The sequence below is a fragment of the Desulfotomaculum sp. 1211_IL3151 genome (genome assembly GCF_036763075.1).
Classification (GTDB): Bacteria; Bacillota; Desulfotomaculia; order Desulfotomaculales; family Desulfotomaculaceae; genus Desulfotomaculum.
In genome coordinates this window covers 1-188,049 of the sequence record NZ_JBAIYV010000050.1, presented here as the reverse complement: position 1 = coordinate 188,049, position 188,049 = coordinate 1, and the positions used below count along the sequence as shown (strand labels likewise).

The 188,049-nt window shown below is 45.4% G+C and carries 143 protein-coding genes, 1 other RNA gene, 1 pseudogene, 2 riboswitches and 1 other annotated feature; of the genes and pseudogenes, 112 read left to right on the top strand and 33 right to left on the bottom strand.

The features are described from left to right. Positions 1-457: 457 nt before the first annotated feature. From V6C11_RS14235 to V6C11_RS14225, 3 genes are all read right to left on the bottom strand, one after another. Positions 458-1,501: an acyltransferase family protein gene (locus V6C11_RS14235; protein WP_333531862.1), complete on the bottom strand. Its 1,044-nt coding sequence runs from the start codon at positions 1,499-1,501 to the stop codon at positions 458-460. Positions 1,502-2,039: 538 nt separating this feature from the next. Then, positions 2,040-3,896, bottom strand: coding sequence for a S8 family serine peptidase (locus tag V6C11_RS14230; RefSeq protein ID WP_333531861.1), 1,857 nt, complete (start codon positions 3,894-3,896; stop codon positions 2,040-2,042). 219 nt (positions 3,897-4,115) lie between these two features. After that, entirely contained in the window at positions 4,116-5,102 is a 987-nt protein-coding gene (locus tag V6C11_RS14225; protein ID WP_333531860.1) for a peptidylprolyl isomerase, read from the bottom strand. 615 nt (positions 5,103-5,717) lie between these two features. Between V6C11_RS14225 and V6C11_RS14220 the strand changes: the two genes are divergently transcribed. Next, positions 5,718-8,723, top strand: coding sequence for a hypothetical protein (locus tag V6C11_RS14220; protein ID WP_333531859.1), 3,006 nt, complete (start codon positions 5,718-5,720; stop codon positions 8,721-8,723). 272 nt (positions 8,724-8,995) lie between these two features. Here the strand turns inward: V6C11_RS14220 and V6C11_RS14215 are convergent, their stop codons facing one another. The 4 genes from V6C11_RS14215 to V6C11_RS14200 all read right to left on the bottom strand — a co-directional run bounded on the left by V6C11_RS14215 (position 8,996) and on the right by V6C11_RS14200 (position 20,063). After that, positions 8,996-11,704 carry a hypothetical protein gene (locus V6C11_RS14215; RefSeq protein WP_333531858.1) on the bottom strand — a complete coding sequence of 903 codons (2,709 nt, stop codon included), beginning with the start codon at positions 11,702-11,704 and terminating at the stop codon, positions 8,996-8,998. Positions 11,705-11,983: 279 nt separating this feature from the next. Further along, positions 11,984-12,649: a class D sortase gene (locus tag V6C11_RS14210; protein WP_333531857.1), complete on the bottom strand. Its 666-nt coding sequence runs from the start codon at positions 12,647-12,649 to the stop codon at positions 11,984-11,986. A 66-nt stretch (positions 12,650-12,715) separates the two neighbouring features. Further along, entirely contained in the window at positions 12,716-19,234 is a 6,519-nt protein-coding gene (locus tag V6C11_RS14205; RefSeq protein ID WP_333531856.1) for a collagen binding domain-containing protein, read from the bottom strand. Between the two features lie 478 nt (positions 19,235-19,712). After that, positions 19,713-20,063, bottom strand: coding sequence for a hypothetical protein (locus V6C11_RS14200; protein ID WP_333531855.1), 351 nt, complete (start codon positions 20,061-20,063; stop codon positions 19,713-19,715). 571 nt (positions 20,064-20,634) lie between these two features. Between V6C11_RS14200 and V6C11_RS14195 the strand changes: the two genes are divergently transcribed. The 12 genes from V6C11_RS14195 to V6C11_RS14140 all read left to right on the top strand — a co-directional run bounded on the left by V6C11_RS14195 (position 20,635) and on the right by V6C11_RS14140 (position 37,552). Then, positions 20,635-21,561 carry an SLAP domain-containing protein gene (locus V6C11_RS14195; protein ID WP_333531854.1) on the top strand — a complete coding sequence of 309 codons (927 nt, stop codon included), beginning with the start codon at positions 20,635-20,637 and terminating at the stop codon, positions 21,559-21,561. A gap of 534 nt (positions 21,562-22,095) precedes the next feature. After that, entirely contained in the window at positions 22,096-24,303 is a 2,208-nt protein-coding gene (locus tag V6C11_RS14190; protein ID WP_333531853.1) for a copper amine oxidase N-terminal domain-containing protein, read from the top strand. 139 nt (positions 24,304-24,442) lie between these two features. After that, entirely contained in the window at positions 24,443-25,519 is a 1,077-nt protein-coding gene (locus V6C11_RS14185; protein ID WP_333531852.1) for a copper amine oxidase N-terminal domain-containing protein, read from the top strand. Between the two features lie 47 nt (positions 25,520-25,566). Further along, positions 25,567-26,298, top strand: coding sequence for a WecB/TagA/CpsF family glycosyltransferase (locus V6C11_RS14180; RefSeq protein ID WP_333531851.1), 732 nt, complete (start codon positions 25,567-25,569; stop codon positions 26,296-26,298). Between the two features lie 298 nt (positions 26,299-26,596). Further along, the gene (locus V6C11_RS14175) at positions 26,597-27,871 is read left to right on the top strand and encodes an LCP family protein (RefSeq protein WP_333531850.1); all 1,275 of its coding nucleotides are present in this window, start codon (positions 26,597-26,599) and stop codon (positions 27,869-27,871) included. A gap of 132 nt (positions 27,872-28,003) precedes the next feature. Next, positions 28,004-29,074, top strand: a complete 1,071-nt coding sequence (locus V6C11_RS14170) for an acyltransferase (RefSeq protein ID WP_333531849.1) — start codon at positions 28,004-28,006, stop codon at positions 29,072-29,074. Between the two features lie 86 nt (positions 29,075-29,160). Then, entirely contained in the window at positions 29,161-31,170 is a 2,010-nt protein-coding gene (locus V6C11_RS14165; RefSeq protein WP_333531848.1) for an FAD-dependent oxidoreductase, read from the top strand. Positions 31,171-31,276: 106 nt separating this feature from the next. Then, entirely contained in the window at positions 31,277-33,223 is a 1,947-nt protein-coding gene (locus V6C11_RS14160) for a DUF5693 family protein (RefSeq protein WP_333531847.1), read from the top strand. Next, on the top strand, positions 33,216-34,352 hold the full coding sequence (gene csaB / locus V6C11_RS14155) for a polysaccharide pyruvyl transferase CsaB (RefSeq protein WP_333531846.1): 1,137 nt from the start codon (positions 33,216-33,218) through the stop codon (positions 34,350-34,352). The genes V6C11_RS14160 and csaB overlap by 8 nt, the downstream gene beginning before the upstream one ends. A gap of 22 nt (positions 34,353-34,374) precedes the next feature. Then, the gene (locus tag V6C11_RS14150; RefSeq protein WP_333531845.1) at positions 34,375-35,808 is read left to right on the top strand and encodes a phosphodiester glycosidase family protein; all 1,434 of its coding nucleotides are present in this window, start codon (positions 34,375-34,377) and stop codon (positions 35,806-35,808) included. Next, positions 35,801-36,853: a hypothetical protein gene (locus V6C11_RS14145; protein ID WP_333531844.1), complete on the top strand. Its 1,053-nt coding sequence runs from the start codon at positions 35,801-35,803 to the stop codon at positions 36,851-36,853. Before V6C11_RS14150 ends, V6C11_RS14145 begins: the two co-directional genes overlap by 8 nt. Positions 36,854-37,000: 147 nt before the next feature. Beyond that, the gene (locus V6C11_RS14140) at positions 37,001-37,552 is read left to right on the top strand and encodes a hypothetical protein (RefSeq protein ID WP_333531843.1); all 552 of its coding nucleotides are present in this window, start codon (positions 37,001-37,003) and stop codon (positions 37,550-37,552) included. Between the two features lie 154 nt (positions 37,553-37,706). Here V6C11_RS14140 and V6C11_RS14135 read toward each other — a convergent pair whose 3' ends face one another. Beyond that, entirely contained in the window at positions 37,707-39,383 is a 1,677-nt protein-coding gene (locus V6C11_RS14135; protein WP_333531842.1) for an FAD-dependent oxidoreductase, read from the bottom strand. Positions 39,384-39,726: 343 nt separating this feature from the next. Here V6C11_RS14135 and fabZ point away from each other — a divergent pair, with 343 nt between their 5' ends. From fabZ to metK, 7 genes are all read left to right on the top strand, one after another. After that, positions 39,727-40,155 carry a 3-hydroxyacyl-ACP dehydratase FabZ gene (gene fabZ / locus V6C11_RS14130; protein WP_333531841.1) on the top strand — a complete coding sequence of 143 codons (429 nt, stop codon included), beginning with the start codon at positions 39,727-39,729 and terminating at the stop codon, positions 40,153-40,155. Positions 40,156-40,358: 203 nt separating this feature from the next. Continuing rightward, complete coding sequence (locus tag V6C11_RS14125) at positions 40,359-41,429, top strand: MraY family glycosyltransferase (protein ID WP_333531864.1); 1,071 nt, start codon at positions 40,359-40,361, stop codon at positions 41,427-41,429. A 435-nt stretch (positions 41,430-41,864) separates the two neighbouring features. Continuing rightward, positions 41,865-43,328: a phosphoglucomutase/phosphomannomutase family protein gene (locus V6C11_RS14120; protein ID WP_333531840.1), complete on the top strand. Its 1,464-nt coding sequence runs from the start codon at positions 41,865-41,867 to the stop codon at positions 43,326-43,328. 133 nt (positions 43,329-43,461) lie between these two features. Further along, on the top strand, positions 43,462-46,506 hold the full coding sequence (locus tag V6C11_RS14115; RefSeq protein WP_333531839.1) for a S8 family serine peptidase: 3,045 nt from the start codon (positions 43,462-43,464) through the stop codon (positions 46,504-46,506). A gap of 241 nt (positions 46,507-46,747) precedes the next feature. After that, positions 46,748-48,319, top strand: a complete 1,572-nt coding sequence (gene murJ, locus V6C11_RS14110) for a murein biosynthesis integral membrane protein MurJ (protein WP_333531838.1) — start codon at positions 46,748-46,750, stop codon at positions 48,317-48,319. Between the two features lie 55 nt (positions 48,320-48,374). Further along, the gene (locus V6C11_RS14105; RefSeq protein WP_333531837.1) at positions 48,375-48,650 is read left to right on the top strand and encodes a YlmC/YmxH family sporulation protein; all 276 of its coding nucleotides are present in this window, start codon (positions 48,375-48,377) and stop codon (positions 48,648-48,650) included. A 116-nt stretch (positions 48,651-48,766) separates the two neighbouring features. Then, a riboswitch (SAM riboswitch) is annotated at positions 48,767-48,864 on the top strand. Between the two features lie 95 nt (positions 48,865-48,959). Next, positions 48,960-50,153, top strand: coding sequence for a methionine adenosyltransferase (metK, locus tag V6C11_RS14100; protein WP_333531836.1), 1,194 nt, complete (start codon positions 48,960-48,962; stop codon positions 50,151-50,153). 110 nt (positions 50,154-50,263) lie between these two features. Here metK and V6C11_RS14095 read toward each other — a convergent pair whose 3' ends face one another. Beyond that, positions 50,264-50,728: a helix-turn-helix domain-containing protein gene (locus V6C11_RS14095; RefSeq protein ID WP_333531835.1), complete on the bottom strand. Its 465-nt coding sequence runs from the start codon at positions 50,726-50,728 to the stop codon at positions 50,264-50,266. A gap of 141 nt (positions 50,729-50,869) precedes the next feature. Here V6C11_RS14095 and V6C11_RS14090 point away from each other — a divergent pair, with 141 nt between their 5' ends. Both V6C11_RS14090 and V6C11_RS14085 read left to right on the top strand, forming a co-directional pair. Continuing rightward, entirely contained in the window at positions 50,870-51,598 is a 729-nt protein-coding gene (locus tag V6C11_RS14090; protein ID WP_333531834.1) for a two-component system sensor histidine kinase NtrB, read from the top strand. A gap of 118 nt (positions 51,599-51,716) precedes the next feature. Then, complete coding sequence (locus tag V6C11_RS14085) at positions 51,717-57,005, top strand: Ig-like domain-containing protein (RefSeq protein WP_333531833.1); 5,289 nt, start codon at positions 51,717-51,719, stop codon at positions 57,003-57,005. 135 nt (positions 57,006-57,140) lie between these two features. Here the strand turns inward: V6C11_RS14085 and V6C11_RS14080 are convergent, their stop codons facing one another. Further along, on the bottom strand, positions 57,141-59,012 hold the full coding sequence (locus tag V6C11_RS14080) for a CHASE2 domain-containing protein (protein WP_333531832.1): 1,872 nt from the start codon (positions 59,010-59,012) through the stop codon (positions 57,141-57,143). A 128-nt stretch (positions 59,013-59,140) separates the two neighbouring features. Here V6C11_RS14080 and V6C11_RS14075 point away from each other — a divergent pair, with 128 nt between their 5' ends. The 19 genes from V6C11_RS14075 (at position 59,141) to V6C11_RS13985 (ending at position 78,511) form a co-directional block, all read left to right on the top strand. Beyond that, complete coding sequence (locus V6C11_RS14075) at positions 59,141-60,241, top strand: HD domain-containing phosphohydrolase (RefSeq protein ID WP_333531831.1); 1,101 nt, start codon at positions 59,141-59,143, stop codon at positions 60,239-60,241. 4 nt (positions 60,242-60,245) lie between these two features. Beyond that, positions 60,246-60,581, top strand: a complete 336-nt coding sequence (locus V6C11_RS14070) for a DUF3307 domain-containing protein (protein ID WP_333531830.1) — start codon at positions 60,246-60,248, stop codon at positions 60,579-60,581. A 65-nt stretch (positions 60,582-60,646) separates the two neighbouring features. Further along, positions 60,647-61,102 carry a glycosyltransferase gene (locus V6C11_RS14065; RefSeq protein WP_333531829.1) on the top strand — a complete coding sequence of 152 codons (456 nt, stop codon included), beginning with the start codon at positions 60,647-60,649 and terminating at the stop codon, positions 61,100-61,102. Between the two features lie 11 nt (positions 61,103-61,113). Beyond that, a complete protein-coding gene (locus tag V6C11_RS14060; RefSeq protein ID WP_333531828.1) occupies positions 61,114-62,847 on the top strand; it encodes a sensor domain-containing diguanylate cyclase in 1,734 nt (577 codons plus the stop codon). Positions 62,848-63,035: 188 nt separating this feature from the next. Further along, on the top strand, positions 63,036-63,260 hold the full coding sequence (locus tag V6C11_RS14055; protein ID WP_333531827.1) for a DUF1659 domain-containing protein: 225 nt from the start codon (positions 63,036-63,038) through the stop codon (positions 63,258-63,260). A gap of 13 nt (positions 63,261-63,273) precedes the next feature. Continuing rightward, the gene (locus tag V6C11_RS14050; RefSeq protein ID WP_333531826.1) at positions 63,274-63,492 is read left to right on the top strand and encodes a DUF2922 domain-containing protein; all 219 of its coding nucleotides are present in this window, start codon (positions 63,274-63,276) and stop codon (positions 63,490-63,492) included. Positions 63,493-63,638: 146 nt separating this feature from the next. Beyond that, positions 63,639-64,343 (top strand): ComF family protein, encoded by a 705-nt coding sequence (locus V6C11_RS14045; protein ID WP_333531825.1) that lies wholly within the window; start codon positions 63,639-63,641, stop codon positions 64,341-64,343. Between the two features lie 407 nt (positions 64,344-64,750). After that, complete coding sequence (locus V6C11_RS14040; RefSeq protein ID WP_011879371.1) at positions 64,751-64,948, top strand: cold shock domain-containing protein; 198 nt, start codon at positions 64,751-64,753, stop codon at positions 64,946-64,948. A 267-nt stretch (positions 64,949-65,215) separates the two neighbouring features. Next, positions 65,216-65,749, top strand: coding sequence for a ribosome hibernation-promoting factor, HPF/YfiA family (hpf, locus tag V6C11_RS14035; RefSeq protein ID WP_333531823.1), 534 nt, complete (start codon positions 65,216-65,218; stop codon positions 65,747-65,749). A 252-nt stretch (positions 65,750-66,001) separates the two neighbouring features. Continuing rightward, entirely contained in the window at positions 66,002-68,623 is a 2,622-nt protein-coding gene (secA, locus tag V6C11_RS14030; protein ID WP_333531822.1) for a preprotein translocase subunit SecA, read from the top strand. 35 nt (positions 68,624-68,658) lie between these two features. Then, positions 68,659-69,763, top strand: a protein-coding gene (prfB, locus tag V6C11_RS14025) for a peptide chain release factor 2 (RefSeq protein WP_333531821.1) whose coding sequence is annotated in 2 segments (ribosomal slippage) — positions 68,659-68,730 and positions 68,732-69,763 — 1,104 coding nt in all. Because the reading frame shifts where the segments join, the coding sequence is not laid out codon by codon here. A gap of 385 nt (positions 69,764-70,148) precedes the next feature. Then, positions 70,149-71,000: a YitT family protein gene (locus tag V6C11_RS14020; RefSeq protein ID WP_333531820.1), complete on the top strand. Its 852-nt coding sequence runs from the start codon at positions 70,149-70,151 to the stop codon at positions 70,998-71,000. An 83-nt stretch (positions 71,001-71,083) separates the two neighbouring features. After that, entirely contained in the window at positions 71,084-71,899 is an 816-nt protein-coding gene (locus V6C11_RS14015) for a transketolase (protein ID WP_333531819.1), read from the top strand. Positions 71,900-72,000: 101 nt separating this feature from the next. Further along, positions 72,001-72,945, top strand: a complete 945-nt coding sequence (locus V6C11_RS14010) for a transketolase family protein (protein ID WP_333531818.1) — start codon at positions 72,001-72,003, stop codon at positions 72,943-72,945. Positions 72,946-73,105: 160 nt separating this feature from the next. Next, complete coding sequence (gene ftsE / locus V6C11_RS14005; RefSeq protein WP_333531817.1) at positions 73,106-73,792, top strand: cell division ATP-binding protein FtsE; 687 nt, start codon at positions 73,106-73,108, stop codon at positions 73,790-73,792. Further along, positions 73,782-74,669, top strand: coding sequence for a permease-like cell division protein FtsX (gene ftsX, locus V6C11_RS14000; RefSeq protein ID WP_333531816.1), 888 nt, complete (start codon positions 73,782-73,784; stop codon positions 74,667-74,669). Before ftsE ends, ftsX begins: the two co-directional genes overlap by 11 nt. Before the next feature lie 16 nt (positions 74,670-74,685). Further along, on the top strand, positions 74,686-75,813 hold the full coding sequence (locus V6C11_RS13995) for a murein hydrolase activator EnvC family protein (protein ID WP_333531815.1): 1,128 nt from the start codon (positions 74,686-74,688) through the stop codon (positions 75,811-75,813). A gap of 203 nt (positions 75,814-76,016) precedes the next feature. Further along, positions 76,017-77,168 (top strand): S41 family peptidase, encoded by a 1,152-nt coding sequence (locus V6C11_RS13990; RefSeq protein ID WP_333531814.1) that lies wholly within the window; start codon positions 76,017-76,019, stop codon positions 77,166-77,168. 95 nt (positions 77,169-77,263) lie between these two features. Then, a complete protein-coding gene (locus V6C11_RS13985; RefSeq protein WP_333531813.1) occupies positions 77,264-78,511 on the top strand; it encodes a PDZ domain-containing protein in 1,248 nt (415 codons plus the stop codon). Positions 78,512-78,661: 150 nt separating this feature from the next. Here the strand turns inward: V6C11_RS13985 and V6C11_RS13980 are convergent, their stop codons facing one another. Beyond that, the gene (locus V6C11_RS13980; protein WP_333531812.1) at positions 78,662-78,925 is read right to left on the bottom strand and encodes a DUF3243 domain-containing protein; all 264 of its coding nucleotides are present in this window, start codon (positions 78,923-78,925) and stop codon (positions 78,662-78,664) included. Between the two features lie 54 nt (positions 78,926-78,979). On the opposite strand from V6C11_RS13980, the gene V6C11_RS13975 reads away from it, so the two are divergent. The 21 genes from V6C11_RS13975 to V6C11_RS13875 all read left to right on the top strand — a co-directional run bounded on the left by V6C11_RS13975 (position 78,980) and on the right by V6C11_RS13875 (position 105,352). After that, positions 78,980-79,234: a hypothetical protein gene (locus tag V6C11_RS13975; protein ID WP_333531811.1), complete on the top strand. Its 255-nt coding sequence runs from the start codon at positions 78,980-78,982 to the stop codon at positions 79,232-79,234. 97 nt (positions 79,235-79,331) lie between these two features. Then, positions 79,332-79,895: a uracil-DNA glycosylase gene (locus V6C11_RS13970; protein WP_333531810.1), complete on the top strand. Its 564-nt coding sequence runs from the start codon at positions 79,332-79,334 to the stop codon at positions 79,893-79,895. Positions 79,896-80,011: 116 nt separating this feature from the next. Continuing rightward, a complete protein-coding gene (uvrB, locus tag V6C11_RS13965; RefSeq protein ID WP_333531809.1) occupies positions 80,012-82,030 on the top strand; it encodes an excinuclease ABC subunit UvrB in 2,019 nt (672 codons plus the stop codon). 329 nt (positions 82,031-82,359) lie between these two features. Further along, a complete protein-coding gene (gene uvrA, locus V6C11_RS13960) occupies positions 82,360-85,236 on the top strand; it encodes an excinuclease ABC subunit UvrA (RefSeq protein WP_333531808.1) in 2,877 nt (958 codons plus the stop codon). Positions 85,237-85,349: 113 nt separating this feature from the next. Next, the gene (mntA, locus tag V6C11_RS13955) at positions 85,350-85,757 is read left to right on the top strand and encodes a type VII toxin-antitoxin system MntA family adenylyltransferase antitoxin (protein ID WP_333531807.1); all 408 of its coding nucleotides are present in this window, start codon (positions 85,350-85,352) and stop codon (positions 85,755-85,757) included. Beyond that, a complete protein-coding gene (gene hepT, locus V6C11_RS13950; protein ID WP_333531806.1) occupies positions 85,750-86,175 on the top strand; it encodes a type VII toxin-antitoxin system HepT family RNase toxin in 426 nt (141 codons plus the stop codon). The genes mntA and hepT overlap by 8 nt, the downstream gene beginning before the upstream one ends. A gap of 186 nt (positions 86,176-86,361) precedes the next feature. Continuing rightward, positions 86,362-88,836, top strand: a complete 2,475-nt coding sequence (locus tag V6C11_RS13945) for a LuxR C-terminal-related transcriptional regulator (protein WP_333531805.1) — start codon at positions 86,362-86,364, stop codon at positions 88,834-88,836. A gap of 205 nt (positions 88,837-89,041) precedes the next feature. Next, entirely contained in the window at positions 89,042-89,275 is a 234-nt protein-coding gene (locus V6C11_RS13940) for a DUF2442 domain-containing protein (protein ID WP_333531804.1), read from the top strand. A 45-nt stretch (positions 89,276-89,320) separates the two neighbouring features. Continuing rightward, positions 89,321-90,445, top strand: coding sequence for an alanine racemase (gene alr / locus V6C11_RS13935; RefSeq protein WP_333531803.1), 1,125 nt, complete (start codon positions 89,321-89,323; stop codon positions 90,443-90,445). 38 nt (positions 90,446-90,483) lie between these two features. Next, positions 90,484-91,644 (top strand): ABC transporter substrate-binding protein, encoded by a 1,161-nt coding sequence (locus V6C11_RS13930; protein ID WP_333531802.1) that lies wholly within the window; start codon positions 90,484-90,486, stop codon positions 91,642-91,644. A 17-nt stretch (positions 91,645-91,661) separates the two neighbouring features. After that, positions 91,662-94,067, top strand: coding sequence for an MFS transporter (locus tag V6C11_RS13925; RefSeq protein WP_333531801.1), 2,406 nt, complete (start codon positions 91,662-91,664; stop codon positions 94,065-94,067). Further along, a complete protein-coding gene (locus tag V6C11_RS13920; protein WP_333531800.1) occupies positions 94,064-94,780 on the top strand; it encodes a hypothetical protein in 717 nt (238 codons plus the stop codon). The genes V6C11_RS13925 and V6C11_RS13920 overlap by 4 nt, the downstream gene beginning before the upstream one ends. Before the next feature lie 29 nt (positions 94,781-94,809). Further along, entirely contained in the window at positions 94,810-95,952 is a 1,143-nt protein-coding gene (locus V6C11_RS13915) for an ABC transporter substrate-binding protein (RefSeq protein ID WP_333531799.1), read from the top strand. Between the two features lie 27 nt (positions 95,953-95,979). Next, positions 95,980-97,260, top strand: a complete 1,281-nt coding sequence (locus V6C11_RS13910; RefSeq protein WP_333531798.1) for an NHLP bacteriocin system secretion protein — start codon at positions 95,980-95,982, stop codon at positions 97,258-97,260. 19 nt (positions 97,261-97,279) lie between these two features. After that, positions 97,280-99,448 (top strand): NHLP family bacteriocin export ABC transporter peptidase/permease/ATPase subunit, encoded by a 2,169-nt coding sequence (locus V6C11_RS13905; RefSeq protein ID WP_333531797.1) that lies wholly within the window; start codon positions 97,280-97,282, stop codon positions 99,446-99,448. A 22-nt stretch (positions 99,449-99,470) separates the two neighbouring features. Next, positions 99,471-102,167 carry an NHLP bacteriocin export ABC transporter permease/ATPase subunit gene (locus V6C11_RS13900; protein WP_333531796.1) on the top strand — a complete coding sequence of 899 codons (2,697 nt, stop codon included), beginning with the start codon at positions 99,471-99,473 and terminating at the stop codon, positions 102,165-102,167. 208 nt (positions 102,168-102,375) lie between these two features. Further along, a complete protein-coding gene (locus tag V6C11_RS13895; protein ID WP_333531795.1) occupies positions 102,376-102,924 on the top strand; it encodes an RNA polymerase sigma factor in 549 nt (182 codons plus the stop codon). Next, positions 102,921-103,292, top strand: a complete 372-nt coding sequence (locus V6C11_RS13890) for a hypothetical protein (protein ID WP_333531794.1) — start codon at positions 102,921-102,923, stop codon at positions 103,290-103,292. Before V6C11_RS13895 ends, V6C11_RS13890 begins: the two co-directional genes overlap by 4 nt. A gap of 25 nt (positions 103,293-103,317) precedes the next feature. Beyond that, a complete protein-coding gene (locus V6C11_RS13885) occupies positions 103,318-104,517 on the top strand; it encodes a radical SAM protein (protein WP_333531793.1) in 1,200 nt (399 codons plus the stop codon). 92 nt (positions 104,518-104,609) lie between these two features. Continuing rightward, complete coding sequence (locus V6C11_RS13880; protein ID WP_333531792.1) at positions 104,610-104,966, top strand: Nif11-like leader peptide family natural product precursor; 357 nt, start codon at positions 104,610-104,612, stop codon at positions 104,964-104,966. Between the two features lie 56 nt (positions 104,967-105,022). Further along, positions 105,023-105,352, top strand: coding sequence for a Nif11-like leader peptide family natural product precursor (locus V6C11_RS13875; RefSeq protein ID WP_333531791.1), 330 nt, complete (start codon positions 105,023-105,025; stop codon positions 105,350-105,352). A gap of 147 nt (positions 105,353-105,499) precedes the next feature. On the opposite strand, the gene V6C11_RS13870 is transcribed toward V6C11_RS13875, so the two are convergent. Genes V6C11_RS13870 through V6C11_RS13860 form a run of 3 tightly spaced genes read right to left on the bottom strand, consistent with a single transcriptional unit; the run spans position 105,500 to position 108,346 of the window. Further along, complete coding sequence (locus V6C11_RS13870; RefSeq protein ID WP_333531790.1) at positions 105,500-106,657, bottom strand: ABC transporter permease; 1,158 nt, start codon at positions 106,655-106,657, stop codon at positions 105,500-105,502. Positions 106,658-106,671: 14 nt separating this feature from the next. Beyond that, on the bottom strand, positions 106,672-107,670 hold the full coding sequence (locus V6C11_RS13865; protein WP_333531789.1) for an HlyD family secretion protein: 999 nt from the start codon (positions 107,668-107,670) through the stop codon (positions 106,672-106,674). A 43-nt stretch (positions 107,671-107,713) separates the two neighbouring features. Then, positions 107,714-108,346: a TetR/AcrR family transcriptional regulator gene (locus V6C11_RS13860; protein WP_333531788.1), complete on the bottom strand. Its 633-nt coding sequence runs from the start codon at positions 108,344-108,346 to the stop codon at positions 107,714-107,716. A gap of 326 nt (positions 108,347-108,672) precedes the next feature. Between V6C11_RS13860 and V6C11_RS13855 the strand changes: the two genes are divergently transcribed. The 7 genes from V6C11_RS13855 (at position 108,673) to V6C11_RS13825 (ending at position 117,336) form a co-directional block, all read left to right on the top strand. Continuing rightward, on the top strand, positions 108,673-109,047 hold the full coding sequence (locus V6C11_RS13855) for a type II toxin-antitoxin system HicB family antitoxin (RefSeq protein ID WP_333531787.1): 375 nt from the start codon (positions 108,673-108,675) through the stop codon (positions 109,045-109,047). 99 nt (positions 109,048-109,146) lie between these two features. Next, a complete protein-coding gene (uvrC, locus tag V6C11_RS13850) occupies positions 109,147-110,997 on the top strand; it encodes an excinuclease ABC subunit UvrC (RefSeq protein WP_333531786.1) in 1,851 nt (616 codons plus the stop codon). Positions 110,998-111,062: 65 nt separating this feature from the next. Further along, on the top strand, positions 111,063-111,866 hold the full coding sequence (locus V6C11_RS13845) for a Cof-type HAD-IIB family hydrolase (RefSeq protein ID WP_333531785.1): 804 nt from the start codon (positions 111,063-111,065) through the stop codon (positions 111,864-111,866). A gap of 389 nt (positions 111,867-112,255) precedes the next feature. Beyond that, on the top strand, positions 112,256-113,125 hold the full coding sequence (rapZ, locus tag V6C11_RS13840; protein WP_333531784.1) for an RNase adapter RapZ: 870 nt from the start codon (positions 112,256-112,258) through the stop codon (positions 113,123-113,125). Between the two features lie 13 nt (positions 113,126-113,138). Continuing rightward, complete coding sequence (locus tag V6C11_RS13835) at positions 113,139-114,464, top strand: gluconeogenesis factor YvcK family protein (protein WP_333531783.1); 1,326 nt, start codon at positions 113,139-113,141, stop codon at positions 114,462-114,464. A gap of 409 nt (positions 114,465-114,873) precedes the next feature. Beyond that, complete coding sequence (locus V6C11_RS13830; RefSeq protein ID WP_333531782.1) at positions 114,874-115,560, top strand: polysaccharide deacetylase family protein; 687 nt, start codon at positions 114,874-114,876, stop codon at positions 115,558-115,560. Positions 115,561-116,154: 594 nt separating this feature from the next. Further along, positions 116,155-117,336 (top strand): CaiB/BaiF CoA transferase family protein, encoded by a 1,182-nt coding sequence (locus tag V6C11_RS13825; RefSeq protein ID WP_333531781.1) that lies wholly within the window; start codon positions 116,155-116,157, stop codon positions 117,334-117,336. Positions 117,337-117,477: 141 nt separating this feature from the next. Here the strand turns inward: V6C11_RS13825 and V6C11_RS13820 are convergent, their stop codons facing one another. Then, positions 117,478-118,725 carry an NAD(P)/FAD-dependent oxidoreductase gene (locus V6C11_RS13820; RefSeq protein ID WP_333531780.1) on the bottom strand — a complete coding sequence of 416 codons (1,248 nt, stop codon included), beginning with the start codon at positions 118,723-118,725 and terminating at the stop codon, positions 117,478-117,480. Between the two features lie 344 nt (positions 118,726-119,069). On the opposite strand from V6C11_RS13820, the gene V6C11_RS13815 reads away from it, so the two are divergent. The 3 genes from V6C11_RS13815 to ltrA all read left to right on the top strand — a co-directional run bounded on the left by V6C11_RS13815 (position 119,070) and on the right by ltrA (position 123,094). Continuing rightward, complete coding sequence (locus V6C11_RS13815; protein ID WP_333531779.1) at positions 119,070-119,948, top strand: AraC family transcriptional regulator; 879 nt, start codon at positions 119,070-119,072, stop codon at positions 119,946-119,948. Between the two features lie 283 nt (positions 119,949-120,231). Continuing rightward, positions 120,232-121,275, top strand: a complete 1,044-nt coding sequence (locus V6C11_RS13810) for a copper amine oxidase N-terminal domain-containing protein (RefSeq protein ID WP_333531778.1) — start codon at positions 120,232-120,234, stop codon at positions 121,273-121,275. Between the two features lie 460 nt (positions 121,276-121,735). Next, a complete protein-coding gene (ltrA, locus tag V6C11_RS13805) occupies positions 121,736-123,094 on the top strand; it encodes a group II intron reverse transcriptase/maturase (protein ID WP_333531777.1) in 1,359 nt (452 codons plus the stop codon). Between the two features lie 458 nt (positions 123,095-123,552). Here ltrA and V6C11_RS13800 read toward each other — a convergent pair whose 3' ends face one another. Together V6C11_RS13800 and V6C11_RS13795 are read right to left on the bottom strand one after the other, a co-directional pair. Further along, positions 123,553-125,169, bottom strand: a complete 1,617-nt coding sequence (locus tag V6C11_RS13800) for a methyl-accepting chemotaxis protein (RefSeq protein WP_333531776.1) — start codon at positions 125,167-125,169, stop codon at positions 123,553-123,555. A 33-nt stretch (positions 125,170-125,202) separates the two neighbouring features. Further along, positions 125,203-126,285, bottom strand: a complete 1,083-nt coding sequence (locus V6C11_RS13795) for an ABC transporter substrate-binding protein (protein ID WP_333531775.1) — start codon at positions 126,283-126,285, stop codon at positions 125,203-125,205. Positions 126,286-126,357: 72 nt separating this feature from the next. Continuing rightward, positions 126,358-126,443, bottom strand: a riboswitch (cyclic di-GMP riboswitch). A gap of 702 nt (positions 126,444-127,145) precedes the next feature. Here V6C11_RS13795 and V6C11_RS13790 point away from each other — a divergent pair. From V6C11_RS13790 to galU, 6 genes are all read left to right on the top strand, one after another. Next, entirely contained in the window at positions 127,146-127,526 is a 381-nt protein-coding gene (locus tag V6C11_RS13790) for a hypothetical protein (protein WP_333531774.1), read from the top strand. Beyond that, entirely contained in the window at positions 127,513-128,559 is a 1,047-nt protein-coding gene (locus tag V6C11_RS13785) for a phosphodiester glycosidase family protein (protein ID WP_333531773.1), read from the top strand. The genes V6C11_RS13790 and V6C11_RS13785 overlap by 14 nt, the downstream gene beginning before the upstream one ends. Before the next feature lie 216 nt (positions 128,560-128,775). Further along, positions 128,776-128,958: a hypothetical protein gene (locus V6C11_RS13780; RefSeq protein ID WP_333531772.1), complete on the top strand. Its 183-nt coding sequence runs from the start codon at positions 128,776-128,778 to the stop codon at positions 128,956-128,958. 232 nt (positions 128,959-129,190) lie between these two features. Further along, positions 129,191-129,667: a VanZ family protein gene (locus V6C11_RS13775; RefSeq protein ID WP_333531771.1), complete on the top strand. Its 477-nt coding sequence runs from the start codon at positions 129,191-129,193 to the stop codon at positions 129,665-129,667. A gap of 13 nt (positions 129,668-129,680) precedes the next feature. Next, positions 129,681-130,694, top strand: coding sequence for a UDP-glucose 4-epimerase GalE (gene galE / locus V6C11_RS13770; protein ID WP_333531770.1), 1,014 nt, complete (start codon positions 129,681-129,683; stop codon positions 130,692-130,694). A 118-nt stretch (positions 130,695-130,812) separates the two neighbouring features. After that, positions 130,813-131,730, top strand: a complete 918-nt coding sequence (gene galU / locus V6C11_RS13765) for a UTP--glucose-1-phosphate uridylyltransferase GalU (protein ID WP_333531769.1) — start codon at positions 130,813-130,815, stop codon at positions 131,728-131,730. 645 nt (positions 131,731-132,375) lie between these two features. Here the strand turns inward: galU and V6C11_RS13760 are convergent. Continuing rightward, on the bottom strand, positions 132,376-132,960 hold the full coding sequence (locus V6C11_RS13760) for a hypothetical protein (protein ID WP_333531768.1): 585 nt from the start codon (positions 132,958-132,960) through the stop codon (positions 132,376-132,378). Positions 132,961-133,144: 184 nt separating this feature from the next. Here V6C11_RS13760 and whiA point away from each other — a divergent pair, with 184 nt between their 5' ends. The 13 genes from whiA (at position 133,145) to ssrA (ending at position 147,018) form a co-directional block, all read left to right on the top strand. Continuing rightward, on the top strand, positions 133,145-134,113 hold the full coding sequence (gene whiA, locus V6C11_RS13755; protein WP_333531767.1) for a DNA-binding protein WhiA: 969 nt from the start codon (positions 133,145-133,147) through the stop codon (positions 134,111-134,113). After that, on the top strand, positions 134,094-135,104 hold the full coding sequence (locus tag V6C11_RS13750; RefSeq protein ID WP_333531766.1) for an MBL fold metallo-hydrolase: 1,011 nt from the start codon (positions 134,094-134,096) through the stop codon (positions 135,102-135,104). The genes whiA and V6C11_RS13750 overlap by 20 nt, the downstream gene beginning before the upstream one ends. Before the next feature lie 36 nt (positions 135,105-135,140). Next, positions 135,141-136,565 carry an RNA polymerase factor sigma-54 gene (rpoN, locus tag V6C11_RS13745; RefSeq protein ID WP_333531765.1) on the top strand — a complete coding sequence of 475 codons (1,425 nt, stop codon included), beginning with the start codon at positions 135,141-135,143 and terminating at the stop codon, positions 136,563-136,565. A gap of 122 nt (positions 136,566-136,687) precedes the next feature. Beyond that, positions 136,688-137,734: a type I glyceraldehyde-3-phosphate dehydrogenase gene (gene gap / locus V6C11_RS13740; protein ID WP_333531764.1), complete on the top strand. Its 1,047-nt coding sequence runs from the start codon at positions 136,688-136,690 to the stop codon at positions 137,732-137,734. A gap of 2 nt (positions 137,735-137,736) precedes the next feature. After that, a complete protein-coding gene (locus V6C11_RS13735; protein WP_333531763.1) occupies positions 137,737-138,918 on the top strand; it encodes a phosphoglycerate kinase in 1,182 nt (393 codons plus the stop codon). A gap of 120 nt (positions 138,919-139,038) precedes the next feature. Continuing rightward, positions 139,039-139,791: a triose-phosphate isomerase gene (tpiA, locus tag V6C11_RS13730; RefSeq protein WP_333531762.1), complete on the top strand. Its 753-nt coding sequence runs from the start codon at positions 139,039-139,041 to the stop codon at positions 139,789-139,791. 32 nt (positions 139,792-139,823) lie between these two features. Beyond that, complete coding sequence (gene gpmI / locus V6C11_RS13725; protein ID WP_333531761.1) at positions 139,824-141,374, top strand: 2,3-bisphosphoglycerate-independent phosphoglycerate mutase; 1,551 nt, start codon at positions 139,824-139,826, stop codon at positions 141,372-141,374. Between the two features lie 99 nt (positions 141,375-141,473). Next, positions 141,474-142,760, top strand: a complete 1,287-nt coding sequence (gene eno / locus V6C11_RS13720) for a phosphopyruvate hydratase (protein ID WP_333531760.1) — start codon at positions 141,474-141,476, stop codon at positions 142,758-142,760. A 174-nt stretch (positions 142,761-142,934) separates the two neighbouring features. Continuing rightward, entirely contained in the window at positions 142,935-143,165 is a 231-nt protein-coding gene (gene secG / locus V6C11_RS13715; RefSeq protein ID WP_333531759.1) for a preprotein translocase subunit SecG, read from the top strand. A gap of 50 nt (positions 143,166-143,215) precedes the next feature. Next, positions 143,216-145,309, top strand: coding sequence for a sodium-translocating pyrophosphatase (locus V6C11_RS13710; RefSeq protein ID WP_333531863.1), 2,094 nt, complete (start codon positions 143,216-143,218; stop codon positions 145,307-145,309). 243 nt (positions 145,310-145,552) lie between these two features. Next, entirely contained in the window at positions 145,553-146,035 is a 483-nt protein-coding gene (locus V6C11_RS13705; protein ID WP_333531758.1) for a PaaI family thioesterase, read from the top strand. Positions 146,036-146,140: 105 nt separating this feature from the next. After that, positions 146,141-146,623: an SsrA-binding protein SmpB gene (gene smpB, locus V6C11_RS13700; protein ID WP_333531757.1), complete on the top strand. Its 483-nt coding sequence runs from the start codon at positions 146,141-146,143 to the stop codon at positions 146,621-146,623. 45 nt (positions 146,624-146,668) lie between these two features. Then, positions 146,669-147,018, top strand: a transfer-messenger RNA (tmRNA) gene (ssrA, locus tag V6C11_RS13695). 225 nt (positions 147,019-147,243) lie between these two features. Here the strand turns inward: ssrA and V6C11_RS18730 are convergent. Further along, a pseudogene (locus V6C11_RS18730) lies at positions 147,244-147,408 on the bottom strand (IS21 family transposase); the annotation flags it as partial. Positions 147,409-147,688: 280 nt separating this feature from the next. On the opposite strand from V6C11_RS18730, the gene V6C11_RS13690 reads away from it, so the two are divergent. The 4 genes from V6C11_RS13690 to V6C11_RS13675 all read left to right on the top strand — a co-directional run bounded on the left by V6C11_RS13690 (position 147,689) and on the right by V6C11_RS13675 (position 150,846). Further along, entirely contained in the window at positions 147,689-148,165 is a 477-nt protein-coding gene (locus V6C11_RS13690; RefSeq protein ID WP_333531756.1) for an RNA polymerase sigma factor, read from the top strand. After that, positions 148,165-148,785 carry a zf-HC2 domain-containing protein gene (locus V6C11_RS13685; RefSeq protein WP_333531755.1) on the top strand — a complete coding sequence of 207 codons (621 nt, stop codon included), beginning with the start codon at positions 148,165-148,167 and terminating at the stop codon, positions 148,783-148,785. The genes V6C11_RS13690 and V6C11_RS13685 overlap by 1 nt, the downstream gene beginning before the upstream one ends. Before the next feature lie 170 nt (positions 148,786-148,955). Next, positions 148,956-149,384, top strand: coding sequence for a MarR family winged helix-turn-helix transcriptional regulator (locus tag V6C11_RS13680; protein WP_333531754.1), 429 nt, complete (start codon positions 148,956-148,958; stop codon positions 149,382-149,384). A 70-nt stretch (positions 149,385-149,454) separates the two neighbouring features. Next, positions 149,455-150,846 carry an MATE family efflux transporter gene (locus tag V6C11_RS13675; RefSeq protein ID WP_333531753.1) on the top strand — a complete coding sequence of 464 codons (1,392 nt, stop codon included), beginning with the start codon at positions 149,455-149,457 and terminating at the stop codon, positions 150,844-150,846. A 198-nt stretch (positions 150,847-151,044) separates the two neighbouring features. Here the strand turns inward: V6C11_RS13675 and V6C11_RS13670 are convergent, their stop codons facing one another. The 5 genes from V6C11_RS13670 to V6C11_RS13650 form a co-directional block, all read right to left on the bottom strand. Then, the gene (locus tag V6C11_RS13670; RefSeq protein WP_333531752.1) at positions 151,045-151,590 is read right to left on the bottom strand and encodes a hydrolase; all 546 of its coding nucleotides are present in this window, start codon (positions 151,588-151,590) and stop codon (positions 151,045-151,047) included. Positions 151,591-151,901: 311 nt separating this feature from the next. After that, on the bottom strand, positions 151,902-152,309 hold the full coding sequence (locus tag V6C11_RS13665; RefSeq protein ID WP_333531751.1) for a PaaI family thioesterase: 408 nt from the start codon (positions 152,307-152,309) through the stop codon (positions 151,902-151,904). A gap of 67 nt (positions 152,310-152,376) precedes the next feature. Then, a complete protein-coding gene (locus tag V6C11_RS13660) occupies positions 152,377-153,150 on the bottom strand; it encodes an ABC transporter ATP-binding protein (RefSeq protein WP_333531750.1) in 774 nt (257 codons plus the stop codon). A 2-nt stretch (positions 153,151-153,152) separates the two neighbouring features. Continuing rightward, positions 153,153-154,034 carry an ABC transporter permease gene (locus V6C11_RS13655; protein ID WP_333531749.1) on the bottom strand — a complete coding sequence of 294 codons (882 nt, stop codon included), beginning with the start codon at positions 154,032-154,034 and terminating at the stop codon, positions 153,153-153,155. A gap of 27 nt (positions 154,035-154,061) precedes the next feature. After that, positions 154,062-155,078 (bottom strand): ABC transporter substrate-binding protein, encoded by a 1,017-nt coding sequence (locus V6C11_RS13650; protein ID WP_333531748.1) that lies wholly within the window; start codon positions 155,076-155,078, stop codon positions 154,062-154,064. Positions 155,079-155,130: 52 nt separating this feature from the next. Further along, positions 155,131-155,371, bottom strand: a binding site (T-box leader). A 187-nt stretch (positions 155,372-155,558) separates the two neighbouring features. Here V6C11_RS13650 and V6C11_RS13645 point away from each other — a divergent pair. The 8 genes from V6C11_RS13645 to V6C11_RS13610 are packed head-to-tail and all read left to right on the top strand — an operon-like array spanning position 155,559 to position 165,758. After that, positions 155,559-156,011 (top strand): chemotaxis protein CheW, encoded by a 453-nt coding sequence (locus V6C11_RS13645; protein WP_333531747.1) that lies wholly within the window; start codon positions 155,559-155,561, stop codon positions 156,009-156,011. Beyond that, complete coding sequence (locus V6C11_RS13640; protein ID WP_333531746.1) at positions 156,008-157,489, top strand: CheR family methyltransferase; 1,482 nt, start codon at positions 156,008-156,010, stop codon at positions 157,487-157,489. The genes V6C11_RS13645 and V6C11_RS13640 overlap by 4 nt, the downstream gene beginning before the upstream one ends. Before the next feature lie 3 nt (positions 157,490-157,492). Next, on the top strand, positions 157,493-158,092 hold the full coding sequence (locus V6C11_RS13635) for a chemotaxis protein CheW (RefSeq protein WP_333531745.1): 600 nt from the start codon (positions 157,493-157,495) through the stop codon (positions 158,090-158,092). A gap of 30 nt (positions 158,093-158,122) precedes the next feature. Then, positions 158,123-159,745, top strand: coding sequence for a methyl-accepting chemotaxis protein (locus V6C11_RS13630; RefSeq protein ID WP_333531744.1), 1,623 nt, complete (start codon positions 158,123-158,125; stop codon positions 159,743-159,745). 13 nt (positions 159,746-159,758) lie between these two features. Next, a complete protein-coding gene (locus V6C11_RS13625; protein ID WP_333531743.1) occupies positions 159,759-162,110 on the top strand; it encodes a hybrid sensor histidine kinase/response regulator in 2,352 nt (783 codons plus the stop codon). Between the two features lie 19 nt (positions 162,111-162,129). Then, complete coding sequence (gene cheB / locus V6C11_RS13620) at positions 162,130-163,185, top strand: chemotaxis-specific protein-glutamate methyltransferase CheB (protein ID WP_333531742.1); 1,056 nt, start codon at positions 162,130-162,132, stop codon at positions 163,183-163,185. Between the two features lie 25 nt (positions 163,186-163,210). Further along, the gene (locus V6C11_RS13615) at positions 163,211-164,584 is read left to right on the top strand and encodes a diguanylate cyclase (protein ID WP_333531741.1); all 1,374 of its coding nucleotides are present in this window, start codon (positions 163,211-163,213) and stop codon (positions 164,582-164,584) included. A 16-nt stretch (positions 164,585-164,600) separates the two neighbouring features. Further along, positions 164,601-165,758, top strand: a complete 1,158-nt coding sequence (locus V6C11_RS13610) for a PAS domain-containing sensor histidine kinase (protein ID WP_333531740.1) — start codon at positions 164,601-164,603, stop codon at positions 165,756-165,758. 117 nt (positions 165,759-165,875) lie between these two features. Here the strand turns inward: V6C11_RS13610 and V6C11_RS13605 are convergent, their stop codons facing one another. Then, positions 165,876-166,163: a metal-sensitive transcriptional regulator gene (locus V6C11_RS13605; RefSeq protein ID WP_333531739.1), complete on the bottom strand. Its 288-nt coding sequence runs from the start codon at positions 166,161-166,163 to the stop codon at positions 165,876-165,878. A 146-nt stretch (positions 166,164-166,309) separates the two neighbouring features. Here V6C11_RS13605 and V6C11_RS13600 point away from each other — a divergent pair, with 146 nt between their 5' ends. Continuing rightward, positions 166,310-168,766 (top strand): DsrE/DsrF/DrsH-like family protein, encoded by a 2,457-nt coding sequence (locus V6C11_RS13600; protein ID WP_333531738.1) that lies wholly within the window; start codon positions 166,310-166,312, stop codon positions 168,764-168,766. Positions 168,767-168,835: 69 nt separating this feature from the next. Here V6C11_RS13600 and V6C11_RS13595 read toward each other — a convergent pair whose 3' ends face one another. From V6C11_RS13595 to V6C11_RS13585, 3 genes are read right to left on the bottom strand one after another with little or no spacing between them, the layout of a single operon-like run. Beyond that, a complete protein-coding gene (locus V6C11_RS13595) occupies positions 168,836-170,467 on the bottom strand; it encodes a GMC family oxidoreductase (RefSeq protein ID WP_333531737.1) in 1,632 nt (543 codons plus the stop codon). Next, positions 170,457-171,059: a gluconate 2-dehydrogenase subunit 3 family protein gene (locus V6C11_RS13590; RefSeq protein WP_333531736.1), complete on the bottom strand. Its 603-nt coding sequence runs from the start codon at positions 171,057-171,059 to the stop codon at positions 170,457-170,459. The genes V6C11_RS13595 and V6C11_RS13590 overlap by 11 nt, the downstream gene beginning before the upstream one ends. A 3-nt stretch (positions 171,060-171,062) precedes the next feature. After that, complete coding sequence (locus V6C11_RS13585; protein WP_333531735.1) at positions 171,063-171,455, bottom strand: hypothetical protein; 393 nt, start codon at positions 171,453-171,455, stop codon at positions 171,063-171,065. A gap of 195 nt (positions 171,456-171,650) precedes the next feature. Between V6C11_RS13585 and V6C11_RS13580 the strand changes: the two genes are divergently transcribed. After that, a complete protein-coding gene (locus V6C11_RS13580; protein ID WP_333531734.1) occupies positions 171,651-173,312 on the top strand; it encodes a long-chain-fatty-acid--CoA ligase in 1,662 nt (553 codons plus the stop codon). A 111-nt stretch (positions 173,313-173,423) separates the two neighbouring features. Here V6C11_RS13580 and V6C11_RS13575 read toward each other — a convergent pair whose 3' ends face one another. Next, complete coding sequence (locus V6C11_RS13575; protein WP_333531733.1) at positions 173,424-174,095, bottom strand: hypothetical protein; 672 nt, start codon at positions 174,093-174,095, stop codon at positions 173,424-173,426. Positions 174,096-174,245: 150 nt separating this feature from the next. On the opposite strand from V6C11_RS13575, the gene V6C11_RS13570 reads away from it, so the two are divergent. The 7 genes from V6C11_RS13570 to V6C11_RS13540 all read left to right on the top strand — a co-directional run bounded on the left by V6C11_RS13570 (position 174,246) and on the right by V6C11_RS13540 (position 182,045). After that, positions 174,246-174,773 (top strand): rubrerythrin family protein, encoded by a 528-nt coding sequence (locus V6C11_RS13570; RefSeq protein WP_333531732.1) that lies wholly within the window; start codon positions 174,246-174,248, stop codon positions 174,771-174,773. 120 nt (positions 174,774-174,893) lie between these two features. Then, on the top strand, positions 174,894-175,232 hold the full coding sequence (locus V6C11_RS13565; protein ID WP_333531731.1) for a YtrH family sporulation protein: 339 nt from the start codon (positions 174,894-174,896) through the stop codon (positions 175,230-175,232). Beyond that, positions 175,229-175,717 carry a hypothetical protein gene (locus V6C11_RS13560; RefSeq protein WP_333531730.1) on the top strand — a complete coding sequence of 163 codons (489 nt, stop codon included), beginning with the start codon at positions 175,229-175,231 and terminating at the stop codon, positions 175,715-175,717. Before V6C11_RS13565 ends, V6C11_RS13560 begins: the two co-directional genes overlap by 4 nt. A 25-nt stretch (positions 175,718-175,742) precedes the next feature. Next, complete coding sequence (locus tag V6C11_RS13555; RefSeq protein WP_333531729.1) at positions 175,743-176,402, top strand: DUF2250 domain-containing protein; 660 nt, start codon at positions 175,743-175,745, stop codon at positions 176,400-176,402. A gap of 135 nt (positions 176,403-176,537) precedes the next feature. After that, a complete protein-coding gene (locus V6C11_RS13550) occupies positions 176,538-177,629 on the top strand; it encodes an efflux RND transporter periplasmic adaptor subunit (protein WP_333531728.1) in 1,092 nt (363 codons plus the stop codon). Positions 177,630-177,643: 14 nt separating this feature from the next. Continuing rightward, positions 177,644-180,733 (top strand): efflux RND transporter permease subunit, encoded by a 3,090-nt coding sequence (locus tag V6C11_RS13545; RefSeq protein ID WP_333531727.1) that lies wholly within the window; start codon positions 177,644-177,646, stop codon positions 180,731-180,733. Between the two features lie 94 nt (positions 180,734-180,827). Next, the gene (locus V6C11_RS13540; RefSeq protein WP_333531726.1) at positions 180,828-182,045 is read left to right on the top strand and encodes a D-alanyl-D-alanine carboxypeptidase family protein; all 1,218 of its coding nucleotides are present in this window, start codon (positions 180,828-180,830) and stop codon (positions 182,043-182,045) included. Between the two features lie 14 nt (positions 182,046-182,059). Here V6C11_RS13540 and V6C11_RS13535 read toward each other — a convergent pair whose 3' ends face one another. The 4 genes from V6C11_RS13535 to V6C11_RS13520 all read right to left on the bottom strand — a co-directional run bounded on the left by V6C11_RS13535 (position 182,060) and on the right by V6C11_RS13520 (position 187,570). Then, positions 182,060-182,491 carry a hypothetical protein gene (locus V6C11_RS13535; RefSeq protein ID WP_333531725.1) on the bottom strand — a complete coding sequence of 144 codons (432 nt, stop codon included), beginning with the start codon at positions 182,489-182,491 and terminating at the stop codon, positions 182,060-182,062. A gap of 198 nt (positions 182,492-182,689) precedes the next feature. Further along, the gene (locus V6C11_RS13530) at positions 182,690-185,833 is read right to left on the bottom strand and encodes an efflux RND transporter permease subunit (RefSeq protein ID WP_333531724.1); all 3,144 of its coding nucleotides are present in this window, start codon (positions 185,831-185,833) and stop codon (positions 182,690-182,692) included. Continuing rightward, positions 185,830-186,960, bottom strand: coding sequence for an efflux RND transporter periplasmic adaptor subunit (locus tag V6C11_RS13525; protein WP_333531723.1), 1,131 nt, complete (start codon positions 186,958-186,960; stop codon positions 185,830-185,832). The genes V6C11_RS13530 and V6C11_RS13525 overlap by 4 nt, the downstream gene beginning before the upstream one ends. 34 nt (positions 186,961-186,994) lie before the next feature. Next, entirely contained in the window at positions 186,995-187,570 is a 576-nt protein-coding gene (locus tag V6C11_RS13520; RefSeq protein ID WP_333531722.1) for a TetR/AcrR family transcriptional regulator, read from the bottom strand. Positions 187,571-188,049 lie beyond the last annotated feature (479 nt).

Here is a 188,049-nt window from a genome sequence, read left to right as displayed (position 1 = left end):
TAAATTGTAATACTCTCAAAAGGTGGCTCTCAATAGCGGATTAGTCAATTGAAGCTAGTGGCTCCCTCATTCGGAAATAGTGGCTCTTCGCATCGGATTAACTGGCTCTGAGAGACCGGAATACTCAACAGGTTTCTTAATGAACTAAAGTGGCTCAGTTTTTATTGACAATCGCAAGCCGATTTTGGGGAGGGGGAGCGACTTCATTTTTCTGGACAATCAAAAATTTTGCAGTCTAGTATTACTACTAGGTAATAGTTAAGGCCAAACCGTCAGTTAATACCTGACAGTTTGGCCTAATTTCATGCAAAACTTCCGATTGCTCCCTTCAATAACTGTCCCCTTGTGTTTCGGTAAAATAATTGACAAGGTCTTCCAAAAAAGGTAAGAAAATTTTTAGGAAGGTTTGGAATGCAATTAAAGAAGAAATAGCTACCCGTGGACGACATCTAAGATCTTATCCCTTTATGTTTTTTTGAAGTGAATCCCCAAATGTCGAATTCCTTTGCAGGGACTTTCGTATCCTTTGTACAGGGATGTCTATCAATCTGTAGCCGATATAGCCCATCAAAACAGTTAAAAACAGTTGTACAATAAACAGTCCCCTTTGTCCCAAAGTTACCTGATATTTTGCTGATAGGTAAGCAATTATCCAAAAGGCCAAGAAATGGCAAAGGAAAATTGGGTAAGATAAAGCTCCTAAAAGGTTCTCTATTGGGGAGCTTACCTGCACCCTGGACAAAACTGCAACCACCAAGACGCCAAGGATATAACCCACTAGCACTTCCAATGTAAAGGGCACCTCTATTTGCTCATAAAAGGCAAGGACACACAGCCAAAGGAGTGCAAAAACCCAGATAATCTTTAAGAACTTTTCATCATTCCCACCTATCATCTGATTAGCCCCATACAAAAGACTACCACTCAAAAAGATAAATAATGTGCCGGCTAAAACCCGGTAACCAAAATAGTCGGTATCGATAATACCCAGGGTAGCCATGACAAATACAAGCAAGCTTGCTAGGATTAGTATACACATTGATTTCTGGTATCTAAGTATAAAGGGTATCAGAAGATAAAACTGCAGTTCTGCCCCTAGGGACCAGGCAGGAGGTATTAACCACCATTTAGGCTCCTGCAGTACATAGATGGTACTACCGTCTAGCCACATACAATAATTCAGCAAAACGATAGTAAAATTATTAATAAGCGATATTAGGTTAAACTCTGGTTTACCGTATCCAGTTAAAACAACAAAAATAATCGTCATTATAGCGTAAAAAAAATACAATGGATATACCCTTAACAACCTGTCCCGATAAAAGCACCCAATATTTCTTAATTCACCTTCAAAATTAACCTTAAATGAATGGGTCATTACATAGCCAGAAAGAAGGTAAAATATTACCACCGATGATACGCCAATATTAAATCCCTGGATTAATGTCATATGGCTAATGGCCACAAATATGGCCAAAAAAAAACGTAGTATCCCAAACAAAGTAGGCACCTCTTTCTTCTTAACCACTTTATTATAAAGCTTATTAATTAGCAAAGTAAGTGCCCTGGACTCTTTTTTAAAGGGTGATAAGTGCCATGCTAACCATTCAGTGCCAGAACAGAATATTAGAAAAACCAAAGTTTATGCCAAATATTGAGGTAGGACTTGATTTTCCCTTATGAATTATTTTTAACTGTAAGCTTAGCTGTTCTGATATAATTATGATAAGGAACTTGCTTCAAGCATATTTTACCCAGAAAACTTTGTTGTCCAGCCACTAACAGCAAACCTATTTATCTCATCCTTTGGCCCGGAGAACATTCTTAATAAAGTTGATGATATGAGTAATTGTTATATAAAGCTTGCCAGGCCAACCGCCTAAAAGAAGAAATTTGGCAAAGCAATGAAATAATACATAAACTTGCTGGACTAAGGGAGAATTCTAATTATAGTTGACCAAAGAATTCTTCCTTTTGTTTTAAGTAATCTCAAGAATACCAGATGTTAGATATGAACATGCTTTAAGCAAAACTAAATTTTATTCGATTGAAATGTCCTCTAATTCATCTGTTTGTTGCCCTACAATTACCTTGACTGTAACCTTCAGGGTCGTGTCCTCAACAACTCCCTGTAAAACATACGAACCTGCCAGATTCAAATTTAAGCCGGTGGTATCCCAGAAAACTGATTTTTCTCTGGTTCGTCCATTGTCAAAGTTTACTATAACCTTGTCAGGTAAGCCGACACTGGCACTACCCACACTTACGACTATATCCATAACTGTGTTAATTGATGTGATAGGATGTGCTGGCATATCATCAGCAGCATCGTTTTCGATTCTACCTTGCTCAATCCCGGCATTATCACATACACTTCGGAACTCTTCACCGGCATCCAACATCCCAGCTACAATTGCCCGCTTACTAATATCATAGAGCCTTCCTTTCCAATACTCCAGACCTTCTGGATCCGGTAACCTATTAAAAAAAGTATAATAATAGGCATTGATCAGTTCATCATCCGACAACTGCTTGTTAACAAATTCAGGTGCCCCAATAAACATGTGATCTACAAAGCCCGCAGCCGTAATCGGTTGGCTAATTCCCATTAATCGTTCGGTCCAATACTTTAGCCCCTCTTCATCTGCATCCCTGCCAAAGCCTTTTTGGTATACACGGTTAACCAATTGTTCTACCTTAGTTGGATAACTATTCTTATAGTTAGTAAAGTTCACAATACCGTAGCCATAACTAGAGTCCTTTCCTTTTATGCCTACATCGTCGGAGTAATGGTAAATAATTTCTTCAATTTTACTGGTACTTAAATCATTATCATTAACTCGAAGAAGTGCTGTAATGGCAGAAACAAAGGGTGCTGCAAAGGAAGTCCCATTTGAACTAATATAGCCGTCCAACTTGCCGTCCATATCACCCTCCAGAGGCACAGAGGAAAATATATTTTCACCAGGTGCTGCAACATCCACAACTGACCCGTAATTAGAAAAATAAGTTATCTTATCTGATTGATTCACTGCAGAAACAGTAATACACTCCCGTATGTTGGCCGGTGAAAAATTAGCGGCATCCGAGGCCTCGTTCCCTGCTGCAGCTACCACCACAACCCCTTTACTTATGGCATAACGTACCGCCTCCTCTAAAACAGGTGACTCACCTTCCCCACCCAAACTTAAGTTAATAACGTCAGCACCCCTCTCCACGGCATAGTAGATACCCTCCACAATGTCTGAATCATAGCCATACCCATCTTCATCTAAAACCTTGACAGGCAAAATTCGTACTCGTTGGTTCCCTGTGGACATGGCGATAATCCCAGAAACCTGCGTACCATGACCTATTGGATCCTCAGGATCATGATCTTCATTTACAAAATCATACCCTGTCAAAACCTTTCCGTATAAAAGAGAGTGGTCAGAATAAACCCCGCTGTCCAAGACGGCAACAATGGCTGTACTGTTCCCAATAACACGTTGGCTTAGTATGCGCACGCCTGTTCTGGCAACGCCCCAATTAAAGCTTGAGATTTCCTGGGAAAGATTATTGGCTCTTCTCCTATAATCCGGCTGAACATACTCTACCTCGTTTTTTGATTCATAGAGTTGGATCAAATCATTAATATTCTGACTCTCATGTACCGGAATAGAATAAGTATTGCTAACCCCTCCTAAACCGTGTCCTTGAATTGTTCGAGACTTAAAGGTTGCACCAGGCTTGAACTTAACAATGATTCTATCTGTTTTAACAGAATTACTTGCTTGTTGATCAGGTGATTCCGCCTGGGCCTGGGTACATGGCATAAACAACATAATGAATAGAAACAAAATCAAGCATACAAAAATATTAACTAATGTTACAGGTGCAACCTTAGTTTGATACACTCAAAACACTTCCTTGTTGAAGTCTATAAACGAAAGGCTCAAGGAAAGCATCTTTCCAAGGACCTTTCGTTTATAATAATTAATAATTTACTCAGTGGCAATAGTAAACTCCACCACTTACAGCAATTACAAAGATTAGTAAAGTAAATTATATAAAAACAAACCGCCCAATTATCATGAACGGTTAACAAGTATGGTGCCTGACACCAAAGGACCTGCTTACTTCTCAACAATGCTAATATTATTGATATAGATTTGCTCCATTGGTTGGCTCAACTCACCCCAGTCATTCTTTACAACGGGTGTGTCAGAAATAATTCGAACAACCTCCATGCCCTCAATAATCTGACCAAATACTGTATAATTTGGCGTGTTGTTTAGAAATTTGGCTTGCTCCCCAGTACAGATAAAAAACTGGCTGCCATTGGTATTTGGGCCACTGTTGGCCATTGCAATCATACCAGATGCATAGGGGTGGGGTGGGGGAAGTTCATCATTAAACTTATAGCCTGGCCCACCAGTACCGTTGCCAAGGGGGTCTCCGGTCTGCACCATAAAGTCCTTAATGATACGGTGGAAGGGAACTCCATTGTAGAAACCTTCCTTAGCTAAGAAGATAAAATTATTTACAGTAGAGGGAGTTTCAGCAGCAAAAAAATCTATTTTAAAACTTCCCCGATTGGTCTTAACTGTTGCCTCATAATGTTTGTTTTTATCTATAAACATTTGGGGTGGATTCTTATATTTATTGTTTCTGTCTGCTGTGTAAACCGCTGATTGTTTTTCGGTACTAATGCGAATACTCATGGTGGTGTTACTGTATAGGACTTTAGCACCCAACACATCACTTACAAAACGTAGAGGAACCATAGTAAAGCCGTCTTTAATTACTGCCTTAGAATCGAGCTGTTTTTCTATACCATTTATTAATGCAGTTTGTTTATTGATAGGCAGGACAATCTTTGCATTGTGTTCATCTATAACCACCGATTGAGTTGCATTATCCCATTTTACATTTGCTCCTAATTTTTCACTAATGAATCGAATCGGTACCATAGCACGACCGTCTTCATTGAGATAGGGCTTGGCCCCTGAAAATTCAGCCGAAACACCGTTTATTACGATGTTTAGTCCCTGGGCAAAGGCAGACGCATTAAATAAGAAAAAGCTTAGCATAACAAAGAAAAAAGTTTTAATTAACCTCATCGCAAACGCACCCCAATTCCTACATTTAGAAAGATAATCTTGTACACCCGTTCTAACTATTGATACCGGCAGTTCCTGAATCCATATTACCAGAGTCTTAGAGGAATTTAAAGTCAGTCACTATCATAAAGCAGCTTTTGCATGGCTACTTTAGAAAGATTCATGTTCGTCGCAATTTCTTCTCGGGTATAGCCATGGGTTACAGCTTCCCTGGCATAGGCTCTCTTAAATAAGGTAAGGTTCCTCTTGCGGGAACCATTTTTAACTAACTGAAACTCTTCTTAAGTTAGTCCTGTTTGAATTAAGATTTCATCTAACCTTTTACGTTGGACTACTTTTTGTCTTGGCATAATAGCCAAAGGAAAACTCTCGTCACCGAATACAAGGTAAACCCCACTTTTTGTTTGTATACCCTTATCCTATCCAACAATTTAGCTTTATCATTGTACGGATCGAATATGTACCCTCGATTATTACCCCTCTGAATCACATGGTGCCTGACACCTTTAAAAAATTAAAAAGGACAGGCTAACCAACCGAAGCAAATCCTGGTTGCTCTGAGAAATTTATAAAAAAGGGGTGGTTTGTGCTATTACCAGTACTAAGTTGATAGTAATGTTAAGCCAGGCAGTTGACGATGCGAGTGCATCCAATTTTCAGATTGCCGGTATGACCGTTGTTGCTGCCACTCTGAATGAAGCGAAGGATAACGTCATCCTTACAGTTAACGGAGCTGAACCGGAAACCAATTACACATTGATCGCTAGCGGCCTTCAAATTGGTGCCGAGGTTCAAAAAGACGTAAATTTTAATTTCACCATGCCAGCTATTGTTGACTTGTTTAGACCCGCCATGGAGGCTGACGTTGAATTTTTAAAGGCCGACGGTGCTTCCAGTGCATTGGTAACCTTTAGCCTAAAGGACGCTGAAGGCAAGATTGTAACCGACGCCGAAGATGTTGAGGTTGCTTTCACCGCTACCTTCGGTAACTTTGCTGAACAGCGCGTAGCTGTGCAGAACGGGGTTGCAACAGTACAGTACACTTCTGAATTCTTAACTAAAGACCAATACGCAAACCTCCAAGCCCAAATCGTTGAGGCCGCTGATGTAGATTTGATCAACCTTAAGGCAGAACTCAACCTATTATTAACGCCAAACCCTGAAGCTATCGAAGATGAAACCATCGGTGCTTCCATGACCGATGCTGAAGCAAATCAGGCGGATAGAATCATTGCCTACTTTAACAAAGAAGTAAATGTTGCTGATTATGTAACAAGCGGCACCTTTGCTGTTGACTCCGGAAAAGCGGAAATAACTGTTAAAACCAAATCGACAACTAAAGGTGGCGGTACCGGTGTTGATGTTGTCGGATTACTACCTGTACAAGGTAACAGCAAAGCTCTTCAAATTATGCTAGACGTTGAAGCTGGAGCCTACTTAGTGGATAACGCTGACGTATATATTGAGTTTATTGACAAAAGCGGCAGTGTAAACGTAGCAAGAGAAACTACCTTCAAACTCACTGATACAAGAAAACCTTCTATGCTAAACGTTACTCGTGAGGGTCTTAAGAAAATCAAAGTGATTTTCTCCGAGCCTATAGAAAATACTTCAGCAACAGCAAAAGCTAACTGGTCCATTAATGGTAAACTGCTCAACAGTACTACTTGGAATGGAACAGCAACTGTGGGAGCATTTAATCCCGCAACGGGTGAAGACCTGAGACATATTGTAACCATTGAACTGGGAGACGATACCGCTGGAAATCAAATCTACTTCCAGCCCGGCACACACTCTGTACAGGCTGCCAATATTGGTGACTGGGCATTTAAAGTGGACAATGCCAATATCATGAATACTCAAACACTAGACTTTATTATACCGGCAGACATTGATGCCCCGGAGGCAAGTGTGGAAGTTCAATCTCCTGAGCAGTGGGTACTAAAATTCAACAAGAATATTTCTGAAAACACCGCTGCTTTAGCAGGGAAAATTAAGTTACAAAAGTACAACGTAACCACTTCTGCGTGGGAAGATGTGGGTAACATGGTAACAACCGCAACACCGAACAACACTACTTTAGATATCCTTATAGCTTCGGTTGCTGACAATGAGTTCATACTCGAAACTGACTATGACTGGACAAAAGTATACGACACAGCAACCACAAAAAAGAATTACTACAACGACAGCTATAGACTACACGTTCCTGCCAATGCCGTAACCAACGTTGCAAACGGCAAGAAGAATGCTGAGCAAAACCTGACCCTGGGTGGAGCAATGCTTACACCTGACACAACCAGCCCGACGATTGCCAAGATCGTGGAAAAAGGGGCAGGCATAAGCACAGTAACTATGAGTGAGCCTGTCAAGCTTAACGCAACTGCTAACAGCGAAGGTATAACATTAGCTCAAAATCAATCGGCATTACCTGTACCGACCGCAGAATTTATTAAGAGTGATCTAAGCAAGACTATTCCTGGAACAGTTGCAGCTTCATTTGCTGACGATTATGACAAAGAACTGACCGTAACACCGGCTGTTGCCTTAGAAGCAGGTGACTGGACGCTGGTAATTCGTTCTATCTCCGATGACGTAGGTAACACCGCACCGTCCGCAACAAAAGAATTTACAGTAGCAGGTTCAGTTCCTGTAGACACCGACTTTGAAGTTCTTTGGGCATTTGCAGACGTGGATGATGACTTGGTAGTTGAAGATACAGACGCTGCTGACGGCGACTCAAATTATGATTACGTATACATCAAGTTCTCCAAGGCTATAGCTACCACTGGTGACTTCAAGAATGTGCTAAAGACTGCGAACTACACATTGAACGGAGTAAATCTGCCCAATGGCTCTCAAATTCTTACTGACATTAAAGGGTACGATGATCTGGACAACGTGTATGACTCCGTAACAATCAGACTGCCGCAAAATACCTTGAATGGTATAAATGCACCACACATCCTGAACATATCAAGACATCTAGAAAGTATGGACAGCAACCTGCTGAACAATCCTGGTGAGAAAACATTGGCGTTCAATAACTCTGCACTTTTTGCTGGTATAGCTGCTGAAGTAGCTGCATATGAAAAGTTAGTTGATACGCAAGACGCTGCTGCTGATATCCTATCTGATGGCTTTGATGCTGGTGAAGTGAGTGCTTTTGAAACTGCTTACAATACAGCGGCTGCAGCAATCGATGCATTGGATGATGCCAGCTTAGTTAAAGCACAATACCAAGCAGTAATCGATGATTTGAAGGCTGCAGTAAAGGCTCACGAGGACTTTGAATTTGCAGTAAGCGTAAAAACTACACCTAATGTAAGCGCTAAGATTGCTGGTATTGACGAAGTAACTGATTTCAGTGCAATATTATGGGATGGTACTACACCTCGCTATGAAGTGACAATTACTGATGATGATGGCTATGGTACAGACGTAACATTCACAGCTGCAACTGGTGCTGTATCTTTAACAAACGACAAAGGTAATGATGACGACGCTGAATACACTCAAACTATCAAGATTAGTGACGCTTTCTGGGGCGTGTCTGACACTGTAACAGTAACCATAAAAGATGAATCTGGAAACGATACATTAGTAGTCAATAATGACTAATTAAGACTGTGCTCGCGGGAAGGTTTCCCATCCAAGGGTCAACCTTCCCACGAGCATCTTCTGGATATTCAATCAAGTTTTTGCTTTATATTGACTTGTAAGTGCATTGTTTCATAAGGCACCTTAACGTGAAGAAACCTGGCCACTCTGATGAGCAACCAGGTTTCTCTGATTTTGTCGAATTATGAGGGGGGTCAGACCCTGAGGGGGAGGTTGACCGAATGAGAAACCTTCCCTCGAGCAGAATTCATTGAGTAACGTTTCGTACTTTTTTATTCGCCAGTAACAGTGGTCGCAGTATTAGCTAATGTTGCAGCACCATCAACACTAACGTTGCCAGCTACATCTTTGAGTAAACCGTTAGATGTAGTTACCCCAATATTGGCAAGTGTAGTTTCTTTCTCAAGCTCAGTCTTGTCATCTGTACTTAAAGTAATAGTAATTTCTGTTGCACTTGTAACTGTACCTGTTGAGGTAGTCAATGCAAAATTATTTGCACCAGTAAAAGGTGTTCCTGTAGTTGTTGTGAACTTAACCTTTGTAACATCAACTAAATCCCCTACAACAGATGCGCCTGTTGTAGTTAGCTTCAATATACCCGTTGTCGGATCGTAAGCGGCTGCAGTGGGTGTTCCTGCAACAGGGAGAATACCATCAACCATCGTAACAGTAATAAACGCGGTCTTATCGCCAGATGCTGCAATGATACGGAACTTAGCATTGTTAGCAGTGAATGTAGATGCTTTGTCGCCGCTTGTATCTGCTATAGCGATTTTTCCGTTAGACTCATCGAATGTTACGGTATCAAGATTTAATTTAGCAGCATCCGCACCACTCACTGCGAATAATGAAGCAGTGGTTCCAGCTGAGTCATCACTTAAAACATATCCACCGAATTGGTCTTTGGCCCAAATATAGGCCACTCCGTCGGTTGCTCCGCCATCTAGACTAACCTTTGTATATCCAGCAAGATTATTAATTGTTAATTCAGTCACGGCCGTAGCAGTCTGGGTTCCAGGAGCTGCACTCTTGAACTCAACTGATTGAGCAACCGCGGCATCTTTAGAAATTGTAATATCTTGCGATACTAGCTTTACAGTATCCTCTGCACTCACTGTAAATGTAATCTTAGCTTTCAGATCAGCAGAGCCACCACTACTTGCTGCAAAATCGCTTACATCAAAGTCAGTTTTAGTTACTACGTAAAATTTGCCATTGTATTCAAACCACTCTAGCGCACCTGCAGCTGCACTGCCATCGGCTTTAACAGCCTGTGTTAAGCTCACATTAGCTACCGCCGAAACGGGTACTAATGAAACATTGCCACTAGCGTCCTTAGCTTGTAATGCTACTTCTTCTGCATAACCTGATTCTACAGCAGCCTTTTTAGCACTAGCCCCTGAAGCATTGTTTATCGTTTTAACTCCATCTACTCCTGTATTATAAACAGGTGCAATTGCAGGTATTTCGTAGGTCACTTTTGTAGAATCGTTTGCACCCACTGTGATTGTATAAGCTTTCTCAGCTATAGCAACGCCGTCTTTCTTAAGTTGAGCTTTAAAAGTGACTGTGCCAGCCTTCAAGGCTTTAACATCTACAGAGGCTGCATTTATTGCGTCTTTACCTGATTCATCGGAGGTTATGGAAAGCACAGTGTTATCACTTGTGGTATATTCAACTGTGTACGTTCCAACTGCTCCAAGTACAGTACCGTATTGATCCTTAACGTCATATGATAATGTTTGTGTTGCGCCTGCTAATAGACTAGTTGAAACTGTTGTATCTTTCTTAGTATCAATTGATGTAGGTAGGGCGGCATCATTAGCGGTTACAGTAAATGTAGCTTTTTGTCCAGTAGCCTTAACCAGTACTGTAACTACGGCACTTTGGCCTTTGGTTGTTCCTGGAGCAGGCGTGACCTTAACTTTACCATAGTCATTTCCTACTGACCCTTCAAACACCGCAGCTGCAACGGAAGAGTTATCTACAGACATTTCATAGTCCGCTATTTTTAGGTCTTTGACTGCAATTTGTGTGTCGTATTTGTCTGCAACGGTCATTGCAACATAAAATGGTGTTGTTGATCCAGCTGCAAATTCCACAGTTGTTTTTTCTAGGGTTACAGCGTAGGGTTCGCCAGCATTTTCATTAACTACGATCTCAATAGATGATGTTTTGCCAGTTGCTGTAGATAGAGCTGTTAAAGTAACTGTGCCTGCTTTACCAAACTTGGCAATTTTCATCTTATTGTTACCATCGACAGTTACATCGGCAGGATTCAAAACTGCTGCATCGGAAGAAATTATTTTTACTAAATTACTGTTGGTTGTTCCAACATTTCCTGCAACTAATTTTTGGTCTTCCCCTAAAGTATTCTTCGCAGTATATTTTACTTCAACATCAGTTGTTCCTTTTGGGGTGAACATGGTTTTGCCAGTTGGCAGTACAGCTTCTGTTAAAGTTACCTCGCCGACTGTAGCTGCTGCAACTACTGTTATATTTTTAGTTGTGCTAACGGTTTTGTAAAGAACATTTATTCTTACTTCGTCTTTTGCATCTGCGACACTGGCATCTAATTCATATTTACCGGCTACTTGAGAAATAGCAGTACCTTTAGTGTTGTTATAGGCTGTAATTGTAAGGTTAGTATCATTTGCCGCAACGGTTGCGTTCTTACCATACTGGTTAATGAAGTTAATGGTTATTGGAGCTGTTCCACTCTTTTGCAATTGCTCGGTAGCTATTTCAATTGATTCGATCTTTTCCTCAGCTACAGTAGCTGTACCGATGTTTTTACCTTCGGCAGTTTCTACACCAGTTACTGTTACAGTATAGTCAGCTGCGGGAAAGTTGCCTACTGAACGCTTTAGCGATGCTTCAGTTTTCGCATCATTCCAAGTTACTGTTACATCCTCTGTTACAGTCCCTCTTTTTACTGCAAATACGGCCTTAGTTGTGTCTACTGCATTGTTAAAAACCACTTTCAACTCATTAACGTTAATAGCACTTACCGAAACAAATGGGATTTAATGTATTTTAAATAAAGTATTTTGTTTTTCTATATTGCCCCCTGTGTTAGGATAGTTGTCATAGCCCTCTAAATATTTATTTAAGCAACAGTGCGAGGAGGAAAAACTATGAGAAGATACAGTGAGGAATTCAAGTACTCCATTATCAAAAGAATGATGCCACCTAACAATGAATCGATTAAATTGATCTCTAGGGAAACACCCCCTGTGTCCTGCACGCTACACTCTTCTTTACTCCCTTAGGATGCCTTTAATGATCAGCCGATGGGTTGGATTTATCATGGGGTGACAGGTAATGAGGGTTATTTCTTTGCGATCCTTATTGCTGTTAAGAACGTGGATTTCGGTGGGGTCAACATATAATTTTTGGGTTACGGTGTATGTGTGGGTATTTTTTCCATCGGTTACTTCCAGCTGATCCTCTACATTTACTTCGTCTAACCGATTGAAATTTCTGCCGTAGGTGTGGCTTCTATGGCCGGCTATGGCATAATTGCCCGGCTCGCCCATTTTCCCGGTATTTTCCACATGAGCTATTGATATATCCAGGTTCCTTGCGGTCGCACTTTTTAGGATGGGCAATTCAAGGGCGATTCGCTCAATCTTTAACATTCCTTCCATATGGTTTCGTAGATAGTCTTGCCTGGCTTTTTCTTGCGGAGTGAGGGGTTCTTCTGGCGGGTTGTTTTCTTCACTATCTGGATCAAGAATTGGGGAGAGCGGAGGAGCAGCTTTCTCAACAGGGCTATCTCCTTGGTCTACAGGGGCAAGGACTGCCTGCCATTGGCTGATCAATTTTTTTTGCAGATAGATGCTGCACATTTCCGATGCCTTGGGATAGGTCAGCAGGGCAATACCTGCCGCTATTAAGATCATGGAGATTATTTTTTTCGACATTTTCCATTTCCCCGCTTATAAAATTTTGTAAAAAGAGGCAGAGTATTCGCTCTGCCTCTTAACCGTCTATGATGTTCTTCTTTTCCCCAGATAAAGTCCTAAGGCAATGAACAGCATACCGAGAAGGTAAAATCCTAAATTAGTGTTTTCGCCGGTTTTCGGCAAGGCTGCTTTTCCTACCATTGGGGTTTCCGCTGTACCTTGATGATTCCCTGTTTCCAGTGTTTTTGCTTCCTGTTGAGCCGATGGATCGGCAGGTGTTTCCGGATTTACAGGCTCTTGGGGCTTTTGCGGTTCTGTTGGTTTTTCAGGGACTTCCGGTGCTGCTAATTCCGGGGTGACCGGTGGTTGGTCGGGCTTGGTCGGAGCTAGCGTAATGCCGCCGCCTCCCCCGCTGCTACCGCCACTACTGCCACCGCCGCCGCTGCTACCCTCATTGCCGTTGGAATCAAGGGGTTGCATGGCGAAGTCATGCTTGACTACATCAAAGTCTACGTAAATCGTCGGGCTTGTATAAGGAGTATAACCTGTTTTGGTACCTTTGATATAGTAATCTGCTTCAGGGAAGACCATCCAGGCATAGTTGCCATGGTCTTTTACACTTGGGTGATTATTAAATACGGTTGTGGGGGTACTCCACTGGGGATTTTCATTATCATTGGGTGCAAAGCCCGGCAGTGCGGGTAGGACAACCTTAGTGTGGGGTGTTCTGCCCTTGGCTCTATTCCTGGCGGTATCTGCGTAAAACAGTTCGACATGCACATCTCCCAGTACCTCCCCGGTCTTTCCATCGGTGATGGTGCCATAGGGGTCGATTAGCTCCTGATGGATGCTGATCTCCCCGTCAGTATCAAGCTGAACGACTATTTTACCTGCTACCAGCTCTTGACCCTCAGCCTCTATGGTCATGACAAATTCATAGGTCTGGCCTTTTGATAAGCCCTCAATAGTAAATACCCCTGTATTCGGGTCTACTACCGCATTGATGCCGGTGCTGCCATTCCCGTTTACCTGCCTGATGGTAATTTTATCTCCGGTTTCCTTGCAAGCAATCTTATCATTGCCTTCCTTATCCTTGGTGATAATTATACCTGTAAAGGTTTCTTTAGCCGGGAATTCTTCATCTTCCTTATCTGCAGAAACCTCACCGGCTTGAGCCTTTTGCTTAAAACTAACCTCTACTTTTTCACCGTTAAGGTAGATCGGTTTAATAATTTCAACATCGTATACCATATCCCCTTTAGGAATGGCAATTTTGTATTTGCCATCGGGCCCGGTAATTTGTTCGGCGTAGAAGTCTACGATGCCGTCACCATCGAAATCCTTAGTTACAATAACCTTAGCACCATCTATGGGCTTACCGGTAGTATTATCAATTACTACTCCTATTATAGAAGCCGGTTCAAAGGTAACGTAAATGGTATCAGTAGCGTAAAGATCCTTTTCCGGGTCTTCAACTGTAGCATTTACTGGAACTACTTTGGACTCTATGCCTTCGATTTTTTCGGAGCGGTAAAGGATGTGGGCTTCACCATTGGCATTAGTTAAACCAGTGTTCTTACCACTTTCCGGGTTACCAGGGTCTCCAAGGAAGGTTCCCATAGGTGCATCGAAAAATACTTCCACACCCGCTACAGGATTACCATTTTCATCTGTTACCTTAGCAGTTAAAACAGTTTCGGATTTGCCGTCCCCAACAATGGTAGAAGGATTAGCCTTGAGGTCGATGGCATATTCCTTTTCCTTTCCATTATAGGTGTTGGTGATGATTAATCCATCCTTCGAGATTGCTTTAACATAGTTTGCCGGAACCGCTAGCTCATCTACGGTATAGGTATAGTCCTTGCCTGTGTTATCATTTTTATCTACATCGTTCCAGGTATAGCTTAGTTGGCCATCTGTCAGTTCTACCGGATCCCCATGCTCTATTCCGTTTCTATAGAGCTGAAGTTGGATAGTTGGCTTGCTGCTTGGTCCCCCTTCCCAAATCTTACCTCCGGTAATGGCTGTTTTTGGTGAACCACCACCGACAGGTGGACTGTAGTAGGTGTTGGTAATAGTAAGTCCGTCTTCTGAGATGGATTTGCTGTGATTAGCAGGGACTTTAACTTCATCAATGCGGTATTGGTAAGGTGTTCTGCCGTGATCTGTTTTATCTAAGTTGATCCAGGTATGAGTTGTTGTCCCGTTAGTTAGTGTAACTGGGTCTTCAAGGGCTTCGTTGTTTCTGTAAAGTTGAAGTTGAATATCCGGTTTTACTTCCGGCCCACCCTTCCAGACCTTGGTTCCTGTAATCTCGATCTTGTCTGATACATAGGTGTAGGTGTTGGTAATTTCAAACCCGCCTTCTACCAGAGCAACATCCTTCGTATAATGTTCAAGATCTTCCTTTTCATCTACCCTATAATTATAATCTTTACCTTGATTATCTGTCTTATCTACATTCCAGGTATGGCTCCAGGGTTCACCCGTTAATTCAACCTCGTTTATTACATCCTCGTTTCTATACAATTGAAGGGTTATGGCAGGTTTGTCATCCGGGCTATCTATCCATTTCTTGGTTCCTGTGATACTTATCTTGGTTTTTTGGTTTTTTACTTCAACTTTTATAACATTTTCGGCCTTATTTTGGAATTGTTTGTTTACATTAACAGTTACTTTTTCAGCCAATTTTTCAAAACCTTTGGGAGCCGTGACTTCTTCTAATTGGTATTCTCTTAAGGGGAGATTAGTTATTTCTATTACTCCGTTATTCGTTGTAAATAGTTCTCCCTGGTTAAAGGGAACTTGTTCTCCATTAAGGTTATACCATAGTTTGAACTGTGCTTTGATTGGATTGGCAGTTATTATACTTCCGTCTGGATCTGCTTTTTCGATACGGATTTTGCCTTTATTAGCGATAACTCCACCTGTAGAACCGAATTTCTCAGAGGAAAAAGTTTTGCCTGAAGTCTTTCCTCCCGTTACATGGCTGCCTGTAATTTTAGCAGTATTACTGACAGTTCCGCTTATAGCTGTAACTATAGTTTGGTATCTGATAATATACTTATGGCTGATGGGGCCCTTAAAGGTGATGGTTAGTGTAGTTCCATCATTGTGATTGCCGGTGACGTCGCTTTCATACTCCCCACTAGCATCAACCTCACTGCCGCCCTCAATCCTATAAATCTCTAAACTCCCGGATTTGAAGGCCATTCCTTTAGCAATGGTATCTGTAACCACCACATTTGCCATATTAGTTGATAAGCTATCGTTGATTGCTATTTCCCAATTAACCTCATCATCTGTATAAACTTTTGTGCCAGTTACTAAAGCTTTTTTATCCACAAATGATTGATGCTCATTGTAGCTAACTGAGCCTTGGTAAGGATAGTCGGTGCCAGCAACCTTGACAGTGGCATGGTTGCTATAGGTTCCTTGGGATTTATCCGGGACGGTTGTGTGGTAGATGATTACATACCTTTTTTTATCCACAGTTCCTGAGAAGCTTATATTTAATGTTTTGTCATCATCGCTCAGAGTCTTGTCATAAAGGATTGGTGCAGTATCTCCGTCTATAGTTGCCCCTGATGACGAGTTTACGGTGTATTCCTTGATTTTCACACTATCTAAAACGATTGTTCCGTCATAACCCAAGGTATCTGTAACTGTAACACCGTTTCCTAAATCCTGAGCTAAATAGTTGATATAAATCTTCCACTCAATAAGCCGTTCTTTCCCGCTTACCCAACCAGCGTTAATCGCCCCACTGTTGTCTTTATATACCCGGCTACCTTCTTTTTTACCGCTGTTCCAGGAGGGTGAATCGGTATTTTCATTAGTTAAAGCTGTAGCATTTAGTAGTTTGTTTATACTTTTTGCACTTTTAGTTTGACCTGTGATTGCTGCTTGGTTTTTGTATTCTTTGGTATCCCCTGTGCCGGTATATGGGATAAGCACATTTTCATCCACTACCTCTTGGGGATCGTAGGAAGTTTGATAGGTGATGGTTATTTTCTGCCCACTTAGCAGCGGATTTTCGCTAGTGCCAGGAGTAAATGCTACGGTAAAACCATTTTGGTAACCGGTATTCTCACCAACAGTATTTGGGGCAAGGGTATAATCGGTTATTGGGGTCATTATAGTAGTACTACCTTTTTTAATCTCCAAGGAATCCGGTAAAAATATCAACCCGTTATGGGGGAAGGTGTCAACTATATGCAATTCTGTAATCGGCTCCTTAATAGGGTCGATTTCCATTTTCCAAGAGATAGTCTTTTCAGCGTAGTCTACACCGGTGGAAATTTTGTTATAGCTATTATCAGCAGGTTTTAGCTCTTTACCAACCTTATGTTCTAGCGTACCACTGCCTGGGCCTGTGCCCGGGTTGTCATAAGTCAGCCAGGCTTCATTCTTGAAGTTTTTACCTTCTGCAAAGTCAGCCGCAGTTAATTTTGTTGTATAGTTAATCTCATATTCTTCTGTTATATTACCTAAGGTAATGGTTACTTTCCTATCTCCATCCATATCTGATACGGTAGGCTTAGCATCATCTGTTAGGGTTACCCAGCTCCCATTTTTTGCTCTCTTTTTAATAGTAACATTATCTTTATTAAAGAGCAGATCCGCCGGAATTTTATCATGTAATGTTGCGTTGGCAATGCTATGATAGGCCTCATTAACTTTGATAGTCCAGCTAAGAGTATCCCCATAGTTACTAGGATTAGAACCCTCCTTAGCTAATAAGTTTTTCCTAGTAACATCTACCTTGTATGAAACCGGGTCTCCTATTTGACTCGCACCATTCGATAAAGTTGCCTGGTTGGTAAAAGAACTTGTCTGCCGATAAACTCCCTCATTTACTTTTGTATAGTCGATGGTTGTGGTATAGACTATTTTGTAAGTATCACCATTTCCTATGCTAGGCAGTGTTATTGCAAACGGAGAGTCGGCAACACCTGCTGAGCCGGTAACATCAACATCATTCTTAAATACCTTAATTTGTTTAGTTCCCGCCACTTCTTTTATTGCTAATCCATCTGGCAAAGTATCTTTTACTATGGGAGTAGCTATGCTGGCACTTTTGCCCTCGTTTACGGTTATGGTCCATTCTATTTCATCATTATTATTACCCACTTTTTTGCCGGATTTCACTATGGGAGGGGTGTACGTTAGAGCAGTTACCGTTTCTATTGCGGTTATTGGTTCATCTTCACCTTTAGTTAGCTTAGCAGTATTCGTAAAACTTTCTATACCAATACCATCTATGGCAGTGGTATATGTTACCCGATAACCGTTGTAGGGTTCCATCTTAGGTAGGTTAACTTCAAAGCCTTCGCCTTTAGATGGGTTCGTAATATGAGTAGAACTTCCATTTAGACTTAGATTTGCGGTACCATTAAGCCCCATAATTAAGGGTGTTATATAAAAGCTATCAGTTTTTAAGGATAAGCCCGTAGGTATGGTATCTTCGGATAAAACCGCGCCTTCTAATGATGTGTTCCCAGTATTAAGCACATCAATAGTCCAGGTAATATTTTTAGCATCCTTTTTAGCATCTGTGCCTGTACCATCCGGAATCCCTACTTTGGTAATGGCCTTTGCGGCAGTGGTATCAGGTTTAACGGTTAGTTTAAATTCTTTATTAAGGGAATCGCTGAATTCAATCCTTTGGGTAATACCCTCTTCAAATTGATTCATATTTAATTTAAAGCCAAATTCGACAAAGGCATCTTCAAGAGCGTCAGGATCAATGCCTTCTAATCCTTCATCAAAGGTAAACTTTAAATAACCGCTGGATATAGTCCATGTTCCTACCTTGGTTTCGTTATCACTTAATAATATAGGGCTATCAGGAAAGCTTCCGGCGGTATCAAAGATATCCGGGATTTCGATTGATGCTGTATCTCCCGGTTGGGCCGGAGGATTTAAACCCTTAATACTCCAATTGTATCTCATGGTGACTGTAGTATCGGCAGTTAATTCAACTGGCGTATTTTCCTCAATTTCATTACTGCCAACCCATAAGCCTACAAACGTAAAGATATTCCCTAAATCCCTACCGCCCCCTTCCCCAAACAGGCTCATAATCATTCCTGCCAGGTTAGGTGCTGCTTTTTCATCCACTATTTCGGGAAGTTCTTCGGCTAATGGTTCTTCATCCTTTAATTCAGGGGGTTCTTCGGTTGCTGGATCTTCAACTACAGGCTCTTGCTCGGTTTTAGCCGTTTCGTCTTCAGAACCATCACCTGCCGGGGTATCTTCTTCCTTACCTTCGATGTCGTTCCCGTTAGGGTCTTCTGTGTTACTGTCCTCGGTGCTGCTGTCTTCAGTGTCCTTGGCATCCCCGTCCTCGGAGGCAGCATCGTCTTCGGAGGTGTTGTCAGTTTCAGATGTATCATCACTTTCTGAAACCACATCACCTTCGGAAGTGTCCGCCTCCCCGGCTTCGGTGCTAAAGCCCAGTTCTCCGCCAATGTTTCCCATCTCCTCGTTGGCATAGACCAAGGGCATACCGGTGGCTAAAGTAATTTGCAGCAAAAAAGTCACCAACACAAACAAGCAAATAAAATATTTGCTTTTGCTTTTACGATATAGGAAATTCATGTTCAACCACCTTTCATAAAAATACGCTCCTTTCGTTTTAGATGATAAAACACAACCCCTTTCTATTCTATTTTATTTTAAATAGCTACTGGTAAACCATTAAATGGCAGAGAGGTGCTAACCAGATGTATAGTTTCCCAGTGCTATCTACAGTAGCATTTTTTGCATCAAAAAGTAATTACGAAAGGCTAACAATTTCCTTTTAAATTCAGACACAGGGACGGGCTATAAGGGACCATTAAGTCGCGTTTTCCCTCAAGTAATTCTCTTTTAGATGGTTTCGGGACTTTTTATAAATTTTCTTCATTTAATGTGTATATTTTCGGGGCCTTAGCAGAGAAGAACGAAATAAATTGGAGTAAGGTTAATCGTGGTTCCATCGGCAGATACCGCAAGCTTAATTGCATCTGAAGATGTTACAGATGCTGTTTGCCCAGACCGATCATTATTGGTTATATCGGTGTCATTCTCGTTAACTTTAGACTTTATCGCCGTCGTTTACCCTGGCAATTATAGGAACTAAGACAGGCGCAGTGTCACCAACAACCACAACGGAGGCTGCAACAGCCGTGTTGTAAACGAATACAGAAGCATCTGCCGAGGCCCGATCAGTGGCATTTACTACCGTAACAACGTATTCCTTGGTAATATTAACAGTAGCAGATTCAGAAGTGACAGTAGCAACTACGGTTATTGCTTGACTAGCCGTAGGTAGGTTTGCTTTTGTTCTAATTGTGCCGTCTGTGTTGAATACAGAAACGCTATCGATAAAGCTAACAGCCAGATCGTTAGGCAACTTATTCTGTTGGCAGCACATTTCCCTCAGCATCTTTATATTCCAGAGTCAGCTCGAATTTATCTACATCGATACGGGATCAGGGAGATAACTACCTTGAAATGTTAATCAAGTTTTTTATAAATGAGACCTAAAAAAGTAATATGATTCGTATTTTATATAAAAGGGTATCTTATTGGAATACGTTAAAATAAATCACAATAAAATAAAACAAATATCGACAAATATCGACAATTAATATATAATTAGGATGTCCCATTCAAATAGGGTACAAGGCATATTACCTTTACCCTATTCCTCCGAGGTTGGTCAGGCTTTAAAGGAAATTAATAGGCATATATGGTGCTATTAAAGATTATGAGAAATGGAGCCCAGTATGTATGCTTCGTGCCTAAGCCGGCGATATCTCATTGCTATCAGTGTCTATGTATACCTTTAAAAATCTGAACTAAAGCCTGACCACTTTATTTTCCCTACTTTATTTTGATGTACCTCATGGAATATACCATGGGGTATTTTTTATTCTTAAGCTAGTTGCCGATAATTTTGATATAATAAGTATTAAAGTGTAAAAAAGATAATCTTGTATATCAGGAGGAATTTTATGTTTGAGGTATTTAAAAATTTTTTTGAAAAAAAACAAAGCACTGCCGGTGACGTATTAATGCATGACCCCGTCTTTATAGATAAAGATAATAATGTAGAAGATAGGCCCTTTGCTAAAATAAAGTTGTCCTTACCTTTGGAAGTGGAAAATAAAATGTCTAATTCGGAGAAGAAATTCTTAAAAAAAGAAGTGGCAGAGCTTCCTAAGATTAAAGTTGGAGATGTTTCTGTGGTTGGTGTTTATATCGTAGAAGCAGAACAAAATTTCGATGTAGGTGTCTATTTTCAAAACGGGCTAAATAGACCTGTTAAGTTTGATATACTGGCGTTGATTATTATGAATTTGGAGAATAAGGTTCTGGGACGTCAGTTATTCAATTTGAAAGACCTTGGTGTAATTCCCTCCTTTAGTGCAAGGCCGACACAACTGTTTTTTGATAAGTCTAACCTTTACGTGGACGAGATTTCCAACGAAAATTGGAAGATTGCCTTTGATTTAATGCCGAAAGATATTAATCATGTGGACGTTGTATTAGATGATAGTATTGCTGGCCTATTGCCAGAATCCTTTTCGGAGGCTTTTACGGATCTCGTTAAGCGCAGGGTGGCAAAATTACCTTCAATGAAACCCAATGCACTGGATATATCCCTTTTTTCCACTAAGATGGTAGGGGACGAACAGATTCTTGTTTCAGTTATTGTTCGCAACAGTTACGGCCGTTCTGTAAAATTGGAAAAACTGCCCCTAACACTAATTGATGCTGCAGGCAATGATATTGCTTCAGGAATTTTTTATCCAAAGGAATTTATTGTCAAGCCATTAACTGTAAATTTATTTACTTTTCGCTATAGGCAAGAGCATATTATTAAAAAGGGTATGGATATAAGCAACTGTGCAATTAAGCTTTCTGGGCCAATTGTATAAAGCATCCTAAAGGGTGCTTTATTTTTCTATATAAATATTTTTACCTGTTGGATCCCAGATAACTTTACAATTTAAAGCTTCTGCCAAAGCTCAAAGGGGTATAAACACTTGGTTATCTTTAACAACAGGGACCGTATCCATACTCTTTTGTTTGGATATTCACTATGTAATCCTTTATACCAATGGTCATAATGACTTCACGCTGATTAAGTGTTACAATAATTTGTTTGAATTGATCATTTCAACACAACGTCTGCACCTAATGCCTCTGCTATCGATCTAAATGGTACAGTTTGCAGTTATTAGTATCCACATACGAGCATACATCTGAGTTAATTTCTGTAGTTAAATATATTGTGCCGGGGTTGTTGTCAGAGGCAGAGGGGTTTGTATAGGTAGCCAATAGATGGAATTTAAATAAAATAATACATTTTATGTCTTTTTTTGATATAATAAAATGAATTTCAAAAGAAATCTGACGACAAGGCAATGATACGGATTGCTTTGCGTTTAATAGAGATAAGGGGTTTATACATGCTCAGATATCTTAGGTGTTTCATGCTAATACTAATACTTTTTATAGATAGCAACGCATTTGCGGCTACAACTAATACCGTACTTAGTCAACCAACCATTAAACAAAATGGGCAGGATATTTCCCTTGGTACGTTAAGAATTGTTGAGCAGGATTTTACCAGCGGTTCTATCAAGGACGGTGATTTAATCAGCATTTTTCTGCCTGCCGGAGTTACCTTTATGAATGTGCCAGACTTAGGTATAAATGAAAATTTTGCAGAAGCACCTGCTATGGTAAGCAATGTTTACAACTCTATTCAAGATGTTTCCATTGTTGCTGCCTCTAAAAACTTCATTACAGTTAAGGTAATCGGAGGTGGGCCGGGAACCAGGGGCTTTATTGATTTTAAGTTTGACGGTGAAAGCGCGGTAAGGGTTAACGGAGCCACTAGCAATGTGGTAATAGCCCTGGAGGCACCGGGAACCGGTGTAACGGAGGGTAGCTACAATGTGGCAAAGGTGGTAACTATGGCCACGGCAATTCAAGTTAAGGCATTAAACACCGAGACTGTGGCAGAGGATGACAATCAATTGCTCGGTACAGTTAAGCTCTATGGTACGTTTTTTGACGAGAGTTGCATTACTCTAGTACTACCAGTGGGCTATACCTGGAGAGAAGTTGGCAAAGATACAGAGAAATATACTACCATTAGTTATGTCGGTGTAAGCAAGGATAGGGAAGAAGAAGTAACGAGAAACAACCAGGGAAACAGTGTATTAAAAATCTATCTAAGAAATGATAACGATATACCTGGTTTTATTACGGTGGTTCCCAGGGTGAATGTAGAAAGCTATGCCAACGTAAAAGAGATTAATGTAATGGTACAAAGTATGCATGGAAATGACCAGCAGGTACTGGTGGGAAATTTGATGGATTATGAGACCACTGTGCAGGCAGCAGAAAGCAAGGATATTACCATTGGTCGCATTGATGAAAGAATTAGTCCCATATCTATTCAAGAAGGACTGCCCAACAGTATCATTGGTGGAAGAACGATAACTGTATCATTACCCAAGGGTGTTCACTGGTTTAGTATTCCTAGGGTTTATTATGAAAACAGCATTGCAGATTTGCTTATTCAGCCCAATTCAACCAGTGATTCGGACAAGCGACAAGTCGAATTTATTTCAAATGATTTTGATAGGGATATTGCAGCTAAGATCAGTCTGAAAAATGGTTCAGTTTATGTTGAGTCAGATGTAACCCCCGGACCTCTGATAGCTACAATTTCTGGATCAGCGGGGGTGTCCGGTGAAGTGACATTGGGCAACTTGGTACAGCCCATTACTGTGGAAGCAACTGCGCTAGAAGTGACTCTGGGGGCTGAGGTATTGCTCGGGGACATAATTATTAAAGAAAATCGGCCGGGAGCAATCCTTGGCTACCCTTCTTTGATAGAAGAAAAGGGCTATCATAACCTTGAATATAACCTGACGACTAAGCTTACAAAGGGGGAAATTGTTATTTTGTTGCCAAAGGGTGTTACTTTGGTGGATCACCCAGAGGTAGAACTGGTCAGCGGGCATCTTTCCCTGGAAAAGGATATAATATTAGAGAATGATAGGGTGATTATTCCTGTAGAAGGGGTTTCTTCCGAGGCCACAACTTTAAAAATTAAAAATATCAAAGGCCGTTTAATAAATAGTTTGCCCCAGGGAGATATTGTTTTTAAAATTGGCGGGTCTGCTATTGTACAAAGTGATACTAAAATACCGGACATCTATCAGGTGACAGTTGGTAAACTAATAGGTAAAGTTTTGGAAACCCATGATACAATTTTCCCGGTGGGTCAAAATTTTTACCTGTACAGCAACCTGGCCCAGGATATGGATGCCGTTACCTATGTAAAAGATGGCAGAACCTATGTGCCGGTTCGCTATCTTTGCTACGGGTTGGGAATTAGCCCTGCGGGAATAGAAACGGACGGTAAAAGCATCATCATAACGAAAGATACCGTTTCAGTAACTGTGGAAGAGGGTAACAATCAATTAAAGGTCAACGGTACGGATACACCCATGGATGTTGCACCGGAAATAATAAATGGCCGAGCCTATTTGCCTGCAAGATTTATGGCAGAGGCCTTTGGCTATGAAGTTCATTTTGATGATGTTGCCAAAATGGTTATTGTTAAAGATACAAACAAGCTAGAAAATATCACGATGTAATATTTTAGAGGGAGAGGCTTGGTTCTCTCCTTCTTTTTGAGTGTTTTTTCGCGAAGGCACCCGATAACAAACGATACAACTTAATCAACCGATGGGGTCAGGCCGGCCCTGGCCATATTAGCTGAGAGGAGGAATCTTTTTGAAAAGAATAACCTTGGGTATTTTTGTCCTTTTTACAATATCCTTACTTTTCGCAACATCAGCCTTAGCCTACTCTCATAACAGCATCTCAAACATAGTCAACGTCCAAAACAATGGCCAATATTTCTCCATTGGGGAGATCCGATTTAGTGAGGATCGCCAGTTTGATGATCATTTCCAAAACGGTGACGTATTTACCATAGCCCTTTCGTCTGGCATCTCATGGAATCCAGAAAGTGTGGTAGATGCTGCCTATGCAGATATAAGATTGGTTTCAGACCGAGTATTAGAGGTGACCATGAAGAATTGTGAGGATGGGGTTACAGATTCCATTATACTAAAGGGACTGCAAATAAAAGTAGATAGTAATTTTACAGGTGACATCAAGCTTGAGATAGACGGCAGGGATTCTGCCATCACCAGCTCAAAAAGTATTTCGGGGGCAGCCGCTCCCACCAAGCAATACTACAATGAGGCTGTAACTGTTTTAATGATTTTTGATGATTTCTCGGCTTTAATTGGCAGGGAAAATGGGGAACAGTATATTGTTGAAACGGAAGTTCCCCTGGGACTTTGGACATTACAAAGGAAGCCAGTGATTGTTCTGTCCCCCAGCTCATTCTTTGCGGGGCCAGGGGCCTATCTACAGGTGCCTAGTGGAAATCAAAGTCTTATAATTGATGTCATTCAATTAAATAGTAAAGCAACAAATACTGGGTATACTAATTCTGGTAAAATCAATATCTTTATTAACGGCGAGGAAGTCTCCTTTGATACTCAGCCCATCGTTGATGCCGGTATAACACTAGTTCCTCTAAGAGGTATCATGGAAAAGCTGGGGGCAGAGGTAACCTACTACGGTGCATCAGAAACCATCATGGTAACCAAGGGTACGCAGGAGATCTCTCTTAAAATTGGTGAGCTACAGGCTAAAGTTAACGATAAAATAGTAAATCTTCAATTACCTGCTCAGGTGGTGAACAAACGCACATTGGTCCCTTTAAGATTTATTTCCGAATCATTAGGGGCGACGGTGGATTATAATAAGCAGGAAGGTTTTATTTCTATCTATTAACGAGGGGTAATCTCGGTGCATGGGGAACGGATATCGGGAGGCGAAAAATGCGCATAAAGTTGCTGGGGGCACCTGTGGATGCATTAAATATGAAGGAAACCGTAAATCAAATAGAAGGGTTTCTGCAAAGGGATGGTAAATCCCACTTCATTATCACCCTCAACCCAGAATATCTCTACCGGGCCCAGTATAATGAAGAGCTAATGAAATTGGTACACGAGGCTGATTTAGTAACACCGGATGGTACCGGGATCGTCTGGGCGGCAAAAATGGCTGGCATGCCTGTGCCGGAACGGGTAACGGGCATAGATTTAATGCTGAGTCTGATACCAAAGGCAGCCAAGGCAGGCTGGCGGGTCTTTTTATTGGGAGCCGCGCCGGGTGTGGCGGAGGAAGCAGCCGCAAACTTAAAAAAACAGTATCCATCGCTGATCATAGCAGGCACCCATGACGGGTATTTTAAACCCCATGAGGAAGATAGTGTAGTTAAGGAGATTGCCGCAGCCAAACCCCAGCTGCTTTTTGTGGCCCTGGGTATGCCTAGACAGGAACAGTGGATTCATAAACATAAAAATAAGATGGGGGTTCCCGTAGTCATGGGTGTTGGCGGCAGTTTTGATGTCATAGCTGGCAAGGTGGAACGTGTAGCACCCTGGCTGCAGAAGATGAACTTGGAATGGCTGGGGCGTTTAATGAAGGAGCCCCAACGTTGGAAGCGGCAGCTTGTTCTGCCCAAGTTTGCCTGGTTGGTAATCATGAAATATAAGTTAAAAATATAACACCTTTTGTAAAATAGGTGTTATATTTTTGGTTTTATAACGTCTTAAATAATATGGAGATGTTTTTTGCCTTCAGTCTTGGCCATCGTCTTTGAGATTGAGCCGATGGCTGAGGTGTCTGGTACTGTCGAATGCCGCAAAAAGCGTCGAAGTATTCCCTGGTTTTAGGCTAAATTGTCTGGATTTGGCATTGAATGATTATGGTGAAGAATGGTACAATACTTCTGTGTGCCAGTTAGTAAATAAGCCTTGTACTTATGCTTTCGGATACTAAGAAAGAAGAGAAGGTGGCTAATGAATGGAACGTAGAAGAAAAAGAAAGGTAAGGGTTATTCCCTTGATCATTTTTTGCACCTTTTTTGCTCTGGTGGTAGGTACCGGTTATGTACTGGCGAACCAATTCCTTTTCAGTGGAGCAGGTCCGTCTTTATCAGCATTAACCCTAGGTGAAACAGAGGATGAGGATGTTTTAAAGAATCGTATGAATTTCCTGCTTTTGGGCGTCGATGCCCGGGAGGGGGAAACCAATACCCGTACAGACAGCTTAATCCTGGTCAGTGTAGATAAAGATAAAAACCGCATAGCCATGATTTCTCTGCCCAGGGATACCCGTGTAAAAATTCCTGGTCATGGTCAGGATAAGATTAACGCAGCCAATGTATTCGGTGGTCCGGAACTGGTTATGGAAACTGTTTCAAACCTAACCGGAGTGAAGATTGATCACTACTTAACCACCAATGTTCGGGGCTTTCGTGATATTGTAGATGCCCTGGGTGGAGTTACCATTGATGTAGAAAAACGGATGTATCACTACGATCCCTATGACGAACCGGACTTGCAAAAGATCGATTTGCAGCCAGGCCTGCAGGAACTGAATGGGGATAAAGCACTGCAGTATGTGCGCTTTCGCAGTGATGCCCTGGGGGATGTCAGCCGGACAGAGCGTCAGCAAAAATTTTTAAAAGCCCTGGCCCAGGAAATGATGCAGACCTCTACCATTACAAAACTGCCTAAGCTGGTTCCTACTATTAATAAATATCTTGATACGAACCTGGGCCTTGCCCAAATGGTGACTCTGGCCAAGGCAGCTAAAAATCTGAGTAGTGTCGAAATTGTTACCCAGACCATGCCTGGTAAGTTCTTGGATATGAATGGTGTTAGCTATTGGAGTGTTGACCCTAAGCAAGCCAAAATGGTTGCCGAATCACTCATTCAGGAAGGTAAACCCTATGATGTGGTGCTAGGCGAGGAGACAGTTAATACGCAGGTTAATACACAAACGATTGCCAAAGAAGAACCAAAACCCAAGACCAAGGCCAATGAATCGGTAAATCCTATTTTACCTACCAATGATGCTCAGGATTCTAGTAAAAAGGACAAAGAAACCCCTGTGACGGATACAGCCAATCAAGAAAAACCAAGTAAATCAACAAATCCTGAGAAAAAGGATAATAATGTTGAGATCATTGTGGATGACGGCAAAGGGTCTGGGGCGGCACAGCAAAATAACCCATCTACCGGGGATAATACCAATGACGAAGCCAGCAGCTGGCTTCCCTCCACAGAAATGTAACTTTCCGGATAAGCAGAACCAGGGAAAAATCCCTGGTTCTCTGATTATCCGGATGGTTCCGCCGCTCAGGCTGACATAGCAGAAGGCGCCTAATGCCTAAAATGGCTATTATTTTATAATTAGTGAGGCGAAATGAATAATAACAAGGGAAAGCTAAAAGAAATTCAAAGTACTCGGGGTATCGCTATTTTGGCGGTGGTACTCATACATATCACAAGTATACCACTGGAGGTATTGCCAGCGGGGGTCCCCAGCCATACTGTTTATACTGGTATTAACCGGGCCTTACAGTTTGCGGTACCTTTATTTTTAATGGTCAGTGCCCTCGTCTTAGCTTATGGCATAGGAACCGACGGGGCTATAAAATGGCGGGACTTTTACCGCAAACGCTGGATCCGGGTTGTTGTTCCCTTTATGGTCTGGACAACACTCTACCTTAGCTTACTTTTTATTACCGGCCATGTCGGCAAGGTACCCACGTTAAAGGAACTGCTTCTGTGGTATGGCTTTGGTAAAGGTTTCTATCATCTATACTTCCTGTCGGTGGTTATTCAATTTTATCTTGTATTTCCTTTTTTGCATGTTTTTTGGTACCGGTATCGACCCAGCTTAGTGAATACAATCATAATCCTTGCTACCCTGCAAGTAGCCTTTTATTGGATTAACAGAATGTACCTTTACCCCCATTTCCCTTATACAGCCTCCTTGCTCCCCAGTTATATCTTTCCCATTGGTGTTGGGCTATGGCTAGGTTATAATGTTTCCGCCTGGAATCATCTTTGGACAAGGTATCGGGTGCTTATTGGAATTTTTGCTATTCTTTCGGGAAGCTTTTATGTGCAGCAATATCTGGCTGTATTGGCGGGCCATAGGATCAATACCTTTTACTTTCAAATGGTTTGGCTGTTATATGCAACAACCATCGGCATATGTATTATTTTTCTTTCCAGGCTATTGCAGCAGGGTGCCTGTGGCAAATCAGCGATAATCGGAAAAATTGGTGAATTGTCCTTTGGAATTTATTTGGTACACCCATTTTTTCTGATGCTTTGGCAACGTGTGTTTTCCCCAGTTACAGCCAATGAAGTGCATTTGTTTACCTGCTTGGGCTTGGTAATCATTCTTACCCTGTCGGGCCTGGTAACCTATGGACTGGAAAGAACCATACTAGCAAAACCTCTTTATGGCATAATAAGAAGATAATTTTTGCCCTCCGCCCTCGCTTTGGGAGACTGAGGAAGGGTCGCGGCTGGATAAATGATTAAATGTATCGAAGAAAGGGTTTTTGAATGAAACGATTTAAAAAATGGCACGTGGGGTCCTTCGTGGCCGTGCTTATACTAATAGTAGTATTTGGCTTGTTAACGCTTAGCGGGAATAAGACACCAACAGAGGTTCCTCCCCTAAAATCCAGTACCATCAAAGGCTCCTATGATGTGGTTGTTGTTGGTGGGGACCCAGAAGGGGTTGCCGCGGCGATTGCTGCCGCCCGCAGCGGCAAACAAACGCTGTTGGTTGACACGCGGCCAGAACTGGGAGGCCTCATGACCCGGGGGTGGTTAAACAGCTTAGACATGAATTACGGCCCGGGCAAGGTGATTCTGAACAAGGGAATATTTCAAGAGTTTTTCAATCAAATTGAAGGGGATTCCTTTGATATAGCCACTGCCACCGCTGTGTTTCATCAAATGGTAAACCAGGAAAAAAACCTGGAGGTGTTAACCGAGGCCACTGCGGTGCTGCCTATTGTGGGGGGGCAGGTCATGCCCCTAATGGCACCTGGTCAATCCGTTTTAAATGATCAAGCATATTCACAAAATAACGGACTGATTCAGGTTGGGTTTGCAGATGAAAGGGCTAGCCAAAATGTCATTGAAGGCATTCAAGTGATGCTACAAGGTAAAAAGCAAAATATCACTGCTGGCCGGGTTATCGATGCCACCCAAGATGCAGATATAGCAGCCTCAGTGGGTGTGCCCTTTACCTATGGCCAAGAGGATTATGGCAGCGGGCAGCAGATTATGGCTGTTACACTGGTTTTTAAATTGGAGGGTATCAGCCAATGGGATTGGTATCGGATGATGCTGAATCTCAACTTCAAGCGTTTGGTGGCCACTGTTACAGGCAATACAGTGGAACACTATACCGGGGCGAATTTTCAGAGTGCCTGGGGTTTTGATGGCATTATGAAGGGCTATCAATCAAATATTCCGGAAGTGGCTATGCGGGGCCTGAATGTAGGCAGGCAGAGAGATAACTCTGTACTTATCAATGCTTTACAAATATTTGGTATTAACGGCTTAAACCTAGAGGACCGGCAAAGGGCCAGGAAGTTGGCAGAGCAGGAACTGCCCCATATCGTACAGTACATGAAGAAACACATACCTGGCTTTGGCGACATCGTGCTGGCGGAAACCGCACCGGAGTTGTATATTAGGGAAACCCGGCATATTCAGGGTCTCTACCGATTAACTGTAGAAGATGTATTGGAGAACAGAAGTTTTCCAGATCGCATTGCCTATGGGTCTTACCCCATTGACATTCAAGCCACAGACCCTCATTTCAAAGGGACGGTCATAGGTACATCTGCCGGTTATGCCATTCCCTTTAGCTGCCTGGTGCCTCAGGGGACAGAAAATTTACTGGTGGTAGGTCGAGCAGCCAGCTTTGATTCCCTGGCCCACGGTAGTGCCAGGGTGATTCCTGTTGGCATGGCCACTGGTCAGGCAGCCGGGGTTGCCGCAGCCCTTAGCTTGGATGAAGATATGTCCTTTAAGAAGCTGGCAGCAGATCAGCACCAGATTAAAAGGTTACAACAGCATCTTGAGGAACAGGGTGTCGATTTAAAGGAATTAAACATTGCGCCATCGCCGGAAACCCAGCACTGGGCCTATGAAGCTCTGAAATTTATGCGCCATTACGGAATAGCTGCCGGAGGCTATAACAATAACTACCGCCTGGATGAAGAAATGTCCGAGGCACACTTTATAAATGGCCTAAACGTACTGCAGCGGGCAGGCGTCAAAATTGAGAAAAAACCGAAACTTTCTACCGAGGGCAATGCCCTGACCCTGGAAGATGTGGCCTATTATTTTTCACAATATCAAGGGCTGCAAATGAATAAAAAACAAGCCTATGCCCACTACACGCAGCAAAATTTCTGGAATCCGCTCATTCTAGAAAAGGTACAGCAAAATGAAGGGGTTGTGACAGTGGGTGTCGGCTATACGTTAATAAAGGATTTTACAGGGTGGTTTAAGGAAGAGGCTGGGAGAGATTCGGGGCCCCTTACGATGTAGTTCCCCGCCGCCAGCGGCACCAGCAGAAGAGGGTAAAGAATTTGCTGCATTAGCCCCACAGGGGTATAATAAATGGGGAATTTTGTCATGGAAGGGAGATCATACTTTGGCTAAATGGTTTAAATATAGCCTATGGGCAGTGCTGGTGGTGGCTGTCTTGGCGGCGGCCCACGTAGCCTTCTGGCAGAGATATATGGTGGAAAAGGATTTTGACCAGGTTGAACTAGCAGTAAACTATGAGGAAATCAATAGTATTGCCAGCTACAGAGGGCTTAGTCCTGTAGAGGGGCTTAAGGAATTTAAAAAGCATGGTGTCACGGCAGTAGTTTTACGTGAAAATGTTTTGGCTGATTTAGAGTCTAGCGGCTTGGTCGAGATCTACTCTGGTCAGGCCCTGCTAACCAGACCCCAAACGGAAACACCGCCTTGGTTAAAGGAACTGACCCAATCTACCACAATTAGAAGAGAGTATACCTATCTTCTGGTCTTTAATCAGCAGACCTTCAATCAAATATTTCCTCAGATGAAGGCAAAGCTAGGAAATGTAAACTCCTATAATATCGAAGCAGGTACCTACATTATTGAAACCTCCTTACCGTATATACAAATGAAGGGTACTTTATCTGACCTTGGTTTGGGTTTTACCGATACCTCCCTACAGGATGTACGGCAAGCGGGACTGAGACCCATTTTACAAATCCGTACCTGGCAGGGGGTAACCCAACGAAGTATTCAGGAAGCATTTGCGCTTTACCGTGATATTTCTGGTACTTCAGCCGTCATGTTTAATGATGATACGTTACCGGCCTACCCGGATAAAGTTTTAATGAGTGTTTTGGCAGAAGAGATTAGAAATATGAATGCCCCCCTGGTAAAAGTGGAGTTCTTCTCCCAAAGGGGTCTCGATCAGCTGGGTATGCTGCTGGACAAGCAGGTTGTTCGACTCCATACCGTATCGCCGGAAGAAATAAAGAAATCCTCTCCGGGGGAAGCAGTGGACCGTTTTGGTTTAGCGGCGGCGGAGAGAAATCACCGTATTCTATATGTTCGCCCCTACTTTACCTCTGGGGATGTTTTCCAGAAGAACTTGGATTACATTGATGGTATTACCAAACGATTGGACAAGGAAGGACTTACCGTAGGTCCCATGTCTATATTGCCACCTATTCCGGTAAATCAAAGTCTCATAATATTGATCGGTTTTGGTGTTATTGCCGGGGGACTACTGCTTTTAGCTAGCTTTAAGTCAGGCAAGTGGATACCCTGGATAGGCCTATTGGCTGTGCTTGTCTGGGTTACCCTTACTTATCTTGATTCGGGTATGGCCAGAAAACTAGTGGCCCTGGCAGCGGTGATCGTTTTCCCAGCCCTGTCACTAATTAAAAATGTTCGCCCCGAGGGGCATACCCCTGCGGCGGCAGTAGGTGCTTTTCTGCGTATTTCCTTGTTCTCTTTATTGGGGGCCCTGTTTATGGTGGGACTGTTGGCTGGGGCTGGATTTATGCTGAAACTGGATCAGTTTATCGGGGTCAAGGTAGCCCATGTGGTACCGCTGCTGATGGTGCTGCTGTTTTTCTCCCTGTTAGTTACCCAGGGCAGGGGTTTGCCCGAGAAGATCAAAAACATGCTCAATCACCCCCTCCAATTGGGGATTGCCTTGGCCGCGGGGGTCATGGCGGTTGCTGTGATCATCTATGTGGCTAGGACGGGCAACGAGGGTATGGCAGTCAGTGGTTTGGAATTAAAATTCCGCAGTCTCTTGGATTATCTTTTGGGAGTACGGCCCAGAACGAAAGAATTTTTACTGGGGCACCCAGCTCTGCTGCTGGTTTTATTGTTTGGCTACCGTAATAATTGGTTTCTGCCCCTGCTGTTACTGGGTACCATCGGGCAGGCATCTTTGGTCAATACCTTTGCCCATATTCACACTCCTCTTATGGTATCCTTGCTGCGGGCCTTCCATGGTATCTGGCTGGGAATTATCCTTGGGCTGGTGGTGTTCCTTTTGATGAAACTGGTAGTTCGCTATGGGAGAGGGTATTGGCATGGCTAAAGTTGTGATCTCCGGTTACTACGGCTTTGACAACCTGGGGGATGAGGCAGTGCTGTTCAGCATCCTAAAAACCCTGCGGGAGCTGCGCCTTGGCTTAAGAATTGAGGTATTGTCCAATAAACCTGGTCAAACCGAAGACATTTACAAGGTTTCTGCCAGCGATCGCTGGCAGCTTCGGGAGGTTTATGGTGCCCTTAAGGATGCCGATATGCTAATCAGCGGCGGTGGTAGTCTTTTACAAGACGTGACAGGCTTGAAAAGCCTGATCTATTACCTGGGAGTGATCTGGCTGGCCCAGCGCATGGGAAAACCAGTTTTCTTTTACGCCCAGGGCATTGGCCCGGTCAATACACCCTTTGGCAGGTTTCTTATGCGCTTAGTTGTTAATAGCGTCAATTTCATTACGGTGCGGGATGAATCCTCTCGAGAGGATCTGGCAGGCATGAAAATTAACCGCCCCCGGATCGAAGTCACCGCAGACCCGGTTCTTGGTTTAGAGGAAAAGTATGTAGACAAAAAAATTGGTCAGGAAATCTTGGGGCAAACTGGCCTTGATTTATCCATTGAAAAAAGAATGGTGGGTATTTCGGTTCGGCAATGGCAGGAACGGGTGGACTATAAAAAAGTGGTGGCAGAGCTGGGTGATAAGCTCTCTCGGCTGGGCTACCAGGTTGTTTTTTTACCCATGCATTACCCGGATGATTTGAAAACCTCCCAGGAAACTGCGGCTCTGATGGAACAACCGGCAGTCGTTTTGGAAGGCCATTATTCTGTGGTAGAAATGGCTAGCCTAATTGCCAATATGGATTTATTGGTTGGCATGAGATTGCATGCCTTGATTCTAGCCGCTGTGATGCATGTGCCGCCGGTGGCCATTTCCTATGACCCTAAAATTGATCGGTTTATGGGCCTGCTGGGCAGAACCGCTGCCACACCCGTGGATAAACCAGAATTTGCAGATCTCTGGGCTGCTGTGGACGAGGTTATCTCGGACCCCTGGTTGGTGCGGGAAGAACTGATCCAGGAGATAGAACCACTGCGTCAAAGGGCCCAGGCCAGTGCTTCACTGGCGATCCAGGTTTTAGAAAAATCCTTAAAGAAAGATGAACCGGCAGCAAAATATCTCTAGGTTTTACAACGGAGGTTTATTGATGAATAGAAAACTTATTTTTATGGTACTGTGCCTGAGTATCTTCTGGGCCATGCCAGCCTGGGCCGCAGATAAGTTGGCTCCAGGCGTAAAATACTGGACTTTTGAAAAAACCAATTGGGAGGGCCAGCCCATTCAGGGCTATGTCCTGGAAGTGGATCCCGGTGTTAAGAATACGGAAATTCGTCCTGTCATGGGCAACGAGATCATTGGTCAAAAGGAAGTTCTCAGCAAAATGGCCCAGCGCACCGGAGCCATTGCGGCGGTGAACGGCGGTTTTTTTGATGTGGCCACTGGGGTGCCCACGGGGAATCTGTTTATTGACGGCAAGCCAGAGTACATATCGGATATTTTGCGGGCCTCCTTTGGCCTTAACCGTGGTGGTGCTGTTAAGATAGGTTATCTTAATCCTAAAATGCAGGTGGAGCTAGCAGGTCTTGGTCAGTTGGATGTAAAGGGTATCAATGTGCCTGCTGTTAGCGACGGCATGGTTTTATATAGCAGCAACTGGGGCAAGGAAATCTATGCCGGGACAGCACTGGTATTGGAACCTGTCCAGGGTGGCTTGAAGGCCTACCCAGCAGCAGGTAGTGTGAAGGCTCCCCCTGGGGGCTATGTGTTGGCTGGTTGGGGAAGTTTGGGCAGTCAATTGGCCAATGTCTCTGACGGGGCAAAGGCGAAGGTTATTACCGAAATGCCTGTGGACTGGAAAAGTTTAACCCATGTCCTGTCAGCCGGCCCGCTGCTGGTGGAAGGGGGCTTGCCCGTGGAGCAGGCGGTCAATGAAGGTTTATGGGGCAGTCTGCTAAAACCTGCACCGAGGACTGCCTTTGGGGTTAACGCCCAGGGTAAATTTTTACTGGTTATCGTTGACGGCAGGCAGGAAACCAGTGCCGGGGTGACCTTGGAAGAATTAGCCTATCTAATGGTGGATTTAGGGGTTGTACAGGCCGTCGGTCTTGATGGCGGTGGCTCCAGTGAAATGTGGGTGCAGGGAAAGATTGTCAACAACCCCTCGGAAAAGCTGGAACGTCCCTTGGCCAATGGCCTCATGATCATACAACAGATGCCGGTTTATGTTGATTACCAGCGTCTATATTTGGATGTGGCACCGGCCCTGGAAAATGGCAGAACCCTGGTGCCCATGCGCAAGATCTTTGAACGGCTGGGAGCGGCTGTTGATTGGCATGCTGAGACAAAAACAGTTACAGCCACGAAGGGAGACGTAAAATTAGAGCTGACCCTTGGCAAAACAAATGCTGTGGTCAACGGTGAAACCCGTCAATTAGATGTACCGGCCAAGGTTATCGACGGCAGAACCATGGTACCCATGCGTTTTGTGGCAGAGACCCTAGGTGCTAAGGTAGATTATGTGACCAATGATGGGCCGGCAGTGCATATTTACAGCCAGGCGGGAGGGACAGCCCATGAATAAAAGAACAGGCTTGATAATAGGGTTATTTTGTCTTCTATTGAGTACCACTCCTGTCTTTGCTAATACAGAGACTCTACCGGAAATGCAGCAATTAATAAATCAGCAGGCAGAGCAAACCCTGGTAGAGCAACCACCCAGCTTGGCCCTGGACCATATAGCTGACATTACCTACAATCTAGCCAGGGATGTGCATAAACTGGCCAACGGTAATTTACTAATCTGCCGGGTAGGTGCCTGGATGCCCGGCATTATGGAAGTGGATCAGCAGGGTAAAGTGGTTTGGTCCTACTACGGCATCCAAGCCAACAGTGCCAGGGGCCTAGCCGACGGCAACATTCTTGTGGCAGACTCCGGTGCCCCAGGGGCACCCTATGTTCCGCGAGTTGTGGAATTGACCCGTGATGGCAAGGAGGTTTGGGAATATACCGTATCTTCCCTGGCCCAGGCACCCCGTTATGCGGAAAGATTGGCCAACGGCAATACACTGCTGGTGCTTCCCTTTGAAATCCGGGAAGTGACACCCCAGAAGAAGACTGTTTGGCAGTACGGTTTGGGTAAACCAGCCAAACCAGACCAAGCCGGGGCCTTGCTAAGACCCGTGCGGGCCCACCGGTTAGGGAATGGCAATACCTTGATCGTGGACCGGGGAACCCACAAGAACGGCAAGGTTCTTGAAGTTACCCCGGACAAAAAGATAGTCTGGCAGCTGCGGGCTGAGGCAAAACCCACTGCCAATGCCGAGGAACAAAAGCTGCCTGTCCTAGTGGAACCCCTGGATGCATTGCGCCTGGCCGATGGTTCCACCCTGGTGACAGATAAGAAGCAGGACCTACTCTTCACAGTGGATGCCCAGGGCCAAATCCAGCAGACCAAATCCTGGGCCGGTCTCTACAAATCTGCCCCAGTAACCGACCTATGGTCCGCCGAGCCCCTGGCAGAGGGCAATGTGGCCATTGCTGCCACCATGACCAGCGGCAGGAGCAGAACAGCAGAGATTATAGGGGAAACGATGAAGGTTGTGTGGCAGAACGGGCAAGAAAAATAGTTTATCAAGAACGGTTCTGGCAAATGGGCCAGAACCGTTTCAGTTGTTTAAAATACAAATGGTTCCAGAGTTGAAAGTATCTGCTTAAAGGATAATGACCAAGGTTGTTGAAACTGTAATTGTACAACATAAGGAGGGATTTTGGGTTTGAAAAAGAAAGTACTGTTGTTGCTGAGTTTGTTAATGGTAGTTAGTTTATTTTTCAGCGGCTGTGGCGAATCCAAAGCGAAGGTGGAAGTTAAAACACCGGAAGAAGCAGCTAGAATGGAAGGCGATCCGGTTCAAAACCTAACCATCAAGGAAAAGGAATGGCTGGCCCGCTTGGATACTGTACGGGAGGAGATCAGCAAGTCTTACACCGGTTGGGAGCAGGGTACCGTTACAAAAGAGGACTTTATGAAGCAATTAAACAAGAGTATGGACGCTGTCAAGCAAATAAGGAAAGATTATGATTTGCATACGGAAGTTAATGCCATGCCCAATGAAAATGAAGAGGTTTACAAAAACAGCTTAGCCTATGGCAAAAAACTTCGTACCAATGTAAATAATTTTATTTTTATGGCCACAGAGGGCATTCTGGATGCAGAAACCAACAAACTCAGGTCACTTAATGATGAACAAATCAAGGATGTCTATGGGAGGTACATGATCGAAAAATACGATGAATACAAAGCCAAACTTCAACCAGCCCTAAAGTAGTAGAGTTTTCAAAATGTACCAGCCTAAACATAAAGTAACAATCCCCTGACATCCTAAGCTAGCGAAGGAGGTCAGGGGATTGTCCTTTATGCCCCAGGGGGCACCATCAGCAGATGATATAGATAGCGGTCTAAGACCAAGGCTCATGGCCCATTTATTTATCCAACCTTGCCCCAAACTGTGTTAACTTCTTTTGGACCCATGCAATATCCTCTTGGCTAAATTCCCTGGGGTATTTCTTCGCGGAGAGAGACCGAACAGCAGCAACTCCGGCTGCATCCCCCAGTACAGCTAAATTTGGCAATACCCTTAGCTCCGCCCAGGCAAAGGAAGAGATACTGGAGGCATAGCCGGGAACCAATAGGTTATTTGTTTTTTCCGGCAGTAAAGCCTCAAAGGGCAGATACACAGGATTTATCGGTTCGCCGCCGGACGCCCGCCAATCTGGCCGGAGGTGTTTGGTTACCGGCCAGTCGTAAACACCGGAGGCCTTAAGATCCTCTGCCACAAAGGCATTAATGTCCATCATGTAATACCCCAAACCAACCCGATGCTGATAATTGCCTTGATCCAGGCCGTTACCATAAGTCCCAGCCCCTTGGGCCTCCTTGGTGCTTATAGCAAAGTTAGTATTTTCCGTACCCAGGCTGGGTTTATTCGATATGGGGCTATGCACAGATTCACGGATATACATTACCTGACCAACCACTGGCTGATGGTCTTTATCCAGCACGATCTCAGCGTCACCAAAGCCGTACCATTGCCCAGTGGCAGGATCTTGCACTTTAAACTGACGCAGGACTTGTATAAAATCTGCTTCCTTTAAGAATCCCCGGGCCTTTGACCAGGCTTGGTCCGTGTTGAGGTGTCTAACCGGAGTATCCTTGGGGTAATTTTCTGTTTCCCTATCCCTGGCCTGGGCTTGGGCTTCTACATCGAATACCAGCAGGCAGTTAACCCACCAAACATCACTGTCTTTGCCGTTCATTGCTGCATTAATGGGTTTAATGGCAAAACCCTGGGAACCATACTTTTCATTAAAGGAGATCACCTCTGGGTCATTGCTAAAGGCCTGTTTACCTCCAGCCAACCCCCAGCTGCCCTGCTTATCACGTACAAATTCCCAATCCTGTATTCTTGTTGGTTTTGCAGGGGGCTTAACGCCCTTTACTTGAAACATTAAAGTGGCAGCCTGCTGCCGCGTGGCAGTTCCCCTTTCGTCCGGGGGCAGATATTCTTCCGGCCAATCACCTCTACCCACACTTAGCTGATTATCAGAGAGCCTGGTTAATCGCCCATCCACCGAAGCATCGATAAACACTTGGCCGGCAATTTTTTTCTCTTGGTCACCCCAGTCTACAACACCCTGATCATTTCTGGAAATAGGCTTGAGAGTAATTTCCCTTATCTCATCGCCTTTTAATTTTAAATCAAACAGGTCATAACCATAGAGTATCGTTATATTGGGAAATTGACTTAGATCTTCCTGAATAATTTGAGCCATGCGCTGGTTGTTGTAGAATTGCCCAGCCTTACTATACCACCTGCCAAAGGAGCCCTGAGTGACCAACTGACCCTTCCACAACCGAATATCAGTAAAATTTTGCCCCCCCACGGTACCAATACTTCCTAACTCCTGCACAGGCTCACTTACCACCAGCAAGATTTTCCTATCCGGTGCCGCCGCCGCAGCACTCCGGGCCGCCGCACACCCATCAAACCCACCCCCCAAAATAACAACATCCTGCCGCTGAGGCTGACCATAGCTAAAGAAACCATAGCCCAAAACACCCAACAAAATAATTAATAATCCTACAATACCCTTTCTCACCCAATAACCCCCTGTTTAGTCATTAGTTAGGACTCAAGGGGACGGTTCTCTTGAGTCCCTCAAGCGCTTTAAGAAAGAATGAAAATTGATGTCATCCTGAGCGTTAGAGAAGGATCTTGAAGATAGCCTTTCGATGATGGAAAAGGTCCTTGCTAACGCTCAGGATAACATAGATAGGTTTTTAAAGCTCAAGGCTCACGGCCCAGAGTAGTGGCTTAGTCGACAGTTGACATCCTATACGAGTTACAACTGTGGCGATAAGCGAAAAATTTGCACTTTCCGGAAGGAACCACTATAATAATGCCGAAACACTACGTATATACATAAAAATTGGAGGTTTACCATGCTTGATATAAATGCTATCCAACAAATTCTACCACATCGTTACCCATTCCTGTTAGTAGATCGCATTTTGGAAATGGAGGAAGGTAAAAGAATTGTCGGCATTAAGAATGTTACTGCCAACGAAAGTTTTTTCCAAGGCCATTTTCCTGGTTACCCAGTCATGCCTGGGGTACTGATCATTGAGGCCATGGCCCAGGTAGGTGCCGTAGCTATTCTTAGTATGCCTGCCTATGCCGGACGGATTGCTTTGTTTGCTGGGATTGACAAGGCCCGTTTCCGCCGTCAGGTGGTTCCTGGAGATACACTAAAAATAGAAGTGGAAGTATTAAAGCTGCGGGGTACCATTGGCAAAAGCATGGCCCGAGCCTATGTTGGTGAAGAACTGGCAGTTGAAGCGGAGCTTATGTTTGCTATTAATCAGAAATAAAAAGAATAACCTAGAAATCAGCATCTATATTCAGATTTATGACCCTGATGCTCGAACTTAAAGGTTTCCTGTAATTATTTAGAAAAGAAAGTTAAATTTGTTCCTGTACAGCTTGTACCGTCTGGGTTAGAATTATAAGGATTTATATAAAATGTTTCATGCAGGTTAACTTGGAGGGATAAACGTTGTTAAATTCATTACCCATGGCTTTTCTGCTTGCCCTGGGGATTGCTTTATTGATTACTCCAGGGGTTCGAAAAGCTGCTTTTAAAATTGGTGCCATTGATAAGCCCGATCCTCGGAAGGTACACGCCAAGATTATGCCCCGTATGGGTGGCTTGGCTGTGTTCATTGCCTTTGCCTTAACCGTGTTGTTAACGCAACAGTTAAATGATCGCTTAATTGGTTTGCTAGTTGGCGGGTTTTTAATTGTTCTGCTCGGTATTTTAGATGATACCAGGGGATTACCGGCCAAGGTTAAATTGCTTGGACAAATTGCCGCCGCCGCCGCTGTGATTCCCTTTGGCATACAGGTGGAGTTTATCACCAACCCACTTAACGGTCAAATGATTCATTTGGGGCTATGGGGTATACCAGTAACCATCTTTTGGATTATCTCAGTTACCAATGCCGTTAATTTAATTGATGGCCTAGATGGCTTAGCCGGAGGCACCTCTTTTATCGCTGCCCTAACACTGGCTGCTGTAACCGCTGTAACCTGGCAACAAGCCAATCTCTCGGGCGGCATAGGGATGCAAGTGGTGGCCTTGGCATTAATTCTGGCAGCCTCCATTCTAGGCTTTTTGCGGTATAATTTCTATCCGGCCAAAATCTTTTTGGGCGATACCGGATCCATGTTTCTTGGGTATGCTCTAAGTACCCTGGCTGTGATGGGTGTGGCCAAAGCTGCCACCGCTATCTCTGTCATTGTACCCATGGTCATTATGGGTCTTCCCCTGCTGGATGTACTGTTTGCCATACTGCGCCGCTATAAAAGTCATCGGCCGATTTTTGAACCGGATAAGGAACACCTGCACCACCGCATGATGGCCCTGGGACTGTCTCATAAACAAACTGTTTTAGCCATCTATGCCGTTAACTTACTGTTGGGTATCAGCGCCTTTTTACTGACAGTAATGACCACCAGTCAGGCAGTACTGCTGCTTCTTATCTTGACCGTAGTCATTATAGTTGCAGCCAACAAAATAGGTGTAATCGGCAAAACACCCGTTACCGTAGCCCAAAATTTACAACAGCGGTCCTCTAAAATGTAGGGCCGCTGTTTTATTTTAGCTGTTAGCCATTAGCTTATGGGTAGCAGCAGCAGCTTACCTGAAAAGGACCATGGGCTTTGGGAAGGGTTTGCTCTCATGCAAAAAACAAAAACAGAGGGCCGATCAGTCAGCCCTCCGTTTTACTTCCCCTTAGACGCTTTTTTATTCTTACATTCACTCAAATAATGCTCCAACGCCTTTTTCCTGGCATCCAATGCTTTTATATCAACAGCCTTTGCCATACTTATCAATCCCCTTAAAATATTCCTAGCTGGGGCTAATAGCTAACGACTAACAGCCATTTTCCCTAACTAAGGATAGTATCTCCCAAAATGTGACATTATAAACCTTGCCTAATCTGGTATAATATGCATAATCGAGTTGGAAGAAACATAAAATAAAATCTGTGTGAATTTGTTATCGGGAGGGGATACCATGAGTCACAAAATTTCCTTTGGGACAGACGGTTGGCGGGGTATTATTGCCAAGGACTTTACCTTTGATAACGTCAAGTTGGTGGCCCGGGCTGTGGCCGCTTATATAAATGAAGAGGGCATTGGGAAAAGAGGCATCGTCATTGGGCGGGATAATCGATTCCTGGCCGAGGAATTTGCCGAAACAGTTGCCCGGGAGTTTAATCAGCAGGGTATTCCTGTGTATATGTGCTGTGGGGCTACCCCCACTCCGGTGACCGCCTATGCCATAAAGCTTCACCAGGCTGCAGGGGCTGTCATGCTGACAGCCAGTCACAACCCGCCACCTTACAATGGGTTTAAATTTATTCCGGAAACTGCCGGACCTGCCCTGCCCCATATAACTAAAAAAATTGAGGAAAACATAGCCAAGCTGCAGGCCGGGGAGCCCTGTGATATCTACGGCTTAATTCCGCCAGAGGGACGCTATGGCAACTTGGTGGGGGAAGAAATATATGCCGCTTGCAGCTGCACCATGGAAAAACCCTTTGATCAATATGTGGAGCATATTGCCAAAATCATTGACCTTGAGACCATTGGCAAAGCGGATTTAAAGATAATAATTGACCCGATGTACGGGGCTGGTATTGGCTATCTGGAACATATTTTAGGCAATGCCGATGCCGAGGTAGAGGTATTCCACAACCAACGGGATCCCCTCTTTGGTGGCACCTTACCAGAACCTACGGGTAAATCCCTGGAGGAATTAAAACAGCGGGTTATCACTGGCAAAGCCAACCTGGGCTTGGCACTGGATGGGGATGCGGACCGTTTTGGCATCATTGATGCCAACGGGGAGTATATTACCCCCAACCAATTTCTACCTCTGCTCTATTATCATCTGCTTGCCGTTAAGAGGTGGCGTGGACCAGTGGCCAGAACAGTTGCCACGACCCATTTGTTAGATCGCATAGCCAATAAGTATAGCCAACAGGTTCATGAATCTCCGGTGGGCTTTAAGTACATTGGGCAAAACCTTTTAGAGAAGGAATGCATCCTTGGTGGAGAGGAAAGCGGCGGTTTGTCCATCAAGGGTCATATACCAGAGAAGGATGGCATCTTGGCAGGCCTATTGGCCGCAGAGATGGTGGCCCACCATGGCAAGGGTCTAACGGAACTGTTGTCACAAATTTACGAAGAATTCGGCAGGCTTTATAGTGAGCGGCTGGATATTCATACCACACCGGAACTCAAGGAAACCATCTTAGAACAGTTAAAGGAATTTTGTCCCACCGAACTGGATGGGCAAAAAATTGTCGATAAAATAACCTTGGACGGGGTAAAGTTGGTGCTCGCCGATGGTGCCTGGGTCCTAATCCGTCCCTCTGGCACAGAACCACTATTTCGGATTTACACAGAGGCAAATAGCCTGGAACAGAAGGAAAAACTGCAACAAGAGGTTAAATCTTTGTTAAAATTGAGTTAGTCTTATTTGGCTAAATGAAAAAACCTAACAAAGCGGCTTTAAGTATAGAAAAAAATAAAGGAATTTGTTAGGGTGCTGTCGAAAATCTTTCGATGGTACCTTTTTTTTGTGCTTTTTTTGGTGAGGTGATAAATTGTATTTCATTCTAAACCAGGGCAAACACCGGACTTTGATTCGTTTTATTGTTTTCTTAATCATACTCCTAATGCTGCCCTGGCCAGTCTGGGCCGAGGCAGCGGGCACCTATCACCTGGAAAACAACCTGGCCGCGGGTGTTATGGGAGTGCCAGCCCTCTGGGCACTGCAGGGTAGGAATAGCACGGGGCTTACGGGCAAAGGACAGGTAATTGCCGTGGCAGATTCCGGGCTGGATGCGGGAAAACAGGAAAGCCTGCACCAGGATATCAAAGAGCGTTTGGTGGGGGTCAAGGATTTCAGTGGTGATGGCTGGCGGGACCCCAACGGGCATGGCACCCATGTTGCTGGCAGTATTGTAGGTTCGGGGGCTAAATCTCAGGGTGCCATCAAGGGTATTGCCCCAGAAGCGGGCTTGTATTTTCAAGCCACCTACAATGAAAAGGATAAAACCTTGCACATTCCGTCGGTTTATGAACTTCTATTAGATGCCTATAAGGCACCGGGACAACCAAGGATCCATGTCAATAGCTGGGGGGCCAGCTTCAGCGACGGTGTTTATGATTGGGATACCTACAGTCTAGATAAATTTGTTTGGGAGCACCCAGACATGGTGGTTCTCAAATCTGCAGGGAATGGCAATAAAACCAGTAAACCCTATGTGAGTTCTCCGGGGGCGGCTAAAAATGCGATCACGGTGGGATCCACCGAAGGAATCCGCAATGTGGATACCACGTCGGACAACCCGGACCAGGTAGCAGGCTTTAGCAGTCGGGGCACCCTGGATGGGCGTATTAAACCGGAGGTTTTGGCACCGGGAACCTGGATCTTATCCACCAGGAAAAGCCAATCAGGACCGGAGGACAACTACATCGGTATTTACAACCAAAACTATAGTTATATGAGCGGCACCAGCATGTCCACTGCCCTGACCGCTGGTTCTTTAGCCCTGCTGCGGCAATACCTAGTACAGCAGGGGCAAGCTCCCAGTGCCGCCAGGATCAAGGCACTGCTGATCTTCGGTACGCGTTGGCTGAAGGGGGTATCGGCAAATGATCAAGGTTTTGGCAGGGTGAATATCGAGCGAACGTTGATTGCCCTGGAAAAGGCTGATCTTAAAAACCTGGAGGGACAAGGTCTAAGCACCGGCGAAAAAGCAACTTATACCTATACCGGCAATGGCAAACCAATGAAAGCGGTATTAGTCTATACCGATTACCCCAAAACCCCAGGGTTAGGTAAAGATCTAGTCAATGACCTAGACTTAAAGATTACTGGACCGGACGGCAAAGAAATATACTGGGGCAATGGCTATATCAATGGTGATCGATTAAATAATACCGAAGAGGTTATTATTGAACAAACCCAAAAGGGTGCGATCTATACACTGGAAGTCACAGCACAAAATGTTTCTAAAGGTCCACAACCCTTTGCATTGGTATACGGCACATTGCCCTCCCAGGGCACCTTAAAAGAAGTTAAAGACAAGCAGTTAAGCTTTACCGATGGCGAAAGCATAAAAGTAAGTTCCCAAACCAGTATAAGATTGGTGAGCAGTGATGAACAAAAAAATGTCAAACCCGAGGAAATCCCACCGGGGGCGGAATGCTACTTAACCTATAATGGAGAAGGTCAGGTTAGCCATATCGATGCGGTCTATGCGACTTTGACTAGTAAAGTCCAGTCCAAAGAAGGAAATAATCAACTGGTTATCCTTGATGGTACCCGCTGGAGTCTCTATGACGAAGCTAAAATCTATGTGGGGGAACATGAAATTCAATGGGCAGAACTACCTCTGGAGGCCGAGGTCCAGCTGACCATCAATCCAATCAATGGTAAAATATGGCGGATTGACATAAAGGAATTGCCCAAGGATTCACCTTATTTGGCATCAGCTCTTTCGGATCAAGAAGTCAAAACTGCCATACTGATATCCAAAAATACCGGCAAGGTGGCCCTAACGGCACCTATTGCTGATGGTGTCAAGGACAAGCCCCTGATTCTGGCCTTTGGAGCTGGGCTGGCCGCAGACCTTGTTGAAAATGGCCGACCGGTGGAAATGAAATTTCCTGGTCTGACGGTGGAAATACCCTTTACAGAATTTAAAAGGTTGATCAATGATCAAAGGGGAGCCCAATTGCAGATCAAGGTGTCCTTGTGGTCTGTGGGAGAACAGTCCCTGCCTGCCCAGGATGCCCATATGTATCTAAGGGCGGTGGGTAAACTAGTGGATATTCGTACAACCATTGTGTGGCCCGATGGTAACCAACTAACCATCAGTAATTCCATAAACCCGATTAAAATAACCATTACGTCACCCATTGGCTCCACCGCTGGTCTGGATATCAACAAGCTGGGATCGTACCGATTTAATGAAATGCTGCGTTATTGGGAATTTATCAGTACCGACTACAATCCGGATACCGGACAGGCAGTTTTTAGTACCAACCGCTTAGGGTCCTTTGCAATCCTAGAAGCCAGCCGAGTTTTTAACGACATAGCTAAGCATTGGGCCAGAAACGATATCGAAATTATGGCTGCCCGTCATGTGGTACGGGGTTTAACCCCCGACACCTTTGGACCCAATGAAACTGTGACCAGAGGTCAATTTACTGTCATGTTGGTGCGGGCCCTAGGTTTGACGGAAAGTGCTGGGGGAGTTAAGTTTAAAGACATTCCACTTAACTACTGGTGTGCCGATGCAGTGGGTGCCGCCGTGCAGATGGGCCTCGTGGCAGGCTACAGTAATGAGCTATTCGGCCCCAACGATCCCATCACCAGAGAGCAAATGGCGGCCATGCTGGTAAGGGCCATGCGTTTTAACAACAATAAGCCCTTACCCAGCGGAGATACTTTTTTAGCGCAGTTTACAGATGTCACCTCCGTCTCCCCCTGGGCTCAAAATTCTGTCTCCATCATTGTTCAAGAGGGCCTTATGCGGGGACAGGATAGCGGTAAATTCGCCCCCAAAGCCCTTACCACCAGAGCCGAAGCCGCCACGGTTATGGTGCGGTTGATCAATTATAAAGCAAATAATAAATAGCCATCAGCTTTTTTGGCTTAGGGTATCCCTTGGGGGTCGGTCATGGGCCATGGCACCACAAACAATGTTTCATCCTGAGCGATAGCGAAGGATCTTGAACAGGGGAGTGTCGCAATACTACTTTTCGGTAGCCAGCGACACCTCTTTTTTATTCCCCTGTTTGTCGAAGACTGCAGGATATGGGGAGGGGAAGTAGAATATACTACTCTTGTTGTATTTATGACGCGGGAGGTTTTATATTTTGTCCACTGGAAAGATGATTGCCCGGGCCACCCTGGTGGTGGCAGTCATAAACCTACTCTCACGGATTTTAGGATTTGTGCGGGAGCAGGTCATAGCCTATATGTTTGGTGCCACCAATGTTACCGATGCCTACGTGGTGGCTTACAATATTCCCAATGCGGTTTTCGCCATTGTCATTGGAGCATTGGCCACCGTTGTGGTACCTGTATTTAGCGAATATGCTGCCAAAGGTCAAAGGGAAGAGGCCTGGCGGCTCTTTAACACAGTGATTACCATGGTCATAATTATCTTCACCATCGTTACCGTTGGGGGCATCTTTGCCGCCCCCCTATTGGTTAAATTGACTGCCCCTGGCCTAAGCGCAGAAACCGCCAGTTTAGCCAGCCGCCTAACGGTAATTATGCTGCCAATTCTGGTATTTTATGGCCTATCCACCGTCTTCCAAGGGCTGCTCAATGCCAATCAGGTCTTCGGCATTCCTGCCCTTAGTGTCAGCGTGACCAACTTGACCATTATCATTTCTGCCCTGACCCTGGGTGGTATTTATGGTATTGATGGCTTAGCCGCCGGAACGGTCTTGGGTTTTGTGCTGGCGGCATTGATGCAGGTGCCCAAGCTGAAAAAAGTTGGTTTTAAGTTCCGCTTTACCTTGGATCGTCATCATCCCGGCGTCAAGAAGGTTCTCTATTTGGTTATGCCGGTGGCCATCGGAACCTCACTCAATCAGATTTACCTGATCATTGACCGGGTCTTGGCCTCAGGCCTGGCAGAAGGCAGTATTTCAGCCTTAAACTACGCCAACCGCATTATTCTAATGCCCATTACCTTTTTTGTCCTGGCCATTGGTACCGCCTTTTATCCAACCATTACCACCCTGGCAGCCCAGGGTAAACAACAGGAATTGGCGGAAACAGTGCTTCGGGCCATTCGCATGGTAATCCTCTTTGCCTTACCTGCCGGTGTGGGCCTGATGGTACTGGCTACCCCGGTAATTAAACTGCTCTTTGAACACGGCCAATTTGGCCCCAAGGCCACCGAAATGACAGCCATGGCCCTGTTTTTCTATGGCATCGGGCTGGTTGGACAGGCAGCCAACATTATCTTAACCAGGGCCTTTTATGCCCAGCAGGATACAAGAACACCGGTTAAATTAATGGCTGTCACGGTGGCAATAAACCTGGCCTTTAGTCTCTTGCTGATTGGTCCCTTGAAGCACGGCGGTTTGGCCCTGGCCAACTCCATTGCTTCCCTAATTAACACAGTGATGTTGACTTGGTTTCTTAATAAAAGGATTCCCGGCCTGTGGAATGCCAGTGCCCTAACTTTTCTCTGGCAAACTGCTTTAGCCACCACGGCCATGGCGGCTGTGGCCTGGGGTGTAAATGTCACCGGGGCTGGGGTCTTTGCTGCCTATGGAACATTGGGCTTGGCGGTTCAAGTGGGAGCGAGCATTGCGGCGGCCTTACTGGTCTTTGTATTAGCAGTTTTCCTATTGCGTATGGATGAGGCCAAGATGATCACCAGCTATGCGGGAAAATTTCTTAGCAAATTACGCACCTCCCGAGATTAAGTTGACGCACCAATGCATCTGTTAGCGCATAGCATAGGGCTAGGAGGTGCTAGCTATGATTAAAGCAACCCAGCTATCTGCTAAAGATGTTGTTAACTTAAAAGATGGAGCTAAACTGGGTCCGGTGAAGGACCTGCATATAGAACCGGAAACAGGCAGTGTAGTGGCCATTGTGCTGGAGGCTCCCCGACGCTATTTTGGCCTGGTAAGGTCTGGGCGGGATATGGTAATCCCCTGGAACCTAGTTAAAAAATTTGGTGTTGACACGGTGTTGGTGGATTTACAGCCCGTGGATAGTTCCCATACCGAAAATGGCAGCAATGAGCTTTAAACCATCACCTATGTCATTTTACGTTATCGCTTAGGATGACACTAGGTTTAATAGATTTTATTTGACACAATGTGTCTGCTTTGCTAAAATTAATCTGGCAATTTTGCTAATGTTCGTGCTCATCAAGAGAGGTGGAGGGACTGGCCCGATGAAACCCGGCAACCTCACGTAAGGTGCCAAGTCCTGCGGGAAGGTTATTCCTGACAGATGAGGTGATTGAGGAAGGCTGGGAAAATATAACCTCTCCGTTCCGGAGGGGTTTGTTTATTTTTGATGGGAGCGGGAAAAGTTATAGAGGGAGGTATTCCATTGAGCAGAAAACTTTTTACTTCTGAATCCGTAACTGAAGGCCATCCAGATAAAGTGGCCGACCAAATTTCGGATGCTATCTTAGATTCTATTCTGGCCAGAGATCCGCTGGCCCGGGTAGCCTGCGAAACCTTTGTCACTACCGGACTCGTGCTGGTGGGAGGAGAAATATCCTGCCAGTGCTATGTAGATATCCCCAAAGTTGTGCGGGAGACGGTTTTAGAAATTGGCTATACCCGTGCTAAATACGGTTTTGATGGGGACACCTGTGCAGTGCTAACTGCTATCGATGAACAATCCCCGGATATTGCCATGGGTGTAGACAAGGCCCTGGAAGCTAAAACAGGTGAAATAAGCGAGGCAGAAATTGAGGCCATTGGTGCCGGTGACCAAGGCATGATGTTTGGTTATGCCACCGATGAAACACCCGAATTAATGCCCCTGCCCATCTCCCTGGCCCACACCATAGCCCGTCGTTTGGCAGAGGTTCGTAAGTCTGGCCTGCTGGACTACTTACGTCCCGATGGTAAAACCCAGGTTACAGTGGAATACGAAGATGACAAACCTGCCCGGATTGACACAGTCGTCATTTCCACCCAACACCATCCAGAAGTTGAGCTGGAAACCATTCGGCAGGATATGATAGAAAAAGTAGCCCTACCTGTACTGCCGGCCGAATTAGTTGATGAGAAAACCCGTTTCCTGATCAACCCCACCGGCCGCTTCGTCATCGGCGGACCCCACGGCGATGCCGGTCTCACCGGGCGTAAAATTATTGTAGACACTTATGGCGGCAGGGCCCGTCACGGCGGCGGTGCTTTCTCCGGCAAAGATCCCACCAAGGTAGACCGCTCCGCAGCCTACGCTGCCCGTTACGTGGCCAAAAACGTAGTGGCTGCTGGTCTTGCCAAGAGATGCGAAGTACAACTGGCCTACGCCATCGGCGTAGCCCGTCCCGTATCTGTAAGGGTGCAAACCTTTGGGACCGGTGCAGTAAGCGACGAAGTTATCAGCGACCTAATCAACAAAAACTTCGACCTGCGTCCCGCTGGCATCATCAAATCCCTAGACCTCCGTCGCCCCATTTACAAACAAACCGCCGCTTACGGTCACTTCGGCCGTCTGGATCTCGACCTCCCTTGGGAGCGGACGGATAAGGCTGAGATTCTACGGGCAGAGGCTGGATTAAAATAGGATAGGTTTCATGTTAAAGCACTTCCTGTGTAAAGGGGGTGCTTTTTTCTAAGGAGATTGTCAATAAAAATTGGGACCGTACCCTAAAGGAGTCAAAAAGAGCACGGCGCCTAGGACGAAGTGCTCTTTTTCTTGTATTTTTCTTTTGTTTCTTGTACCAACATTTTATCTGTTTGATAGGAACTCTTGATTAAATTAAGGGTAGTACTCAAAGAAAGCAACCATTCTTCAATAACCTCATTTGAATAACCTTGGGTTTTAATGGTTTGGATTATTTTAATCAGTTTATGATTATTCCTATCAGAAACAAAGGACAGCATGTCCTCTGGTAAGGTGGGAGTAGTTGAATGAAGGGGAGTATTTCCTTGGTAGTCATCACTAAGCCCCAACAAATAATCAATACTGCAACCAAAAAACTGAGCTAGTTTTTTTAAAGTATCTGGGTCCGGCTGACGCTTTTCTGTCTCATAGAGGGCAATGGCCGACTTGCCAACATTTAATGCTTCGGCCAAAGTCTGCTGGGTAAGATTGTGACTTTCCCTTAACTCCCTCATTCTGTTTCTAAAAGTCCCCACATAATACACCTCGAATAAATTATAATCGGGGGTTTTTCTAATTCAAGCAAACCTTTCATAATGAAATCAAAATACTTGACAGTGTTTCGAAATGAAAATATGATTAAGTATTATTTACAAATTTTGGAGGGGACTTTGAGGATGACCATGAAGCGAATGATGGAAGAGCAGGTGGAGCATAACGACGCAATAAAACATAACAAACATTTAGAAAAAATAAAGTTAACAGGGGAACTGACTGCGGGCATTGCTCATGAAATTCGTAATCCCATGACCACTGTTCGAGGGCTGCTGCAATTTCTTATGAAAAAAAGGGAACACCCGGATTTGGAGACGGATTTTGGCATAATGATTAAGGAGCTGGATAGAGTAAATTTTATAATTACTGAGGCGCTTTTATTGGACCCAACAATTGTAGTGAATTTAAAATTACAGAATTTGAATGTTATCCTAAAAGAGCTGTCATCTCAAATTATAGCTAAGGCCAGAGATTTTAACTCAGACGTGGCCTTTGAGATGTGCGTAATACCGGACCTGTTTTTAAACAAGCAGGAAATTAGCAAGCTAATTTTGCAGCTGTCCCAAAATGGATTGGAAGCCATGCCAACTGGTGGAGTGTTAACGATAAAAACATTTATGCAGCATAGGGAGATTGTTTTAGCCATACAGGACCAAGGGATGTTCATTAAGCCGGAGGTGCTTGAAAGGATGGGAACACCCTTCTTTAGTACCAAAGACCAGGGCACCGGATTAGGGTTGGCCGTCTGTTACAGTATTGCTGCTAGGCATCATGCCTTTATTCAAGTAGAATCCGCTCCCACAGGAACCACTTTCCTGATCTATTTTCCCCTAGGACGTCAGATGAAGTGAAAATTATTGTGATCAGAGTACTATTTCATTTCAAGTTTTTAAAAAAAATGCCGAAAAATTTAGGAAGTTATAATTTATATAAAAAGCAGTAAAGTAACCATGAGTGAGGGGGGGAATTGTGAAAAATACAACGCGAATATCCATTTTAATCGGAGTATTGGTTTCTTTGATGTTCATTGGCAGTTTAACAGCTTTCGCAAATACAACGGGGAATGACTCTTTATTTTCAGATGTAACCGCTGACTATAATAACACATTGTTTATCAACTACCTTGCTAACCAGGACCTAATCCGAGGTTTTCCTGATGGCACCTTTCGCCCCAATGACGGTTTAACCCGTGCGGAAGCTGCTGCCTTATTAGTCCGTGCGGCTAAAGTAAATGCCGTGACCGGGGCAACGCGGTTTGCGGATGTACACTCTCACCACTGGGCGGCGGCTAGTATTGAAGCGGCGGCGGCGGCCGGACTGATCAGCGGTTATCCTGACAATACCTTTCGTCCCAATGCCTTTCTTACCAGGGCCGAAGGGATCACTCTGTTTTTACGGCTGTCAAAACAACCGGATCCCCAGGTAGCACTACCTGCCCTGGAAGATCTGGGGCCTAATCACTGGGCGGCACGTCCCGTAGCCGTAGGATTGGCTGCCGGCATGGTGGGACTGTCTGCGGATAAAAAACAGTTTCTGCCTGATGCACCTCTTACCAGAGGAGATTTGGCCAGGGTACTGGGGATTTTATTAACCAAGGATCCTAACTTGTATCGGACAGATTTAAAGGGTAATTTAAAAGTACTGAAGGGAACAGTCACAGTAATTAATGGTAAGGACAAAGAGACAAAGGTCACAAGTACAACCAGCATAGGAACCGGACAAGTGATAAAAATCGGATCTAATTGTGATGCTGAAATCACATTTCCTGATGGTACCGGCTTACGTCTGATGGAAAACAGTGAAGTAGAAATTAAAGAAGCAAGGGGCCGTACCTATATAGCAAGTTCAGGTACCCAGGGCATCGCCGTGGATTGGTTGGCCCTAAATCTAAAACAAGGAAATTTATTTGGTGCCCTAGCCACCCTGGGGGATTCCCAGACGGATCAAAGCAGTCAGGCCATTGCTGCCGGTTTAGCCAATTATCCAAGGGTAGCCAGTGCCAATGAGGAGGATGTAAAGGAATTTCTTTCTGGTTTAGTGGCAAAGGCCCAGCAAAGTACCACCTCAGGTACTGAAACAAAAGGCCAAGATTTACCTTGGTACCAGCAAGCCCAGGCCAAAAAGGCACGTGTCCAGGTGGATATGCCTTGGTCAGTCTGTGCTATCCGGGGTACCTTCTGGGGGAACGCCGTATCCGGGGATGGTCGTTCCACAACTAACCTATTACAAGGGGAAGGGCAGGTAACTGCTGGAGGTCAAACCGTAAATCTGGCTCCGGGCCAAAGCACCGCGGTGACTGGAGCTACTCAACCACCTGCTCCACCGGTACCCATGTCCCAAGCGCAAGTTGGACAATGGGGCAACTTGACCCAATGGGCTTTGGAAAGGGCCAATGACATTGATGCCCATAGAGAACAGCAAGTTCCACCACCGCCAGCAGTGGCTGCTCCGTCAGCGCAGCCACTGCTGGGACAGCAACCAGTTAATCAACCAGTACAGCAACCACCGCAACCAACTTTACAAAATCAGCCGCAAACTTTTAATAACGTGGTAAATGCTTATGGGAGTATATTTAATGGCAGAGTTCCTGACAGTATAGCAAACCTAATTAGAGCTGCCGCACCATCTCAGCCTGCAAACTCGGGCCAATCAGCATCGCAACAATCATCTAGTACTGGTGGAGGCGGCGGCGGGGGCGGCGGAAGCTCCTCAGCCATCGGCATCAGTAAGATTAGCAGCATAACCGTGGCTTATGGAACAACGTTAGATAAGTTAGACTTGCCGACACAAGTAGAAATCAGCCTGAGCAACGGCACCAAGCAGACAGCAGGAGTAACTTGGGATCAGGGAACACCTGCCTACGATGGTACTCAGGCCGGAGTTTATGAATTCCGGGGAACCCTAAGTCTTTCTGGGGGAGTGAGGAACCCCGACAATTTAAAGGCAGAGATAAAGGTAACCGTATTGTCCCAGGAACATTCAGTCATCGGCATCAGTAATATTAACAGCATAACCGTGGCTTATGGAACAACGTTAGATAAGTTAGACTTGCCGGCACAAGTAGAAATCAGCCTGGGCAACGGTACCAAGCAGACAGCAGGAGTAACTTGGGATCAAGGTACACCTGCCTATGACGGAAAAACCGCAGGAACCTATGCATTCCAAGGAACCTTAAACATTCCTAAAGAGATTAAAAACCCAGAGGGATTAAAGGCGAAGGTAAAAGTCATAGTTTTAGCTCCGGAAATTCAAATTCAAACAGTGGCTTCCCTAAGTGACTTAACTGTAGCCAATGGAACAATGCTTGGGAGTTTAGGGCTGCCACCACAAGTAGGAATCACCCTGAGCAACGGTATTAGCCAGATAGTGGAAGTGATCTGGGATCAAGGAACCCCGACCTACAATGGAAATACCGCAGGCACCTATGAATTTGCAGGCACCTTGAACTTACCACAAGGAATCACTAATCCCCAGAGAATAAAGGCAAGTGTAAAAGTCACAGTAATGCCTGTGCCTCAACCTCAGAAAGTTGAAATTGCAGCAGTAAGTATCATCCAAGAAATACCTGTTGAGTATGGAACAGCACAAGAGAACCTGGGGTTACCGGAAGAAGTAGAGGTCAGCCTAAGCGATGGAACTTACCGAACACTGGAAATAACCTGGGATCAAGGAACCCCGACCTACAATGGTTACGCCCCAGGTGCCTATGCATTTGCAGGCACCTTGAACCTTCCAAGTGAGGTAAATAATCCGGCGGGTTTAGTGGCGAAGGTGAAAGTAATTGTTAGCGATGGTGGAACAGTACAGATGCCAGTAGTCACTGAGCTTGAAGTAACGGCAGATAATCCATCGGTAAATGAAGAATCAAATTACACCCTGAAATTTAGCACGGATATTGGTATTAATGAAGGGGATGTTGTTTATATCAATATCTATCCAGAGTTTAATATAAGTAATGTGGATAAGGCTAAGGTTAAGTTAACAGTAGATGATGTAGACTATACCGGTTTAGTTGAAAAATATGATACTATCTTTAACGTAACGATTACATCAGATATCGCTGCTGGTAAGAAAATATCCCTAAGTATACCCGGGATAATAAATCCTAACGGTGAATCTCATAATAACCAATTCTTCTTTGGGTTGGTTGGTATCAATGATGACAGTGGGGCAGTAGCTACAGTGGAGATTTTCCCACCGGTACTTGCGGGGATATTTAAGCTTTGTTGTTCTAATGAGACTGTAGCCGGCCAACCTGAAAAAATGATCTTGGAAATTGTAGATCAAGATGACAACCTGGTGGAGCAGGAGGAAGAACTAACCGTTCAGTTAGAAGCTAAGGATCGTTATGGTTATCATGTTGGTGGAAAGTTTCTTGGGGCCGATGAAAATGAAAATGCTACAGAAACAGAAATAACCAGCGTAGTAATTCCGGCAGGAGAAAGTGGCGTTGTATTTTATTATTGTAATACTAAGGTCAGCCCCGAGGGGGATGCTGTACAAATAATCTGTAGTGGAGGCAATCTAGATCCAGTTACCAATTTGCTCAAAATTTATCCCGCTGAAACAAAAAAAGTTTCATTAATATGTATTGGTAGCACCAATATACCTGCTGGCCAGGCAATTGGGCTTTATGCACAGTTACAGGATCAGTATGGTAATTTAGTACATTCCCTCAGTGATTCCCTTTCCCTAACGGTAAGCCTTCAGTCAACACGTGGGGGAGTATTTTCGGTGGACCCAGATATTGAAATTAGTGAATTGGTTTTCCAAGTAACAGATATTAAAAAGTTCTTCTACTATCAAAATGACTCACCGGGGGAAGTTACTATAACTGCAAAGCCAGTTGGAAGTGAGGGAATCGAAGAAAGCAGTATTACTGTGGTTTTTACAGAAAATGGTGATGCAAGCCCATTATCACTAAGATTGATCGGTCATAGTTACTATGAAGAACCATATGCTAGTCAAGAACCAGGGAGTGAGTTATTCATTGCCAACCGTGACAGTGGGGATAGCAATCGGTGGCGGATTTACTGTTCAGAAGAAGATTTGCAGGAGGGCTTGCCCGCCGGAACCATATTCCCAATGGAAGTAAGTTGTAATCTGATCCCTCAGAGTGAGGATTTAATTGTTAGTCTTTCCGCTGGAGACGAGACGGAAGGGGTAAAATTCTATAACCAAGTCACGGTTAATAACAGCTCCCCCTGGTATGAGGGAGAACCTACCAATGAAGTGGTAATTCCTGCTGGATGTGTGAAGGAGAAAATTTACTTTAAAGCTGAAGGCAGTGGAACGGCTATAATTGAAGCTTCAGCTACCCTCGAAGATGATCAGACAATTGAAGGAGAACTGAAAATTAACCTGGAGCAAGCGGAACACCTGGTCGTTTACTTCCCATTGAATGGGGAGCCGGGCGATACAACCCAGGAGTCTGTTGTGGTTGAGCCTGGGGAAAGTCTGCCATTTATTGTGGTTCTGACAGACAGCCAAGGTCATCCTGTACGGGCAAAAAGGGATATTGATGTTAAACTGTGGTTTGAAGGTGGTTTGGGGGGTTACGATATTGTCCAAATACCGGCAGACTACCATGGTGTACAAGTAGTTCTAGATATTCCTGCTCAGAGAGGTGTAATTTCGATCGAGGCTAGCGTAGACGGAGAAAACGCAGAAAATATCTATGGTGATTATGGAGAAGTAAATGTAGTTCAAGAAGCCGTTCTCTGCACGGAACTATTGAAAGGCTGGAACACTTTATCCACCCCGGTGACTTTAGCCTATGATACCCTAAATCAAATTATAGAGGATCCAGAAAAAATAGACATGATCGTTACCTATGATGGAGGGTACAGGAAGCAGATTGATCTGGGCAATGATGGCAAATGGTATATTGAAGAAGGCTGTGAGTTTGGACTTGAATCATTAACAGCCATTTATGTCAAAATGAAGGATGACTCTGCGGCTCATTTCATTGCCCAAAGTGTACCAGCCCCTCCAAGCAGAAACCTGAAATCTGGTTGGAACCTGATAGGCCCAACCATTACTGGCAACTTTGGACCGGATAAAATAGAAGTAGAAGAAGTCCTGTCCAGTATCGAGGGTAAATACCGCATGATCATAAGCCCGGGTTTCGGTGGCCAGGATTATTGGGTATATGCTCCTGGCTCTGAGGGTAGGCAGTATATGGAACTTGGTCGGGGTTACTGGGTCTACATGGAGGAACCAGCCACGTATACGCCGATTGAATATATCCAGTCGTGACGGTGAACAGAAACCAGTAGGACATAATTATAAGGAAATGTAATAGAGACTGTTGCACAATGAACCTTGAGGTTCTCGCGCAACAGTCTCTTTATTTAATGGGTGACAAGGGACGGGGTTATTGACACGAAGCTTTCATTCTCTGCCAGTGCCGCTTGCGGCATGGGGAACTACCGTGTAAACACCAATGGGAAGCGTAAAACCTTTCACTTCTGCCTGACCCAAGAACTCCAACGACGACCTAAGCTCACAGTTATCAGGCAGTTTTTGCACCGACCTCTCACTAATCACAATCAAAGTACCAAAATTCTTCGTCAAGCCCTCCACCCGGGAAGCCAGGTTGACATCTTCGCCGATCACCGTATAATCCATGCGCTCGGGACTGCCGACATTGCCCACCAGCACACTGCCGGAGTTAATACCTACCCCCACATTTAATGCAGGGGTACCCTGGGCAGTCCACTTTTGATTAAGGTTGCCAATGGCTTTTTGAATTTCCACTGAGGCCCGGATGGCCCGCTCAATATGATCCTCATAAAAGACCGGCGCGCCAAAAATCGCCATCAAACCGTCACCCAGGTATTTATCCAGCATACCCCCATGGCGAAAAATAACATGGGTGATGGCTGTGAGGTATTCATTTAAGCGGCTTACCACCTCTTCCGGGGCCTTTCCTTCGCTATAGGCAGTAAAGCCCCGGATGTCACAAAACATAATGGTAAGCTCCTGCCTTTTACCCCCGAGAGATACTTGATCGGGGCTTTGCATTAACTCATTGACCACATCCGGGGACAGGTAGCGGCTAAACATAGCCTTGGTTTTGCGGCGGGCCATTTCAGCCTGCATAAAGTCTGTGGCGGTGGTTGCGGCGTAGGTTAAAAATATCAAAACAATAGGAGCGGCTAAATTAACCCACCAATGGGCCTGCCATGACAGAAATACAACGGCCACCGCAATAGCCACTAAAAATAATGTACCCAATAGACCCTTCCAGGGTCCGCGGCCGGCCACCAGGAAAGAGGTGGCGAAACCAGCTAGGGCAAGAAAAATAATATTAATAAAGGGTGAAGTTTGCCGGAACCAACGGTTTGTCATAAAACTATTTACAGTGGAAGCATGGATCTCCACTCCCGGTGTTGGCAGGGAACCACTTAACACCATGTTGGTGGTGGTAAAAGGTGTAGGCCATTCATCATGACCCATTGCTGTGGTATCACCGATCAAGACGATTTTATCCTTGAAAAAGGATGCGGCAACTTTCCCCCCCAATACATCAACGTAGCTAATGGTGGTGAAGGCCCCACGAGGACCCCAGAAATTTACCAGGGCCCGGTTGGAGTTATCAATGGGTATGTTGTTTTTGCCAACCATAAGCTGATTGTTGGCAAGTTGGATATCCCGGGGATCAATGTCCTGGGCCACCAGGGCCACGGCCATACCAAAGGACGGAAAGGGTATATCAAAGGTATTGACATCTACCAGGGTTGCCCTGCGGATCACTTGATCTGGGTCAGTGGGTGTATTAGCAAACCCGAGTCCAGCTAATCCGGCAGACATAAAATATGGATGTGGTGTCAAAAGTCTTTGCTCCAGATGACCAAGATCATCCTTGGCATAGGTAAATGAACCGGCCAAAACCACCTTGCCATGACGGGTAATTGACTCTGCAAAGGCCTGGTCTTCGGCAGCCGAACTGGGTGAGTCAAAGACCATATCAAAGCCAACCACCTTGGCCTCCTTTAAGCCTTCCAGAAGCTTGGCGTGTACCGATCGAGGCCAGGCCAGGGGACCTATTTTATTAATTGAAGCCTCATCAACGGCCACAACAACAACCTGCTCCCCTGGCTGTTGCTGACCCTTTAGCCGAAACCAGGCATCATAAATATTCATTTCCAGTCGACCCATAAAACCCATGGTGACGACAAGTTCAACTAAAATAAATAAGAATAACGGGATGAACAGTTTACGATTAAGATTTTTATAACTGACCTTTTTATCCAAGTCCAAGTTAAACATCCTTTCCAGCCTAAATATATAAAAATTAACAAAATATTCTAGTTCATTGGTTCATTTTCCTTGCTATTTCAGTTAAAATATTAACAATTCTGAAAGTGTATGGGAATGAGGAATAGAAAATGAGTGATCACTCGCTTAAGACTAGACAACAACACTTAGAAGCCCTCTGGGAAATTGCCAAATCCTTGCAGGCTTCTTTAAATCTCGAAGAGGTACTGGATCAGGCCCTAACCCAGGCTATGCAGGTAACGAATGCAGAGGCAGGGACCCTATGGCTAAATGATAATCATACCAATGAATACATCGAACCAGTATTAGCTAAGGGACCCAGGGCAGATGGCCTCAAGGGACTCAAATTAAAAATTGGTGAGGGGATGGCTGGTTGGGTAACCGCCCAGGGGAAATCACAAATGATTGCCGATGTCCTTAACGACCCACGCTGGGCCGAGCGTTTTGACCAGTCCACAGGTTTTGTGACCCGTTCCTTGCTTTGTGTACCGCTGCTGACCCAAACATCCAGCATTGGCTGTCTGCAACTGGTCAATAAGCTTGATGGCAAGTTGTTCAACGAAGATGATCTAAGTTTATGCGAAGCCCTAGCCGGGGTTATTGGCATTGCCATTGAAAACAGTCGCCTTTATACAGACCTAAAGACCATGTTTAAAAGTTTCTTGGCAACCCTGGCCTCAGCCATTGATGCCAGAGACCCCTATACCAGGGGCCATTCGGAAAGGGTTAGCCAATACAGTCTGAAGATTGCCAGGGCCATAGGGTTGTCGCCAAAGGAACTGGATACCTTGGAAAGGGCGGCATTTCTGCACGATATCGGCAAAATAGGCATCCGGGATAATATCCTGCTTAAAGAGGCCCCACTGGATAACGAAGAATTTGTGACCATGAAGAAACATACGGATATTGGTCAGGAAATTCTGCAAAGTATTGAGCCAGCCCATCTAGTGAAGGAAATAGCCTTAGGAGCAGCCTGCCACCATGAAAGGTATGATGGAAAGGGCTATCCCCGAGGAATCCGTGGAGAAGACATTCCCCTGTCGGCTAGGATTATGGCCATTGCTGACACCTTTGATGCCATGACCACCGATAGACCCTACCGTAAGGGATTATCCAAAGAAGCGGCATTGCAAGAAATAATCCGTTGTACCGGGAGTCAGTTCGACCCGGTTTTGGCGGCAGTCTTTTTAAGTGAAATGAAGAAGGGATAACGATATGAACCTATTCGAGTGGTTGCTGATCGGTCACCTGGTGGGGGACTATTTATTACAGACCCGGTGGATGGCGGAAAATAAGGCAACAAAAATTTTTCCATTAACCATCCATAGCCTGGTTTATACCGGGGCAGTCTTTGCCTGCTCCCTTCCTGTCGGAGGGATAAAGCCAATCGAAGTGGCCCTGATATTTTTCTCTCACCTGATTCTAGACCAAAGGACTTTCTCTAATTGGTGGATTACAAAAATCAACAAATCACCAGATATCCTTTGGTTAAAAATAATGAATGATCAAATATTTCACTTGCTGGTGTTGGTTATTATTGCCGGGGTATAACTCCATTAAAAAATGCACCCCCTTAGCTGGTCCAGACATACTCTAGGGACACAGGGGGTGTTTTTATGTGGACAGTTATTGGGTCCATGATCATTTTAGTGCTGGCTTGTTATGGGGTCTATTACCTGGTGCAGGATCTGCTGCGCTTTTTCCGTGCAGAACCAGGGCCGCCGGTGAGTATGTTGGTGGTTATTCGTGACCGGGCCCAGGATCTGGAGTATCTGATCCGTAGAATGAATAACTGGCGCAAAAAACAGTGGGTGGAATTAGAACTGGTGGTGGTGGACGATGGTTCCACCGATGATACAAACAAAATATTAAGTAACCTACAAAAAAAATACTCCTATCGCCTGGTATCCCTGCCCCAGGGCCCAAGGGGGGATAAGCCGGATGAGGCCTTGCAAACCGGTCTGCTGCACTGCCATAATGCCCTGGTTTGGTTGGTGGATCTGAGGATGCTTCCCCAGGGTTTGCTGGCGGAGAAGGTTTTTCGTGTATTTTTCTGCCAGGGTTGGAGGTAAATTACCATTTCTTGTCGAATAAATGCAACAGAAACAAGGTGGTGATGACTATCTCCAAGCAAGGAGTTTTTAGTTTATTATATACATGGACAATCATTTTACTAAGTGCTGTTTGGCTGTGGAAGACCTTTCCACAGCTTAACTTTGACCATATTGGGACACTGGCTGCCCTCATTGTACTGGGAATTTTGGCTGAATGGTTGGCAGTACCCTTTTCCCAAGGCTATCTTTCGGGTACCTATGTCATTGTGTTGGCCACCCAGCTTATTGGCGGCGGTGTTGCTGCGGCTTGGGTTATCGGCCTTATTTTAGTTATTGGGTTGGGCATTGCCAATCGGGGCAATCCCCTGCGCACCACATTATTTAATGCAGCCCAGCATGTTTTGGCAGTGGCTGCCGCCAACTTTGCTATCCAGTTAATGATTGGAGAGTTACTGGCCATTGTCCTCTTCACATTGGTATATTTCGGCATAAATCACCTCCTGATTTATCTTTACCTGCTGCCCGGACGTAGGGATCACCCTGGCCTTTTCGGCTGGGATGCCCTGCGCTGGGATAGCTATACCTACGTTCTTACGGTACCCTACGGTGCCTTACTGGCCAAGCTTTATGAAACCTCCGGCATTCTTTGGGCAGTGCTTTTTTTCCTGCCGGCAGTAGCCTTTCAAATCATTCTAAAAAAATATGTTCAGCTGGAATTATCAAACCGTGACCTAACAGCACTGTTCCAGGTGGCTAAAAGGCTGCGGGACAGTAATCACCCGGCGAACTTCTTTGACGAGCTTTTGCAGGAATGTCGATGCGTTGTGGGTTTTAACGCAGCCATCATCCTAGTTTGGTCCCAGGAACGTCAGTTGTTTTTACCCGGGGCGGCCCAGGGGGACCAGCGGGAAGAACTGTGCAACCTTGTTTTTACTCCCTCGGAGGGGTTAATAGGGCAGGTCATGCAAAGTAAAGAGCCCCTTGTGATTGATGATATCGGGAAAATGAGCAACCCCGAAGAGGCCGGCCCATTTCGCTGCTATCGTTCAGTACTGGTAATTCCCCTGTTGGCCCAGGGAGAGGTAACCGGGGTACTGGTGTTGGGGTCGTCACAACCCTATGCCTATGAAGAAAATCATGTACAGCTGCTTAGTATAATAGGCGGGCAGGCCGCAATGGTATTAAAAAGTGATATGTTGGCGGACCATATCCAGCACCTGTTGGCCACCGATCGTCTGACCAACTTCCTGAGTCACCGACAGTTTTATAAGCTGGTGGTGAAGGAGATGGTAAAGGCTGCAGAAGAGGAGACCGGGGCATCCTTGCTGCTGGTGGATATCGATAATCTGCGTAGTATAAATGCCCGTTATGGTCATGCCGCGGGGGACGGAGTTATTCAGTTGGTGGCCTCTGTGCTGCGGGATGTCACCGGCCCTGCCAATATCCTTGGCCGCTATGGGGGCGGCGAATTAGTGGTTTTGGCACCGGGGCTGGATACACCGGCTGCCCTAAAATTGGCGGAAAAAATTCGGGTAGAGGTGAGGGATGGTCGGTTAGAGCCAGGGGAAGCCAAAGCCCAACTTCCTGTGCGGGTATCCATCGGGGTGGCTACCTTTCCCCAGGATACCAACGACCCGGATCAGCTTTTTCAAGGGGCCGAAAAGGCTGTGGCCCGTGCGAAGGAATTGGGCCGGGACCGCTCCATTGCCTACCGTCAGACTTTAAGAACTAAAATCAAGGCAGATATAACTACGGTAGTATGACGAGGTGGAACACCGACTGGCTAAAAGTCGGTGTTTTTTATTCTTTATATAATCAAAGGTACCCGATTTAATAATCCATTCAATGCCAACTTCTGTCAATTGAATCTTTTTCTTTTTAGCCCAAAGCCAGTAGAATATCGGCAAGCGCTAAAACAAATGGGGCCGGCCCTAAAAAAGGAGAAAAGATTATGCCTGTTCTGAAAGAGCCCTTTGGTTGCAGTATGAAGATGCGTTACCAGCAAGGAGTAAACCACAATGGTGATCCTGTTTTTGTCAATCGGAGCTACTCGAAAATTAAGGTAACTGCTACCGATCAGGATATTTACGATGTGGCGGCAGTTCTCAACAGTCTCCAGAATAGTCCCCTGTTGGCTGTATATCGACAGGACGATTCTGAACTCATCAACCAATAAGGGGGAATAAACCATGAGTAGAACATTGGAACTAATTTTTGTCAATGCTATCGGTGGCAAAGTAACCCTAAGGGTTGCTGATCCCAAAGATGACTTAACCGAGGCGGAGGTCAAAACCGCCATGGAACAAATCGTGGCCAAAGACATTTTCAGCAGCCCAGGCGGCAGCCTAGTCGGTGTGGCCGGTGCCAGAATTGTTAGTCGCGATGTTAGTGAGATGGATTTAGTCTAACCGAGGTGGGAGGGGCGGTTTACCGCTCCTCCGCTTTTTGCCGTTAGCTTTTTAGCCATCAGCCGGCCAAAACATAAAAACGAAAGAAGCAGGATAACGCTTCGCTAATAAAGAAACATTTCAAAAATTACCTAGAGGTGATGGCCATGGTTTCCTTTTGGGAGGCTTTGTTAAATCTAATCTTTCCCGAGCCACCGGGCTGCAAGCTTTGTGGTGCAGCCGGGAGGAAGCCGCTTTGCTCGGCCTGTGAAGGATGGTTAGCCAGTTGGGCCAGCACACCAAAATGCAGTATTTGCGGCAGACCCAGCCCATGGCCCCAAACCACCTGTGTCTCATGTCAACAAAACAGACCACCCTTTGTGCTGGCCAGGGCAGTGGGACCCTACGAGGGCAATTTTAGGGAAGCCATTCACCGATTAAAATATAAAGGCAGAAAAAACCTAACGCCACTGTTAGGGAAGTTCCTATTGACCTTAATCATGAAGGAGCCGGAACTAAAAAAGGTCGATGGGGTATTACCCGTACCACTGTCACCGAAGAGAATGAGGCAGCGGGGCTTTAATCAAGCAGAGCTGCTGGCCATAGAAGTAGCCAGAGACTTACAAAAACCTTTATTAAAGAATGTCCTCATAAAACCAGTAGAAACAGCACCACAAACGGGACTCAACAAACTCCAACGCCAAGAAAACCTACGAGGTGCCTTTCGGGTCCAAGACCCCTCCCAAATAAAAGGCCAAAACATCCTGCTGGTAGACGATGTCTTCACCACCGGCTCCACCGTATCAGCCGCAGCCGAAACCCTCCAAAGCCAAGGAGCCGGGAAGATCTACGTGGTCACCCTGGCTAATTGACGCAAGGGGACGGTTCTTCCAAAACATTTTCCTTACCTAAACTTACAATAATTTTCATACACCACCATATGCGACAGATTACCAAAAATAACCCTACGTCAAATAATTATGGGAAATATTGTAAACAAAGAAACTTCTACAAATATCATGCCAACAATTTTCAGTGTTTGACAAAAAACAACACCCCTGTTAATCGATTTCCACAGAAAAACCTCTGAAATGATGGGTTATTAACAGGCTTATCCACATTATCCACAGGAAAACAGTTACCAACAGGAAACTTTTCGACATTGTTACAGAATATGGAAAATGCGGCATGGGTTGACAGTCAATTTTCAAAGTAGTATTATATTTGTACGTGAGTCTGTTTTTGGCTCCTGAAAGTATTTTGAAAGCGAGGAATGTAAATGCTCGGCAAAGTAAAATGGTTCAATGCGGAAAAAGGTTATGGCTTCATTGAAAGAGAAGAAGGTGGCGACGTATTCGTTCACTTTTCCGCAATCCAAGAAGAAGGTTTCAAAAGCTTAGCTGAAGGTCAAGAGGTTGAATTCGACATCGTTGAAGGTGCCCGTGGTCCCCAGGCTGCTAACGTTACCAAACGTTAACATAGGATTGAAACTTCTACCCCCGGTATATAGATATCGGGGGTTTTCTAATTTAGAAAATGAATGTAGCCCTCCGATGTCAGCATAAGATAGCCTTGGGAAAGGCCATGGCCTATGGCAGGATGAATCATTTTCATCCGTGGTTTGTGACCGTGAGTCATGGAGGGTTGGTGTAAAAAAATGTTTTAAATCTGCAGGATTTTAAGTGATTTTCGGGAATACTATTAGCAAGGTAGATACTTCCAAACTGCGAAAGGAGTGGTGCTTGTGAAAGTGCAAGTTCGCGGTAAGAACATTCAAGTTACCCCCGCCCTGAGGGAATATGTGGAAAAACGTCTTGGTAAATTGGATCGCTTTTTAGAAAATATGGGGGAAGCCATAGCAACACTGGTGGTGGAAGGGGATTCCCATAAAATTGAGGTTACCATACCAGTAAACGGCATGCTTTTAAGAGGCGAAGAATCAACCGAAGAAATGTATTCCTCCGTGGATTTAGTGGTAGAAAAAATGGAGCGTCAGATTGAACGCTACAAGGGCAAAATCAACCGCCGAAGTGGTCGCAATATGGCCGATATGGGTGGTCGGGCACCTGTTGTAGAAGAACATTTCGAAGATGAAACACCTGCGATCATCAAAACAAAGCGTTTTGCCATTAAACCCATGGCACTGGACGAAGCTATCATGCAGATGAACCTGCTGGGTCATGACTTTTTTGTCTTCTCCAATGCTGAGACCGATCAAACCAACGTCATTTATAAAAGAAAAGATGGCAAGTACGGCCTAATTGAGCCGGAATTCTAAGCACACAGTGGCACACCAAGGGGTGTGCCTTCTGTATTTTCAGGGAAAAAGACCTAACATTACCAAGGCCAATTGTTGACAAAGCAGCAGGAAAACCAAGAGATAGAACGAATTTTGGTACTATACTATTGGTTTCTTGCTTTGGCCTAATTTGAATGGTAGAATAAATTTGCTATATTTCTCTGCTTACTAGGGAACCTTAGGGTTCCTTTCCTTTAGTAAATAAGGTAAAACCTGAAAGGTGGGCAACTGTTGTTAAACTTTATAAAAAATTTGTTCGACGATAACGCCAGAGAGGTAAAAAAACTTCAACGTGTGGTTGATGAGATTAATGGTTTAGAAGAACAAATAGCCAAACTGACTGACGAAGAATTGCGTGGAAAAACGACTGAATTTAAAGATTTACTGGAAAAAGGTAAGACCCTAGATGATATTTTACCCCAAGCCTTTGCGGTATGCCGCGAAGCATCCAAACGGGTGCTGGGCATGAGGCACTATGATGTTCAGCTAATCGGTGGTATGGTCTTGCACCAAGGCCGTATTGCGGAAATGAGAACAGGTGAAGGTAAAACCTTAGTGGCTACTCTGCCAGTTTATCTTAATTCCTTGACAGGTAAAGGTGTTCATGTCATCACCGTTAACGATTACCTGGCCTCCCGTGACAGTGAGTGGATGGGCAAACTGTATCGCTTCCTAGGCTTATCCACAGGCCTGATTGTCCATGGCCTAGACCAGGAACAGCGCCGCCAGGCCTATGGCTCCGATATTACCTACGGCACCAACAACGAATTTGGTTTTGATTATCTGAGAGACAACATGTCCCTGCACCCAGAGCAGTTGGTACAGAGGGAACTAAACTTCTCCATCGTGGACGAAGTGGACAGTATCTTAATCGACGAAGCCCGGACACCCTTGATCATTTCCGGGGTAGCCGACAAACCAACCCAGCTTTACTACACCATGGCTAAAGTGGTGCCCAAGTTGATCAAGGATACCGACTATACCGTAGACGAAAAGGCCCACAATGTGCTGCTGACCGAAGATGGGGTTAACAAGGTAGAAAAGCTGTTGGGTCTGGAAAACCTATACGACGAAGCCAACATGGAAATCAATCACCACCTAAACCAGTCCCTTAAGGCCCATGGCTTAATGCATCGGGATAGGGACTACGTGGTCAGAGATGGCGAAGTGGTCATTGTTGATGAATTTACCGGCCGCCTTATGTTTGGCCGCCGTTACAGCGATGGTCTACATCAGGCCATTGAAGCCAAGGAAGGGGTTAAGATCGAGAAAGAGTCCCAGACCCTGGCCACCATCACCTTCCAGAACTATTTCCGTATGTATAAAAAGCTGGCCGGCATGACCGGTACCGCTTTGACTGAGGAAGAAGAATTCCGTAAAATTTACGGTTTAGATGTGGTGGTTATCCCCACCAACAAACCCACCATTCGTAAGGATCTGGCAGATTTAGTTTATAAAACCGAGACAGCTAAATTCAAGGCTGTGGTGGAGGATGTAGTAAACCGCCATGCCACTGGGCAACCTGTATTGGTGGGAACCATCTCCATTGCCAAGTCCGAGCTGTTAAGCAGCTTGCTAAAAAGAAGAGGTGTACCACACCAGGTATTAAACGCCAAAGTCCACGACAAAGAGGCAGAAATCATTGCCCAGGCAGGACGGTTTAAGGCAGTAACCATTGCCACCAACATGGCCGGCCGTGGTACAGATATTTTGTTGGGTGGCAACCCAGAGATATTTGCCCGTAATGAATGGCGCAAAAAAGAGGGTGTTGGGGATGAAACTGCCCCAGAGTATCAACAGTTACTGGATAAATTCAGAGTCCAGTGTGAAGGCGAGCGGACCAAAGTAGTTGAATCCGGGGGTCTACACATTATTGGTACCGAGCGGCATGAAAGTCGTCGTATCGATAACCAGCTGAGGGGTCGTGCAGGGCGTCAGGGTGATCCCGGTTCCAGCCAGTTTTACATTGCCTTGGAAGATGACCTCATGCGTCTCTTTGGTTCCGACAATATCTCTGGTTTAATGGATCGTTTGGGCATGGAAGAAGATGTACCCATTGAAAATGGCCTTATCACCAAGTCCATTGAAACTGCCCAAAAGCGGGTGGAAAACCGCAACTTTAGCATTCGGAAGCACGTATTGGATTATGATGATGTAATGAATCAGCAGCGGGAAGTTATTTATGCCCAAAGACGCAAGGTGCTGGTCGGTGAAAATTTAGCCGAAAATATTCGCGAGACCATTGCTGCCGTAGTGGGACGCTCCATTGATATTTACTGTCCCGAAGGTGTGCATCAGGAAGAATGGGATCTGGCAGGTCTCTTTGAGTATGCCGAGAACCTCTATCTGCCCAATCATGAGCTTGATCCTGCCGATTATGAAGAAACAGGCCGCCAGGGTCTTAAAGAAGAGTTACTGGAAAAAACCATGGAGTACTATCAAAAGAGAGAAGAGGAACTGGGCAGCGAAACCCTTCGGGAAATTGAGCGTATTATACTCCTGCGTTTAGTAGATGAAAAGTGGATGGACCACCTGGACGCGATGGACCAACTGCGGGAAGGTATTGGCCTGCGGGCTTACGGTAACAAAAACCCTGTTATTGAATATAAATTTGAAGCCTTTGACATGTTCAATAACATGATCGCCACTATTCAGGACGATGTGGTTCGCTATGTCTTCCGGGTGAATGTGGCAACTCCTCAGGAAAGAAGCCAGCGGCAGGTGGTAGAAAACCGTTACGCCGAAGAGGGGGGCAGCCAACCTTTCCGCAAAGAAGCACAGGTTGGTCGAAATGATGATTGCCCCTGTGGCAGTGGTAAGAAGTATAAGAAATGCTGCGGTAAGAATGCTTAGGCAGTAATGCCAAACCCAAGAAAGGGTGGATACCAATGTTAGATTCAGAAGTAAGGCGCAGCCTGGAACAACTGGGCCAGCGTATCGAAGATTTGAGGGTTTCCCTTTGACATTGACAGCCAGCAAGGGGAAATAAACAAGCTAGAAAATGAAATGCTGCAGCAAGGTTTTTGGGATAATTTAGAATACAGCCAGAAGGTCAGTCAGAAGCTGGCTTCCCTAAAGGATCGAGTCGGGGCCTTTAAGACCCTGGAGGGCTCCTTACAGGACTTAGAAGTGATGCTGGAACTTTGCCAGGAGGAACAGGACCTACTGTTGGAGGAGGAATTTAGCACCGAGCTAAATTCCCTCTCCCAGCACCTGGAGGAAATGGAACTGGAGGTTATGCTATCCGGCTTCTATGACCGGGGAGATGCTATCTTAGCCCTGCACCCTGGTGCCGGCGGTACCGAATCTCAGGATTGGGCCCAGATGCTTCTGCGTATGTATACCCGTTACTGTGAAAACCACAACTTCAAGGTGGAAATATTAGACTTACTTCCCGGCGACGAAGCAGGAATAAAAAGTGCTACCATTCAAGTTTCTGGTCCCAATGCATACGGTTACCTGCGCTGTGAAAAGGGTGTTCACCGTCTGGTCAGAATTTCCCCCTTTGATACGGCGGGACGTCGTCACACCTCCTTTGCCTCGGTGGATGTACTGCCGGTGGTGGATGACGAGGTGGAAGTTAACATTAAGCCGGAGGATTTAAGGATCGATACCTACCGTTCCGGCGGGGCCGGCGGCCAGCACGTCAACAAAACTGACTCGGCTGTGCGCATTACCCACCTGCCCACCGGTATTGTGGTGGCCTGCCAGAACGAACGCTCCCAGACCACCAACCGCCAGGCCGCCATGAAACTTTTAAAGGCCAAGCTGATTGACCTGGAGCTGCAGAAAAAGGAAGAGGAAATGCTGGCCCTCCGAGGCGAACACAAAGAAATTGCCTGGGGCAGCCAAATTCGCTCCTACGTCTTCCACCCCTACAGCCTAGCCAAGGACCACCGTACTGGGGTAGAAACCGGCAACGTCCAAGCCGTAATGGATGGCAACATAGAGTCCTTTATAACGGGATACCTTAAGAGTAAGGTTGAAACATAGGTGAATCTTAGAAACGGTTCCTTTGGCAGGGGTTTTGCTGCTAAAGGAACTTTTTTGCCCTTAGCCCTTAGCCTTTTAGCTTAGGGGTATTACTTATGGAGCGACCATGAGCCGTGTGTTTAGGCGTTTTTATTGTGACGATGTAGATTTCATTGTCATTCTGAATGATAGCGAAGGATATTTTTCAGTGGGAAGTCGGTTTGTTCGACAAAAATTTTATTACATTGGAAGGATTTACTAGGTGGGAGGAGAAAAGTTATACAGTTGCGCTTAACCCAGCCAAAGGCTAAAGGCTAAAAGCTAACGACGAATACGAAATAGCATAAACAACTTCTGGGTATGATAAATTCTATAAACTAGCAGAATAACCTGAAAGGACCACATGATGATTTTACGTTTCATAAAAGATAACTTGGGTGTTACGGTTGGTGCTATTCTCACAGCCATTGCACTGGATGCCTTTTTAGTACCGGCCAAAATTGCTGCTGGGGGGCTCAGTGGGGTAGCCACCATTCTCTATCACCTATTAAATCTACCGGTTGGTCTAATGATGCTTATTATGAACGTGCCCCTTTTTATTTGGTCCTTTTTTCGACTGGGTTCAAGGTATAGTGTCAATTCCATTTATGGCACCGTTGCTTTATCTGTATTTATTGATTTATTTGCACCCTATATACCTTTATTAACGGAGGATTTACTATTAGCCTGTCTCTATGGTGGGGTATTAATGGGGCTTGGTTTGGGGCTGGTCTTTCGGTTCAATGGAACCACCGGCGGCACCGAATTATTGGCAGCCATTCTGAGGACCTATGTGGGTATCAACATCGGCCAACTTCTCTTCATTATTGATGGCCTGGTGGTAATCTGGGCCGGGTATGTCTTTCGTTCAGCGGAACTGGCCATGTATGCGCTCATTGCCATCTTTCTCACAGCTTGGCTCATTGACCTTGTAATCGACGGCTTTAGTTCCGACAAAGCCTTTATCATTATTACCCGTAAAGCGGATGCTATCAGTCAGGCCATCATTAAAGAACTAGACCGCAGTGCCACCGCCTGGAAGGCCCGGGGCATGTACAGCGGTGAGGAACAAGAAGTAATGATATCCGTAGTGGGTCGGGCCGAAGCTACCAGGCTAAAAGAAATTGTCAAAAATGAAGACCCCCGGGCCTTTATTATCCTGGCCAATGTCCATGAAGTGTTGGGAGAGGGGTTTAAGGAGCTAGAGAAGGCAGACTAACGAGACGGCCCTGAGCCTGGGCCATAAGCCATGAGCTAATGGCATCTATTTTTGTTTTATTATAAAATTTTGGAGGTAATCGAATGGAAGAAAAGATTCGGGATTTACAGCAAAGGGCGAAGGCCATGCGCCGCCACATTATAACCATGCTGGGCGAGGCTGGTTCTGGACACCCCGGTGGTTCACTGTCTGCTGCCGACATCGTTAGCGTACTTTATTTTGACACCATGAAGCTAGACCCAGAGAAGCCGGACTGGCCCGAGCGTGATCGGTTTGTACTGTCCAAAGGACATGCCGCACCGGTACTTTATGCTGCACTGGCCGAAAAGGGTTTCTTCCCCAAAGAAGAGCTCATGACACTGCGTAAATTGGGCAGCCGTTTGCAGGGGCACCCAGATATGAAAAAACTTCCCGGCGTAGAAATGTCCACTGGCTCCCTGGGCCAAGGCCTCTCCACTGCCATCGGCATGGCCCTGGGTCTGCGCTTAGGTGGCGGCCAGCAAAGGGTTTATGCCTTATTGGGAGACGGTGAAGTGCAAGAAGGCCAAATTTGGGAAGCAGCCATGGCAGCAAGCCATTTTAAACTGGACAACCTCACTGCCTTTTTAGACTACAACAACCTACAAATTGACGGCCCTGTGGATGTAGTGATGGACGTCGCGCCCCTTAACGACAAATGGCGTTCCTTCGGCTGGCATATCCTACAAATTGACGGTCACGACATGGCACAAATTCTCCAGGCTTTAAAAGAAGCCCAAGCCACCAAAGGCAAACCCACCATGATTATCGCCAAAACCATCAAAGGCAAAGGCGTATCCTTCATGGAAAACCAAGTAGGCTGGCACGGCAATGCCCCAAAACCGGAGCAGGTGGAGCAGGCGCTGCAAGAACTGGCTTAGACTTTGGGGCAATCCTTATGAGTTGCTATTAGCTAAAGACTAAAAGCTAACAGCTAGACCCCCAAAGTCCTACCCAATAGCACGCAAGGAGGTTACATATTATGACAAAGAAAATCGCCACCCGGGATGCCTACGGGCAGGAACTAGTTCGCCTAGGAGCTGAAAATAAAGATATTGTGGTATTGGATGCAGACCTCTCCAAGTCCACAAAAACGCATGACTTCATGAAAAACTACCCCGAGCGTTTCTTTAATATGGGTATTGCCGAGGCGAATATGATGGCCACGGCTGCTGGCTTAGCGGCGGTGGGCAAAATCCCCTTCGCCAGCACCTTTGCGATGTTTGCCACCGGCAGGGCCTTTGAGCAAATCCGCAATAGTATTTGCTATACTAAATTAAACGTAAAAATCGCTGCCACCCACGCAGGTGTTACTGTGGGAGAGGATGGAGGTTCCCACCAATCCATCGAAGATATTGCCATCATGAGGGCACTGCCGGGGATGACCGTGTTTGTCCCGGCCGATGCCGTGGAAACCGCTGCTGCCATCCGGGCCGCTGCGGAAATTAAGGGCCCTGTTTATATTCGCTTGGGCCGCTCCGGAGTACCGGTCATCCATGGCGAAAACTTTAAATTTATCCCAGGAGAGGCAGTTACCCTCAAGGAAGGTACCGACGTAGCTCTTATAGCAACGGGCATTATGGTTCCGGCTGCCTTAGAAGCTGCGAAAAAGCTAGCCGATCAGCACATCAATGCCATGGTGGTGGACATTCACACCATTAAACCGCTGGATATCGTTGCGGTGGTGGAAGCCGCACGCAAATGTGGGGCAGTGGTTACCGCCGAAGAACATTCCATCATTGGCGGCCTGGGCAGTGCCGTAGCCGAAACCCTGGCCGAACACTACCCCGTCCCATTACAAAGAGTAGGTGTCCGCGACACCTTTGGTGAATCAGGCAAACCCGAAGAACTTCTCGGCCACTTCGGCCTAACCGCCGATAATATAGCAGCGGCAGCCCAAAAAGCAATTGCCAGGGTGAAGCGGTAGGACCCTAAAAGAGTGCCCCTAAGCGGCACTCTTTTTCCATTTCTAACAAAAGTAATCATTTGCCACGAAAATTTGACGTTTTTTAAAGGAATTTGCTTTTACCCTGTCGAACCCCGTTAGTTGGTACCTACATCTTTTTTCGAATCGAAAGGGTGTCAGAATGATACAGTTTTACAATGTCTCAAAGGTCTATGAAAATGGTGTCAAAGCCATTAGCGATCTAACCTTTCATATAAAAAAAGGTGATTTCGTTTTTTTGGTTGGCCCCAGTGGTGCAGGTAAGTCTACCTTGATTAAGCTCATCTTTCGGGAAGAGCTGCCCAGTCGAGGGCACGTCATGTTTAATGGTAGAAACACTGTCCGCATGAAGGGACGGGATGTTCCTTACATGCGTCGTAAAATAGGTATGGTTTTTCAGGATTTTCGCCTCTTACCTCAAAAAACTGCGGCTGAAAATGTAGCCTTTGCTTTGGAAATTACCGGGACTTCCGGCAGAGAGATCAAGCGAGTTGTACCCCAGGTCTTAGAACAAGTGGGGCTAAAGGATAAAGGTAAACTGCTGCCCGGTCAAATGTCCGGTGGAGAACAGCAGCGGGTGGCCATTGCCCGAGCCATTGTTAATGAGCCACTTATGATTATTGCCGATGAACCAACGGGTAACCTAGATCCTGATACCTCCTGGGAAATTATGAAGCTCTTTCAAGATATTAACCGCCGGGGCACCACCATTCTCATGGCCACCCACGATTCAGATATTGTCAATACCATGAAGAAGCGTGTCATTGCCCTAAGCAATGGAAGTATGGTGCGGGATGAAGAGAGCGGGGTGTACCGCTGTGAATCTTAATACCCTAAAGTACTTTTTCAAGGAAACCTATCACGCCTTAACAAGAAACAGTTGGCTCTCCCTATCATCCATTGGCATTGTAACAGTATCCCTCATTATTCTGGGGGCATCGCTGCTGTTGGTGGTAAATGGCGAGAAGCTAACCAGTTCCATGGAAAGCAGCGTGGAAATTACGGCCTTTTTAAATGAAGATGTGGGCAAAGTGGAGCGGGATACCATCGAAGAGAAAATTAAAAACACCCCCGATGTGGCATCCGTCGAGTTTATCCCCAAAGAACAGGCTCTACAAGATATGAAAAAGAGCTTCGGCGATCGGGCCGAACTGCTGGAATCCATGGAAGACAGCAACCCCTTGCCCGATGCCTTTCGTGTAAAAACCACGGAAGCAGAGTCTGTGCCGTCCGTGGCCAAAGCCTTGGAAAAAATAGATGGTATCGAACAGGCCCGTTACGGACAAGGCGTGGTGGAAAAACTCCTCACCATTACCCATTGGGTTCGCCTGGCCAGTGCCGCAACCTTAACACTGTTAACCCTGGCCGCTGGTTTCCTCATTGCCACTACCATCCGTATGTCCGTTTTTGCCCGCCGCCGGGAGATTGGTATCATGAAGATTTTAGGGGCCACCAACTGGTTTGTACGTTTTCCTTTTCTAATGGAAGGAATCATACTGGGTCTAACGGGTGGCTTGCTGGCCGTATTGGTGGTGGATTTGGGATACCTATCTCTAATCAAGAGACTGCAAATATCCATACCTTTTATTCAACTGATGACGGATCAAAATACCCTGTTGACCATCCTTGGTGGTATGATTGGCCTGGGCGTTCTGATTGGTGCCCTGGGCAGTTGGTTTTCACTTAGAAGATTTCTTAAAGTATAGTTTTGGAGGGATTTCGGTGCGATATCGTTGGCCACAAAGAATGATTGCCTTAACCTTGGGTTTGGCACTGCTGGCAGGAACGCCAGTTATGGCCGCCGCAACCTTGGATCAACAGTTAAACCAAGTCAGAAATCAGCTCAATCAAAAGAAAAACCAAGAACAGCAAAGCAAGAAAGAAGTGAAAGATTACTCCCAGCAGCTAGTTTCCATCAATCAGTCGATTGACCAAAAATTTGCTAGGATTAAAGAGTTGGAGTCTACCCTAACCAGTGCCATGAAGACACTGGAAAAAACAAAAAAAGATTTAGCTGAGTCGGAAGAAAGGTTAGAAGATAGCAACCAACAATTAAGAATGCGCGTTAAGGGCATGTACCAAAGCGGCCCAGTCAGCTACTTGGAGGTACTGCTAAACTCAGGTAGTTTTTCGGATTTTACGAACCGACTGGAATTCTTAACCCGCATGGTCGAAAGTGACAAGACCATCGTGGATCGCATCAGTAAAGAAAAGCAGCAGATAGAGGAGTACAAAAATTCCCTCGAGACCAGGGCCCGTCAGATTGCCAGCATGAAAAAAGAGCAGGAACAGGTGATGGCAACTTTAGCCCAGGCTCAAAAGGAAAAGACCGGCCTCCTCAAGGAAGCCCAACAGGATTTACAGAAAACTGCTGCTGAAGTGGATCGCTTAGAGGCCCAAGAAGATGCCATCCTAAGGCAAATTGCCCAGCAAAATGCCCAAAAGGGCGGCAGCTACAGTGGAGGCGTCTTTAGTTGGCCAGTGCCTGGCCATAGTAGCATCTCATCACCCTTTGGCTACCGGATACACCCCATTTTGAAGGAGAAACGCTTCCACGCGGGGATTGATATTCCAGCCCCCACCGGTACCAGTGTCATTGCTCCGGCTGAAGGCACCGTTATTTTCTCCGGGACCATGACCGGTTATGGTAAAGTGGTAATGATTGACCACGGTGGTGAGGTGGTAAGCTTGTACGGTCACCTTTCAGCCCAACTCGTTAGCAATGGCCAGACAATTGCCAAGGGAGCCACCATTGCCCGGGTTGGTAGCACAGGCATGTCCACAGGTCCCCACTTACACTTTGAAGTGCGTAAAAATGGATCGGCAGTGAGCCCACATAACTACCTATAAAAGTAAAAGCCGGGGGACCCCCGGCTTTCTTTGGCACTATCGGAAGGAATAAGATTTTAAGGATTAGTATAAAAAAGCGAAGGCTTACGCCAAGCTTTTCTAACCCTATTAATAAACCAATTACTGGAAAATTCTTTGTAATGAACTGCAAATTATTGTAGTATAATACATGTGTAGAAGAAAAGCGACGGGCGGGTGTTAGAGTGAAGAGAGATTCATTGGCCTTCTGGGGTAAACTCACCATTGTATTGGCTTCTCTGGTATTTGCCATCATGTTATTGGTGGGCGGTACCTTGGCAGCCAATTACAAAGGCTTAGGAAATTTAATCAAAGTGGTAACCCTGGTAAAGAGCCAGTATTTATTTGAGATTGCACCGGAGCAAATTGTCGAGGGGGCCATTAAAGGTGTGGTAGAGTCCTTGGACGACCCCTATTCCACTTACTTGGATAAAAAAACCTTTTCAGCCCTGCAGGAGCAAATACGAGGTTCCTTTGGCGGCATCGGTGTGCTGGTGGGAGTAAAGGGCCACTATTTAACAGTTGTTAAACCCTTTCCCAATACACCGGCGGCCGAAAAGGATATTAGAGCCGGTGACATGATTACCGCCATTGATAACAAACCAGCCAAGGACATGGATACCGAAACCGCGGTCAATCTCATGCGGGGGCCAGTGGGTACCTCCGTAGAGTTAACCATTCTCCGGGAGGGGCGCAAAGATCCTTTCCCAGTACAATTAACCCGGGAAGAAATTAGCGTGCCTACAGTCGAGGGAAAAATGGTTCCCAAGGAAGACCATATGGGCTACATTATGATTAGCCAGTTTACTGAAAACACGGGTGACGAAGTGGTAAAAACCCTAGTGGATCTAAAGGGCCAGGGTATGAAGGGGCTCGTCTTGGACTTACGGGATAACCCGGGCGGCGAACTGAACTCTGCGATCAAGATTGTTGACCAATTCCTAGATGAAGGGCCCATTGTTCATATTGATTTTCGCATCGGCAGGGATCACACCTTTAATGCCGAGCCGGATAAACTAAACATGCCCTTGGTAGTGCTGGTAAACAAAGGCAGTGCCAGTGCCTCCGAGATCCTGGCTGGTGCTATTAAAGACGCCGGAGTAGGCACACTGGTGGGTACCAAAACCTTTGGCAAAGGCATCGTCCAGACCGTATTCCCCCTGGACAGCGGTGCCGGGCTTAAACTAACTACCGCCCGCTACCTCACACCAAAGAAAAACGACATCCATAAAAAGGGCGTCGCACCGGATGTCGTGATTGACCAAGAAGTGACCGCCCAAGAGGATAAGCAGCTGGATACTGCACTGAGGATATTGAGGGAGAAGATGGCTTCCTAGGCTTAAGGGTATTCCTTGCAGGTCGGCTATTAGCCATTCGCTTTTAAAAGCGAATGGCTAGAAGCGAATGGCTAAAAGCTAATCGAGGTGTCTCCATGTTCCCTATTTTTGATATAACGCCAATACTATTCCAAACCTTAGCGATGGTTTTTTTAGAACCACAGATTTTGCAGTTGTTTCTAGTGGTGTTGGCCATCGTGGCCCTGCAGTATTACCGTATGGGTAAGGCGAAGGAAAGGATGTTTGGGCTAAAACCCCGCAGCCCCTGGCGGGATGTGTTGATTGCCACAGGCTTTGGGCTGGTGGGTGGTATTATGGCCAGCTACATTATGGTCTTTGTGGGACTAACGCTGTCCGGTTCAGGCTTAATCTACCTTTGGCCCCTGGCCATTTTGTTGATGTTAATAGATGCCAGATTTTTATGCTTTGCCTATGCCGGCGGCATATTGGCCCTCAGTTCCCTCATCTTTGGTTGGCCCAAGATAAGTGTACCGCAAATTCTCGGTCTGGTAGCTATTTTGCATTTTATAGAGGCCTTTTTAATCTGGGTCAGCGGTCACTTGGGTGCCATGCCTGTCTTTATTAAAAACGCCCAGGGTAAAGTGGTGGGAGGCTTTGCCCTGCAAAAATTTTGGCCCATTCCCCTGACTGTCATGGTCGTCATCGGGCAGACCAGCATCCCCGCCGGAGGCATCAGTATGCCAGATTGGTGGCCCTTAATCAAAGGTGATCTGGGGAGCAATGTGGATAACATGATCTATTCCCTCATGCCAGTGGTGGCCGGGTTAGGCTATGGTGACCTTGCCGCAGCCCGCAGCCCCAAACAAAAGGGGAAGATCTCGGCAGTCTTACTGGCTTTATACAGTGTAATTTTATTGGTACTGGCAGTTTTGGCAGATCGTCAGCCCTTCATAGGGATTATCGCAGCACTTTTTTCACCCCTGGGACATGAACTGCTCATCTACCTGGGCAGGCGCATGGAAGCTGGCAAGTCCATTTATAGCACTACCAGCGAGGGGGTAAAAATACTGGACGTGGTGCCTGGCTACCCAGCCTGGCAGGCAGGAATCCGCTCTGGTGACGTCATCTTAGAGGTCAACGGCATGGCTGTAGGCAGCCGTCAAGGCCTGGAATTTGCCCTGGGTGTTTATAACAAGGTACAAATTACCTACTACTCCCAGGCAGCAAAACAGGTCTACCGTGAAGGCATTGACTACGGGGCAAAGGAAATGTTAGGTCTCCTCCCAGTTCCCGAAGGAAATGAAGAGGTGTTCATGGAACTCTCCACCAACGGCCCCCTACGCAGGTGGTTGAACAACCGCTTTACGAGGGACAGGAAGTGAAGGCAATGAGCCAGAGGGCCGTCATACCAGCCAATTGCTAACGGCTAAAAGCTAAAGGTCCATGGCCAATACAAAAAGGGAGTGTCGTCGCTACAAAAAGTAGCAGCAACACTCCCTTGATCGTTTACCGAATATAACTACCTTATATAATTACCTTGAACGGCTGGCCAATTTAGTCATCAGCCGAGCCAGCACGGCTTGTTCATCCTTGTCAGCCACATCCCACAGTTCCTTAACAGCCCTTTGCTCAGGATTAGCCGGTTGAACATTTTCAGCTAAAATGGTACCAGCGGTCATGGCATATTGTTGTACCTTATCCCGGGAAAGCCCCAATTCCTCCGCAAACTCCATGGCCTGACCAAGATACTTTTTCCAATTATCCCAACTGGTATTAGCCTTTGATAAATCCAGCATATGCATCCTCCTCATTTCCTCTTTACCTATAGTTTGGCGGAGGACCAATAAAATATGCATGATGGGAAAAAGTTTATAGCCATTAGCCCCAAAATGGCCGTGGGCCGTGGGCTTTTTAGCCGTCAGCCAGCCGCCTTCAGCTTTTGGGCGAGTAGGTATTCCTTAAGGGGTGGGCTGTTAACCATAAACAAAAGTAGGGGCCGACCTTTGGTCGACCCGTTCCCTAGCTATTCCACAATCTCCCATGCCCCTGCTGGTGCCTCTGGCGGCATGAACAACCGCAGCCACCATCATTTTAAACGGCTGTAACCTTGTCAATGGAAGCAATCTAATTTATTATAATTTTTATATACTAGCAAGAAATACCCTTAATCCAAAAAGCTGACGGCTAATACAGGAGGTTTTTATGTCTTTAGAACAAATGGCAAAGGATATGCAAAACTGCACCCGCTGTGGCTTGGCGAATGGAAGAACAAATCTTGTTTTTGGTGTCGGCAATCCCAAGGCCACCCTTATGATAATCGGGGAAGGACCTGGGCAAGACGAGGATAAACAGGGCCTGCCCTTTGTGGGCCGGGCCGGTCAACTTTTAGATCGGATATTGGCAGCCATTGACCTAACCAGGGAGGAAGTATATATCGCCAACGTGGTCAAATGCCGCCCCCCCAACAACCGTGTACCCACCAGGGAGGAGGCCAAGGCTTGTCTGCCCTACCTATATCGGCAAATTGAGCTTGTCCAGGCCAAGATCATTGTGCTGCTGGGCAACACGGCCCTGCAAAACCTAATCAGCCCCGCAGCCACCATTACCAGAACCAGGGGCCAATGGTTGGAAAGTAAAAGCGGCATCAAAATTATCGCCTCCTTTCACCCAGCCGCAGTTCTTAGAGACCCCCAAAAACGTCGCCCAGTCTGGGAAGATTTCCAGATGGTGCGGGAGGAGTATCGCCGGCTTATGAGCAATTCCTAGGAATTAGCCTTGGATCAGAGCCATCAGTTCCTGGCCGTTTTAGCCAGTGCGGATGGCTGATTTTAACATTGACCGAAATGTTATAATATCTAATGGATAGAAGGTAGGTGATACCCTTGGAATTTAACTTAAAATCAGAGTTTAGCCCTCGGGGCGATCAGCCGCGGGCCATTGAGCAGCTGATTAAGGGGATTAATCAGGGCCAAAAACACCAGGTATTGTTGGGTGCTACCGGTACGGGCAAGACCTTTACCATGGCCAACATCATCCAACAGGTCAAGCGGCCGACCCTGATCCTGGCACCCAACAAAACCCTGGCAGCACAGTTGTGCAGTGAAATGAAAGAGTTTTTCCCGGAAAACTCCGTTGAATATTTCGTTAGTTACTTTGACTATTACCAACCAGAGGCTTACATTCCCCATACCGATACTTACATTGAAAAGGATTCCTCCCTCAACGACGAAATTGACAAACTGCGCCACTCCGCCACCACTGCCCTATTGGAGCGGCGGGATGTTATTATCGTAGCCAGTGTTTCCTGTATCTATGGTTTAGGTAATCCGGAAACCTACCGAGATTTGGTGTTGTCCCTGCGGGCCGGGGGTACCTACGACCGGGATGCCATTCTGCGTAAGCTGGTGGATATACAATACGAAAGAAACGATATCAACTTTAGTCGGGGAAAATTCCGGGTACGGGGCGATGTCATAGAAATATTTCCCGCCAACGCCAGTGAAAGGGCCTTGCGGGTGGAGATGTTTGGGGATGAAGTGGAACGTCTGTTGGAAATAGACGTGCTGACCGGCGAGATTTTAGGGCAAAGGCAACATATTGCCGTGTTCCCCGCCAGTCACTTTGTCACCGATGAGGATAATATGAAAAGGGCCATTGCCACCATTGAAGCAGAACTGGAGCAGCGGTTAAGGGAACTAAGAGATGCCGATAAACTGTTGGAAGCCCAGCGACTGGAGCAGCGCACCCGCTACGATCTGGAAATGATGGCCGAAGTGGGCTTTTGCTCTGGTATTGAGAACTACTCCAGACACCTAACCGGACGGGCTCCCGGCGAATCACCCTTTACCCTGCTGGACTTCTTCCCAGAGGATTGGTTGCTTGTCATCGACGAATCCCACGTGGCGGTACCCCAGGTTGGCGCTATGTACGAGGGGGACCGTTCCAGAAAAACCACTCTGGTAGAGCATGGCTTCCGCCTGCCCTCGGCCCTGGATAATCGCCCCTTAAAGTTTCAGGAATTTGAAGCCAGGGTTAACCAAGTGATCTACGTATCCGCTACCCCGGGTAACTATGAATTTAAGCACCAAGAGCAAATCGTAGAACAAATTATTCGTCCCACCGGTCTGCTGGACCCGGAAATCACGATCAAACCCACCAAGGGCCAAATTGACGATCTGCTGGGTGAAATTCGCATTAGGGTGGAGCGGGACGAAAGGGTCCTGGTAACCACCCTGACCAAAAAAATGGCCGAGGATCTTACGGACTACTTTAAAGAAAACGGCGTGCGGGTACGCTATCTGCACTCAGATATCCATACCATGGAACGAATGGAGATTCTCCGCGACCTACGCTTGGGCACCTTCGACGTGCTGGTGGGCATCAACCTGCTCAGGGAGGGCTTAGACTTACCGGAAGTCAGTCTGGTGGCCATCCTGGATGCCGACAAAGAAGGCTACCTGCGTTCCGAACGCTCCCTTATTCAGACCATCGGCCGGGCTGCCCGTAACGCCGAAGGCCGAGTGATTATGTATGCGGACAAGCTGACCGACTCCATGAAAAAAGCCATTGGCGAAACCAATCGCCGTCGCAAAATTCAAATGGAGCACAACCAAAAGCACAACATCACCCCGGAAACCGTCCGCAAGGCAGTAAGGGATATTATCGAAGCAACCAGAGCCGCCGAAGAAAAAGCACCCTACATCGCCCAAAGCAAAGCCGGCAAAATGACCAAGACCGAGCTGAAGAAAATGATTGCCAAACTGGAAAAAGAAATGAAAGAATCCGCCAGACACCTGGAATTCGAACGGGCAGCCCAATTAAGGGACGCCCTGATCGAGCTGCGTCTGCAGCTTAGGGGCGACAAGAACATTAAGCCGGCGATACCGGAGATTGAGTATTAGTCTGGGCCTAACCAGGGGGTCTGACCCCGGTGAAAAAAGGCAAAACCCTAGTGACCCAAGAGCACCCGACAAAAGCACCCGCCAAGGGTGCTTTGTACTTGTTTCAAAAGAGACAAAATCATTACAAATACCGTACAAATGTTCTGATAGCCATTGTCTTTTTCCCATTAATAAAGTATAACTTTATATAAAGGTACCAAACAATGAGTAACAGCCAACAGCCAGGGCCTACGGCCCAAAAAGCGGATGGCTAAAACATCCAACGAACCACAACTTACCATCACAACACAACAAACCGTTGATATACAAAACAAAGGAGCTAACACCAAATGTCCGACCAAATCCTAATTCGTGGGGCACGGTCCCACAACCTGAAAAACATCGACGTGGATATCCCCCGGGATAAGCTGGTGGTGATTACCGGGCTTTCCGGTTCCGGCAAATCCTCCCTGGCCTTCGACACCATCTATGCCGAAGGTCAGCGTCGCTATGTGGAATCCCTGTCTGCCTATGCACGGCAATTCCTGGGGCAAATGAATAAACCGGACGTTGATTATATAGAAGGCCTTTCTCCGGCCATTTCCATCGATCAAAAGACCACCAGCCATAACCCACGTTCCACCGTGGGCACCGTAACGGAGATTTACGATTACCTGAGGCTGCTTTTTGCCAGGGTGGGCCGGGCCCACTGCCCCAAATGCGGCCAGTCCATTAGCCAGCAGACCATCCAGCAGATGGTGGACCAGCTCATGGCCATGCCTGAAGGCACCAAGCTGCAGCTGCTGGCCCCGGTGATTCGGGGTAAAAAGGGTGAACATGTCAAAATCTTTGAGGACATCAAGAAAAGCGGCTTTGTGCGGGTGCGGGTGGACGGAGAAATCTATGAAATCACCGAAGCACCTCCATTGGATAAGAAAAAGAAGCACACCATCGAAATTGTGGTGGACCGCATGATCATCCGCCCCGGCAGTGAGAAACGGCTGGCAGATTCCCTGGAAACCGCCCTTAAGCAAAGCGAAGGCATCGCTATAGCTGCGGTCATAGATGGCGAGGAACTTACCTTTTCCGAGAACTTCGCCTGCTCCGATTGCGGTATCAATATCAGTGAAATCAGTCCCAGGCTTTTTTCCTTCAACACCCCCCACGGAGCCTGCCCGTCCTGCACGGGTCTGGGGTTTAACCATGAGTTTGATCTGGAGTTAATTATACCGGACAAGGGCAAAAGTATCCAAGAAGGAGCCATTGAAGGCTGGCACAAGGGCAATATTGCCGCAGCCTACCTGGCTGGCGTGGCAGAAAAATATGATTTCAGTCTGGACACACCGATGGAAGAACTTTCAGATAAACATATGAAAGTGATCCTTTACGGCACGGGCCAGGAAAAGGTGAATTTTAATTATGTCGATAGCTATGGGCATCGGCATCGTTATGAAGTGCCCTTTGAAGGCATTATCGGCAACTTGACCCGCCGTTACCGGGAGACCCAGTCCGATTCCATGCGGGAAGAGTTTGAAAAATACATGAGTATCAAACCCTGCCCCAGTTGTCAGGGTGCCAGGCTCAAGCCGGAGGCCCTGGCAGTGAAGATCGGGGCGAAGGATATTGCCTCTGTCACCACCCTATCGGTGTCAGAGGCCCTAAAATTCTTTAAAAACCTGGATTTTACTGAAAAGGAGAAAATGATCGCCCGACAGATTCTTAAAGAGATTAACGAACGGCTAGGTTTCCTGGTCAATGTGGGACTGGATTACCTAACCCTGGGCCGGGCAGCAGGCACCCTTTCCGGCGGCGAGGCCCAACGCATTCGCTTGGCTACCCAAATCGGTTCCGGTCTGATGGGCGTACTCTATATTTTAGACGAGCCCAGCATTGGCCTGCACCAGCGGGATAACGAAAGGCTCATTGCCACCCTGGAACGGCTGCGGAATTTGGGCAACACCCTGATCGTGGTGGAGCACGACGAAGATACCATTCGGGTGGCGGATCACATCATTGATATTGGGCCACGGGCCGGTCGCTTGGGCGGCCAGGTGGTGGCTGCCGGCACCATGGCAGATATCATGCAAGTCCCGGAATCCCTCACCGGACAGTACCTCAGCGGTAAGAAATTTATCCCGGTACCCCTTAGCCGTCGTCCGGTTAAAGAAGAAAAGCTTGCCATTAAAGGAGCTGCAGCAAACAACCTAAAAAACATTGATGTAGAGATTCCCTTGGGGGACTTTGTTTGCATCACGGGGGTTTCCGGTTCCGGCAAGAGCAGCCTAATTAACGAAATTCTTTACAAAGCCCTGGCCCATAAACTGCACCGGGCCAAGGCCAAACCCGGCGAACATCTTGGCATTGAGGGTATCGAACACTTGGAAAAAGTCATCGATGTCAACCAGTCACCCATTGGCCGTACCCCCCGATCCAACCCTGCCACCTATACCGGGTTATTTACGGATATTCGGGATTTATTTACCCAAATGCCCGAGGCCAAGGTAAGGGGCTATAAGCCCGGCCGCTTTAGCTTTAATGTTAAAGGTGGCCGCTGTGAGGCCTGCCAGGGCGACGGTATCATTAAAATTGAAATGCACTTCCTGCCGGATGTTTACGTACCCTGCGAAATTTGTAAGGGCATGCGCTACAATCGGGAAACCCTGGAAGTAAAATACAAGGGTAAAAGCATCGCCGACGTACTGCATATGGAAGTAGATGAGGCTGTGGAATTCTTCGCCAACATCCCAAAAATCCACCGTCGCCTGAAAACCCTGCAGGATGTGGGTCTTGGCTATGTCCGTTTAGGTCAGCCAGCAACGGAACTCTCCGGCGGCGAAGCTCAGCGGGTCAAGTTAGCCACCGAACTAAGCCGCCGCAGCAACGGGGGCACCATCTACATCCTGGATGAACCCACCACTGGTTTGCACACCGACGATATTGCCAGACTGCTGGAGGTACTGCACCGCCTGGTGGACAACGGCAGCACCGTAGTGGTCATCGAACACAACCTGGATGTCATCAAAACCGCGGACCACATCATCGACCTTGGCCCCGAAGGCGGCGACAAAGGCGGCACCCTGGTGGCCACTGGCAGCCCCGAGGAAATCTGCCAAGTCAAAGCCTCCTACACCGGCCGCTTTCTCAAGCCGGTTTTGGAACGCGACCGCCAGCGAACCATTGCAGCCATAGAGAGCGGCGAAGTATCGGCTCTCATCGTCAGCGCCTAAACAACCCCCGTAATCCTTGAGATTACGAGGTCAAATGTCATATTATGCTAATAACATGATTGGACGGTATGATATAATAAAACCAAGGTTAAAGAAGAAATGAGGGGATGATATTGGATAAGCAGATTGCCATAGGGCAAATATTCAATAATTATTCCGAAATAGTTGCTGTCTATTTGTTTGGTTCCTTTAATGAAAATCCCAAACATGCCAGGGACATAGATTTAGCGGTATTAACCAAGAATGGTTCATTAAAGCCAGTGAACTTATACATGGAACTTTACCCGAGCTTGGTTAAAATATTCAGTCCCCTGGATGTTGATTTGTTATTTTTGCAAAATGCCCCCCTTGCAATAGCCTTTGAAATTATCAGCCAAGGAAAGGTAATTTACTCTTCTGACGAGGATATGCGCACAGATTACGAGTTCCTTATTTCCGGTCGGTATATGGATTTTAAATATCATCTGGAACGCGGTTACAATGAGTTGTATGAAAATTTAAAGGAGGAATTAGGTGTATAATAACTCCTTGATTTTTGAGAGGGTTAGCATTATTGCGAATTCGGTCAGCCGACTTAAAATATTGGCTGATACGCCACTGGACCAATTTCGGATTGATGAGGATGCCATCGATATTGCAGAGAATAGGTTGCGTAAAGCCTTGGAGGCGTTGTTTGATTTAGGGCGTCATGTAGTTATTAAATCCGGTTTAGGAGTACCCGCGGATTATCGGTCAGTCATAGAAAAATTAAGGGAAGCGGGCTGTTTGCCAGTAGATTTTGCCCAAAACATAAGTGGCATAGCTGGTTATCGAAATCGAATCATTCATGATTATAACAAGGTAACACCAGAAGAATTGTATGAAATTATGCAAAATCGTTTAACGGATTTAACCCAGTATTGCAAATATATTATAGATTTTACAAATAAAAAGAGATAAAATGAGCCAAGTGAAATTAAAGGGGTTGTTTGCACGATGAACCGAGTGGTTCTATGGCAAACAACCCCTTTGCCAAACTTCATTGGAATAAGGCGGTTTTCATCATTAGGACAAAAAATGTCTTTATTTACCAAAAATGCAGTGTTACAATTAGTTAGCAATAATTAACGGGTGGTGGGCCTACATATGAGACATCGTAATTTAAGGCGTGAGGGTATTCACTCACAACTTAGTTATCTATTTGACTACCCACTGACAGTGGTAGTGGCAGCGATGGGTTATGGCAAAACCACTTCAGTAAGGGATTTCCTTGATGAAAAGAAAGCAAACTATGTGTGGCTGTCGGTGGAAAGTGATGAAACCTCTGCCCAGTATATCTGGGATTCCCTAACCAGGCAGATGGCCAAAATAGATCCGGAACTAGGCAGTCAACTTAATGCTTTGGGCTTTCCCATTGATGCACCGCAAAGAAACAGAATAATTCAAATAATTGAAGACTATGTCTATATGAACAACGCCGTACTGGTGATTGACGACTATCATTTTGCTCATTCTCCAGAATTGGACGGGTTGCTGGAAAGAATTATTTGGTCCAATATTGGGGGCTTGCATGTTGTTATCCTTTCCAGGTTAAAACCGGAAATAAATATTGAAGAATTAAAGCTTAAAGGGTATTGCCACCAACTGAAAAGTGAAATATTTGAGTTGTCGGAGTATGAAGTAAAGGATTATTTTAAGCTGTTTGGACAGGATATTTCTGCCGCTACCGCAAGGCAGGTACAGGAGATTTCGGAGGGCTGGATCACCGCTGTCTACCTTATTACCCAGAGGTACTGCGAAATTGGCATATTGGAGCCGGGCAGAAATATCGAAAGTCTGATTGAAACGGCGGTAATGTCACGTTATACAAAGGAAGAAGCAGGGCTGCTGATGTCCCTTTCCATTCTTGGCAGCTTTACCTTGCAGCAGGCAGTGTATGTGACGGGAAACCGGGCAGCCATGGGAATTATTCAAAGGCTGAGCGACAGCAATTCCTTTATCCGGTATGATGAGCGGGCAGAAACCTATAAAATGCACAATGTTTTTAGCCGTTATTTAATCAAAAAGCTGGCAGAGCAAGCTGGCACCATGGGAACCAAAAAGCTATATAAGCGTTCCGGTCAGTGGTACATTGAAAAGGGTGAGGTGCTTTCGGGCTTAAAATCCCTTTTAAAGGCGGAGGAATACGACCTAATTTTGACCCAGTTTGAAAAAGAAGGAATAATTAAAGTCATAGACAGGGCTCCCCGGACGATCCTGGAATTATTTAAACAAATACCTCTGGAAGTGAAATACCGACATCCCATCGGCTACCTAACCTATGCCGAATTTCATCTTACCGCAGTGGATATGGTTGAAGGCACCGGGCTCCTGGCACAAATAGAGCAATATTATCAAAGGGATGAGCTCATCACCCCGGACCTGAAAAGACGGATATTCGGTGAAATTGCTCTTGTCAGAAGCTTCTGTCACTTTAACAATTTGCCTAAAATGCATGAATATCATATACAGGCGCACAAACTGCTTGCTGACGGCTCTGTAATCATGAACAAGGATATGATGTTTACCTTTGGCTCTCCCCACAGCCTTTATCTCTATTACAGAGAAAAGGGTCAAATGCAGTGGACGGTGGATTACTTGGATACGATCTTTCCTTATTTTAGGGAGGTGGCAAAGGGTCTAGGCACAGGTTTTGAGTATACCGCAAGGGCGGAATATTGTCTTGAAACAGGGGATTATGTTCAGGCCGAAATTTATGCCCATAAGGCTATCTACAAAGCACAGACCATGGATCAAATTTTCCTGATCCTATGTGCCAATCTAACCCTGGCCAGGCTATACATGTTACGGGGCCAATTCGCTAAAGTAAAGGAACGGATGAATGACTTATACTGCAAGGTAGTTGAGTACCACAATCCCGTCCTTAACTGTACCTATGATCTATGCGCCGGGTATCTAGGGGCCCTGATGCAGGAACGTGATACCTTTCCTGAGTGGCTTAAGGCGGGCGATATGGAGCAAAGTGATATACTATACCAGGGAATGGCTTTTAATTATATCGTTCACGCTAAAGCGGTACGGTTGGAGAAGAATTATATTAAATTAGAAGTGCTTTGCGAGGAAATGTATCCGCTCTTCTCGATATTTAACAACCTGCTCGGTTATGTGCATACCCATATATTAGATGCCATTGCCAAATCCAAGCTTTACGGAATGGCAAGGGCAAAGGAAGCGATCTTACCCGCTCTGGATATAGGCAGGGCGGATAATATCATACTGCCCTTTGCTGAAAACGGCAGCGATGTCCTGGATATATTGAGATATTTAAAAAAGGAAACCGGCAGTGATGATTATTTGGACAGGCTTATGGCGGCAACAGAGGCGTACTGCCACAATCTACAGGGGCTTGGTGAGAAAAAATCACCGAGCATTTCCCTAACGGAGCGTGAAAGGGACGTATTGCAACTGGTGGTGGAAGGTAAAACGAACCGAGAAATAGCGGCAGAGCTTTATCTTGCAGAGGTTACTGTTCGAAAAAACATAACATCGATCTACCGAAAATTAGGCGTAGGTGGACGGGCAGCGGCTGTAAAAAAAGCGATGGAGCTAAAACTTAATTGATGAATCGGGAACACTCTCGAGAGCACAAGGGGACGGTTCTTTTGTGCTCTGCCTTCATTGATAGGTTAGCACCAAGATCCTTCTCTGTCGCTCAATTTTGTATCTTCTCTAAAATGTATCTCATGCGTTAATATGAATTGGTAAAAAAACCTGCTATGGTAATTCCGTAGCGGGTTTTTTGTTTTTTAAGAAAGAGAGGTTCACGATGCCAAAGGTTGTAAGAGTGATACCGAATGATGACCATACTTTGTTGATTGAGCTTAATAACCAACACAAGATTATTTACGATATGAGATCCAGGCTGCAGTCCTTGCGTTTTTCCGGACTTAGGGATTTAAACCTGTTTAAGCGAGTCAGAGTGGAATATGAAAATACCCTTGTCTGGGACAGTTTGTGTGAAATTACCATCGACGAAATCCTCAATAGAATCGAAAGATAAAGAAGGATAGAAGGATAAAGAAAAATTTTCCGGAGGGTGTAAACTGTGCGGCACAATCAATTGGTATGGTCCGAAATCAATCTAACAAACCTAAACCATAACCTCCAAGTAATTCGCCAAAGAATCGGGCCAAAGCGAAAGATAATTGGTGTAGTAAAGGCCGATGCTTATGGACATGGAGCAGTGGCAGTGGCTAAGAGTATTCTTGGACAGGGTGTTGACCAGCTGGCAGTGGCCAGTGTGGCAGAGGCCCAAGAGCTAGGGCAGGCAGGAGTAAAGGCACCCATACTTATTTTAGGTGCTGCCTCCAGAGAAGAAATTTTACCAGTGGTGGAAGCTGGTTTTACCCCCATGGTCTATACGGATTCCTTTTGTCGAGATTTAGCCAGCACCTGCCAGGAAAAACAAAAGGTCTTAAAGGTACATGTACGGGTTGAAATTAACTCAGGTAATTTAGGGGTTTCTTTAAAAAATTGCCTTGGTTTTGTACAAAGAATTAAACAGTATCCCTGGTTGGAAATCGAGGGGCTTTTCACTCATTTAGCCTCTTCCTATGGGCATGATCGGGAGGCCATAGCCAAGGATTTAGCCAGATTTGATGCTCTGCTAAGGCGATTAAAGGAGCATGGTATAAATATTCCCCTTATTCACGCAGCCAGCAGTCCGGCAATTTTGCGCCTGCCAGAGGCCCATTATGATGCTGTGCGACCAGGTACCAGTATGTATGGTCTGCCCTCCTTCCTCAATCAATTAGAACCCTTAAAACCCGTTATGCAGTTTAAAACCAGAATAGCAGAAACAAAAATAATCTCCAGTGGGGAGCTATGGGGCTATGGCTACCAGGTCAATACCAACGGACCCATTCAGTTAGCAGTTATCCCAGTGGGTTATAGTAATGCCTTTTTTATGTTATTCCTCAAGCGTGGTGAAGTACTGATAAATAGCAGCCGAGCACCCATCGTGGGTAAAGCCTTTATGAGTCACACCCTGATTGATATAACCCAGTTGCCTCAAAAACCTTTGGTGGGAGACGAGGTGGTGATTTTTGGCAGACAGGGGCAAGAGACCATCCTGGTTCATGATATAGCAGAAAAAATTGACATAGGTACAACCCATTGTGAGAGTATTTGTTTCTTAAACAAATCCGTAGAGCGAAAGTATATTTCATAGCAGAAGAAAGGATGGCTTTAGTGAGGGAGAGATTGAAGATGTCCAGATGCATAAATAAGTTCATAGTAGGTGCGGTCTTGGCCCTAGGCCTTATTTTTACCCTGACCTACCCCTCTGAACCCAACCCAATTGATAAGACGAAGGCTCCGGAAATCAATAATCAAAAAAAATGGCGCATTGGCTATATGGAAAGCGAATCCTTTGTTAACTACGGCTCCCATTTATACCACTTGCTGCGGGGACTGGAGGAATTAGGCTGGCTTACCAGTATAGAGGCACTGCCGTATCAGCCTGGCCAACAAGACACCCATATGATGTGGCAATGGCTGGCCGCCAATGAGGTGAGCCCCTACCTGGATTTTGTGCCCGATGCCCATTATACCCTCAGTACCGATCCGCAATTGGCCAATCAGGTTATACACCGACTGAGGGAAAAAGAGGATTTAGATCTGGTATTCGTTATGGGCACCTATGCGGGAACGGTGGCTGCCACGGACCAACATCGGATACCCACCATGGTTATGTCCGCCAGCAATGCGGTTGATTCCAACATTGTGAAAAACGAGGAAACCTCTGGCATCCCGCATGTATGGGCCCATATGGACTCCACGAGGTTCTATCGTCAATTACAGGTTTTTCACGATCAATTCAATTTTAAAAAATTGGGGATGGTCTATGAAAACTCCGCAGCAGCCCGCAGTTATTCCGCCGTCAATGATGCCATGGCCCTGGGTAAAGAAAGAGGCTTTGAAGTAATAAGCTATCATGTGGCTGAGCCAACCCTGGATGGCAATACCGAACGCTATTACCGGCAGCTGGCAGAGGCCTACCAGAACTTAGCCGGGGAAGTTGATGCCATGTATATTACCATGGCCGCCATCGACTCCCAGAAGTTACCCCAGTTATTAAAACCCTTTCATGATAAAAAAATCCCTACTTTGTCTCAGCTGGGGGGCAGTGAGGTGAAATATGGTGTGCTCATGAGCATAACCATCGATGACAATACCAATATTGGGCGTTTTGAAGCAGCGACCTTGACGAAAATCCTTAGGGGGACCCCACCGGGTCAACTGCCCCAGGTATTCAGAAGTACCCCGCATATTTTATTAAACCTGGAAACTGCTGAAAGGATTGGTTACCAGACACCCTTTGAGATCCTATTGGTGGCAGATGAGTTATATCCAAATATTGCTGAATGAGATGGGAGTGAAGCACCATGGCAGAAGTTCGATCAAAAAGAATTAAAATAGTTATGCTAACCTCAGCCATTCTTTTAATTATCCTGGTGTTGGGTTTTACCGGCGGCCTTAATATTGCTTCCTTCCAAAAAAACTATACCAACTCCCTGATCGCCAGTTACGCAGTCTCCGGTCAAGAAACCGTACGAAAAATTGAATATGCGGTGAAGTATGGTAAGCCCTTAACCAACTTTTTTGGTATTGAAGAGTTGCTGTCGGAAAAAGTAAAGAACTCGGAGTACCTGGAAGCAGTACAGGTTATCTTGCCGGACGGCAGTATCCTTTATGACCAGCATGGTACTGTGCAAGGTCAAAAACTGCCCCAGGAGGTACAACAACAAATTAATTTCCAGCCGGACAAAGGAGAGGATACCTTTACCTCAACCCTTTATGGAGGCAAATACCATGCCATCATTCCCATCCGTGATGCCCAGTCAGCTTGGATTGGCAGTTTGGATCTCCTCTTTGATGAGAGGGTTATTCGTGAACACACAGCAAAATACTTAAACCAATTAGTACGTTATCTGGCCCTCTTAGCAGCTTTGGCCTTACTGGGGCTGTATTTCTTTGTGCAGAAAGCACCCCTGGTGGTGGACAACAAAATTAATAAGAAGTACATGCTGACCGGCTTTATTGTCATCCTGGGCGTGGTGCAAATAATTTATAGTGCTATCAACTACCAGATGTTTAAGCACGCCTATCGGGAAATAGCCCAGGAGACGGTGGCCATCAGTGCGACAATTATGCAAAAGGATATCAATTATGTCATCAACAAAGGGGTGCCCTATAGCAAACTGTATGACCTGGAAAGCTATATGCAGCGCATTGTTAAAGGGGTACCGGAAATTGAGAGCATCAACCTTTTGGGTGCCGATAATCAGGTGTTATACACCACAGCCAGCCGTGCAATTTCCGAAACCACCAGGGATGACCTAAGCACCGGTTTGCACCTGGCTAAGGATAGACAAAATAATAGTGCCAAAATATCGGTGCGAATTTCCGAAAGCTACTTAAATAGTAAATTACAAGCTGTCATTCTGGACGGCTTAACGGTGTTGGTGGCCTCACTGATCATCATGGTTGAAACCACCCTATTCCTCTTAATCTTCTTAAATCGCTGGCTGCAGCGGGAAAAAGTTCCGGCCCAAGGGGGCAGCGGTCTTTTCGAACCAGGTATTATGCGGCCGCTTTCCTTTGTGCTGTTCTTCGCCGTGTTTATGCCCAGTGCCTTTATCCCCCTGTTGATGAAGGAAATTTATCAGCCATTCCTGGGCCTGTCGAAAAATATCGTCCTGGGCTTACCCATTTCCATGGAAATGTTAGCCGCCGGCCTTGCCACGGTGGTGGCAGGCTATCTGGTGGATAAATATGATTGGCGCAAGATTTTCTTTACGGGTTTATTTGTTTTAGCCGTGGGCACAGCCCTGTCCGGGCTGGCCAGGGAACCGCTGCTATTTATCCTGGCCCGGGGTATTGTGGGTATTGGTTACGGTTGTTCAGCTATTTCAATGCGTTCCTTTATTAATACCCTACCCGGTGATGAAGCCAAAAGCCAGGGCTTTACAGCCATGACCGCCGGGCTGTACGCTGGTCTGTTGAACGGTGTGGTAATCGGTGCCATGCTGGCAGACCGGATGGGCTATTCCCAGGTTTTCTTTGTTGCCTTGGCCTTTATGCTTTTGGCGGTACTTTTTGCCCTGGCCTTTTTCCGGGATACATCCCTGGCAGGTCGTCAAGCCTGTTCCCTGGCTAAGGCGGTGGGTCAAGGAAGCGGCGGTCTGTGGGGCTTCTTTGGCAACAAGCAAGTACTGACCTTTTTCCTGCTGATTGTGTTCCCCCTAACGGTTTGCAGTATGTTTCTGGATTATTATTTTCCGTTATTTGCCGAAAGCATGGGGGCTTCAACCTCTAACGTCGGCAGAGCCTTTATGCTCAATGGTCTTTGTATTGTCTATTTAGGTCCCCTGCTGGGCAAATACACCAGTAAATACCTGAGTCCCGGTGGTTCCATACTGCTATCTGGCCTCATCATTATTCTGGCCTTTCTGCTGTTCTCCCTCAAGGCCACTTTGTTAACGGCCTTCATCGTGGTGGTTTTACTGGGTGTGGCCGAAAGCTTTGGCCTATTGGCCCAAAATAATTACTTTTTAAGATTGGAAGCTACCCAAAGGGTTGGTTCTGGTAAGGCCTTGGGTTATTACGACAATATCCGAAAAATGGGCCAAATGTCAGGGCCGCTGCTCTTTGGCGGTGTCTTAGCCTTTGGTATTTTAGGAGTGGGAGCCATTGGGGCAGTTTCCTTCGTTCTGCTGGGGTTGTTCTGGCTAACCAATCGGCAAAGAGGTGGGTTGAGTAATAAGCCTGATAAGGGAGTGGGTCTGTGAGGATCGTAGAAACAGGAGACTTAATTGAAGCCGTCACCGGGGTTTGCCCCTTTCAGATGATTTTACTGGACCCCGGTTATTTGCCCGCCATAGAGGCCCTGCAGGCTCTGGTATTGTCTAATTTAGAAAAAAAGGAACTATGTGTTCGTTTAACCGGGGCAGAAATAAAAAACATTCTGGCAGGCCAGGGCTTAGCCCTGGGAGTTATCGTCAAAAGGAGATTGGTGGCCTTTTGTGCCCTCTGCTTTCCGGGCCGCAGTGAGGATAATTTAGGGAGGGAATATGGTTTACCCGAGGCAGAATTGTCCAAGGTAACCCATTTGGAGATTACCCTGATTGCGCCGGACTACCGAGGCAACGATTTACAACGACGGATGTTTAAGCATTTGGGCCAACTGGCCCAATCCCTGGGTCGCTGGAGGTACTTGTATTCCACCATCGCCCCGGCTAATTACCCCAGCTTGAAGGCAGTAATGAAGCAAGGTCTGCTGATCGTAGATCTCAAGCAAAAATACAATCATTACTGGCGGTATATTCTGTTTCAGAATATGGATCGGCCGCTGCAGCTAGACAGGGGTCAAGTAATCCCGGTGCCGCCGAATGATTTAGCCGCCCAGCAGAAGTTGCTCCAGGCAGGTTACATCGGCTTTGCATCCAGGCAGGGTCCAGAGGGGGTACAGATACTATATGGCAGAAGGCTAACCATTACGTAAGGGCTGGTCAGATAAAGGGAGGAGTGTTTATGAGGTTTGTTTTATTAGCAATACTACCGATGTTTTTGCTTACGGGATGTTTCGGCGAAGTAAATATGGCCGAGGAAAGGGCAGGTTGGGTTAAGGATATCAGCCATGAAATTGTCTTTGGTATTGCCGGTCCCAAGCAATTGATTGATACCACGGATTTTATGGAGGGTATCAACCTGGCTTTAGAGGAAGTGAATGCCCAAGGTGGGGCAGCCGGCCGGCAGCTAAAGGTTGAACTGGGTGATGATGAAAGTACCTTTATCATCGGTTCCACCGTGGCCCAGTCCTTTGCCAATGACCCCAGGGTGATGGCGATCATTGGGCACTGGCATACCCATATAACCCTGCCCGCCTCCACTATTTATGAGAATGCCGGTGTGGTAATGCTCTCGCCGGTGGTTTCCAACACCGAGCTCTGTCAAAGGGATTATCAATATGTCTTTCAAAATATCCCCAGTGATGCCCAAATAGGCAAACAAATGGCTCTCTATGCCGACCAAAGGCGGTATAAAAATATTGTCATCTATTACTCCAATACTCCCTATGGTTTAGGCCTGGCCAACGCCTTTGAAGATGTGGCCAGGGAAAAGGGCATCCGCATTGTGGACCGCATCAATGGCTTCATTGATAGCAACGAGTTTAAGCGCAGTATGGATAAATGGGAAGCCCTGGATTACGATGCGGTATTTGTGGCAGGCTCCATGCCGGATGGCGGACTGTTTATTCAAGAATTGAAAAAGCATCGCCGGGATATACCCATCCTGGGTGGCGACGGTCTGGATTTTGACTTCATTGAGACCTTGGGCCAAGATGCCGAGGGAGTTGTCCTGGCCACCATATTTAACCCCACAGACCCAAAAAGCAGTGTGCAGGATTTTATCAAGAAATTCGAACAGAAGTATCACAAAAAACCAGATGTCTGGGCCATTCAAGGTTATGACTCGATCCAACTGCTGGCTTACGCCATTAATAAAGCTGACAGTCCCCTGCCGGCGGATATTGCTGCCACCCTGAGGGCTACCAAGGACTGGCAGAGCGTTGGTGACAGCATTGGCTTTAATGAAGACGGCACCATCACCGACAAGGCTGTCTTTAAAAAGGCAGTAAGGAATGGCCAATTTGATTATTTGCCTGAAAACTAATCAATCAATTAGAAAGGAGGGGCTAAAATGAGTGTGTTTCGCAAGGTGTCCTTAGAAAGACTTTCTTCGCCGGAACAATTGGATCAAATGATCACCGTCACCGCACCAAGGGCCTGGTTTTCCCTGCTAGCCATTGCTGCTATCCTGGTTACGGTTGTTTTTTGGAGTATCTTTGGCAGTATTCCTTCCAAAACCCAGGGACAGGGCATCATTGTTAAAAGCGGCGGTATTTATAATCTGGTCCATGTCAGTGCCGGGCAAATAACCGATGTCCGGGTCAAGGCCGGAGATTATGTGAAAAAGGGCGACGTTGTGGCCAGAATTGATCAGTATGAATTAGTGGAAAAAATCAATGGTTTAAAGGCGGTCTTGAGTCAGGTTAAAGCACTGCAGCAAGTACAGCTTACCACTGCCGGCGGCAGCATGGAAAATGAATTGGAGCAACTGCGGCAGTTGAATAGACGAATTGAGCAGGCTAAGGCAACTTCTAGCTATGAAGAGGAATTTAACGACCTCAAACATGAGTTGATCAATGCCAAAGTCCAGCTTTTGCAGTACCAAATCAATGAGCGGGAACAAGCATCGGATGTAGCAAGGCTTATTCAACTAGTTGAAGCTGGGGCTGTCCCACAGGAGGAATTGTTAAAAGGCCAAAAGGAGCTTTCCTTGCTGCAAGTACAAACCCAGGGGGCAGAGGTGGCAGTGGACCGTACCCTGTCCACTATCTCAGCCAAAGTTACGGATACCGAGGAAGCGATTAAAAAGGCTCAGGATGAACTGCAGCTTAAATCGGCCATCGTATCCGAAGAAGAAGGAAGGGTTCTGGAGGTTATTGTCAACCAGGGTGATTTGATCCAACCGGGCAGCAAAATAGTGAGCATTGAAAAGGCCGGGGAAGCTATTCAGGGTCTGGAAGCGGTATTATACATACCAGCCCAGGAAGGTAAAAAGATCTTGCCAGGTATGACGGCGCAAATATCCCCCACCATTGTCAATAAGGAAGAACACGGTTTTCTGTTGGGTCGCGTGGTATCTGTTTCGGAGTACCCCGCCACAGGCCAGGCGATGATGAATACCCTGGGCAATGAGGAGTTAGTGAAACAATTGGCCGGTCAGGGTGCCCCCCTGGAAGTACATGTTGATTTAATCGTGGATACCGCCACCGTCAGCGGCTACAAATGGTCCACCCCCAAGGGACCACCCATCTTAATTTCCAGTGGTACCATGTGTGCTGGTTCTATCACCGTACAGGAACAACAGCCTATTCGCATGGTTATTCCTTTGGTTAAGAAATATCTCCCCATATAGGGAAAAGGGGTGATGACAAATGGCAGAAATAAAAAGTACCGCCAAAAGAGTGAAGGTTCCCACCATTCTGCAAATGGAGGCAGTTGAGTGCGGGGCCGCCTCCCTGGCCATGATTCTCGCATATCATGGGGTTTGGGTGCCTTTGGAACAATTGCGTATTGCCTGTGGGGTATCCCGGGATGGCAGTAAGGCCAGCAACATCCTGAGGGCGGCCAGAAAGTATGGCCTGGAGTCCAAGGGCTTTCGTAAGGATCCCGATTCTTTGAAGACTATGGCGGGGCCTATGATTGTGCATTGGAATTTTAACCACTTTTTAGTGTTGGAAGGCTTTAAAAACGGCAAGGTCTATCTCAATGATCCGGCGGACGGACCTCGGACGGTGACCGAAGAGGAGTTTGACCAGTCCTTTACCGGTATCGTATTGACCTTTGGCAAGGGGCAGGAATTTAAAAAAATTGGCAGCAAACCCAGTATCATTGCGGCCCTGGGTAAACGGGTGCGGGGTTCTAAAATAGCCCTTTCTTATGTCATCCTGGTGGGCTTGGCTCTAGTTATTCCAGGGTTGGTTATTCCGATTTTTTCTAAGATCTTTGTGGACGATATCTTACTAGCTAATAAACAAAACTGGCTGGTACCGCTGCTCTGGGGCATGGCAATCACTGCTATCCTCAGGGGTATTCTGACCTGGTTCCGGGAGTATTACCTGCTGCGGTTGGAAACCAAAATTGCCCTCAGTACCTCGGGACAATTTTTATGGCATGTGCTGCGGTTACCCATTGAATTTTTCAATCAGCGGTTTGCCGGGGACATTAGTTCCCGGATGCAAAGCAACGATAAAGTGGCCAAGGTATTATCCGGTGAGTTGGCCACCACGGCCCTCAGTTTAATCACCATTGTTTTCTACTTTATCTTAATGCTGCAATATAACATCCTTTTAGCCTTGGTGGGTCTGGTGGTTGCGGCCTTAAATATTGTTTATCTACGGGTGGTTTCCCAAAAAAGGGTCGATCAAAACCGTAAATTACTGCAGGACAAGGGCAAATTAGTGGGTACCTCTATGTCTGGTTTGCAAATGATCGAAACCCTCAAGGCCACCGGCTCGGAGTCTGACTTCTTTGCCAAATGGTCCGGTTATCAAGCCAAGTCCCTCAATGCAGAACAGGAGATGGGTGTTTCCAATAACAAACTGCAAGTGATCCCCGAATTCTTATCCGGTATTACCGATACCATTGTTCTGGTATTAGGGGGTTACTTCATTATTCGAGGGGAAATGACCATCGGTATGCTGGTGGCTTTTCAAAGTTTGATGCAAAGCTTTATGGATCCAGTGACCAGCCTGGTTAACCTGGGGAGCAAAGTGCAGGAATTGGAAGGTGACATGAATCGATTGGACGACGTGCTCAAATACCCAATTGATGATCAGACCAAGGAAAATTATACCGTGGAGGAACTGGCCGGGCAGCAAAAGCTAGCCGGCTATGTGGAAATCAAGGATCTGAGCTTTGGCTACAGTCCTTTGGAAGCACCCCTCATTGATAACTTTAGTTTAAGCCTGGTGCCTGGTTGCCGGGTGGCTCTGGTTGGCGGATCTGGCAGCGGCAAGTCCACCGTAGCAAAAATGGTAGCGGGTATCTACAAACCCTGGTCCGGCCAAATTCTTTTTGACGGTAAAGAACGGACCGAAATGCCGCGCCCGGTGTTAAATCAATCCCTGGCGGTGGTGGATCAGGATATCAGCATGTTTGAGGGCAGCATCAAAGACAATATTACTTTGTGGGATGAAAACATTTCTGAGTTGGATATCATTCGGGCAGCTAAGGATGCCTGTATCCACGATGATATAACAGCCCGGGTCGGCGGTTACGATCACCTATTGGAAGAGGGCGGCAGCAACTTTAGCGGCGGGCAGAGACAGAGGCTGGAAATAGCCCGGGCTCTGGTTAACAATCCCTCTATCCTGGTTATGGATGAGGCCACCAGTGCCCTGGACCCCACTACGGAAAAGAGGGTGGATGAGGCGATTCGCCGACGGGGTTGTACCTGTATCATCGTGGCCCACCGCCTCAGTACCATTCGGGATTGTGACGAAATCATCGTCCTGGCAAGGGGCAAGATTATTCAGCGCGGTACCCATGATGAGTTAAAGAATATACCCGGTCATTATGCGGAACTAATCAGTGCCAGCTAGTTTTGGTCAAGGAGGTGAACCCATGCAGATACCTTTGGACTTATTCAGCAAGGAGGGCACTACCCTTCCGGTGGAAGGCAACAAGCCCCTGCTGCTTACGGATACAGCCAGTGTTTGGTTGGTGGAGCAAGGCTCGGTAAATCTTTTTTATATCGAAGTTAAAGCTGACCAACCGGTGGGCAAAAGAAACTTTCTAATGGAAGTCAAGCCAGGCCAGCTTTTGTTTGGTGTCGCTCCCCAAGGAGAAAGTACGAAATTTGGTCTGCTGGCTGCCGGTTCAACGGGCACGGTGCTCAAACAGTTAAGACTAGAACAACACTTTACGGATTTTATAGACGAGGCAACGAAAAATGACTTTTACATTTTAATTAGCCAATGGGTTGAGCGGTTGGCAAAAAATGGGGTAACGAGGGATCAACAAGCAAGTGCTCTCATTAACCAATGGCAAGGGGAAGCGAGCCTCGCAAACCTGAAGGCAGTGAATGAGGCCATCTTGCTTTGCATTCGTCAACAGGCCCGGGAACGGATAGAGCAGGAGCAGCGGCGCTTTAAAGAAAGAGAAAAGTATGATCAGACCTTCATGCGCAAGGCCATTGTCAAGCTGGCCGCAGTTTCCCAAAACCAACTGGCAGATGCAGTGATAGAAACAGTGGGGGCCGATGCACTGCTCACGGTTACTCAAATGGTGGGTAAAGCCATGCAGATAAACATCAAGACGCCCCTCCAATATCAGGAAAGACCGTCCAGGGACCAACTGGGTGACATTGCCAGGGCCTCCCAGGCCAGGGTCAGGCAGGTGGCCCTCCGGGGAGAATGGTGGCTGCGAGACAATGGTCCCTTGATTGCTTATCTGGAGGAAGATAATCGCCCGGTGGCCCTGCTGCCTCTCTCCCCCACTGAGTATCAGCTCTATGATCCAGCCAAGGGGATCAAGGTAAAGGTAAATAGGCAGCTGGCCCAGGGGGTGAAACCCTTTGGTTACACCTTTTATCGCCCCTTCCCCAACAAAGCTCTGAACTACAAGGATCTATTGCGTTTTGGCTTTGACAGCACATGGAAGCGAGATTTAGTGATGATTATTCTCATGGGTGCCCTGGGCGGCATACTGGGTATGCTGATTCCCATGGCCACCGGGGTTATTTTTGACAGTATCATTCCCCAAGGTCAACAGACACAACTTTTACAAATTAGTTTTATCCTGGCTGCCAGTGCTCTGGCCACCATGCTGTTCCAACTGACCCGTTCCATTGCCATGCTGAGATTGGAAGGGAAAATGGAGGGCTCCATCCAGGCGGCGGTCTGGGATCGTTTGCTGAGCCTGCCAACACCCTTCTTTCGGCAGTTTTCCTCCGGTGAGCTGGCCATGCGGGCCATGGGTATTAGTACCATTCGCCAAATGCTGTCCGGGGTGACCATTAACTCCATTATTACTGCTACCTTTTCGGTCTTTAATCTGGGCTTGCTTTTTTACTACAATGTCAAACTGGCTTTATTCGCCATCCTGCTGGTACTGATAGCCATTTTAGTTACCCTGGGGCTGGGTTATTTCCAGATCCGCTATGAACGGCAAACCGTGGACATTTCCAACAGAATAGCTGGTTTTGTACTGCAAGTGTTCAGTGGGGTCAGTAAATTTAGGGTTTCCGGCACGGAAAAGAGAGCCTTTTATCTGTGGGCCAAGGATTTTGGTGAGCAGAGAAAAATCTCCTTTAAAAGTGAGCGGATAGCCAATATCCTGGTGACCTTTAACTCCGTATTCCCCCTGATAACTTCCATGGTGATTTTTTATGTCCTGCTGCAGAATATGGAAAACCCCATGGGTGCCGGTAAATTTATTGCCTTTAACGCTGCCTTTGGCAGCTTTATGGGCAATATGATCTCTTTATCCAATTCCGTGTTAGCTGTCAATGGGATTATCCCCCTCTATGAGCGGGCCAAACCGATTCTGGAAGAATTGCCGGAGTATGATGAAGCCAAGGGCCAGCCCGGTGAACTGACCGGGGAAATTGAGGTAAGTCACCTGTCCTTCCGCTACAAGGCAGATGGGCCTCTGATTCTACAGGATGTCTCCCTGCGTATCCATAGCGGTGAATATGTAGGACTGGTGGGAACCTCCGGCAGCGGCAAATCCACTTTGTTCCGGCTCCTGCTGGGCTTTGAAAAACCGGAAAATGGGCGAATTTACTACAATGGCCAGGATCTATCCAAGGTAGATATTCGGGCAGTGCGCAAACAATTAGGGGTGGTATTACAAAACGGCCAGCTCATGTCCGGTGATATATTTACCAACATTGTGGGTTCCAATCCCAATTTAACCATGGATGATGCCCTGGAAGCGGCCAAGATGGCTGGCTTAGATAAAGATATCGAACAAATGCCCATGAAAATGCACACGGTGGTCAGTGAAGGGGGAGGCACTCTGTCCGGTGGTCAAAGGCAAAGGCTGCTCATAGCCAGAGCCATTGTCAATAGACCCAAAATCCTCTACTTTGATGAGGCCACCAGTGCCCTGGATAATATGACCCAGGCCATTGTCAGCCAGAGTTTAGAGAACTTAAAGGCCACCAGGGTGGTCATTGCCCACCGCCTGAGCACAGTGATGAATTGCGACCGCATTATTGTGATGGATAAGGGCAGTATCGTCGAAGACGGCTCCTATGAAGAATTGATGGGTCAACAGGGTGTTTTTGCCGAATTAGCCCGGCGGCAACTGGCCTAGAGCAAGGGGAAATAAATGATAAAAAGCTGTGTAATACATTTTCAAGTCAGTCGTACTAATAGGTGAAAGATGCACAGCAAAGAAGCAAATTACTCCGAAAGCTCTGGTAACACCCCCATATATACACGATTTCATCTCAGGGTGAAGTATATAAGGAGGTTAACTAAATGATTGACGTGAGACTTATCGTAATCAGGTGCAAGGCCGGATGCTGACCAACGAAGCAAACCTGGTGTCCCGGGCAGCCCAGGATACGTCAGCCTTTGTTGAACTGTACGACTTTTATTTTCCACGGATTTACAACTATATTCGCTTTCGGGTGGGTGATCCGGATGTTGCCGATGATCTAACCAGCCAAGTATTTGAAAGGGTTGTTCATAGACTAAAGGATTATCAAGAAAATCTCGGCAGTTTTGCCGCCTGGATTTTCACCATTGCCCATAATAGGGTAACCGACCATTATCGTGAGAAGCAAAGGCGTTCAACCGTTTCTCTGGAGGCAGTACAGGAAATAGCTGCGGATTCGGATGTGGAAAAGGATGCCATTACCACAGAAATAAAGAAACATTTACGGCAGGCCTTAAACCAATTGGCCGATCGGGAAAGAAATATCATCTCCTTAAAATTTTGGTCCGGTCTCACCAACAGGCGAATTGCCCAGCTTACCGGTATCAGTGAAAATAACGTGGCCATTATATTATACCGGTCCATGCGCAAGCTGCGGGCGGAGTTGCAGGACCGGGGGGTGACTAGATGACTGAACAAAAACTTGCCGATCGTTTCTCCCATGACCTAGAAGTAATTTTACAGTCGGGCAGAGATCCCGAAGAAGTCGCTAGTAAGGATGAATACCGTCAAAATCTTAAATTGGCCTCGCAAATCGCCAAAATAGATTATAGCGGTGAGAGTAAAATACAGCGGACCCTCAAAGAAAGTTTACTGGCTAAGCTGGCAGAGGGTAAGGTTAACCAAGTTGGCTTGGAACAGGCAGCGGATGAATTGTCCGACAGTGAATTGGATATGGCCGCCGGCGGGTTGGGAGACCCTCAGCAGCAGTTCCTTTGCCCGAAATGCGGTGCGATCCTAAGGGGCAGTCATTGCCCGGGATGTAGGTACCAAACATAATCATAGTCTTACGGAGGAAATGCCCATGAAACCAATTTTTCGCGCTGAACAAGGCGCCATCGTTTATTATACAGCGGAGGGTAAGAGGGGCTATCTCCTTGGGCAGGGGCTAAAATCACTTTTTAGATGGATTAAGTACGGTGAGTCCGACGACGTTATTCAAATGCTTAGCCAACAAGGGATTTTACAGGAAGAGGATAAGGATAAGCTGCACCTGCTGTTAAAGAAGTGCACCAAAATAGAATCGCCGCCCTACTCCCTGGTTTATCCAGAACAAATGCAAGTGGAGCTTACGACCCGCTGCCCCCTGCGCTGTCCCCAATGTTACTGTGATCTTAACGGAAAAGACCTTGCTAAAGAAGTACTGTTTAAATTTCTGCGGCAGGCGGCCTGGCTGGATATTCCCTATATTTCCCTCAGTGGGGGTGAACCCCTCATCTATCCGCATCTGTTGGAAACCATTGCCTATATCCGTGATCTGGGCATGATCTCTGCCCTGGCCACCAGTGGGGTAGGCCTTCAGACTAATTTCCTGACGGACATAAAAAATGCTGGTTTGAATGATTTGTATATCTCCCTCAATGGTTCAACCAGAGAAATCCATGGCAGATCCAGAGATGCCTATGACGAAACCCTTGCTGCCATGCAGCTGTTAAAGGCAACCAATACAACTTACTATATCAATTGGGTGGCCAGGGATGATAATGTGGTAGATTTTCCCAATGTGGTAAAGCTGGCTAAGGAACTGGGGGCTAAACAAATTGTCATCCTGGTATTAAAATCGGACGCCAGCTATAAATCGGAAAGTTACCTGAAAGAAGAATCCTTTTGCCGCTTGGCAGGGTTTTTGGAAAATTATCAAGATCCTGGATTACCGGTAATCGTTGAAAGTTGTTTTGCTAATCTACTGGCTTATCTTAATCGTCATAAGCCACCGATAAAAGTTGGCTGTGAAGCCGGGAGGTTGATTATGTCACTCAACGCCAATGGTCAATTTTCCCCCTGTCGCCATATCCCCCAGTTAGAGGAAAATCAAAGCATCCAGGATTATTGGTACAATTCTGAGGTTTTGCAACAACTGAGGAATACCATCAATAATCTTAACCAGCCCTGCAGCGACTGTAAACTTCAGGCTTTCTGTCACCCCTGTCGAGGCAGCAGCATCAAGGAACAGCAACAACTGGCTGCTGGCAGTCAGCACTGTGTTGTTCACAAGAGGGTATAATTACCAACTTATACGTTTGAAAAAATTAGGAAAGGGGGGGTTTTTAAAATTTAATTTGGTCCGGTAGAAGAAAATTATTAGGAGGTTATTGTATGTCTAATATTAATGAAGTTGCGATTGTTCAGTTTATGGAAAAAATAGGTCAAGACAAGGACTTTGCTGAAAAGGTTTTGGCCACTCAAAGCCCCGAGGATGTTCAAAAGTTGGCCAATGAAGCAGGTGTCTCCTTGACCATGGATGACATCATGGCATCTAAGGAGGTTCTATATAAAGCCTTAGATAAAGCCAATCAAAGTGAATTATCCGATGATGAACTTGAATCTGTTGCAGGTGGAGTTGAACCAATCGTCACCGCAACCCTTGTAGCTGCTGGTATTGGAGCTGTTGGAGCAATTGCCGCTGCAGTTATCCCGACGGTTTGGGATTCAATTAAAACATGGAAATGGTAGCGTCTAGGCAAATAATCCCCTCTCGGAGGGGATTTAACTAAAAGGAGTGTGAAATTGTGGCAAACGAAAACAACATTAATCTGTTCCTGGAAAAACTATCCAGTGACCCTGAATTTGCTGAGAAGGCTTTTAATACCGAAAGTCCGGACGATGTACAAAAGCTGGCCGCAGCTGTTGGCCTTGAGTTGACGATGGAAGATATTATGGCTTCCAAGGAACTTATCTATCAGGCCTTGGATAAATCAAGTCAGAGTGAATTGTCTGACGATGAGTTGGAAAGTGTAGCCGGTGGTTTTAACGTATTTGATTTAACCAGAAATGTAGTCAACAAAGTGGAGAATATGTATAATAGCTTGCCGTTGCCGACGATATCATTTAAATGGTAAAAATCAAAAGAAACTTTCAGTGTCATCCGTAATATGAAAGGGTAGGTTAATAGGCCATGAGCCGTGGGCTCATGGCCTTAAGCAATCGGTATAAGCTCCCATTCAAACAGCTCAGCCCCAGGCCAAAAGCTAACAGCTAAGGCAAAGCTAGCAGCTTTCTTTCCGATACTGCAGCCAAAAACAAAAAACCGAAAGCGGCAGCAGTACCACAAAAAGTCCCGCCAACACCAGAATACTAGGCAGCACCAGGGACAAATCGATCCCCATCAAAGCAATATCCCGCACATCCGAGGCCAGATACGTTAGCGGCAGGATGTAAGAAATAACCTTTGCCAACAGGGGCATAGACTCGATGGGCCAGGTAAAGCCGGAAAAGAGGAAGGAGGGGACTGCCACCAGCATAGCAATCTGGGTGGCCTCCAGTTCATTTTTACAAACAACGGAGAGGAAAATCCCCAGGGTTAAGATGCACAAAATAAACACAATAAATAACAGCAGCAGCACCAGGTAACTGCCCCGGAAGGGAACTTGAAAAACAGTAAAGCAGAGGGCCAATACCGCATGGGTACTGAGCATGTTTAACAGGAAATAGGGAATCATTTTTCCCAGTACCACTTGATAAGCCCGATAACCCCCAGCTGCCAATTCCGAAAGGGTGCCCCGTTCCTTTTCCCGGGCGATGGCCACTGCCATATAAAGTAGGATCACCTGCTGCAGGGCAGTACAAGCCAGGCCCACCAGGAGAAAGTTAGTATAGTTAAAGGTGGGGTTATACCACACCCTTAGACGGTAGCTCACCGGCAGAGCGGTGGAGGCAGCCTTTTCTGGCAGCAGCGCTTGACCCCCTGCCAGTGCCTTGATGCTGATACCAGTCGACAGGGTAGCCACAATCTCATTGGCCGCAGACATTACCGCATTGCTATAAAGCATATTCGTGCCGTTAGCAATCACCAGCACCTCTGACCCCTGCCCCTTCTTAACCAGGGTAGCAAAATCCTCCGGAATTACCAGAGCGGCATGGACTTGACGGGTCTCCAGCAAATGGCGTAAAGCATCCTCGGTGGTCACCTGTTCCACCACAGTAAATTTATCCGAATCCTGAAAACCTTGCACCACCATCCGGCTGGTGCTGGTCTGGTTATAATCCAGCACAGCAGTTTTAATATCCGTCACCACATGGTTGCTGTACATTATACCAAACAGAAAAATGTACAGGGTGGGGATAAAGCACATAATTAACAGCAGCCGCCGATTGCCCCGGATGTATTGCCATTCCCGGGAGGCAATTTTAAGGATTTTATCCATCTTCAACCCCCCGGCTACTCAAATTTGACTTGAACACTCATACCGGGGCGCAGCTCCGGTGTGTTCACCTTGATCTTCACATTATAAGTCACAATATCCTTTTCACCCCGGTCGTTGGTGGCCCGGGAGGTGGCAAATTCCGGTTTGCGACTGATATCGACAATCTGACCGGGATATTTCTTCGTGGTCATGGCAATAGGTGTTAGGTTGGCTTGCTGGCCCACCTTTACTTTATCTAACACCGATTGTTTTACCTTTACATTGACCCAGTTGTCGGTGTAATCCGTTACAGTCATTAAGGGTAAGCCGGTGGAAACCATTTCGGCCTGCTCCACATTGAGCGATGTAACGGTGCCGGAAATGGGGGCCTTGATTTCGGTTTCCTTTAAATTGATGGCAACCTGCTGCAAATCTGCTTTGGCCTTGGCCAGGGCAGCTTCGGCCCTTTGTACATCGGCCTGGTAAACATCCACCTGGAGGAGAGAGGCCTTGGCATTGGCGAGATCACTCTGGGCCACAGCCACACCGGCCAATGCAGCCTGATAATCCTTTTCGCTGCTGTCCATCTGTTGATCAGGGATGGCCTGGGCTTTATGTAATTCCAGCATCCGGTCATAGGTTTTTTTGGCCAAATCTGCATCGGCCTGGGCCTTGGCCAGAGCAGCCTCGGCCTTTTGCACCGCAGCCTGGGTGCTTCCGGCAGCCAAGGCACTGCCCGCCTTGGCCTTGGCAATATCCCCCTTGGCAGCAGCGATACCAGCCTGGGCCTGGGCCTCCTTGGCCTTTAAATCTTCATCATCCACCTTGGCCAACAGTTCCCCGGCCTTTACCGCCTGACCCTCCTGTACCAGCAGTTTGACAATCCGCCCGGGAATCTTGGTATTCACATCCACCTCTCGGGCTTCCACAATCCCAGTTATAGCATCTTCCGAGTTTTTGGTTGAGGCACAGCCACTTACCAAAAGCAGTAAGATCACCAATAATAAGGCGAGGCTTTTTTGCTTAGACTTCATTATAGATACCCATTCCTTTCCCTTCGCTATTATGCTAAGCCCTTCATCGTTCCCCTTTGTTTTGCATGATTCCGCTCAGGGTAAAATCAAGGATATGTTGACAGCGTGCTTCCAGCATTTCCTCAGACATCATGTCACCGGGCCACAGGGATTGCACCATCTCCCGGCGGGCAAAATAGGCCAGACACATAGCATGAACACTTAGCAGAGTTTGCTGAACATCCAGATCCGGGCGAAAGTACTCCCGCCTAATACCATCCTCCAAAATTCGCCCCAGATCCGATTGGAAAATATCCAGCAGCTGGGGCAGTACCCTGCTACTGTAACTCCCGCGATTCAAAGCTTCCCAACTGACCAAGCGTACAAATTCCTCATCACTGGCCAAAAAGTAAAAATACTGCCGCAAAGCCCGGGCGACATTCTCCCTGGGATCCGCCCCCGCAATAAAAGACCCTTTACTCAACTGATAAACCTTTTGACAATTATAGCGCAGCACCTCTACATAAAGATTCTCCTTGCTTTCAAAATAATGATAAATCATCCTCTTATTAATCCTAGCCGCCCCCGCAATCTCATCCACCCGAGCCCCATCCAGCCCCTTCCGAGCAAAAACAGCAGCCGCTGCTAGCAAAATACGCTGTTTACTTTCCTCGGCACGGGAAAGTTCGTCGTTCATGCTATCACCCTATTCTTATACTGTAGTTATTTCGGGTCTAGCCCCTCAGCCATCAGCTATAGGAACCCTAGGGTTCCTGGCACCTCATACAAAGCCCGGCTTCCCGCGGTGCCTGGCTCCCGGCGAACCAAGCCAACCCTACCAGCTATGCCCTACTCCAAATCCCTTTGTAAGTTTTCCAACTAAAGTAACTAACTAGTTACTTACTCCATTTATATTTTGATCCACTCCCAATCAATTGTCAAGGGAGGAAAAATTTTTCTCATAAACCACAGCATTGATGCAGTAGAAGACATCATATATAATGCCATTAAAGAGGTGAAGCCATGTCTAAGGACCTAAATTTTTATTTAAAGCTGGACTATCCCTTTAATGTTAGGCCAGATTTTGATGACGGTGGTTATATTGTAGAGTTTCAAGATCTACAGTTTTGTGTTGGTACAGGGGATACTGTGGAAGAAGCAATAAAAGATGCGTTAATCGCAAAGGAACAATGGATTAAAGCGGCTTTTGAAAATATGATACCAATTCCTTTTCCCACTATTATAGAGGACAAAGAAGACTACAGTGGCCGTATTACCCTAAGAATTCCGAAAAGCTTGCATAAATTAGTAATTGATACAGCCAAAAAAGAAGGGGTCAGTGCCAATCAATTCTTATCTCACCTTATTAGCATGGGTATTGGCAAAAAATCAATTTAATAAAGCGAAACTTCTGGGCTCTTTAAGACCCCATACCAACATGCAAAAAAGCTAACAGCTAATAGCCAACGGCTAACAGCTAACCGGAGGTGACCACCCTTGCCCCTAACAGAAAAAATCAAAAACATTCCCTCCCGCCCAGGGGTTTACCTATACAAAGACGAAAACGACCAAATCATCTACGTAGGCAAGGCCTTGTCCTTAAAAAACAGAGTCCGCTCCTACTTTACCGGGGTAGCCAAACAGTCACCCAAGGTCAAGGCCATGCTCAACCGAGCAGTGGATCTGGACTTCATTGTTACCGATTCGGAAATGGAAGCCCTGATCCTGGAAAACAACTTAATCAAAGAACACCAACCTAAATACAACATTCTATTAAAGGATGATAAAACTTATCCCTACATCAAAGTCACCAGCCAAGAAGAATTCCCCCGGGTCTTTCTAACCCGCCGGGTCCTCAAGGACGGTGCCCGCTACTTTGGCCCCTTTACCAACCTGGGGGCTGTTAACGAAACCATGCGGCTGCTGAAAAAAATCTTCCCCCTGCGCACCTGCAAGCAGCGGCAGCTAAGCCCCAGGGACCGACCCTGCCTTAACTACCATATTAAACGCTGCCTGGGACCCTGCTGCAATCTAGTGGAGCGCCAGACCTACCGGGAGACAGTCAATGAAGTGATACTTTTTCTGGAGGGACGGCAGGAGGATTTAGTGAAACGCCTGCGCCAGCGCATGGAAGAGGCTGCGGAAAACCTGGAATTCGAAAAGGCAGCAGAATTACGGGATCAACTACTGGCAGTAGAAAAAATCGTGGAACGGCAAAAAATTGTTTCCACCGATCTGGTGGATCAGGATGTTATCGCCATGGCTAGGGGCTTTGATGAGTCCTGCCTGACGGTATTCTTCATCCGAGGTGGCAAACTCATCGGCCGGGAACATTACTTCCTGGAGGGCACAGATACCTTGGAACGGGGAGAAATTATGGCCACCTTTATCCAACAGTTTTATAACCAAACGGAATTTATCCCGGCAGAGATAATGATATCCGAGGACATTGACAATAAAGAATTACTAACCTCTTGGCTCAACGAACGCCGCGGCAGTAAGGTCCAGATCAAGGCCCCCAAACGAGGTGACAAACACAAACTGGTGGAAATGGCCGCCCAAAATGCCCTGCTTTCCTTGGAGCAGGCCCAGCTGCAGCGTCAGGCCAACCGGGAAGCGGTGGATGGTGCCCTGGCCGAACTGATGGCTGCCCTGGGCCTGGAAAAACCACCCCACCGCATGGAATGCTACGATATATCCAACATCCAAGGTACTGAAACGGTCGCCTCCATGGTGGTTTTCGAGGAAGGCCGACCGAAAAAGGATCAATATCGAAGATTTAAAATCCGCTGGGTCGAAGGCCCCAACGATTTTGCCTCCATGCACGAAACCATCACCCGCCGCTTTTCCCGGGCTAGGGAAGAGCAAGACCAGATTGCCAGGGGAGAGCTCACCCCTAAACAGGCCAAATTTACCAGGCTACCGGATCTCATTATCATTGACGGCGGCAAGGGCCAGCTCTCTGCGGCCAGAGAAGCCATGCAAGAGCAAGGTTTCTCCCAGATTGCCACCTTTGGCCTGGCCAAAGAAGAAGAACTACTCTTCGCCCCCGGCCGCCCCGACCCTATCCGGCTGCCCAGGGAATCCAAAGGCTTGCAAATGCTCCAGCGACTCCGGGATGAGGCCCACCGCTTTGCGGTAACCTATCACCGGAAGCTCAGAACCCAAAGAAACCTTAAGTCCCTACTAGACGAAATCGACGGCATCGGCCCCACCCGCCGCCGCGAGCTATACAAAGCTTACAAAAACCTAGAATCCATCAAACAAGCCTCAGTGGCAGACCTAGCCAAAATCCCCAGCATGAATACCAAAGCCGCCCAGGCGGTATATGATTACTTTAGGGAGTGAATGATGGGTCTAGCCGTGGGCCATGGGCCATTAGCTAACAGCCAAAACGAAAGGAGACAAACTCCATGTCCAACTACAAACTAATTGCTATCGACCTCGACGATACATTACTCAATACGAACCTAACAATCTCCCCCCGCAACAAAGAATATATCCAGCGAGCCAAGGACGCAGGCATCCACATCACCCTGGCCACCGGCCGCATGTACTGCTCGGCCCTACCTTACGCTAAAGAACTAGGCTTAAACCTGCCCCTCATCACCTACCAAGGGGCCTTAGTCAAAGAAATCCAAACCGATGAAATTCTTATTCATCGCCCAGTACCACTGGACCCAGCCAGAGAGGTCATCCAGCGATGCCGCCAGTTGGGCTACCATATCAACGTCTACGTCAACGATACCCTCTACGTAGAAAAAATGAGCCCAGAGGCCGCAGCCTACCAAAAAATCTCTGGCATCCCCGCCCACCCGGTGGGTGACTTACTGGAATTTCTCAAAGAAGCACCCACCAAGGTACTATTAGTGGGCAGCTCGGAAAAACTGGATGAACTGGAACAAGAAATGACGAAGCAATACAGCACCAGCTTACATATATGCAAATCCAAGCCCCATTTCCTGGAGTTCTCCCATCCCCAGGCCACCAAAGGGCATGCCCTAGACACCCTGGCCAAGGACTGGGGCCTAACCCCAGACCAAATCATCGCCATCGGCGATGCCCCCAACGACCTGGAAATGCTCCAATACGCCGGCCTCGGTGTAGCGATGTCCAACGGTGACCCCACCGTCCAAGCCCTAGCCGACTACATCACCAGCTCCAACGACCACGACGGCGTAGCCGAAGTGATCGAGAAGTTCGTTTTTGGCTTTTAATTTGGAAACCTTAAAGCGGAAAGCAGAAAGTTGGACAGAGGAAAAACCACCCTGTCAGCCTGAGCGGATAGCGAAGGATATTAAGATAGTCTCCCATGGGAGTCTCCCCGCAGAAAGATAACGCGTCGAACCTAGCGGGGGTCTGCCCCCCACCCATCAAAGATCCATCAAAAACCCCACATACCCCCACTATCCAATCTTCTATGTTCCAACTTTCCCGCTAACTAACTTTCCAACTAAACCAGCACCTTTCTCTCTCCTACCTACTATAATAAAGTTATATCCCCTCTCCAACAGACAGCCGCAAGCTTCCATTTGCCTAAATTAATCGAACAGTTTACAATATAGAAGAAATCAAGCATATGTCTGATTCAAAGGGGGGTGTTGAAGTGACCAGTCCACGTCTGTTAATTGTTACCGGCATGTCCGGTGCGGGGAAAACCCAGGCGGTGCAAAGTTTAGAGGATCTAGGTTACTTCTGTGTTGACAATTTACCTCCGGCCTTGATCACCAAATTTGCAGAGCTGGTGTCCCAATCCAGCGGCAAAGTAGAAAAAGTTGCCCTGGTGGTAGATATCCGCGGCGGCGACTTCTTTCACCAGGCCATCGAAGTATTAACTGAACTGACCGAACAGGGTTACTGGTATGAAATATTATTTTTGGAAGCTTCCGATGAAGCATTGGTACGTCGCTATAAAGAATCCCGCCGCCGCCATCCCTTGGATACCCAAGGGGAAGTGCTGGAGGTGATCCGGCAGGAGCGGGAACTGCTGCGGGAAATTCGCGGCAGAGCAACTAAAATTATCGATACATCCACGGTTACCAACAGCCAGTTGAAGGACCAAATCATTACCCAGTTTGGCGGTGATCGGGAAAGCACCAATCAGCTGTTAATTACCGTCATCTCCTTCGGCTATAAATATGGTATTCCCTTGGATTCCGATCTGGTTATAGACGTGCGGTTTTTGCCCAATCCCCACTATATACCAGAACTGCGCTGTCTCACCGGCAATGACGAACCGGTGCAGCGACATGTGCTGTCCAAGGATGTAACCCAGGAATTCATGGCAAAATTCACTGACTTTGTTCAGTTTCTCATTCCTCATTATCAAAATGAGGGTAAAGCCACCTTAATGATCGCCATCGGCTGCACCGGTGGCATGCACCGATCCGTAACCCTGGCCAATAAGCTGGGGGATATATTAAAGGAAAAAGGTTATCGTGTTAATGTGAGACACCGGGATATCATGCGAGTGTAGGGCGGTGGAGTAATTGGCTTATTTGTTCAAATGGTTTGTACCTGGAATGAATGTCAAACGCTGGGTTTTCCTAGCCCTGGTGGGAGTCCTTATGCTGGGGCTGGGTTTGGCTTTACTGGATCGACAGCTGGTAGGAATGCTGGGTCTGGCCCTGGATGCCCTGACCAATCAATTAGTCGGAGTGCCCGGCTGGTTAATTGGCAGCGCTTTAGCAGCCAGTGGTTTAGGCCTGACGTTTTACAGCTTTAAAATGGGGCTTAAATCCATCATGACAGTGATTCGACCAGACCCCCCGGAACGCTTGATAGAAACCCTTTACCAGCATCGTTCCCTCAAAAAAGGCCCCAAGATTGTGGTCATCGGTGGGGGCACTGGGCTATCCAGCCTATTAAAGGGTATCAAGGAGTATACCAGCAATATTACAGCCATAGTGGCAGTTACCGACGATGGCGGCAGCTCCGGCAGATTACGGGATAACCTCGGTATTTTACCACCCGGAGATATCCGCAATTGTATCGTCGCTTTGGCCGACAAAGAAAGTCTAATGGAGGAAGTGCTGCAATACCGCTTCCCAAGCGGTGAACTGGCAGGGCACAACCTGGGCAATCTTTTGTTGGCCGGCCTAAACAACGTTTCCGGCGGCTTCGACGGTGCTGTCCACGCCCTTTCCAAAGTACTGGCCATCCGCGGCCAAGTACTGCCGGTGACACTGGAAAATGTCATTCTAGGGGCAGAATTGGCGGATAAATCCCTGGTCTATGGAGAATGCAACGTTTCCAGCAGTAAAAGCAAAATAAAAAGATTATTTCTTAAGCCAGAAGTATGCAGCCCCCTACCTGAAGCCCTAGAGGCCATACGGGAGGCCGACATGATTATTCTTGGTCCCGGCAGTCTCTATACCAGTGTCATTACGAACCTCCTGGTGGATGGCATTGCCGATGCCATCAAAAAATCCCAAGCCCAGAAAATCTACATCTGCAACATCATGACCCAACCGGGTGAAACCCAGGGCTACACAGCCCAACAGCACCTCAAGGCCATTTTCGACCATACAGGTCCTATCGTGGATCAAATCCTGGTCAACAACGAACCAATCCCCGGCCAGATGCTCAAAAAATATCGTACCAAGGGCGCAATTCCGGTCAAAGTAGACACAGCAGCCCTAACCAAACTAGGCGTCAAAGTCTGGCCCAGGCACCTGGTACAACACAGCAACCTAGTCCGCCACCAACCAGAAAAACTAGCCCAGGCCATCATGGAAATCATCTACGACTCCAAAGCCGCAGCCCTCGAGCGAACCCCAGTCAAAATCTACCAACCATCAAGGGCAAGGGGGTAGCACGGCTTATGGGTATTCCTTTGGGGTCAAGCCATCAGCCGTCAGCTTTTTAAGGTGAGGGAGCCCTAAAAAACCCCCCTCTACGAGGGGGACGGTCACGAAGTGACAGGGGAAGTTATGTAGGGGCGACCGCCATGGGTCTTCGGGAACTCCGGGTGCCTGGCTCCCGGCGCACTAAAGCAAACCCCAAGGCCCACCCAAGACCCCAAAGCAAAACATACAAAAAAGCCCATGGCCAACGACCCACGGCCCATGGCCAATTCGGAGGTGCACACCCATAATCAAACCAAACAAACTCACCCTAATTACTCTACTAGTTATCGTAATAACTCTTTCCTACTTCCAATACCAAAACAAAATAGTCCCCTCCGACGCCAAATACCCCCCACTGCAGGGTATTCCCGTACTAATGTACCACAAAGTCAACCCAAACCCCCGCACTGGCGGTTTAGGCCTTCGGGTACCTCCGGGTAAATTTGAGTGGCAGATGAAATACCTAAAGAAGAACGGCTACGAAACTGTTTCCCTGACTGATGTCCTGGATCACTTCCAAAGGGGCAAGAAACTTCCGAACAAACCCATTGTCATCACCTTTGACGATGGCTACAAGGACAACCATGACTTCGCTTACCCCATTATGAAGAAATATGGCTATACCGGCACCATCTTTGTGGTCTCCAAAGCCATCGGCAATACCAACTTTTTTGACGTAGAAAAGAAACTCCAGCCCGAAAATAAAATCATGAACTGGCATGAAATCAAAGAACTAGATCAAGCCGGTTTCATCATCGGTGCCCACACTGTGGATCACCCACACCTGGCAAAGGTAGCACCGGAAGCAGCAAAATACCAAATCGAAGAATCCAAGCGGGCCTTGGAGTATGGACTAAAAAAACCAGTAGAAGTCTTTGCCTATCCCTACGGCAGCTACAACGACCAAGTGGCCCAACTCACCCAACAAGCCGGCTATCGCGCTGCTGTCACCACCAAACTGGGTTTAGCAAAGCAAGAATCCGACCCCTTCAAAATCCACCGTATCCGAGTTACTGGACGCTATAGTAATAAACGGTTTATCGAGGAATTGCATAACTACTAGAGAGTTGGTTAGTTGGTTAGGGGGTGTATTACCCTGTCCAACTTTCCAACTTTCTGCTTTAAACCCAGAAAAATATTGAAAGAGTTTTTTATTATTATAGCAGTGTCAGGCGAACAGGATTCCTGCATAGCAGGCCTCCCGTTCGCGAAGGTATCCGGCACCTACGAAATTCGACAACGGTAGTTATTCGCAGGCAATATTATTGGAACCACTGGAAGATGATCAGATGATAAACACCCCTGTTGGTTTTTATTCCGACAGGGGTATTACACAAAAAATATAATTTTATCGGGAATTTGTTTCAGGATCGATAGTGCTGAATCAATTGAGATAATTTTCTGCCTATTGCAAACAAGCAAATATATTCGTTTAAACCCGATTAGAGCCAATATCCAACCAAGTCCGGATTTATATATAAAGACGTTATGTGGTTTTAGATAGCGTCCTTATTTTAACGTTCCTAGTAGACGCAATATTAAGAATTACTACAATATATAATTCTTATCTATATTATGGAAGCATATAATGTTCGTAGAGGCCGATTTAAACATCATGGATAGAATCAACACCATTATCTATATGGGAGGGTGATTTATGCCATTACCATTAGAAGGGGTTAAAGTGTTAGATTTATCGAGATATCTTCCCGGGCCGTTCTGTACTCAGATATTAGCTGACTTCGGGGCGGAGATCATTAAAGTGGAGGACCCCAAGGGAGGAGATCTTGGGCGATTGCTGCCACCACTAGTCAACGGTGAAAGTACTCGATTTTACACGGTGAATCGAAATAAGAAGAGCATCACACTGGATCTCAAGAAGGAAGAAGGCAAAACTCTTTTCAAAAGGCTGGTAACTACCTGTGATGTAGTGGTTGATCAGTTTCGTCCTGGAGTTATGACAAAATTAGGGTTAGATTATGAAAAGCTAAAGGCAATAAACCCAGGGATCATTTATTGTGCAATTACCGGGTATGGTATGAGTGGGCCACTTCGGGATGCTGCGGGACATGACCTGAATTATCTTAGTTTAGCGGGTGTAACGGAACTTACTGGTAATTACCGGGGTATGCCAGCCATGTCCGGGGTCCAGATCGCTGATATTGCAGGAGGAACCTTATACGCTGTGATTGCGATTCTTCTTGCATTGATGCACCGGGCTAAGACGGGTCAGGGGCAACTTTGTGATATCGCCATGCTAGACGGTTCCATTAGCCTGCTGTCCTATACCCTAGGGGAGTGGTCAGGTGAGGGTAAATTACCGGAAAGAGGCAACGATCTTCTGACCGGAGGATATGCCTGCTATCATATTTATGAAACAAAAGATAAGAAGTATATCAGCTTAGGGGCAATAGAAGGAAAATTCTGGGCAGAGTTTTGTGAAAAGATTAATCGAAAAGAATATATTAAAATCCAATTGAATCCGAATCAGCAGTTGGAGATGATAAAAGATATTAGGGTGGTCATGCTAGAAAAGACACGCGACGAATGGGTTGATTTTTTTGCCAATAGTGATATTTGCCTCACACCCGTCCTTGCCCTTGATGAGATGTGTAGCCATTCACAAGTGGCGGCACGGGATATGATTATAAAACTAACCAGTGATAATAAGGATGTTAAAGATATCGTTCTGACAGGTACTCCGATCAAATTGTCCGGGTCTCCGGGGGAAGTGAAACTTACATTCCCGAAATTAGGTGAACATAATGAAGAGATTTTTTTGGCAGCAGGATGCACGCGTGAAGAACTTGAGGAATTCAAGAAAAAACAAGTGATTTAGAAGGTTTTCATTTAAGGCTGACGATTGTTTTCTTGACATTAATATGCCCCAACTGCAAGGAATTGACGCGGCGGCCAAAGAGGAACGGCTGTCTTATAGGCAGCCGCCCCTTTCATTATAGTAGAATCATAGCACAAATAGTTAGACTCTGGCGGCACTCAGGCCGCTAAGATAAGCGGTGGAGAAGGCGATTTGCAAATTATAGCCCCCTGTTAAAGCATCGACATCGATTATTTCACCGGCGAAATAAAGCCCTTGAACAATTTTAGATTCCATGGTCGAGGGGTTGATTTCTTTGACATGAATGCCGCCGCTGGTCACAATCGCTTCATTTAACGGGCGGGTGCCGGTGACGGTTAAAGGGATACCTTTTAGCGTGTGCACCAGCAGATCCCGCTCTTTTTTGCTAATTTGATTGACCTGCTTGTGTATATCCAGGCCGGACAATTGCAAAAAGGTGGCAATCATTCTTTTGGGCAGTAAATCATCAAAGGCGTTTTTTAATTGTTTGACGCTGTATTTATTAAAATCCCTTTGCAAACGAGCATCTAATTGTTCATCGGTCAATGCCGGTTTTAAGTCAATGCTTATTTGTATCGGTTTATTGGTCGGTGGGTGGATATGCTTTTTAATAAGGCTGCTAATGCTAAGAATAATTGGCCCGGATACGCCAAAGTGGGTAAAAATCATTTCCCCGAACTGTTCCGCCTGAACTTTGTTATTGATAATAGCTTTAACGGATACATTTTTCAGGGTTAGACCTTGCAGGTCTTTAACCCATTTTTCTTGGGTTATTAGGGGAATTAAAGCTGGTTTGGGCTCTATGATGGTATGGCCCAACTGCTGGGCCATTTTGTAGCCGTCTCCGGTGGAGCCTGTTTGTCTATAAGACATGCCCCCGGTGGCCAGAATTACTTTGGGGGCGGATATTTGTTTATCGTCATGTAAAAGTACACCGGTTACCCGGTGATTCTTAACGAGTATTTTTTTGATTTCTGTTTGCAATTTAATACATACATTGCCTAGTTGCATGTGTTTTTGCAGTGCTTTAATAATATCGCTGGATTTATCCGATGCGGGAAAAACCCGATTGCCGCGTTCCACCTTGGTTGGTACGCCCAAAGACGTCAGCAGTGCTAAAAGGTCGTTATTATCAAATGTTTTAAAAGCACTATATAAAAATTTGGGGTTAGTCATGACATGATGGAAAAAATCATCCCTGTCTCCATAATTGGTAACATTGCACCTGCCTTTACCGGTAATAAATAACTTTTTGCCCAGTTTATCATTCTTCTCTAATAAAATCACTTTTAATCCCTTAGCTGCTGCAGTGGATGCACTAAGCATACCTGCAGGACCACCGCCAACCACGATTAGATCGCAATTCATTTCTTTGCCCCCAAATATTGTAATAATAACATTATAAGTCAAATGGTCCGCATAACAAATTATTAAATCCATAATCTACTATCCAGTAGGCCCGTAATAATGGCGGTAAAATAATTTTACAGAAGGAACTTATGATTCTTTGAAGAATAAATTCAAAACATTTGAAGTTTAGGTTTAAATTCTGCTCTCTTAGCAATGGTTCCAATTAATATTGGTTGACCTGGTTAATTATCACCCCTACGATCAGTTTACATCAGGAAGGCCACCACCATTAACGATATCCGATGGTAATCAACCTTTCAATGAGTTAATTAGTTTAGTGCCTGGCACAAGGAGTGACCCGTATGGACAAAGAGTTAAGAAAGTTGCAAGGTGATGCGCTGAGTCCAAGTCTTTTTGTGGGGGGGAATAACTCATATAGTTGTCCACAAATGACTATTGTCAGTTCAAATGTGCCTATCGATATGGAATCAGGGGTACATGAGCACGAAAGTTATGAATTTGTCCTGCCTATAACGATTATGCCCCATGTAAGGTTTGGTAAAAAAGTTATGTATTATGAACCAAACAAAGTTTACCCTATTAATGTTGGCCAATCCCACGGGGCTTATAAAGTAATGCCTGGAATAAAGTTAAAGTGTATCATGGTAGATAAAACTTTCATGGATAACTTAACTTACTCAATTATCGGTAAAACAGGATTAGCTATGAGTGACAGTCCCTTTAACCAGGATGCAGAGCTAAAGTTTTTAATAGATACATTTATCAAGGAATCAAAAATGATGCAAGTAGGGTACGATTTCATCCTGCAGAGTCTTAGCACACAAATATTGGTTAAGCTTATTAGACATTTTAAAGGCATGTTGCCTGCGAAAATAGAAAAAAAACAAACTATTTTAACGAGTAATCATATTAATAAGGTTATTGAAATGATTAGAGAGTACTATAATCGTAATTTCTCATTGGGGGATTTAGCAAGGGAGGCAAATTTAAGCCCCTATCATTTTATAAGGGCTTTTAAAAACCAAACTGGAAAAACTCCCTATGACTATTTAATAAATATTAGAATTGAGAAGGCCAAGGAACTAATGCACCTTAATCTGAACATTACGGATATCTGCTTACTATGTGGCTTTAATAACCACAGCCACTTTACTACCGTATTTAAAAAGAAGGTTGGTGTAACGCCTACCGAATATCGGCAAATACTGTATAGCAAATAACAGTTTCTAATTTTAATTTTTTATAAACATGGGTGACCGTGTTTTTTTATTTATAGAGCAAGATTAGAAAAGACATAGCAATATGTTGAAAGACAATTTTTAAAGCCAAAATTTATAATTAGTTTGAGTGAAAAAATCTAAATTATTAGGGCCAACAAGTGAATTATTTTTACAAGGCTTAAAACCATTTTTTGCCGTAAGGGGGGATAGAGAAAAGTAAAGCACCATTTTTTGACGCACATGGAAGGGCACCCCAATTAAATAATTTAAGGAGGATTTTTTTATGAAGAGATCTATTCTTTTGACCATTCTGTTGTTATTTGTTTTTAGTTTTGTTTCCCTTGCCAATGCCGGTACCACTCTAACCTTAGATAAGGCATCCTTTTTGCCAGGACCCAACCAAAAAGTAAAAGTTTACTACACAACTGACCATCCACTGTTTGACGATGCATGGATTGGCATCATTCCCCCAGGTGTTCCCCACGGCTCGGAAATAGAGGGTGACGCTCAGAATATCACTTACGTCTATGTTGAAGAGGCAAAGTATGATAGTAATAGCCAAAAGTACGTGGAACTCGAAGTCCCCCCTACGGCGGGGAATTACGATATCCGCATGTATAGTGCGGATCACCCCGACAATAATGGTATAGAATTGGCCTCCACTCCCTTACATGTTGGGATGTCGGTGCCCGCAACAACAACTCCGGACATAACTACCCCGGAAACAGTAACTCCTGGTACAACTACTCCCGATACAACTACGCCCGGCACAGGACAGAACACGATTCCCGGTACTACGAATGCGCCGGTTACTATCATCAACAACAGTACCACCATCAACCAGAGCACCAATACCACCACCAACAACGCCAATACAAATACCAACATCTCTGGCAGCACCATTGCCAACAGCAATATAGCAAGCAACAACAAGACCAATCAAACCACCACCAATGATAATTCCATTAAAGTAAGCCAGTATGTAAGCGTTATGGTTAATGACCAGCCCCTCCAGTCTGATGTGAAGCCCTTTGTTAACGCAGATGGTCGTACTATGCTGCCGATTAGGGCCATTGCCGAAGCATTGGGTGCCGATGTCAAATGGGATGACGCCACCCAAACAGCTACCCTCACTTTAGGAACTAGAGTGGTTGAAGTTACCCTTGGGCAAAATAGTATCTTGGTTGACGGAGTACCTATTCCTATGGATACCGCTGCAGCATCTAAAGATGGGCGGACTGTACTGCCATTGCGAGCCGTCAGTGAGGCCATGGGTGCCGATGTTGGTTGGGACCCAGCGACCTCAACGGTAAAACTTAATAAGTAGTCGAAGCAACTCTGATTGCCGGGGATGGGAATTTTTATTACCGAAAGGGGACAGTCCGTGCGCCTTCAAGCGTAGACAGCTAACTAGTAGGCCGGAAGCGAAAGCTGAAGTGATTGAGCCCCGATATCCTTAATCCGGGAAGGCCGACGCGGTGGACTGTGCGGAAGGCAACATCTACCTGATTGTCACGGCAAGAGCAGGTAGGCTTCCCCGGGGTCGTAGAACCTGGCATGCTAGATATTGTTATGATGCGTCAACTTGGGAGAACTCACCTGTCCTTCCCTAACCGGGGAGTATGGCCAACGAGCGATAATAAAGCAAGGAAGCCAAATGGCAGTTGAGTAGTCGGATGACGGCATAGTACCCATGAAACGGTGTAATTCCCGTGGAGGAAAGGCTGTCACATACTATCGTTCCTACCAAGGACACACAATCTACACAAACGGAGGTAGAAAGAATTGTGGAAACAAAACTGGCTGGAATAGCAAGAGTAGCCAAGGAAAGACCTCAAGAAAAGTTCACGTCCTTAGCCCACCTGATCAACGCAGAAACGCTGATGCAGTGCCACTTTGAAATGAAAGGTAACAAAGCCAGCGGCGTTGACCAAGTTACAAAAGAGGAATACGAAAGTAACCTGGATGAAAACCTGCAGGATTTAGTTTCTCGAATGAAAAGGCAAGCATATCGGCCTCAGCCAACACGACGAACCTATATACCCAAACCGGGTTCGGATAAAAAGAGGCCACTGGGTATTCCGGCATACGAAGATAAACTAGTACAAGCTGCACTTGCCGAAATTCTGTCTGCTATCTACGAGCAAGAATTTTTAAACAGCTCCTTTGGCTTCAGACCTAACAGAGGATGTTACGATGCCCTCAGAGTTCTCAATAAAATTGTCATCAAAGGAAACATTAACTACATTGTCGATGTAGATATTAAAGGATTTTTCGACCACGTAAACCACGAATGGCTAATCAAATTTCTAGAACATCGCATCAGTGACCCTAACATTATCCGGCTAGTCAAACGATTTCTCAAAGCAGGGATTATGGAAGAGGGAAAACGATACGAGACAGCAGAAGGCACTCCGCAAGGTGGCCTAGCCTCCCCAATCTTGTCGAACATATATTTGCACTACGTCATTGACCTATGGTTTGAAAAGAAGGTACGGAAACAATGCAAAGGGGACGCCTTCATGGTTAGATATGCCGATGATAATGTTTTCTGCTTCCAGTACGAACAAGAGGCTAAACACTTCTATCAGTTACTGCAAGAGAGGTTAGGTAAATTTGGGTTAGAAATATCCCTTGAGAAATCCAAGATTATACCATTCGGACGTAATATATGGAAGAAATACAAAGATGAAAAGGATGACGAGAACAAGCCAGGCAGTGGCAGAGTTACCAAACCGGAAACCTTCGACTTCCTAGGTTTCACACACTACTGTAGCCAGAGCCTGAATGGGAAATTCCGAGTTAAGCGCAAGACCAGCAGAAAGAAATACCAAGCCAGCCTACTCCGGTGCAAGCTATGGATCCAAGCGAATCGGCATATGCCTATAAGCTTACTCATGGAGGAATTAAGGTTAACACTGCAAGGTTATTATCGTTACTACGGCGTGACGGACAACAGCGAAATGCCACGTAAATTCCTAGACGAAGTCAAAAAGTATCTATTCAAGAACCTCAATCGAAGAAGTCAAAGAAGAAGTTGCAACTGGAACAAATTTACGTTGTTATTCAAGAAATATCCTCTGCCAAGTCCCAGAATATACGTGAACATATTTGAACTAAGAGCGCACATTGGCTACATCAAGTAAATGGTAGTATGAAGAGCCGTATGCCTTAATTGGGCACGTCCGGTTCTGTGAGGGTACCAGGGCCAATTTAACCATAGAGCAGCAGCCTCCTAAGTTAAAGAGCCCTGCTCTACTCGACCCATTTACATTACCGACTTAACGTGGTAAAGCGTTTAAATTAACAAAACTCCTCCGCTGGATTACTCGGCAGAGGAGTTTTCACATAAGGTCAAATTAATAATGTCGTTGATTACAAATAGGGTACACATATAGCTGGGAATACATAATTAACAAACGCGCTGCACCTGCCGGGGATGGAACTATTCAGGAAAGGGATTTTTTAGTAACCAGCTTTGTGCAAATTATTTAACCGACTCAAGTAAAGAGTACATTTACTAGAAGGAATGTAGTGGTACGTTTTGCTGTTCTCTTTGTTTTCAAGGGCCGACACCTATCTCATTTCAAACGCGGCATTACTTCTAAATTTTAAATTTTTCAACTAACACATTAAGATCACCTGCTAACTTATCTAAACTTTCGGTGGCCGCAGATGTTTCTTCCATGGTAGCAGTTTGTTCCTCGGTGGTGGCTGCAACATTTTGGATACCTGCGGTGACCTGTTGTGTCGACGCTGCTACTGTCTGCACCTGCTCGTTTAGTTCCTTAACAGTATGGATAATTTCAGTAAAATCGAGTCCGACTTCTTTAGCAATCTGGTTTCCTTGTTCAACTTTTTGGTTACCTAACTGTACGGCATTCAAAGAATGCTTGGCCACTTCGTTAATATCATTAATTAAACCTTTAATCTCGTTGGTAGAACGGGCTGATTGTTCAGCCAGCTTTCTTACTTCATCGGCTACTACGGCAAAGCCTCTACCCGCTTCACCGGCTCTGGCAGCCTCGATAGCTGCATTTAAGGCCAATAGGTTGGTCTGGTCGGCAATGTTGTTAATAACCTCAACAAATTGACCTACTTTACGGATCGCTGTGTTTAAGGATCCAATTGAGGTATTTATTTCCGTTGTAGCTTGGGCAATTTCATTCATTTGAACGGTTATCATTCCTACACCTTTGTACCCCTTGTCCGCATGTTTTGCAGCTAAATCAGCTTTATTTGCAGCTGCATGGATGGTTTCGCCTATATTTTCAAAGGTACCAGAGATTTCATTCATAGTGGCAGCGGTTTCAGAGGCGCCGGCAGCAGTCTGGTGAGCCTGGCTGGTTAACTGCTGGGCGGCTTCATATAATTGTTCGGTGGAGTTCTTTATATTTTCAATAACTTCCTTAAAGCCACCCTGCATTTTGTTTAATGCGTTAGCTAGATCACCTAATTCATTGTCCGACGAATATTGAATGGACTCCCTAAAGTCCCCTTCTCCAAATTTTGCCGCACCCGCTGCCATTTCTTTGATTGGTTTATTAATTGTTTGATTTAACATCCGGTATAATAAAATTGTACTTATGACCACCACAAATAAGATGGTAATGATAAAAAACCGGATAGTGCTTACGGTGGTCTGGCCGTTCTGCTGGCCCGCGTAATCCAACTGCCGCTGACTGTAAAGAGCTAATTCATTAGCGGCAAGGATATTTTGGTCTATGGAAAGATTAATTTTACGAAGGGTCTCGTTTATCATTTCAATGTTGCTGCCCTGCTGATCCTCTTTTTTCAGTTTTACAATTTCGTTAACATCATTTTCATAGGCGGCATGTTTGTCTGATAAATCCTTTAATCGTTTTTGACCCTCGGTGCTAGAAATCTTTTCCCCTAAGAATGAACGCTTAGCCTTAAAGTCGTTGTTATCCCCCGCAGCAAAGAGTAAGTATTTTTCATCGCCCGTAGATAAAAAAGACCGTATATTTAAGGCGTGGCTCTCAAAAATAGCAACTAAATCCTTTGCCTCACTAACTGCTCTGGCATCTTTATCAATTAATTCGCCATAAGAATTGTCAATATTAGTCATTTGTATGAATGCGTAGCCACTAATGGCTACAATTACTAGCAATAGACAAAAGAAAATGCCCATTAATCTACTTTTTACACTGGCTAAAAACCGTAGTTTTTTTGCTTTTTTTCTTGCAGAACTTTTTACCATTATTTTTCCTCCTTACAGAATAAATGTGTATCATTAATCCCCTTTCTGTAAGTTTTTCAGGAATTTATCCGTTACGTAAAATTGGTTTTTTTCTAATTTTTCCTTGTCACGGGCTGTTATTCTTCCTTGTTCTTCAAAGAATGTGGCTAGTTCTTGCATATTGCTGATTAACGGACTGTTATTCTTGGCATCAACATGAAATAAGCTTAATTGTTCGTTTAAATCAAAGACAGGTCGCAACTCAAATTCCTTCTGAATCATTTCTTCACTTATGTTCATTTTTGCAGAATTATTATAATAATCATAAAGAGCACTTTCACATTCGACTGGGTTTTTCTTCATTTCATTTAAACCTCTTATGTACATTTCCAACCACTTGTTAACTAAATCCGGATTTTGATCGGCAAAGTCTTTATCCGCCACAACTAAGCCCAATACCTTTGCTCCTGCGGCTTTACCTGATGAAACTTTAACCCAACCCTTTTCTTCTGCCTTATAGCTAGAGGGAGCCCAAAATTGAACAATATCGCCTTGGCCTTCTTCAAAAAATTTAAAGGCTTGGCCTTGATCCGTGTTTACTATTTTAACCTCATTCGAATTTACTCCCATTGCTTTTAAAGTGGCTAAGGTGGCAAAGTGGCCGGTAGACATGGAGGTTGTAAGTATGATTTTTCCCTTATAATCCTCAGGTGAGCCATAAATATCTGGGTGCTTGGGGTTAGCCCCTTTATTTTGAAGCAACGGACTATCTAGTCTTACCCAAAGATCATTGGTCTGCGACTCATCGTTAGAGATAGCAATGATGTAGCTATCATAGCGTAACGCTGCCAGTAGGGATGGAGCGGCACCCATAACGCCAATATCCCACTCCTTCTTACCAAGTGCCGCCACTTGATCGCCACCCGCCGTGTAGCTCTTGAAATCGACACTAATTCCTGCTTCCTTTGCCCAGCCCTTTTGTATTCCCAGCCAGGTGGGCAAAGCATGGTAAGCAGGCTGATGGGCAACTCTCACCACGGGTAGCCCATTCTTACTCTGGATATTTGCGGTTTCTGTTTTACTACAGCCAAATAAAAAAAGTGCTAAAAGAACAATCATAAAAATTATTTTTTTCAATATCAATACCTCCTGAACATATGATCCTCCCAAAAGAAAAAGCAGAGCCGTCTAACTTGCTCTGCAAGAATGTTCGACGGCTTGGCAGTCATGGCCAATGTGGCTTTAGACCCATAGCTTTGCGTCCCTAACTTTCGATAGGTTTGCCATTATCGTTAAATCATTTTTAGTTAAAAAGTGGTATTGTAATATGTAAATAAGCTTGATGGGGTGTGAAGGAAGAAATTTGTATGATATCCTGGTTCCGCCTTTTCCTAAGGGTAATCATATTTTATGATGCAAAAGGTATGCCGGATAAAAAGATAGATAAATCAGACCATTTGTAAATTATTTTTAGCTTACTGTGCAATATCACACTACACTAAATTTTTGCTGTGTTTTACATCAGTAATAGCCCATTTTATTGAGTTGTAGAATTGCAATGCGCTGTGCGTGTTTGCAATGTTTAATGTGCGTATTCTTCTTCAGATAAAGGATAGACTGCTGGATTTTCGGGATATACAGGGAATGATGTGCTGATCCAGTATATCGTTGTTGCAGCTGTTGCCCAGAGAGAAACTGAAATCCCCTCCTCGGGACCTGCAATTTTACCCAGAAGGGGTCGGTCCTCACTTGCGTCAGTATTTAGACGATAAAAACTGGGGAGGGTTTGTATAATGGAACTGAGGGAAAAATAGCTCTCCTTCAGGCTAAAACGGTCACCCATAAAGACAGAAACAATCTTTGAAATGGGGGTTATCCAATACCACAGGGGTAGGTTACCTGTGGTATTTTATTTAGGATTTTTGACAGGAATCAACATTTGGTTTATAGAATGATGAAGAAGAGTAAAGAAAAATGTCTTAAAGGATGGGATGATGTTGAAAAATCAACTGGAGTCTACAGGAAGTACGAAGGAACAGACGAATAAGCGTTATCAATTTTTTGCGGGGATAATTGTTCTATGGCTAATTATTTTCATGGGCTCAGCTTACCTTGCCAAAGACTATATCGATAAAACCATGTTAAGTGTACAGCAAACTAACGCTATGAATGTGCAAGGCCTGGAGTCACGACTAGGGGTTCTTAGTGAAGAGATGAAGCAAATTAAAGAATTATTGCAGAATACAGACCAAACCCTTACCAGTTCTGACTCAACCCAAAAGGCCCTGAGAGATAAGATTAACGAACTAGATAAACAACTACAAGCTCTGGAGAAAAGCCTAAATGTATTAAAGGAGGCCCCTGATGCGAACCGTTAACATATTTTTTCTTCTTCTGTTCGCTCCAGTGGTTGGTTTTCTATTTACAGTTTTTAACTTCGACGACCATACCCAAGCTATGGGACTACCCCTTAAAAATACAGAAATAGCACTTCAGTCCGCCGAAATGCAGATGGAAGATATAAACAACAATATCTCTTTTATAAACCAATTGGTTGAGGAGCAAGAACGCCTATACCGGGAACAGGAAAAAGTTATCCAAGAACTGTCAAGAAAGAGCTCAAATCAAATAAGGCTGTCCGATCAGATATATGAAGAACGCATTTTGGCTATGTTAGGCCCTCCGGTAGGTTTTCATCAGTCTGATAGGGTTGAAGTAAAGGTATTTAAATTGGACGAATTAGGGTACAGGGGTTATATTGCCAAGGTAAAACTCCATGATCCATTGGCTTTTCGTGTGGTATTGGCCCAAGACAAATACGGTGAAAAGGAAACCCCCTGGGAGGCAACAAGCAGAACCGGAGCAATACTTGGCGTCAATGGTGGCGGCTTTTACAGGTTTATGCAGGATGGCCGGGAGTATACTTTACCAATAGGGAACACAGTTATTGACGGAAAACTGGTTGGAGGTTTTCAATCATCCGTTGAGGATATTTTTTTCTCCGGCATTAAACGGGATGGGGAATTAATAGGGGGTATTTTTTTTGAAAGGGATGAACTTCTTAAGCAGAAACCCTGGCAGGGAGTTAGCTTTGTGCCCATCTTAATCCAAGACGGCAAACCCGTTCCTCTGCCCCGGAAATGGCAAAATACGAAGCATCCCAGAACTATAATTGGCGAGTATGCCAATGGTGATCTGATACTAATAGTTGTAGATGGTCGTCAATCAGACTGGAGTAGTGGAGTTACTCTGGAGCGATTACAGATTAAACTGATCGAGCTGGGTGTAAAGGAAGGTTATAATCTTGACGGAGGGGGTTCGAGCGTCTTTATTTTTAATGGAAGGGTCTTAAACCGACCCTCTGATGGCATTCAGCGATCCATGGCTACCAATATCGTGGTACTTCCATAAATCTACAGACTCGTTTTAGTGCTAGCTCTAAAAAATGGCAACTTCCGTTTGGGAGGGTTTGCCATTTTTTTATTCTTTTAGAACATATTACAAATTTTGATAATTAGCTACATTTTTTAGTGTAACGCCCCTGTCATGATATTTATAGGGGGGTGATTATCAAAAAATATATGTATTTGTTGAAAACTGCGAATTTTAATAAGGGAGGTGGAATGTATGGACAACAAGACGATCATATCCAATTTAAGAGATCATGCAGGTAGAATTATGGGTTACTCGCGGTGTATTGCCCAAAAGACAAAAGATGAGGAAATATTGCTGCTCTTGGCTCATATTATAACGGAGGCTGAAGATTTACTAGATGTTGCAGACGAGGTTAAAGATAAACTAACGGAGTAGCCACACGAAACTAAACGGCTCCTCTGCTGGATTACGCCAGTAGGGGAGTTTTCATATAATAGATCCAGGTTAGTATACTATTAATGAAGGAAAAAGTCGCTAGGGTTTATTGTGTAAAAAGAAAGGGAATTTGCAGATGTAAAAAGAATTATTGGATAATAGTTGCAAATTGTAAGGGCACTATATTTAGGAAAAAATTGCAAACGGATTTATATTACGGAGAAGATTTTATATGCATAGATTGATTAAGGGTGGGCTTCGTCTCTTACCATGGGTATTTGTTATTCTATGGATGATACTTATCTTTACTTTGTCAGCCCAGCCAGCGGAACAATCGAATGGTCTAAGCAAAGGGTTAACAACAGTTATTGTAGAAACTATAGAGAAAATGGCTCCCGGGTCGGAGTTTGATATGGGAAGATTGAATCATCTGCTAAGAAAAAATGCCCATTTCTTCGCGTACCTTGTGCTAGGGGCATTGCTGGTGAATGCAATTAGAAAAGGAAGGGTTAAGGGACGGGGGGGTTATCTCTTAGCTTTCGGTATATGTGTGGCATTTGCTGTAAGTGATGAAGTACATCAACTATTTGTGCCGGGCAGGGGTGGTCAGATTAAGGATGTTTTAATAGATAGTGCCGGGGCACTTGTAGGGATCTGGATTTATGGGAGCTTAGACAGGACTAATAAGGAAAAGAAACAATTAAGCTAAAGGAGAGAGTCCATTGGCCATATTGGTTACAGGAGGAGCAGGGTACATTGGCAGTCATACCTGTGTGGAACTGCTTCATGCAGGGCATAAAATAATAGTTGTGGATAACCTTTCGAACAGCAAACCGGAGTCATTAAGGCGCATCAAGGCCCTTGCTGGTCAAGAAATTAAATTTTACGAGATCGATGTTTTGAATAAAGAAGGACTTAAAAGGGTTTTCGCGGAAAATCAAATCGAGGCAGTAATCCATTTTGCCGGGCTTAAGGCAGTGGGGGAATCTGTGACAATACCCCTGCGCTATTATCACAATAATATTACTGGGACACTGGTTCTTTGTGAGATGATGCAAAAATATGGAGTGAAGAAGCTAGTCTTTAGTTCCTCAGCCACGGTCTATGGCAATCCACAAAGCGTTCCCATATCCGAAGACTTTCCCCTCAGTGCCACCAACCCCTACGGGCGTACTAAATTAATGATTGAAGAAATATTGGAGGATCTTTATATATCCGACAAGACATGGAGTATTGCTCTGCTGCGTTATTTCAATCCCATAGGTGCCCATCGCAGCGGCCTAATTGGTGAGGACCCGGAAGGTATACCGAATAACCTGATGCCTTATATTTCACAGGTGGCAGTTGGCAAATTGAAAGAACTGAGGGTCTTTGGCCAGGATTATGCCACACCCGATGGTACAGGGGTCAGGGACTATATTCACGTGGTGGATCTAGCCATTGGGCACTTACGGGCCCTGGAAAAGATCTTACCCACCACGGGTTTAGCTGTCTACAACCTTGGTACTGGCAGGGGTTACAGTGTGCTTGAAATGATTAAGGCTTTCGAAAAAGCCTCCGGCAGAAAGGTTCCCTACACCATTGTAGACCGCCGTCCGGGTGACGTGGCCATCTGCTTTGCCGATCCAGCCAAGGCGAAAAGGGAGCTTAATTGGGTTGCCGAGAGAGGTATCGAGGAAATGTGTGCGGATACCTGGAACTGGCAGTTTAATAACCCCAATGGTTATGAGGAATAGGAAAATATTAAAAATAAATAACAAAAGCAACTATATGATCAGAATATGATATAATTTTTTGTAAAAACTTATTAATTCACCTAAAGGTTTTCTGAAAAAATTTTCGTGAGGTAAGAAGATGAAAGTACGCAAAGCTGTTATTCCTGCCGCTGGCCTTGGGACAAGGTTTCTCCCTGTTACAAAGGCCTTACCCAAAGAAATGCTGCCCATTGTTGATAAACCAACTATTCAATACATTATTGAAGAGGCGGTTAATTCTGGCATAGAAGATATTCTAATTATCACAGGCAGAGGGAAATGGCCCATTGTCGACTACTTTGACCGTTGTCCCGAATTGGAAGCTGCCCTGGGGGGCAAGGGTAAATCCGAAGAGTTAGAAACCATTATTAACCTTACCCAGATGGCCAATATTCACTACATAAGACAGAATGAGCCCCTCGGTTTAGGACATGCGGTGCACTGTGCAAAATCCTTTATGGGCAATGAACCCTTTGCGGTGCTATTAGGTGATGATATTATAAAATCAAAGATTCCCGCCTTGAAGCAGTTAATCGATATTGCTGAGAAAAATCACGCCAGTGTCATTGGTGTACGGGAAGTAGCGGTTTCCGATGTTAATAAATATGGCATCATCCAACCCGGTGAAAGTATGGGACAGGTATACCAGGTAAAGGATTTAGTGGAGAAACCTGCCCCGGAAAAGGCACCCTCTCGACTGGCCATTATGGGTCGCTATATACTAAATGCTTCGATTTTTGACTGTTTAGAAAATTTGCCAATTGGTGCAGGTGGCGAGATCCAGCTTACCGATGCCCTGAGGGTCCAAGCCCAAAGGGAGCGAGTTTATGCCTGTATGTTCGAGGGCATCCGCTATGATGCTGGGGACAAGCTGGGCTATTTAAAGGCCACTGTTGAATATGCCCTGGAATCGCCAGACTTTGGCTTAGAGTTTGCCAGGTATCTGGATGAGTTGCATCAAAAACGCAGTAATTTTACCAAGGCGGTTGCTGAAGTAGCCGCTGCCAAGGAGGAGTAATAATATCTCATACGGTGAATATGTTAGATTTTAGGAGTTGCCGTAAATGTTTTGAAAAAGTTGCAAAATTTAGTTAAATAATGGGGAAATATTCCTGGTAAGTTATCTAACAAGCCATTTGACAAAGGAGATTGAACGAGGACAGATTTGACGCCAGGGAAGATGAGGTTATTGATCTAAGAGATATCTGTCGCATAATCAAGAAAGGTAAATGGGTATGAATAAGCCTACCGCTAATTGCCATGCTTACCAGTGGTAGTATCAGTTTTTTTGTTTTAACCCCTCGTTATGAAGCCTCTACCACCTTAATGGTTGGTAAAACCTATTCCGGCCAGGATGCTATGATGCTGCAACATAACTACCAAAGGCTTTGCTGGTGGTGTAGGCAATGGAATACAAAGGGAAACCTTCCTGGGGCTAAAAAGAGCTTGATTGACAGCCATTGCCACATACTGCCGGGCGTGGATGACGGCCCAAAGAATCTTGAGGCATAACTCATGATTGTCCAAAAATGCAAGAATATCTTCTAAAATAAGGGGGAGTATCGCACTACTTGTTTAAGTGGTAAGCGAGACTCCCCTTGTTTTCATAATCTAATTTTATTGTGGAACCGGCCTATTATTACCTAGGCTCTTCCCAGTTGTGTCAAAACCATGCCAAATAATCCTCGTTCCATTGGATGGGTAGTTTCCCTGGCCCAACACGATGAGCCTGATCCGATGTAAGGGAAGAATTATTGATTCGCTGCCAGGACAGATATCGATCAAAATCTGAAATCGGTTTTACATCGTCAATACTTATGTCAGACTGATCCGACGCACTTGGATATAATATAATCAGGTCGGGCATCTCCGGCTTGGTGGATATAAAATTATTTAGGGTCATTAAGGTACTCCAACTAGAGCCGTCTATACTTGCCAGGGAAAAGAGGGATACTTTACAGCTAAATTCTGTGGACAGCTTATTCACCAACTTTTTCTGCTGTTCCTTGGAGGTGGCCCCGCTAGATCCTAAAACCGCAATGTTTATGGGCTGACTTAACTGTAGTTTCGTGTAAAGATTGACAGATAGTGAGGTTGATGCAAGATCAGAGGCATTTTGTGTAGTCGCTCCCTTATGCTCCTTCGCAAATAGGTATTTGTAGCTAACCCCACCCGCCGATATCAGAAGGCCTAAGGTAAGTGCTGATACGATAATAATTTTTTGTATTTGCTCAAAACTTCTACGCAAGAAAATCACTCCCCAGAATATTATAAGTGGAAATCATTGGTAAGGAAAGCCCTTTGTCTATTTAGCAACAAAAAACAAACCAGACATATCGGTCAATTACAGAATTTTTGGTATAAAATTTGCAACAGACCATTCTGTACTATTTTAACTGTGGTATAATATCCATTGGAGTGGAGGGTTTGATATGTCCTTCTCGGCAGTAACGAAAAATGAATTGGCTCGTGTAGTTGGAAATAAACAATGCTGCCGTTTGGCGGAACTGGCTGCCCTGATTAAAATGGATGGCAGTGTGCAGATAAACGGTATGAGGAGATTTTCTTTAAATATAGTTACGGAAAATGCTGCCGTAGCCAGAAAAATATTTACACTATTAAAAAATCAATTTGGACTGGCCACGGAGATCATGGTGCGGCGCAAAGTAAGGTTGCGGAAAAATAATGTTTATTTAGTTCGTATTCCTCCCCAACCAGGCATCGATGGGATTTTTAAGGCCCTGGGCTTTGAGGCCGGAGGTTTTAGTTTCACAGAAGAGGGTATTGTCAAGGACTTAATCTCCCGGGATTGTTGCCGCAAGGCCTATCTAAGGGGTGCCTTTTTGGGTGGTGGCTCTGTTAATAACCCGGAGGGGACCTATCATTTAGAAATTATTACGGATAATTTAAGGCATGCACAGGATCTAACAGAACTGATGCAGTACTTTAACCTGCCCGCTAAGGTTAGCCCGAGAAAAAACTGGCATGTGGTTTATCTGAAGGGCAGTGAACAAATTATTGACTGTTTGAATTTGATGGGGGCCCACTCGGCCCTGCTGGATTTTGAGAATGCCCGCATTTATAAGGATATGCGTAACCAGGTAAACCGGCTGGTCAATTGTGAAACGGCCAACTTGAATAAAACTGTCAATGCTGCGGTAAGGCAGCTAGAAAATATTAAGTATCTAACAGAAACCATCGGACTGGACAAATTGCCAAAGGCCCTGCGGGAAGCGGCAGAATACCGTTTGGAGCATCCGGATGCCAGCCTGAAAGAACTGGGAGAGCTATGGGATCCCCCGGTGGGTAAGTCTGGTGTCAACCATCGCATGCGTAAAATAGAACGTATGGCGGAAAGGCTTCGTTCTAGGAAGGAAGAACATGGACCTAAACAAAATTGATCAGGAATTGAGGAAAAAAACAGGGGTCGCTGCTTATGAATCCTTTTGCAATTATCGACATCGGGAGGAGCCTGGAGCCGCAGCTCCAGGTACCAGTGTGCTTTTTTTAGGTACTGGCGGTAATCCCGAGGCGGTTTTTAGCCAGGTTCCCCGGACTGCTGGCTTTATCCTCACGGTGGGTGGGGTAAGGCTTTATGTGGACCCAGGGCCAGGGGCGGTGGTACGGGCCCGGGAGGCTGACTTTGACTTAGGTACCTTGGACGGAGTATATATTTCCCATGGTCATTTGGATCACTATGCCGGTGCAGAGGCCGTGATAGAGGCCATGTGTTGGGGCATGTTTTGCCGCAGGGGTTTGGTATTGGCACCAGGCCAAGTTTTGGAACGAGAGCGACTGATCAGCATCTATCACCAGGGCAAGGATAGTCTTTCAGGGTATAAGGGAGGCCCCGCAGTAAAAAAACTTGTACCTTTGCAGCCTGTTGCCATTGGGGATGTCACCCTGAATCCGGTACCGGCCCATCATGCTGAAGAAAATTATGGATTTATTTTAAGGACAGGGAATCTTACCCTTGGCTACACCAGCGACACAAATTACATCAAGGGTTATACCACACCCAAAGGAGTCAAGGATTTATCCTATCGGGGACCTATTACAGATTTAGTGGATATTGTGGATTACCGTGAGGACATTAAGCAAGCTTTTAGCCAGGTTGACGTCCTTATTGCCAATGTCACCAGTCATAATGTGTATGCCCATCGGCATATAACCACATTGGGGCTAGCCCATCTACTTAGGAACAGTAATGTCAAACTTTGTATTATGACACATTTCAACCATTGCTGCCTGCGTCCGGAAGATCTACGTCCCGCCATGGCCTACTATGTGGAGAAAAAGAGCGGGGTCAAAACACTTTATGCGGATGACGGTGCACACTTTAATATTGAGAAATTACTCGAATCAGGACAGGATAGTGGGGTTAATGGATAAACGCTAACAGCAATTACTAAAGGAGAGTGATGGATCTTGCGAATAGATTTTGGACTTAATTTGGAGCAGACCCAAAAACTTATTATGACACCGGAACTTCGTCAGGCCATCACGGTATTACAATTGTCCTCCCTTGAATTGGTGGAATATGTTGAGCAACAGGTATTAGAGAATCCCATGCTGGAAGTAAAAGATCATGACCAGGAGCGCGGCGAAGAAATAGCTGCTCCCCAGGAGGATGTAGACATAGATAGCAACAATCCCAAGAAGGAATTGGATCTGGACTGGGAAGAATATTTTCAGGATCGCAGTGACCTTGGTCTTTCTCCCATACGGGGTCAAAGGGAAATTTCAGAACAACCGGGCTATGAGCAATTTGTTAGTCAAGCCCCTACGCTAATAGAGCATTTAACCTTCCAACTTAGCCTTAGCCGGGCAAGTAAAGAGCTTAAGCAGATTGTGCAATACTTAATTGGCAACATCGATTCCAGGGGCTACTTGGGTATTGATCTGGAGGATGCGAATGAACAACTGGGTGTAGGAACACCAAGGTTAGAAGAAGCCTTAAAGGTGCTGCAAGGTTTTGACCCACCAGGAGTGGGGGCAAGAAATTTACAGGAATGCCTGAGGATTCAATTGGATTTTTTGAAGATTGATAATCAACTTGTAAAAGTACTGATCGATGAGTATTTACCAGACCTGGCCAGTGGTCGGCTAGCTAAAATTGCTGTCAAATTAAATGTTTCTCCCCTGGAGGTGCAGGAGGCAGCGGATATATTGAAAAAGCTGGAACCAAAGCCAGGTAGAAATTTAACCCAACACGACGAATTGCGTTATATTACTCCCGATGTGGTGGTGGAGAGGGTGGAGGGGCAATACATTATTTTAGTTAATGATGTAGCTATTCCAAGACTTTCCATTAACAATACCTATCGTACGGTATTATCTAAAAATAGTTCCGCAGATCAGAATACGAAACAGTTTGTTGAGGAAAAATTAAATGCAGCGGCTTGGTTAATCCGCAGTATTGAACAGCGGCGCTTAACCCTATATAAGGTTGCCAATTGTTTAGTAGATTTGCAGCGGGAATTTTTAGAACATGGAGTAAAGGGCCTTAAGCCTTTGAATTTAAAAAAAGTAGCAGATATAGTAGGTGTCCATGAATCCACGGTCAGTCGTGCCACTTCGAATAAGTACATTCAGACTCCTCAGGGAGTCTTTGAAATGAAGTATTTTTTTTCCACTGGTCTCAGTGATACCAGTGGCTCTCAGGTATCCTCAGAAAGCCTAAAAAAGATTTTACAGGAGATTATTCAAGAGGAAGATACCTCTGCTCCCTTAAGTGATCAAAAGATTGCCGAAATGTTTGGACAGCGGGGGATCAAGATATCTCGGCGAACGGTAACCAAATACCGTGATGAATTGGGCATTCCTGCCACAACCAGAAGAAAAAGATATTAAAATTTATCATTTATGCAGGGAATTTACGATTAATGTTGAAAACATTTCCTGAATGAGACATACAATTTAATAGGAGCACAATGTATTGTGACATAATAAATTTTTAAGGAGTGGTTTTGCAAATGGCACCTATTAAAGTGGGTATTAATGGTTTTGGACGTATCGGAAGAAATGTGCTGCGTTGCGCCATCGAGCGTAACGAGTTTGAAGTAGCATTAGTTAACCATAAATCCCGTCGTCTAGATTTTAAAGCAATCAACGATCTAACCTATGCCCAGACTTTAGCACACCTCTTAAAGTATGACTCGGTGCATGGTATTTTGAATGCAGATGTATCCGCCACGGAAGACAGTATCATTATTAATGGTAAGGAGATTAAAGTAATAGCCGAAGGGGACCCAGCCAAACTGCCCTGGAAAGAACTAGGCGTAGATATTGTGATTGAGTCCACTGGTCGCTTTACCAAAGGTCCCGATGCTGCTAAACACCTGGAGGCAGGAGCCAAGAAAATCATTATTTCTGCTCCTGGCAAAGAAGTAGATGGCACCTTTGTCATGGGTGTTAACGATGATCAATATGATCCTGCTAAGCACCACATTATTTCCAATGCTTCCTGTACCACCAACTGCTTAGCCCCGGTGGCTAAAGTTATCAATGACAACTTCGGAATTATCAAAGGTTTAATGACCACTGTTCACTCATATACAAATGACCAGCAAATTCTTGATCTACCTCACAAGGACCTGCGTAGAGCTAGGGCTGCGGGCATGTCCATCATTCCCACCACCACGGGTGCAGCCAAGGCAGTTGCTTTGGTACTGCCTGAGCTGAAGGGCAAACTAAATGGCTTTGCCATGCGGGTTCCCACCCCCAACGTATCCGTTGTGGATCTGGTGGTTGAATTAGAAAAAGCAACCTCTGCTGAAGAAATTAATGCCACCCTAAAGGCAGCAGCCGAAGGAAAGATGAAGGGTATTCTGGAGTTTAATCAACTGCCGCTGGTATCCAAAGACTTTAATGGCAATCCCAATTCCTCTATTGTAGACGGTCTGTCTACCATGGTTATTGATGGTAACTTAGCTAAGGTAATTGCCTGGTATGATAACGAATGGGGTTATTCCAACCGGGTGCTTGACTTAGCACTGATGGTAGCTGAAAAGGGGCTGTAAACATGCTAAAGAAGTCTGTCAAGGATGTTGATGTCAAAGGTAAAAGAGTCTTTGTCCGGGTGGATTTTAACGTACCTTTGGCTGGAGGGAATATTACCGATGATACCCGTATCCAAAGGGCTTTACCGACCATTCAATATTTAATGGAACAGGGAGCCAAGGTCATCCTAGCTTCCCACCTGGGTCGTCCCAAGGGGGAAGTGGTGGAAAAATATCGTTTGACTCCGGTAGCCAAACGACTGTCCGAACTGCTGGGTAAAGAAGTAATCAAGGTAAATGATTCCGTAGGAACAGAACCCCAGCAGGCCATTGCCAAGATGAACGAAGGCGATGTGCTGCTGCTGGAAAATGTTCGCTTCCACGGTGAAGAAACAAAAAATGATGAGAAGCATGCCAGACAGATGGCTGAATTGGCGGAGCTTTTTGTCAACGATGCCTTTGGGGCGGCCCACCGGGCCCATGCTTCCACTACTGGAATTGCTGAATATCTACCTGCGGTGGCGGGATTTTTGATGGAAAAGGAACTTGCTAACCTGGGTAAGGCAGTTTCTAACCCCGAGCGTCCCTTTGTGGCCATCATTGGTGGCGCCAAGGTTTCGGATAAGATTGGTGTAATTGATACTTTGCTAGATAAGGTTGATACGTTGATTGTCGGTGGTGGCATGGCGAATACCTTCTTAAAGGCCCAGGGCTATGACATCGGTAAATCTCTGGTGGAACCAGATAAAATTGAGCTGGCCAAAAAATTGCTGGAACGGGCCAAAACTCAAAAGGTAGAATTCTTGTTGCCCGGCGATGCAGTGGCGGCACTGGCGATGGAACCAACCACCCAGCAAAAGGTTGTACCAGTGAACGAAGTTCCGGCAGATTGGATGATTCTGGATATTGGTCCAGCAACCGCAGAACGCTATGCTGTTGCAGCCCGCAATGCAGCCACTGTGATTTGGAATGGTCCTATGGGTGTCTTTGAAATGGAGGCCTTCGCTAAGGGGACCGAAGCCGTGGCCAAAGCTTTAGGTGAGTCCCAGGGCACCACCATTGTAGGCGGTGGAGATTCTGTGGCGGCTATAAATAAAATGGGGGTTGCTGATAAGATCAGCCATATTTCCACCGGTGGAGGGGCATCTCTGGAATTCCTCGAAGGAAAAGTACTGCCAGGGGTAGCTGCACTGCAGGACAAATAAAATATCATGCAAAATATTTTTATATAAATAGAAGGTTTTTAGGTAAGAAGTGAGAAGAGAAGTAAGGGTTTGAAACCCACTGCTAACTTCTCACTTCTCGTATTTCAAGGGGGTGTTATTTTGAGGCAAATTATTATCGCTGGAAATTGGAAAATGCATAAAACTGTGGCCGAAGCGGTAAGCTTTGTGGAGGAACTAAAACAAAAGAATCATGGCACCGAGGTTGAAGCTGTGGTTTGTCCGACCTTTACAGCACTGGCAGCGGTGGCAGAAGCCCTAAAGGGAAGCAATATTGCCCTGGGGGCCCAAAATATGCACTGGGAGACCCAGGGGGCCTATACCGGGGAGATATCCCCGGCCATGTTAAAGGAACTGGGGGTTAAATATGTAATTTTAGGCCACTCCGAAAGACGGCAGTTCTTTGGGGAAACGGATCAGGGAGTCAACCTAAAGGTAAAGGCCGCTTTGGCCTTTGGTTTGGTACCCATTGTTTGTGTGGGTGAAACCCTGGAGCAGCGGGAAGCAGGTACCACTGAGGAAATTGTAACCCTGCAGACGGAGGGGGCTTTAAAGGATCTGACCCCTGAGCAAGTGGCAGGTCTCGTCATTGCCTACGAACCAATCTGGGCCATTGGTACCGGCAGGACGGCTTCTGATGAGGATGCCCAGCAGGTCAATCAAAGCATTCGTCAAGTGATTGCCCAGCGGTTCGGCAGTGCTGCGGCAGAAGCAGTTCGAATTCAATATGGCGGCAGTGTGAAGCCGGGTAATGCCCGGGGGCTGATGTCCCAACCAGATATTGACGGAGGCCTGGTGGGCGGTGCAAGCTTGAAGGTGGAGGATTTTGCAGGAATTATCGAAAATTGCAGGTAATTTCTACCCTCGCAAAGAGGAGGTTCCAAATTTTGAGTCAAAATAGTCAGCCCCTGGCCTTGATTATATTGGACGGTTGGGGGTTAAATAAAGAGGAGCATGGTAATGCCATAGCCCAGGCCCAGACACCAAATATGAAGAATTATTTAGCGAATTATCTCCATACAACCCTAGTCTGCTCCGGGGAGGCAGTGGGTCTGCCCGCAGGCCAAATGGGCAACTCCGAAGTGGGGCACCTAAATATTGGTGCCGGACGGGTGGTTTACCAGGAATTAACCCGTATCACCAAGGCCATTCAAGAAGGGGATTTTTTTCAAAATCCAGAACTCTTGAGGGCTATAAAGTGTGTCAAGGAAAAGGATACGGCCCTACATATTATGGGTTTGCTTTCAGACGGTGGTGTACATAGCCACATTAAACATATATTTGCGGTACTTAAACTGGCAGCCCAGCAGGGCCTAACAAAGGTGTATTTTCATGCCTTTTTGGATGGCCGGGATGTATCTCCTTCCAGTGCCAAGCTTTATATGAGGGCACTGCTTAAAAAAATGGAAGAAGAACAGGTAGGGCAGGTGGCTACAGTCAGTGGCAGGTATTATGCCATGGATCGGGATCGCCGCTGGGAGCGTACAGAATTAGCCTATAGGGCCATGGTTTATGCCGAAGGGCTACATGCCAACTCCCCCTTGGAAGCCATCGATGTGGCCTATGAGCGGGGGGAAACGGATGAGTTTGTTAAGCCCACCCTGGTTACGGATGACAGTAAACAGCCCTTGGTTAAGATTGCCGATGGGGATGCACTGGTCTTCATAAATTTCCGGCCAGACAGGGCCAGACAAATTACCCGGGCCTTTGTGGATGAAGAATTCACTGGTTTTGACCGGGGTCCTGCTCGGCCAAAGGTACATTTTGTCTGCATGACAGTCTATGATAAAACCATTGAAGCAGCAGTGGCCTTTCCCCCTCATAAGCTGGTAAACACCCTGGGGGAATGGTTGAGTATGCAGGGTAAGAAGCAATTGAGGCTAGCCGAGACGGAAAAATATGCCCATGTTACTTTCTTTTTTAATGGTGGCGTGGAATCACCCAATCCCAATGAGGAGAGGGTACTGATTCCGTCACCCAAGGTAGCCACCTATGACTTAAAACCGGAGATGTCCGCCAATGAGGTGACAGAGGCCTTTATCACTAATATTAATAAAGGAATCTTTGACGTCTTCATTACCAACTATGCCAACCCAGACATGGTGGGACATACCGGAGATCTAGCAGCAACGATAACCGCCATTGAAACAGTAGATAGATGCCTGGATCGGGTGGTTTCGGCCCTATTAGAGAAGGACGGAATAGTCATTATTACCGCTGACCACGGTAATGCCGAAAAAATGCAAGATGAAAAAGACGGTCCCTACACAGCCCACACCACCAACCCGGTACCCTTTATACTAATGGGAAAACAATACCAGACCGCTAAACTAAGAGATGATGGCAGCCTGGCTGATATAGCACCCACTATGCTGGATATCCTGGGCCTGCCTAAGCCGGGGGAAATGACGGGCAGCAGCCTTTTGCTGAAGGGATAGGCGTTGGGGTCTAGCCTTCAGCCGTCAGCTTTTTTACATGTGCCCCATTTTTATTGCCAAGCAATGAAAAATATGAAAAAACCATAGGAGGTATGTACATTGACAATAATCAGTGATGTTTTTGCCCGGGAGATTCTGGATTCCCGGGGTAATCCCACCTTGGAAGCAGAAGTATGGTTAGAAGACGGTACGGTGGGCAGGGCCGCTGTACCGTCCGGTGCTTCAACGGGTGCCTATGAAGCAGTTGAGTTGCGGGATGGTGATAAAGGGCGTTATCTGGGCAAGGGTGTTATTCAAGCAGTGGATAATGTTAATGAAATTATTGGGCCGGAACTGATTGGTATGGATGTTACAGACCAAATCGGTATTGACAGCCTCATGATCGACTTGGATGGCACGCCGAACAAAGGGAAATTGGGTGCCAATGCGATCCTGGGTGTTTCTTTGGCTGTGGCCAAGGCCGCTGCCAACTACTTTGACCTGCCCTTATACCAGTACATCGGTGGTGTAAATGCCAAGGAATTACCAGTACCAATGATGAATATTCTTAACGGCGGTGCCCATGCTGACAATAACGTAGATATTCAAGAGTTTATGGTTCTGCCAGTGGGTGCTGAAAGCTTTTCCGAGGGACTTCGGATGGGTGCTGAAATTTTCCACAACCTAAAGTCTGTGCTGAAGGCCCGGGGTTTAAACACGGCTGTGGGTGATGAAGGTGGCTTCGCTCCCAACCTAAAGAGCAACGAAGAGGCCCTGGCTGTTATTATCGAAGCCATAGAAAAGGCTGGCTATAAGCCAGGACAGGATGTATACTTAGGATTGGACGTTGCAGCCACAGAAATGTACAAGGACGGTAAATATCTGCTGGAGGGTGAAGGGGTAACCTATACAGCCGATGAAATGATCGCTTTCTACCAGAAATTGGTAGATAAGTACCCCATTATTACCATTGAAGATGGGTTATCCGAAGATGATTGGGAAGGTTGGGCTAAACTAACCCAAACCCTAGGCCAAAAAATTCAGCTGGTGGGGGATGACCTCTTTGTAACGAATACCGAGCGTTTAGCCAAAGGGATTAAAGGCGGCGTAGCCAATTCGATCCTCATTAAAGTAAACCAAATTGGTACCCTTACGGAAACTCTGGATGCCATCGAAATGGCCAAGCGTGCCGGTTATACCGCTGTGGTATCCCACCGCTCCGGTGAAACCGATGATACCACCATCGCTGATTTGTCTGTAGCTACCAATGCAGGACAAATTAAGACGGGCGCACCTTCCAGAACAGACCGGGTTGCCAAATATAATCAATTACTACGTATAGAAGAGGAGCTTGGCCCTATAGCACGTTATCGTGGTAAAGAAGTCTTTTACAATTTAAAGTACTAGGGGTTTGTTAAAATAATCACATAACCTGCGAAAATAGGAGCCAGGGAGTGTAAGAAAGAGCCTTGGCTACCTATTTTTACATGTACAAAGATTGTCACTTATTTCACGTTGTGCTATAATACAAAAGTATACAAGACCTTTTTTTTACATATACCAAGAAAAGGAGGTGGAGTTTTGTTAAAAGGTCTAGTGACTGCCATTCATGTACTAATCGCAGTATCATTGATAGCATCGATTCTGCTGCAGTCAGGTAAGAGTGCCGGTTTGTCCGGTGCCATTGCCGGCGGGGCTGAGCAACTGTTTGGGGGAAAGAAGAAAGGTTTAGATGAAAAACTCGGCAGGCTCACAGCCTTTATCGCTATTGCCTTTGCAATTACTTCGATGGTTTTAGTGGTATGGAAGTAGGTCCTAAGTAATGAATATCGGGACGAGGAGGGTAACTTCAAGTGGAAAATATGATGCTCGCTTATTACGCTGCGGGTGCCGGCGCGATTGCACTGGTTTTTGCATTATTTACTTTATCTAGCGTGCTAAAAGAAGATATGGGCACACCCAAAATGCGTGAAATTTCCGAAGCCATCCATGAAGGCGCGATGGCATTCCTAAACCGTCAGTACAAAACCCTGATTCCTTTTGTGGTAGTTATTTTTGTGCTTCTTTATGGAGCTAAGTTTTTTGTTGAGGGCGGAGACCACCTGCCAGTTGGCGGAGCTTCAGCTATCTCTTTCTTAGTTGGTGCTGTTTTATCCGCAGTTGCCGGTTACATCGGCATGACTTCAACAACAAAGGCTAACGCCCGTACTACTGAGGCTGCTCGTAGCCATGGTATGGCGAAAGCCCTTAACGTTTCCTTCCGGGCTGGTGCAGTTATGGGTCTATCCGTTGCTGGTCTGGGCCTGTTAGGTGTTTCTGGACTGTATATTATTTTCCAAAACGCACTGATTATTAACTCCTTTGCATTTGGTGCTTCTGCTATCGCATTCTTCGCTCGTATTGGCGGCGGTATCTATACCAAAGCTGCTGACGTAGGTGCTGACCTTGTAGGTAAAGTTGAAGCTGGTATTCCTGAAGACGATCCACGTAACCCTGCCGTTATCGCTGATAACGTTGGTGACAACGTTGGTGACACAGCTGGTATGGGTGCTGACTTATTTGAATCCTACGCTGCAACTACCATTGCTGCTATGCTGATTGGTAATACTCTGTTTGGTTTCACAGGTATTATCTTCCCATTGTTGGTTGGCGCAATTGGTATTATTGCATCGATTATCGGTACTTTCTTTGTACGTACTACTGAAGAGGGCAACCCTCAGTCTGCTTTAAACGTTGGCCTATGGACAACAAACTTATTAACCGCTGTTGGCGTATACTTCCTTGCTAACAACGTCTTCGCTGAGCAAGGTATTGGTTTCGGTGTATTCATGGCTGTATTAGCCGGTTTGCTTGTTAACGTAGCAATCGGTTACTTAACTGAAATGTACACTGGTGCTGGCAAGCCTGCGGTTAACCGTATTGCCGAAGCTTCCAAATCCGGTCCTGCTACCAACGTAATCCATGGTCTGTCTGTTGGTATGGAATCCGTTGTATTGCCGATGCTGGTATTTGCCGGTGCGATCTGGTTCTCTTTCTGGTCTGTTGGTAATGCTGCTCCTCCTGAGCATGCTGCTGCTTGGGCTATCTATGGTATTGCTATGGCTGCTATGGGTATGCTATCCACCGCTGGTATGGTTGTTGCTATGGACTCCTTTGGTCCTGTTGCTGATAATGCCGGTGGTATTGCTGAAATGGCTGAGCTTCCTCCCGAAGTTCGTGTTAAGACTGACAAACTTGATGCAGTTGGTAACACCACTGCCGCTATCGCCAAGGGCTTTGCCATTGGTTCCGCTGCTCTGACCGCTTTGGCTCTGTTCAGTGCTTATGTAGACGGCGTTAAGCACAAGTTTGCAGAAGAACTCGCAAGGATAAATCCGGATGGTGCCTTTATCGTTAACCTAACCGATCCAATGGTTCTGGTTGGTGTATTTATCGGCGGTGCCATTCCCTTCTTAGTTGGCGCACAAACCATGCGTGCCGTTGGTGAAGCTGCCTTCGGCATGGTTGAAGAAGTTCGTCGTCAGTTCCGTGAAATCCCTGGTCTGCTGGAAGGCAAGCCTGGTGTAAAAGCTGACTATGCTCGTTGTGTTGACATTGCTACCCGTTCTGCAATCGCTAAAATGATTGCTCCTGGTGTTGTTGCCGTTGTTTCCCCAATCCTGGTAGGTTTCCTACTTGGCGCTACCGCTCTGGCAGGTTTCTTAACTGGCCTGACTGTTGTAGGTGTTCTGATGGCTCTGTTCCTGTCCAACGCTGGTGGTGCTTGGGATAATGCGAAGAAATGGATCGAGCAAGGGAACCTGGGTGGCAAGAAGTCTGAGCCACACAAAGCAGCCGTTGTTGGTGACACTGTAGGTGACCCCTGCAAAGATACCTCCGGTCCTGCTATGAACCCACTGATCAAGGTTGCAGGTACAATCTCCCTGATCCTTGGGCCCCTGCTTACCAAACTGTAAGATTAACTTAAGTAAGGAGAGTGTCGCTGACAAGCGATACTCTCCTTTTTATTAATTATCCTGAAAAATGGCCATGAGCCATTGGCCTTGGGTTATAGGGGTGACCTGTGTCGCCTGTTTCATTGCTGCTCAAAGCTTTTCATTTTCTGCTGTTGCCGTCTGCGGCAGGGATCAACCCAAACTTGTCACCGACAAAAAAATTTAGTAAAATATTACAGTAAGAACAAAATGGGGGTGGTATTTTTGACGGATTATAAGGAATTATATGGTAGTCAACAATGGCAAGAGGTTAACAAGTGTTTTTGCTGCGGGCCTAACAACCCCATTGGGCTAAAATTAGCAATTAAACATAAAGGTGATATAACCTATACTACCTTTACTCCCAGACTAGAGCATTCCGGCTGGTTAAATATGATGCACGGCGGACTTCTGACCACCATTATGGATGAAGTTATGGGTCACTGGCTTTGGAGCAGAGGTAACCCGGCCATGACAGTAGAAATGACAACCCGTTATTTAAAACCAGTACCCATCGGTGAACCCCTTGTGGTGACTGCCAGACAGCAGGTTGATCGGGGTAGATTGGCCAACATGCAGGCAGAAATTACATTGGCCGATGGCACACAGGTAGCCAAAGCCACAGCAAAATTTATCAAGACAGAGAAAGGTCTGCAAATTGAATCGGGAAAAGGCAATGTGGACAATGAAGAAAAATCTATGTCTTGACATAAAAGATTAGTTTGCTATAATATAAATACTTGCTTATAAATTGTTTGCAAAAGCCCGAGTCTCAGATGAGTACCTGGGCTTTAACTGTCAGAGGTGTATTTTATGGCTACCAAAGCATCAGAAAAAAGTTTTAAAACAGTTACAGATAATCGCCGTGCCAGGCATGAATATCACATCTTAGAAACCTATGAAGCTGGCATTTCTTTATCCGGTACGGAGGTAAAATCACTGCGGGCTGGCAAGGCCAACCTCCAAGACAGCTTTGCTCGGGTTGAAAATGGCGAAATGATGCTTTATAATTTACACATCAGCCCTTATGAACAAGGCAACCGATTTAATCACGAGCCCAAAAGAACGCGCAGACTTTTGATGCATAAGCAAGAGACTTTACGTTTATATGGTAAAGTTAGAGAAAAAGGACTTGCATTAATACCCTTAAAGGTGTACTTTAATCCCAGAGGGAAAGTAAAAGTAGAACTAGCACTGGCCCAAGGCAAAAAGACCTACGACAAACGACATGATATTGCCGCTAGGGATGCCAAAAGAGATATGGATCGTGCCATCCGTGAACGGCAGAAAATGTAATAAACTAAAAAGCTTTCCGTTAGCAAAAGCATTCTCATACACTCAGGGGGCGAAATGGCTTCGACGGGGGATGCGATGGCAGGAGGAGCGAGCCGGGATCTCACCTACCCGTTAAACGGTGAACACTAATAATTGCTAACGAAGAATACGCTTTAGCAGCTTAATTGCTGTCTAACCTTCTACCTGCTGCGCCCGTTGTGCAGGATAGGGGGTCATTTAAACGGGACGCTCTATAGCCTGATGTTCGGAGGGTTATAGCTAAGACTACCGGACTAGCAACCGCGGAGGCTGTCTATGGCCGCCAAGGAAGCGAAATTTAAAACATAGTCTACGCTCGTAGAGCCTATTGTGGTTGCTCTTTCGGACGGCGGGTTCAACTCCCCCCGCCTCCACCATACATATGCACAGGCACTATAGCATCCAATTCGATGGTGTCATGTTTGATAATAACCTTTTTAACAAAGCATTCTAATGTTTGTTTTATATGCTTTGGATCATTACTAAGCTGCCACTCTTGGAGTCGTGACTCCATGGTGGCTTTATTATTTTCTAAGGTTTTTAGCCGCTCCACGAACGATTGCACTTGTTACAATGTCTTTCGGTATATTATTCGTAAAGGGTATCGGTTTTAGGTGTTGCTTTTCCAGGAGAAACACCTCGGCGGGTACCTTTTTTGTTGTCCCATGGACGTTGCTATTTGCAGTCCGCCCAAGCCAATCTTCACAACTTTGGTTCCATGTCTTTAGGTCTATAAACAGTCGGTTGTTAGCAAAGTTATGCTTCAGCGACCAAGCATTTGGATAAAGGTAGCTATGGTTAAAGGGGTATCCGCCCACTCAGCATACTTGTAACGTGAATGTGATAGTACAGTAAGGAATTTAGATAGTGAACTGGAAAAAAATGTCCTTTTTTAATGGCCGAAATCGGTCCTTTTTATTTTACTGCTTACAACCCCCTCTCGTTTGATGTCGTAGAAAGAATAGAAAGAGATTATTTATTTTCAAATAAGTTGTAACGAAATAAGGAATAAGCAGATATATAAAGTGAAGGAGGTGGAGAGGCAAAATGAACATAGATGAGGCTTACCAAAATTATGCCGAATTAGTATATAAATTTTTACTTAGTTTGTGTAATGATGGAAATATTGCAGAAGAGCTGACCCAAGAAACGTTTTACCAAGCTATAAAATCATCCGCTCGTTTTGATGGTTCGTGTAAAGTTTCTACCTGGCTTTGTCAAATTGCAAAGCATCTATGGTATCAGGAGATAGAAAGAAGTAAACGGCATAAAGCATCCGCCCTCGATGAAAATCTCGTTTCTAATCAATTATCCATGGAAGAGAAGCTTTTTCTCAACACAGAGAAGATGCAAATATTTCAAGAAGTGCATATTTTGGAGCCTATCGCTAAAGAGGTATTTCTTTTAAGAATAACAGGGGCCTTTTCTTTTAGGGAAATAGGAGAGCTGTTTCAAAAAAATGAAAATTGGGCGAGAGTAACTTTTTATCGGGCAAAGCAAAAAATTATGAAAGGAAGATTGTGATGAAATGCGATATTATTAAAGATTTATTACCCAGCTATGTGGATGGCTTAACAAGCGACGAAAGCAATCGTGAAATTGAAAATCATATAAAAGATTGCCTAAAATGCAGAGGGGCACTAGAAGAAATGAAATCAGAAATTGTTGCAGAAAATATTGAAGTCAATAAAAATGATATCAAGCCATTCAAAAAGCTGAATAGAAAAGTTTGGAAAGCCGTGTTAATCACTTTAACATGCTGTATTTTAGTTGCCGGAGGATATCTGTTTCTATTTGGACTGGGCTGGGGAGTGCAGTCCGATGACATTGCAATAACCTACACGAAGAACGAAGAAGTCATAACCGTTAATTTTGAATTAAAAGACAGCCAAAAAGCACTTAACAACTGGGGCCCTTCTCATGAAAAGATTCCACATATCAAGTTCACAGAATGTTACGTTGGCTTTTTAGATGATAGGGGGGAAGAGCCAAATAAATTTTCATATGGAATATACTATAAAGATGAAACAGGAAAGCCAAGGGCCTTTACCGAAGAAGATTATTTTGTAATTCAATATAGGGATAAAACAGAAAAGCTATATTGGAAGGACATTGCAGAAGAGCTGGGGGTTACAGGGATGTGAAGTAGACGAAAAAAAGGCGATAGTATTTAAAGTCAACCCGTGCCGGGCGTTGAACGAATCAACACCTGGCATTTTTTTGTGGTTGACACGTGTTGTTTGAGAAACTATAATTGAATAGTTAATCGCTAAATAGTTTATTACTAAAATATTTAGTTATAAAGGAGAAGAAAATGTTTGATAATAGAGAGTTGCTTGATTTGTTTTCCAATGTACTTAAAAAAATGAAAAAAGAGTGGACTAAACAATTGGAGCATGGTCTGAACCCTTCTCAATATTTTATGCTTAAGGCTCTTAACCATTCTGGTCCACGAAAGGCGACAGAATTGGCTGAACTGCTTCAAATGACTCCTGGTGCGATTACAGGTGTCTCAGATAAACTTGTCTCCGAGGGTTATGCTGAACGCAAAGGGGCAAAGGGTGACCGCCGTGTCGTTTACCTGGAAATTACAGACAAGGGGAAAAGCTATGTAGAATCAATGACTGAAAAACAAAAGCTTGTAACGAGTAAGTTCTTTGAAGGGTTATCGGAAGAGGAGATTAATCATCTTATTCGTATTTACCAGAAAATTGCCCGAAACCTTGATGAGCAAGCCCGCTGAGTTTGCGTCAATTAATGCAAACGAGCCTAGTTTCTAAGCATACATTCAAAGAAGTGAGGGATAAATGAATATGGCCAAGAACTTGGACATCAGAAATGGCGATATTGGCAAGCTGCTCTGGGAATTTTCACTGCCAGCCATCATTGGTGTGCTAGTGAGTGCCCTCTACAATATCATTGCCCGTATATTTGTCGGACGAGGTATTGGTTCTGTGGCAATTGCTGCTACCACGGTTGCCTTTCCGATTATGACGATTAATATTGCTGTTGCTATGCTTATTGGTGTTGGTGCAACCGCTTTAATTTCAATTCGTCTAGGGCAACATAAAATGCGAGAGGCAGAAAAGATTGCTGGCAATGCTACCCTATTGCTAATTTTACTGCCATTGATTCTTTCGTGTATCTATTTCCTTTTTTCCAACCCAATTCTTATGTTGTTTGGTTCCAGCCAAGAAGTGCTGCCCTATGCCCGTGACTATATCCATATTATCATGCTGGGAATCGTACCAGGTGCGATTTCCTATGGAATGAGTAACTTTATCCGGGCCGAAGGAAACCCCCGGTTTGCCATGTTAACGCAAATAGTTGCTGCGGTGATCAACGTTGTTTTAAACTATATTTTTATTTTCCCGTTAGGGTGGGGTATCAAAGGGGCAGCCTGGGGAACAGTCATAGCACAAACGGTCACAGCCATTTGGGTGCTCCATTACTTCTTTAAGGGCAATAGTAGGATTAAAATCAGCCTTAACAGCCTAAAGCCCCAATGGCCCATTGTGTTAAAGATTTGCTCAATAGGCTTTGCTCCTTTTGCCATGCAGATTGCCAATAGTATTCAGCAAACGATTTTAAACAAAACGATCATGGCCTATGGTGGAGATTTAGGGCTTTCCGCAGTGGGGATTATCATGAGTTTAGCCATGCTGCTTATCATGCCCATTGTCGGCATCAGTCAAGGAGCCCAGCCTTTGATTGGTTTTAATTATGGAGCCAGGCAGTTTGACCGAGTGCAAGAAACCTTAAAAAAAGGCATCATTGCCGGTACGGGTCTGGCCATCTTTGGATTTATTTTAATCCAAACCTATGCGACCCCGATAGTAGCACTTTTTAGTAAAGGGGATACTGCCCTGACGCAGTTAACCGTTGACGGTCTGGTAATATTTATGGCGCTTCTGCCAATCGTTGGTTTCCAAATCATTGGATCAAATTATTTTCAGGCTGTGGGCAAACCGATTCAATCAACGATCCTGAGTTTATCCAGACAAGTGCTCTTTTTCATCCCACTCTTAATTATCCTGCCTAATTTCTGGGGACTTAAGGGAGTTTGGAGAACAGCACCCATTGCCGATGCTTTCGCTGTAACCTTAACAGCTTTACTATTGTTTTTTGAATTTAGGAGAATGAATCAAAAAAAATCGGTAGAATTTGAACAAGTCAATCATAAACTTGAACCCAGACTGGAATAGCCATAGCACGGAAAAAGCTTGTTACATTTGAATAACAAATACGATAAGCCCTGGTCATCTGACCAGGGCTTACCGTTTGGCTTTGTTAACCACAATGATGACTGGCACCATGGCTGAATGACTCCCGTAGCACGAAGTTCTCTTAACTGAAACCTTTACCCTTAATTGGCCTGACCCCACAAGGGGATGACCAGTCCGCTACTTTATCAGCTTGGACAGTTTTCTAAATTGAGGTGTTCCGGCCTCTTTCATCAAGTCAAAAAAGACGGTTTCGGTATTGGTAATCACTGCACCCATGGCAGCCATAAGGGATAAACCGCTTCGATAATTTTCCTTGGTGCGGGAACAAACCCCATCAGCCACCAGGAATACATTGTAACGGGCAAAGAGCAGATCCCTCACGGTTTGGTAAACACAAACATGGGTTTCCATGCCGGTTACAAGGATGCTTTTTCTCCCTAATTGCTTTAGGGCAGCACTTAGCTCATGGGTATAGGCGGAAAAGGTTATCTTTTCAAAGATAGGAACATCTTCTAAGCCTTTAACTTCTGGCACGGTATGTCCTAGACCTTTGGGGTACATCTCTGCAACCATAATGGGAATAGCCAAATCTTTAGCAATGGTAATTAGGGTATTGGTGTTATTTATAACCTGTTCCCCATACTTCATAACCGGCATTAGTTTATCCTGAATATCAATGACCAATAAAACAGCATCTTGTTTGTTTGTAAAATACTTTTCCACAATACTCCCCCTATTCTAATATAATGGTAACCTTCTAAGGTTGTTGCCCTAAATTATTCTATATGGCAATCATATTTCCTACAAAGATCTAAACTATAAATGGGGCAGTCATTTTTGCTATAGCAATGTGGCAAATGATGGCTTAGTCGAGGTGAACCAGAACCCCAGTCTGAAGCTCAAGGACTGTTCGGAAAAGGCATAGGAATTCAATTAGGGTGGGCTTTTTCTAAAGTTAGAGTCGGGCTGTAAATTTTAAGGGGCTGTTGCAAAAAGAACGATTCCGTTCGTTTGCAACAGCCCCACGGGAGAGCTTACTTAAATTCAATTCGATTTCCTTTTCTGTATCCGGTAAAAGTTACCCTGGCAATGAGTTCTTCTGTTTCATTAACTACATCTACATTATAATTGGCGATTTTGGCGGAGGATGAAACCTCTTTGGCTTCAGCGATTAGCATTTTGCCACTGGAAGCTTTAAAATAGGAGATACTGGCATTAATGCCAACGGTAACTTGACCGGAGGAATTCGCTGCGGCTGCAAAGGCTAGGTCGGCCAGGGTAAAGATAGCCCCACCTTGAATAATATCAACCCCATTGAGGTGGTTTTCAGTTACTTCCATTTTGGTTACAGCATGGCCAGGGGCCACTTTTTCCAGGGTGATACCGTTATAGGAGGCGAATCGATCCCTAAGGAAAAATTTTTTTAGTTTATCCTCGTGCATAAGCTTTCCTCCCCAACCATTGGATTTATTCAACAAATATTTTTCAACAATCGGCACCGTAAAGTCGTTAGTTACCGCATTCGATGCTGATTTCGTTAAATACTTCCAGCAGCTTGCTGATACCTATTTTTTGCTTTTCCCCGGCGGTTGCGTCGATGACGGCATTGCCTTCGTGCATCATGAGGATTCTATCACCGTAATTTACGGCGAATCGGAGGTTATGGGTGACCATAAGGGTGGTAATCCCTTTGGACTTGACAATGTGGTCGGTCAGTTCCATGATGTTTTCCGAGGTTTTGGGGTCCAGGGCAGCGGTATGTTCATCTAGGATCAGTAGATCGATGGGTGTCATGGTGGAGGTTAAAAGTGCCAGGGCTTGACGTTGTCCGCCGGAAAGGGCACCCACTGGAACGTTGATTTTATCCTCCAGGCCAAGCTTTAATTGCTCTAATTGGGATTTATAATAGTCTGTCCTTTTTTTGTTGACCCCCGCCAATAGTCCAAAGACCTTTCCTTTGTTGTCAGCCAGGGACATGTTTTCCAGGATGGTCATACTGGGGCAGGTGCCCTTGGCTGGGTCTTGAAAAACCCGACCAATAAATTCGGACCGCTGATGTTCCTTGATATTAGTAATATCCTTGTTGCGCAGCAGGATGTTGCCGCTGTCTATAGCAATACTGCCGCAGATAATGTTTAACATGCTGGATTTACCGGAACCATTACTACCCACGATGGAGATAAACTGACCCTCGGCCACTGTAAGATTAAAGCCTGTAAAAAGCGTGGTTTCGTTGATGGAGCCTTGGTTATAGGTCTTGTGTATCTGATTAAGGGTGAGCAATTTCATTCCTCCCGAGTTTTAAGTACTTTTCCATTAGCAATCAGTGCAATTAGGAATAATACCGCTGTAATAAGACGAATGTCGGCATTGTCGAAGCCCACCTCAAAGGCCATGGCAATACAGGCTTTGTAAATAATTGAGCCACCGATGACCATCGTTGTTGCTTTGAGAAATTTCATCGGTTTAAATACATTTAAGCCGATAATAACCGCTGCCAGTCCCATGACGATTGTTCCGGTACCCATGGAGATATCAAATAGCTTTTGCTGCTGGCAGACAACTGAGCCGGCCAGGGCCACAAAGGCATTGGAAATGGCCAGGCCAATAATTTTTACAGTGCCATAATCCTTAGCCAGGGAGGTGACAAATTGTTTATTGTCACCAGTGGCCCTAAGTAAGAAGCCGGATTTTGTGTTAAGATACCAATCCAAGATAAACTTCATTAAAAGGGCAACCATAAATACAATAATAAGGACGATAAAACCAGACAGTACGGGGGGAAAAAGCTTTGCCACGCCGCTATTAAAGATGGTATTACTATCAAAAATGGGTATATTGGCCTTTTTACCGGCTATGCGGTAGTTTACGGAATAAAGTGCGGTCATTAAAAGAATACCGGATAAAAGGTCTGTAACCTTAAATTTCACATGGATGATGCCAGTCATTAGACCAGCCAAAATGCCTGCTAGAAAAGAAAAGACCAGTGCCAGCCAGGGGTTGACCCCTGCGGTAAGTAAAACGGCGGTAACGGCAGCCCCAAGGGGGAAACTGCCGTCAACCGTCAGGTCTGGGAAATTCAATATCTTATAGCTGATATAGACACCAAGGGCCATAATGCCGTAGATTAGGCCCTGTTCAAAAACCCCGATGATAATTTCAAACATGTTTATGCCTCCGCTAGGTTCCGCCTGTTATTTGATAATTTGTGCGGTAGCTTTAAGTTTTTCTGGTAATGTAAGGCCCAAGGTCTGTAAGGCTTTCTCGTTAACAACTAATTTACTTTCTTTAATCGTTTCTACTGCTATATTGTTAATGTCCTCGCCCTTTAAAACCCTGGCAGCCATTTTGCCGGTTTGTTTGCCAAGCTCGACATAATCGATACCCTGGGAGGCTAAGCAGCCATTTTTGACCTGTTCTTCTTCAGAGCCAAATACAGGAATTTGCTTGGCATTGGCTTTGCCTAACACCGTTTGCAGGTTAGAGACAACCAGGTTATCCGTCAGGTTGGTTAGGCAGTCTACCTTGGACAAAATGTTATCGGTGGCCATGGGAATGTCAGCCTGTGCTGCCACACCAACTTTAACAATCTCAAAATTATATTTTGCCGCCGCAGCTTCGTACATGGCAATTTGGGTGGCGGAATTGGGTTCACTGGTGTTATACAAAATACCTATTTTTTGCGCTTCTGGCATGAAGGCTCGGATCATTTCCAGTTGTTGTTCCACGGGAATAACATCACTGGTGCCAGTTGAGCCTTTGCCTGGTTTTTCCAGGGAGTTGACCAGCTTAGCAGCCACGGGATCGGAAACAGCGGTGAAAACGACGGGTATTTTTTTCTCGGTGGCGGCAGTATAGGCTGTTTGGGCAGAAGGAGTGGCAATGGCGCAAATCAAGTCATAATTGTTGCCAACAAAGCTGGTGGCAATGGTGTTTGCCGTAGCTATTTCACCCTTGGCACTCTTGTAATCAAAGGTTACATTTTTTCCTTCAATAAAACCTTCGGCCTGAAGACCCTCAATAAAGCCTGTACGGCAATTATCCAGGGATGGGTGGTCGGCAATTTGGGTAATACCTATTTGATACATTTTTTCTGATCCGCCAGTGGTAGTGGCTGGTTCTTTCGTTGATGAAGAACAACCTGCTAAAACCCCTGTAAACAATGTGGCACAGCATAACCCGACTAAAAATCGCTTAATTGATTTTTTCATTTCCTTATCCTCCTCAAATTAACATATAAAAATAAAAAAACTCTTATCCCTGCTTAGGGACAAGAGTTAAATCCTGCGGTACCACCCAAATTGGTCCAAAGACCCACTTTATAATGTACTGACATACATTCTCACTTTGTAACGAGCTGAGCTCTCGTCAAGGCCTACTCTAAAAAATATTTCGGCCTGCCCTCATAAGTCCATTCAGTAAAGTCCACCATATCGCAATCCCACCAGCTGCGACTCTCTGTCAAGGCTAAAACTTTCTTACTCTTCTTATTCATTGGTTTATTTATTAAATTGAATTCATAGTATTATAGGATTGGCTATTTGTCAAGCATAAAGTTCTCTATGTTACTAGCCTATTTTCTTAGGAAAAGGTTTTTAAGTTTAACCATAGTTTGCAGGAAGAACCCTTTATTTGTTGAAATTAAAGCTATCTATTGATTTCCTGATGAATCATGTCAGAGGGGATAATTTATGAAATATCTTATATTTATGATCCAGGGGCAGCGGTTTGCCATTAAGCTTGCCCATGTTGAGCGGGTGATCAGGGCCGTTGAGGTTACCCCCATTCCCAGGGGCCATAATATGATGGGCCTCATCAACATACAGGGCTGGATTACACCTGTGGTTAATAGTTATAGCCTGTTTAAATTAGCCCAGCGTGAAATCGATATAAATGATCGGTTTATTATTATACAAACTGAAAAACGCCAGGTGGCCCTGATTGCCAATGAAGTTGCCGAGGTCGTTGAGAAAGACTGGCATGGGGTTGTAGATGCAGATAAGTTTCTTGATCGAGTGGCGTTAATAAATGGGGTTCTTAAACTTGCCGATGGTATGATTTTAATCGTAGACCCAGAAGAATTACTTTCCGCCACGGAAGAAAGATTACTTGACGAATATGTCAATGGGAGTATGAACGAATGAAACCAAATATTTCCGAAACACTTTTGGCAAGATTCAGTGAAGTCGTGGCAGATTATACAGGGCTACATTTTGCCAGAAATAGATTGAATCAACTGGAAAGAGTGCTTCTGACAGTATATCCTGAGTTTGGCTACAGCAGTGCAGAAGACTGCATCAAGGATTTAATAGCCCACCCCATAATTAAGGAAAGAATGGATATCTTGGTACAATACCTGACCATCGGAGAAACGTATTTTTTTAGGGATAAAATGTTGTTTCAGAATTTGGAGCAGTTGATATTGCCAAAATTAATCAGGGGAAGGAAACAACCCCTAAGGATTTGGAGTGCCGGCTGCAGTACCGGTGAGGAACCCTATTCCATTGCTATTTTATTAGATGAAATGTTTGGCAGGCCTAAAGAAGGATTTACTTCAATCACCGCAACGGATATCAATCTCGCTTCGTTAAAAAAAGCAATGACAGGGGTATATACGAACTGGTCCTTCCGAGACACACCGGCATGGGTAAAGAATAGATATTTTATTGCCGCAGCAAAAGGACACTACGAGGTATGCCCAAGGATTAAGGATAAAGTAAGTTTTTCCTATCTTAATCTAGTTAGGGACCAATACCCCCTGGCAGATATGATTATATGCCGTAATGTCTTGATGTATTTGGTGCCTGATTTAAGGAAAATGGTAATCCAAAAATTTTATCATTGCCTGGCACCGGATGGTTTATTGATTGTTGCCCCCAGTGAAATACCCCAGGTTTCGGAAGAACAATTTACACCCCTTCATTTTCCGGGATTGGTCCTTTATAAAAAGGCTTCACTAAATCAGTTTACCTTGGATGAAGGGGAACCTTTTCTAAGATGCACAAGTCTCCCCCCTAATGATGTACCTAATTTTGATCGAAAGTACCAAGAGCCAGCAAATAATTTTGAGCCTCAGGGCCCGGTTGAAGCAGTAGAATTTTCGCCTAAGGCAGCACGAGAAAACGATGACATTTACCAGGCAGCCCAGAAACTATTTGTTATGGGACAATATGATGAAGTTATTGATCGATTGCAAGAAAGCTTGGCAAGGGTAAATCATACTGACTCAGCCAAAGCAATGGCCCTGCTGGCCAAAGCCTATGCAAACCTTGGCGAGCTGATAAAGGCGGAGGATTGGTGCAACAGGGCAATTAGCCAGCATAAATTTGGGGCGGATTTTCATTTTCTGTTGGCAACGATACTCCAGGAGCAGGGTAAAGTGGCCTTAGCCATTCAGTCTCTGATGAAAGCCATTTACCTTAACCCCGATTTTTTATCGGCTCATTTTTCAATGGCAAATCTTTATAAGCAAATAGGTAAAGACAAAGAATCAAAAAAATACTTTGAAAATACACTCATTCTCCTTAAAAATTATCAAGCGGAAGAAATACTACCGGAGTTCCAGGGACTCACAGCCGGTAGGCTCAAAGAGATCATCGAGTCATCCTTACAAAGGAGTTAATCCATGGAGCAAGATAAAAAAAGTAACACGTGGGAAAAAGTTAAAAAAAGCCTGCTTAAGGCTCAAACCACCACTGCCATCCCCTTACAGGAAGAAAAGAAAAAAATATTGAAGTTAAGGGCAGAACGGCTGGCACAGGAAAGCCAAGGGTCGGACAAAGAGGTCTGCATCGAGGTGGTGCGATTTACCCTGTCAGGGGAGCAGTATGCCATCGAATCAAAGTATATTCGAGAAGTATTTCCCCTCAGGGAATTAACACCTTTGCCCTGTACACCTGATTTTGTTTTGGGGGTAGTAAATGTACGGGGACAAATTCATTCCATTGTGGATTTGAAAAAATTATTCAATTTGCCCCAAGGAGGAGAAAACAAATTACCAAAGGTAATTTTGCTTCACTCTCCTGACATGGAATTCGGTATGCTGGTTGACGAAATAACTGGCTCAGGACCATTACCCATTGCTGCAATTGGCCCGCCCCTTAATACTCTAACAGGCCTACAACTGGCATACCAAAGGGGCGTTACGGTTGAGCGGCTTATTGTTTTGGCAGGAGAAAAAATCCTTTCTGACAAAAGAATTATCGTGGATGAAGAGGTTATATAGTAAGGAAACTTTTCTAAAGGGGGAAAAGCAGTGAAATGGTTAAATAATTTTAAGATTGGCACCAAGTTATTGGCTGTGTTCACATTTGTAACGTTCTTTACGGCTATCTTAGGATATATTGCGGTTTATAATCTTAATCAAATCAAACAGAGGGACTTCGAGCTGTACCAAGTTAACACCCAACCTTTAAGTGAAATTTGTGTTGCAGCAATTTCCTTCCAAAGAATACGCGTCTGTCTGAGGGATATTGTTAATACCCATGATGCCAAATACAGAGATGCGATTTATGAATTGGATGGTAAGATAAATGATGAACTGGCTAAATTAGAGAAAACCATGGATGCCAAAGAAGTCAGTCAGAAGCTTACCGAGGTCAGGGCAAATATCGAGAAATTCAATGTCATAAGGGATCAAATAATTGATCATGCCTTAAACAAAAAGGATGCAGAAGCAATGGAATCAATCTACCATGGCGATGGTTATCGTCTGGCCCAGAATATTGATGCAGACTTACAAAAAATCATGGACATCAAGGTAACCCAGGCGAAAGAAAAATCCGAGGCCAACATTCTAAATGCAAATACTGCTGAAAGAAATATGATCCTAACCATACTACTGGGTTTAGGTGTTTCCCTTGGCCTGGGTATCATGATCACGAAAAATATTCAGAAACCCCTTAAGCAGGTGGTAGAGGTTGCCGAACGCATATCGAATCGCGATATAACCGTAGATGTGTCCATGGAGGACAGAAGGGATGAACTGGGCCATCTTCTAAGGACAATAAATCAGATGAGCACAAACCTTAGGGAAGAAATCGGTAAGGTTGCCACAGGAGTTGAGGTGCTGGTTGTTTCAGCGGGTGAAATTTCCGCCTCCACTTCACAATTTGTTACCGGTGCCCATGAAACAGCTTCGGCTGTGAGTGAGACCACCACCACCATGGAAGAAGTCAAACAAACCGCCCAACTCTCCAATGAAAAGGCCCAGTATGTATCGCAAATTGCGCAGAAGGCGGTGCATGTTTCGCAAAATGGCCAAAGATCTGTGGATGAAACCGTGCAGGGCATGAACAGAATTAAGGAGAAAATGGAACTGATTGCTGAGGGTATTATCAGACTCAGTGAACAAAGCCAAGCCATTGGAGAGATTATTTCCACAGTGGATGACCTGGCAGAACAGTCCAATTTACTGGCAGTGAATGCCTCCATAGAAGCCGCCAAGGCTGGGGATCAGGGTATTGGATTTGTGGTGGTGGCCCAGGAGATCAAAAGTATGGCGGAACAATCTAAACAGGCCACCTCCCAGGTGCGCAGTATCTTAAATGAGATTCAGAAGGCTACCAGTTCGGCAGTTATGGCAACCGAACAGGGTTATAAGGTAGTGGAGGATGGGGTAAAGCAATCCGCCGAGGCTGGGGAATCCATAAAAATAATGACCAAAACCATTTCCGAAGCCGCCCAGTCCGTTGTGCAGATTGCAGCCTCCGTGCAACAACAGTTTGTCGGCATGGATCAAGTGGCCTTAGCAATGGAAAGCATTCAACAGGCCAGCGGGCAAAATGCTGACGGTGCTAGGCAATTGGAGCTAACTGCCCAAAGCTTGGCCGAGATGGGCAGGGAGCTGAGGCAGTTGGTGCAAAGCTATAAGTTATAGTAGGGAGATTTTTATGACTAGCAGGAAAGAGGATGAATTTTTTCAACGACTCAAAAGAATGTTTTTTGTTGAAGCCGAAGAAAGGATAAAGGTTATGTCTTCGGGTCTGCTCCAACTGGAAGGGCAACCCCCACCAGAGGTTCAGGAAAAAATTGTAGAAACAATTTTTCGTGAAGCCCACAGCTTGAAAGGGGCAGCCCGATCGGTCAATATTACAGATATTGAGTCTATTTGCCACGCCCTAGAAAACATCCTAGCCCTTCTGAAACGAAAGGAAATCAATTTAACACTAGAATTATTTGACATATTGCATAAAAGCCTAGATGTTATGACCAGTGCCTTAGCCAATCCTGCAGGTAATCAAACTGCAATTTTTGAATTGGTGCAAACCTTACAGGGCCTGGAAGAACCCCTGTCAAAGGAAGCACAAAAGGAAGGAAACAAGGAAGAAATTGGTCTTAGCACGATGGAAATAGTTATTCCCCCTGAGACCCCGGCAACCGTGATCACAGAGCCAGTAGTTCAGCAGGGACCCCTTGATCAGGGCATACCGAATAACCAATGTCAAAACATAAATACGGATAAAAGCATCCGCATTTCCACTACAAAACTAGATGAAATTCTTTATCTGGCGGAGGAATTACTCCCAACTAAACTTGCGGCAGCCCAGCTTGTAGCAGAGCTTAGGCAAGTAACTGACAATGTAAAGACCAGGCAAAGGGAATTGTTTAAATTAACCCCCCTTATGCGAAGGGCCCGGAAAATAATGGACAAAGGCTACCCCCTGGGTGATAGCAGTGAGCTGCTTAAATCCTTTGCGGCTTTGCTGGAGGTTTATGAAAGGGAAATTGATTTTATTAAACATCTAGACAAAGATACCAAGACCATCAAGAAACTATCCGAGCATAACCAGCGATATATATCCGGCAGTGTCGATCATCTTTTGAAGCAAGTTAAAAAAACCCTGATGCAGCCGGTGGCTACCCTTTTTCATAACATACCAAAGGTTGTCCGGGATTTGTCTAGGTCCCAGGGCAAGGAAGTAAACCTGACCCTGCAGGGTTTAGAAGTTGAGGTAGACAAACGTATTTTAGAACAATTAAAGGACCCTATTTTACATATTGTACGGAATTGCATTGATCATGGTATTGAAACACCGGAAGTGCGTGAGAGAGTTGGCAAAACACGCCGGGGACTGCTCAATATATCGGTTACCCAGGTGGGGGGCAACAGGGTTGAAATAATTATCGGTGATGACGGGGCAGGAATCAATCTGGATCAAGTTAAAGAGGCAGCGGTCAGAGGTGGCTTATTAACAAAGCAACCGGAGGGCCAGTTGGTGAATGAAGAACTATTAGATCTCATCTTCCTATCGGAAGTGTCCACTAGCCCTATTATTACCGATATCTCCGGCAGGGGGCTGGGGCTGGCCATTGTTCAAGAAAAGGTGGCAAACCTTGGCGGGGAAATCAAAGTAGAGACAGCACGGACTGTGGGTACTACCTTCCGATTACTGCTACCTGTAAATATCTCTACCTTTCGTGGCACACTGGTGAAGGCTGAAGGGCAAAATTTTATTGTGCCTTCTTCGGGGATAAATCAAGCGCTGCGGGTAAAAGAGGAAAGCATCAAAACCGTGGAAAACCGGGAAACCCTAGCGATCAATGGGCAGGCTATACCCCTGATAAAATTGTCTGAGGTTTTGGAACTACCCTGTCAAGGGGCACAGCTAAAAAATACCGAACGTTTAAAAATAATTGTTATCAGTACAGCCCAAAAACAGATGGCCTTTCAGGTGGATGAAATCATCAGTGAGCAAGAGGTACTGGTCAAGTCATTGGGTAAGCAGCTTAGACGGGTAAGAAATATCAGTGGTGCCACGGTACTTGGCTCCGGGCAAGTTGTACCTATACTAAATGTCCAGGACTTGCTTAAGTCGGCCATAAAACATCCCACGCACAAGTCAAAGGCGGTGACCAATGAGCCAGGGCAGACGGACCAAAGAAAATCTGTACTGCTTGTGGAGGATTCCATAACCTCCCGCATGCTGCTGAAAAACATTGTGGAATCGGCTGGTTATCGTGTAACCACTGCAGTGGACGGAGTGGATGCATTAACAACCTTGAAGACAGGGGAGTTTAACTTGGTTGTTTCGGATGTGGAAATGCCAAGACTGAATGGCTTTGACCTGACTAGTAAGATCAGGTCCGATGAAAAACTAGCACATCTTCCGGTTATTTTAGTCACCAGTCTTGATTCAAGGGCAGATCGGGAGCGGGGTATTGATGTTGGTGCCAACGCATATATTGTTAAAAGTAGCTTTGACCATAGTGATTTGCTGGCAGTTATTAATAGACTTATATAAAATAGCGGGGTAACCAAAAATGATTAAGGTCTTAATTGTTGAAGATTCACCAGTTGTGCAAAGTTTGCTGGAGCATATACTTAGGTCCGATGCGGAAATAAAGGTAATTGGTACTGTAAGTACTGGTTTGGATGCGGTGGTTTTTGCTAAGAAGTATCAGCCCAACGTAATCACAATGGATATTGAACTGCCCGGTATGAATGGCTTTGAAGCAACCAGAAGGATTTTAGAAGAAGCCCCTGTACCGATTATCATTGTTAGCTCTCATTATCAAAAGGAAAACCTAGCCATGACCTTCCAGGCCCTCGAGGCAGGTGCAGTGGCAGTGGAGGAGGCACCACCGGGAATTGGTCACCGGGAATTTGCTGAAAAAAGTAAAAGGCTGATCCAAACGATCAAATCCATTGCCAGAGTCAAGGTGCGAACGAAAAGGTTGTCACTACCCCTAAAGACATCACCTCCCCAAATAAGGCCTAAAAATATCGGAAAAAGAATTAAATGCATTGCCATTGGTGCTTCCACAGGTGGTCCTCTGGTGCTTAAAGAAATTTTCTCTCAACTACCGGCCGATTTTCCAGCACCCATTTTGGTTGTCCAGCATATTACTACGGGATTTTTAAAGGGGTTAGTTGATTGGTTAAACCAAACCACAGTCATGCCAATTCACATCGCTTACCACGGGGAATATGCCCTGCCGGGGCATGTCTACTTTGCACCGGATAATTTTCATTTAGGAATACAATCCAATGGCCGACTGGTGCTTTCAAAGGAGGCACCGGAAAAGAATATTCGTCCAGCGGTTTCCTTTTTGTTTCGCTCTGTCAGTAAGGCCTTTGGCTCCTCTGCGGTGGGCATACTCTTGACTGGCATGGGCGAAGATGGTGCCCAAGGGTTAAAGATCATGCGGGAAAGACAGGCAATTACCATCGCCCAAAATAAAGAAAGCTGCGTTATTTTTGGTATGCCCGGGGAGGCCATCCGAATTGGAGCTGCTGCCTATGTCCTATCCCCAGAAGCAATTGCTTTAACCTTAAAGGAATTGGTGACTGGTTCATCTGAGCAAGGTTTTAACTAATTAACTTGGGTTTGGAGGGACAAAGTTGAATAATAAAGTAAAGATTCTAGTGGTAGAGGACAGTCGCACCCAAGCGGAACAACTGCGCTATATTCTGGAACAAAACGGCTATCAAGTTCATGTGACCTATAATGGGGTACAGGCCCTTGACTATATAAGCAGCAATAAACCCAGCATCATCATCAGTGATATAATTATGCCGGAAATGGATGGCTATGATCTCTGTAAAGCGGTTAAAACAAACGAAGGTCTTAAGGGTATACCCGTTATTTTGCTGACCGGACTCTCCGATGCCAAGGATGTTATTAAGGGTTTATCCTGTGGTGCAGATAACTTTGTGACGAAGCCCTTTAATGAACAATTTTTACTCTCACGCATACGTCACATCTTAATTAATCAGGAATTGAGACGTTGCGGCAGTACAGAAATGGGTATGGAGGTTTTCTTTGAGGGGCAAAAGCATTTCCTTACCTCCGAGCGGATGCAGATTATCGACCTGCTGCTTTCTACCTTCGAAAATGCTGTGCAAAAGAATCTGGAATTGGAACAGTCCAATAACCAGCTAAAGGATGCTTTAAATAAAATTAAAATACTTGAACACAATTACCGCACAATTTTGGAAAAAAACAGTGATGCGATGGTGGTGGCTGACTGTCAGGGTGTGATGTGTTATGTTAACCCTGCTGCAGAAACCCTCTTTGGGTGTTCAGCCAAGGAAATAATGGATCAGCCCTTTAAATATAGTATGGCCTCAGGAGAAAAAAAGGAAGTCACCATTGAGCGGTTGAATAAAGACCGGCTGGTGGCTGAAATGCATGTGGTGGAAATAAACTGGGAAGGAAAAAACGCTTATCTTGCTTCCCTACGGGACGTTACGGAAAATGTACAATTAAGGGAGAAATTGCGTAATCTATCCCTGCGTGATGAGTTAACCGGTTTGTATAACAGGCGGGGATTTATCACTTTGACTGAGCAACAGCTAAAGGTGACCAAACGTGCCGGGGAAAAATTAATGCTGTTCTTTGTTGACCTTGATAAGCTGAAAATGATAAATGACCAGCTTGGTCATCACGAGGGGGATCAGGCGTTAATTGATACCGCAAATATTTTAATCAAAACCTTTCGGGAATCAGATATCATTAGCCGACTGGGCGGCGATGAATTTGCCGTGCTGGTTTTAGGTGACCAAAAAGATAGGGTACCACAATTAACAGCTCGTCTGATGGATCACGTAAATCGTCACAATGCCAAGGGTATCAGGCAATATGGTATATCCCTTAGTTTTGGGATTGCCTTTTTTGATGCAGAACTACCCTGCAGCCTTGATGAATTGATAAATACTGCAGATAAAAATATGTATCAAAACAAGAGGAGCAAGGTTTGGACTTGCAAATTTTAAAGGAGGTGTCAGATAGATGAATGAAATATTGTTTAACGACCACTTTACCCATTTTGCCCCGGCTGCTCGGCTACCAAAGGATAGGGTATTGGAACAGGTGGAAACAGTTAATAAAATTTATGCTGTGCACCCGATTTTTGAATCCTTTCCCAACATTATTCTAATCCTAAATCAGTACAGACAGATTGTTTATTGCAATGAAGCATTATTAGATGCACTAAAAATCGAAGACACTTATAAGGTTTTGGGGGCCAGGCCCGGGGAAGTGTTGGATTGTATTCATGCCTTCGAAAATGAAGCTGGTTGCGGTACCAGTGAGCATTGTTCCACCTGTGGCGCTGTCTTAGCCATTCTAGCTGCCCTGTCAGGTCAAGCAGCAGCTATGGAGTGCCGGGCGGTTGTCAAAAGACAAGGGGAGCTTGTTTCTTTGGAACTGCTTTTTACTGCTAAACCCCTGATATTGGAAGAGAAGAATTTTACTGTTATTTTTGTTACCGATATCAGTGATGAAAAACGAAGAAAATCGTTGGAGCGCATCTTCTTTCATGATATTTTAAATACCGCCGGGAGTCTTCGGGGTATTGTAGAACTATTAAGTACCGTCAAAGATCCTGGCAAGGTTCAGGAAATGATGAGGGATTTGCAGGAAATAGCCGGGGATTTAATTGAAGAGATCCTCGACCAAAGGGATTTACTCAGTGCGGAAAATAACGAGCTAAGGGTAAGCCCGGAACCCTTTGATCCAGTGGAATTGTTAAACAGTATTATGGATCAGTATGTCAGGCAGCCCATTGCCCAAGGAGTGACCCTGGAATTTATAGGGGTTGCCGAAGAGATTACGATGGTCAGTGACCCTGTACTCTTGAAAAGGGTATTGGGCAACATGGTAAAAAATGCCTTAGAGGCTTCGGGGCAAGGTGAGGTTGTAACCCTAGGACTCAGCCTAACGGATAATGAACTGAATTTTTCGGTCAATAATTCCAAGGAAATGCCCAGGGAGGTTCAACTACAGATATTTGACAGATTCTTTTCCACCAAAGGAAGTGGCAGAGGCCTGGGAACTTACAGCATGAAGTTAATTACAGAACGCTACCTCAAAGGGAGTATCTCCTTCACCGTCCAACCAGGCAAGGGCACTACCTTCACAGCCCGTTACCCCGTAGGTATTGGTTAGCCTAGGGACAAGGGAACAGGTTGAGACCACTGAAAAAACAGGGCTTTTTCAGTGGTCTCAACCTGTTCCCTTATCTCACCCATGTCCCATATGTTTGCCCCGCTCTTTTCCCGACAGTTAAGAAAACTTTTTAAATACCTTCATAAAATCATCCAGTGATTCATTGAGTTCTTTGCCCTGCTCCATGTTCTCCTGAATAGAATTGGCTAGATGACAGGCCAACACAGAGAAGCCTACCCGATTGATGGCGGCCTTAACGGCGGCAAGTTGTATCACTACATCGCTGCAACTGCGATTCTGGTCAATCATTTTGTGGATGCCGCGCACTTGACCCTCGATTTTTTTTAAGCGGCTCATTAACTCCTGTTGTAATTCAAGATTAACATTGGCCTGCATTACTACCATACCCCCTATGGTATTAGTGTATAATTTCCTTTAATTGATGTCAATAATTCACTAAAATAAACGTTGACTTAACTGGTAGAGGGTGTTATTTTTATTATAACAAATACCCATACCCCTAGGGGTATATAAAACGGGAGTTGATCAAGATGCCAAGAAAAGTGTTAATCATAGGCGGGGTTGCCGGCGGGGCCAGTGCCGCAGCCAGACTAAGAAGGCTAGATGAAAGTGCAGAAATTATTCTCTTCGAAAGGGGAGAATACATTTCCTTTGCCAATTGTGGTTTGCCCTACTATCTCGGGGGGGTTATTCAGGAACGGGAAAATTTGTTGGTACAGACCGTTCAGGGGATGCAGGAAAGGTTTAACATTGATATTCGAGTGAAAAGTGAAGTGACTAGGATTCTGCGGCAAAGCAAAGAAGTCGAAGTGCTTGCGGGGGGTCAGACCTACCGGGAAAGCTATGATTATTTGCTGCTATCTCCCGGTGCCGCACCCATTTTACCGCCTATACCGGGGATGCAGCGGCAAGGCATCTATACCCTGAGAAACATGGCTGATGTAGATAAGATTAAGGGCTTTATTGAGGAAAAGAAGCCCCAACGGGCTGCTGTGATAGGCGGCGGCTACGTTGGCATTGAAATGGCGGAAAATCTTAAACATGCTGGGCTTGCTGTGGTGGTCATTGAAGCGGCGGAGCAGGTGATGGGACCCTTGGATGTAGAAATGGCCCGGATAGTAGAGCAGGAATTGCTAGCGAACGGAATCAACCTGATACTAAAGGATGCCGTTCAAAGCTTCCAAGGTGAGACGCAAATTGATATCCTATTGGGCAGTGGCAGGCAGGAGCGGGTGGATCTGGTTATTATGGCCGCGGGGGTACGGCCAGAGACAAAGCTAGCCCAAGAGGCAGGCTTAGAAATTGGGGCCAAGGGCGGCATCCTGGTGGATGAATATCTCAGGACCTCGGACCAGGCCATTTATGCCGTAGGTGATGCCATTGAAGTAAAGGATCGGCTAAGCGGGCAAAATGCCTTGATTCCCTTAGCAGGCCCAGCCAATAAACAGGGGCGCATTGCTGCCAATAATATTTGTGGGGCCAAGGACAAATATTTAGGCTCCCTCGGAACTTCTATTATCAAGGTATTTAATATTACCGCCGCAGCCACAGGCAATAATGAAAAGCTTCTCCAAAGGGCTGGCATTCCTTATCTAAAATCCTTTACCCACTCTGGTTCCCATGCGGGCTATTACCCCGGGGCCTTTATGCTGACCATGAAGCTTCTTTTCTCACCCACCGATGGGAAAATCCTGGGGGCACAAATTGTGGGTCGGCAGGGTGTGGATAAAAGAATTGATGTTTTGGCCACAGCCATCAAACATGGGCTGACAGTTTATGATCTGGAGGAGTTGGAACTGTCCTATGCCCCGCCTTACTCTTCCGCCAAGGACCCTGTTAATATGGCAGGCTTTACCGCTGCCAATATCCTGAAAGGCGATGTTAAGGTCCTGCATTGGGAGGATTTAAAGGGCTTGGCCAGAGAAGACCATCTGATTCTGGATGTTCGCACCAAAGAAGAATATGATAATGGTCATTTAGCAGGCTCAGTGCTAATGCCCGTGGATAGTATTCGACAGGGACTGGCGGAAATCCCCAGGGATAAAAAGATTATTATTTACTGTAAAGTAGGTCTCAGGGGGTATATCGCCTACCGGATTTTGGCCCAGCGGGGGTATAAGGTATATAACCTCAGTGGTGGCTATGAGATGCATTTGGCGGAACAATATAAATATGCGGAGGGTATTGATTTGAATGAGCAAATGACAAAATTTGAACATATACCTTCTCCCACAGCAACACTAGAAGGAAAAACCGTGCAAGTGGATGCCTGTGGCTTGCAATGTCCTGGGCCTATTATGAAGGTCTATAAAGAAATGGAAAATCTTCAGACAGGGGAGGTCCTGGAGGTTCTGGCCTCGGATCCTTCCTTTCCCAGAGACGCGAAGGCCTGGTGTGAACGGACAGGAAACACCCTGCTTAGCTCCGAATCCACCGCTAAAGGGTACCGAGTGATGATTAAAAAGGGGAATGCTCAGGCGTCGGTACCTGCCCATAATCAAAACCCGCTGGATATTCCCCACGGCAAATCCATTATTGTCTTTAGCAGTGATTTAGATAAGGCCATTGCTTCTTTCATCATCGCCAATGGTGGTGCCGCCATGGGGAGAAAGGTGACTCTGTTCTTTACCTTCTGGGGACTAAATATCCTTAGAAAAGATGTGGTGGGCAGGGTTGAAAAAAACTTTATAGAAAGAATGTTTGGCTTGATGATGCCAAGGGGCAGCAAAAGGCTGGGACTATCCAAAATGAATATGGTTGGCATGGGTCCCAGGATGATTCGGAATATCATGCAGAAGAAAAATGTTGCCTCGCTGGAGGAATTAATTCAACAGGCCAAGGATAGTGGTGTACGGTTGGTGGCCTGTACCATGTCCATGGACCTAATGGGTATTAAGGCGGAGGAACTCATTGATGGCATTGAATATGGCGGGGTGGCTTCTTATTTAGCAGAGGCGGAAGAATCGGATGTAAATTTATTTATTTAAATAGAAAAGTCATTGGAACTTATGCACCAAAGGGTGCCTGGCACCCTTTGGTGCATAAGTGTTGAATACCTAGTAGGCTCTGGTCTTTGCTTGCTCGATGATGTGGTCTGCGGTGCGGGCGGCCAGGGCCATGACTGTTTCGGTGGGGTTGCCGCCGCCGGAGGTGACAAAGACACTGGCACTGCAAATGTATAGATTGGCAATATCATGGCTGCGGCAGAAGGGGTCAACCACAGAGGTGGCAGGCTCCTGACCCATTCTGGTGCCGCCCATCAAGTGGGCGGAATCCGGTGTCACAAAGGCTGCTTTACCCCCCACTGCTTCCATGATTTCCTTGGCTTTGGCCATGGCATGGGCAATTAATTTGTTGTCATTATCACCGTAGCGAAAGGTGGACACTGCACGGGGTATGCCATATGCATCCTTCTCATCGCCCAATGTAATGGTGTTGGCTGGGTTTGGCAGCACTTCACCCACCAGAGTAACCCGACCATAATAATTATAGTCCCGCATAATTTCGTAAAGATCTTTACCCCAGATGCCAGCCTTGGTGGCTATTCCCTTGGCCATGGCCACCGGCCGGGAACCGTGGGCGTGTAGGGTATAACCCCGCACAAAGCCCCTGGCGGGATCCGTTTCATAGAATTCCTGGGTAGAAGCCAGCACGGGTGTACCCTTATAAAGTCTGACCTCCTGGTCAAATTTGGCATAGAGGTCATGGCTGCTGTGGGGCATAATGCATTTCCCCACCAGACCACTGCTGTTGGCTAGGCCCTCGGGAAACTTGGGACAGGCCGAATGAAGCAGCAAACGCGGTGTTTCTACCACAAAGCTGGCAAGGATGAAAACCCTGGCCCTTTGGGCATATTCCTTGCCAGCATGCACAAAGGTGATGCTGCTTACCCGGCCTGCTTTGTTTAAATCAAGATGGGTGACCATACAATCACTTAGGACCTCTGCTCCCAGTTGAATGGCCTTGGGAATATGGTGGATAAGGGTACTAAACTTGGCATTGGGCAGACAACCCTGGTTACAAAACCCTCGGTTGATACAAGGGGGACGGCCCTCAAAGGGGGCTGAGAGAATAGCCAGAGGTGTCACCACACTTCGGATGCCCAACCTTTCGCAACCCCGGCGAAATAACTGGGCATTGGCACTGATTGGTTCCCGCACGGGGTAAGGATAAGGTCCGGCAAATTCCCCCCAGGGAAATTCCTTGGGGCCGGAAACGGCTATGTCCCGTTCAATTTTATCATAGTAGGGTGCCAAATCCTCATAGGTTATGGGCCAATCTTCAGCCACACCATCCAGGGTCTTAACTTTAAAATCACTGGCGTGGAAGCGGAGAAAAACACCGGTAAAGTGGACTGTGCCTCCCCCAACACCCCGGCCGGAATTGTTATGACCAAAGCTGATGGGATCTTGGCCGGTGGAAAGGCGGGTGTCCTGCCAGCCCAGGGAATTCATGGACAGTTCATCACTGGCGAAATCTGTTTGGGGGTTCCAGTAGGGTCCTGCCTCCAGTACAACCACTTTAAAGCCAGCTTTACTTAGTTCATAGGCCAGCACACCACCGGCGGCGCCGGCTCCAACGATGCAAATATCTGCATCGTCTTTATATTTACGGTGGTCCAAATCATGGTAGCGATGGCCGACGTAATGATCACAGTTATGAGTGACAAAGTCATGATTATTTTTCATCTTGCCGGGCCTCCCATGGATCAGTAAGTCCCTGCTCTACCCGTACATATCCCCGGGGATAGGCCGGACCGCCGTAGCCAATTTCAGACCAAACGATCGGGTGTGAAAAGTAGGCGCTGATAATTTCTGAGCTGAGTTTTTTAAATAATGCCTGCTGCTTTTCTTTATCCCAGCCGGGTAAAGGTTTAATTTGTCCCTCCTGAAGGGAGGAAAGGATAGAAAACTGCTGGTCGGTAGTCAGCTCTGTAAAGCTTTGATGATAGGAACCCTTGGCATAATTGTTAATGGCAGTTAGTCCCTCTTGGATTAACTGTTTTTCTGGTGGTATGGTTGGTTTACGTTGGGACTCACCCATTTTGGCTGTTAGTTTTTGGTCCATGTGATGCACCATGTAATCCAGCAGATCATGCCGGTCATCGTACACCAGATGGCTGGCAATAGTTTTAATTAGGTTAACCTCAACGTCTTTTAATACCTTTGGTTGATCAAAGGGCCCCAGCCTCTTAAGCACAATTTCCCTGGTATGGGGATCCCACTCATCTTGATACTTTAGTAAATCAAAGGAAGGGTAACGGGTTCGTTTTTCTTCCATAGCCTAGTACCTCCAATAAAGACCAATAAGGCCCAGTGTACTAATGGCCGCCACCATCAAGGGTAGTATTACAGGGGGTCCTACCAGGAAATTTTGCATCCGATAACCAGCCACACGTTCACCAACACCTTCTACATGGAAGCCAAAGCCAACTAAACCAGACAAAACTCCCAGGGCACAAAAAATACCTGTGACAGTTTTTAGTATGGAAATGTTATAGAAAACCAAAGCCAGTAACAACAGGCCGATAATGGGCGTTGTTAATACAGGTCCCCACATGGCCCAATGACGAAAATTCTGACGGTAATGAAAAAGAGTTACCTGAATAAAAATTAATAGTGAAGCCATCGCTGCAAATAAAACGATTACCCTGGAAATTGGCCAGCCATCCCACATTGATTTTTCACCTCTGATTTGTTTACAAGGATAATAAAGGATAGCATCCCCCGGACAGGAAATATTTATGATGAGTCACTCTCTTTGTGATGATAAAAATGCTCTTTCGACATAATTTCTAAAGGAAAAATCGGTGTTAATACAGAAAAAATTCCCATGGCTTTATTTTAACCAGTTCTTAAGGAGGGTGACAAAATGAATAGCAAACTATGGCATAGACATTACCCGGAAGGAATACCCAAATATATAGACCTTCCGAATGTTTCCCTTTATGATTTTTTAGTACAATCGGCCAATCGGTACCCTGATAACACCGCCATTATATTTCAAAACCATGAACTGACTTATATTGAATTAAAAGAAAGAGTTGACCGTATTGCCACAGCATTGAGTGATCTGGGCATAAAAAAGGGAAACCGTGTGGCCATTTTGTTGCCCAACTGTCCACAACTGGTCATTTCTTATTATGCGATCATGCGTTTGGGGGCCATTGCAGTGATGGTGAATCCCATGTATACAGAAAGGGAATTAGCGTATATTCTAAAGGACTCTGGGGCAGCTACCTTAATTTATCTTGATCAGCTGCAGCCAAAGGTGGCGAAGATACTTCCCGATACCGCCATAGAGATTTTAATTGCTACCAGCGTGCAGCAGTACCTAGACCTTGGCAATGATCTTAATCAGACAGTTAGCGATGGTGGGGTGAAGGAGATCCTTTCCTTTGAACATCTGCTGGTGAAATCCCTGACAGCCCCACCAGAGGTGGCTCTGGATATAGATGAGGATATTGTTGTTCTCCAATATACTGGGGGAACCACCGGGGTAGTAAAGGGTGCCATGCTGACCCATCGTAACCTAGCAGGAAATACAATTCAAACCAGGCACTGGTTGAAGGAGTGCCAGGAGGGCAAGGAAAGATTTTTCTGTGTACTTCCCTTTTTCCATATCTTTGCCATGACCACTTGTATGAATTTGTCTGTTTACTTGGCTTCCACAATGATTTTAATTCCCCGTTTAGAGGCCATGAATTTACTAAAACAAATTGTCATGTATCAGCCCACAGTCTTTCAGGGAGTACCCTCCTTATATGTGGCTGTCATTGCCAACCCCGAGGTTAAAAAATACGATCTTTCTTCTATTCGCATCTGCCTGTCTGGTGGAGCACCTTTACCGGCGGAAGTACAACAAAAGTTTGAAGCTTTTACTGGTGCCAAGCTGGTTGAGGGATATGGGCTAACGGAAGCATCTCCGGTGACCCAGTGCAACCCCCTGAATGACCAGAAAGTGGATGGTTCTATTGGATTGCCGATGCCCAACACGGAAATAAAGATTGTTGATCTGGAAACTGGCAGTCAGGAATTACCCATTGGTGCAGTTGGCGAGTTATGCATTCGGGGACCACAAATCATGAAGGGCTATTGGCAGATGCCGGAAGAAACAGCCAGGGTTCTGCGGGATGGCTGGTTGCATACCGGGGATATTGCCCGGCTGGATGAGAAGGGATTCACCCATATTGTGGATCGTAAGAAAGATCTGGTGATCAGTATGGGTTATAATATTTACCCAAGAGAGGTAGAAGAAGTAATCTATGGCCACCCCAAGGTAAAGGAAGCTGCTGTCATTGGAATCAAGGACCGCACCAGGGGGGAGGTATTAAAGGCCTTTGTTGTCCTGCATGAGGGTGAGGAGGCTAGAAGGGACGAAATAATCAAGTATTGCCGGCAGCACTTAACACAGTATAAAGTACCCAAAAGGGTCGAGTTTCGCAAGGAATTACCCAAATCCACCGTGGGTAAAATTCTGCGGCGGATACTTGTTGAAGAGGAAGCAGCTAAGGATAAAAAATATAGTTTCTAATGGATCGGACTGTGTGGAGAATGGTCAAGACCATTGCCTGCGAGATCAAATCAACAGTAACTAGCAAGGGAGCGTCGCAGCTTTATGAGCTGCGACGCTCCCTGTTTACGTTTACTTTAAATAAGAATCAACCTGGCTTTCAATCTGTACTATTTCTTCCTCGCTCAGTTCCCTTCCCAAAAACTTGCTTAGGCTTTTGATAGCGGCACCAATGGCAATCCTTCTTACATCAACTTCAGGCTTTGGTTCCACCGGAGCAGTTCTGGGTTCGTATTTGGCAGAGGGGAGGCCTGGACTAATGCTGGCAGCCATGGCGTCCAGGGAGGGTTGTGGCCTTTCATCAACATAACCCTGATCGGATATATTTTGTTCTTCAGCGGACTGTCTGGGTGAATCATCCCAGGGAAGATCATCCTTAGTAGGTAAAGAGGTCTCCCCACCGTAAAAAGCTGCTTCCATAAAGGGAGATTCTTCTTCACTTGTTGGTGGTTCTGTGGCCAGAGAAGACTTTCTTTGCTCTCTCTTCTCCCGCGCCTTTTCCTTTTTTTGGACATAGTTATTAAAGGCATAGGCTATTTCCTGTTCAATTTGCAACAGTTCCATACGGTGCTGCTCCACAAAAATAGTGTAGTCAGGGTGGCCTTTTTCTACAATTTCCATTAATTCAAGCTGGTTAGCAATCAGTGCTTGAAGTGACGGTGATACCTTAATGGGCACACGGGCTAAATCTTTATCTACTTCGTGGCCGGAAACGGTAAATTCGATTTCTTGCTTTTTAACCAAAGCTAACACTCCTATACATAAGTCTGGTACATACTATAAATTGTAGCGAAAAAACGGGTAGAAGGTCAATATTAATGTGCCAAGTGCTGTATGATTTAGGTGGCATTTGGTAAAAATGGTATTATATTACCAATACTGGGGGTACCAAATATGACCAAGAAAACCGTGGACAATTTAAAGGCAGCCTTTGCCGGGGAAAGTATGGCCAGAAATTATTACACTTTCTTTGCCTCCGTGGCCCGTAAGGAAGGCTGGCACGAAATAGCGGAGGTTTTTGAAGAAACCGCTAGGAATGAAAAGGAACATGCCGAGGTCATTTTAAAACTGTTAGGTGGCATCAAGGGTACCAAGGAAAATCTACTGGCTTCCATTGATAAGGAATCCTACGAGTGGAAGGATATGTACCCCGAGTTTGAGCAGATAGCCAAGGAAGAGGGGGAACAGGAGGCGGCTAAATTTTTTGCCACGGTACAGCAGGTAGAATATCACCATGCTGAGCGTTTTAAAAAGCTGCTGGAATTACTAGAGAATAATAAGCTGCTGCAAAGGGATGAAAAAATCCAATGGAAGTGCCGGGAATGCGGTTATCTCCATGAGGGTAATGAACCACCGGAAAAATGTCCCCTCTGCAGTCATAGTAAAGAGTATTATGAACCAGAGATAAAAGAATACCTGTAAGTATGAAAGACCTTGCCAAAGTACTTGGGAAGGTCTTTTTCTTTTCATAAAGAAATAGTATCTCAAGGGTATATTTTTACGGTTTCCCAAATAAGGTTTAACAGATTGTCCTTATGAGGGGTGATAAAAATAGAGACCTTTGAACATAAAGTGATCTTAATTTTCTTTACAGCCCTTGGTATTATGTTGGGCTCAGTGCTTATCGGCTCCCTGGCGGCCTTGTTGGTACGAGAACCATCCTTAGGAGTTATGTTAAAATTGTCCCGGGATATGAAAATATGGGCCATTGCTGCTGCCATCGGTGGCACCTTCTCCACCTTTGAAGTGTTTGAAAGTGGTCTTTTTAACGGGGAGGTCCGGGCAGTGATTAAACAGATTTTTTATATTGTTAGTGCCCTGGCCGGCACACAGGCGGGATATTACCTGATTCTGACCCTTTGCGGGGCTAACTCTAGATGAGGGCAGCATTTTTCAGGTGCTTGGCATTTCTGATACTGGGTTGTTTAGTGGGGGCGGCGGCAACCAATATGGTAATTGGCAAACGGGTGGATCATCTTACCTTGACCAATCTAACCCTAAGCGGTCAATTGGCTGACACCCAAAGCGAATTGACAAAATTAAGGGACAATAGTAAAAAGAAACAGAAGCGGACCATAACCAATATTGAAACCTTTGTGATCCTGTCTTCCCGGGAAGGTTTAACGGAATATGATGAACTTAGCGTAAATATAGAAGCCAATGAAAATGTAGAAACCTGGCTTGCTCCCTTAATAGGACAGGAGGTAGAGGGCCTGGATATACTATGGATTCCTGGGGTAATTGATAACCGTGAAATAGAAGCCAACGGAAATAAGTACAGGCTGAAATCGTATCTGGTTGTCATCGATGAAAAAATTACTCTTTACTTAAAGGCTACTCAAATTAAAGGGGAAACCAAGCAGTAAAAAAATTTTAATATGGAGGAACCCTATGTCCATTTTTAATGCCAAATACCTTTCCGATGAGGAGATTTGGTCGAGGATTGATTCCTTCTATACGGAACGTTCCGACGTAGAAAGCAAGCTGGGGGACCCGGTGATTAGTACCGATCCAGAGAGAATGCCTCGGTTCGCCAAGAGACTGTATGAATTGAATCAGAAATGCCTTCTTTTTGATCAATTGAAAGGTGCAGCACAGGATCTTAAAGAAATAAATGAGTTAATCGGCAACGAACTGCCCGAAGAACATGAATTAGGCCCCCTGCATCATGAATATGCCAAGGAATGTCAAGAGTTAGCGGGCCAAGTCTATGCTTTGCTAATGGAATTGGGACTGCTGCCGGAAGAAATTGAAGATGAAAAGGATTTAGAAATTTTACAGTTCATTGATTATGCAGGGCCGGAGTATGCCTGGCGTTTGGGAATTAATGTGGGTTTGGATGTGGAAGAATCCCGCAGCCGTTTGGAAAATTTATTGAATAAGGGCCTGTTGGAAAAGGTGCAGGGTAATATGCTGGTGGGTTACCATCGGCAAAGAGACTGGGTAAAGCACATGAACCATACCTACTACAGAATAACCAGAGCAGGCAGACATTATTTAAGAAGATTACGCAGGGAGCAAGAGGAGCTTACCGATGAGAATGGAGGCTAAGGCCATGGAAAAATGTCCATGGCTTTTTCGGCGTTCCTTTTGAATTTTGACGAGGGTCTCCCAAAGGGAGGAAGGTGGGCAAAGTGTAGCAATTTCTCTGAAGGGTAGAGAATTTAATAAAGGAGCAAAAGGAGTATGAAGAGGAAATGGAAGCTCTGGCTAATACCATTGGCAGCTATTTTGGCCCTTGGTATCTTTAAAGGTGGATTCTGGCACAAGAATGAAATGAAGCAGGAGGAACCGGTGCAGATTGTGTCCACCCAGCCGGTAAGCAAAATAAAGATTGAAAACATCCTTTCTCTGACCGGAAATATTGAGGCCTTTCATCAAGCAATTATTTGTGCTGAATTACCCGCAGGACGTGTAAGTGAAGTGTTAGTTAATAATGGAGATCAGGTAACTGCGGGTCAACCCTTGGTTTATATAAAGAGTGATAGCATGACCCATTCCCTAGCCATTAATCAAGCTAGTTTAAAAAAGGCGGAGACAGGACTTGCCACTGCCGGTGCTGATTATCAAAGATACCAGGAGCTTTATAAACAGGGGGCAGTTTCTGAAAAGGAATTTGAAAGCATGGAAACTGCACGGAAGTTAGCCGAGGCAGAAGTCAGTTCTGCTACTGCAGCCGTGGCCAACGCTGAGAAGGATTTGCGCAATACCACCATCACCTCGCCGATTGGCGGTTTTGTAGCAAATCGGAATGTAACCACCGGTCAGATGGTTTCTCTGCAAGGGCCAGACCTGATGACAGTGGAGGATATAGCAGCAGTATATGTGGTGGTGAATATCGACCAAGGGGAGCTGTCTAACCTTAAAGTGGGTCTTAAAACGGAGATAGCTGTGAATGCTTATGGAAATAAACACTTTACCGGTGAGGTGGCAGTTATTAACCCGGTGGCAAACAAAGATGCCAGAGTATTTGAAGCTAAAATCAAGGTACCTAACCCAGAATTTATGTTAAAACCCGGTATGTTTGCCAAGGTAAAAATTAAAACCGGAGAGGCTGATAATGCCTTAGCGATACCCCAAGCAGCGCTAACAACGAAGCAGGGTATGTACTTTGTTTTTATTCCCGAAGGGGACCAAGCTAAAAGGGTTCCGGTGGAAGTAGGACAAATTATGGATCAATTAGTTGAGATAAAGCAGGGCCTTAAGGAAGGACAAGAGGTAGTCATCACCAATGCCAACAAATTAAAAGACCAGGATAAGATCAAAGTCGCCAGGTAACAGGAGGAAAATTTATGTTTTTAACAAACCTCAGTTTAAAAAGACCGGTTTTTGCGACAGTTACGATCTTGGCACTGTTGGCCGTAGGGATTATCAGCTGGATAGGTCTCAATATCAATGACTACCCCGAGACTGAATTTCCCTATGTGGCGGTAACCGTTGTACAACCGGGAGCTTCGCCGGAGCAAATTGAAACCAAGGTGGTATATAAGCTAGAAGAGGCCATCGGGCAAATATCCGGTGTTAAACATATTTATGCCAACTCCCAGGAGGGAGTAGCCCTGGTTTTTGCCGAGTTTACCCTGGAGACTTCCCCAGAGGTGGCGGCCCAAGATGTACGGGATAAAATAAGCATCATCCGGGGTGATTTGCCTCAGGATATAGAAGAGCCGATTATTGCCAAATTCGATCCAATGGCCTATCCCATTGTCTCCCTGGCTGTAACCGGTGGTATTTCTATGCGCGAAATGACGGTGATTGTGGAAGATCTCATAAAAAGAAGGCTTGAGGTAATCAAAGGTGTTGGTTCTATTGGTGTCTATGGAGATGAAAAACGGGAAATTAAGATTAATTTAGATAAGGACAAGCTGGCAGCTTACGGAATTTCCACGGCTGAGGTTGTAAGCAGCCTGCGCAGTGAAAATATGGAAGTACCCGGGGGAAAGGTTGCTACTAAGGATAAGGAAATAACCCTTCGTACCGTGGGTGAGATTAAACGGATTGAGGAATTTGCTAACTTGCCGGTGGCTAGGCGGGGAGGGATACAACTTTACGTTAGGGATATTGCCACGATCGTGGATGGTGTCAAGGAGCAGGGGAGTATTTCATGCTATCAGGGGAAACCAGCCATCGGGCTGGATATTGTGAAACAATCCGGTGCTAATACGGTTGAAGTGGCGGATAAGCTAAAAAAAGTAGTGGAGGAAATCAAGGCAGAGCTACCCCCGGGAGTTAAATTGGAAATTGTACGGGATAACTCAGTATATATCCGGGACGCTGTAAAGGATGTGAGAAATACCCTTATTGAAGGGAGTATTTTGGCTGTTCTGACGGTGTTTATTTTCCTGCGGGACTGGCGCAGTACTTTAATCAGTGCCCTAGCTATTCCTAGTTCCATTATTGCAACCTTTTTTGCCATGAAGGTTTTGGGCTTTACCCTAAACTTTATGTCCCTAATGGCCCTTTCACTGGCTGTGGGACTATTGATTGACGATGCCATCGTGGTCATCGAAAATATTGTACGGCATTTAAGGATGGGAAAAACAGCCTTGGAGGCAGCCAGGGATGGAACAACGGAATTAGGACTGGCTGTAACCTCCACGACCTTAACCGTGGTGGCAGTGTTCCTTCCCGTAGGAATGATGAAAGGGATTACCGGACAATTTTTCAAGCAATTTGGTATTACAGTTGCTTTTAGTGTGTTGGTATCACTTTTTGTTGCCTTTACCCTGGTACCGATGCTTGCCTCAAAATATTTACGGCTGGAGGAACATGTGCCAAAGGGAATGATCGGTAGGTTTACCAACTGGTTTAACCGGGGCTTTGATCGGCTTACTGTAAAATATGCTGAATTCCTTAAAGTTGTCCTAAGAAACCGTAAGAAAACCATTGGTATAGCAGCTTTATTGTTTGTGGGCAGCTTAGCACTGATACCATTATTAGGCTCGACATTTATGCCCACCGGAGACGTGGGGGAACTATACCTAGCGGCTGATATGGATGCTGGCCTAAGTGTGGGGGCGGCTGGTTTGCTTACTGGTAAGATTGAGGAAAAACTTCGTCAATACCCTGAAGTTACCAAGGTATATTCCACCACAAAAGCCGACAGGGCCAATTTATTTGTTAAATTGGTGGATAAACAAGACCGTGATCAGACCCTTGATGAACTGGCAGCAGTACTGCGGCAGGATTTGAATACCATCCCTGGGGTTAAGGTCACTGTCAACCAGCAGGGGGTCTCCGGTGAAGGGGCGATGGTTCAATTTCGATTGCAGGGTGAAGACTTAGGGCAATTGCAAATCTACGCTGAACAAGCCCAGCGGATAATGGAGAATATTCCCGGCTCGGTAGATGTATCAAATAGTTACAAGCCAGGCAAGCCGGAGGGACAAATTCAGGTAAATTCAGATGTGGCGGCGGATCTTGGTGTCAGCACTGCCCTAGTGGGGGATACGCTGCGTACCCTTTTCAATGGGGTGGTGGTCAGCCAATTTGCAGATGGAGAAGACCGCTTTGATGTAAGGGTACAGTTGCTTGAAAAGGATCGTGAAAGCTTGGCTGATCTGCAAAATATTTATCTGCCAGGCAGTTTTTCGGCAGAGGATCAACAAGTGATGGTACCGTTAAGTCAGGTCACAGATACTGTTTTTTCTACCTCTCCTAGCGAAATCAGTCGCTTTGATAGAATTAAGGAAATATCCTTGACCTGTAACCTGGAGGGTGTTTCACTGGGTGAGTTTAATAAGGTCTTTAAGGAACAGGTTGCTCAGGAACTGAAATTACCCCCTGGCTACCGCTTCTATGAGGGCGGGGATGCAGAAATGATGGGAGAGACCTTTGTTGCCATGGTGTTGGCCCTGATTACTGCGGTACTGTTTATCTTCTTTATTTTGGCCGCACAGTTTGAAAGCTATATCGATCCCTTTTCGATCATGCTTTCCTTACCCATGGCCATTGTGGGGGCTATCCTAAGCTTGCTGATATTGGGCAGCGACCTGAGTATCATGAGTATGATTGGTATTATTATGCTCATGGGCCTGGTAACCAAAAATGCTATTCTGCTAATTGACTTTACCAAACAGCAGCGGGCCAAAGGAGTAGAACGAAATGAAGCTTTGGGTAAAGCAGCCCGGACTCGGTTGCGTCCGATTATAATGACCTCCACCGCTATGATTTTTGGCATGCTGCCTTTGGCTTTGGCACTGGGTCCCGGGGCCGAAGGTCGGGCACCCATGGCCCACGCCATCATCGGGGGGCTGATTACCTCGACCTTATTAACCCTGATAGTTGTGCCTGTTATTTACACCCTTTTGGATGATTTTAAAAATAAGGGGCATCGGATCAAAGAAAATATTATTACTAAAATAGAACACAAAAATAATTAAAGCACGCATTTTGCGTGCTTTAATTATTTCCAGCCATAAACGAATGCTGCAAGGGAACTCTAACCAAGATGAGATTAATATGAGGTGGTAATAAGTGAAGGATCAAAGGAATTTAGCAAACGGTATATTTATTCTAATCGTGGTTGTGTTTTTCTATACAGGGAATGCCTTTGCCCATGGGATCGTTAAGCCTACTAATGATGTTTTTTATCTCTATGATGACGAACGATCTGTGTTGGAAACAGGCAGCTTTAGCGAAAAACCAATGCTTTCTGCATATACCGCAGTGGTTATGGATGCCCAGACCGGGCAAGTTCTTTATGCCAAGAATCCTCACCAACCCAGGCCCATTGCCAGTACTACCAAAATTATGACAGCCCTGGTGGCCATGGAAATTGGCAATTTGCAGCAGGTTACGTCAGTAAGTCCCCAGGCTGCCGGTGTAGAGGGCAGTAGTGTATATCTAAGGGCGGGGGAAAAATTATCCCTGGAACAACTTCTTTATGGGGCTTTACTGCATTCTGGCAATGATGCCTGTGTGGCCATCGCAGAGCAAATTGCCGTCCGGGAGGATATCTTTGTTAATTTAATGAATTTAAAGGCGCAGAGATTGGGAGCAAAGAATACAAACTTTTGCAACTCCAATGGGTTACCCAATGACAAGCATTACTCCTCTGCCTATGATTTGGCCCTGATCACCAGGGAGGCCTTAAAGAACCCTGTATTCAGTAAAATCGTTGCTACAAAAAACCACACGATCCCAGGATCAGGGGGGGCCCGATCCTTAAACAATACCAATAAAATGCTGTGGAGCTATCAGGGGGCCAACGGGGTAAAAACCGGCACCACCAACGCCGCAGGTAAGTGCCTAGTTGCAGCAGCCCAAAGAGATGGGCGGCAATTAATTGCTGTAGTGCTGCACAGTGATGATCGTTGGAATGAATCCATTAAGTTGTTAGATTACAGTTTTAGTCGTTATGAAAACCGCTTGCTTGCCAAAGAGGGGGAACCCTTTGCGTCCATTGGGGTTACGGAAGGGGTTATAAGCAAGGTGCCGGTTACGGTTAACAGGGATGTTGTGGTGACGGTGCCGGTGGATCATTCCGCAAAGTTGGAGCAGGTGGTGGAGTTGTCTAAAGAACTTAATGCACCGCTACAGACGGGACAGGTTGTGGGTAAGCTTCAGGTATTGGTGGATGGTCAAGCTGTGACTGGAGCAAGCTTAGTGACCATGCAGGGATGCAAACAAAAACCATACCATCAATTAATGTGGCAAAGGGCCGGCGATAAAATAAAAAATTACCTACCCTAGGGTAGGTGACAAATCTAAAAATATTTACCCAGGAATTGGTGTTGGGCCTGGTTGCCACAGGGACAGGAAAGGGTAACCCTTACCAGGTCATATGAATACTTAAAGCCTGATTGATCCAGCTTTATATTGATCCGAATTTCCTGACCGCCGCATTTATTACAGCTTATTCTTATTCCCCTGGGCAGGTGGGTAAACATTTCCAGGTCATCAGAGCCACACATATCTTCAATTTTAAAGTAGTGGTAGGATAGATTTCTGCATTCCGTAGAGGAGCAAAACAAAGAGAGAGAGAAATTCTTAACCACTTTATTACTTAGAAATTCAACTTCTGGCAGAATGGTGGCTTCTATGTTGCCACACTGGTTACATAGCTGATCAAAATCCCCCGGCATACTAAAATCATTAATTTTTTGCGCAGAAAATTTTAACTGTTTAACTTGGTTCACGATACGATCCATCCTTGTTATAACATTGTTAGTATATTATTTTTACAAAAAAGTCCTTATTCCTCTAGGAAAAAATGCCATATTACATAAATGTTGTGAATGACCCCTGTGTCGTTCCGCTGCTGTGTATTAAAAATAGGAGTGTCGCTAGTTACCGAGTAATTTTGCGACACTCCTATTCGAATTTAATAGGTAACTTTAGCTTGACACGGTTTTCGATTTGAGGAAGGGTAATTTTTTAAGCAGCTTGCTGTACTTACCAGAGAATTTTTTACCCAGGTCATCAAAGAGTGTATAAACCACTGGTACAAGCACCAGGGTAATTACTGTGGAGAAGGTCAAACCAAAGGCAATTACAATAGCCATTGGTGCCTGGGCTTCAGCACCTTCGCCGCTGCCAAAGGCCATGGGCAGTAAGGCCAGTACAGTTGCCAAAGCAGTCATCAAAATGGGACGCAGTCGTATTGGACCAGCCATTAAGATTGCCTCATTACGTTCATGTCCTCTTCGACGCAGTACGTTAATATAGTCTACCAGTACGATGGCGTTATTTAATACAACACCCACTAGCATGATCGCGCCAATCATTGCCGTTACACTGATGGGGTTCCCTGTGACACCTAGACCAAAGATCGCACCAATAAAGGTTGGCGGCAGGGAGAACATGATAATAAAGGGCTGGAACAAAGATTCAAACTGAGCAGCCATAACCATAAATACCAGTAACACCGACAGCAACAGAGCCAACCCCAGACTTGCAAAGGATTCTGCCATATCCTCAGCTTGACCACCGAAACTAACTTCGTAGCCGTCAGGTAAAGCTAATTGATTAAGGGCTACTTGGATATCCCTATTTATACTGCCGATGTCACGACCGATTACATCGGCTGTGACTGTAATTTCCCGGGATTGATCCGTACGAGAAATTGCTGCCGGCATGTGGTGGGATTCGATGCTTGCCACCGCAGATACGGGTACCCTAGCCCCAGTTGGTGAAACAATGGTTAGGTTTGCTAAGGTATCAATGCTCTTACCAGCGTCTTCTGGGGTCATCATACGGATGTCCACTTCATCAGCGCCGGTACGCATTTGACCGACCAATCTACCATCAAAGGAAGTACTCACTGCTGAGAGAATCTGACTGGCGGATAGTCCGTAGCGGGCAGCTTGTTCTCGATCGACATTAATGCGCATCTCGGCAGTGGCTTCTGTCATGGAGTTGGTCACGTTTCTGGTGCCCTCTACATCTTTAACCGTTTCGACAAGCAAGTCGCCAATTTGTTCCAGTACCTCTAAATCATCACCGCGGATGCCAATTTGAACTGCACTGCCGGAACCGGCACCGGAATTGTCTGTAATTGCTACGGTAATATCGGCACCAGGGGTATCTTGCATGGCTTGACGCAGTTTTTCTGTAGCTTGCTCCGTAGAAATCTTCCGTTTTTCCAAGGGCACTAGCTTAATCTGTAGGGAGGCTTGGTCACTGGCACTGCTTCCCAGGAAAGAGAGTTGGCCACCACCCACCGTGGTAAAGATACGCTCGATTTCCTTTACCTCGTTGCGAGCTATGTTTTCCAGGTCCTTAGCAACCCGTGAGGTTTCTTCTATCTTTGTACCTGCGGGCATTTCAATATTTACCGAAATTTCACCCTGATCCATGGTGGTTATAAACTCTGTACCAATTAAAGGAGTGGCAGCAATACTGGCTATGAGTAAAACTGCAGTTAAACCAACGACCTTTTTCCGGTTTCCAAGGGACCAATTTAATATACGACCATAACGTTGATTCAAAGAGTGTAAAAATTTGCCAAACACGATAACCGGGTTTTTTGTTTTACCCTCCGGCAGTGTTTCGTCCGCCGGGGCAACATTTCGCAGCAATCGTGCGGACATCATGGGAACCAAGGTTAAAGCAGCAAAAAGGGCTGCAATGTGAGAAAAACTTACCGTTAAGGCCATGGGTTTAAATAATATCCCGGCGATTCCTTCTACGAATACAATGGGCATGAAAACCACCACTTGGGCTAAGGCCGACGCGGTCACAGCATTTGACACCTCAGCGGTACCCAGCTTAGCAGCTTCAATAATACTAAAACCGTTTTGACGATAGCGGTAAATACTTTCTAAAACTACCACAGAGAAGTCCACCAGGGAGCCCAGACCTAGTACCAGTCCACCTAGGGAAAGCATGTTAATGGATTGGTTACCAAAATACATCATGGCAAAGGTAGCGATGATGGAAATGGGGATGGTCAAGGCTACTACCAGGGTACTCCGGACGCTGCGTAGGAACAGATAGAGGACGATCACGGCAAACATGCCGCCCAATAGGCCGTGTTCCACAACGTTATTAATGGAGTCCTTAATAAATTTAGAGGTGTCCATCACGGTGGTAATTTCAATACCATCCGGAAGAGTTTTGTTGAGCTCTTCAACCTCTGCCATGACCTCGTTGGCTACGGTAACGGTATTGCCCCCGGTGGCTTTCATGATACTCATGCCCAAAGAGGTTTTACCATCTGTAAATGTATATGTGTTCTCTTCTTTAAAACCATCTTCGATGGTGGCGAGATCTTTTAATGCAATGGAGTTGCCGGTGGCAAGACTAATCCGCACTTCTTTCAGTTGGTCTATGCTTTTATATTCACCAACCACCCGGATAGTAGTTTGGCTAGAGCCTTTGTCCACTTGGCCTGCGGTACCATTAATATTATCAGAAGCGATGGACTGCATAATTTGCCCGGCGCTTAAGCCATAGGTTTCCATTTTTGCGGGGTCCAGAATAACTTTAATTTCCCGAGTTTTACCACCGCTGATATAGACAGAACCGACACCCTTAATCCGTTCCAGACGAGGCTGGATTTCGTCTTCGGCAATTCTCTTAAGTTTTACTAAATCGCCATTAGCACCGGTTAATGAGAAGGAGATGATGGGTGCTTGGTTAGGATCTAGTTTCATAACCCGAGGGGAGCTGGCATCGTCGGGCATCATAGCACTGACAAAGTCAATCTTTTCCCTTAAATCAATGGCAGCATTATCCATATTGGTGCCCCAGTTAAATAAGACAATTACCAGGGAGAAACCGTTTTGGGAATTAGAGCGAATTTCCGAGATATTTTCAGTAGTGGCCATTGCTGATTCTAAAGGTTTGCTGATCAATTCCTCAACTTCGGCTGGCGACGCTCCGTCATAAGAGGTAGAAACAATGGCAACGGGGAGTTCCATTTCAGGGTAGAGATCTACCGCCAGACGTGGCAAGGAAAAGAGACCCAGAACCACTAAAGCAATAATCAGCATGGAAATGGCCACCGGGCGATCAACAGAGATGTCTGCTATTTTCACTTAGAGGCACCCCCCAGTTCTTTGACCACTTTCACCTTCTGCCCTTCACTCACCAGCCGGTTACCGGTAACGATAACGGTTTGACCCTCCTTTAAACCAGAGCTAATTTCTGTTAATTCTCCGGAGGTAGTGCCTACCTTGACGGATACCTCTTTGGCTTTACCATCTTCTACAATAAAGACGGTATATTGTCCATCTCTCTCAAGAACGGCATCGATAGGTAAAACTAGCACACCGGTGGAGGTACCGGTTGATAAATTTAAGCGGGCCACCATGCCAGGTTTAATATCACCCTTTTCATTTGGTAACTGAACCTCCACGGCAAAGGCTCGAGTAGCAGGGTCAGCCTTTGGAGCCACGGAAAGAACGGTACCGGTCACGGTTTTATTGATGGCGTTGACGGTCACAGGTACCTTCGTGCCGGCTTTAATGGAATCCACCACGTTCTCGGAGACATTTACCTTAACCTTAGTCGTATCCATTTGTACTACGGTTACTGTTGATACTTGGGGACTTACCATTGCACCGGGATCTACATTAATAGCAGCCACCACGCCGTTAATGGGGGAGACCACAGTAGCATTATTGTAGTTATCCTGGGTTGTATTTAAAGATGCCTGGGCTTGTTTCACCTGGGCCTCGGAGACCTTTAAGTTTGTTTGGGCACTCACTAAACCGCTTTCAGCCTGCTCAAATTGTGACTTGGAAATGGCTTGGGAATCATAAAGTTCTTTGCTTCGGTCAAAGTTTATTTGGGCATCTTTAAGCCCTTGTTGAGCCCGTTCCAAATTGGCCTGGGCTAAATCGAGGCCGGCCTCTGCCTGGGCAAGGGCATTTTGAGCATCGTTGCCCTCCAGTTGGAACAGCACCTGACCTTTATGTACTTTATCTCCTACTTTAACTACGACATTTTGTACACGACCGGAGACCTTAGGCATTACATTAACATCCGCCCCGGCAATAATTTCACCCGTAGTATTTAAAGAATGGCTAAGGTCGCCGGTGGAAATTTTGGTGGTTTCCACAGGAACCAGTTTTTCCTCTACCTTGGGGGCTTCTTTGCCGCAGCCTGTCATTACCACAGCAAGTAATAGCAGCAGACTAACAGTATTTATGAGTTTTTTCAAAATTAGTTGCTCCTTTCGAATATTTATTGATTAATTAATTAGCACGAACCCCAGTAAGAAAAATATCTAAGGCAGTTTTCATCGTTTCTTCTAATAACTGCTTATCCTGGTGCATGAAGGATTGGAGAACGCAGCCTTCAAAGATGGCTAAAAAGGACCGGGTCAAAATTTTGGGGTCCATGGGCTTAAATTCGCCATTTTCTACTGCTTCCTTAATAATGGTAAAAATGACATTGGTGGGTTTATCAATTTCATAATGCATTTTAATGACGTTTTCTTTATCCTTATTTTGCAGAAGGAATTCCAGGACTAAGGCAGTGAACGGTGTGTCTACATCTTGTAGATGATGCTCTACATATTTTACCAGCTTATCCGAGGCTGTATGGGTGTCCTTTAGAGTTGCTATGTAATGGGCGTTCCATTCTTCCACCAAGCGGGTAATAAGATAAATGAAAATTTCTTCCTTGCTTTTAAAGTGCCAATAAATGCCGCCCTTGCTCATGCCGGATGCCTTAGCGATTTCGTCCACGGAGGTTGCCCCATAACCAGATGCTAAGAAGCAAGATAAGGCCGCATCGGCAATGATGTCCTTTTTAACTTCCTTTGCCAAAAAATTATCTCCTTTCCAAACAGACTGGTCGGTCTGTTATGATTGTATAGGTCAGATACAGGGCATGTCAATAATTTTATATGAAGGGAAAAATAATTATTTTTGGCAAAGGAAATATCAGAAAGAACTCATATATTCGGTAGATATTTTCTTTGTATAATGTTCGAAACATTGGAAATGATATCATATGAAAAAACAACACCAAAAACACAAAAAAGCCTTGCATTAAGAAATAATAAGTGTTAACATAATAAATGTCGCCGCGAGGTGATGAGAAAAAATTACCACTTGCAACGAACACAGAAAAAGTGGTAAGATAAGCTTCCGGTCGCGAGATCGGGACAAGCAAAATCGGTCTTTGAAAACTAAACAGCAGATGATGGATGAAAAACAGGTCAAGTCAAAAGTCATCGTTAAGATGAAACTAAGACGACCACAAAAAACATCCTCGTCAAGCGTTATGAAAAGACGCTAGCGAG

Coding starts and splice junctions, on each gene's coding strand:
- V6C11_RS14225 (WP_333531860.1), bottom strand. CDS start 5,102: ATGAGGTTAATTAAAACTTTTTTCTTTGTTATGCTAAGCTTTTTCTTA.
- V6C11_RS14220 (WP_333531859.1), top strand. CDS start 5,718: ATGTTAAGCCAGGCAGTTGACGATGCGAGTGCATCCAATTTTCAGATT.
- V6C11_RS14210 (WP_333531857.1), bottom strand. CDS start 12,649: ATGTCGAAAAAAATAATCTCCATGATCTTAATAGCGGCAGGTATTGCC.
- V6C11_RS14205 (WP_333531856.1), bottom strand. CDS start 19,234: ATGAATTTCCTATATCGTAAAAGCAAAAGCAAATATTTTATTTGCTTG.
- V6C11_RS14200 (WP_333531855.1), bottom strand. CDS start 20,063: ATGCTGAGGGAAATGTGCTGCCAACAGAATAAGTTGCCTAACGATCTG.
- V6C11_RS14195 (WP_333531854.1), top strand. CDS start 20,635: ATGTTTGAGGTATTTAAAAATTTTTTTGAAAAAAAACAAAGCACTGCC.
- V6C11_RS14190 (WP_333531853.1), top strand. CDS start 22,096: ATGCTCAGATATCTTAGGTGTTTCATGCTAATACTAATACTTTTTATA.
- V6C11_RS14180 (WP_333531851.1), top strand. CDS start 25,567: ATGCGCATAAAGTTGCTGGGGGCACCTGTGGATGCATTAAATATGAAG.
- V6C11_RS14175 (WP_333531850.1), top strand. CDS start 26,597: ATGGAACGTAGAAGAAAAAGAAAGGTAAGGGTTATTCCCTTGATCATT.
- V6C11_RS14170 (WP_333531849.1), top strand. CDS start 28,004: ATGAATAATAACAAGGGAAAGCTAAAAGAAATTCAAAGTACTCGGGGT.
- V6C11_RS14165 (WP_333531848.1), top strand. CDS start 29,161: ATGAAACGATTTAAAAAATGGCACGTGGGGTCCTTCGTGGCCGTGCTT.
- csaB (WP_333531846.1), top strand. CDS start 33,216: ATGGCTAAAGTTGTGATCTCCGGTTACTACGGCTTTGACAACCTGGGG.
- V6C11_RS14150 (WP_333531845.1), top strand. CDS start 34,375: ATGAATAGAAAACTTATTTTTATGGTACTGTGCCTGAGTATCTTCTGG.
- V6C11_RS14145 (WP_333531844.1), top strand. CDS start 35,801: ATGAATAAAAGAACAGGCTTGATAATAGGGTTATTTTGTCTTCTATTG.
- fabZ (WP_333531841.1), top strand. CDS start 39,727: ATGCTTGATATAAATGCTATCCAACAAATTCTACCACATCGTTACCCA.
- V6C11_RS14125 (WP_333531864.1), top strand. CDS start 40,359: ATGGCTTTTCTGCTTGCCCTGGGGATTGCTTTATTGATTACTCCAGGG.
- V6C11_RS14120 (WP_333531840.1), top strand. CDS start 41,865: ATGAGTCACAAAATTTCCTTTGGGACAGACGGTTGGCGGGGTATTATT.
- V6C11_RS14105 (WP_333531837.1), top strand. CDS start 48,375: ATGATTAAAGCAACCCAGCTATCTGCTAAAGATGTTGTTAACTTAAAA.
- V6C11_RS14090 (WP_333531834.1), top strand. CDS start 50,870: ATGACCATGAAGCGAATGATGGAAGAGCAGGTGGAGCATAACGACGCA.
- V6C11_RS14075 (WP_333531831.1), top strand. CDS start 59,141: ATGAGTGATCACTCGCTTAAGACTAGACAACAACACTTAGAAGCCCTC.
- V6C11_RS14070 (WP_333531830.1), top strand. CDS start 60,246: ATGAACCTATTCGAGTGGTTGCTGATCGGTCACCTGGTGGGGGACTAT.
- V6C11_RS14065 (WP_333531829.1), top strand. CDS start 60,647: ATGTGGACAGTTATTGGGTCCATGATCATTTTAGTGCTGGCTTGTTAT.
- V6C11_RS14055 (WP_333531827.1), top strand. CDS start 63,036: ATGCCTGTTCTGAAAGAGCCCTTTGGTTGCAGTATGAAGATGCGTTAC.
- V6C11_RS14050 (WP_333531826.1), top strand. CDS start 63,274: ATGAGTAGAACATTGGAACTAATTTTTGTCAATGCTATCGGTGGCAAA.
- V6C11_RS14045 (WP_333531825.1), top strand. CDS start 63,639: ATGGTTTCCTTTTGGGAGGCTTTGTTAAATCTAATCTTTCCCGAGCCA.
- V6C11_RS14040 (WP_011879371.1), top strand. CDS start 64,751: ATGCTCGGCAAAGTAAAATGGTTCAATGCGGAAAAAGGTTATGGCTTC.
- V6C11_RS14020 (WP_333531820.1), top strand. CDS start 70,149: ATGATTTTACGTTTCATAAAAGATAACTTGGGTGTTACGGTTGGTGCT.
- V6C11_RS14015 (WP_333531819.1), top strand. CDS start 71,084: ATGGAAGAAAAGATTCGGGATTTACAGCAAAGGGCGAAGGCCATGCGC.
- V6C11_RS14010 (WP_333531818.1), top strand. CDS start 72,001: ATGACAAAGAAAATCGCCACCCGGGATGCCTACGGGCAGGAACTAGTT.
- ftsE (WP_333531817.1), top strand. CDS start 73,106: ATGATACAGTTTTACAATGTCTCAAAGGTCTATGAAAATGGTGTCAAA.
- V6C11_RS13985 (WP_333531813.1), top strand. CDS start 77,264: ATGTTCCCTATTTTTGATATAACGCCAATACTATTCCAAACCTTAGCG.
- V6C11_RS13980 (WP_333531812.1), bottom strand. CDS start 78,925: ATGCTGGATTTATCAAAGGCTAATACCAGTTGGGATAATTGGAAAAAG.
- V6C11_RS13975 (WP_333531811.1), top strand. CDS start 78,980: ATGCATGATGGGAAAAAGTTTATAGCCATTAGCCCCAAAATGGCCGTG.
- V6C11_RS13970 (WP_333531810.1), top strand. CDS start 79,332: ATGTCTTTAGAACAAATGGCAAAGGATATGCAAAACTGCACCCGCTGT.
- uvrA (WP_333531808.1), top strand. CDS start 82,360: ATGTCCGACCAAATCCTAATTCGTGGGGCACGGTCCCACAACCTGAAA.
- V6C11_RS13945 (WP_333531805.1), top strand. CDS start 86,362: ATGAGACATCGTAATTTAAGGCGTGAGGGTATTCACTCACAACTTAGT.
- V6C11_RS13940 (WP_333531804.1), top strand. CDS start 89,042: ATGCCAAAGGTTGTAAGAGTGATACCGAATGATGACCATACTTTGTTG.
- V6C11_RS13930 (WP_333531802.1), top strand. CDS start 90,484: ATGTCCAGATGCATAAATAAGTTCATAGTAGGTGCGGTCTTGGCCCTA.
- V6C11_RS13925 (WP_333531801.1), top strand. CDS start 91,662: ATGGCAGAAGTTCGATCAAAAAGAATTAAAATAGTTATGCTAACCTCA.
- V6C11_RS13915 (WP_333531799.1), top strand. CDS start 94,810: ATGAGGTTTGTTTTATTAGCAATACTACCGATGTTTTTGCTTACGGGA.
- V6C11_RS13910 (WP_333531798.1), top strand. CDS start 95,980: ATGAGTGTGTTTCGCAAGGTGTCCTTAGAAAGACTTTCTTCGCCGGAA.
- V6C11_RS13905 (WP_333531797.1), top strand. CDS start 97,280: ATGGCAGAAATAAAAAGTACCGCCAAAAGAGTGAAGGTTCCCACCATT.
- V6C11_RS13900 (WP_333531796.1), top strand. CDS start 99,471: ATGCAGATACCTTTGGACTTATTCAGCAAGGAGGGCACTACCCTTCCG.
- V6C11_RS13895 (WP_333531795.1), top strand. CDS start 102,376: ATGCTGACCAACGAAGCAAACCTGGTGTCCCGGGCAGCCCAGGATACG.
- V6C11_RS13890 (WP_333531794.1), top strand. CDS start 102,921: ATGACTGAACAAAAACTTGCCGATCGTTTCTCCCATGACCTAGAAGTA.
- V6C11_RS13885 (WP_333531793.1), top strand. CDS start 103,318: ATGAAACCAATTTTTCGCGCTGAACAAGGCGCCATCGTTTATTATACA.
- V6C11_RS13880 (WP_333531792.1), top strand. CDS start 104,610: ATGTCTAATATTAATGAAGTTGCGATTGTTCAGTTTATGGAAAAAATA.
- V6C11_RS13870 (WP_333531790.1), bottom strand. CDS start 106,657: ATGGATAAAATCCTTAAAATTGCCTCCCGGGAATGGCAATACATCCGG.
- V6C11_RS13865 (WP_333531789.1), bottom strand. CDS start 107,670: ATGAAGTCTAAGCAAAAAAGCCTCGCCTTATTATTGGTGATCTTACTG.
- V6C11_RS13860 (WP_333531788.1), bottom strand. CDS start 108,346: ATGAACGACGAACTTTCCCGTGCCGAGGAAAGTAAACAGCGTATTTTG.
- V6C11_RS13855 (WP_333531787.1), top strand. CDS start 108,673: ATGTCTAAGGACCTAAATTTTTATTTAAAGCTGGACTATCCCTTTAAT.
- V6C11_RS13845 (WP_333531785.1), top strand. CDS start 111,063: ATGTCCAACTACAAACTAATTGCTATCGACCTCGACGATACATTACTC.
- V6C11_RS13830 (WP_333531782.1), top strand. CDS start 114,874: ATGTACCACAAAGTCAACCCAAACCCCCGCACTGGCGGTTTAGGCCTT.
- V6C11_RS13825 (WP_333531781.1), top strand. CDS start 116,155: ATGCCATTACCATTAGAAGGGGTTAAAGTGTTAGATTTATCGAGATAT.
- V6C11_RS13820 (WP_333531780.1), bottom strand. CDS start 118,725: ATGAATTGCGATCTAATCGTGGTTGGCGGTGGTCCTGCAGGTATGCTT.
- V6C11_RS13815 (WP_333531779.1), top strand. CDS start 119,070: ATGGACAAAGAGTTAAGAAAGTTGCAAGGTGATGCGCTGAGTCCAAGT.
- V6C11_RS13810 (WP_333531778.1), top strand. CDS start 120,232: ATGAAGAGATCTATTCTTTTGACCATTCTGTTGTTATTTGTTTTTAGT.
- V6C11_RS13800 (WP_333531776.1), bottom strand. CDS start 125,169: ATGGTAAAAAGTTCTGCAAGAAAAAAAGCAAAAAAACTACGGTTTTTA.
- V6C11_RS13785 (WP_333531773.1), top strand. CDS start 127,513: ATGCGAACCGTTAACATATTTTTTCTTCTTCTGTTCGCTCCAGTGGTT.
- V6C11_RS13780 (WP_333531772.1), top strand. CDS start 128,776: ATGGACAACAAGACGATCATATCCAATTTAAGAGATCATGCAGGTAGA.
- V6C11_RS13775 (WP_333531771.1), top strand. CDS start 129,191: ATGCATAGATTGATTAAGGGTGGGCTTCGTCTCTTACCATGGGTATTT.
- galU (WP_333531769.1), top strand. CDS start 130,813: ATGAAAGTACGCAAAGCTGTTATTCCTGCCGCTGGCCTTGGGACAAGG.
- whiA (WP_333531767.1), top strand. CDS start 133,145: ATGTCCTTCTCGGCAGTAACGAAAAATGAATTGGCTCGTGTAGTTGGA.
- V6C11_RS13750 (WP_333531766.1), top strand. CDS start 134,094: ATGGACCTAAACAAAATTGATCAGGAATTGAGGAAAAAAACAGGGGTC.
- gap (WP_333531764.1), top strand. CDS start 136,688: ATGGCACCTATTAAAGTGGGTATTAATGGTTTTGGACGTATCGGAAGA.
- V6C11_RS13735 (WP_333531763.1), top strand. CDS start 137,737: ATGCTAAAGAAGTCTGTCAAGGATGTTGATGTCAAAGGTAAAAGAGTC.
- V6C11_RS13710 (WP_333531863.1), top strand. CDS start 143,216: ATGATGCTCGCTTATTACGCTGCGGGTGCCGGCGCGATTGCACTGGTT.
- smpB (WP_333531757.1), top strand. CDS start 146,141: ATGGCTACCAAAGCATCAGAAAAAAGTTTTAAAACAGTTACAGATAAT.
- V6C11_RS13690 (WP_333531756.1), top strand. CDS start 147,689: ATGAACATAGATGAGGCTTACCAAAATTATGCCGAATTAGTATATAAA.
- V6C11_RS13685 (WP_333531755.1), top strand. CDS start 148,165: ATGAAATGCGATATTATTAAAGATTTATTACCCAGCTATGTGGATGGC.
- V6C11_RS13680 (WP_333531754.1), top strand. CDS start 148,956: ATGTTTGATAATAGAGAGTTGCTTGATTTGTTTTCCAATGTACTTAAA.
- V6C11_RS13675 (WP_333531753.1), top strand. CDS start 149,455: ATGGCCAAGAACTTGGACATCAGAAATGGCGATATTGGCAAGCTGCTC.
- V6C11_RS13665 (WP_333531751.1), bottom strand. CDS start 152,309: ATGCACGAGGATAAACTAAAAAAATTTTTCCTTAGGGATCGATTCGCC.
- V6C11_RS13655 (WP_333531749.1), bottom strand. CDS start 154,034: ATGTTTGAAATTATCATCGGGGTTTTTGAACAGGGCCTAATCTACGGC.
- V6C11_RS13650 (WP_333531748.1), bottom strand. CDS start 155,078: ATGAAAAAATCAATTAAGCGATTTTTAGTCGGGTTATGCTGTGCCACA.
- V6C11_RS13645 (WP_333531747.1), top strand. CDS start 155,559: ATGAAATATCTTATATTTATGATCCAGGGGCAGCGGTTTGCCATTAAG.
- V6C11_RS13640 (WP_333531746.1), top strand. CDS start 156,008: ATGAAACCAAATATTTCCGAAACACTTTTGGCAAGATTCAGTGAAGTC.
- V6C11_RS13635 (WP_333531745.1), top strand. CDS start 157,493: ATGGAGCAAGATAAAAAAAGTAACACGTGGGAAAAAGTTAAAAAAAGC.
- V6C11_RS13625 (WP_333531743.1), top strand. CDS start 159,759: ATGACTAGCAGGAAAGAGGATGAATTTTTTCAACGACTCAAAAGAATG.
- cheB (WP_333531742.1), top strand. CDS start 162,130: ATGATTAAGGTCTTAATTGTTGAAGATTCACCAGTTGTGCAAAGTTTG.
- V6C11_RS13610 (WP_333531740.1), top strand. CDS start 164,601: ATGAATGAAATATTGTTTAACGACCACTTTACCCATTTTGCCCCGGCT.
- V6C11_RS13605 (WP_333531739.1), bottom strand. CDS start 166,163: ATGGTAGTAATGCAGGCCAATGTTAATCTTGAATTACAACAGGAGTTA.
- V6C11_RS13600 (WP_333531738.1), top strand. CDS start 166,310: ATGCCAAGAAAAGTGTTAATCATAGGCGGGGTTGCCGGCGGGGCCAGT.
- V6C11_RS13595 (WP_333531737.1), bottom strand. CDS start 170,467: ATGAAAAATAATCATGACTTTGTCACTCATAACTGTGATCATTACGTC.
- V6C11_RS13590 (WP_333531736.1), bottom strand. CDS start 171,059: ATGGAAGAAAAACGAACCCGTTACCCTTCCTTTGATTTACTAAAGTAT.
- V6C11_RS13585 (WP_333531735.1), bottom strand. CDS start 171,455: ATGTGGGATGGCTGGCCAATTTCCAGGGTAATCGTTTTATTTGCAGCG.
- V6C11_RS13580 (WP_333531734.1), top strand. CDS start 171,651: ATGAATAGCAAACTATGGCATAGACATTACCCGGAAGGAATACCCAAA.
- V6C11_RS13570 (WP_333531732.1), top strand. CDS start 174,246: ATGACCAAGAAAACCGTGGACAATTTAAAGGCAGCCTTTGCCGGGGAA.
- V6C11_RS13560 (WP_333531730.1), top strand. CDS start 175,229: ATGAGGGCAGCATTTTTCAGGTGCTTGGCATTTCTGATACTGGGTTGT.
- V6C11_RS13555 (WP_333531729.1), top strand. CDS start 175,743: ATGTCCATTTTTAATGCCAAATACCTTTCCGATGAGGAGATTTGGTCG.
- V6C11_RS13550 (WP_333531728.1), top strand. CDS start 176,538: ATGAAGAGGAAATGGAAGCTCTGGCTAATACCATTGGCAGCTATTTTG.
- V6C11_RS13545 (WP_333531727.1), top strand. CDS start 177,644: ATGTTTTTAACAAACCTCAGTTTAAAAAGACCGGTTTTTGCGACAGTT.